Below are 227,665 nucleotides of genomic sequence, written 5' to 3' on the forward strand. Positions count from 1 at the left end.
TTCAACCGTTCTTAGTGTCAACCTAATTCAGGACGGGTCACCTGGCGGCACGGTCCGCTGTGAGTTTCTGCGCGACAGGGGCCGCTCAGGCGACCCGCTTGCAGCGGCAGCACCACAGGCCGGCGCGGGCAGCCCTCCTCACGCTGATAATCAGCGGCAAATCGGCCCCGCTGCTCGCATGTCCAACGCACCCACCCTGCAATCCCTGCTCACCGAAGCCATGACCCAGGCGCCGGGTCTGAGCCGCCATGTCCTGAATGCCATCCAGGACGAACTGGACAGCCGGCCCAAGCACTTCCACCTGCTTGACGGCTGGCGCCGCATGCGAGCGCGCTTCGCCAACGATTTCGAGACCGCCCTGCTGCCCTTGCTGCAAGCCTCGGCGCGCGGCGAAGACCCGCTGCAGCGCAAGCTCGACGACATCAATTCCCTGAGCTTGGTCGATGACCGCCAGGCCCTGCAAGACGTGGCCGTGGCCCATGTGATCCACGCAGTGGAAGAACATGCGCGCGCCGAGTTGCACCAGCTCGGCAATGTCTTCGCCGCCTTGCGCGGCACTGCCCGCGCGCTCAAGAACGAGAACCCGGTGCGGCCGGCCCTGTTCGCCCAAGCCTTGCTGGTGGCCCTGTCCAGCGTTGAGATGGAACCGCAGGCGCGCTACGAGCTGATGCAGGCCGCCTCCCAGCCCATGGCCAGCGGCATGTTGCGGCTCTACAGCGCCCTGTGCGCCCAGCTGCGCGCGGCCGACTTGAGCCAGATGGTGGCCAGCCACGCAGCGCGCGTCGACCCGGACGCCGAGCTGCGCCTGGCCCTGGCGCGCCGCAGCACGCAGCCGGCCACGCTCGACGGCCTGGCCCGACGGGTCCACGAACACAACACCCGGCCGGCACCACTGGGCCACGCGACGGCCGCTACCGGCGTTGCGGCAGGAGCGGCCACGCCGGTGTTCCGGGCCGGCCATGGGCCTGATCTGCTGAGCCGCCTCTACGACCAGATCCTGGCCGACCCACGCCTCTTGCCGCCGCTCAAGGCCTTGCTGGCGCGGCTGCAGGTGGCCGTGGTGCGCCTGGCGCGCAGCGATGCCAACCTCTTGCACAAGCAAGACCACCCGACCTGGGGCCTGCTCAATCGCGTCGCCGCTCATGGCATGGCCTTCGAGCGCGCCGACGACGAGCGCCTGCAAAGTTTTCTGCGCTTCATCGAAGGCGAAGTGCAGGGCCTGATCGATGTGGCCGTGCCCAGCGCGGCGCTGTTCCAACAGGCCCTCTCCCGGGTCGAGGCGCATCTGAGCAGCCAGGCCCAGCAGCGCAGCGAGCGCAGCGCCCAAGCGCTCGGCGCCTTGGAACGTGAGACCCTGCGCGAACCCTGGCGCAAGCTGCTGCATGAACAGCTGGCCGCCCAGACGACCGAGGCGCCCTTGGGACCCAAGCTGCGCCGCTTCATGAACACCGCCTGGGTGGAGGTGATCGTGCAAGCCATGGTGCTTCACGGTCGCGAATCAGACCAAGCCATGATGCGCATCGAATGGGTGGACCAGCTGCTGGAGAGCCTGCACGACACACCCGACGAGCGCTCGCGCCAGCGTCTGCGCCAGCGTCTGCCGGGCCTGATCGAAGGCCTACGCAGTGGCTGCGACGCCATCGCCTTGCCGGAAGCCCAGCGCGAATCGGTGCTGCAGGAGCTGATGCTGCAGCATGGGCGCCTGCTGCGCGGCATGAGCGCCCTGCCCGAGGCCGCCAAGCCAATCGAAGCCAGCCCGCGCGGGCCGAATTCCCGCGAGCTCAGCCCCGAGGAGTTGCTGCAGCGCCTGCTGATCGAACGCGAATCCGAGATGTCCACGCAATGGGCGCACACCCGGGTCAACCGCGGCCACCTGCCGACCGTGCCGGTGCAGCTTTACGACCAAGGCGACTCTCCCGAGGCCCGCTCGGCCGTCGGCGCATGGCTGGACGGTTTGCACATCGGCGGCTGGTACCACCTGTTCGTACAGAGCAGCTGGCTGACCGCGCAAGTGGCCTGGATCAGCGAGAGCGGCCAGTTCTTCCTCTTTGTCGGTCAGGACCCGGACCAGCGCCATTCGCTGACACGCGCGGCCCTGGAGCGCCTGTTGACCCACGGCCTGATCACGGCCCTCGATGAAAACAGCCTGGTGCAGCGCGCAGTCGACACCTTGATGCAAGACCTCGACGATGCGGTCTGAGGGCGGCGCGCGTTGGGGCTTGGGGTTCGCCGGCTTGCTGTTGGCCGGCCTGGCCCTGGCCCAAGCGCCGAGTACCAGCACGGTGGCCGCTCCAGCCAGCGAGCCCGTGGCGCCCGCAATTCAGCCCGCCGCTCAGCCAGGCCCACAGCTGCGACCGCAGATCGGCCTGGTGCTGTCGGGTGGCGGCGCGCGCGGCTTGGCCCATGTCGGCGTGCTCAAGGTGCTGGAGCGAGAGCACATCCCCGCCGACATGATTGCCGGCACCTCCATGGGCGCCATCATTGGCGGCCTGTTTGCCAGCGGTATGAGCGCACGGGATCTCGAGCGCGAGCTCTTGGCCGTCAACTGGGGCACGGTCTTCAACAGCCGGGTCGACCGGCAGCAGCTCTCGCAGCGTCGCAAGGAAGAGGACTTCGAGTTCTCACCGGCCGTTGAAGTGGGCATGCGCGACGGCGAATTCCGCCTGCCGCAGGGCACGCTGTCCAGCCGTGGACTGGAAATTCTCCTGCGCCGCTTCACCCTGCCGGTGCGCAATGTGCAGAACTTTGACGATCTGCCCACGCCCTTCCGCGCTGTGGCCACCGATCTGGAAACCGGCGCGCAGCGCATCATGCGAGAGGGGGATCTGGCCCTGGCCTTGCGCTCCAGCATGAGCGTGCCAGGCGTGTTCGCGCCGACCGAATGGCAGGACCGGATCCTGGGCGACGGTGGCCTGGTCAACAACCTGCCGGTCGATGTGGCGCGCAGCCTGGGCGCTGAGCGCTTGATCGCGGTCAATGTCGGCACGCCGCTGTCGGGCCGCTCGGCACTGAGTTCCCTGGTCGGCGTGACCGGGCAGATGATCAACATCCTGACCGAGCAGAATGTGCAGCGCAGCCTGGCCAGCTTGCGCGCCGACGATCTGCTGATCACGCCCAAGCTGGGGCCGCTTGGCGCCGGCGACTTCGACAAGACCCGCGAACTGATCGCCGCCGGCGAGGCTGCGGCCGAGGCTTTGCTGCCGCGCCTGCGCGGCCTGGCCCTGGGCCCTGCGGCTTATGCCGAGTGGCAGCTCGAGCGCGTGCGCCGCAATCAGCCCAAAGCCATGCTGGCCACGGTGAAGTTCGAAGGTAGCAGCATCACCAACCCCGAGCGCTTCAAGGCGCAGCTGGAATCGGCGCCGGGCCAGATCTTCGACACCGAGCGGGCCGAACGCGATGCACGCCTGCTGGCTTCCTCGGGTGATTACGAGCGGGTGGACTACCACGTCGAACAGCGCTCTGGTGGTGACGCCCTGGTCTTCACCATGGACGACAAACACTGGGGGCCCAACTACTTCCGCATCGGCCTGGACCTCAGCACCGATTTCGACGGCGAGAGCGCTTTCAATCTGCGCATCTCCCACAACCGACACTGGCTGACCCCGCTGGGCACGGAATGGCGCAACCAGCTGACCATAGGCCAAACGCCACGCCTCTACAGCGAGATCTACCAGCCGCTGAGTTTCCAGCTCGGTCGCTCGAACGATTGGTTTGTGTCCGCCTGGGGTGAGCTCGACCGCCGCAACTTCACCCTCTACCAAGACACCAGCGATGTGGCCGTGGCCCGCCTGCAGCGCCAGGCCGCCACCTTCGGCGCCGACCTGGGTCAGCCCTGGGGCCGCTTGGGCGAATTGCGCCTGGGCCTGCAGCACCAGAACTGGCGAGTCACGCCCAAGCTGGCGCCGACCGTGATCAGCGACAACCGCCTGGACAAGGTCTGGAGCGAAACCGGCCTGCGCCTCAAGGCCGTGGTCGACCAACTGGACTTCGCCAATTTCCCGCAGCGCGGCTACCGGGTGCTTTTCGAAGCGATTGCCGGCCAGCAAAGCGGCGGCAGCGTGCGCCACGCGGCCTTCCACCGCGCCGAGTTGCAAGGCACTTGGGTGCGCAGCTGGGGCACCCACACCCTCAATCTGCACGCTCGCACCTTCCTGGCGCGCCAGCCCGAAGACTCGGCGCAAGGCCCCTACTCGCTGGGCGGCTTCCAGCAACTCTCGGGCTACCAGCCGGGGCAGCTGATCGGCGACACCCTGGTGTTCGGCCGCGCCACCTACTACCGGCGCCTGCGCGAGACGCCGCTGCTGACGCGCGGCTTCTTCTATGGCGGCTCGCTGGAAATTGGCAATGCCTGGGGGCAAAACGACAAGGTTTCGTCCAAGGATTTGCGCACGGCGGCCAGCGTCTTCATCGGCGCCGACACTGGCATCGGCCCGCTCTACCTGGCCCTGGGCCGGGCGCCGCAGGGCAGCTCGGCCATCTACCTCTTCATCGGCCGGCCCTGAGCACGATCAGTCCTTCGCTGTGTCGGCGTCATCCAACTGCGCCGCCGGATCGGGCAGATCGGCCGGATTGAAGCTGGCCTGCACCAGGGTCACGCTGTGGGCCCATTCGTACAGGATGTGGGCCACATCGGCCACGCCCTGCTTCTTCAGCGCCGAGAACAGGGTCACGCGCACATCCGACTCTTCGGTGACGATGTCGCCGAGGAAATCCTGGGTGGCGAAGAAGGCCGCATCGGCCTCCTTGCGATTGAGCTTGTCGGCCTTGGTCAGCAGCACCAGCAACTTGATCTCGCCATTGCGCACGCGCGGCGTGACGAACTCCAGCAGCTGCTTGTCCAGATCGGTCAGGCCCAGGCGCGAGTCGACCATGAGCACCACACCCGAGAGGCTGCGGCGCACTTCCAGATAGTCGGCCATGACCTTCTGCCAACGCAGCTTGGCGGCCTTGGCCACGGCGGCATAGCCATAGCCAGGCAGGTCGGCGAACAAGGCGTTCGGTGCGTCCTTGGGGCCCAGGTGGAACAGATTGATGTGCTGGGTGCGGCCCGGGGTCTTGGACGCAAAAGCCAGGCGCTTTTGCTGGGCCAGGGTGTTGATGGCGGTGGACTTGCCGGCGTTCGAGCGGCCCACAAAGGCGATCTCGGGCAGCTCATTCGGCGGCAGGTGGACCAGCTGGCTGGCAGTGGTCAGAAAACGCGCGGTGTGGGTCCAGCCCAACACCACCTTGTCGGTGGGGGTGGCCGCGGCAACCGGATTTGGCGCGTTTTCTTGCGGCTCAGAAGTGGTGTTGGTCATGAAGTGTTCAGGCTTGGTGGATTGCCATTGTAAAATCTATGGGTTGCGCTTACCGAATCAATATATTCATGATGAAGACTGCTGCTGTCCTGACCTCGAGCCTCGTGCTTGCATTCGCCACGTTCTCGGCGGCACAAGCCAACGAAACCAAAGCCGCCGCCAAGCCTGACCTGGCCAAGGGCGCTGCCATTTCGGCCCAGGTCTGCGCCGCCTGCCACACGGCAGATGGCTCGCGCGGCAGCCCGGCCAACCCCATCCTGCAAGGCCAACACCCTGAGTACCTGGCCAAGCAGCTGACCGAATTCAAGGCCGGCATTCGCAAGAACGCCGTCATGCAAGGCATGGCCGCCACGGTGTCGGACGAAGACATCAAGCATGTCGCAGCCTTCTACGCCTCCAAGCAAGCCAAGCCTGGCTTCGCCAAGGACAAGACCCTGGTTGAACTCGGCGAGAAGATCTATCGCGGCGGCATCGCCGAGCGTTCGATCCCCGCCTGCGCCGCCTGCCACAGCCCGAACGGCGCCGGCCTGCCGGCCCAGTACCCGCGTCTGGCCGGCCAGCATTCCGACTACACGGAAGCGCAGCTGATCGCCTTCCGCTCGGGCGCCCGCGCCAACAATGCCCAGATGACCGGTGTCGCAGCCAAGCTCAATGACCGCGAAATCAAGGCCGTGTCCGACTACATCGCCGGCCTGCGCTGAGCCCGGGCGCGCCTTCGGCCGCTGCACCTGATCACGAACAAGGCCGGTGAAGTTCACCGGCCTTTTTTCATGGGCCCGCCCTTGATGCCTCGGGCCCACCGACAATCCTGCTTCCATGAGCGACACCCTTCCCTCCAGCGAGTACGCGCTTGACACCGTGCCGTCCGGCCTGGCGCCGATGCCTGCGCCCGAGGCTGCGGCATTGTCCGAACCCAGGGAGGCCGCGCCGTCGCCGGCGCCCGCAGCCATCGTCGCGCACTCGCCGGGCCGGGAGTTGCTCGATCTGCTGGCCTCGATGCGCTTTGCCATCGCCTTGCTGACCATCATCTGCATTGCTTCGGTGATCGGCACCGTGGTCAAGCAACGAGAGCCGCTCAACAACTACGTCAACCAGTTCGGCCCCTTCTGGGCCGAGGTGTTCGGCAAGCTCGACCTGTACACCGTCTATGGCGCCTGGTGGTTTCTGCTGATCCTGGCCTTTCTGGTGACCTCGACCAGCCTGTGCATCACGCGGAACGCGCCCAAAATCCTGCAAGACCTGCGCAATTTCAAGGAATCGGTGCGCGAACAATCGCTGCAGGCCCACCACCACAAGGCCATCCTGCAGCTGAGCCGGGCGCCCGAAGCCGCCCTGGCCGACCTGAAAAACCGCCTGAGCGCTGGCGGCTGGAAGACCAAGGTGCAGGTGCGTGACCGCGGCGTGATGCTGGCGGCGCGACGCGGAGCCAGCAACAAGCTCGGCTATCTGGCGGCCCACTCGGCCATCGTGCTGGTCTGCCTGGGTGGCCTGCTCGATGGCGACCTGCTGGTGCGCGGCCTGATGTGGGCCCAGGGCAAGACGATTTACGAAGGCGGCGGCCTGATCAGCGAGGTCAAGCCCGAACACCGACTGCCGCCCAACAACCCGAGCTTCCGCGGCAATTTGATGGTGCCGGAAGGCGCCACAGCCGGCACGGCCATCCTGTCCATGCCCAGCGGCGTGGTGCTGCAGGACCTGCCCTTCGACGTCGAGCTGAAGAAGTTCATCGTCGAATACTACGAAACCGGCATGCCCAAGCTGTTCGCCAGCGACATCGTCATCCGTGACCGTGAGACCGGGCTAACGACCGAAAAGCGCGTCAAGGTCAATGAACCGGCCCAGCACCGCGGCATTGCCATCTACCAAAGCAGCTTCGAAGATGGCGGCTCCAGTCTAAAACTGCTGGCCCTGCCCATGGCCCGCAAGGCCGGCGCAGCCAAGCCTTTTGCCATCGATGGTGTGGTCGGCGGCAGCACCCAGCTGGCCAGCGGCGAATCCAAGGAAGGCGACAGCCTGCGCCTGGAGTTCAACGGCCTGCGCGTGATCAATGTCGAGAACATGAGCGCCGGCAGCAAGGGCGGCAGCGGCAAGGAAGGCAGCACCGATGTGCGGGCCGTCGACCTGGTCAACCGCCTGCAGAACCATATGGGCAGCGGCGCCCGCGGTGGCGCTGATAAGGAGCTGCGCAATGTCGGCCCCTCCTTCAGCTACCGCCTGCGCGACGCTGCCGGCCAGGCCCGCGAATACAACAACTACATGCTGCCTGTCGATTTGGACGGGCAGAAGGTCTTCCTGGCCGGGGTGCGCGAGACCCCGGCCGAAGCCTTCCGCTACCTGCGCATCCCGGCCGATGCGGAGCTCAGCCTGGACAGCTGGATGCGCTTGCGCCAAAGCCTGCTCGACCCGGAGCAGCGCGAGCGCGCCGCACGCCGCTACGCTCAGGCGGCCACGCCCAACGACAAACCGCAGATGGCGCCCCAGTTGCAGGCCACGGCGCGCCGTGCGCTCAATCTGTTCGCCGGTGCCGAGCCTGCCAAGACTGACGCCAGCGGTGGTTGGGGCGGCCTGCCGGCGCTGAGCCAGTTCATCGAAAGCGAAGTGCCTGAAGGCGAGCGCCAGCGCGTCTCCGAGGTGCTGCTGCGCATCCTCAATGGCAGCCTGTTCGAGCTCTACAAGCTGGGCCGCGAGCAAGCCGGCCTGGGCGCCGCAGTGGCCGATGCCAGCACCCAGACCTTCATGACGCAGGCCGTGCTGTCGCTGTCGGACAGCATGTTCTACCCGGCGCCGGTGCTGTTGCAACTGACCGATTTCAAGCAGGTGCAGGCCAGCGTATTCCAGGTGACCCGCGCACCCGGCCAGAAACTGGTCTACTTGGGTGCGGTGCTGCTGATCATTGGCGTGTTCGCCATGCTCTACATCCGCGAACGCCGCCTGTGGCTGTGGTTGGAACCCAGCCCTGGCCAACCGGAAACCACCCGCGTGCGCATGGCCATGGCCAGCACGCGCGAGTCGCCGGACCTGGCCACCGAGTTCGAACAATTGCAAGGCTATCTCTCGAAGGAAGGCGTATGAACAGCGCAAGCAGCAGCACCGTCAGCGCAGGCCGCCCCGCGGTCCGCGGCCAGGACCTGGGCTACTTCTCCGGACGCAACGCCATCGACTGGGGCTTTGCCGCCCTGATCCTGGCCGGCGGCCTGTTCGCCTTCTCGCGCTACGGCGCCTCCATGGACGGCTATGAAAAAGGCATCCTGATCTGCGCCTTGCCGGCCCTGATCGCCTTGGGCTGGTTCTGGGCGCCACTGCGCTGGCTGTGTGCCGGCGTGGGCGCAGCCAGCCTGCTGGCCATCGGCCTCTACGTCCAGACGCCCGACGCCTTTGGCGCCGACCTGGCCGCGGCCGACAAAGTCTTCTGGCTCAAGTACGCCCTGTCCAGCCAGAGCGCGATTCTGTGGATGAGCGTGCTCTTCTACATGGCCACGCTGTTCTACTGGGGTGGCTTCTTCACCCAGCGCGGCCAAGCCAGCGCGGCCGAAGCCATCGGCTCGCGCCTGACCTGGGCCGCTGTCTTCATGGCCCTGGTGGGCACCATGGTGCGCTGGTTCGAAAGCCACCAGATCGCCCCTGACATCGGCCACATCCCGGTCAGCAACCTCTATGAAGTCTTCGTGCTGTTCGCCTGGATGACGGCGCTGTTCTACTTGTACTACGAAGCGAAGTTCAAGACCCGCGCCCTCGGCGCCTATGTGCTGCTGGTGATCAGTGCGGCGGTGACTTTCCTGCTCTGGTACACGGTGGCGCGCGAGGCGCATGAGATCCAGCCCCTGGTGCCGGCCCTGCAGAGCTGGTGGATGAAGATCCACGTGCCGGCCAATTTCGTGGGCTACGGCACCTTCGCCCTGGCCGCCATGGTGGCCCTGGCCTATCTGCTCAAGACCGCCAGCCTGCGCGCGCTGAGTCTGGGACTGATCGTCATGCCTGCGGCCCTGATCGCCATGATTCTGGCCGCCCGCTTCGGTGCCGACCTGCCGGCTGAGACCATCGCCGGCCTGGACGGTTGGGCGCGCAAGATGGCCGGGCTGCTGGTCTTCTTCGTGCTGGCCGTGGCCCTGCGCAGCCGCCTGACGGCCCGCCTGCCCGAGCTGAGCACCCTGGATGACTTGATGTACAAGTCCATCGCCCTGGGCTTTGCCTTCTTCACCATTGCCACCATCCTGGGCGCCTTCTGGGCCGCCGAAGCTTGGGGCGGCTACTGGAGCTGGGACCCGAAGGAAACCTGGGCCCTGATCGTCTGGCTCAACTACGCGGCCTGGCTGCATATGCGCCTGATGAAGGGCTTGCGCGGCATGGTCTCGGCCTGGTGGGCGCTGGCCGGTTTGGTGGTCACCACCTTCGCTTTCCTGGGCGTGAACATGTTCCTGTCCGGCCTGCACTCCTACGGCACGCTCTGAACACCGGTCGCAGCATGCCGTCCACCGCCCCGCTGCTGCCGAAACCGCTGTTGCGGGTCGCAACAAGCCTGCTGGCGGGGCTGCTGCTCAGCTCAGCCCCGGCCTGGGCACTGGAGTTGCGCATCGCCACGGGCGAGCTGCCACCCTATGCCACACAAAGCCGGGCCGATCAGGGCATCGCCCTGAACATCGTGCGCCGCGCCTTCGCCCTGGCCGGGCATCAGGTGGAGTTCCATTTTCTGCCCTGGACCCGAGCGCAGCAGGAAACCCGGCTCGGTCATTTCGATGCCTCCGCCTACTGGGGCGCATCGGCCGAGCGCCGGCGCGACTTCCTGCTCAGCGACAACGTGCTGACCGAACAGTGGCTGTTGGTGCACCCACGCAGCCTCAAACTCGAGTGGCAGAGCCTGAGCGATCTGAGCGCCTACAAGATCGGCTTTGTTCGTGACTACACCTACACGCCCGAGTTCTGGGCCGGGATCAAGAACGGCGAACTCAAGGGTGATGCCACGCCGACCGACCTGGCCGGTCTGCGCAAGCTCCTGTTGGGTCGCATCGATGTCTTGCCCATGGAGCGCAATGTGGCCTGTGACCTGCTGGCCCGCCATTTCAAGCCGGCCGAAGCGGCCCGGCTCACCGCCCATCCGCGCCTGCTGACGGACAGCTTCACCACCCACCTGATCCTGCCGCCACAAGTGGCCCGCAGCGCCGAACTGCTGCGTGACTTCAACCTCGGCCTGAAGAAACTCAAGGAAAGCGGGGAACACGCACGCTTGCTGAAGTCTCTGAGCTGCCCGGCAGGCTGGGCCGAAGCAGAAGGCGCGGCGCACTGAGCCAGCGACGGCGGGGTTTTTCCAGCCGGATGGGCAATAAAACAGCAAGACCCGTAAGCTTGCGGCCAGCCGCCACGACTGAGGGCGTCTCCTCTCGTTTTTGCAAAGGCCTGCCATGCCACGCTCTGCTCACATCCGCTCGACCGAGTCCAAGATCCTGCCTTCGGACATCACACCGCAAGCGATCTATCAAGAGCGCCGTCAATGGCTGCAGCTGATGGCCACCGGCGCTGCCGGGGCTGGCCTTGCCGCCTGGGCCGGCCGCGAGGCCCTAGCCCAGACCGCCGGGCCGGGCAAGCTGGCCAAGCTGCCCGGCGCCCGGAGTGCCGTGGCCGGAGCCATGAGCATGGACAAGTTGAGCCGCTACGCCGACGCCACGGGCTACAACAATTTCTACGAATTCGGCACCGAGAAATCCGACCCGGCGCAGTACGCCGGCAGCCTGCGGCCGCGGCCCTGGACCGTGACGGTGGAAGGCGAAGTCGGCAAGCCCGGCAGCTTCGACCTGGATCAGCTGCTCAAGCTCAGCCCCATGGAAGAGCGCGTCTATCGCCTGCGCTGCGTGGAAGGCTGGAGCATGGTGATCCCCTGGGTCGGCTACTCGCTGGCCGAGCTGATCAAAAAGGTCGAACCCAACTCGCGCGCCAAGTACGTCGAGTTCATCAGCCTGGCGGACCGGGCCCAGATGCCGGGCCTGCGCAACGGGGTGCTGGACTGGCCCTATACCGAGGGCCTGCGCATCGACGAAGCCATGCATCCGTTGAGCCTGCTTGCCTTCGGCATGTATGGCGAAGTGCTGCCCAATCAGAACGGCGCACCGCTGCGCCTGGTCCTGCCCTGGAAGTACGGCTTCAAGTCGGCCAAGTCCATCGTCAAGATCCGCTTCGTGGAGAAGCAGCCGGTGTCCAGCTGGACCGAATCCGCGCCGCGTGAGTACGGCTTCTATTCCAACGTCAACCCGCAAGTCGACCACCCGCGCTGGAGTCAGGGCAGCGAGCGCCGCATCGGCGAAGACGGCCTGTTCACCAAGAAGCGACCGACGCTGATGTTCAACGGTTACGCCGATCAGGTCGCCTCGCTGTACGCGGGCATGGATCTGAAAAAGTTCTATTGACCGGCGCCCCTATGACTCGCCGCTCGCTTTGGCTGCATGCCGCCGCCAAGCCCCTGCTATTTCTGATCTGCTTGCTGCCCCTGGGCTATCTGGTCTGGGGCGCCGTCAGCGAGAACCTGGGCGCCAACCCGGCCGAGGCCCTGATCCGCAGCCTCGGCGACTGGAGCTTGCGCGGTCTGTGCCTGACCCTGGCCGTGACGCCTTTGCGCGTCATCAGCGGCCAGGCGGCGCTGGCGCGCTTTCGCCGCATGCTGGGCCTGTTCAGCTTCTTCTATGCCAGCCTGCATCTGCTCGCCTATGCCTGGCTGGACATGGGCCTGGAGCCCGGCGATATCGCCGCTGACATCCTCAAACGCCCCTTCATCTTGATGGGCTTCACGGCCTGGCTGATGCTGCTGCCGCTGGCCGCGACGTCCTTCAACCGCGGCATAAAGGCACTGGGAGCGGCCCGCTGGCAGCGCCTGCATCGCCTGGTCTATCTGCTGAGCCTGGTCGCCCTGGCCCACTTCATCTGGATGCGGGCCGGCAAAAACAACTTTGCTGAGCCCGCCATCTATGGCGCCGTACTGGCCCTGCTGCTGGGCTGGCGCCTGTGGCAGCGGGCACGCCGTCCGCAACGCTGAGGATCAAGGCTGTCGTTGCTGGAGGGAAGCAGGGCCGATATGGCGGTCCAGGAACTTGAGCATCTGCTCGTACAGGTCGACCCGGTTCTCGCTCTTGCCATAACCATGGCCTTCACCGGCCTTGATCATCAGCACTTCGGGCGGGCGACCGGCCTTCTTCATGGCATCGACCATCAGATGCGTTTGTTCCATGGGCGTGCGCCAGTCATCGCTGCCGGCATAGATGAAGAGCGGAGCCTTGATGCGCTCGGCATGGCGGGCTGGTGAAACCTCGTGGGCCCGCGCCCATCCGGGCTCCTTCTGGCCGATCAGCTGACGCCAGAAAGCCACGCCCCCCTTGTTCTGCGGAATATCGCCCTGACCTGAAGTGAGGATGACTTCCAGATCGCTGACCACGAGGCCGGCGACGCCGCACTTGAACAGATCGGGAGTCTTGATCAAGGCCCAGAGGCTGGCATAGCCGCCATAGCTCGCACCCGAGATGCAGATGCGCTGGGGATCGGCAAAACCGGCCTGCACGGCCCAAGCTGCCGCGTCCTCATGGTCTTCGGACATCTTGCGGCCGATTTCGCCAAAACCAGCGTCGTAAACCTTCTTACCCAGCCCCGGGGTGATGCGGAAATTCGGCAGCACGACCGCATAGCCGCGCGAGGCCAGCAGCTGCGCTTCCTTGACACCATAGCTGCTGAGATGCCCCCAGGGATCTGCGCGGACATGGGGGCCGCCATGGATGTGCAGCACGGTCGGCAAGCGCTGACCGGGCTGATGGTCGGCGGGCAGGAAGTAGTAGGACGGGATCTCCAGGCCGTCACGGGTCTTGAGCAGGAAAGGACGCATCTCCACCAGATCCTGCTCCACCAGGTCCACCCGGCTGGGCATCAGCTCTTCCAGTGACTTGCGCTCCTCTTCGAGGATGAAATAGGTCGGCACCGCGCGGTCGCTGTAAACCGACACCAGGGTGCGGCTGCTGTTCGTGCGCTGGATGGCCACGGTCTTGCCTGGAAAGCTGGCTTCTAGATTGGCCTGCTGGCGCGCATGCTGTTCATCGAAGTAGGCCACCTGCTGGCGTTCATCGGCAAAGCGCAGGCCGATCAGACCACGACTACGGGCATCGAACAGCAGGCCGCCGCCCAGGTCGTAACGCGGGTGGACGGCCAGCACGGCAGCCAACTTACGCGTCTCCACCTCGAAACGGTGCAGGCCTCGGGTGTTCTGTCCTCGGTAGGCCGAGACGACCAGGTCTTTGCTGTTCTCTGCAAAGGCCAGCGGCATCCATGCCGCGGGGTCGTTGCCAGGTGCAAAACGTGCCAGCTCCTGCCACGGCGCCTCCAAGTTCTCGCGCAGCAAAACCCTGCGGCTTTGTTCCGCCAGCGGCAAGTCAGGGTTGTCGACCAGCGTCACTGCGCGCGGCACACCGTCGCGATCCAGCACCCAGTTCAGCACATCACCGGGTCGGTCGAAAGTCAGCAATTGGCGCTGGCCGCTGTCGAGGTTGACGCGGTAAATGTCATAGGTCTTGTGGCTGCGAAGATTGGCCTGGACCAGGATTTCGTTTTCGCTGCCCGGGGCCACCGCCATGAAGTCCATATGGGTGAAGCGTCGCAAGCCCTGATTGACCTGCTCGCGCACGGTCGGCACGAGCTTGCGGGCCGCGCTGCCGTCCACCTTGACCGCGAACAGCCCACCGCCGTCTCCTGACTCAGGTCCGGTCGGCGTATCCAGGCGGCCCAAGGTGTAGACCAGACGCTCGGAGCCGACCCAGTGGAAGGCGGTCACGTCGAAGGAGTTCATGCCAGTCAAGGCCCGAGCCTGGCGGGTCTGCAGGTCGAACAAGACGATGTTGCGCTTGCCGTTCAGTGGCGCGAGCAGCGCCAACAGGCGGCCGTCGGGCGACAGCGTGCCACTGCTGTAACGCGCGGTCGCTGCAAAGGCAGTCACCGGCGCCGGGCCAGCCGGCCGCCCCGCCTCTTGCTGCGCCGTCTCTGGCGCCTTCGCAGGGCTGGGCTCGCCAGCCCAAGCCGGTGCGGACGCCAACAGCAGGCTGACGGCAAGGCCACATGCCGTCATGATCAAGGGCTGGCGGCCACGTTTTTTCTTTCCAGTTGCTTTCATTGTTCAACTCCCTCGCTCACGGCTATTTTTTGAGCCCGCGATTGTCAGCGCCGTTCCCGACCTGTCAGGCCCATCGCAACCAGGGTTTACCCATGGAAGCAGCGCTTCGGGCGCTGTGCGCACTCGCACGCCAGGTCGGCGCTTCGCGCTTCGCCCCGGCCCTGCAGGGAGGCCTGCCAAAGGCACAGGCGCGGGTGAGCTGGGATAATCCGGCGCTTTGGTCTTCGCCCTGTCCGCCACCATGCCCCATTCCACACCCGACTCTCTGCCGCCGCAGCTCGATGTCACCATCCTCGGTGGCGGGCCGGCTGGCTGCAGCGCCGCCTCCTGGCTGCAGCAGCTGGGTCTGAGCGTGGCCCTGGTGGAACGGGCCACGCAGCTCTGCGCTGGCCTGCAAAGCCTGCAATTTGGACAGGACTGGGTGCTGGGCGCGCCCGGCCAGAAGCTGGCCAGCCTGGGCCAGCAGTACGCGCGCCAGATCGAGAGCCTGAACGAGGTGCACACCGTGCTGGGCCAGAGCTGCGCCCATCTGGACTGGCGGGCCGGCGAAGGCTGGCGCCTGCGCCTGGACGACGGCCAGGTGCTGCAAGCACGGGCCCTGTTGTTGGCCACCGGCCTGAAGCCGCTGCGCCCGGAAGCCTTCTTCCCGACGCCCTTGCCCCACCCGCGCGTGCTGGACGCGCTGAGCCTGACCGCCTGCCGCGAGCAGCTGGCTCCAGCGCGCATACTGCTGCTGGGCGGCGGCGACAACGCGGCCGAGAACGCGCTCTACCTGCAGGCACGCGGCCACCAGGTCACACTTTGGTCGCGCAGCGACTGGCGCGCCCAACAGCGCCTGGTGGAACGTATCCAGGGCCTGGCTGGCGCCATTCGCACCCGCCTGCCCAGCCCGATGCCGAGTCGCCTGCAGCCCGACGAGGCTGGCGTCAGCGTGCATTCACAAGCCTTTGGCGAGGAGCGCTTTGAGCATGTGGCCGTGCTGCTGGGCTTCGAGGCCGAACCCAGCGCCTGGCTGCAGGTGGGTGACGCGCTGCAGCGCGCCGGCATCACGGCGCCGTCTCACCCCTTCCGAGACGAGCCGCGCTTCGCGCCCCTGGGCCTGTTCGTGGCCGGCGATGCCAGCGGCCGCCAGCACCCTTGCGTGCAAACCGCGCTGGGCGACGGTGTCGTGGCGGCCAAGGCCGTCGAGGCCTTTTTGCGCCCACTGCACGAGGGCCAGCCCAGCCTGGCGATGCGCCGCAACAACCGCCAGATCATCCACATCACCGGCCTGCGCTTCGGCGCCAACCTCGGCGTGTTGGACTTCGAACGCGAAGGCCCGCAGCCCATCCAGGTCGATGCCGAAGTCAACCTCGGCGCTCAGCAGATCGTCTCGCGCGACGCCGACATCGGCCATGTGCTCGACTACCGTCGCGTGCGCACCATCATCATCGACGAATGCACGGCCGAACACACCGACCTGCTGGAAGCCTTGCTGGGCAAACTCTGCACCCGCTTGATGAAGCTGCCCGGCGTGGCCGGCGTGCGCATCAAGGTCACCAAACTCGAAATCTTCCCCGACTGCCAGGTCGCCATCAGTGCCGAATGCGGCCAGTGGTGATGGACCACCCCGACGCGTTTCGCGCACCCCTCAAGGGGCAGCGCCCGATGGCCCGGCAAAGCCAGCTCCATGGGCGCCACTCGATCAATCGCAGCCCCTGGCGGGGCGCTCAAAAGCACAGCCTGCCGCAGTGACAAGGACAGACACCATCATGCTGAACACCCAAGACGCACCCACCCTGAATCTCGACCTGCCCAGCCAACTGGAAGCCGCCGCTCCGGCCAGCGATGACAGCGCCGCCAAGGACAAAAAAACCTCGGTCGAGCTGAACAAGTTGTCCAAGCGCCTGCACCGCCAGGTGGGCCAAGCCATCGTCGACTACAACATGATCGAAGAGGGCGACAAGGTCATGGTCTGCCTCTCGGGCGGCAAGGACAGCTATTCGCTGCTGGACATCCTGCTGAACATGCAGAAACGCGCGCCGATCAAGTTCGACATCGTCGCCGTCAACCTCGACCAGAAGCAGCCCGGCTTCCCCGAGCATGTGTTGCCCGAATACCTGAAGTCGCGCGGCATTCCCTTCCACATCGAGGAGCAGGACACCTACTCCATCGTCAAGCGCCTGGTGCCGGAGGGTAAAACCACCTGCAGCCTGTGCTCGCGCCTGCGCCGCGGCAACCTCTACCGCGTTGCGGAGGAGCTGGGCGCCACCAAGATCGCCCTGGGCCACCACCGCGACGACATCATCGTCACCCTGCTGCTGAATATGTTCTTCGGCGCGCGCATGAAAGGCATGCCGCCAAAACTGGTCAGCGACACCGGCAAGCATGTGGTGATTCGCCCCCTGGCCTATGTGGCCGAACCCGATCTGGTGCGCTGGGCCGCCCATCGCGAATTTCCCATCATTCCCTGCAACCTCTGCGGCAGCCAGGAGAACCTGCAGCGCGTACAGGTCAAGGCCATGATCAACGACTGGGAGAAGAAGTTCCCTGGTCGCATCGAGAACATGTTCAGCGCCATGGGCAATATCGTGCCCTCGCACATGATGGACCGGGACCTCTTCCCCTTCCAGACCCTCAAGGCCAACGGCCGGCCCGACGCCAACGGCGACATCGCCTTCGACGAGGACGAGGCTTGCAGCACGCCGCAAACCAACGCCGGCCCGTCCGTGATCAGCATCCACCGTCAAGAACAGTAAAGCTTCGTCCACACAAGAGACACAAAGCGCGCGCGGAATCGGTTCACAATCAAAGCCATCAGAACAATACGTTAGGAGCACGCCATGCACATTCCTCGTCGTTCCCTTTTGGCCGCCTTGGGCGCCGTCGCCGCACTGGGCCTGAGTGCCTGCAGCGGCCCTTACAGCATCAGCAGCGAAGTTTCCAGCTTCGGCAGTTGGCCCGAGAGCCGCAAGCCCGGCAGCTTTGCGTTTGAGCGCCTGCCCTCGCAGGCCCAGGCGGGCGCCATCGCCGACAACCAGGCCCGCATCGAAGCCAGCGCTCGCGCGGCCTTGCTGAAGGCCGGCTTCACCGAAGCCGCCGACGCGAAAAACGCCGACGTGTTGGTGTCCCTGGGCATGCGCGTGGACGCCCAGGACCGCGCGCCCTGGGACGACCCGCTGTGGTGGCGCTGGCAAGGCAGCTACTCGCACTGGCGCTACGGCGGCCTGGGCCGCATCGGCATGTACCACCCCTCGGACATGCTGGACCGCCGCTACGACCGCTCGGTGGCCGTGCTGCTGCGCGACCGCCAGAGCGCCGAGCCGCTTTACGAAGCCCGCGCCAGCAATGAAGGCATGACCCAAGGCCCCAGCGAGCTGGCCGGTGCCCTGTTCGAAGCCGCGCTGAGCGACTTCCCCAAAGTGCGGCCCGAGCCGCACCGAGTGGTGGTGCAAGCCGTCCGCTGAACCAACCCGCTGAGCCTGGCCACTCATGGCAAGCCCCCAGCGGGCTGTCATGCGGGCCGGCTGATAATCAGCGCTTCACTGAAACCTCACGGGGCGGTCACCGCCCCGCTTGCATTCACATGGCGCTGAACATTGTCATCATGGCCGCGGGCAAGGGCACCCGCATGAAATCGGCCTTGCCCAAGGTCTTGCACAAGCTGGCCGGCCGCTCGCTCTTGCGCCATGTGCTCGACATGACGCAGGGCCTGCAAGCCCAGCGCAATGTGGTCATCACCGGCCATGGCGCGGACGCGGTGGAAGCCGCCGTCGCCGGCCCGGGCGTGCAGTTCGTGCGCCAGATGCCCCAACTGGGCACCGGCCATGCCATCCAGCAAGCCGTGCCAGCCCTGCCCGAGGACGAGGGCACGACCCTGATCCTGAACGGTGATGTGCCCCTGATCAAGCAAGCCACCGCACAAGCTTTGGTCCAAGCCTGTGATGGCAAGGCCCTGGTGCTGCTGACCATCCACCTGAGCGACCCGACCGGCTACGGCCGCATCGTGCGCCAGGGCGGCCAAGCGGACGGCAACGTGCTGGCCATCGTCGAACACAAAGACGCCAGCGCTGAGCAGCGCACCATCCGCGAGGGCTACACCGGCATGATGGCCGCCCCCACCGGCGCGCTGAAACGCTGGGTCAGCCAGCTGAAGAACGAAAACGCCCAGGGCGAGTACTACCTGACCGACATCGTCGCCATGGCCGTGGCCGAAGGCGTGCCGGTGCTGGGCATTGCCGCACCGAACGAGACCGAGGTGCTGGGCGTCAACAGCCCGGTGCAGTTGGCCGACTTGGAGCGTCGTTTCCAGTTGGAACAAGCCGAAACCCTGCTGGAAGCCGGTGTGCGCCTGGCCGACCCGCGCCGCTTTGATGTGCGCGGCTCCTTGAGCTGCGGCCAGGACGTGGAAATCGACGTCAACTGCGTGTTCGAAGGCACCGTGATCCTCGGCGACAACGTCCGCATCGGCGCCAACTGCGTGATCCGCAATGCCAGCATCGGCGCCGGCACCCGCATCCATGAGTTCACCCACATCGACGGCGAGAAGGCCGGCGGCGCCCAGGTCGGCGCTGGCGCCCTGATCGGCCCCTTCGCCCGCCTGCGCCCCGGCGCAGACCTGGGTGACGAGGTCCACATCGGCAATTTCGTCGAAGTCAAAAACTCCACCCTGGCCAAGGGCGCCAAGGCCAACCACCTGGCCTATCTCGGCGACGCCACCGTGGGCGAGCGCGTCAACTACGGCGCCGGCTCCATCACCGCCAACTACGACGGCGCCAACAAGCACCGCACCGTGATCGGCGCCGATGTCCATGTGGGCAGCAACTGCGTGCTGATCGCGCCGGTCGAAATTGGTGCGGGTGCCACCATCGGCGGCGGCTCCACCATCACCAAGCCGGTGGCGGCGGGCGAGCTGAGTGTGGCGCGCGGCAAACAGGTGGCCATCGCCGGCTGGAGCCGGCCGCTCAAGAAACGCTGAGATCGGCCGAGCGGGCGTGATAATCGCACGCAGGCTTGGCTCCGCCTGCTGTTGCACCCCCGTCTGCGGGGGCGCGCCAGTCGGGCTCAGCGCCTAGGATTTCGCAAGGGGTTCCTTCAGCAGTCTCAAAGGGCACATCATGGCGCGCAATCTCACAGCATCCAGGCGAGGTCTGGCCGACTCCACACCGGCCAACTCCGCGAGCACCCGAGGTGAAGAGGCTTTCGTGATCGACAGTTCCTGGCAGACGCTGGACGAGATCCAGGCCCGCGAAGAGCAGCAAGCGCGCGCTCAGGCCCTGGAAACCCAAGCCCTTTACCAAGCCCAATGCGATGACGCGGCCAGCGCCTGCTGGTACTTGTGCCGCAGTCTGGGCCTGGCCCGCCAGATGGAGGCAGACGGCGAACCCACGCTGGAGCTCTTGTTCCAACTGCTAGGCGCTTTGTCCGATCTGCCAGCCGAGGTGAGCACGGCCCCCGTTCCCGAAGCTGTGGGCGCCGACACCCTAGGTGTGTTTGAACTCTGCCAACAACTGGCCGCCGCCCGCGAGTTGAGCCAGGAAGCCTGGGTCGACGCCGAGCTGGCCGCGCCGCGCCAAGCTCTGACACACTGAAGCGCAATCAGCCTCCCCGCAAGGGCGCTGCACCTCCGTGCCGCGCCCTTTTGTGTTTTTGTGTTTAACCGCCACTTTGGAGTCCTGACCATGAGAGTGCTCAAATTCCTTGCCATGGCTGTGATCGGCCTGCTCGCGCTGCTGCTGATCGGCGGCCTGCTGCTGTCCCCAAAGTTCCATGTCAGCCGCAGCGTGCAGATCGCTGCCAGCCCCGACAAGGTCTATGCCCTGGTGGCCAGCCCGCGCCAATGGAAGCTGTGGAGCGTCTGGAACCAGCGCGACCCAGCCATGCAGATCGACTACAGCGGCCCGGAGTCGGGCGCGGGCGCCGTCTGGGCCTGGCGGAGCAAGACCGAGGGCGACGGCAAGATGAGCTTCACCGCAGCCGAGCCGAGCCAGCGCGTCGCCTATGAGCTCTACTTCCCGGACTTCGGCACCACCTCGACCGGCGAGCTGCGCTTGTCCCCCAAGGATGGGGGCACCGAGCTGAGCTGGCTCATGGATGGCGATATGGGCAGCAACCCCTTGTTCCGCTGGCTGGCCTTGTTTGCCGACGGCATGGTCGGTAAAGACTTCGAGGCCGGCCTGGCTCGCCTCAAGCAGGTGAGCGAACAGCAACAGCCCTGAATCAGGCCGGCCGCCAACCGGTCGCAAAGCGCGACTGCCTCAATTTGCAGCAAAACAAGACAAAGCCTTTGCAATCAAGCACTTGGCGCGTCTATGGGCGCCTTGCCCACGTGCTTATCCACAGCAGACGGGGATAGAGCCGACACCTCAGCCAGGCATCCGGCCGCGCTCCACCGCAGCGATCAGGCGGCTGACACGCGACACCGAGAGACCGACTTCGGCCGCCAGGGCCGTCATGGACCAGCCGCCCTCGGTGTGGGCGCTGTACAGCGCTTGCTCGCGGCTGGGGTGGACCGCCAGGCATTCTTCCCAAGCCGTACGAGCAGCGCCCTCGGTGGCCATGCCAGGCCCGGGGTGAGCCCGGGCGGCCTGACGCGGCACCCCGACGGCCGTGCTTGCGGCAGCAAGGGCCGCAGCCGCCGCTCTGGCGGCCGCCTTCATGCGTTTGACGAAAGCGGCATCGCCGAGAAAGATCTGCTGCCGCAAGCGGCCGGCCCAGAGGTCCAGATCCGGCTCACTGGTCACCAGCTCGGCATAACGGTCCGCTGCACGCCGCCGGTCCAGAGCGCCGCGCAGGCTGCGGCCCAGCACAAAGGCGTGCAGACCGTCGGCATCGAGCCAGGGCGGAGCCGGCTCCAGGCCGACATGCGCGCGGTAGCTCGACCAAGGCCAGGCCGCCAAGTCCCGCACCAAACCCAGGCGCAAAGGGCTCAGCTCGAGGTAACGGCAGGCGTCGAGCAGATGGGCTTCTCGGTCCACCAGCACAGCTTTGAAGCGGCCATGAAACAGCGGCCCTTCGCTGCCATGGCGGCGGTTGTGGTACTGGGTGTAGACGCCGTTCAAATGGCGCATCAGGCGCGAGAGATTGGCCTGACGGGTGAACAGCAGCAGTTGGAAATGATCGGGCTGCAGGCAATAGGCCAGCACCTGGGCATCGAAACGCTGCATGGTTTGAGCGACCAGCGCCAGCAGCGCGCGCCGATCGGCGTCATCAACACAGGCCGCAACCCCTGGGTCGCAGCGCGAGCTGAGCAGGTAGGCAGCGCCGGGAATTTCGATGCGAGGAGGACGGGCCATGCATCAACTTAGATGCGCGGCGCGCAAAAGGCAAGGCTTGACCCCTGTAGCGGGGACAGGTCATGCCCAGCCGGGGTCAGGTCTTGCCGTGCAGGCCTTCCAGAACCTTGAGCACGGCCTCGTCGCCCATATTGCGGGCGTCGGCCAGCTCGCCACCGTTGGTGGCCTTGAGCACGCTTCCGTCATTGGCCAGCACGGCCACAGCCGGGATGCCCTTCTTGAGGGAGACGCCGATCTGCGCTGCCAAATCGACATTGCGGTCGAAGCGGCCGACGTTGACCTTGAGCACCACCAGGCGCTTGCCAACATGCTCGGACAGGCTGCCGGCGCTCATCTTGCGGTCCAGGGCCAGGCAGTCCCCGCACCAGTTGGCGCCAAACACCAGCAACACGTTCTTGCGCTGGGCTTGGGCGGTGGCCAGGGCCTGGTTCAACTCGGCGCGGGCGTCGGCCAGCTCGTTGTAGACCAGCTTGGCCACCGTGGCAGCCGGCGCCGGGGCGCTGGTCTGCGCCAGCGCCGGCGCTGCGAAGCACAAGCTGCTGAGGGCCAGGCTGCTGAGGAGTGCGGTCTTCTTGATCATGGTGAGCGACGGTCTGGGTGGACGAGTCGTGAGTTTGCCATGCCGAATGCGGTACAAAGCGGCACTTCACCACTCTGCTCCTGCCGAAACTCCATGGCCGCTTCCAGCCTTCTGGCTCTGATCGACGACATCGCCACCATCCTCGACGATGTGGCCCTGCTGGCCAAAGTTGCGGCCAAGAAAACCACCGGGGTGCTCGGCGATGACCTGGCACTGAATGCGCAGCAGGTGGCAGGTGTCTCGGCCGAACGCGAGCTGCCCGTGGTCTGGGCTGTGGCCAAGGGATCCTTCCTGAACAAGGCCATCCTGGTGCCGACGGCGCTGGCCATCAGCGCCTGGGCCCCCTGGGCGGTGACGCCGCTGCTGATGCTGGGCGGCGCCTACCTCTGCTTCGAGGGCTTCGAAAAGCTGGCGCACAAATTTCTGCACAGCCCGGCCGAGGTCGAGGCCGAGCACCAGGCCCTCAGCCAAGCCGCGCTGAACCCGGAGCAGGACTTGGTGGCCTTCGAGCGCGACAAGATCAAAGGCGCGATCCGGACCGACTTCATCCTCTCTGCCGAGATCATCGCCATCACCCTGGGCACAGTGGCCGGCGCCAGCTTCAGCACCCAGCTGATGGTGCTCAGCGGCATCGCCCTGGTGATGACGATCGGGGTCTATGGTCTGGTGGCTGGCATCGTCAAGATCGACGACGCGGGCCTTTACCTGAGCCGCCGCCCGGGCGCTTTCAAACAAGGCCTGGGTCGCCTGCTGCTCTCGGCAGCCCCCTGGTTGATGAAGGCACTGGCCTTGGCCGGTACGGTGGCCATGTTCCTGGTCGGCGGCGGCATCCTCAGCCACGGCCTGCCCGCCCTGCACCACCTCAGCGAAAGCCTGGCCACGACCATGGGCTCGCTGTCCTGGCTGGGACCGGTCTTGTTCGACGGCGCGGTCGGCCTGGTGGCGGGCGCCCTTTGCCTGGCTGCGCACAGCGCCTTCGTCAAACTCAAGGCTCGCCTGGGCAGCCAGACGCTGGCATAGTCGTTCATTCACTCCCGCTGTGCCGCAGGCCTGCGGCACAGCGGGGCCAGGTCTTGCCTGCCCGCACCCAGAGTAGGATTCGCCCCATGAAGACGTACACCATCGAAATCCAGAAGTTCAAGGCTGCCTCCAACAACATCCATGGCCAGATGCTGCTCAAGGTCGACGCCCTGGTCAGCCCCAAGGCTGCCGTCGAGGGAATCGAGCCCAGCACCATCCTGGCGCTGACCGAGGCCAATGCCCGCGTGCTGATGGCCTTGCTCAAGACCCAGCTGCAAGAGTTCGACGGCAAAAAGGCACGCAGCCGCTTCTGATTTCGCGGCCCGCGCCCGGGCCCGCAGGCCCAAGGCGCGCGCAACAGCGACAATGGCGCCATGGAATATCCCCAATACAAGCCCCAGTCCGACCATCTGCCCCTCAACGACGAGGAGCTGTCCACCCTGGACGACATGCTGATCAAGCTGCCGGTCGAGGCTGCGATGAACATCGAGGCGCTCGATGGTTATCTGGTCGGGCTGCTGCTGAGCCCGCAAAGTCTGGCCGATCTGCCCGGTGCCGATTGGCTGCCCACGGTCTGGGGCGGCGATGGCGAGGACCTGGAAACGGACAGCAAGTCCGAAAACTACCCCTTCGTCAGCGGCAAGCAGCGCAAGCGCGTGACCTTGCTGGTGCTGCGCCATCTGCAGTCCATCGAATGGCAACTCAATGCCAAGCCTGAGCTCTGGGAACCGATCTTCAGCGTCGCTGAAGACGACAAGGGTGATCTGGTCGATGCCGAGGAATGGGCGATCGGCTTCCTGACCGCTGTGGACCTGGCTCCCGAAGCCTGGGCGCCGCTGTTTGATGACGCGGTGAGCGGCCCGCTGCTGGCGCCCATCGCCCTGCTCGGCGGTGACGAGTCCACGCTCAGCGAAGCCCAGCGCGCTCAACTGGCCGATCTGAAGCAAAAAGACACGCTCAGCCGCGCCGTGCTCGACAACGTGCTCAAGCTCTGGGAACTGCGCAAGGCCCGCCAAGGCTGAAGCAGCGCTCCGGCGGCATGGCCCTCGATTCCAGCGCCGCCCACCGGCTGCGCCACGCGCAGCGCATGAATGCGCTGCTCGATCACATCGACCAGCACCTCGACCAAACGCTCGACCTGAGCAGCCTGGCCGAGCGCGTGCACTTCTCGCCCTTTCATTTCCACCGCGTGTTCGCGGCCTGGATGGGCGAAACCTTGGGCGACTATCTGCGCCACCGCCGCCTCGATGTGTCCGCCCTGATGCTGGCACAGCCCGAGCCGCGCTCGGTGCTCGAGGTCGCCCTGACCGTGGGTTTTGGCTCCAGCGAAGCCTTTGCGCGCGCCTTCAAACTGCGCTTTGGCCAGACACCCAGCGCCTGGCGCCTGGACAGCCCGCAGCGCTGGGCGCGCGAACTGGCCTGCTCGCGCGAACAACAGGCCCTGCGCCACCGCCCGCCACCCGCCTTGCTGAGCAATCTGGATCAGACAGAGCGCAATCTCGATCAGGCCGACGCGGCCTTTGCTGAAGAAGATACAGGCTCTTGTTTCACTTCAGAGAGCCATATGCACCTCAGCCTCCAACAACTGCCCCCGACCCGGGTGGCCTACCTCCGCCACATCGGGCCCTACGGCCAGAGCGTCCACGAGTTCTGGATGAACACCGTGCTGCCCTGGCGGCAAGCCCAGGGCCTGGAACAACGTGCCTGCTACGGCATCGGCCGCGACGACCCCAGCCTCACGGCGCCCGAGCAATGCCGCTACGACGCGTGCGTCGAGGTCGATGCCGACTTCATCGCCCGCAGCCCGGCCAACATCCAGGACCTGCCCGGCGGTCGCTACGCCGTGGCCGCATTCCGCGGCACTCTGCCGGACTTTGCCCATGCCTGGACCGAGCTGCTGCGCGGCTGGCTGCCCTCCAGCGGCCTGCAGATCGATGGCCGCCCGGTCTTCGAGCATTACCCGCCCGACTCCGGCTATGACCCGCATACAGGCATCTTCAGCTGCGAGCTTTGCCTGCCGGTGAAGGCGGCCTGAGCTGGCTCATCGCTAAGGCGAGCTTTCGGCACAGAGCCCTCATTCGCTGAGATTTGAATACGAACGCAGAGTGCGCGGAGGTTCGCAGAGGTCGCAGAGAGAGAAGAAGAGCGAGAGATTGTGTTCTCAGCGTCCTCTGCGAACTCTGCGAACTCTGCGTGCTGAAACTTCTCCGCGAACGACGGCTCCGTGCCGGTACCTGCCGCTCATTCTGAATGTTCGGGACTCCGCTCAAAAACGAAGGGCTTGCCAACTGGCAAGCCCTTTGAGTCTTCTACAGCGGCCATCACGACGGCCGCCAGGCAATCACGCGATCAGGGCGCGGTGCGGCCCAGATGCTGCAGCCAGAAGGCTTCGTACTTGCGGTGCCAGCCGACGGTCTTGACGGCGCCGCCCATGCCGTGCTCGCCCTCGGGATCGAGGAAGAGGTCGACCAGGCCTTCCTTGCCGGTCTCGAGCAGGGCGCGGTAGACGTTGACCGTGTCCTGGTAGAGCACGTTCGGGTCCATCATGCCGTGCACCAGCAGCAAGGGCTTGCGCAGGCCCTTGGCCATGGGGATCAGCGAGTACTTGCGCAGCACGGGCTTGCTGCGATCCACCTTGCCGATGGTGCGGCCGCTGTACCAGCTGTTGTAGTTCTCCCATTCGGTCGGGCCGGCACCGGCGATGCCGGCGGCGAACAGATCGGGCTTGCTGTACATCGTGTACTGGGTCTGGAAGCCACCGAAGCTCCAGCCGTTCAGGCCCACCCGCGCAGGGTCAATGCCGAAGTCCTTGCTCATCAGCGTGTGCAGGTCTTCCAGGTCCTCGGTCTGCGGCAGGCCGGCCTGCTCCCAGTTGGCATCCGAGAAGCGGCGGCCGTAGTTGCTGTGGCCGCGCGAGTCGATGGTCACCATCACATAGCCATGCTTGGCCGCCATGTACATGGCGAAGACGTAGGCGCTGGGCTGGAAGCTGTCGCTCTCGACCGAGTGGCGGTCGTTCAGCGGGCCGCCGTAGATATAGACCACGGCCGGACGCTTGTCGGAAGCCTTCCAACCCTGCGGCTTGAAGACATAAGCCGGGATGCTGTCGCCATGGCGGTTCTTGAAACTGAAGCGCTCGGGGCGCAGCACATCGACCTGGCTCCAGGCCTTGTCATGGCTGTCGGTCAGGGTCTTGAGCGTGGGCTTGGAGCCGGCCTCGATCAGCTTGAGCTCGGGGCGCGCAACCCAGTTGCCGGCATTGGCCGCCAGCCACTGGCCGTCGTACGAAACCACGGCATTGCGGTGGTACTCGCCCGGCGAGCCCAGGGCCTGCATGCTGCCATCGGCCATGCTGACGCGGAACAGGTTCATGCTGGCCAGATCGTCCTTGTTGGCCGCCACGAACATGCTCTTGCTGTCGGGCGTGAAGCCCAGCACTTGATGGGCCTCGAACTCACCCTTGAGCAGGGGGCGCAGGCTGCGTGCGGCCAGGTCCCAGGCATAGGGCTGGCGGAAGCCGGCTTCGTCCAGCACCAGCACCAGCTGCTTGCCGTCGGGCGTGAAGCGCGGGCGCACCACGTTCACCACCTCGTGGCCGACGTCGCCGCGGCGCTCCAGCACCATCTCGGGCTTGGCGCTCTCGTCCGCGCTGCCCACGTAGACACGCAGCAGTTCTTTCTCGCGCTCCCAAGTGCTGAAGGCATAGCGGCTGCCGTCACGCGCCCAGGCAATGGGGCTGATCTCGAACCAGACATCGCCACCGGCATGGGTGAACACGGGCGCCGATTGCTTGGCCGGCGCTTCGCCAGCGGCGGGCACCTTGCGGATGTAGAGCGCCAGCGGTTTGATGACCAGCTTGTCGTCGGAGACTTCGCGGTCCACCTTCTTGGCTTTGGCGAAGCGCTCGTTGTAGCCCATGATCTCGACCTGACGGCCGGTGGGCTCGGGCACGGGCTTGCCGTCATCGCCGGCCGGCTTGCTGGGCGCGCGGCCGATCAAGGCCATCCAGCGGCTGTCTTCACTCAGCGTGGTCGATTCGATGGTGTACTTCTTGTCCGCGTCATCGGGGTGGATCAGCTCGCGGTTGAGCACCTGCACGCCACCCTGGCTGAAGCGGGCTCGCAGCACGCGCTTGTCGTCCATGAACACATAACCTGTGTCATCAGCGGTGTAGGCCACCACGCGCAGATTGCGTTGCAGGTCCAGCAGGGGCTGCAGCTTGCTGTCACCGGCGACCCAGCGGAACAGAGCGCCGCGGTACTGCAGGATCAGCTCATCGGCCTTGTTGGCCCAGACGATCTGCGTCACGCCGGGATAGAGGTCACTGGGCTTGAGCTTGTCGCGCAGCTGCTTTTTCTTCAGCTCGTCGCGCCATTCCCAGAGTTCCTTGTCCTTTTCAACCTTGGCTTCAGGCTTGGTCTCGGCCTTGGCTGTGGCACTGGGCGCCGAGGCCGCTGAAGCCGCGGCCTCTGCCGCGGCAGGCACGGGCTTGCCGCTGCGCTTGGCCTCCAGTGCGGCCGCGGCCTTCTTCTCGGCTTCTGCCTCGGCCTTGTCGGCGGCCTTCTGGGCCTCGTCCTTGGCCTTCTTGGCGGCGGATTCCTTCTTCACCAGCTCCAGCTGGGCGGCTTCCCACTGGCCCAGGTCCACGTTTTCGCCGCGCAGATAGGCGGCTTGGGCCACTTCGCGGGCCTGGCGCTCAGCGGTCTCGCTGCGCTTTTGCTGCAGCTTTTGGTCAAAGCGCTGCAAATCCTCGGGCGCGTCGAAGGCGGCCATGAGGGCAGGCGAAGTCAGGCGCAGGCTCTTGCCGGTCTTGCTGTCGTGCACATAGAGATCGGTGCCCGGCTCGCCAAACGGGTTCCACAGATAGGCCAGATAGCGGCCGCTGCGGCTGAACTTGGGCTCGCGCGCGTTCTCGCCCCGGTAGGGCTCGGCGCGGAACACCTGCTCCAGGCTCAGGGGCGAAGCGGTGGCAGTTGCCGCGCTGGGCGCGGCCGTCGCCGTGAAGGAAAAGCTCGCTGCGCTGAGCAGGGCCGCCAGCAGGCAGCTCGTGCCTGCCAGTCTTGAAGGTTGATTTTTGAACAATCCAGTCTCCGCACACGCCCCGGTTCAGGGCAGCGGGCATTCTAGAAAGACTTGCAATTCGCATGTTCGCGTGGCGGCACTTGCGCGAAACTCCAGGAATCATGATTGCCAACGTCTTTGCCGCCCTCGGTCTGCTGACCTGCCTCTTGCTGGCCCTGCGCATGGCCCTGCCGGCCGCGCGCCAGCGCCAGGTGGATGCCGCGCTGCGCCGCGCATGGCTGCACCTGCGCGAGCTGGGCTCACAGCTGCGCCATTGGCGCCGCCACCGCCAGCACAGCAAACAGGCCGCAGCGGAAGCGGCCGAGCTGATCCGCCGCGCCAAGGCCCGCGATGAGGTGGAGCGCGACGGCAATGTCTACCGCCCAAAACAGTTCGATCCGAAGAAACGGCGTGATCTGCACTGAGCGGAGTGGCGCTTAAAAATTGCGGCTCATGACCGCAGCGCTTCGGTCTGTCGCGCGCCGCTCGCCGCCCTGAGCGTGGCTTGGCACAGTCCTCTCCAGACCTACAACAGAGGAGAGAGACGATGAGCCACCGCAGCACGACGCTCAAGAAACTGCGCCAAGGCACCACCGAAACCGCCTGCGCCCTGCTCTGCCTGGCCGGCCCATCCGTGATCGCCAATGGCTTGAGCCAGACCTTGCTGAGCGGCGAGGCCTGGATGGATGCCCGCAACGGCCTGCGCATCCTGGCCCTGCTGCTGGGCTATGTGCTCTGGGTGCGCTGGCGCGAGCGGCGGCCCGTGCATGAGCTGGGTCTGACGGATGCCGCACGCGAGACCGGCCTGGGACTGCTGATCGGCGGCCTGATGGTGGCCCTGGGCGTGGGCGCCATGGCCTGGGGCGGCGCTTACCAGGTCCTGGCGGTCAACGGCCCCGGCCACGCTGTGGCCCTGCTGCCCTTGGTGATCAGCCTGGCAGCGCTGGAAGAGATCTTGTTCCGCCTGATCGTGTTGCGCCTGATGGAGCGCTGGCTGGGCACGGGCTGGGGCTTGTTCATCTCGTCCCTGCTGTTCGGCCTGGCCCATCTGGGCATGGGGCCGGCCACGGTGGCCAGCACCTTGCTGCTGGGCCTGGAAGGCGGCCTGCTGTTTGGTGCGGCCTATCTGCTGACGCGCCGCTTGTGGCTTTGCCTGGGCCTGCACATCGGCTGGAACTTTGTGCAGATGGGCGTCTTCTCGGCCGACGCCACCCTGGCCTTGAAGCGCGTGGGCTGGCTGCAAGCCAGCATCGACGGCCCGGCCTGGCTGACCGGTGGGGTCCACGGCATGGAGGCCTCGGTGCCCGCCGCCCTGCTCTGCCTCTCGGTCGGCGCAGCCCTGCTGACCCTGGCCATCCGGCGCGGGCAATGGCAGCCGCGCGCGGCCCGCGGCTCAGCGCACCCAGCGGCGCTTGCCGCTGACCCCGCCTCGCTGGCACGCGGCCCGAACTGAGCCCCCAGAGCCGGGCGCGGCCACAGCCAAGAGAAACGGGCTCTGGACCATCGTCCAGAGCCCGTTCACTTTGTCCCTCGTTCTTCGCTCTCGCTCTCTCGCTCAGTCCTTGGCCAGACCCCGGCGGCGCGCCAGGCCGCCCAAGGCCAGCAGGCCGCCGGCCATCAGGGCCCAGCTGCTCGGCTCGGGCACCGGGGCGGTGTAGTTGCCCAGCTCGCTCTCGCTGATGGTGTAGGCATGCAGCACACCAGGCAGCAGGCGATAGCTGCCATCCTGCGGCACGGTGCTGGCCGCGCCCGTGCAGCCGATCACCGTGCCCAGCGGGCATTGGATCGAGCTCGCATAAGGGTTGGCATCCGTGAAACGGAAATAGACGTCGAACTGCTCGCCGCCGGCGTTCTGAGTCACGCTGTAGTCGTTGTCGGTGCCGGCCAGGATCAGGTACTTGCCGTTGGCCAGCTTGGGTCCGATGGCCAGGCCTTCCCATTTCTCGGGCGACTTGCCACCCAGCTCGACCAAGGTGTTGGCGTCCAGGTCGAGGATCTGGCCGGACTTGCTGACCATGGTGTAGCTGCCGGTGCTGAGGTTCAGCCCAGAGACATCGGTGGCGCCCGTCAGGTCGATGCGGTAGACCTCTTTGTCGGCCGTGGCGAACTCGGCGCCGACACCGACGCCGCGGTTGTTGCGCTCCAGCACATAGAACTCATGGTCGTTGATCGCCACCAGGGCTGAGATGCCCTGGCCCTGGCCGCTGCGCTTCATCTGGTAGGCGTACTGGGCCACGGCATCGCCGGTGCTGATGTCGAACTTGACGATGCGGTTGACCGAGCCATTGCCGCCGCCTTCATCCAGCATGGCGCTTTGCAGCATGGCATAGGCGTACTTGCCGTCCGGGCTGATGGCCAGGCCTTCGAAACCGCGGTTGGTGCGCTTGCCGGCGGTGTTGCCGGTGTCGTCGGCATAGTTGGCCACGCCGGTGGCGGCATTGCGCGGCACGAGGTTGGCCGGCGTGCTGAAGCTGCGGATCAGCTCGCCGCTGCGGCTGAACTCGCGCACCGAGGGGCCGTATTCATCCGAGATCAGGAAGGTGCCGGTGCGCGGGTTGATGACCACGCCTTCTGGGTCAAAAGCCAGACCCAGCTGATTCTTAGGGTTGGGCGCCAGGCCGTTCAGGCCCTGGCCGGCGCTCTGGAATACCACGGTCTCGGCGATCTTGAAGTTGCTGATCGCGCCGGTGTTGAAGTCCACATCGAGCGTGAAGCGCTGAACGCGGGTGTTGTAGTTCAGCGTGCCGCCGCCCGGGCCGCGGTCCGACAGGCCCCACCATTCATTGCGGTTGCTGTCGTAGTAGATGTCGGAGAAATAGCCGAGGCGGCCATTGTTGACGCTGCTGCCGCCGGACAGATCCAGGGCCGCGCCATCGAGCGCCAGGCCGTTGACGAAGCTCGGTGCGGCCTGGGCCGACAGCGAAGCAGCAGCCAGCAAGGCGGCCGCGGACAGGGTGCGCAAGGTGAAAAGCGGAGTCGGCATGGTGGGTGGGCGGCTCGGCGCGCAGGCAGACAGAAGTCGACCGCGCACAACAAGCATGCAATAAGTCACGATAAGCCGCGGAGACTAGGCTCACTGCATGACGAAGGCGTGACAAACCACCGAGCTGAGGGGGGCGAGGCGGTGAGGCTCACGCGCCCCTCACGGCACTCTGGGGCGCTCAGCTCAAGCCGCCACGCGCCCCAAAACCGGCCGCAGCGCCTGCCCCGTGTGCGAGCCCTTGGCCACCACCTGCTCCGGCGTGCCGGCCACCACCACCTCGCCGCCGGCCGTGCCGCCGTCGGGGCCCAGGTCGATGACCCAGTCGGCTTCGGCGATCACATCGAGATCGTGTTCGATGACCACCACCGAGTGGCCGCCGGCCACCAGGCGGTGCAGCACGCGGATCAGGCGCTCGACATCGGCCATGTGCAGGCCCACGGTCGGCTCGTCCAGCACATAAAGCGTGTGCGGCGCCTTCTGGCCGCGGCGGCCCACTTCGTCGCGCACCTTGACCAGCTCGGACACCAGCTTGATGCGCTGCGCCTCACCGCCCGACAGGGTCGGTGAAGGCTGGCCCAAGGTCAGATAGCCCAGGCCCACATCCTGCAAGAGCTTGAGCGGGTGGCCGATGGCGGGCATGGCAGCGAAGAACTCCACCGCCTCGTCCACCTCCATGGCCAGCACATCGCCAATGCTCTTGCCACGCCAGCTGACGCCCAAAGTCTCCGGATTGAAGCGCTGGCCATGGCATTGGTCGCAGAGCACCTTCACATCGGGCAGGAAGCTCATCTCGATGGTGCGCATGCCCTGGCCTTCGCAGCCGGGGCAGCGGCCCTCGCCGGTGTTGAAGCTGAAGCGATTCGGCGCATAGCCTCGCGCCTTGCTCTCCAGCGTCTCGGCAAAGAGCTTGCGGATGGCGTCCCAGAAGCCGATGTAAGTGGCCGGGCAGCTGCGCGGAGTTTTGCCGATGGGGGTTTGGTCGACTTCCAGCACGCGATCCACCTTCTCATGGCCTTCGATGCCGGCACAGCCGATCCAGTGGGCTGGGGCCTTTCTCAAAGGCACGGCCACCGCCATATTGGCCAGCAGCACATCGCGCGCGAGCGTGGACTTGCCCGAACCCGACACACCGGTCACCGCAACCAGGCGGTGCAGGGGCACATCGATGTTCACCTTTTGCAAGTTGTGCAGGGTGGCGTCGAGCACGCGCAGGCGCGGGGCGTCGTCCAGCATCTCGCGCCGCGCTTGCAGTGGGTGAATCAGCGGATGCGCCAGGAAGCGGCCGGTGACCGAATCGGCCTGCAGGGCCAGATCAGCCGCCGTACCCTGGGCCACCACATGGCCGCCGCGTTTGCCGGCGCCGGGGCCGATGTCGATGATGTGGTCGGCGCGGCGGATGGTGTCCTCGTCGTGCTCCACGACCACCAGGGTGTTGCCCAGATCGCTGAGCCGGCCCAGGGCCTTGAGCAGGATCTGGTTGTCGCGCGGATGCAGGCCGATGGTCGGCTCGTCCAACACATAGCACACGCCTTGCAGGTTCGAGCCTAACTGCGCCGCCAGGCGGATGCGCTGCGCCTCGCCGCCCGAGAGCGTGGGCGCCGCGCGGTCCAGGGTCAGATAGCCCAAGCCCACCTCCTCCAGGAACTCCAGGCGACCCTGGATCTCGCTGACCACATCGCGGGCAATCTCGGCATCGCGGCCCAGCAGCTCCAGGCCGTCCACCCAGGCGCGCGCCTGCTTGACGCTCCAGGACGCCACCGTGCTGATGGCCTGGGACTCAAAGGTTACGGCACGCGCCGAGGGGTTCAGCCGCGAACCGTGGCAATCGCCACAGGGCTGGTCGGCCAGGCCTTCAATGTCCACCTCCTGGCCGGCAAAGCTCTGCTCGCGGCCGCCTTTGTCATCGACGACCGAGTCGTCCAGCGCCTTGCGCTGTTCGCGCGTCAGGGCAAGACCTGTACCCACGCAGCTGTTGCACCAGCCATGCTTGCTGTTGTAGCTGAACATGCGCGGGTCCAGCTCACCGTAACTCGTGCCACAGGTCGGGCAGGCGCGCTTGGTGCTGAAGACCTTGACCGTGCCCAGACCCACGGTCGAGCGGCCGGAAGCGATGGCCTCGTGCAGGCCGTCCAGCGGGGTCAGCAGGTGCAACACGCCCTTGCCGAAGTCCAGGGCTTTGGCCAGCAGCTCGCGCAGCTCGGCCTCTTTGTCCAAGCTGATGATGAGGTCGCCGACCGGCAGCTCCAGCGTGTGCTCCTTGAAGCGGTCCAGGCGCGGCCAGGGCGCGGTCGGCGTGAACTCGCCGTCCACGCGCAGATGGGTGTAGCCGCGGCCTTTGGCCCATTTGGCCAGGTCGGTGTAAAGGCCCTTGCGGTTGACCACCAGGGGCGCCAGCAGGCCCACATGCTGGCCTTTGTGATCGCGCAGCAGCTGGGCGGCGATGGACTCGACGCTCTGCGGCCGCACCGGCGTGCCGTCGTGCACGCAGTGCTGCACACCCAGCTTCACATAGAGCAAGCGCAGGAAATGCCAGACCTCGGTGGTGGTGGCCACCGTGCTCTTGCGGCCGCCGCGGCTCAGGCGTTGCTCGATGGCCACCGTGGGCGGAATGCCCCAGACCGCATCGACCTCGGGCCGGCCGGCCGGCTGCACGATGGATCGGGCGTAGGCATTGAGCGATTCGAGATAGCGCCGCTGGCCCTCGTTGAACAGGATGTCAAACGCCAGGGTCGATTTGCCCGAACCCGAGACGCCGGTGATCACATTGAACTTGCCACGCGGGATGTTGACGTTGACCGACTTGAGGTTGTGTTCCTTGGCGTTGACGATCTGGATGTTGTTGTCCAGATGGGCCGACTGGCGGCGCGCGCGGATCAGGCTTTGCAGCGGCCGGCCCTCTTCCACCTTCATGGCGGGGCGGTCCATCTGCGCCGAGTACTCGCGCAGGGCCAGGGCGGTGTGCGAAGTCGGGTGCTCCTTGACCTCCTCCGGTGTGCCCACGCAGACCAGCTCCCCGCCGCCTTCGCCACCCTCGGGACCGAGGTCGATCAGCCAGTCGGCCGCGCGGATCACATCGAGGTTGTGCTCGATCAGGATCAGCGAATGGCCGATGGCCAGCAGCTTGCGCAGCGCGCGCATCAGCTTGGCGATGTCGTCGAAATGCAGGCCGGTGGTGGGCTCATCGAACATGAAGAGCGTGCCCTTCTTGGCCACGGCCTGGCGGGGCTTGCTCGCCGCCTCGGCCAGGAAGCCGGCCAGCTTGAGCCGCTGTGCCTCGCCGCCCGAGAGCGTGGGCACGGGCTGGCCCAGCTTCAAGTATTCCAGGCCCACATCGATGATGGGCTGCAGCTTGGCCAGCACCTCGCGGTCGTCCTTGAACAGGCGCACCGCCTCGCTCACCGTCAGCTCCAGCACGTCGGCCACGCTCATCTCGCGCATGAGCTGTTGACCCTCAGTCGCCTCCGGCGACAGCTCCCCGAGGGAGCCCCCGCCCGCCTTGGGGCGGCCCGGCGCCGGGCAGGGTCGCTGCAGCTTCACATCGAGCATCTCGGCGCGGTAGCGGCGGCCGTCGCAGTCTGGGCAGCGCAGGTACACATCCGACAGGAACTGCATCTCCACATGCTCAAAGCCCGAGCCGCCGCAGGTCGGGCAGCGGCCATCGCCGGCGTTGAAGCTGAACATGCCGGCGGTGTAGCTGCGCTCGGCTGCGAGCGGTGTGGCGGCAAACAGCTTGCGCAGCTCATCGAAAGCGCCGACGTAGGAGGCCGGGTTGGAGCGCGCGGTCTTGCCGATCGGCGATTGGTCCACAAACACCGCATCGGACAGCCAATCGGCGCCGAGCAGGCGATCATGCTGGCCCGGCGTCTCGGTGGCCTGGCCGAAGTGGCGGGCCAGGGCCGGGTACAGCACATCCTGCATCAGCGTGCTCTTGCCCGAGCCCGACACGCCGGTCACCACCACCATGCGCTGCAGCGGGAACTCGACGCTGACGTTGCGGAGGTTGTGCTCCCGCACGCCCTCCAGAATCAGCTTGGGCGTGCTCGCCTCAACCGGGCGCTTCAGGCCCATGCCGACGAATTTGCGCGAGCCGAGGTAGGCGCCGGTCAAGGTGTCGGCCGCGCGGATGGCTTCCGGCGTGCCGTCAAAGACGATCTGCCCGCCCTTCTCGCCCGGGCCTGGGCCCATATCGATCAGGCGGTCGGCCGCCAGCATCACGGCCGGGTCATGCTCCACCACCACCAAGGTGTTGCCGGCATCGCGCAGGCGGTGCATGGCCTGGACGATGCGGTTCATATCGCGCGGGTGCAGGCCAATGCTGGGCTCGTCCAGCACAAACAGCGTGTTCACCAGCGAGGTGCCCAGGGCCGTGGTCAGGTTGATGCGCTGCACCTCGCCGCCGCTGAGCGTGCGGCTCTGGCGGTCCAGCGTGAGGTAGCCGATGCCGACATCGCAGAGGTATTTGAGCCGGTTGCGGATCTCCTCCAGCAGCAGCTTGAGGGCATCGTCGAGCAGGCTGCTGGGCAGCTGCAGCTGGTCCAGGAAGCTGCGCAGGCGGTGGATGGGCAGCTGCATCAAATCATGCAAGGCCAGGCCCGGCAGGGCTTCCAGCTGGGCGCGATTCCAATCCACGCCCTTGGGCATCAGGCGCTGAGCCGGGGGCAGCAGGGAATCGGCCAATTCCTTGGAGCCGACGCGCCAGAGCAGGGCCTCGGTCTTGAGCCGGGCGCCATCGCAGGTGCCGCAGGTGGTGTAGCTGCGGTACTTGGACAGCAGCACCCGGATGTGCATCTTGTAGGCCTTGCTCTCCAGGTACTCGAAGAAGCGCATGACCCCGTACCACTGCTTGTTCCAGTTGCCGGTCCAGTTCGGAGAGCCGTGGATCACCCAGTCGCGCTGCGCCTGCGAGAGCTGGCTCCAGGGCGTGTCGCGGGGAATGCCGGCGTCGCCGGCGTACTTGAGCAGGTCGTCCTGGCTGTCTTTCCAAGCCGGGGTGGACAAGGTCTTGATCGCGCCATTGCGCAGCGTCTTCTTCGCATCCGGAATCACCAGGCCCAGGTCCACGCCGATGACGCGGCCGAAGCCGCGGCAGGTCTCGCAAGCGCCCATGGCGGAGTTGAAGGAGAACAGCGGCGGCTGTGGCTCCTGGTAGCGCAGATCGCTGTCAGGGCAATGCAGGCCGGTGGAGTAACGCCACAGGACGGCGTCACCGTCCTGGCCGTTCGCCGGGCCGCTCCCAAGAACGGCCGCGTCCCCTTGGGGGACCGCCTGCGTACCCGCAGGCGAGGGGCCAGGAGTTGCGGGCAAGACATACACATTCAATCGACCCGATCCGCGCTTGAGACACAGTTCGATCGCTTCCATCGCCCGCTGCTTGTCGGCGCCCTGCAGGCGAAACCGGTCCGCCACCACATCGAGCAGCTTGCGCGGGCCGGTGGGCGTGGCCACCTCGCGCTCGGCTTGCACGCGCGTGAAACCGCTGGCCGACAGCCACTGCGTCACTTCCTCGCTGCTGGTCGTGGCCGGCAGCTCGACCGGGAAGGTCAGCACGATGCGTGGGTCTTGCTCCTTGGTGCGCTCCAGCAGCTCCAGATAAATCGTCTGCGCCGTGTCGTGGCGCACCGCCTGCGCGGTCTTCTTGTCGAAGAGCTGGGCCGAGCGGGCGAACAAGAGCTTGAGGTGGTCGTTCAGCTCGGTCATGGTGCCGACCGTGGAGCGGCTGGTGCGCACCGGGTTGGTCTGGTCGATGGCAATCGCCGGCGGCACGCCCTCGACCTTGTCCACCGCCGGGCGGTCCATGCGGTCCAGGAACTGGCGGGCGTAGGCCGAGAAGGTCTCGACATAGCGTCGCTGGCCTTCGGCATACAGGGTGTCGAACACCAGGCTGGACTTGCCCGAGCCGCTGGGGCCGGTCACGACGGTCAGCTCGCCCGTGTGCAAATCCAGATCGATGTTCTTGAGATTGTGTTGACGGGCGCCGCGGATGCGGATGGTGCCTTCGGACATGGAGAGTGCCTGCTGCTGCGCTGGGAGCAGGCATTCTAGGGAGCGTGCCTACCCAATGGTGTCAGCAGGTCTCTCACCCGGGCACGTGCGAATTTGCCTGCGCAGGTCAAGCCCCCCCGAATGCGCACCCGGGGAAACCCCAGGGCGACGCGACACCCCCGCGCGTTGCGTTGGCCTTGCGCACAAGCAACAATGTCGCCCAGCGCACAAGAAACCGTTTGGAGTTGGAAATTTCCCGGGGATTGGCGAGCGCAGGCGCACAAGTCATAAATTGCGCGAGGGAGGGCTCTGAGTGATCGGCAAAGGTCACCGTCGGCCCAGCAGTGCTGATGTTTGCAGAGTGTTGAGGTCGGGAAATGAACACACAGGGTTTCGAGCGCGCCATCCGGGCCAACTGGTTGCGCTTGGTCGCGCAAGAACCAGGCCCGCCGCCTGCGCCGGGCCTGGCCGCGGCGCCGGCCGGCTCCGAGCCGGGCGAACAGAACCGGCGCCCCCGCGTCCTTCTGGTCGAGGACAACCACATCAACCAGGTCGTGGCCTTGGAATTCCTGGCCCTGATGGGCGTTGAAGCCCTGCTGGCCAGCAATGGCCAGGAAGCCCTGAGCGCCTGCCATCAGGCCACGCCGGACCTGGTGCTGATGGACATCCAGATGCCGGGCATGGACGGCCTGGAATGCACGCGCCGCCTGCGCCTGCTGCAGTCCAGCGGCAGCTTGCCGCACTTCCCCATTCTGGCGCTGACCGCCCATGCCCTGGAAAGCGATATCGCCGCCAGCCTGGCCGCAGGCATGGACGAGCATCTGACCAAGCCTCTGGATTTCAGCGCCTTGCGCTTGCGCCTGGGTCGCTGGCTGGTGCTGCCAAGCCTGAGCAGCTGAAAAACCGATGCGCCGCAGCGTCGATGGTAATTTTCACCTGGGCTGAATTCAGCCCGTGCAGAGGGGCGCGGACGACCGACTGGCGCTGATCGACAATCCCGGCATGAGTGCTTCTGCCAATCTCTTCTGCGCCTTGCGCGCCGCCTTCCCCTCCGACCTGGACGCCTGTGCCATCGAATGCGCCGATGGCGAAGGCCTGCACTACAGTTGGCACGATCTAGATCGTGGCACCGCCATGTTGGCGACCCTGCTGCTGAGCCTGGACCTGCCCGAGGGCAGCCGCATCGCCGCCCATTGCGAGAAGAGCGTGGAAGCGCTGATGCTCTACCTGGCCGTGCTGCGCGCCGGCTTCGTCTACCTGCCGCTGAATCCGGCCTATCAGGCCGCTGAGCTGGACTATTTCGTCAAGGACGCCGAGCCCGCCGTCTTGGTCTGCGCCGGCAAGAACTTCGGCTGGGCCAGCAAGCTGGCCTTCATGGCCGGCGTGCAGAACGTCTTCACCCTCAACGAAGATCGCAGCGGCACCCTGCTGGACCGCGCCGCCGCCATGTCCGACCAGCACTCGCCCGCCATGCGCCGCAGCGAGGACCTGGCCGCCATCCTCTACACCAGCGGCACCACCGGGCGCAGCAAGGGCGCCATGCTCAGCCACGGCAATCTGCTCAGCAATGCACTGACCTTGAAAGCCCTCTGGGACTGGCAGCCCGGCGATGTGCTGATCCACGCCCTGCCCATCTTCCATGTCCATGGCCTTTTCGTCGCCTCGCATGGCGCTTTGCTGAACGGCAGCCGCATGATCTGGTTCAGCAAGTTCGAGCCGCGCGCCGTGCTGCGCCGCCTGCCCGAGGCCACGGTTTTCATGGGCGTGCCCACGCTCTATGTGCGCCTGCTGGCTGAGCCTGGGCTGGACCGTGAGGCCTGCAGCCAGATGCGGCTTTTCATCAGCGGCTCGGCGCCACTGCTGATCGAGACCTACCGCGACTGGCAGGCCCGCAGCGGCCACACCATCCTGGAACGCTACGGCATGAGCGAGACCCTGATGCTCACGTCCAACCCCTGCCGCGCAGCAGAGGGCGCGCGCATCGGCGGCACGGTCGGGCCGGCCCTGCCCGGCGTGAGCCTGCGTGTGCGCACGGCCGAGGGCGGTGACTGCGCCACCGGCGAAATCGGCCAGATCGAGGTGCGCGGCCCCAATGTCTTCGGCGGCTACTGGCGCATGCCCGAAAAGACACGCGAGGAGTTCACGGCCGACGGCTGGTTCAAGACTGGCGATGTCGGATGCGTGGACGAAAACGGTTATGTGAAGATCGTCGGTCGCAGCAAAGATCTGGTCATCAGTGGCGGCTTCAATGTCTACCCGGCCGAGATCGAAGGCTTTCTCAACGAGCTGCCCGGCGTGGCCGAGTCGGCCGTGATCGGCGTGCCCCACCCCGACTTCGGCGAAGCCGTGGTGGCCGTGCTGATCGCCAAGGCCGGAGCGAACCTGGAGCCTGCGGCCCTCACGGCCACACTCAAGGCCCGCATCGCTGGCTTCAAGGTCCCCAAGCAGATCCTGCTGGCGCCCGAGCTGCCGCGCAATGCCATGGGCAAGGTGCAAAAGAATCTGCTGCGCCAGCAGCATGCCGGGCTGTTCGCATGAATGCCTCCACCGCGTCGGCACAAGCGCCCCAGCTCGACGACTCTTGCCCGCGCTGCGGCGGCGGCTTCCACTGCGGAGCGCAGGACGCGCACTGCGATTGCTTCGAGCTGCGCTTGAGCCCGGCCCTGCGCGAGCGCTTGGCGGCGCAGTACAGCAGCTGTCTGTGCCTGGCCTGCCTGCGGGAGCTCAGCGCAGCCGAGGCGGTGCCACCATCACCCTGAGGCCTGGCCGACACGTTTGCGGCATCAAGAGCGCGTTGGCGGTGGTGGCGCGGGCGAGGCTGGCTGAGGCGAAGCTGGCGGCGGCGAGCCTTCGGCAGTGAAGTCGGCTTGCTGCTGTGCCAGATTGCGGCCTTTGGGCGGCAAAGGCTTGAGGGCGCGCCGGACTTCCGAGGCGCGGCCCGGCGCGAATTCGGTTGGGGTCAAAGTCTTCATGGCAGTGTTCCAGAGCTGAGGTGAGCGCGGCCTGAGTTCTGCCGCAAGCCGGCCCAGTCTTGACGGCGGCGGCGCGGGCGTCGGTGCGGTGCCGAACCCCGTCCACACGCGGCTCGGCGCCAAGCAGAGCCAGCAAAGAGAGCTGCCGGGCGACAATAGCCGCTTCGGCGCAAGCCCTTCACGATCGCGAGCACAAGACAAGCATGGCCATCAACTGGTTCCCCGGGCACATGAATTCCACCCGCAATGCGATCAACGATCGCATGAAGGCGGGGCTCGATGTCGTGATCGAGTTGCTGGATGCACGCCTGCCCGGCTCCAGCGCCAACCCTCTGCTGGCCCAGCTGACCGCCGGCAAGCCCACGCTCAAGCTGCTCAACAAGCAAGACCTGGCCGACCCGGCGCGCACCGCGCTCTGGCTGGCCCACTACAACAGCCTGCCCGACACCCGCGCCATTGGCCTGGACGCCGGCAACAAGGCGCCTGCCCAAGCCTTGATCAAGGCTTGCCGCGAACTGGCCCCCCTGCGCGGCGGCATGGTCAAGCCGGTGCGGGTGCTGATCTGTGGCATTCCCAATGTCGGCAAGTCCACCCTGATCAACACCCTCGTCTCCAAGCGCAGCGCCAAGACCGGCGACGAGCCCGGCATCACCAAGATCGAGCAGAAGATCGTGCTGGCCGAGGACTTCTACCTCTTCGACACGCCCGGCATGCTCTGGCCCAAGATCGCCATCGAAGAAAGTGGCTACAACCTGGCTGCCAGCGGCGCCATCGGCCGCAACGCTTTTGACGAAGCCGAGGTGGCGCTGGAGCTGCTCGACTATCTGCGCCGCCATCCAGCCTATCTGGACATGCTGAAGGCGCGCTACAAGCTCGGTGAGCTGGCCGGGCTGAACGACGAAGAGCTGCTGACCGAAATCGGCCGCAAGCGCGGCGCCATGCTGAGCGGCGGCCGGGTCAATCTGCAGAAGGCGGCCGAGGTGCTGATGTACGAATTCCGGCAGAAGGTGCTGGGCGCCATCTCGCTGGAAACACCGGAAGAGTTTCTCGCCTGGTCGGCCGTGGCGGCCGAGCGCGAAGCCGCTCGCCTGGCCAAGGCGGCTGAACGCAAGAAACGGGTCAAGGGCCCGGCCACACGGGCCGAACGCGACGCGGCACTGGCAGCCGCGGCACAGGGCGAGGATGCGGGCAGCGACACTCTGTCGGAGCCCGAGTTGGAGCTGGATTCAGAAGCCCGCGCAGACGAGGGCGAGGACGTCACAGGCAAGACCGACCCGGCCTGAACCCGCGCGGGCTGCGGCCTCGGCTCAGTTGACGGACAGCACCACCTTGACGCTGGCGTCGACGGCCGATTTCTCGATGTAGCCGATGGCGTCGACATTGCTCGCCACGAACTTGCGGATTTCAACGGAACTGGTCATGGCGCGTGGCGGCGTGCCCTTGCCGGAGAAGGTCAGGCGCGACCAGGCGGCCTTGACCTGGGAGCTCGATTTGCCGGCCACCTTGGCATAGAACTCCTCGTACAGCGGCCCGGCCTCCTGCTGATCCACCGGTGCGGCGGTTGCGCCCGAAGGCATGACGCTGGACTTGCCCAGGAACAGCGCGCTGACCTGCTCGGCGCTCATATTGGCGACCGGGTTCTTGGGGTTGACGATGATGACCATCTCGGCCCAGGCGCTCGCCAGGCTGAAGCTCAAAAGCAGGCCGGCGATGGTGCGTGTGGCGGTGCGTGTCAGGACGGTGTTTGTCATGATTGTTCTCCGGCAAAGTGAATCGGGGCAGGCTCAGAACACGGTGTCGAGCGAGAGTGTGAGCAGCTTGGAGTTGCCGACGAAATCGAGCGCTGGGCCCGATTTGTCCTTGAAGCGGTCCCACTGCAATTTGAGCGCCGTGGCACGGCCCAATTCGTATCGCAGCGACAGGCTCAGGGTGTCATCGCGCTGCACGGTGTCAGGCGCCCAGCGGTTGGTTTCGCGGTAGCGACCCACGGTCAACATGGGCGTGAACTTACCGATGCGATAGCCCACGGCCAGGGCCACACCATTGGCTTTGTAGGAAAAATCGGAGCGGTCAAAAATGCTGTACTCCGAGCGCAGCAGCCAGTCCTGCCAGTCGATATTGGCGGCCACACCATAGATCAACTGGGCCTGGGCGCGCGTCGCCTGCTCGCGCGTGCCGCTGCTGTAGTCCCATTGGTCGACCTTGTTCTTGATCAGGTTGAAGCGCAGGGTCAGCCAGTCATTGGCCAGTTCCAAGTCGGCACCGATGATGCCCTTCCAGGTGATGTCCTGGCGACTGTCGTAATAGATCTTGGCAGCGTCGTTGTCCTTGGTCGCCTCGCGGCCGGCGAACGCGCTGCCGCGCAGCGACCAGTCACCCATTTGCGTGTTGTAAGCAGCAGTGAAGCCATTGAAATTGATCGCTTCCCAGCCGTAAACATCTTGCGGCGGGCGGATCCAGTTGTAGGCATAGCCGACATCCTGGAAGTCTGAGTAGTAGAACAGGGGCAGGCGCTTGCGACCGGCCTGCAAGGTCCAGCTGCTGTTGGGCGAATAGCTCAGATAGGCCCATTCCAGGCCGGCCTTCAGGCCATCGACATCGCGCACCACCACCTGTCCCGTGGCCGACCATTGCGGGTCGAGCTTCCAGGTGCTTTGCAAGCCAAGCTTGGACTCGGGCGAGGCACTCCAGGACTTGCTGTAAAGGCCGCCATGTCCGTAATCGGCGATCGCGCAAGGGCAGTCAAAACGCCCCATCAGCTGGGTTTGCCGCGAGCCGCTTTGCACGGCACCCACAGCCAGGGTACCGAAGCCCTTGAAATCAAACTCCTGGGCTTGAGCGGGCTGGGACAGGCCGAGTACCAGCGCCAGCAAGCCCAAGCCGAACAGGCCTGGCATGGCCATCTTCCAGTACACCGCCGGAGCGGGCTCCGGCACGGTGGCAGCTCGCGCGGGAGACGAAGTGTGGGGAGACGTAAAAGCCATGACTACCCTTTCAAGACGGTCTGAGCGCGCGGACATCACGCACTCGCCCTCCACTCCCGCCCTCAAGCCTTGCTCGCAGCCTAGGCTGCGGCTTGGGTCGATGTCTGCGCATCGCCGTGGCCCAACGGTTCGCAGCCAGTATTACAAACCATTGCAAACAGAATCTGACAGACGGCATCGACGCCACAGCCAGCCCCCATAAATCGCCAACTGATGCACACAAGTGCTAGGAAACAGCGATGTCTCGCCCGTCTCAGTAGCGTTCCACGGCGGCGATGGCGCGTTGCGGCGGCTCGTAGTCGCTGGGCCAGAAATCGCAGACTTCGGTGATCAAGCCCCCCTGTAACTCGAAAAAGGAAATGCCGGTTTCGCGGCCACGCTCGGTCAGGAAATCAATCACCGTGACGGCGCGCTGCGCATCGACGATGCAGCGCGTGATCTCGGACCGCCAGGCTTCGGGCCAGGTGCGGAAGAACTCGACGAAGTGCTCGCGGCCGCGGATTCGCTCGCGCGTCTGCGGCACCAGATAGACCATGTCCGGGCTCAGCAAGGCTTCGAAGGCGGGCCAGTCGCCGGCATTGGCGGTGGCCCAGAAACGGCGGATCAGTTCTTCATTCGCGGCGCTCATGGCGGCCTCCTGCTTACATTGTTGGCGCGCGCATGATACTGGATGAAATAACAGTTATCGTTCCAAGCAGATCAGCCGCAAGAGCAGCCCCATACCCAGCATCAACACCGCAGCCGTCAGCCACAGCGCGCCATGGAAGGAGCCGCTGGCCTGCACCCAAACACCGCTGAGCGCCGGCGCGCCGACCTGAGCCAGGCCATAGCCCAGGGTCAGGCGGGCCATGGCCTTGCCCGGGTTGGCGGGCGAGCGCCGGCCGACCAGGGCCAGGGTCAGGCTGACGATGCCGATGAAGGTGGCGCCGTAGAGCAGCGCGCCGCCCAGGGCCGCGGCCAAGCCACCATGCAAGGCCGGCAGCAGCACACCGATGACCTGCAGGCCGAAGGCCAGCAGCAAGGCCTTGAGCTCGCCGAAGCGCCGCGCCACGCGGTCCCAGGCGAACACCGCCGGCACCGCCGCCAGGCCCACCAGCAGCCAGGCCCAGGGCCCCTGCCCGCTCAGCAAGGGCTGGCGCTCGACGATGGCCACGGTGAACGTGGCGTTGATGACAAAGCCCCAGCCGGCGCAAAAGTACATCAGGCCCATCATCCAAAGCCAGGCCCGCGAAGGCAGCACGGCCGGCACGACGCTGGCCGCAGCGGCCGGTGCCACCGACGGCCGCCAAGCCCAGGCCGGCAGCAGAAAGAGCAGGCCGGCAAAGGCAAAGCCCTGCCACTGCAAGGCCCAGCTGAGGTTCAGGCGGCTCATGCCCATGACGCCCAGGGCCGAGACCACGATACCCAGGCCCAGGCCCATGAAATGCAGGCCCAGCTCCGGCCGCCGCCCCTGGCGCATCAGCCAGCCCAGCACCAGGCCCGAACCCAGCAGCATGCCGGCCGCACCGCACAAGCCGCCCAGATAGCGCGACAGGGCCCAGAGCCAGATATTGGGCGCCATGCCCATGGCCAGGGTGATCAGCAGGCTCAGGCACAGGCCGGCGCTGTAGAGCCGGTGGCGCAGACGTGCGTCCTCCAGGCGCGCCGCCAACAAGGCCCCACTCATATAGCCGAGGTAGTTGATGGCCGCCAGCCAACCGGCCGCCGCATCGCTGAGTCCGGCTTGGGCCTGCATCAGAGGCAGCAAGGGCGTGTAGGCGAAACGCGCCAGGCCGACCGTCAGCACCAGACCGCAAATGCCGCCGGCGATCACCTGGACGGGGTGGAGCTCGCGCGGCGCGGCGGGGGTGGGGCGGTTCGGCATGGGGCCAAGCGTAATCGAGGACAAGCCCCCAGCATCGGTCGCCTCTTGTTTATTGCCGCGGCAGGCCCATGTGCACTGGACACCCACCGTGCCCGCCATGACCTCTGCCCTGCTGCCCCACCTGCCCCTGCTCCTCACGCTTGCCGCGGCCCTGGGCCTGATGCTGTGGCTGATCGCCGCGCCCTGGCAGCAGCGGCGCCGCCGGGCCGCCTTGCGCGCCCAGGTGTTTCCGCAGGCCTGGCGCCGCATCCTGCGCCGGCGCTTGCCCTTGCTACAGCGCCTGCCGGCCGATCTGCAGCTGCGCCTCAAGCAGGAGATGCAGGTGTTCCTGGCCGAGAAACCCATCATCGGTTGCGCCGGCCTCGAGGTGACGGACGAAATGCGCGTGACCATCGCCGCCCAGGCCTGCCTGCCCCTGCTGGGCGCACGGCGCGGCTATTACCCGCAGCTCAAGCAGGTGCTGCTCTACCCGGGCGCCTTCATGGTCGACCGCCTGCACCAGGCGCCCGGCCTGGCCGAAGTGCAGATGGAGCAGCGCCGCGCCCTGGCCGGCGAGAGCTGGGTGCAGGGTCAGGTCTTGCTCTCCTGGCAAGATGTGCTGGCCGGCGCCATGGACCCGGACGACGGCCGCAATGTCGTCATCCATGAATTCGCCCACCAGCTCGATCAGGCCAAGGGCTATGCCAATGGCGCGCCGGCACTGCCCAGCAAGGCTGCGTATCGGCGCTGGTCCACCGTCATGCAAAACGAGTTTGATGCCCTGCGCCAGCGCCTGGCCTGGGGCGAAGCTGGCCTGATCGACGCCTACGGCGCCACCGACCCGGCGGAGTTCTTTGCCGTCACCAGCGAGCTGTTTTTCGAGCGGCCCGGTGAACTGGCCAGCACCCACCCCGAGCTTTACGGTCAGCTGAGCAGCTACTACAAGCTCAATCCCTTGAGCTGGCACTGAGCTGTATTGAAACGATCAGAAGCCCAGTGAGGCCAGCAGGTCGTCCACATCGTCCTGCTGCAGCGCCTTGTCCGGCGTCTGCACGCCTTCCAGCACCTGGCCGGCCGGGGCTTCGCCCTCGCTCTTGGGCGGGTCGAAATCGGCCAGCAAATGCTCGAGCGGCTTCTCGGTGCGCTCCAGCATGCCGATCACCTTGTTGATGACCTGGCCGGACAAGTCCTGGAAGCCCTGGGCCATCATGATTTCGGTGTGCAGGGACTTTTCCCGGTCGGCAAAGCCGGCGGCGGTGGCGGCGTAGGCGGCGCAGAGCTTAAGCATGGCGCGGGCGCGCTCGACGCTCATATCGGGAGAGGCGGCCATGCGGGCCAGGGATTCGGACAAATCATGGCCCTGGCGGCGCACCTGCTCGGCGTCCTCCTGAGCGGCATCGACCAGACCCAGCACCGTGGTGGCGGCCTGCTCGGTCATCTGGCGCACGTAAGCCAGACGCTCGCAAGCATCGGGCAGCTCCTGCACCACTTTCTGCAGCACCACGGCCGGGTGTTCCGTGCCGTGATATCCCGTCTGTTGATGCGTGGAGGTCTCGGCCCCCGATCCAACAACTGCCATGCAGCGACTCCCTAGACCCTTGAAAACCACCCTGGGGCGGCGTGCGCACATCACCTTATCGGCAGCGCGGTCGGAAATAGTAGCGTTTGAGGCACGCCTCGGCCAGATTTCCACGCTCAAGCCGCGGGCGCAGGCGCAAAGATGCCGAAAAAAGTGGAGTTGCTCGCGGCTCCATCGGCCTCAACCCCACAGATCCAAGGGCGGCTCCCGGGTCACGGCGCGCAGGATGTCGCTGCGCGAGATGAAGCCCAGCAGTTCGCCGGCGTCATTCATGACCGGCAGGCCGGGCAGGCGCAGGTCCAGCAAGGCTTGCGCCACTTCGCGCAGCGGCGTGTCGGGCCGGGCCGCAGGCACCGGCGTCCACATCACGTCGCCGACCGGCCGCTCGAACCAACCCGCCCAGGCCGCGCCATCCTGCAAGGCGCTGGGGATGGGCAGCAGGTCGGCGCGCAGCAAGAGCCCGACCAGGCGCTGTTGGCGGTTCAGCACCGGCGCCTGGCCAATGCGCGCCCGCGCCAGGATGTCGAGGCCCTGGGCCACCGTGGCCGACACCGGCACCGTGATCAGCTGCCGGCTCATCAATTGCGCGGTCAGGCTCAAGGCCTGGCGCGTCGAAGCGCCGGCGCCGCGCTGTGCCTGGGTTTGCGAATAAGCCGCCAGCGCCGCCTGCTGGCGCGGCTCGGGCGTGGCCAGCAGGCCGCCAGGCTCGCCCGGCACCGGACCACCCAGCAGCACGCCCGCTTCGGCAGCGGCGCCGGCGTCGCGCCGCACTGGCTCGACCGCGCGCAAGCGCGCCACCGCCTGCACCGGCCCCAGCTCGCGCAAGCCTTCGAGCGAGCCGCTGAAAATGCGGCCATTGAGGCCGTAGACGGTCAGCATGGCCGGGCGTCCATCAGTTCGGCGCCAGCAAGGGCGGCGCCACTTCGCAGCGGTTGCGGCCGCTCTGCTTGGCGCGGTACATGGCCGAGTCGGCCGCCGCCACGAGGCCGTCGACCGTCACTGCACCGGTGATGACCCCGCCGGCCACGCCGATGCTGATGGTCACCGAAATGCGGTGGGCGCCCCATTGCGTGGGCGTGGCCTCGACCGCCTGCCGCAGCGCCTCGGCCAGAGTGGCGGCACCCTCGAGGCTGGTGTCGGGCAGCATGAGCAAGAACTCTTCGCCACCGAAGCGGCCGATCTGGTCCTGAGCGCGCAGGCGGCTCAGCAAGGTGTGGGCGACGCCGCGCAGCACCGCGTCACCGGCTTGGTGGCCATAGCCGTCGTTGACGCGCTTGAAGTGGTCAATGTCCAGCATCAGCACGCTCAAGTACTGACCCTGGCGCTGCGCCCGCGAGACGGCCATGTGCAGCTGATCGCTGATGGCGCGGCGGTTGGACAAACCGGTCAGCATGTCCTTCATGGCCAACTCGAAATTGCGCAACTCAGCGCGCTCCATGGTCATGTAGACAAAGCCGAGCGAGATGCTGATGACCGCACACAAGGCCACCACAAAAACCATGGTCAGCCAAAGCCGGCCGGCATCATCGTCGTTGCTGGCCATCCAGCCCATGGCGGCCGCCAGTGAGCGCAGCAGCAGAGAAGCCAGAAGGGCAAAGAAAGCCGTCAGCAGGATGTAGCGGCCGCGACCGTGGCGCGGCATGCGCCGGTCGAGCAGCGATCGCAAGATAAAAACGATCTGCAAGGAAAAGGTCAGCGAGCCGGCGACCACACGGGCCGCGTACTGGTCCATCAGCAGCAGGTAGAGCAGCACGATGGCCAGCACCGGCGCGAACAACTGCAGCTGCACCAGCAGCGGCGGCCCCGCCTGGGTATCGAGCCCATCAAAACGGCGCAAGGCCAGCAGCATCAGGGACAGGGCCACGCTGTAGGCCAAATTGCCGCCGATCACCAGGCTGGCCAACGGCTGCGGGCCCAGCATGGCAAACAAGACATGGCTGCCGGCATAGGCCAACAAGGCCAAGCCCCAGGCCCAGAGCGCATCACGCGCCGGCTTGCCCCAGGCCATGAAGCAGATCCAGCCCGCCATCAGCAGGGCCACCAGCGTCACCACGGCAAACAGGGTCGGGACATCCAAACGCATGCCGGATTCTAGGCATGGGCCCGAGCGCCGCCGGGCCTGAATTTGCCGGCGCGCCGCCGCTGTGCAGAATCAGTCGGCCAGCAAGCGGCGCAGCTCGGCCAGCAGCGCCTCGGGCTGTCGCCCGGCTTGCGCGGCCAGTTCGATCTGGCGGCTCAGCAGCTCGCGGTAGAAGTGGCCGTGCGCGGCGCCCAGGCCATCCAGGGCCTGCAGATGCGCACGCAGCACGCCGGCATCGCCACGCGCCACCGGGCCCGACAAGGCGCCAGCCAGGCCGCGCGCCTCGGCCGCATCCAGCGTGCCTCGCGCCAGCGGCAGCAGCGCCGGCAAGGCGGCTTCCGCCGACAGGCCGATGGCCGCCCAGACCTGCTGCGCCTCGGCCAGCACGGCCAGCAGGCTGCTGGCGGCCAGATTGGCGGCCGCGTGGTAGGCCGCCCGCGTACCCGGGCGCAAATGCATGGGCGTCATCCCCAGGGCCGCGGCCAGCCCGTGCAGACGTTCGCTCAGGCCCGCGTCCATCGCCTCGATGCACACCGTGCTGCCGGCCAGCAGGCGCGCTGCACGGGCAGGGTCGGAAAAAATCTGCAGCGGGTGAAAGCCGCCGACGGCCGCGCCCGCTCGCTCGGCCGGCGCCAAAGCCGACAGCTCGGTGGCCCCGCTACAATGGACCACCGCTTGGCCGGCACGCCAGGGCAGCGCTGAGGCCAGTGTCGCGATGGCGTCGTCGCTGACCGTCAGAAGCACCAGATCGGCCGCGGACACGGCCGCCTCGGGCGACAGCGCCTGGCAGCCCGGCAGCTGCAGGGTCAGGTTTTGCGCGGCGCTGTGCTGGCGGCTGGCCACGGCCACCACGCGCTGCCCGGCCGCAGCCCAGGCCGGCGCCAGGGTGCGCGCCAGACGGCCGGCGCCGATGAAGGCAATGCGCTCGAACATGGGCGTGGCCTCCGCAGGGCTCACCGTGCCCAGACTCAGGGCTTGACGAACTTGAGCGTCATGCGGTCGCTCTCACCGATGGCCTCGAAGCGGGCGCGGTCCTTGTCCTTGAGGCCGAAGGTCGGCGGCAAAGACCAGACGCCGCCTTCGTGGTCGGCCGTGTCCTTGGGGTTGGCATTGACCTCGGAGCTGGCCGCCAGCTTGAAGCCGGCGTTCTCAGCCAGCTTGATCACATAGGCCTGGTGCACATAGCCGCTCGAAGCCTTGGCGTCCTGCTCCTGGGCGACCGGGCGGCGGTGCTCGACCACGCCGAACACGCCGCCGGGCTTGAGCGCGGCGAAGGCGCTGTTGAACACGGCCTGAGCCTTGCCCTCGCCGGCCGAGATCCAGTTGTGCACATTGCGGAAGGTCAGCACCAGATCGGCCGAGGCCGGCTTGGCGTAGTCGAACTTGCCGGCGCCGGGCGCGAACACGCTCACCTGCACCTTGTCATAAACAGCCGGCAGGGCTTCCAGTTTGGCCTTCATGCGGGCCGCGCTGCGCTGGTAATACGCCTGATCGGAAGCCGGGTCGTCGCCGGCCAGAATCAGCTGGCCCTTGTCGCGCAGGTAGGGCGCCAGGATTTCCGTGTACCAGCCGCCGCCGGGCGAGAGCTCGACCACGGTCTGGCCCGGCTTGATGCCGAAGAAGCTCAGGGTCTCATAAGGGTGGCGGGCGCCGTCGCGGACCACATTGGCCGGTGTGCGATGGGGGCTGGCGATGGCGGCCTTCAAAGCCTCATCGGCCTGGGCCGGCAGGGCGCTCATCAGGGCCGCACAGGCGGCCAGCGCCAGGGTCAGTTTCTTGGTCATCGTCGTCATGGCAATTTTCCCGTTGAGGCAGTGAATGTGCTTGCAATTCGGTCGTGGCCCGATTGGGCCGGCGACAGTATGGCTTGCCCGCCGCACCCGTGCTGGAAGCCATGGCCCAGGCCGCACCGCTGAAGCACTCGGTTACAGTGTCGCGCCATTCGCACGACTCCGAGACTCTCAATCATGTCCACGCCTCCCGCATGTCCCCAGTGCACCCTCGAAAACACCTACGCCGACGGTGGGCAGTTCATTTGCCCCGACTGCGGCTACGAGTGGGCGGCCGAAACCGCTGCCGCTGAGGACCAGGGCGAGGGTGCCAAGGTGGTGCGCGACGCCAACGGCCAACCCCTGGCCGATGGCGACAGCGTCATCCTGGTCAAGGACCTCAAAGTCAAGGGCTCCTCCATCACCCTGAAAAAAGGCAGCAAGGCCAAGGGCATCCGCCTCGTAGACGGCGACCACGATGTCGATTGCAAGATTGATGGGGTGAGTCTGATGCTCAAGTCAGAATTTTTGAAAAAGGCTTAAGCGCTTGCTCTTACCCCAGCATCCAGCAGCAGTTCCAAGCAGTACTTAGAAAGCCTTAGCAGTCCCCCGCCAGCCTCCGCACCCACCACGCCACGAAGCGGCCGTAGCTAAAAAACAGTCCGCTCGTGCAGACCCACCAGAAGAAGATCATGACGAAGACGATGACGACGAACTCCCAGAAGCCCCGCATCACCGCCTCGCTCTTGGCTTCATGCGGGCTCGCTTGCCTGCTGCTGATGGGGGGCTCATTGACTCCTGCCGCTGCACAAACGCCGGGCCAAACGCTCCATCCCTGGCTGGCCTCGGCGCCGCGCCTGGCGCAGCAGACCCACTTCACCAATCTGCAAGATGGCGCCAAGATCGAGACGCCGTTTCTCGTGACCTTCGGCCTCACCGGCATGGGCATTGCACCCATCACCAAGGCACAGGGCAAGACCGGCCACCACCATCTCCTGATCAACCGCGACCTGCCGCTGGACTTCAACCAGCCCCTGCCCTTCAACGAGCAGTACGTCCACTTCGGCAAAGGCCAGATGGAAACCGTGCTGAAGCTGCAGCCCGGTGAATACACCTTGCGCCTGGTCCTGGCCGACCACCGCCATGTGCCCAATTTCGTGTACAGCAAACCGCTGAAAATCACGGTCACGAAATTTAATGAGAACGTCAAGCCCGAAACGCTGAGCCAAGCCGGCATCAGCCTGCGCGTGGTGGGCAGCGGAGACAACAAGAACGAAGCCCGCGAGGGCAGCCCCGTGCAAGTGCTGTTCCACGCGTCCAAGCTGAACGTGTCGCACCAGGCCTTGCAAGAGCCCGGCACCGGCCACTTCCGCTTGAGCATTGCGCCCGAGAGCGGCGGAGCCAAGGCCGAGGTCCTGAACTTCACCGGCGGCGAAACCGAAGCCTGGCTCAAGCCACCCAAGGGCAAGTACCAACTCAAGCTCGATTTCGTGGACAACGTGCAGGCAGGGAAGGTGCTGTTCAGTGCGGGGGCGCAGGGGCTGCAGGTGGTGGGGCGCTGAGGCGGGCCTTTCGAGCTGGCGTTCCAACTTCACACATTCAACTGCCACCGCCTCCTGCGTGCGCTCTGCTGCTGACCGGCCGATTTGCAATTGCAGCTTTGGCCATGAATCCCAAGTAGCGGGACCATACCCTTAGACCCAAGTTGCGCAACCGAAAAGAGCCCATCGTCGATGGGATCCCAATGGGCCGGGGCTTCAATCCCGCAGCATTTCCGTTTCAGTATTTGCATGAGCAGTTACTCTGTACCTGTCGATTTCACATCCATGCTTTTGGTTCTGGCCTTCCTGGCCATTTGGGCCAAAGCAGGCGCCTGGGTTTATGAAGACGCCCGATCGCGCGGCCTTCGCCCGGGGTACATCACTTTTCTGGTGATGTTCGTGGCCTGGCCCTTGGGTCTGGTGTTCTGGTTGGCAATGCGGCCTCACAAATGCCGACCGCCTTTCTGAGCACGACTTCGCGTCCAGGTGAAATTTCACCGACACCCGCCAAGCGCTGAAACATCAATGGAAACTGAGGCGTCGAAGCTTCGCTTCAATGCCGCGCGCCGAATACCCATCATGCTCGACTGGAAAAATCTCAACACAAGGCAGCGGCTCACCGTCCTCTTGTTTGCGCTCTTCTTGGCGTTCACCTGGTCCCTCGTGCTGTTTGCAGCCATGGAATCCCGGAGCATTGATGTCAGGAGCGTCCTCGGGGGCGTCGCAATCACCGCTTTCATGCTGGCCACACTTCTCAATCCTGACGCAGTACGCGGACAAATCGGTGGCGTGAATCCACTTGGAGCGCCCAAGGCGTACAAATGGCTTTACGCCCTGGCATTCACCACGCTCATCGCCAGAATCCTGCTGGGTCTCGTCGGCTGATTGACGATTGGTGGCTCCGGTCAATTGGGTCGGCTCGACCCTTCTGCATCCATCCATATCGCCCAGATCGGTCTGAGACTTGTAGCGCCTGACCCTCGGTCACTTACTGCAGCGCGTAGTCATTCCTCTCGCGCAGGTTCAGCGACAAGTACTCGACAAACTCGAATTGCAGCCCCTCCCGAGCCAGCACGTAAGCGCTCTTGCGATAGGGGTGGGCGCCGCCCCAATGGTCAGGGGTGTAGCCGGCAGCGGCCAGTCTTTGCAGCGTCTCGTTCAATGACGGAACGACGATACCGATGTGCTTGGTGCCGAGGGCTGAGTTGCGCCATTCGGGATGCTGGTCAGCGTCACCTTCGCCGCCGCTCTGTAGCGCGATGTAGGAGTGCTCGGTCCCGACGTGCAGCCAGCGGATCGTCCGCTTGCCAAACCAGTCCATCGTGCCTTCGCCGCGCACGCGCCAGCCAGGCAAGGCGCAGAGCAGCATGTCTTTGACCTCCTCGAGATAGCGAACGGTTACGTGGGCATGCTCAACATAGGCTTGAGCCAGATCCTGATTGAGTTCCATTGAGAAGCGCCCTTTCATTTCATGATGGTCTTCGGAGTGAGGACTCGGATCTTGGAACTTGAAGTGCACTGGAGGTCAAGCGCAGCTGCAAAACCGATGCGAGCCCAATGAGTGCGGGCGCCAGACACGCTCGACTCGACCCGTCCTTCATCCCACCAGCAAGGCCAGCTCAAGCGTTAGCTCGCGCAACACCACTTTGTTACCTACGCTGGCCACGCCAGGCACCTTGAAGATTTCGTTCGGCAGGAAGCAGGCCTCATGCGCCGTCAATCCGGGCACGACGACCTTCAGGTATGAACTGGCCGGCGAGGCAGCCGCACTCAATGATTTCGCGGCTGCATGGGACCTGGCGCTCGAACTGCTCGACAGCGGCCGGAGTCGCTCGCCGCGGCTCAAGCGCTGCCCCATAGCGCGCCCATTTCCCCTACTTCACCGGGATTTCAGCCCTTTTCAGACTGATTCAGGCCGGAAAGGCCAGCTTTCAGCGCGTTTTCAGGCCTTGCCGCGCCGTCATCGGCAGCATGCCGGGCTTCACCAACCCTGGCCCATTTCATGAACACCTTCACATCCACCTTCGACCCGCAACGTCAGCAACGCATCATGATGCTGCTGCGCATCACCCTCGCCTGCCTGGTCGTGATCCATGGCTGGACCCGGCTGCTCGGCGGCTCAGTGCCCAGCTTCGGCCGCTATCTGGACGCACACGGCGTGCCCTTCGGCGCCTTCTTCGGCTACTTCGTCACTTACGCCGAGGCCTTCGCCACCATGCCGCTGGCCTTGGGGCGATTCGTCTTTCCGCTCAGCCTGATGTTCTCGGCCATCTATCTGGTGGGCATTCCGGTCCACCACTTGCAGTACGGTTGGTTCTCGTCTGGCCACGAGGACGGCTGCGAATATCCGACGCTGATGGTGATCTGCTTTGCGCTGATGGCCTGGCAGCATGCACCGCGTTCGCTCAGATTCGGCTGGCCCCGATTCGCACGGGCATGAGCGGGCCCATGAGCGCGCCAATCTCGCTCATAGAATTGCGCCGCGCCGGGACCTTCCCAGCGCCTGCGCGCACCGCCGCGCGACGCCCTTTGAATGCGGGCGCCACGTGGTGAGGCTCTGTGCGCCCTTAGGGCATCGATGGACTGTCTTCCCGAACACGCTTTGCAGATTGGCGACTGGCTGCTGGACCCGTCGACCGGTCAACTCAGCCGTACTGACGATGAAGGCCTGCGCCTCGACGCCCGGCCCCTGCGCCTTCTGGTCTATCTGGCCGGCCGCGCCGGCGAGACGATCGGCATGGACGAATTGCTGGAGCAGGTCTGGCCCGGCGTCGTGGTCACGCAGGATTCGGTCTACCAAGCCATCACCGCGCTGCGCCGCGCGCTGGGTGATGACAGCAAGCAGCCACGCTATATCGCCACTGTGCCGCGCCTGGGCTACCGACTGATTGCTGCGGTTCAGACGCTGCCTGCGCCAGCCGAGGCCGGTCTCGACGGCAACACATCCCTCGCCATCAATGAGGAGATGACGCCTGTCACTGCTCCACCCAAGCGCCGCACGAATGTGGGCCTGATCCTGTCGGCAACGCTGCTGAGTCTGGCGGCCGGGCTGGCGCTGTTCCAGCTACAGCCCTGGCGCGCCGACGGCCCGGCCGCGGCGGCGCAGGCCAGCGCGCCCCGCCCCGTCGCCGTCCTGCCCTTTCTGGACCTCAGCGACAAGATGGACCAGGAACCGTTTGCCGATGGCATGAGCGAGCAGCTGATCGCCCTCTTGGGCAAGAACAGCGAACTGCGCATCGCCGCGCGCTCCAGTGTGTTTGCCTTCAAGGGCAAGGACATCGCTCCCGCCGCCCTCGGCCAGCAGCTCGGCGTCAGCCATGTGATCGAGGGCAGCGTGCGCCTGTCGGGCCAAACGATGCGCATCAGCGCCCAACTGGTGCGCACCAGCGATGGCTTCGTGGTCTGGACCGAGTCCTATGACCGCGCCTTGAGCGATGCGCTGAAAACCCAGGCCGAGGTCGCCGCCGCGATTGGCGCTGCCGTCAGCGCCAAACTGGCGCCCTCCGGCATACGCTGAAGCACCCTCAGCCCACCGGCAAAGCCGTCTCATACTTCACCTCCCTCAGCACCACATTGCTGCGCACACTGGCCACGCCGGGGACCTTGAAGATCTGGCTTTGCAAAAAGGCGTCATACGCCTTCATATCGGGCACGACGACCTTGATCACATAGTCGGCCTCGCCGGTGATGCCGTGGCACTCGATGATTTCGCGGCTGGCCAGGACCAGGCGCTCGAATTGCTCGACCGCGCCCTCGCTGTGCCGCACCAGCGAGACATTGGCCAGCACGCAGATATTGAGGCCCAGTTTTTCGCGGTCCACCAGGGCTACATGGCGGCGGATCACGCCGCTGTCTTCCAGCTCCTTGATGCGGCGCCAGACCGGGGTGGCCGAGAGGCCCACCTGGTCGGCCAGGGCCTGGGTGCTCTGGCGGCAATCGGCCTGCAGGGCTTCGAGAATCTGGCGCGTGGCGCGGTCGAAACGATCCATCTCCATTTGAGACTCCTTTGAGAGGAATTCTCTCATTTACTGACTTGACAGCGGCAAACAGAGCAACAAACACTTGGCTCTCTGACGAAAAATCCCCGGCAGCCATCGTTCGTCTCGCGAGGAAAGCCCATGTCCAGTTCAGAAACCCAAACACTCAGCCCTGCGGCTCCCCAGGAGCCCGCGCTGCGGGACTACAAGCTCTCGGACAACCTCGCAGCGAACAGCGGCGCGGTCTTCCTGACCGGCACCCAAGCCCTGGTGCGCCTGCTGCTGGCGCAAAAAGCGCAGGACGAAAGCAAGGGCCTGAACACCGCCGGCTTTGTCTCCGGCTACCGTGGCAGCCCGCTGGGCATGGTGGACCAGCAGCTCTGGAAGGCCAAGAAGTTCCTCGAGGCAGCCAAGGTCAACTTCCTGCCCGCCATCAACGAAGACCTGGCAGCCACCGCCTGCCTCGGCGTGCAGCGCGTGGCCCTGGACCCGAAGCGAACGGCCGATGGCGTGTTTGCCATGTGGTACGGCAAGGGCCCGGGCGTGGACCGCTCGGGCGACGCGCTCAAGCATGGCAATGTCTATGGCACCTCGAAGTTAGGCGGCGTGCTGGTCGTCTGCGGCGACGACCATGGCTGCGTGTCCTCCAGCACCCCGCACCAGAGCGATCTGGCACTGCAGGCCTGGCACATGCCCATCGTCCACCCGGGCAATGTGGCGGAGTATCTGGAGTTCGGCCTCTACGGCTGGGCGTTGAGCCGCTTCTCGTCCACCTGGGTCGGCTTCAAGGCGATCTCCGAGGTGGTGGAGTCGGGCATGACGGTGGACCTGGACAGCGTGCCGCTGGACTTTGAGCTGCCGGTGGACCACAAGCCGCCGGTGGACCTGCACATCCGCGCGGTGGACCTGCCCTCGCTGGAGCTGGAAACGCGCCTCGAGCACAAGCTGAACGCCGTCAAGGCTTTTGCCAAGCTCAACAGCATCGACAAGCACATCGTCGTGAGCCCGCGCGCCACGCTGGGCATCGTCACCGTGGGCAAAGCGCATTACGACTTCATGGAAGTGCTGCGCCGCCTGGACCTGGACCCCAATGCCCTGGCCGCCGCCGGCGTGCGGGTCTACAAGGTCGGCCTGGTCTTCCCGCTGGAGAGCTCGCGCATGAGCGAGTTCGCCCAGGGCTTGACCGATATGCTGGTGATCGAGGAGAAAGCCCCGGTGGTCGAGCGCCAGATCAAGGAGCTGCTCTACCACCTGCCCGATGCGCAGCGCCCACGCGTGGTGGGCAAGACCGATGAGCATGGCCAGGCCGTGCTGTCGGCGCTCGGTGAGCTGCGCCCCTCGCGCATCATGAACACGGTGGCCGATTGGCTGGCCCGTCTCAACCCCGCCCTGGACCGCCGCCATCTGGTGGTGGATTTCCTGACCCCCTGCCTGTTGTCCAACGCGGCCGATGGCGTGCGCCGCCAGCCCTACTTCTGCTCGGGCTGCCCGCACAACACCTCGACCAAGTTGCCCGAAGGCTCACGGGCCTTAGCCGGCATCGGCTGCCACTTCATGGCCAGCTGGATGGAGCGCGGCACCTCGGGCCTGATTCAGATGGGCGCCGAGGGCGTGGACTGGGCGGCCCACAGCCGCTTCACCACCGAGAAGCATGTGTTCCAGAACCTCGGCGACGGCACCTACTACCACTCGGGCTATTTGGCCATCCGCCAGGCCATCGCCGCCAAGACCAACATCACCTACAAAATCCTCTACAACGACGCGGTCGCCATGACCGGCGGCCAGCCGGTGGACGGCCAAACCAGCGTGCCCCAGATCGCCCGCCAGGTGGAGGCCGAGGGTGTGAAGCGCCTGGTGGTGGTGAGCGACGAGCCGCAGAAGTACCAGGGCCACGAAAACCTCTTCCCGCCGGGCACCACCTTCCACGACCGCAGCGAGCTGGACGCGGTGCAGCGCGAGTTGCGCGAGATCGAAGGCGTGACGGTGCTGATCTACGACCAGACCTGTGCCGCCGAAAAGCGCCGCCGTCGCAAGAAGAAAGAGTTCTACGACCCGCCGAAGCGCATCTTCATCAACGAGCAGGTCTGCGAGGGCTGCGGTGACTGCGGCCAGGCCAGCAACTGCCTCTCGGTCGTGCCGGTGGAAACCGATTTCGGCCGCAAGCGCGTGATCGAGCAAAGCAGCTGCAACAAGGATTTCTCCTGCGTCAACGGCTTCTGCCCGAGCTTTGTCTCGGTGCACGGCGCGCAGCTGAAAAAGCGCGCCGGCGCTGGCTACACGCCGGCCGATCTGGCGCGCGAGCTGGCCGCGATTGGCTCGCCCAAACCCTGGAACTGGACGGGTCCCTTCGACCTGCTGGTCACCGGCGTGGGCGGCACCGGCGTGGTGACGGTCGGCGCCCTGATCAGCATGGCCGCGCATCTGGAGCGCAAGCAGGCCTCGGTGCTGGACTTCATGGGTTTTGCGCAAAAAGGCGGCTCGGTCCTGTCCTTCGTGCGCGTGGCGCCGACGCAAGACCTGCTCAACCAGGTGCGCATCGACACGCAACAGGCCGATGTGCTGCTGGCCTGCGACATGGTGGTGGGCGCCAGCCCGGATGCGCTGGGCACGGTCAAGCCGGGCCGCACCGTCATCCTGGCCAACACGCATGAGCTGCCCACAGCGGCCTTTGTGCGCAACCCCGATGCCAGCCTGCAAGCCGACTCGCTGCTGGCCAAGATGCAGCATGCCGTCGGTGGCGACGCCGGTTTGATGAGCACCATCGATGCGCAAGCGATTGCCCAGGAGCTGATGGGCGACACCATGCCCAGCAACATCATCATGCTGGGCGCCTGCTGGCAGCGTGGCCTGGTGCCGCTGTCCGAAGCCTCGCTGATGCGGGCCATGGAGCTGAACGGCGTGGCCGTGGAAGGCAACAAGACCGCCTTCGCCCTGGGCCGCCTGGCCATTGCCGCGCCCGAGGCCCTTCGCCGCCTGGCCGGCCGCAGCCAAGCGGTCGTGCAGGTGCTCAACTTCGACAAGCTCGACGGCCCAGACGGCCTGCTGGCCCGCCGCAGCGCCCACCTGACGGCCTACCAGAACAGTGCCTATGCCCAGCGCTACCTGGCCCTGGTGCAACGCGTGCGCAGCGCCGAAGGCCAGCTCGGCGAGGCCGGCAAGACCGAGCGCCTCACCAAGGCCGTGGCCCGCTACTACGCGAAGCTGCTGGCCATCAAGGACGAGTACGAAGTGGCGCGCCTCTACACCGACGGCCAGTTCGAACGCGCGATGAAGGAGCAGTTCGAGAACTGGGAGCGCCTGAGCTTCCATCTGGCCCCGCCGCTGATCTCCAAGCCCGGGGCCGATGGTCGCGCCAAGAAGATCGAGATGGGCAGCTGGACCTTCCAGGCCTTCAAGCTGCTGGCCAAGCTCAAGGGCCTGCGCGGCAGCGCGCTCGATGTCTTCGGCAAGACCGAAGAGCGCCGCATGGAGCGCCAGCTGATCCAGGACTACGAAGCCCTGGTGGACGAGCTGCTGGCCGGCCTGTCAGCCGACAAGCTGGAAGTCGCCCTGCAGCTGGCCCGTCTGCCCGAACAGATCCGCGGCTACGGCCACGTCAAACATGCAAATGTGGTGACGGCCCGGGCCAAGCAGAAGGCGCTGCTGGACCGCTTCCATGGTCGGGTGCAAGAGGCCGCGGTGGCCATGCCGGTGCCGGCCGTGCGGGTCAAGGGCGTGGCCGAGCTGTAAGACTTCACAGGCACCCGGGGCAAGCCCGCTTGAGGCGGGCTGCATTTCGGCTTAGGGTGGGCGCAGATGTTGCCGAACCAGACCCGCTCCACCGCGCTCACCCCTTGCCCACCCTACCGGCAAAGGCTGCTGCTGGCGGCTGCGCTGGTGGCTGCGGCCTGGGGTACAGCAGCGCTCGCACAAGGCAGCGTGGCGCCGGCGAACAGCCAGGTCGGCAGCCAGCCAGCCGTGCGGGTCTGTGTAGGCGACTTTCCGCCCTACAACAGCCCGCGACTGCCGCGCATGGGCCCCATCTTCGATCTGGCGCAGCAAGCGTTCCAGCGCGCGGGCTACACCATGCAGGCCGAATTCATGCCATGGGCCCGCATCCTCAAGGAAGGCGAAGAAGGCCGCTGCCTGATTCTGGGCATCTGGCGCAATGCCGCGCGGGACCAGATCTTCGACTACAGCTCGCCCCTGGTCGAGCAAGAGCTGGGTTTTTTCGTCAAGCGCGGCAGTCAAAAAATGACTCATAACGCCGAAACATTGCGGCGCCTGCGCATCGGCGTTGAACGCGGCAGCTATCTGCCTGAGCTCTTGCGCGACCCTGGCCTGCAACTCGATCTGGCCAGCGCCCTGAACAGCAATTTGCGCAAACTGGCCAAAGACCGGATCGACCTGGCCTTCGGTGCCAAGGATGCCGGGCTCTATATGCTCGCCAAGGAACCTGAGCTGCGGGCGCGTATCGACTGGCTGGCACCGGGCTTGGAAAGCAAGCCCACCTATCTGGCCTTCAGCCGCCGCGACCCGCAGGCCGAGGCCTTGCGCAGCGCCTTCGAACAAGGGCTGGCGGCCATGAAGGCGGACGGCAGCTACCGGCGCCTGCTCAAGGCCGCAGGGCTCAGCCCACTGCCCTGAACGAACTTAGATCAGACCCTTGAACGGGCCGCTGGCGAGCCAGCGCTCGATCTGCGCCTGGCGGTCATTGCCCCAGAAGGCTTCGCCGTCGACGATGAAGTAAGGTGCGCCGAACACGCCTGCGGCGATGGCGGCGCTGTTGACGGCCTTGAGCCGATCTTTCCAGACCGGGTCGCTCCAGGCGCGCTCGGCCGCGTCGGCATCGAGGCCGCTCTGCGCCGCCAATGCCTTGAGCTGCGGGGCATCATCGAGCGCCACGCCACGGGCGAAATAGGCACGCAGGCCGGCACGCGCCCAAGCCACAGCGGCCGCGGCGCCCTGCGTCTCATGCAGCCACCAGAATACGCGGGCGGCGTTCTGCGTGGCGATGGGGAAACGCTCAGGCTGCTGATACGGCAGGCCGGCAAAGGCGGCCGAACGGGCGAAGTCGCGAAACGCGTAATCGCGCTTGAGCGGGTGCTCGACCTGGGGTTTGAGCTCGGCGGCCTGGAAGGTCACGCCCAGCAAGATGGCATGCCATTGCACGCGCCGGCCATGGCGCGCGGCCACGGCGTCCACCCACTCCGAGGCGATATAGCTGTAGGGCGAGGAAAAATCGAAATAGAAATGCAGCGGGCCTTTTTGCATGGCCTGCGCGGAGCGTTCGGGCAAGGTGGTTTCAAGCATGAAGCAACGATAGACCATCTGCAGCCGCTCTTGCAGCCTGACTTACCAGCATGCTGGCAGCCCCAGGCGCGACCTCTGTGCGCGCTGCGCCCAGAGAGGCGCAGCGGCAAAAGGGGGCGAGACGATCAAGGCGTCATCAGGAGCGCGCGGTCGTTGCTGCTGTCGCTGTCACCACGGGCTCGCACGGCGGCTTCGAACACCAATGCGGCGCGGGTGCCCGGCGCGAAGCTGTAGGGCAGGCGGAACACCACGCTGCCGTCCTTGGGCAGGGTGGCCAAGGTCATGCCCACCGGCTTGAGATCGGTCGGGCAAACAGCGCCACCACTGGCGGTGCAGCTCATGGGGCCGAGGATGGCGGCGTTCTCGCTCGGCGAGCTGGCCAGCTGGTTGGCGATCAACACATCCTTGGCGGCATCGGGGCCCTTGTTGCTGACCGTCACCACATACTCAAAGCTGCCGCCGGCCGGCACGGCGCTGCTGGGGCCGGTGGCCTGCACAGCCACATCCGCGGTGTAGGCCTTGAAGCCCACGCTCATCTTGCTGCTGGACAGCTGGGTACCCGTGCCGGTGACGGCCGAGGCTTCCAGATTGACCGTGCCGCTGGTGCCGAGCTTGACGGTGCCGGTGACATCAAAAGTGAGTGTGGCGCCGGGCTGCAAATTGCTGACCGTCATGCGGGAGCCGGTGGCGGGGCAGGCGGTGCCGGCGTTGTCGGACTGGCAGTTGACGACCTTCATGCCCTCGAGCAGCGCATCGGCGACGATGTTGACATCGGTGGTGGTGGCGGCGCCCTTGCCGACATTGCGCAGCTTGATGGTGGCCATGGTCTGGGTGTAGCCCGAGGGCACTTCGGCGCCAGGCAGGCTCATGCTGACCATCAGATCCGGCGCATTGGTCGGCGGCGGCGGGGGCGGGGGCGTGACTTCACCGCCACCACCACCACCGCCTCCGCCGCAGGCTGTGAGCGCCACCAGGGACGACAAGGCCAAAGCCGCCCAGACCGGACGAAGACGAGGAGCAGAAGCGAGACGGATGGGCTGCGAAGACATGGGATTTCCTGATTTTTGCGCTGCGGGCTGGGTGGCTTTCAGCGAAGGTCATCGCCTTGTTGAACGCCACTCAGATTTGGAAACGCAAGTGTATAAACCCTAGGCTTCATCGTCTGTATACGTTTTGTACAAATCTTTGCCGACCGACAAATTGGTCTCAGCGGCTCGCCGCCGACACGAGAGAAATCCGGGCCAGCGCCGCCTCCAACACCTCGTCACGGCCGGCACGCCAGCCCGCCAACGTGGGCTGGAGCAGCAGGTCCGGCTGCAAACCCTTGCCGACGAACTCGGTGCCATCGGGCAATACATCACGCTTGCTGCAGACACGAGCACTGCCGCCACCTGGCAGCTTGAAGAACAAAGGTTGCCCGGTGCTGCCGCCGGTCGCTTCACCGACCACGTGCCCGCGTGCCATGCGCTTGAACGCGGCCACAAAGTCTTCAGCCGCCGAATAGGTGGCGCCGCTGGTGAGTACGGCGACCGGGCCAGTGAACTGGCGCTGCGCATCGGGCTGCACCAGGCCCGGGCTGCCGCCCTCGATCGTCAGCGGCAGGCCCCAGGCGCGCCAGGCCGAGACCTGGGAGCGCGTCCACCATTGCGAGGTCTCGAAGGGCTGGGGGCTCAGGGTCGAGAGGATGCGATAGCCGACACTGCTGTTGCCGCCGCCGTTCTCGCGCAGATCGAAGACGATGGCGCGCGCCTTGGCAATCTGCTCAAAGGCCGCGCGGTAGGCCTTGACTGGCTCATCGTCGCCAAATCCGCGCAACTCCACCAATGCCACATCGCCGGGCAATATGCGCCAGCGGAAGCTGGCGTCATCCTTGGCCAGCAGCGCCGCGCGCGCCTTGCCCTCCACACGAGGCACGCTCAGCTGACGTGTCACACCGGTCTGTGCGTCCTTCAGCGTCAGCCGCACCGCGCGCCGGGCATCGCCGCGCAGCAGGTTGTAGTCGTACAGCCGCAGGGCCAAATCCTGCGGCGTGGACGCCGAGGTGAAGGGCTGGACATGGCTCTGCACATAGTCAGCCAGCGCTTGGCCTTCAATGCCCATGATCTCCTGGCCCACAGCCAGACCCAAACGGGCCAGCTCGGGATCGAGCAACTGTGCGATCAGCACCCGCCCCTCAATCCAGCGCGTGCGCAGCGCCGGCCGAGCCAGCATGCGGTCGCGCAAGGGTTCCGGCAGAACAACACCGCTGTGGCCGTCGTGCAGCTGCGCCATCATGCGCATGAGCTCACGGTAGTAGTCCTCGGTGCGAGACGTCTTGCTGACCCGCTCCAGCGTCTGCAAGTAGAGCGCGTCCCAATCCAGCCCGGGCACCAGCTCGAAGTTGACAAAGTGGGTCTTGACCTCGGCCCACAGGCGCGACAGCCCGGCCAAGCGTTCGTTCAGAGGCAGGGTTTCGCGAAACGGCGTCTCGATCGCCGCGGCGCCGTAGAGGCGCTCGCGCAAGGCATCAAAGGCGCGCGCCTTGGCCAGCGCGTCCGGCCAGCGCGGGTCCTCGCGCAGAGGAGCCAACTCCTTGGCCGTTTCCAGCCACCGGGCCGGCACCATCTGGCGCTCGTCCGCCATGCGGGCCAAGGTTTGCCAGGCGGCGTCAAGCTGCCCTGCCGCGGCCTGCAACTGCAAGAGCAGCCAGGCATTGCGCAGCAACAAGCCCTCGTCGCTGACATCGGCCTGCACCAGAGCCAGAGCCTCGTCCACTCGGCCGGCCTGCTGCAGCAGCTCGGCCTGATCCAGTCGCTGCTTGGCCGGCGGCCTTGGTGCGGCATGGCTGGGAGACAGGCTGCCGCCACCCACCAAGGCCAAAAGCAGCATTGCATAACAAAGGGGGCGAACGCTCTGCCTCATCGGGGTCTCCAGGCAATCCATCGGTGAAGGAAGGGCCGGATTCTCAAGGTGCCGCCCCCAAGGCGCAAGCGCCACAGGTGAAGGGAAGCGTGCGCCACGCTGATTCGCGATGAAATGCGCAGCCGTGGCACCGCAAGACAGGGCTGCCGCACAGCCGGCTGCGCCGCACCAGCCTCAAAACACCGGCAGTGTGACGCCCGTCACCTGCGCCAGGCGCGCCGGCAGCACGGCCAGCGCGGCCGGGTCCCAGGCGCCCATCAGGCAGATCTGCAGCCAGTTGCGCTGCTGCAGGTAGGCACTCTGCCAGGCCAGCTTGAAGCCGGCACGCTCCAGCTGCGCGCCGATGCGGGCCGCCGACAGATGCGGCGCCAAGGCCAGGGTCAAGATGCCGGGCATGGCCTGATCCGGCGCCACCAGGGCGCGCCAAGGCAAGGAGGCAGGCTGCGCGGCGCTGCAGCCCAGGGCGCGGCGCAGCTGCGCATCGGCGCTGCGCACCGCCCGCCAGCGCGCGGTCCAGTCGATGGCCAGGGCCGCCTCCAGCGCAGCGAGCAGATTGGAACTCTGGGTGTAGGGCACACCATCGGCCGGCGCAAAGGCCGCCAGGTCGATGGCGCGCGGCAACTGCCCTTCGGGCTGCAGCGCGCCTTCATGCAGCACGATGGCCAGGCCAGGAAAGGCGCCCAGAGCCTTGCCGCTGACGGCGCTGGCCAGCCATACGCCGCGCAGGTCCAGCGCTTGCTGGCCCAACGCGCTGACCGCATCGACGCACAGGCGCACGCCATGCTGGCGGCAGGCGGCGCGCAAGAGGCCCAGGTCATTGCGCATGCCGGTGGAGGTCTCGCTGAGCACGGCCCAGAGCCAGGCCGGGCGCTGCGTTTGCAAGGCCTGCTCCAGCGCCTCGGCCGAGAGCGGCTGGCCCCAGTCCAGGCGCAGGGCTTGGTGCGGCAAACGCCAACGCCGCGCATGGTCGAGCAAGCGTTCGCCAAACTCGCCATTGCTGATCACCAGGCCGGATCCGTCCAGCAGCGAGAGTTGGCCGGCGATCGCATCATTGGCCAGCGTGCCCGTACCCGGAAAGATCAGCGCATCCTGGCTGCCGCTGAGCGCGCATATGCGCTCGCGCACCCGAGCCAGGCGCAGCAGATGCTGGGGCCCGCGGTGCGAGTGAGCCGGTTCGGCCAGGGCCTGCACCACGGCCTCGGACATGGCCACCGGGCCGGGCAGGAAGCTGGCATGGCGGCCATCCGACAAGAATTCCAGATGCGCGCAATGCGCGGCGTAATCGGGCAGGCGCATCAGCATGGGCTGGTAAGGCGCCTCGGCGCTGCCCACCTGTGGGCCGAAGGGCTGAAAGCCCAGGTGGCGATACAGCCGGGTCTGGCGCAGCGTGCCCGAGATCAGGGCCAGATCGCAGCCCTGGGCGCGGAAGTGCCGGGCCAGCACGCCCGAGAGCCGCGCGAACACGCCCGCTTTCTGAACATTGCGAAAGGCCGGCGCCACGGCCAGCAGGCGCACCTCCATGGCGCGCTGGTGCTGCGGCAGGTGGCGATCGAGATCGGGCAGCTTGCCGTCGAGGGAAAAAGGCCGCGCGCTGCGGCCGGCGATCATGCCGACCAGCTCGCCCTCGCTCAGCGCGATGGCATAGGTGTTCTCGTCATGGAAGCGGTCGATCAAGCGTCGCTCCGCATTGGGCGCGTGCTGCGGAATTTCTTCGACGAAGGTGCGGTAGTTGAGGCGGTGGATGGCCTCGAATTCCCAGGCCTGATCGGCGATCTTGAAGCGGAGGCCGGCTTTGGGTTGCTCGTGCTGGGATTCAGATTCGGCGTCCAGCAGGGTCGCGGTGATGCTCATCTGTGATGCTCCTTTCACATCCTCCGGCCTTGCAGGCGCCGACCGGAAGACGAGAAAAAGAACACTGCACAGGAGGACAACATAGCGGTCGGGCGGCACGGAGCAAGGCGGGGCAGGCCATGCTAGTCAGCCAATCCCGCGGAGGGCACGCCGGGCGAGAAGCATCGCTTCACGCGCCCGGCGGCATCAGCCATCAGGCCAGGGCGCGGCCGATCAGGATCTTCTGCACTTCCGAGGTGCCTTCGTAGATCTGGCACACGCGCACATCGCGGTAGATGCGTTCGACCGGGAAGTCGCTGACATAACCGTATCCGCCATGGACCTGGATGGCCGCGGAGCAGACCTTCTCGGCCATCTCGCTGGCGAAGAGCTTGGCCATGGCCGCTTCCTTCAGGCAGGGCTGGCCGGCGTCCTTGAGGCTGGCGGCATGCCAGATCAGCTGGCGCGCGGCCTCGATCTGGGTGGCCATATCGGCCAGCTTGAACTGGATGGCCTGGTGCTGAAAGATCGGCTGGCCGAAGCTCTCGCGATCCTTGCTGTACTTCAGCGCCGCCTCGAAGGCCGCGCGCGCCATGCCCACGCTCTGGCTGGCGATGCCGATGCGGCCGCCTTCCAGGCCTGAGAGTGCGATCTTCAAGCCCTGGCCTTCTTCGCCCAGGCGGTTGGCCGCCGGCACGCGGCAGTTCTCGAAATTGATCTGCGCCGTGTCGCTGGCGTGCTGGCCCATCTTGTCTTCGATGCGCGCCACCAGGTAGCCCGGGGTGTTGGTGGGCACCAGGAAGGCGCTGATTCCCTTTTTGCCCGCGGCCTTGTCGGTGACGGCCATGACGATGGCCACATCGCCGTTCTTGCCGCTGGTGATGAACTGCTTGACGCCGTTGAGCACGTAGTCGTCGCCCTTGCCATCATTGACACGCACGGCCGTGGTGCGCAGGCCGCCGGCCTCCGAACCCACATGCGGCTCGGTCAGGCAGAAGGCACCCAGCATGTCGCCGCGCGCCAGGGGCTTGAGGAAGCGCTGCTTCTGGTCCTCGTTGCCAAAGGCCATCAGGATGGAGCAGACCGGGCAGTTGTTGACACTGACCACGGTCGAAGTCGCGCCGTCACCGGCGCCGATCTCTTCCAGGATGATGGCCAGGGCCAGGTAGTCCAGGCCGGCGCCGTCGTACTCGGTGGGCACGGCCACGCCGTAGCAGCCCAGCTCGGCCAGGCCCTTCAGCTCCGCCGCGGGAAAGTGGTGGCTCTTGTCCCACTCGGCCGCCTTGGGCGCGATCTGGTCTTGGACGTAGGAGCGGATCGCGTCCTGGATGGCGCGGTGGTCTTCACTGAGCAGCATGGGTCGGTTACGGCGAGTTTCGTCGCCGCGATTGTGCCAGTCTGCCCCCGCCCGGCGCCGGGCGGGGCCCACACCGCTCAGGCCTGCTTGCGGCGGCGGGCCAGCGTCATGCCGGCCAGGGCCAGGCCCACCAGGGCCAGCGAGGCAGGCTCGGGCACCTGGTTGCGCTGGCTCAAGGTCACATCGTTCAGGGCAAAGAAGTCGGTGTTGGTGTCGCGGCCGCCGGCGCCAAAGCCGTAGCCGATCCAGCGCATGGAGTAGCTGCCTGCGGCCAGGCCGCTGCTCAGCGTGATGTGCTCGGTCGCACCGGTGGTGTCGTAGGAGGCCGTCAAGCCGGCAGCCAGATCGGTCCAGCCGCTGCCGCTGTTGATCTGCACCGCGTACTTGTAGCTGGGCCCGGTGCTGCTGTAGTTGTGGTTGTGGTAGTGGGTGAAGGACAGGGTCAGGTCATTCAGCGCGTTCGCCAGCGTGAAGCTCAGCGAGGGCGTGTTGCTGCTGCTGTTGAAAAACTGCGTCCCCAAGACATTTCCATAGGGTGCGCCCCAGTCCCACACGCCCGCGTTGGCCGTGTTGAAGTTGGCGTTGCTCACGCCCGCTGCGGCCGTCGATGCGGCGATGCCGCCGACCTGGCCTGGCGCCGCGTTATCAAAGCTCCAACCCAGGACCACACCGGCCTGAGCGCTTGCTGCCAGAGCCAGGGCCACCGCGCCGAAGCCCACTTTGGAAATCAGATTTTTTGTTTGCGTCATTTGTCTTGTCCGTCCGAGCAATGAATGAATGAATCCATCGTTCTCTCAATCCATGAATCACCTCGTCGATCCGTCCCTCAACTCCGGTCCAGATCGCCCCCTGCCAAACCGCGACCGCAGATCGTTGGGCGGAGCGGATTATTCAAGAGCAGGGGCCCGCCCTCACCCCCGCAAGCACGGGTGTGCAAAGTTGGCACTTGGCCCCTGGCCTGCCGGCCCGAGGCCGCACAGACCCGATGCCATCGGGCTTCTCCGGTCGGCACCGCATCCAGAGACTCCAAACGCCGAATCCCCCCTGACTCGGGGGGCGGCCCGGGCGGCATCGCGCGCCGCGATGCCACGCTTCGTCAGAGGGGCGGCAGCGGCCAGCTGCGGCTGAGTCCGCCGGGGCTGGGCGTCACCGGCTTGGCCCAGGGCAGCACACGCAGGCTCAGGCCGTCCTCGCTGAGCGTGATGCGCTCGCGCTGGCTGGGCGTCAGGTCCTGGCGAGCCAGCCAGGCGGCGCGCTCAGACGGGGGCAGTTTCTGCGTGGCCATGGCCCAAGCCAGCTGGGCCACTCGGTGATCCAGCATCAGATCGGCCTGCTTGGCCGGATAGTCGGCAAAGGCCGGGTGGGCCACGACGAGCAGGATGGCGCCGATCGTGTTGCGCCAAGGCAGATGCCACATCGAGAACTCGCGCGCCTGCTGCGCCTGCATATGGCTCAGCAGGGCCTCGGGCCCGGCCTTTGCGGCCTCATGCTGCTGCAACCACCAGGCGTCGTTGGCCTGCTCGGTGCGCTGGGGCATGAAGCCGAAGTGGCAGAGCCCGCGGTCGATCAGACCGGCCTGCTCCAGCAACTGGCCGCCTTCGCTGCGGCCGCAGAGCTGGGCCATCTCCTGCATGGTTTGGGCGCCGAAGAAGGACTCGGCCGGCATCCAGGCGCCAGCGTCGCGCGCGCGCTCGGGCAGGGGCTTCAGCTGCGCGCTCAAGGCCGGGGCGAAGCCGGGCTCCAGCGCCAGCAAGCCGGCCAGCAGGCGCAGGCGCTGGCGCTCCTGGTTCCAGGCCAGGACGTTGGAGATCAGGCTCTGGCTGCCTTGCAGCATGGCCAGGGACAAAGCCTGGGCCCGGCCCAGCGCCTGCAGCAGCGCCTCAGCCTGGCCCTCGGACTGCGCCCAGGCGGCTTGCAGCTGGAAGCCACGGGCACAGACGCGCGCGCCCTGCAGATGCGGTGCCGAGGGCAGGTTCAGGTACTGATCGCCCGCCTGGCGCACGTCTTCGCGCCGCTGCTGCAGCAATTCCATCAGGCCCAGGCGCCCGGCCGACAAGCCATCGGCCAGGGCCGCGCAGCGCTCCAACAGCAGGGCCTGCTCGGCCAAGCGCAGGCGCAAGCCCTCCTTGTCTTGCTGCCACAGGCTCAGGCAATCGTTCAGCTCCCAGCTGCAACTCCAGCCGGCATCGCGCGGCTGGGGCATGAGATGGGAGTCGGTCACCGTGGCCTGCTCCGGCATCGGCGTGCCCCACAGGGCCTGACCCACGCGCGAGGGCTGGGCCTGGGGCCCGGCGAACAAGCCGGTCAGGTCAAAGAACACATTGGCCTCGGGCGCCAAGGCAACAGGCCGCGGCTGCAGCGCGGCCGGGCGCGGCTGCGCCTCGGCGTCCACCCAACGGTTGTTGCCGGCCAGCCAGGCCAGGACCAGCAGGATCAGGCCCAGGCACAGGCCACCCACACCCCAGGCCAGGCGCCGCAGCACCGTCCTGGCCTTCGTCGTCATTGCCATGCGCCCCACCTCACCAACTCAATCGCTCCCCGTCGTAATTGATGAAGCTGCCGTTGTCGGCCGCGCTCAAGCCGGCCATCACCGTACGCATACCGGCCACGCTGGTCTGCACATCGATGTCGCCATCGGCGCCGCCCATATCGGTGCGCACCCAGCCGGGGTGGAAGCTGATGCAGCAGGCCTTGTCTTGCAGGACCAAAGACGCATCCTTGAGCACCGAATTGACCGCCGCCTTGGAGGCGCGGTACAGCCAACCATGGCTGCCATTGCGCAGGCTGATCGATCCCAGGCGCGAAGAGATGATGGCCAGGCGCGCGCCCGGTGCCAGCGCATCCACCAGCTGCGGCAGCACCCGCATGGGGCCCAGCACATTGGTCTGCATGACGGTGTTGAACTCCGCCTCGGTCGGCGTTTGCAAGCCTGTGGTGCGGCTGCCGAAAACCCCCGCCACCAGGGCGATCTGGTCGAAGGCATAGCCGTCGATTTGCCAGGCCAGGCCCGAGGCGCTGGCGGTGTTCATGACATCCAGCTTCAGCGCCACCGCGCCCAGCTCGCGCAGGCGCTGCAGCCCTTCTTCATCGCGTGCCGTGGCCACCACCCGGTCACCCGCCGCGCGCGCCTGGCGCACCCATTCCAAACCAATGCCGCGCGAGGCACCGACGATCAAGACTGAGGCCATGTTCAAGACTTCCAAGGGAGATGGAAGCGGCGATTCTGCCCCAGCCTCCGCTACAGGCCGGCGCTCACAACCTCCGGCTCAAGTCTTCGGCCAGGCCATCAAAGCAGCTGCGGATCAGCGGGTTGCTGACGATCTCGCGGTGCGTGACCAGCCAGAGCGGCAGCTGCGGCAACGGCAGGGCCGGCAAGATGCGCTGCAGCCCCGTGCCCGGTCCGACCAGATAGCTGGCCGCAAAGCCGATGCCCACCCCTGCTTTCAGGGCCTGCAGCAAGGCCGCCTTGTCATCGGTGCGCAGCACGAAGTGGGCGCGGTTCAGCTCGGGCGCCACTTGCTCGAACCAGCGCCGCATTTCGGGCAGCTTGTCCGGGCCGACCAGGCGGTGCTGCTGCGCCAGCAGCTCGGCCAGGTCTTGCGGTTCGCCATGGCGGGCCAGGTAGGCCGGGCTGGCGCAGGCCTGGATCTGGAACTCACCCAAGCGGCGGCAGACCAGGTCCAGCGGCCGCGGCGGCTCCGCCACCCAGAGGCCGATGTCGGCCTCGCGCGCCAGCAGGTCGGGCGGTGCGTCGCCACAGATCAGCTCGATCTGCAGGCCTGGCCGCGCCGCCAGCAAGCCTGGCAAGACCTCGGGCACCAAGAGGCCGGCCAGCAGCTGGGTGGTGTGCAGGCGCACCGTGCCGCTGAGCTGCTCGCGCCGCGCGCTCAGGCGCAGGCTCAGGCGGCTGGCCGCCTCTTCCATCTGCAGGGCATGTTCCAGGATCTGCTCGGCCGCCGCGGTGGGGTGCAAGCCGCGCCGGCTGCGCTCGAACAAGCGCGTGCCCAGCTGCGCTTCCAGCTCGATCAGCTGCCGGCTCAGCGTCGGCTGCTGCAGCTGCTGGCTGCGCGCTGCCGCCGCCACGCTGCCGGCCCGATAGATCGCCAGAAAGCCACGCAGCAAGGCCCAGTCGAACTGCTGAGCGTCCAGCCGCGCCGCCGGAGCCGGCTCGCTCGAATCCATACGTTTTTGCATCGCCAGCTATGCATCCATGTGAATTGCGCATCGTAGCCCCAAGCCCTAGCCTCCCGAATCCAGCCTCGCGCCTCACCCGTTCACCCGTTCACCCGCTCGCCTTCGCCCCATGTCCCTGCCCCGCCATCCCCTGCTCCGCCTGCTGCTCGCCCTCGTCCTGATCGGCGCCCCTTTTGCCCTCGGCGCCAAGCTGATTCAGCTCGCCCTGCCTGCCGACCCCGACTGGCGCGTCGTCGGCAATCTCCTGCGCGGCGCCTGGATGCTTTGCGTCTACCTCGGCTATGTGCGCTGGGCCGAACGGCGCCCGGCACTGGAGCTGGGCCTGCTTGGTGCCGGCCGCGAGTTCGCCACCGGCACTGGCCTGGCCACGCTGCTGATCGCCGCCTTTGTCGGCGTGCTGGCCGCAAGCGGCCATTACCGTCTGCTGGGCCTCAATGCCGCACAGGGTTGGGTGGCACTGAGCTCGGTGCTGCCGGCCATGTTGGTGGTGGCCATCGCCGAAGAGCTGCTGCTGCGCGGCCTGCTGTTCCGCCTGCTGGAGCAGGCCTGGGGTTCCTGGGCGGCGCTGGCCGTCTCTTCCTTGATCTTCGGCCTGCTGCACCAGTTCAACCCCCATGCCAGCCTCTACACCTCGCTGGCCCTGGCCCTGCAACTGGGCCTGATGTTCGCCGCCGCCTATATGCTGACGCGCCGGATCTGGCTCTGCACCGGCCTGCATTTCGGCTGGAACTTTGCCCAGGCCGGCCTGTTCGGCCTGCCCATGTCGGGCTTTGAGCCCAAGGCCTGGTTCCAGGCCGAGGTCGACGGCCCGAGCTGGCTCAGCGGCGGCGCCTTCGGGGCCGAGGGCGCTGTGCCCAGCCTGCTGCTCTGCCTGGGGCTGAGTGCCTGGTTGCTCTGGCGAGCGCGGGCGGCAGGCCGCATCCTGCGGCGCGGTGAATCGCCGAGCACCTGAGCGCCCAAGCCCCCGCCCCGGGACGGCTGTCACATCAGGCGGGCATACTGCCGCCTGATCTTTTTTGCACCATGCCGCCCCAGTTCCCCGAGCTTTCCGCCCCTGCTGCCGCTGCGTCCCGCGCGCACCCTGCCTCTGCCAACCCCTCGCTGCCCCGGCTTCGTCTGCTGGGCGGTTTCGAATTGCGCGGGGCCCAGGGTCAGGTCTTGCCCCTGCCCTACGACAAGGTGCGCGCCTTGCTGGCCATGCTGGTGCTGCAGACTGGGCCTTTGGCGCGCGAGCTGCTGGCCGACACCCTCTGGCCCGACTCCACCCTGGATCAGGCGCGCGCCAATCTGCGCCGCGCCCTGTTCGACCTGCGCCGGGTGCTGGCCCAGCTCTGGCCCGAACAGCCGGCGCTGGAGCCGCTGCAGAGCGACAACAAAAAGCAGCTGCAGCTGCGCGCCGATCTGGCCTGGCAGCTGGACTGCCGCGACTTCGCCCTGGCCCAGCTGGACGCCGCCACGCCCCAGCCCGAGGCGCGCCGCCAGGCCTTGCAGCAAGCCCTGAGCCTCTACCGCGGCCCCCTGCTGGACGGCCTGCAGCTGCCCGAGGCACCCGGCTTTGAAGCCTGGCTGGAGCCGCGCCGCGAGGCCTTGCAGCGACAGGCCCAGCAGCTGCTGGAGACGCTGGGCCAGCTGCATGAAGACGCCGGCGAGCCCGAGGCGGCCCTGGCCTGCGCCCGCCGCGCCCTGGCCCAAGACCCCTGGTGCGAGCCGGCCTTGCGCCGCTGCATGCGCATGCTGGCGCCCACAGCCGCTGGCGAGGCCCTGGCCTTGTTCGAGCAGTTCCGCGGCCAGCTGCAGGCCGAGCTGCAGCTGCAGCCGCAAGCCGCCACCCAGGCCCTGGCCGAAGGCCTGCGTCAGCCCGCAAGCCACGCGCCCGAAGCCCCGGCCACCCGAGCCGAACGCCGCCGCGTGGTGGCCCTGGCCTGCGAATGGGAAGCGCCGGCCGACGAGGCCGATCGCGAGGCCGAGGCCCTGGCCGCCGCCCTGCAGGCCCGGATGCAAGCCGCCCGGCGCTCGCTGCAGGCGCGCGGCGCCCATGTGCAGCGGGCCGAAGGCGGTGAGCTCTTGGCCTTCTTCGGCCACCCGCGTGCGCAGGAGCAAGCGCCGCGCCTGGCCCTGGACGCCGCGCTGGAGCTGGCCGGCGAGCACGACACTGGACGCGAGCCTTGGGCCCTGCGCCTGGGCCTGCATGTGGGCTGGGTCCATGCCGACCCCGAGCAGGCCTCGCCCGACAGCGTGGGCGCGCTCTCGCGTCAGGCACGCAAGTTGGCCCTGCAGGCCGAGGCCGGGCGCATCCGCGTCAGCGCCGAGCTGCAACAGCAAAGCGAGCGCCATCACCGCTTCACCACGCCCGACACCGCAGGCGGCAGCGCCGAGCTGCTGGGCGCCCGCGCTGTGCTGCAGGCCGCCAGCCGCCTGGACACGCTCAAGCCCATGGTCGGCCGCAGCGCCGAGCTGGCCCAGCTGCAGCAGGAATGGGCGCGCGCCCAGCAGGCCGCCCGCACGGTCTGGGTGCAAGGCGAGCCCGGCCTGGGCAAGACCCGGCTGCTGCTGGCTCTGCGCCAGCAGCTGAGCAGCGAGCAAGGCCAGCCCGCCCCGCCGATCTCGCAGCTGCACTGCCGCCCCGAGTACCGCCACACCCCGCTGCAGCCGGTGCGCGCCACCCTGCGCCGACGCCTGGGCGCAGCTCTGGAAGGCGACGAAGCGCAAGCCGAACAGGCGCTCGGCGCGCTGCTGCAACAGGCCGGCATCGCCTCGGCCGCGCAGGCTGCCGCTCGCAGCCTGCTGCGCCCCCTGCTGCTGCAGGCACAAGCCAGCGCTCCCACGAGCGAGCCTTTGCACAAACGCGAGCTGCAGACCCTGCTCTGCGAGCTGTTCGAAGGCCTGGCCCAGGGCCGGCCGCAGCTGCTCGTCTTGGAAGACCTGCATTGGGCCGACCCGTCAACGCTGGAGCTGCTGCAACTCCATCTTCAGCGCCCGGCCGCGCAGCGCGCCCCGGGCCTGCTGCTGCTCAGCTCACGCGAGGCGCCACCTGCGGATCTGCTCGGCAGCCTGGACCTCAGCCTGACGCTGCGGCCTTTGCCCGCCGAAGACATGGGCCAGCTGATCGACCAGCTCGACGGTGCCCCGCCGCCCGCCGCCCAACGCCTGCAAGTGCTGCAGCGCGCCGGTGGCGTGCCCCTGTTTGCCGAGGAGCTGGCGCGCTCGCTGCGCCTGCGGCCTGAGGACAAGGTGCCCGCCACGCTCTGGGACCTGCTGGCCGCCAGCCTGGACCGCTTGCCGCCCGAGGCCAAGCGCCTGGCCCAGGGCGCGGCCTTGTTGGGCAGCAGCTGCTCGCCCGCCTTGCTGCAAGCGCTGCTGCAGCTGCCGGCCGGCCCGCTGGCCCAGCAGCTGGCCCAGCTGGAGCGGCTCGACCTGCTGCAAGCCCATGGGCCCGAGCACTGGCAGTTCCGCCATGCCCTGATCCGCGACGCGGCGCTGGAGACCCTCAGCGCGGGCGAACGCCGCGCCCTGCACCGCCGCGCCGCCCAGGCCTTGATGGGCCCCTTCGCCAGCCTGGCCGCCGATGCGCCAGAGGCCCTGGCCCAGCATCTGCACGCGGCCGGCGACCCCGTGGCCGCGCACTACTGGCTGCAGGCGGCCGAGCGCGCCGCCGCCCAATCGGCCCACCAGGAAGCGCGCCACGGCTTCGAGCAAGGCCTGGCCGCCCTGCAGCTGCCCGAGGCCGCGCCGGCCTTGCGGCAACGCCTGCGCCTGCCCTTGTTGCTGGGCCTGGGCCATGGCCTGCTGGCCCTGGAGGGCTATGGCTCGCCGGCCGCGCGCCAGTGCTACCGCGACGCGCTGGAGGCCTGCGGCGAGCCCGGTGCTGCCAGCGGCCCGGGCCAGCGCTTCCAGGCACTCTGGGGCCTGTGGCTGGGCAGCCGCAGCGGCCCGGACGAGCGCCCCGTGCTGGCCCTGGCGCAGGAGCTGCTGACTGTGGCCGCCGACACCGTCGATGCTGCGGCCGCTGTGCAAGCCCGTTATGCCCTGGGCAACAATCTGTTCTTCCTGGGCCAGCTGCAGGCCTCTTGCGAGGCCCTGGCCGAGGCCGCTGCGGCGGGCGAACGCCTGCCTGCCCGCCAGCGCACCCAGCTGACCCAGCGCTTCGGCGAGCATGGTGGCATTGCTGCGCGCGCCATGCTGGGCTGGCCCCTGGCCTTGCAGGGCCGGGTGGACGAGGCCCTGGCGCACAGCCAGCTGGGCCTGCAGCAAGCGCGCGAGCTCGGCCATGCCCATACCCTGGGCTTTGCACTGGCCATGAACGCGGTGCTGCTGCGCCATCTGCGTCGGCCCGAGGCCGCCCTGCCGCTGAGCCTGGAGCTGCTGGCCCTGGCCCAGCGCCATGGCCTGGCCCTGTGGCAGGCCGTGGGCGCCCTGGTGCTGGGCTGGAGCCAGGCGGCCGGCGGCGACCCGGCCGGCCTGCTGCCCATCCGCCAGGCGGCCAGCGCCTCGGCCGTGGCCATGCCCAGCACCGAGGCCACGTTTCTGTCCTTTTTGATCGAAGCCTTGCTGAACCTGGGCCAGGCCGAGGAGGCCTTGGCGCAAGCGGACGCCTGCCTGCCCAAGGCGCGCGAGCGCCAGGAGTTTTACCTGCTGCCCGAGCTCTGGCGCATGCGCGCCCAGGCGCTGGAAGCCTTGGGCGAGCCGCGCGCCGAGGTCGAGCAGGCGCTGGAACAGGCCCAGCACGCCGGCCAGGCCATGGGGGCGGAGCTGCTCTTGCAGCGCACGGCCAGCCAGCGCCAGGCCTTGCCGACATTCGATTCAACGCAAATTCAACGCTGACCCGCCAAGCTCCCGCTCAGTTTCAGACCCGCCAGCCATGACGCGGGCCACAGCGAGGGGATGCTTTGATGCGGACAAGACGAGAACGACGAGCCGGGCGCGCAGCCGCCGCCTGGGCGCTGGCCGGCGGCATGGGCTTGGCGGGCCTGCTGGCCGGCGCCAGCGCGCACGCGGCAGGCGAGGGCAGCGAGAGCCAGGGCAGCGCCCTGCGCTTCTCCGGCTTTGCCACCCTGGGCCTGGCCCACAACGACAACGCCACGGCCGGCGTCACCACCTCTTTCTCGCAGCTGCGGCCGGTGCAAAAAGGCTGGTCGCCGAATATGGACACGGCCCTGGGTCTGCAGCTGGAATGGCAGCCCGCCCAAGGCACCACGTTGCAAGTGCAAGGCGTGGCCCGGGCCGGCGAGGACATGAAGCCGCGCCTGCGCATCGCCGCCCTGCGCCAGCAGCTGGGCCAGGGCCTGAGCCTGAACCTGGGCCGCCTGCGCAGCCCGCTGTTTTTCGACTCCAGCATCGCCGAGATCGGCTATGCCAATCTGACCGTGCGCCCGGCACCGGCCATCTACGCCCTGACCAACAGCGTGGCCAGCCTGGACGGCGCCGATCTGCACTGGCGCCTCAACCTCGGAGATGCCAGCCTGCTGGCGCAGGTCTTTGGCGGCCGCTACGACTACACCCACCGTTTCAACAACTTCGCACCCGCCATCTCGGCCGATGCCAGCCTGCGCGGCCTGCTGGGCTTCAGCCTCAGCGCCAATCTGCAAGACCTGACCCTGCGCGTCTCGCACACCCGGATTGACCGCTATGTGCTGCGCTCCGCCCAGGTCGATCAACTCAACAGCGGCCTGGATCAAGTCAACAGCGCGCTGCAGCAACTGGCTCAGAACCCCCTGCTGCCGGCGCCCATGCTGGCTGCGCTGCAGGCCAAATCGCAAGGCCTGGCGGCCCTGCGCAACCCCTTCGACAACCGGCCCGACTACACCAGCATCGGCCTGGACGGCAACTGGCAGCGTTGGCGAGTGCTGGCCGAGCTGACCTGGATGAACCCCCACAACGACCTGGTCGGTCGCGGCCGCGGCTACAGCCTGACCTTGGCGCGCAGCTTCGGTGACTTCACGCCCTACCTCGCCGTGGCCCAGATGAAGCGCTCCAGCGCCGTGCTCGACACCAGCGCCCTGGCGCCCACCGGCCTCAACCCGCAGCTCGACGGGGGCTTGCAGCAGTTGCAGCAAGGCTTCAACACGGCCCAGCAGTTCGCCAACATCAGCAGCCGCTCGCTCAGCCTGGGCCTGCGCTGGGACTGGCGCGAGAACATGGCGCTCAAGACCCAGCTCGACCTGATGCGCACGCCCAGCCCCGGCACACCCGGCCCCCTGGCCGTGCCCGCCCTGCCCTTCAACAACAGGCTCCAGCTGTTCAGCGTCACGCTGGACCTGGTGTTCTGAGGAGGGCCCCGCCATGAAATTGAATCTGCTCTCCTCCCTGCTGCCACGCGTTGCCTTGCCGATGACGGCCCTGCTGGCCCTGTTCTGGGTCACCGCGCCCCAAGCCGCCCTGGCGGCCACCGAGTTGATCGTCATTGCCCACAAGGATGTGGCCCTGGACAAGATCAGCCCCGAGCGCGTCACCCAGATCTTTCTGCGCCAGCAGCAGAACTGGCCCGACGGCCAGCCCATCCAGCCCATCGATCTGCGCGAAGGCACCAGCCTGCGCCGCAGCTTCTACGACCAGGTGACCGGCCGCAGCCCCGGCCAGCTGCGCGCCTACTGGGCGCGCCAGAGCTTCACCGGCATGGGCCTGCCGCCGCGCCAGGTGGACAGCGACGAGGACGTGGCCCGCCTGGTGCAAAGCACGCCGGGCGCCATCGGCTACGTCTCGCGCAAGCCCAGCGGCGCCGGCGTCAAAGTCTTGCTAACGACCAGCGTTGACTGATGGCGATGAAAGCCGCCGCCACCGACCCCGGCCTGGAGCAGGCTCGCTGGCTGCGCCTGCTGGCGCCGGCCAGCTGGCTGTCGGGGCGGCTGAGTTTTTCGCGCAAGTTCCTGCTGGTCGGCGCCGTCATGCTGCTGGCCCTGGCCTTGCTGAGCTGGCCGCTGCTGCGCAAGGCCGGGCAAGACGCGCAGAGCGCCGAGCTGGAGCGCCGCGGCCTGGCCGCCCTGGCCCAACAGGCGGCTGTGCTCAACACCCTGGTGCGCCAACGCGGTGAGCTCAAAGCCGAACGCGCCGACAAGCAGGCCGCCAGCGCCGAGCTGAAAGCCCTGTTGGACTGGGCGGCCGCGCCGCCCTTGCCGAACAGCGCCCTGCCCAGCGCCCTGCCCGCCCTGGCCCAGCGCTTGCAGCAGCAGTGGCAGCAGCTGCAAGACCTGGCCGCGCAGGACGACGACGCCCAGCGCCGCTTCGCCGCCCACACCGGCACCATCAACGCCTTGCTGGCCCTGATGCGCGAGAGCGCCCGCGCCCACCGCCTCAACGTCGACCCGACACTGGACGCGGCCTTCGAGATGCTCAGCCATCGCCTGCCCCTGCTGATGGAAACCCTGGCCAAGCAGCAGGACGCGCTGGCCCTGTCCAGCGACAGCATGGCCAGCTACGCGGTGGCCGCCCAAGTGGTGCTCAGCGAGGCCACACCGGCCCTGCGCGCCGGCATGCAGCAGCTGCTGGCCCCGGGTGACCGCGCCGGCCTGCAGGCTCAGCTCGATGAGCTGCTGGCCCGCATCGAGCGCCAGCAAGACGCCGTCGACAAGGTGCTGGACACGCCGCAAGCCCTGTCCGAGCTGCGCCCCATCGCCAGCGCCAACCTCGCCCAGGCCCAGGCCCTGCTGGTGGCCAGCACCGTGCAGGCCGATGCCCTGCTGCAGGAGCGCCTGACCCAGCTGCGCCGCAGCCAGTGGCAGGTGGGCGCCCTGCTGGTGGGCGCGATGGCGGCAATCGCTTACCTCTTCGCCGGCATTTATGTCTCCACCCTGCGCTCGCTGCGCCGGCTCTCACAGGGCACGCAAGACTTCTGCGCCGGCCGCCTGGACACCCGCATCCGCATCGACACGCAGGACGAGCTGGTCCTGGTGGCGGGCAATTTCAACACCGTGGCCTCCGAGGTCGGGCGCCTGCTCGATGTGATCCGCGAACAGAACGAATCGCGCCAGCGCGAGCTGGAGCGCCTGGTGCAGCAGCGCACCCTGGAGCTGGCCGACAAGAACGACCAGCTGCACCTGGCCGCCCTGCGTGTGCAAGAGGAGCTGGAGTCGGCCCGCGACATGCAGCAGGCCATCCTGCCTCAGCATTTCCCCGACACGGCTGACTTTTCCATGCAGGCCTGCATGAACCCGGCGCGCGAGCTGGGCGGTGACTTTTACGACTGCTTCGCCCTGCCCGAGGGCCGCTGGGGCTTTCTGGTCGCCGATGTGGCGGGCAAGGGCGTGGGCGCGGCCTTCTTCATGGCCGTCTCGCGCACCGTCTTGCAAGACCTGGCGCAGGCTGACCTCGGCCCCGAGGAGGTGCTGGCCCGCGCCAACGAGGTGCTCAGCGGGCGCAACCCGATGGAGCTGTTCGTCACCGCTTGCTACTGCATCTACGACCCGCGCGACGGCAGCCTGGCCTACGCCAGCGCCGGCCACCCCGCCCCCCTGCTGCGCACCGCCCTGGGCGAGGTGCTGACGCTGAGCTCGCCCTGCGAAGTCGCCCTCGGCGTGCTGCCCGGCATGAGCTACAGCCGCCAGCATGCCCGCCTGGCGTACGGCGACACCCTCTTGCTCTACACCGACGGCATCACCGAAGCCTTCGACGCCGCCGAACAGGCCTACGGCGATGACCGCCTGATTGCCTGGCTGCGCAGCAGCCGCGAGCCGCAAGCCGCCGCCAAGCTGGCCAGCCTGGTGCGCGATGTGGCCGCCTTCGTCGGCAGCGCCGAGCCCAGCGACGACCTGACCGCCCTGCTGCTCTGCCGCAAGCCGCAGGTCGAGGCTGCCGCCGCTCCGCCTGCTCCCTCCACCACCGATACGCCCGCCAGCCCACAAGCCCAAGGAGCTCTGACCGTGAGCCATGCCCCCCTGGAATTGAAGAACAAGACCCTGCTGCTGGAGTACCGCCTGGACAGCCGCGTCGAGGAGATCGCCGCCCTGGCCGAGGCCGTGGACGAAGCCCTGGCCGAACGCCCTGACCTGGCCTTTGCCGTCAACCTCTGCCTGGAAGAGCTGATCACCAACACCATCCAGCACGGTTTGCACGGCGCGCCCGACCGCCCCATCCATGTGCGGCTCTCGCGCTCGGACGAATGGCTGGAAATCATCCTCAAGGACGACGCCCCGCCCTTCGACCCCTTCGTCCAAGCCCCCGCCCCCAGCCTCGACGCCAGCGTCGAAGCGCGCGAAGTGGGCGGCCTGGGCGTGCACATGGTCAAAACCATGATGGACGAGGTGCGCGCCTTTTACGACGGCAGCGGCAACTTGATCGTGCTCTTGAAGACCCTCAAGCGCTAACGCCGCCTCTCAGCGCCACCCAAAATTCGACCTGAAGAAAGACACCCCATGAGCTTCGAACACCACAGCAGCGATGAGCAAGGCGCCCGCCTGGTCCAACTCAAGGGCCGCATCGACAGTGCCACCGCCGGCGCCTTCGAGCTGGCCGTGCAAGATCTGTTCGCCACGCCCGGCGCCCGCGCCCTGCTGGACTTCGCCACCGTGGACTACATCTCCAGCGCCGGCCTGCGCGTGGTGCTGATGGCGGCCAAGCGCGCCAAGCAGGCGCAGGGCCGCCTTTTGCTTTGCGGCCTGCCCCAGCATGTGCGCGAAGTATTCGAAATCAGCGGCTTCCTGAAGATCATCGACAGCGTCGCGGATCGCGCTGAGGGTCTTCGACACCTCAGCGCTTGACATGCCCCTCGCCCTGTCTTGCCCCGCTGAACGCGGGCCAGCCCGGTCGGTCCCCCGAGGGGACGGCGATGCTCGCGGCATTGAGCCGCGAGCACATCGCCCGACGGGCCGGCTTGGGAGCGGCCCGGCGCTCGGCCCGGAGTACCCCCGTCCATGAGCATCTTCATCAGCCTGTTCGCCGGGCTGGGCCTGTTCTTCATCGGCGTTCGCCTGATCAGCAGCAATCTGCGCCAGGTGATCGGCCGCCGCCTGCGCCAGCTGATCGCGCGCGCCGTCACCGGCCCGGGCTCGCTGGCCCTGTTCGGCCTGCTGGCCGGCGCGGTGATGCAAAGCGTCAACGCCGTCATCCATGTGCTGGTGGCCCTGGTCACCGCCGGCGCCATGGACCGCAAGCGCGCCTTCCCCATCATCCGCTGGGCCAACCTCGGCACCTCGCTGCTGGCCCTGGTGGCCGCCATCGACCTGCACGCCCTGGCCCTGTGCCTGGTCGGGCTGACCGGCATCGCCTACTACCGGCAGATTGACCAATCGACCCGCTGGCGCCATGCCGTGGGCGCCCTGCTGGGCCTGGGCCTGCTGTTTCTGGGCACCGATTTCATCAAGAGCGGCGCCGCCCTGCTGCGCACCGAACCCTGGCTGCGCCTGCACATCAGCGAGCTGGGCGTCTGGCTGCTGCCCAGCTTCGCCATCGGCGCGGCCGTGGCCTGGGCCGCGCAATCGTCCACCACCGTGGTCGTCATCACCATGAGCCTGGCGGCCGGCGGCCTGATCGGCTGGAACGGCGGCGCCATGCTGGTGATGGGCGCCGGCCTGGGCTCGGCTGCCTCGGCCTGGAGTCTGGCCGGCCGCCTGCAGGGCAGCGCCCGCCAGCTGGTGCTGTTCCAGGTGCTGCTGCGCCTGCAGGGCCTGCTGCTGACGCTGGCGTTTTACGCCTGCAACCGCTGGCTGCTGGACGACCCCTTCGGCCGCCTGCTGGACCAATTCCAGATGGGCCTGCCGGCGCGGCTGGCGGCTTTCTACATGGTGGTGCAGCTGCTCAGCGATCTGGCCAGCCGCGCGCTGGAAGCGCCCTCGCTGCGCTGGCTGGAAGCCTGGGCCGCGCCCTCGCTGCAAGAGAACCTGAGCAAGCCGCACTTTGTGCACGACGAGGCCCTGGACGAAGCCGAAACCGCCCTGCTGCTGGCCGACAAGGAGCAGCAGCGCCTGCTCGCCTGCCTGCCCGCCTACCTCGACGCCTTGCGTCAAGACGCACCCGCGGCCCTGACCTCGGCGGACCAGCGCCAGGCCGCCGAGAGCCAGGTGCTGCAGCTCTGCGAGCAGTTCCTGGTGGAGCTGGCCGACCGCCAGCGCAGCCGTGATGTGCTGGAGCGCAGCATGGTGCTGCGCGACCGCAACCGCCTGCTCGCCTCGCTGCAGGAATCGCTGGTGGAGCTGCACCAGGCCGCCCAGGTGGCCAGCAGCGGGGATGAGGATGATGACAAAGCCGGCCGCGCCACCGTGGCCCAGCTGCTGGACCAGCTGGTGCAAAGCCTGCACCTGATGCTGGAGGCCCTGGCCGAAACCGCCGCCCGCGCCCAGCCCGACGCCGAAGACCTGGAGCTGCTGCGCAGCCTCACCCACGACCGCTCGGAGCTGATGGACGGCATCCGCCGCCGCCTGCAAGGCAGCGATCTGGAAGCCGGCCTGCGCCAGGCCGTGTTCAGCGCCACCACGGTGTTCGAGCGCTGTGTCTGGCTGGCGCGGCGCTATGTGCTGCTGCTGGACAGCCCCCTCACGGCCATGGCCACCGAGCCCTCCACCAAGACCTGAGAGTCCCACACCTTGATCCACCACGCTCTGAGCCGCTGGCTGCCCCCGTCCAAGCCGGTGCGCCGGCCCTTCGAGCTGATCTACGCGGCCGATGAATGCCCGCCCCGCGGCGCCCTGGGCCTGCTGGCTTTGCAGCATGCGGCCACGGTGCTGGCCCTGATCGCCCATGTGCTGGCCGCCGCCAAGATCGCGGGTTTAAGCCTGCCGCAAACCCACTCCATCGTCGCCATGACCCTGCTGGGCATGGCCATGGGCACGGCCTTGCAAGCCTGGGGCGGGCGCTGGGGCAGCGGCACCCTGCTGGTGTTTCAGCCCGACCCGATGATGATCACCGTGGCCGGCGCGGCCATCGCCAGCTACGGCCTGGGCTCTTTGGTGCAGGTGAGCCTGATCGCCGCCGGCGTCACGCTCTGCGTGGGGCCGCTGATGCGCCATCTGCGCGCCCTGTTCCCGCCCACCGTGGTGGGCACGGTGGTGTGCATGGGGGGCTTGGGGCTGGTGGAGCCGGCCATGCGCAATGCCTTGGGCATCCATGAAGCCTCAGCCGGCGCGGCCACCGGCTTGCAAGCCCTGCAGATCGACGGCATCAGCGCCCTGATCTCGGGCGCCACCTTGGCCAGCATCGTCGTGCTCTCGGTCTGGGGCGGGCGGCGCTTCAAGCTGCTTGGGGTGTTGGCCGGCTTGCTGATGGGCCTGCTGATCGCCGCGCTCAGCGACCGCCTGCTGGGCCTGGAGTGGCTGCACAGCGCGCCCTGGCTGGCCCTGCCGCAGCCGATCGCGCCCAGCTTCAATCTCGGCCCCGAGATCATTTTTGCCATCGTGCTGATCGCCACGCTCAACCAGCTGGACAACATCGGCTGCCTGATCGTGATGGACAAGACCGACAACGCCGACTGGCGCCGCGCCGATATGCAGATGGTGGGCCGCGGCATCCGCGCCAACGGGGCCAGTGATTTCTTGAGCGGCCTGTTCGGCAGCTTCCCCACCGCGCCCAGCTCGGCCAATATCGCCCTGGTGCACGCCACCGGCTCCAGCAGCCGCTACATCGGCCTGGCCTGCGCGGCACTGCTGCTGCTGGTGGCCCTGAGCCCGCTGCTGACCATGGCGCTCACACTCATCCCGCAAGCCGTGCTGGGCGCCATCTCGCTCTACGCCGCCGCGTACTTGATCGTCTCCGGCATCGAGATGATTGCCACCCGCGCGCTCGACAGCCGCGGCATCTTCATGGTCGGTTTATCGCTATGCGCCGGCCTCGCCACCATGCTGATGCCAGGCCTGAGCCAGGGCCTGCCCGAAGGCGTGGCCATGCTGGCCGGCGATGGCTTTGTGGTCACCGGCGTCTGCGTGATGGGCCTGAACCTGCTGTTCCGCCTCGGCACCCGCTTGCGCGCCAGCTGCGAGCTGGACGCCGGTCTCGGCCCCATCAACCACCAGCTCACCGCTTTTGTCGAGCGCCAAGGCGCCGCCTGGGGCGCCCGCATGGACATCGTCCGCCGCGCCGCTCTGGCCGCGCTGGAAGCCAGCGAAGCGATTCAAGCCGCGGGCGGCGGCCGCCTGCTGGTGATACGCGGCAGCTTTGATGAATTCAACTTCGACCTGGAGTTGCTGCATGAGGGCAAGCCGCTGCGGCTGGGCGCTGCGGCCGAGCCGAGCGATGGCTCAGCGGGCGCAGCCGCCGTGCCGCTGGATCTGGATGCGCTGATGAACAGCGATGAGGACATTGAACGCCAGCTCGACGCCGCCATGGCCCGCGTCTCCGGCGTCCTGATCCGCCACCTGGCCGACAAACTCAGCAGCGGCAGCCTGGGGACAGGGCAGGCGGTGTTGAGGTTGCATTTTGATCATTGAGGGCGCATCGGCAGCTTGGAGGCAAGGCTCTGTTCCCTCAATCCCCTGACACTCACGCCACTAAATCCACTCCGCTCAGGCCGCTTGACCTTCAGGCCAGTGTGCTCACACCGGGTCCGGCATCGTCGCCGTCTTGTCGGCGTACACTCATTACGAGCACCATTTGGTGCGAAGGTGAGCATAGGAAATGGAAGCGCAGTCGATCACCATCGCCCTGGAGGATACGTCCGCAGGCTATGAGGCAACGCCCGATAGGGTGCGCCTGAGTGTGCTCGCCTCTTTCACCTCCGAAGTTCAAGAGTTTCTGCGCGGCGAGTCAAAAGAAATCGATACCGCGCAACTTGATGTCGCTGTCATCAAGGGCTCCTACGGCATTTACGCACCGGCCATTCCGACTGAATACGAGATTTTCAACGTACTTCGGGAAATGGCGGCAGGGTTCACTCTGAAAGCAATAGACCCAAAGCGTTGGAGCATCGTAGACCGGTGGCAGCGTCGTTCAAAGAATAGCAAGGAAATTGCAGTAAGAATCGAGTCCCCCGCCCTCTCTCGGCCTATCCGCATATCAGCGGACACCGACTTCGTAGCAGACGATAGCAAGGTCTGGCTGGAAGTTGAGCGGTATGTTCGGGGTGAGTTGCAAGACCTAGGCGGCTCTACTAAGCCGAACGCACATCTGCGGCTTCCAGACGGTCAAACCCTTTACGTTGCCACGGACAGAGATACTGTGCGCAAGGAAAAAGAAAACCTCGTTTTTCAATTCGTCACGCTTCGCATAAAGGCGAAGATGAATCTACTCACTGGCGAGTTGAAGCATGCGCGCCTGATTGAGTTTGTGGACTATCGGCCTGAAGCGGAAGAAGACCTAACAACGCTCAGGACTCGCGCGGCCATCGCATGGAAGGACGTTCCTAACGCCTCCGATTGGGTGGACACGCTCAGGGGTGGAGAAAGCGATTGAACGGCGTCCTTCTAGATACCAGTTTCCTGATTACCTTTAGCGACTCTACCCGCCCTAACCACGCGGTCGCAGAAATCTATTACAGGGAGTTCAAACGGCGAGGCTGGACAATGTTCCTATCCGTCATCGTTGCTTCGGAATTTCAAGTCGGGCAATCTGTCATCGATCTACCCCTGAGTTCTTTTCTAATCGCTCCATTCAACATTGATGACGCGATTGAATGCGGGGAACTGGGGAAACTTGCACTAGCCTCAAGAGACGACGGTGACAACCGAATTCGGTTGAAGGACGACTTGAAGCTTATTGCGCAGTGCAAGAATCAGGGCATTTCCCATTTCATCTGTGAAGATGAAAGGCTGGCCGCGAAGTACGCAAAGAAACTCAAGCACGCAGGAAAGGCGCCTGGCCTGCCTGAAGTTATCTTGTTGTGTGACGGGTTCAATGAAGCGATTTTCAACGACGGCCAAAGTTCTCTCGATTTAGGGGCATAAGGGTCAAGCCTTAAATCTGCAGGGGCATGAGGGTCACCCATTAGCTGCCCCCGTCAAGTAGCAAGCACACGCCCCTGCACCGCAAGGCCGCACTTTTCCCCTCCTCAAGACTGAGTTCCCCATCACCGCGGGCAGGGGCTTGATGGTCAAGCATTAAATTTGCTCATCAAGCCGCGGCTTCCAGCACCGCGCGCGTCTTGGCGTCGGCCGGGAAGACATGCTCCACCCGCAGCGAGGCCAGCGTGATGTCTTGCGGCGTGCCGAAGGTGGAGAACATGCTGAAAAAAGCCAGCTCGCCGTGGACGGTGGCGAAGCGGGTGGTCAGGACCGGGGCCAGTTGGCGCGTCCAGGGCGCCAGCGTTTGGCCGCCCAGGCGCGCTTGAAACTGCGCCGCCAACTGCTCCACACGGGCTTGCAACTCGGGCACGACCGAGGCGTCGTCGCGCAGATGGGCCAGCAGGGCGGGGGCCACTTCGTCCAGATTGCTGATGTGGCGGCTCATGCCTTCGGGGTGCAGCAGCAGGTCCAGCATATTGAGGCTCTGGCCCGGTTGCTGCTCGGCCAGCGAGGGCATCAGCGTCAGCGCCATCCAGCGGGCGCCTTGGTTCATTTGCAAGATGTTCCAGCCGGCGTCCATCACCATGGCGGGCAGCGGGTCATGGGCCGCCAGCATCAGCGTCAGGGCCTCGCACACCGGCGCCAGTACCGCCGCGCCCAACTCATGGCCGCTGCAGGCGGCGGCAAAGCCGGCTTGTTGCAAGGCGGTGTTGCGCAGGGCCAGCGGCGCTTGCAGCTCCTGCAACCAAGCCAGCAGCAGCTCACGGCTGGCCTGGGCCCGCCCGCTCTCGACAAAGCTCACATGGCGCTGGCTCACCCCCAGGCGCAAGGCCAGCTCCAGTTGACTGATGCGGCGCGCCTTGCGGGCGCTTTGCAGGGTTTCGCGAAGTGAGGGGCTGGCGGCGAGCATGAGCGGATTCCACCACAGCCCGGCCGCCTCTTTTCTTCTCTTCTCAATGACCTGCGAGGTAATTGCGACGCTAGCGCGCGGCTCGGACACTGCCCTTCTTCATTCGATTTTTGACAGCGAGTAGGGAAGGAAACAAGCCATGAACAAGACCGTGTTGATCGTCGTGCTGCTGCTCTTCAGCGCCTTGAGCGCTTATGCCGTGCTGCATGCAGGCGGGGTCTTGGAGTTGGTGCAAGTACTGCTGCGCATACCCGAGGGATGGCAGGTGATGGCCGATCTGATCATCGTCATGGTCTTGCTCTTGGTCTTCATGTGCCGCGACGCGCAAGCCCAGGGGCGGCCCTTCTGGCCCTGGGCGATCTTCTCGCTGGTGGTGGGCTCCTTCGGGCCTTTGCTCTACTTCATCACCGCGCGCCGCAGCCGCGAGCGTGGGGCATGAGGGGCATGAGGGTCAGGCTTTCATTCAATTTGAAGCCGCCAAGATCCTTGCCTGAGCGAGCTCACCGCAAGACCTGACCCTTGCGCATCGAGCTCCCCTGCGCCGGGTATCCAGTCACTGCACGCGGCGATCGGCGTCAGCCTATCTTTGAACCCGACGAGCTTGTGAGCCCGCGCCTTGCTCGCTGGGTATCATGCTTCGATGATGCCGCTCCGCTCAGTTCTGCTGCTGCTGCTGATGTGCCTGGTCGCTTGGGCGCAGCACAGCAGCGCGAAGGAACCGGTGCTGCGCGCCTGTGGGCACCCGGCTGCGCCACCCATGAGCTGGGATCAGGACGGCCAGCTGACCGGCGTTTGTGTGGCCGCAGCGCGGCGGGCCTTCGCTGCCGTGGGGCTGACGCTCCAGGTGGAGCCACCCATGCCTTGGGCGCGTTGCCTGCGGATGGTCGAAACCGGTGAGGTTGACGTCAATCTGTGCGGATTTGTGAACGACAAGCGGCTTGAGCACGCGGTGATGATGGAGCCTCCGGTCGGCCACAACGATGCGGTGCTCATCGTGCGCCGCGACAGCAGCTTGGTCTACAAATCCTGGGCTGACCTGAACGGGCTGCGCATTGGCATGGGGCGCGGGGTCAGTTTCGGGGAAGAGTTCGACGCCTATCTGGCTCGGCATACTCAGTTCGATCTTGCGCTCAGCGAAGCACACAATCTGCAGAAGCTTTTGCTGGGAAGGCTGGACGCTGTGGTCACCGCAAGGCACGCAGGCCAGCAACAGATTCGCGCCACAGGCTGCGAAGCTCAACTGCGCCTGCTGCCCGGCAAGGTGGTTGGCGGCCCGCTGTTCATGCAGATGTCCAAGCGCTCCAAGCACCTGGGTGTGTTGCCACAAGTGACGGCCTTCATGAAACAGCCAGCCCAGATCGAGTGGGTGCAAGGCCAGCAGGCTCGCTTTGAAGCGATGTATGCCTCAATGAACCCGCCGGCGCAGTCCAATCTTTGCAGCCGCTGAGACCCTGGCAGCAAGCAGCGCCCGGCTGAAACAGGCGGGAACTGCGTGGGCTTTCTCATTGCACTTTGTCAGTCCGGCTTCCACAAAGGCATGAACAAAAAGCATGAGGGTCAGGCCGGACCTCGCGCTTTGTGACCCCGCGCCTGCGCTAAACAAGCCTCAGGGCTGATCTGTCAGCGTCTCGATGGTGATCACAAGATCACGGATCTTGAACGGCTTGATGAGTATCCGGTGCAGCCCCAAGACCTTGATGCGATGGGCCAGATCAGCACTGCATTGCGCGGTGGTGATCGCGACCGGCGTGTTCTTGGCGCTTTTGTAATCGCCCTTGCGCAGATTGCCGATCAGCTCCAGCGCCTCCTCCTCGTCGTCGAGGGCAGCAATCAAGCCGACAAAGGCCTGGTGCGCCAAGAAATGACGGGCACTTCGGGCATTGTTGACCAGCCTCAGATGGGGCAAGCCCAGCTGCCGCGCGGTCGACACAATGATGTTGCCCACCATGCCGCTGTGCTCGATGAGCAAGATCTCAGCGCTATTCACGCTGCCGCTTGCTCTTTCCGTATCCATCATGGCTGAGCCGTTTTGAGCAGCAACTGCTCAACGACCAGGTCTCTGAGCGTACCCAGAATCGCCAGCGCGACCCGGTCCATCTCTCTTGGCTTGAAATCAAAAAGGCAAAGCGTGCCGACGTTTTGCCCGCCGGGGAGTTTCAGGCATGCCCCAGCGTAGAAACGTACATGAGGTTCGAGCGCGACGTGAGGGTTGTCAGCAAAGCGCGCGTCCAAGGTGGCATCGGGAATGATGAAAGGCTCATCGCTCATGATGGCGTGGCCACAAAAGGAAATGTCGCGGGGCGCTTCACAAACATCCAAGCCGCAATGGGACTTGAACCAAGTGCGCTCTGAATCGACCAAGGACACCACGGCAATAGGCACATCGAACTCGTCGGCGGCAAACGCGGCGATGCGATCAAAGCGCTCCTCGGGCGGCGTATCGAGAATCAGCAACTGGCGCAATGCGCTCAGCCTGTCGTCTTCGTTCGCGGGAGTCGGGGCAGTGATCATGGCACCTCGTGTCGAGCAAGCTGATTCGCATGGAGCTCAAGGTATTGTCTGCTCGACTGTAGATCATGCTCGAACGCATGACCGTGCGATTTGGGCAGAGGAAAGTGCAGTTGAAGGTCCTGGGGCCTGAGTGGGCCCTGAGGGTCAGGCCTTCAATTTGAAGCCCCCCCGACGGCATCCACTCACCCCCGCCCCATCTCCTGCAACAAGCTCCTCACCTTGGTGGTGATGATGTCCACCGCCGGGCCGTTGGCGCCGTGGGGCAGGATGACGTCGGCGTTGCGCTTGGTCGGCTCGATGAACTGCTTGTGCATGGGGCGCACGGTGTCCATGTACTGGTTCACCACCGACTCGGTGCTGCGGCCCCGCTCCGAAATATCGCGCTGCAGGCGGCGGATGAAGCGCACGTCCGAGGCGGTGTCCACGTAAATCTTCAGCGACATCATGTTGCGCAGTTTCGTGTCGTACAGGGCGAACAAGCCCTCGACCACGATGATCGGCGCAGGCTTCACGGTGATGGTGTCGCTGGAGCGGTTGTCGGCCGCGAAGTCATACACCGGCATGGCGATGGCCTCGCCCTTGCGCAGCGCCGCCAGGTGCTGGGTCATCAGCGGCCAGTCAAAGGCATCGGGGTGGTCGTAGTTCTGCTTGCGCCGGTCCTCCGGCGGCATGTGCGATTGGTCGCGGTAGTAATCGTCCTGCATCACCACCGCCACGTTCTCGGACCCGATGGCAGCCACCACCTGGCGCGTCACCGTCGATTTGCCGCTGCCGCTGCCGCCTGCGACACCGATGACGAAAGGTTTGTGGGTAGATTTGGGCATGAGCGGGTACGGCTGAAGGGGCAAGGACGAGGATGGGGCGGGGCCTGCGGATCGGCACGCGGGCAGATAGGCAGGCGGCTGGGCGGGCGGCCAAGCAGGGTGATTTTATGAGCGTCCGAGGGCCTGGTTTTCAGGCGGCCAGGCCTGCGCGATGGCAGGCTCTTGCCCGGCCCATCGCGGCTGTATGTCGTTGGTCCCAATGCCCCTCCATCTGGTCTTTTGTGGGCCCGAGCTCCAAGCGCTGGGCATTAGCCTGCCGGCTTGCTTGTTTGAACTCATGTCTGCCCTCAGGAGAATCGATCTATGTTGTTGTCGTTGCTGTTCCGCTCCATGGCTGCCTCCGCGCTGGTTGGCCTGCTGGGCCTGACCCAGCCGGCGCTGGCCCAAACCGATGCGGACCCCGTGCTGCTGGTCGCCCTGCAAGCATCCAAAACACCGGCACTGGCCTTGCTGGAGATGCGAGACGGCAAGGTCAGCCGTGAGGCAGTGGTGGGCCTGCGCCGCAATGACCAGACCGAGGCGGCCAAGCTGGATGATTTGTGGGCCACCGGCTCGGACGCCAAGCCCATGACCGTCGCCCTGGTGGCCCGGCTGGTGGACCGCGGCCTGCTGGCTTGGGACGCCCCCTTGTCCAAGCTCTGGCCGGCGCTGGCCCAAACGGTGCGGCCCGAATATGGGCAGATCACCTTGGCACAGCTGCTGTCTCACCGCGCGGGTCTGCCGCGCGACAGCAGCGACGCCGACTACTTCGCGGCCTTTCACGCCGACACCCGCCCCCTGCCCCAACAGCGCATGGACTATCTGCGCAAGGCGCTGAACGAGGCGCCGGTCGCAGCCGCCGGAGCCGGGCAACACTACAGCAACACCGGTTTCGTGCTGGCCGGCGCGATCGCCGAGACCGTCACCGGCGTGGCCTACGAGACCTTGATGCACCAAGAGGTCTTCGAGCCCTTGGGTATGAGCAGCGCCAGATTCGCAGCGACACGCCAAGGCCAGAACATGGGGCATCGCAATGGCCACCCGGTGGCCGAAAAATTCAGCACCGCCGAAGACGGCAACCCCCTGATGTACAGCCCCGCCGGCGCCGAACTGCACATGACGCTGCGTGACTGGGCCAAGTTCTGCCTGGATCAATTGGCCGGCGCCAAGGACCAAGGCAAGCTGCTCAGCAAGGCGGCCTATCGCAAGATGCAGACCAACACAGACGGCCCCAGAAGCGCACTCGGCTGGCTCGCTCCGCCCAGCATCATGGGCAGAAAAGGCCCCGTCTTGCAGCACAGCGGCTCCGACGGCAACTGGATGGCCTATGTGGTCTTGTTCCCCGAACAAGGCACCGGCGTGCTGGTGGCCGCCAACGCCGGCGAGGACATGGGCGCTGATGCAGCCGCCAAGGCCGTCTTGAAGGCGGTGCTGCCAGGCTTGAGCCCGGCGAACTGAAGGGTTTGGCGACGGGGCTGCAGGCAAGGCATGGCTGTGGGTCAAACGTCATGCCCAGCCCCTTGGAGCCGGAGAAGGTGAAGGCCAAGGGATCTGGCAGTTTGAAGGCTTGAACTCTGCGGCCTGCGCCTGGGCCGCGCCTTCTTGTCTTTTCATTGCACGCGCTTGCGCTCGCAGGCTCAGCGCTTCTTTGCCGACGAGTCAGGGCCGGGCTCCTGCTCACACTTCGCCTCAAACAGGCTGGCGCACATGGCCAGCACATCGGCCTGCGGCAGCGCCCCGAACTCTTGCTTCATCTTGAGCGAGAACTCCCGATACTCCGGTCTCTTGCGGGCCAGCGCTTCGGTGCGCGGGTCACCCTGCCACTCACAGGCATACGGCGGGCGCCGCAGCGCCTCGTAGCGGCCGGGCTTGGCCGAATCGGCCTGGCTACAGACCTCGATGCTCACATCCATGAAAGCCAGGGCTTCCGCTGTGGACAGGCCTTCCGCCCGAAGCGGCGTGCTCAAGAGCAGGGCCGACAGGGTGATGGCGATGGGTCTTGCGGACATGTGGGCTGCTTCCTTCATCTATGCAGAGATCCGCCTGGGAGTGGGGTGTGGCACTCTGCGGCGCAGAAGCCTAAGGCATATTTCACATGGCAATTCGTGCCATCGCAAAACATGGTGCCAGCCACACAGCTGACCGAACCCTGCTGCACCTGAGAGACCTTCCCCGGTCTCCAGGGATCATTGCAGGTCTCCGAAAAGATCGGGGCCAAACACCTCGTAGTGAATGCGGCTGCGATCGACTCCCTGGGCCAGCAGCGTGCGGCGCTGCGTCTGCATGAAGGCCATGGGTCCGCAGAGGTAGAAGTCAGCATCGTCAGGCCAGGCGCCCAAGCTCGGATGGTCGAGCGCCATGCGGCCCGGCAGGGCCCCAGCGCTGGCTTGCTCGCTGCCCTTCTCTTCCAGCCAGAGCTGGTAGCGGGCTTGCGGCAGGCGCGCCAGCGTGGACTCGACCTCCTCGCGCAGTGGGTAATGCTCGGGGCTTGATGCGGCATAAGCGAACACCAGCGGGCGCTCGGGCTGGGTGTGGGCGATGTGTTGGAGCATGGACGCCATGGGCGTGATGCCGACGCCGGCGCTGATCATCACCACGGCCTGCTGGCCGCTCCGGAGCTGGAAATCGCCCGCGGTGGGGCCCACACGCAACAGGTCGCCGACGCGGATGTGTTCGTGCAAGCGGGTGGAGACGCACCCCGCCGGACGCACGCCCTCCCCGCCCCTGCCGGCCTCGCCGCGCACGCGCTTGACGGTGATGCGCCAGACGCCTTCGCCGGGGCGGTTGGACAAGCTGTACTGGCGGATCTGGTTCAGACCCATCTCAGGCAGCGGCAGCGCGACGCTGAGGTATTGGCCGGGGGCAAAGGCCGGCAGCGGCTTGCCGTCTGGCGCTCGCAGGGTCAGCGTGAGGGTGTCTTCGCTGCTGGCCTGCAGGGCGCTCACCTCCAAGTCGGGCCAGGCACCGCCGACGCTCCAGTGACGTTCCTGGTAGAGGCGCGCCTCGCGGGCGATCAGATCGGAGGCCATCAGCCAGTAGGCCTCGTCCCAGGCGCCAGCGATGTCGGCGGTGATGGCCTCGCCCAGCACCTCGCCGATGCTGGCCAGCAGGTGCCGGCCGACGATGGTGTACTGCGCCGGCGTGATGCCCAGGCTGACATGCTTGTGGGCGATGCGGTCCAGCACGGGGCTGATCTGTAGCGGCTTGTCCATGTGCGCGGCATAGGCGTAGACAGCGCGGGCCAGGGCCTGGGCCTGCTCGCCCTGGGACTGATTGCTCAAATTGAACAGATTCTTCAGCTCGGGGTGTTGGCCCAGCATGCGTTGATAAAAGTGCCGGGTGATGGCTTCGCCATGTTCAAGGACAACTGGCAGGGTGGCTTCGATCCAGGGGCGCGCGGTGGTGGACAGCATGGGGCGGTTTCCTTAGAGAGTTGAGGGTGGGGCGAGGTGTCGAGGCGAAGCTCAGGTCGCGCGTGCCAGGGCGTCTTGGGCAGCCAGTCGGGCGACATAGCCCAGCTTGAACACGCCAGCCGCCACCGGAATGGCCAGATGGGCGACGATCTGCGCCGGCAGAGACAAGTAGTGCGCCAAGGGATAGGCCAGCACCACGGCCGCCGCCACCACCAGAGCGGAATAGCCCATGGCCTGGCGCGACCCGACGAGCAGACGGCCGGCATCCCAGGCCGGCGCAAGGGGCGCAGCAGCGGCGGATGGAAGCGCGGGTGCCACGAAGGCGCGGGGCGCACGCCGTGCCGGGGCGGCAGAAATCGGGGCGGGGCTGTAGGCATTCGAGAGTGCGAGCGATGACACGGCGTGAGTCCTTTGCTTGGGCTTGAATTTATAAGATTCATTTTGCATGAATCTTTAAGACTGCGGCCGACCAGGGTTATTGACTGGCAAGCAAAAGCCAGCGCTTCAGTGCTGAACTACCATGCGCGCATGCAGATCACCCAGCACACGGACTACGCCCTGAGGGTGCTGATCTACCTCGCCAGCAACGAGGAGCGATTGGCCACCGTGCAGGAAATCGCCGAGCGATTCGACATCTCCCGCAGCCACCTGACCAAGGTGGTGAACGGCTTGATCCGCAGCGGCTTTGTCGAAGGCCTGCGCGGCAAAGGCGGCGGCTTGCGCCTGGCCCGCCCCCCGGCCGAGATCGGCGTGGGCAATGTGGTCCGCCAGATGGAAGGCGAGCCCGTCCTGGTGGAGTGCTTCGGCGAGGAAAGCCTCTGCGTGCTCAGCAGCAACTGCCGGCTGAAAGGCGCCTTGAAGAGCGCTCTGAAGGCCTTCTTCGCAGAACTCGACGCCGTCACATTGGCCGATCTGGTGGGCAAACCGCAATGGCGCTTGATGCACGCGCCCACCCGGCCGGCGCCGCGCACGGTTTGAGCCGAAAAATTGGATCCAAGAAGGAAAAAAGCCAGCGGCCTCGAGGACCGCTGGCTGCATCACAGACTTCTCAAGCGGTCACACAGGAGTGCCGCGCTTGGCCTGAAGCTCAGTACTTGGTGCTCAAGCTGAGCCCGCTGAAGGCGGTCTTGCCGCTCACGGTCAGGTAGACATAACCCGGGGTGTAGACCGGCACCACCACCGACTCGGCGTTGCCGCTGTTGGTGGAGCGGTAGTTGTGCGAGCTCGGGCTTGCCCAGCCTTGGGTGTTGACGTACAGATCCGCATTGCCGCTGCCGCCACTGGTTTGGATGCGCAACTGCACATTGGGCTTGTCCACATAGATGTAGTAGTAACGCAAATCACCGGCGGCGCCAATCAGGCCGCTGCGCACGCAGCCATTGTTCATCTCATCACTGCGGCTCGGGCAGGTGCTCGGGGGCACAACAGACACGGTGAAGGACTGGCTCTTGGGTGGGTTGCTGCTGGCTCCGGCATTGTCCTTGACCGTCAAGGTGACGGTGTAGGTGCCGGCTGCAGCGAAGGTCTTGCTCGGGTTCTTGGCCGTGGAACTGCTGCCGTCACCAAAGCTCCAGGCCCAGCTGCTCACTGTGCCGTCGGCATCGGTGGAGCTGTCGGTGCAGCTCAAGGTCAGGCCCGATGCGGAGCAGCCGAAATTGGCCACGGGCGGTTTGTTGGCTGTGGCCGTCACGGTGACCTGTTGAGTTTTCGGCGGATTGCTGGCCGCGCCCTTGTTGTCCTTGACGGTGAGCGTGACCGTGTAGGTACCGGCCTGGCTGAAGGTCTTGCTCGGGTTCTTGACGGTGGAGGAGCTGCCGTCACCAAAGTTCCAGGCCCAGCTGGCGACCGTGCCGTCAGAGTCGGTGGAGGTGTCGGTGAAGTTGGCTGTCAGGCCTGAGGTGCTGAAGCTGAAGCCGGCAATGGGTGCGACGTTGGCAGGTGGCGTGCCATTGGCGCAGTTCACTCCGTTGGTGTTGACCGTGCCGAGCCAGCTGCGGAACTCGCTGTCGTAGCGGCTGCCGATGGTGCTCTTGAGGAAGCTGCGCGCGCCGGTCCAATCGCCTTTGCGGTAGAAGCCCAGCAAGGTGCTCACGTCGGCGCGATGGCGCTCCATCATGAAGCTCACGGCCAGATAGCCCCAACGGTAGACGCGGTCCTGGTTGCCGTAGTCGGTGTCGAAGAGCTGGTTGAGCGTGTAGGTGTAGCTGCCGGCCATGCTCAAGGCGTCGTCGTAGCGCTGGTTCAGGTAACAGTAGGCCACATGCTCGGCGAGGCCCTCGCTCCACCAAACCGTGGGCGTGCTCATATTGGCGGTGAAATCACCGTACATATCGAAGCGGCCATCGAGATAGTGGGTGTACTCGTGGTTCAGGTTCCAGACCTGGAAGCTGGGGCGCAGCCAGTCGGCCTCGTAGGCCACGAAGCGGGCCTGGTTGCCGGCCGCGGCCGGGTCGCCCTCGAGGTACATGCCGCCATTGTTGGTGTCCATGCCGAACAAGGCGCCGCCGTAGTCCTCGTAGTCGGTGGGGCTGTCGAACACGACCAACTCCAGGCTGCTGTTGAGGTCATTGGCCACGGGCTGGCGATTGGTTTGCAGCTTGTCGTGGAAATAGCTCTCCTGGTTCACGACGGAAGTGCAGGTGTTGGTCTGCTCGGCCGCCGTCATGGACTGAGCGCGCAGGGTCAGGCTGGGGCTGCAGGTCTTGCGCAAGGGCAGGATGGCCGCCTCGGTGCGTGCTTTCCAGTTGCAATTGCCGTAGTAGTTGCAGTTGCCGGCGTCGTAATAGTCCGTCATGTCGGCCAGGCCGACCCAGACGCCGCCCGAAGGCGTGTTCAGGCTGCTGCGCGTGGCCAGCCCTTGCACCAGAGGCCGCACCGTGGGCTTGAGGCTGGCGTACTGCAAGAAACGGGACAGTTCGCGCGAGGCGTTCTTGGTCAGGAAGGCGTTGTCGGTGCCCAGCAGGTTCCAGTTGCGGCTGGCGAAATCGCTGAGCGCGTAGACGGTGGAGCTGTCGCTTTGAACAGCCTGCTGGAAATCGGCCTCCTGGTGGCCGCGGAACAGCACTGTGAAGGCGTTGTTGGCGGCGTTGCGCATATTCCAGGAGCTGTTCCAGCTCGCGCTGTAGTCATTCAGCAAACGGCGCACCACCCAGAGGTAGCGGGCGTTCTGCACCGAGGAGTCGATCAGGATGACCGCCTCGGAGAGCGTCTCGCCATTGGCATCGCTGTTCTGGAAGATGTAGGCATTGTTGAACAGGGTGTCCAGCGCGCCCTGCAACGATGTTTTCAGGCCGGTGCCGTAGCTGCCCACATCGGCCGAGTTGTAGTACTGGACGTAGTAGCCGGCGCGCAGGTACAGCACCAGATTGGCCGCGCCTTGGCTGTTGTTGCCCTGGTAGCTAGATGCATAGCTGCGCAGGCCGTCGGCCACGCTGCGCATTTGCGCTTCGCTGAAGGCGCTGCGGGCATTGCTGCCGGTGAAGCCAAAGGCCTCGTTGACGCAGTCCAGCGTGCTGGCGCGGATCGCATTGACCAAGGCCCCGCCTGTGTTGCGGGTGAAGATGCCGGTGTCGCAGGCGGCTGCCGTGGCCGAGGCGGCCTTGGCGGCCGCCTTGCGCTGCGCATCGGCCTTGCTGGTATCGCGCAGGTGGTCCAGCGAGCTGGGCGTTGGCGCGCGGTCTTTGGCGCTGAGCGGCTTGCGGGCGGGCAATCGCTCGGCCTCACGGCTGGGTTGAGGGGCGAGTTGTGAGCTCGTTTTCGCGGACGTTTGTGCAGACGCTTCTGGGGCCGTTTGAGGGGCGGCATGGGCCAGGCTCGCCAGGCTCAGGCCGTAGGCCAGGGCCAGGCTGACGCCGGCCAGGTTGGGGGTTCTCATTGCTTGTCTCCGTTGTATCTGGGATTCGCCCAAGTACCGAAAAACCATGCCGCGGTCATGCCGCAACAGGCTTCGCACTTGAGCCCGCTGCCCTGCGGCGCCGGCACCGCAAGGCCTACCAACGGGTCAAAGCACCGCGCATGTGCATCCGCTGGAATAGATATATTGAAGATATGTGTGCGATATTCATATCTGGTTAACCCCAGATTCCAACGGAGGAAGCGCTGTGGTATTTGCCGATGAGCTTGTGCGTCAGGCTCGGGGCAAAGGGCTCTGCGCGAGATGAGACACCTCACCTAGACCGGGTGCAAAGGCCGCACAAGCAGGCGCGCGCACCAAAGCAAAAAGCCAGCGGACTCTCGACCACTGGCTTTTGCTTTACCGCTGATTTTCCAGGTTATCCCAGATCAGCTGAAAACGGCAGGCTCATCGGCCTGCGCGGAACTTCACAGGAGTTCCACACCCATGGCGGTGGCCTCACCACCACCAATGCAGAGCGCCGCCACGCCACGCTTCAGACCGCGGTGCTTGAGCGCGCCGATCAGGGTGACCAGGATGCGGGCACCGGAGGCGCCGATCGGGTGGCCCAGGGCGACAGCGCCGCCGTTGACGTTGACGATCTCGTGCGGCAGCTTGAACTCGGCCATGGCCGCCATGGTGACAGCGGCAAAGGCTTCGTTGACTTCCCAGAGGTCGACGCTCTTGGCATCCCAGCCGTTCTTGTCCAGTAGCTTTTGGATGGCGCCGACAGGGGCGGTGGTGAACCACTCAGGGGCGTTAGCATGCACGGCGGTGCCGACGATGCGGGCGATGGGGGCCAGGCCCAGCTTGGCGGCCGTGCTTTCACGCATCAGCACCAGGGCGGCGGCGCCGTCGGAGATGGAGCTGGAGGTGGCGGCGGTGATGGTGCCGTCCTTCACAAAGGCGGGCTTGAGGCCGGCGATCTTGTCCAGCTTGGCCTTGAAGGGCTGCTCATCGCGGCTGAACACCGTATCCACGCCACGGTTGCTGACGGTGACAGGGGCCATTTCCCAAGCGAAGCTGCCGTCTTCATTGGCACGCTTGGCGCGCTCGGTCGAGGCCACGGCGAATGCGTCTTGCGCTTCGCGGGTGAAGCCGTATTTGCTGACGCAGGTTTCGGCAAACACGCCCATGGCCTTGCCACGCTGGTAGGCGTCTTCCAGGCCGTCCAGGGCCATGTGGTCGTACATCTGGGCGGCGCCGTACTTCACGCCCTTGCGCGCGAACATCAGGTGCGGTGCATTGGTCATGGACTCCATGCCACCGGCGATCAGGATGTCGGCGCTTTCGGCCTTCAGCGTGTCATGGGCAAACATGGTGGCGCGCATGCCGGCGCCACACATCTTGCTCAGTGTGACCGCGCCGACCGACTGCGGCAGGCCGGCCTTGAGCACGGCTTGGCGGGCGGGGGCTTGGCCCTGGCCGGCCATCAAGCAATTGCCAATGAAGGCTTCCTGGATGGCATCACCCGGCACGCCAGCGCGCTCGACGGCGGCCTTGATGGCCACGGCCGCCAGTTCCCAGGCTTGCAGGCCGGCGAAATCACCGAGCAGGCCGCCGATGGGGGTGCGGGCGGCGGAAACGATAACGATGGATTCAGTGGACATGAGAATCTCCGGTTAGGGGTGAAGGGGCGAAAGTCAAAAGGGATCCCTCAGCGAAGACGCGAAGAAAGCGCCGCTGCGGGTCGTAGGGAAAAACGTCGTGCACATGGCCGTCCAGCGTGCGCTGCTGGTGGCGCTGCCAGAACTCGGGGTCGAGCAGATCGGCGTGGTGGCGCATGAAGACTTCGCGCACGCCGGGGTGGCCGAGCAGGAAGGGGCCGAAGGTCTCGGGGAAGACATCGCGCGGGCCGACCGCGTACCAGATCTCGCCGGACATTTCTTCTTCCTCGTTGCGCGGCGCGGGAACACGGCGGAATTTGCAATCCGTCATGTACTCGATTTCGTCGTAGTCGTAGAACACCACCTTGCCGTGGCGGGTGACGCCGAAATTCTTCCACAGCATGTCGCCGGGGAAGATGTTGGCGGCCAGCAGGTCCTTGATGGCATTGCCGTACTCGATCACCGCATGCTCCAACTGCGCGGGCGTGGCCTCTTGCAGATAGATATTGAGCGGCACCATGCGGCGCTCGATGTAGACATGGCGCAGCACCAGGTGCTCGCCGCCTTGCTTGTCACCTTCTTCTTCCAGCAGGCTGGGGCAGAAATGGCGCAGCTCGGCCAGCAGCTCCTCGTCAAAGCGGTGGCGTGGCAATGCGACGTTAGAGAACTCCAGTGTGTCGGCCATGCGACCGACACGGTCGTGCTGCTTGACCAGCAGGTACTTGCTCTGGATCAGCTCGCGCGTGGTGTGTTCCTTCTGCGGCGGGTAGAAGTCCTTGATCAGTTTGAAGACAAAGGGATAGCTGGGCAGATCGAACACCAGCATGACCATGCCCTTGATGCCGGGGGCGATGCGGAACTTGTCGCTGGAATGACGCAGATGGGCGAGCAGGTCGCGGTAAAACAGGTTTTTGCCGTGCTTTTGCAGGCCGATGGCGCTGTAGAGCTCGGCGCGCGGCTTGCGCGGCATCAGCGAGCGCAGGAACTGCACGCAGGCGCTGGGCACGGCCATGTCCACCATGAAATAAGCGCGGGCGAAGCTGAACAGCATCAGGAGATCGTCTTCGCCGAACAGGGCGGCGTCGATGCGCAGCAGGCCCGATGGCTCGGCATGGAGGATGGGCAGGGCAAACGGCGTCTCCGTGAAGCCGTTGATGATCTTGCCCACCAGGTAGGCGCCCTTGTTGCGGTAGAACAGGCTGGACAACACCTGAATCTGGAAGTTGGCGCGCCAGCGGAAATCACCGAGCTGACGCTGCACCGCTTGCAGCACCAGATCCACATCGCGGCCCAGGTCTTCGAACTCGACATCGAGCTGGAAATTGGTCAGCACCCGGCACCAGGTGTCGCGCAGGTTCTGCGGCGTCGGGTAGTAGGCGCGGTAGGTGGCGCGGGCGGCGGGCTCCTCGTTCTCGATGTACTCGGTGGACACGGCCGGGCGCACGAAGAGAAAGGAATTGTGGAAGTAGCCGCGATGCAGGATGCGGGTGCAGACCGAGTTGAAAAAGGTCTCGGCCAGCTCGGGCTGGAGGTGGTCGATCAGCAGGCCGATGAAGTGCAGCTTGACCTGCTGCCAGACATCCATGGCCAGCTGGCCGACCTGGAAGCGCGCTTCCAGCAGGGCCACGGTTTCGTCCACCCGCTGCTCGTAGAACTCGATGCGCAGGGCCTGCGCGCGCTGCTGGCCTTGCCAGTCGGCGCGCTCGAAGCGCTGCTTGGCGGCGGCGCTGGTGGCGCTGAAGAGCTGGTAGTGGCGGTCAAAGCCGCCGAGCAGGGTCTGCGCGATCTCGAAGGCACGGGCGTCGGTCAGCTTCTGCGGAAACATGGACAGGCGCGCCGGGCTGGGACGAGAGAATCAAAAGGACTGAGTCGATGCAGCAAGCCGCCGCGGCGACTCAGGCCGCCGGCTGGAGGCGCGCGGCCTCGTAGCGATGCTTGACGGCGGCCAGCGCGCGCTGGAAGGCGGGCGCCACCTGATCGGCCGAGGCGGCCGTGATTCGCAGATCTTCCAGCAAGCCGTTGTGCAGGCCGTAGACCCAGCCGTGCACGACGATCTCCTGGCCGCGCGCCCAAGCGTCCTGCACCACCGTGGTCTGGCAGGCATTGCGGGCCTGCTCCAGCACATTGAGCTCGCACAGGGCGTTGACGCGCTGCCGGGCGTCGATGCTGTCCAGCCATTCGCTGTGGTGGTTGCGCACGTCCTGCACATGGCGCAGCCAGTTGTCGACCAGGCCGGTGCGCGCATCCAGTAGCGCCGCTTTCACACCGCCGCAGTTGGAATGGCCGACCACGATGATGTGCTTGACCTTGAGTGCATCGACGGCGAACTGCATGACCGACAGGCAGTTCAGGTCCGAGTGCACCACGACGTTGGCCACATTGCGGTGCACGAACAGCTCGCCCGGCAGCAGGTTGACCAGCTCGTTGGCCGGGACACGGCTGTCAGCGCAACCGATCCACAGGTATTGCGGCGTCTGTTGCTTCAGCAAGCGCGAAAAGAAACCCGGTTCACGCAGCTCGGTATCCGCCGCCCATTGCTTGTTGCTGTCCAGCAGTTCTTGAAGTTCGGTGCTCATAGGGTTCGCATTCTGATCTTGTTGCACTGCAGCAAGCTGACATTCTCGCTGCTGTGCCATCGGCTGTGGCTGAAGCCAAGAACAGATCGGGTCAGCGCTCGTACACAGAGAGGCTGCATAGAGACCATGGGCTCAGGCAGCTCGCCAGCGCTGCAGCAACTCCACACTCACACCCACCCCACCACAAACTTCCACCAGCGGCCGCTGGAAGCGCGCAAACACCTCGGGATGGGCGCTCAGCGCGGCCAAGGCGGCACCGCAAGCGGGCTCGACCATCACGCGCATGGCATCGGCAAAGCGGACGCAGGCGGCGGTGGCCTGGGCGTCGCTGACGGTCAGGCTGATCGTTGGGTGAACCTGGGCCAGGCGCAAGGCCTCATCGGCGACCCGGCGCGCACCCAGCGAGGTGGCCACCGAGCTGATGGCCGGCAGGGTGACGGCCTGGCCGGCCTGCAGGCTTTGGCTGAAGCTGTCGGCACCGACGGTCTCCACAGCAATCACCGGCACCTGGTGCAGGCCACGGCGTTGCAAGCCCTGGGCGATGCCGCTGTACAAACCACCGCCGCCAACGGCGGTGACCACAGCGTCGAAGTCCAGGCCTTGGTCCAACACCTCGTCGATCAGGCTGGCATGGCCCTCAAACAGCAGGGGGTGGTCAAAGGGGTGAACGTAGGCCGCGCCGCGCTCTTCAGCCAGGGCGGAGGCGAAGCGGTGCGCCTCGTCCCAGACCGCGCCGTGACGCAGCACCTGGGCGCCACGCGCGGCAATCAGCTCAGCCACGGCGGCGCTGCTGCTTTCCGGCAGCACGATGGTGACGGGCAGGCCCAGCGCACGCGCCGCGTAGGCCGCCGCAAAGCCAGCGTTGCCGCCCGAGGCGCAGACGATCTCACGCGCGCCGTTCTGCGCCGCCTGCTGCACCAGCCGCCCCACGCCGCGCAGCTTGAAACTGCCGCTGGGCTGCAGCGCATCCATCTTGAGCCAGACCTCGGCTTGAGGGAACAAGCCCGGTGCCGCACGCAGCAGCGGGGTATTCAGGTGCAGCGCGTCCAGACGCATCACATGGTCTCGGCAAACAGCTCGCGGCCGATCAACATGCGGCGGATCTCCGAGGTGCCTGCACCGATCTCATACAGCTTGGCATCGCGCCAGAGGCGACCCAGCGGGTACTCGTTGATATAGCCGTTGCCGCCGAAAATCTGCACGCCTTCGCCGGCCATCCAGGTGGCTTTTTCGGCGGTCCACAGAATCACCGAGGCGCAGTCCTTGCGGACTTGGCGCACATGCTCGGCGCCCAGCAGGTCGAGGTTCTTGGCCACGGTGTAGGCAAACGAGCGACCGGCTTGCAGCACGGTGTACATGTCCGCGACCTTGCCCTGGATCAGCTGGAATTCGCCAATGCTTTGGCCGAACTGCTTGCGGTCGTGGATGTAGGGGATCACGTTGTCCATCACGCTTTGCATGATGCCCAGCGGGCCGCCGGTCAACACGGCGCGCTCGTAGTCCAGGCCCGACATCAGCACCTTGGCGCCACCGTTGACGGCACCCAGCACGTTCTCGGCCGGCACTTCCACGTTTTGGAACACCAGCTCGCCGGTGTGGCTGCCGCGCATGCCCAGCTTGTCGAGCTTTTGCGCGATGCTGAAACCCGGCATGCCCTTCTCGATCAGGAAGGCGGTGACACCGCGCGCGCCCAGCTCGGGCTCGCTCTTGGCGTAGACGACCAGAGTGTCGGCATCGGGGCCGTTGGTGATCCACATCTTGTTGCCGTTGAGCAGGTAGTAGCCGCCCTTGTCCTCAGCCTTGAGCTTCATGCTCAGCACGTCGGAGCCGGCACCGGGCTCGCTCATGGCCAGCGCGCCGACATGCTCGCCGCTGATCAGCTTGGGCAGGTACTTGGCTTTTTGCGCGGCGTTGCCGTTGCGCTTGATCTGGTTGACGCACAGATTGCTGTGCGCGCCGTAGCTCAGGCCCACCGAGGCGCTGGCGCGGCTGATTTCTTCCATGGCGATCATGTGGGCCAGATAACCCATGTTCGCGCCGCCATACTCCTCGCCGACGGTGATGCCCAGCACGCCCAGGTCACCCATCTTGCGCCACAGGTCCATGGGGAACTGGTCGCTGTGATCAATCTCGGCCGCACGCGGCGCGATCTCGGCCTGCGCAAAGTCACGCACGGCGTCACGCAGCGCGTCGATGTCTTCACCAAGTTGGAAATTCAGGCCGGGCAAATTCATGGGTGTCTCCAGGATCTCTAAATTGGGGTCAGAGTCATTTTCGCTTTGTCCGGTCGACACCTGAGGGCACCAGACCGGGCGGCAGCCGGCCATGGTAAGCCGGGCCCCGAACCGGCACCAGCGCCGACTCGGACTTCGTTTGATTGACGTTTACGTAAACGTTAACCGCCTACGGATTCTAGTCGCCAGCAGGCAGCGTCGGAGCATGGCCGGGCAGCAGTTTTTGCACCAAGGGGTGGCTGACCTTTTTGTCGGCCGCGATGGCAAAAAACTGCTCCTCCACCCCTTCGCAGGGGCCGACGCGGCGCAGCTCGTAGCGGGCCGTCAGCTTCTCGTGCATCAGCTCGGCGGCAGGAAACACGCCCAGGCCGCCGGCGCCAAACGTGGCCAGCAAGGCGCTGTCTTCAAACTCACCGGCGATGCGCGGGCGCAAGCCCTGGCGCTCAAACCACTGATCGATGCGAGGCCGCACCGCCGAATGGTGAATCGGCAGCAGCACCGGCACCTGCGCCAGCGAGGCCGGGAAATTGGCCGCCGCCTGCTCGAACCAGACCTCGGGCGCATACCAGGCCAGGGGCGAAGCGCCGAGCGAATGGCTGTAGACCTTGAGGCTGGGGTTGGGCGGCGCGGGCCGGTCGGCCAGCACGACATCGAGCCGGTGCAGAGCCAGGTCGCTGAGCAAACCGTCGAATTGATCCTCGTGGCAGTAAAGCCGCAAATTGGGCTCATGGGTCACCGGCATCAAGAGGCGGCGCACGGCCAGCTTGGGCAGGCCGTCGGAGATGCCCACCGCCAACCGGACCACAGGCGCGCTGGCGGCATCGCGCACCACGTCTTCCAACTGCTCACCGAGCTGAAAGATGGCGTCGGCCTGACGCAGCGCCGCATGGCCCGCCTCGGTCAGCGCAACGCCACGACCGGCAGGCTTGAGCAAGGCGTGGCCGAGGCTGCGCTCCAGCTCGCGCACCTGGCTGCTGACCGTCTGAATCGCCATGCCCAAGCGCTCGGCCGCGCGTGACATGCCGCCTTCCTTGGCCACCACCCAGAAGTAGTAGAGGTGTTTGTAGCTGAAACCGAGGCTCATGAACGCGCTCCGACAGGCATGCGGTTATTTCCGTTTTTTAGGAATGACTTTGAAGTATTGTCTGCTTTTTAAGAAAACAGGATGCACCTAAGCTCCGCACACCCTGAACCCAACCCGGAGGTCTGTCATGCAAGTGCATTTTGAATCCCGCGATCCCGAAGGCGCCCAGCTGCGCGAACTGGTCGTCGAGCGCCTGCGTTTTGCCTTGCGCCGGATTGATCTGCACCCCGCCAGCGCGCACATCAGCTTGAGCGACGCCAACGGCCCGCGCGGCGGCGTCGACAAGCGCTGCACCCTGTCCTTGAACGCACAGGGCGCCGGACATCTGGTGATTCACGCCAGCGCCAGCTCCTGGCGCGCCAGCTTCGAGTTGGCCCTGGCCCGGCTGGCCCGCAGCCTGGTGCGCGCTTGGCAGCGCCAGCGCAGCCATCCACGCCAGAACAACAAGCGCTTGCTGTCCGCGAGCTCCGCGGAATGAATGAACAAATAAACGAAGGCCACGGCCGGCATGCCCTCCCCGCTGCCGGCCGATGAGCAATCACCCCCAAGTCCTATAGAAAGCCCACCGATCATGACCCAAGCCGCTTTGGCCCTGTCCATCCTCGCAGCCGCCGTCCTCTACGCCGCCGCGCACGAGTACTTCGCCGAGAACCGGCGCGACGCGCGCCTGCTGGCCGGCGTCGGCGGCAGCGGCGTGGTGGCGAGCCTCGGCTTGCTGCTTGCCTGAACCCCAGCAACACCCCCATTCGCCTCGCCCTCAAGCCCACCCAAGGAGCCCTCACCATGCGCAGCTACCCCCGCAACAGCCCCGAAGCAGCCGCCCGCATCTTGTCGCTGGCGGCCTTGTCCGATGGCCACCTGTCGCGCATCGAGATCGAGACCATCGCTGGCACCGGCGCCTGCGAGCAACTCGGCCTGAGCCGGGACCGAATGCAAGAGGTGCTGCACGGCTTTTGCGAGGACCTCCTGGAGGCAGAACGCATGAGCTGGGCCGAGGTCTGCCAGCTCGACCCGAAGACCCTGGGGCAGCTGATGGCGGAAGTCGATGACCCCGCGCTGCGCCACAAACTGCTTCGCCTGTGCGTGGCCGTGGTCGAGGCCGATCACATGATCACCGACGGAGAGGCGCTGGTGCTGCTGGCCGCGGCAGAACACTGGGGCTTGAACGAACACCGCTTGCCTGCGGAACTAGAGCAAACGCACTGATTCGATGGATATGTCCGAGGCGAACACGCACGCACGCGGCCTGCGCCTGGCATGGCGCCTGCGCAGGGCCTCTTGCCGGCTGCCTGAACAAGGCCTGACCCTGAGCGAACTGGCGGATCTGCATGGGCCGGCGGCGCCAGGTAGCTTGCTCATCTTGCTCGCCGCGCCCTGCCTGCTGCCCATCCCCGGAGTCGGCACCGTGCTCGGCCTGAGCCTGCTGACGCTGGCAGCCGGGCTGTGGCGCGGCAAAACCCATCACGGCCTGCCGGAGCGCGTGGCTCATCTGAACCTGTCCGCCGATTGGGCCAGGCGGGTGTTGCGGGTCCTGGCGCAATGCCACGGAGCCACCGAAGGCTGGGTCAAGGCGCGAATGGGGCCTGGGGCTGCGAAGCCTGGGCGGCGCTGGCTGCCTGCGATCGTGGCCTTGATGGCGCTGCTGATCGTCTTGCCCATTCCCTTCGGCAATTTCTTGCCTGCGCTGAGCTTGATTCTGGCCGGCCTCGCATTGACGGCCCGCGACGGCTTGGCGCTCACGGCCTCTTATGTTCTGGCCGCACTATCCACCGCCTTCGGCGTCGGCGTGAGCGTGCTGGGGTTGTTTTGGGGCAGCGAGCTGCTGCTCTGGCTGGGTGGCTGGCTCCAGGTCTAAGTTCTTGAACTGCGCTTACCCGCAAGGGGCTTTACGATGGTTGCCGCAACCCTTGCTTTGAAAGTGGCGCCTTGATGCAGAGCTTCCTCGACCCCGCCATCCTGTTTTTCGTCTTTGGCTTGTTCGCCGGCGCGATCAAATCCAATCTCGAAATCCCGCCGCAGATCTCGCGCTTTCTGTCGCTCTATCTGCTGATGGCCCTGGGGCTCAAAGGGGGTTTTGCACTGGCCAAGTCGGGCCTGACGGCCGAGGTCAGCGTCAGCCTGGGACTGGCCCTGCTGCTGGCCGTGCTGGTGCCGGCCATGGGCTATTTGCTGCTGCGCCGCTGGCTCTCGGGCTTTGATGCCGCAGCGATTGCAGCGACTTACGGCTCGGTCAGCGCAGTCACCTTCATCACCGCCGTCCAACACCTGGACAGCCATGGCGTCGCCTTCGGCGGGCATATGGCGGCGGCCATGGCGCTGATGGAGTCGCCGGCCATCATCATGGCGGTGCTGCTGGCCAATCTCGTGCGACGCAAGCAACAAGGCAGCAGCGCCAGCACGGCCTCGCCAGGGCCACTGTCCAAGGTGCTGCACGAGGCCCTGACCGACGGCGCCCAGCTGCTATTGATCGGCGCCATGCTCGTGGGCCTGATGACCGGGGAGGCCGGTGAGGCGGCGATGAAGCCTTTTGCCGGCGACCTGTTCAAAGGCATGCTGGCCTTCTTCCTGCTGGACATGGGCTTGCTGGCCGCGCGCCATATGGGCGGCCTGCGCCAGCAGCCGCCGCTGCTGATCGTCTACGCCCTGGGCGCCCCCCTGGTGCATGCCAGCATCGCCCTGGGCCTGAGCGTCCTGTGCGGCCTGAGCGCCGGCAACGCCGGCCTGCTGATGGTGCTGGCGGCCAGCGCCTCCTACATCGCCGTCCCGGCGGTGCTGCGCCATGCCATCCCCGAAGCAAACCCGGGGCTCTACTTCGGCATGTCGTTGGGACTGACTTTTCCCTTCAACATCTTGTTCGGCATTCCGCTGTACACAGGCCTGGCCCAGCGAGTGCTTAGCTGAAGGCGATCACAAGAATCGTTCAAGCAGCTTGCGCGATTGCCGGTCCAGGGCGAAACGGTCCTGAATCAGAAACTGCAGGCCGTGGCTGCTGGCAATCAGCAGACGGCCTTCGCCGAGACGGCGGATTTCTTCTTCGGTGCGCAGGATGAAGCTGGCTTCGCCGCGGTCGGTTTCCACCGTCCACTGGCTGGGCGTGGAGAAGGTGGACACGCTCTTCAAACGCGTCACGCGCGGCATGAAGTCGCGGCTGGCCAGCTCGGCCTCAAGCAGTTCACGCTCGGCCGGCGGCAGAGCCGAGAGGCGCTCGACCCAGGCCAACTCGTGGCCATCTGAGCCGACCAGGGACAGGCCCTCATCGGGCGCCGAGATCGGGTGCGCACGCACCGGCACCACGCCCTCGTGCACCGTGCCTGCGGCATCGGTCAGGATCAGGCGGCCGAAGCTGTCGCGCTCAATCTTCTGAAAATTCTGGGGGCTGCTCATGGCTCAGGCTCCTGCAGTATGGGCGGACAGATTGGGTGGGATCACCGACATCTCGTCGCCCCCCTCCACGCGGCGCGCCTGCGCCTCGTACAGCCGCCAGTAGGCGCCCTTCTTCTCCATCAACTCGTCGTGCGGGCCGACCTCGACCACCTGGCCGCGATCCATCACCACCAGGCGGTCGGCCTTGCGCAGGGTGGACAGACGGTGGGCGATGGCAATCGTGGTGCGGCCTTGCACCAGGTTGTCCAGGGCCTTCTGGATTTCCTTCTCGGTCTCGGTGTCCACGGAGGAGGTGGCTTCGTCGAGGATCAGGATCCGCGGGTCGATCAGCAGGGCGCGGGCGATCGAGATGCGCTGACGTTCGCCGCCACTCAAGCCCTGACCCCGCTCGCCGACCAGGGAGTCATAGCCCTGAGGCAAACGCAAGATGAACTCATGGGCATGGGCTGCACGGGCGGCGGCGACGATCTCTTCGCGGCTCGCGTCGGGCTTGCCATAGGCGATGTTCTCGGCAATGGTGCCGAAGAACAGGAAGGGCTCTTGCAGCACCAGGCCGATGTGGCGGCGGAAATCGGACACGGCAATGCGGCGCAGGTCGACGCCGTCGACGCGGATGCCGCCTTCCGTCACGTCGTAGAAGCGGCAGATCAGGTTGACCAAGGTACTCTTGCCCGAGCCCGAGTGACCGACCAGGCCGATCATCTCGCCCGGCTTGATTTCCAGACTCAGGCCACGGATGACGGCGCGGTTGCCGTAGCGGAAGCCGATGTCCTGGATCTGTATGGCACCGGTCACGCGCTGCAGGGGCACCGGGTTGACCGGGTCCGGCACATTCGATTGGTGGTCGAGGATGTCGAAGATGCGCTTGGCGCCAGCGGCAGCCTTCTGAGTCACCGAGACGATGCGGCTCATGGAATCCATGCGGCCGTAGAAGCGGCCGATATAGGCCAGGAAGGAGGTCAGCACACCGACGGTGATGCTGCCACCGGCCACCAGATAGATGCCGAAGGCCCAGACCACCAGCAAGCCCATTTCGGTCAGCAGGGAGACGGTGGGGCCAAACAGGCTCCAGGTCTTGTTGAGCCGGTCATTGACCTTGAGGTTGTTCTGGTTGGCGTCCTTGAAACGGGCGGCTTCGCGCTTTTCCTGGGCAAAGGCTTTGACCACGCGGATGCCGGGGATGGTGTCGGCCAGCACGCTGGTGACCTCGCCCCAGACACGGTCGATCTTCTCGAAACCGGTGCGCAGGCGGTCACGCACCAGGTGGATCATCCAGGCGATGAAGGGCAAGGGCAGCAAGGTCGCCACGGCCAGCCAAGGGCTGATGGACACCATCATCACCGTGATCATCACCAGCATCAGCACATCGGTGATGAAGTCCAGCGCGTGCAGGGACAGGAAGACGCTGATGCGGTCGGTTTCCGAGCCGATGCGGCTCATCAAGTCGCCGGTGCGCTTGTTGCCAAAATACTCGAGCGACAGGTTCAGCAGATGCTCGAAGGTGGCGGTGCGCAGATCGGCAGCGATGCGCTCAGACGCCAGGGCCAGGATGTAGGTCTTGGCCCAGCCCAGCAGCCAGGACACCAGGCCGGCGCCGAACAGGCCGCTCAGGTAGAAAGCCACCAGCCAGGGGTCAATCTTGTGGCCTTGCTGGAAGGGGATCAGCACCTCGTCCATCAAGGGGCGGTAAAGGTAGGGCCCAACCAGGGTGGCGGCCGTGGAGCCCAGCATCAGCAAAAAGCCGGCCAGCAGCTGGCCCTGGTAGGGCTTGGCGAAGCGGCTCAGGCGCAAGAGCACCCAGGTGCTGGGCGGCGTGTGCAGTTCGCGAGCGCAGGTGGGGCATTCCTCGCTTTCGGGCGGCAAGGGCGCCTGGCAGCTGGGGCAGAACTCCAGCTCTTCGACCTCGGTCTTGGGCGGCTCGTCACGCTTCTCAAACGCCTCTTGCCAGCGCTGCGCCTGCAAATTGATCTGCAGGGTGAAGCGCCACTGGGCCAGCCGGCCGCTGGCGTCCACCAGATCGAGGCTGCCGACGCCGGCATGGTCGTGGATTTGCATGGCCAGCTCCGGGCGCAGCGGCCACTCCGACCAGCGCTGTTCCGCAGGGTCATAGGCCAGTAAACGCTCCGAAGTGAGGACCAGCAGGCCGCGTGCGAAGTGCATGCGGGCATCCAGGTCAACCTCCAGCTGGGCTTTGACGTTCTCTCCTGGTCGCAGCCGCGCAAGCATGGCCGCCCACTCCGGGTGCTGCAGCGCGGGCTGAGAAGAGGATTCGGGGTGAGCGTGATCGTGCATTGTTGTTGGAGCCCGGGGCTGTGCCCGGGGAAAGATACGGAAGAAGCCCCGGGCCAAAGCTGGATTCTCGCTCACACAGGCCGCCAGGCTGTGGCCCGGCCCGGGCGTTGCAGCCAGGAAACGCGCCACCGCCCCTTGCCGCTGACAGCCCTGCGCTGAGCGCACAATTGCGGCCTGCCGCACACTGCAGCACTGCTGCCCCGAACCAAGCACTCGGCCCTGACCCGGCCCGCCATCCATGAGCAAGACCCGCAAAGACGACATCCAGCTGCTGCGCATCAACTACCTGCGCGGCCCGAATATGTGGACCTACCGCCCGGTGCTGGAAGTCTGGCTCGATCTGGGCGAGCTGGAAGCCTTCCCCAGCAATCTGCTAGACGGCTTCACCCCGCGCCTGACGGCCGCCCTGCCTGCCCTGGTCGAGCACCACTGCGGCGTGGGCGAGCGCGGCGGCTTTCTGCAGCGCCTGGAAGAAGGCACCTGGTGCGGCCACATCCTGGAGCACATCGTCATCGAGCTGCTCAATCTGGCCGGCATGCCCACCGGCTTCGGCCAGACCCGCTCGACCAGCCAGGCCGGCGTCTACCGCATGGTGTTCCGCGCCCGTGACGAAAAAGTCGCCCGCAGCGCCCTGGCCGAGGGCCACGCGCTCTTGATGGCCACCATCAACGACGAGCCCTTCGATGTCAACGCCGCCGTGGCCCGGGTGCGTGACGAGCTCGATGACTCCTACCTCGGCCCCTCGACCGCCGCCATCGTCGCCGCCGCCACCGACCGCCGCATCCCGCACATCCGCCTGAACGAAGGCAATCTGGTGCAGCTGGGCCATGGCGCTCGCCAGCGCCGCATCTGGACGGCCGAGACCGACATGACCAGCGCGATCGCCGAAGGCATCGCCAGCGACAAGGACCTGACCAAGAACCTGCTGAAGGCCGTGGGCGTGCCCGTGCCGGAAGGCCAGGCCGTCAAGACCCCGGCCGAGGCCTGGGAAGTGGCCCAGGACCTGGGCCTGCCCGTGGTCGTCAAGCCCAGCGACGGCAACCATGGCCGCGGCGTGACCCTGGATCTGCAGACCCAAGCCGATGTCGAAGCCGCCTTCAAGGTGGCCGACGAAGAAGGCTCCGAGGTGCTGGTCGAGCGCTACATCCGCGGCAACGAGCACCGCATCCTGGTGGTCGGCGGCCGGGTGGTGGCCGCTGCTCGCGGCGAGGCCGCCTGGATCAGCGGCGACGGTCTGCAGACCGTGCGCCAGCTGGTCGACAGCCAGATCAACACCGACCCGCGCCGCGGCCTGACCGAAGACTTCCCGCTCAACCGCATCACCCTGGGCGAAGACCCGGTGGTGATCCTGGACCTGCAGCGGCAAGGCCTGACCCCTGAGTCCGTGCCGGTCGCCGGCCGCCAGGTGCTGATCCAGCGCAATGGCAATGTCGCCATCGACTGCACGGCCGAAGTCCACCCTGATGTGGCCCACGCCGTGGCCCTGGCCGCCCGCGTGGTCGGCCTGGACATCGCCGGCGTCGACCTGGTCAGCGAAGACATCTCCAAGCCCATGGCCGAGACCGGTGGCGCCATCGTCGAGGTCAATGCCGGCCCGGGCCTGCTGATGCACCTGAAGCCGGCCGCAGGCAGCCCGCAGCCGGTCGGTCAGGCCATCATCGACCACCTGTTCGCCGAGGACGAGACCGGCCGCATCCCCGTGATCGGCGTGGCCGGCTCGCGCGGCAGCCACACCATCAGCCGCCTGGTCGCCTGGCTCTTGCACTTGAATGGCCGCCATGTCGGCCTGGCCTGCCGCGACGGCCTGTTCCTGGGCACGCGCCGCGTCGAGCGCAAGAACAGCGCCCGCTGGGACGCCGCCCACCGCCTGCTGATGAACCGCGGCGTCGATGCCGTGGTGATCGAGAACAGCGCCGCCAGCGTGCTGCGCGACGGCCTGGCCTATGACCGCTGCCAGGTTGGTGTGGTCACCGATATGGGTGGCATCGAAGGCCTGGCCGAGTTCGATGTGCACAGCGAAGACCAGCTCTACAAGGTCTTGCGCACGCAGATCGATGTGGTCCTGTCCGAAGGTGCGGCCGTGCTCAATGCCGATGTGGCGCGCCTGCTGGACATGGTCGAGCTGAGCGACGGCGACGTTGTGCTCTACGGCCTGGACGGCAGCGCCGAAGCCCTGAGCAGCCACCGCGAGCAGGGCGGCCGCGCCGTCTTCCTGCAAGGCGGTGCGGCGGTGCTGGCCCAAGGTCACTCGGAAACCGTGGGCGCCAATGTCGACGCTCTGCTGCGCCGCTTTGCCGCCAGCCCGGCCGGCGCTGGCGCCGAGGTCGATGCCGCCACCGTGCTGGCTGCCGTGGCCACGGCCTGGGCCGTGGGCATTCCGCCCGAGCTGATCTCGGCCGGACTGGACACCTTCGTACTTGAACTGCAGGCCTGAGCGAGCACCGCCCGCTCGGCTCGACGCACCCCACACTCTCCAAAGCCCTGGAACCAGCACCATGGAAGTTTCCCGTACACGCGCATTGCGCGGCCCCAATATGTGGAGCCGCCACACGGCCATCGAAGCGGTCGTGCACTGCACGCCGGCCGAGCAGTCGATCGCCGACATGCCCGACTTTGAAGCCCGGCTGCGCGCCCTCTTCCCCAGCATCGGCGCCCTGCGCCCCGCCAGCGCCCAGCGCACGCCCATCAGCCTGGCCCATGTGCTGGAACAGGCCACCCTGGCCCTGCAAGCCCAGGCCGGCTGCCCGGTGACCTTCAGCCACACCCACATCACCTCCGAGCCTGGCAGCTACCAGGTGGTCATCGAGTACAGCGAAGAAGACGTGGGCCGCATGGCCTTCGAGGCCGCTTGCAAGCTGGTGGAAGCGGCGCGTGATGGCGGCAGCTTCGATGCCGATGCCGTGCTCAAGGCCTTGCAGGATCTGGACGAAGACGTGCGCCTCGGCCCCTCGACCGGTTCCATCGTCAACGCTGCTGTGGCGCGCGGTGTGCCCTACCGCCGCCTGACCCAGGGCAGCCTGGTGCAGTTCGGCTGGGGCGCCAAGCAGCGCCGCATCTGGGCCGCCGAGGTGGACGCGACCAGCGCCGTCAGCGAATCGATCGCCCAGGACAAAGACCTCTGCAAGCGCCTGCTGCTCTCGGCCGGCGTGCCGGTGCCGACCGGCCGCCCGGTCAGCTCCATCGATGACGCCTGGGATGCCGCGCTGGAAATCGGCCTGCCCGTCGTCGTCAAGCCGCAGGACGGCAACCAGGGCAAGGGCGTGACCGTCAATGTGGTGACGCGCGAGCACATGGAAATCGCCTACAAGGCCGCAGACGAAATCGGCCAGGTCATGGTCGAGAAATTCCTGCCCGGCAGCGATTACCGCCTGCTGGTGGTCGGCGACAAGCTGGTCGCCGCCGCCCGCCGCGACCCACCGCATGTCATCGGCGACGGTCAGCTGACCGTCAAGCAACTGGTCGACAAGGTCAATGCCGACCCCAAGCGCGGCGATGGCCACGCCACCTCGCTGACCAAGATCCGCTTCGACGACATCGCCGTGGCGCGTCTGACCCAGCAAGACCTGACCCCGGATTCGGTGCCGGAAAAAGGCCAGCGCGTGATCCTGCGCAACAACGCCAATCTGTCCACCGGCGGCACCGCCACCGACGTGACCGATGACGTGCATCCGGACGTGGCAGCGCGCGCCATCGCCGCCGCGCAAGTCGTGGGCCTGCATGTCTGCGGCGTCGATGTGGTGGCCGAAAGCGTGCTGCGCCCGCTGGAAGAGATCAACGGCGGCATCGTCGAAGTCAACGCCGCGCCGGGCCTGCGCATGCACCTCTCGCCGTCCTACGGCAAGGGCCGCAATGTCGGCGAGGCCATCATTGCCCACCTCTACGGCCATGGCCACAAGAGCGAGGACGGTCGCATCCCCGTGGTCGCCGTCACCGGCACCAATGGCAAGACCACCACCTCGCGCCTGATCACCCATCTGTTCGCCACCTGCGGCCTCAAGGTCGGCATGACCAACACCGACGGCGTCTACGTCGATGGCCGCCAGATCGACAGCGGCGATTGCTCCGGCCCCAAGAGCGCCCGCAATGTGCTGATGCACCCCGATGTAGAAGCAGCCGTGTTCGAGACCGCCCGCGGCGGCATCTTGCGCGAAGGCCTGGGCTTTGACCGCTGCCAGGTGGCCGTCGTCACCAACCTCGGCGCCGGTGACCATCTGGGCATGAACTTCCTCAACACCGTGGAAGAGCTGGCCCTGGTCAAGCGCGTGATCGTGCAGAACGTGGCGCCCAACGGTTATGCCGTACTGAACGCAGCCGACCCCATCGTCGCGAACATGGCCGGCACCTGCCCGGGCCAGATCATCTTCTTCGCTGCCGACCGCCACCACCCGCTGATGGCCACCCACCGCGCCCAGGGCAAGCGCTGCGTCTATGTGGACGGCGACCAGTTGGTGGCCGCCCAAGGCAGCTGGCGCGAGCACATCCCGCTGCGCGACATCCCCATCACCCGCAGCGGCGCGATCGGCTTCCAGGTCGAGAACGCCATGGCCTCGGTGGCCGCCGCCTGGGGCGTGGGCCTGGACTGGGACACCATCCGCCGCGGCGTCGCCAGCTTCGCCAATGACGCCGACAACGCGCCCGGCCGCTTCAACGTCATGGACTACCGCGGCGCCACCGTGATTGCCGATTACGGCCACAACGCCGACGCCATGCGCGCCCTGGTGGCCGCCGTCGAGGCCTTGCCGGCCAAGCAGCGCTCGGTGGTGATCAGCGGCGCCGGCGACCGCCGCGACGAAGACATCCGCGAGCAGACCGTCATCCTGGGCGGCGCTTTCGACGACGTCTTCCTGTTCCAGGACGCCTGCCAGCGCGGCCGCGAAGACGGCGAGGTCCTGGCCCTGCTGCGCCAGGGCCTGGAAGGCGCCAGCCGCACCCGCCACATCGAAGAGATCCGCGGCGAATTCATCGCCATCGATGCAGCGCTGGCGCGCCTGCAGCCGGGTGACCTCTGCCTGGTGCTGGTGGACCAAGTGGAAGAAGCCCTGGCCCATTTGGCTCAGCGCATCCAGGCCGGTTGATCGGCATTTCGGTCCAGCCCCGAAGCCGGCGCCACACGCGCCGGCTTTTTTCTGCGCTCAGCAGCTGCACTACGCGTATGCTGCGTGCATGCGCACTTTGACTCCCTGCACATGACGGCTTACCCCAGCGGACTGGCATGAAGCCAAACTTGCGCCATCTGGTCCTGGTTCTGGGCGACCAGCTCAACAGCGACGCTTCGGCTTTCGATGGCTTTGACTCAGATCAAGACGCCGTCTGGATGGCCGAGGTGCGCGAGGAATCAACCCATGTCTGGTCCTCCAAGCCACGCACGGTGATGTTTTTGGCGGCCATGCGCCACTTCGCCCTGGCCTTGCGCCGCCTGGGCCGCCCCCTGCACTACCGGTGGTTGGACGACCCGGACAACCTGGGCAGCCTGGCCGGCGAGCTGCGCGCCGCCATCGCCCGCTTGCGACCACAGCGCCTGATCCTGACCGCGCCCGGCGACTGGCGGGTGCTGCAGGCCCTGCGCGCCGTGGCGGCCGAGGCCGGCCTGCCACTGGAGCTGCGCGACGACCGGCATTTCTTCAGCACGGTGCGCGAGTTCGCCGCCCACGCGCAAGGCCGCAGCAGTCTGCGCCTTGAGTACTTCTACCGGGAGCTGCGGCAAAAGCACGGCGTGCTGATGGAAGACGATGGCCGCCGCCCTCTGGGCGGGCAGTGGAACTTCGATGCCGAGAATCGCGAGGCCTTCGGTGCCGCCGGTCCCGGCTTTCTGCCGACCCGCAGCCAGTTCGTCCCCGATGCCCTGACCCGCGAGGTCATCGCCCTGGTCCAGCGCCAGCTGCCCGATCACCCGGGCCGCTTGGACAGCTTTGCCTGGCCGGTCACGCGCGAGCAGGCCTTGCAAGCGTTGGGCGAATTCCTCAGCGAGCGCCTACCCCTGTTCGGCCACTACCAAGATGCGATGTGGCCCGATGAGCCCTGGCTCTACCACTCCCATCTGGCCGCGGCCCTCAATCTGAAACTGCTGAACCCGCGCGAGGTGGTCGCCGCGGCCGAGGCCGAGTACCGCGCCGGGCGCGCGCCGTTGGCCTGCGTGGAAGGCTTCATCCGCCAGATCCTGGGCTGGCGCGAGTATGTGCGCGGCGTCTACTGGACGCAGATGCCTGCCTATCTGGAGCAGAACAGCCTTCAAGCGGAGCAAGATCTGCCGTCCTGGTACTGGAGCGGCGAGACCGAGATGGTCTGCCTCAGTGCCGCGCTGCGCCAGACCCTTGACCATGGCTATGCTCACCACATCCAGCGCCTGATGGTGACCGGGCTGTTTTCCCTGCTCTACGGCGTGGCGCCCAAACAGATCCATGCCTGGTATCTGGCTGTTTACGTCGACGCCGTGGAATGGGTGGAGCTGCCCAACACCCTGGGCATGAGCCAATTCGTCGATGGGGGCCTGCTGGCCAGCAAGCCCTATATCGCCAGTGGCAAATACATCCAACGCATGAGCAGCGGCAGCTACTGCAAGCGCTGCCGCTACGACCCGGGCGAACGCACGGGGGTCAGGGCTTGCCCCGTCAGCACCCTGTATTGGGATTTCCTGATCCGCCACGAAACCCTGCTGGCCGGCAATCCTCGTATGGTGATGCAAGTGCGCAATGCCAAGCAGTTGGACGAGGAAGAACGGGCCGCCATCCAGCAGCAGGCGCAGGCCTTGCGCCTGAACCAAGCGGCGCCGTTGTAGGCGAGAAGAAACAGCGGCGGCCCAAACACAGGGCGCCCAGGCAAGCGCTCATTGCCGGAGGGCCGTCAGATGGAGTACCGTCGGGCAACGCCGTAAGCGGCCCGCTGGAATCACGCAATGAAAAAGATTCTGATCGTTGATGACAACCCCGACATCCGAGCCCTGCTGCACGCCACGCTGGACCTGGCGCAGAGCTTCGAGATCCACGAGGCCATCGACGGCGTGACGGCGGTTGAGATCGCCCGCAGTCTGAAACCCGATCTGGTCCTGATGGACATCATGATGCCGGGCGAGTTCGACGGGCTGGAGGCCTGTCGGCGCATCAAGCATCAGGCCGGCGACGGCGAGATGGCCCCCAAGGTGCTGCTGATCAGTGCCAAGCCGCGTGATCAGGTGCGCCAGCAGTTGGAAGACGTGGGCGCCGATCTGTTCATGGCCAAGCCCTTCGGCCCGATTCAGCTGGTCGAGTGCATCCAAGCCTTGTTTGCACCCAAAGCCTGAGCCTCCGCGCTGGCCTCACCACTTGCAGCCGTTCTTGCGTGCCGCGTCCAAGGCCAGCGGGATCGCCGCCAGCAAGCCCATCTGCTCACCATAGGCCTTGCGGCAGTCCTTTTTGGCGGCCGCTTCCATGCTTTCTTCCAGCTTGGATTTGCGCTCGGGCGGCGGCGGCACCAGATTCAGCAAACCCGAGCTGCTGCGCGAAGGCAGCGCGCCGCCCCGCATATCACGCGGCAGATTGAGGTTGAGTCGCGGCGCATCTGGCGGCGTGGACGCCGGCGTGGCCACATCGTGGCCCAGCTGCGCACCGGCATCGGGCGCCCCCTGGCCAGGCCGGCTTGAATTCGATGCTGCGGGCGAAGGCTGGCTGCTGGGGCTGGCACTGGCGCCATTCGATGTGGCGGCCGGGGCTTTGACCGGGTTGTTCTGGCTGGCGTTCGGCTTGGCCTGGGTCTGCGCCCCGGCGTCCGGGCTTCGGGCCGGCACGCCGTCGGCGGCTTGAGGGCTGCTCTGTACAGCGGGTGCCGCCGCCGCTGGCGCCTCATTCTTGGTTTCGCTGATCGCCGTGCTGGGCACGCTGCCGATGCTGGGGCTGCTCAGCGGTGCCACCGGCAGCTGCGGCAGCGCGGCGGCCGCCTCCACTGGCGCGCGTTGCTGCGGCAAGGGCGACAAAGCCTCGGATTTGGGCAGCGGCGTCAGCGCCGGCCGGCTGGGCACGGCCAGTTGGCGCTCGCGGATCGGCGCCGTCACCGGCTCGAAAGCCGGCAAGGGTTGGATCGTCTGAGACTGGGTCGGCAGGGCTTTGGCAGCGCTCAGGTCCTGCGGCGTGGCGCGACTCAGGCTGCTGGCGGCCGGCAGGCTGCGGGTCTGCACCGGCGGGACATAGGCCACCGGCGCCTGGGCGGGCAGGCTGGCGATCGCTGCGGGCGCCGCGCTGTTCAGCGGGATGGCCTCGGCACGCGCCCGGCTCACAGGCGCTGCGGCGTCCTGCAATCGGGCCAAAGCGCGGGGCGTCATCGGCTCGGGCAAGGGAATGGGCTCGGGCACAGGCAGGGCCAAGGGCACCGGCAGCGGCTCAGACGGGGGCGAGGGTGTGGCCGTGGCGGTCGCCGTGCTCGCCTCCGCCGGGCGGGCCTGATCTTGCCCGCTTTGCTCCATCGGCTGCGCAGCCTTCGTGGGGTTCCAATCGCCCAGACGTGCCGCACCCGGGCCGGTCTCGCGCGGCTGTTCGGGCCGCACGGTGCCGCCGTGCCGTGCCTGGCGGGCTTGGCCCACCGGGCCGGTCTGCTGCGGCGCGGTGGCGCCGGGTTCGCCCGAACCGGCTTCGAAACGCGGCCCGCGCAGGGTGACGTTGATGCGCCCCCACACCCCTTCGCCCTCGCGGGCCGTGCCGCCCTGGGTGTTGCCGAAGACCAAAACCAGCAGCACATGCAGCAAGAGGGCCAGGGTCAGGCACTGCTGCATGCGCGTGGGTGGCAACTGCCGCAGCGGCCAGGCGGGGCCTGGCGTTCGGACGGGTGCGGCAGTGGCAAGTGCGGGGAGTCGGAACATGAAAGGCAGCAGCGCGGGGCAGGCTGAAATGTAGCAAGCCTCAGGGGTCACTCACCTGGGGCCTGCCCGCACTGCGCGCAGGACGCCTTCGCTCGACGCACCTGCGCGCCGTGAAGTCTGTCACGCGCCCGGGAAAACCTGCCCCGCAGCCACGGGCTGGTCAAGTGATGTTTGGCGGACTAAGCTGGCGTCACCGCATGAGCCTGCCGATGCGCGTGTCGTGCGCAAGGCCGTTTCAGCCCCGCCGCGTTTCGGCCACAGCCCTATTTCCCAAGGAACACCATGAAATCCACCCTCCTCGCCCTGAGCCTGATCGCCCTGTCCTCCCTCGCCCAAGCCGCGAGCAGCAACACGGACGAAAGCGGCGAAGTCAAGGCCTTGCGCGGCGAATGCGCCCAGAAGTACAGCGCCGGCTACGCCCAGCAGGACGCGGCCCGCACGGCCGACAGCAACGAGTACGTCTTCGTTTATCACAAGGGCCAGTACAAGGGCGAGCATGTGGCCGGCCAGAGCCTGGACTGCACCGAGCGCCAGTACGCGGCCTACCTGAACACGGTCGACCCGACCCGTGTGATGGCCGCCTACCCCACCGCCGCTGGCCGCCCCAGCATCAAGGGCCCGCGCCTGCCGCGCACGCCCTCGGTCGGCAAGTAAGCCAGCAAGCCCCCTGAATCAAAGACAGGCCGCCTCCGCGGCCGGGCTGGGCTCGCCATAGCGCAGCCGTGCCAGGCTGGCCGGCACGCCAGGCTGCACCGGGAGCCGCAGCACAAAGAGGTGCTGGTAGCTGCTTTCGCACAGGTCCGGCAAACGTGGCCCGCCCAGGGCCGCGATGATGGCCGGCACGGTGTTGCTGTGGCCGACGATCAGCAGCGCGCCGCCGTCCTGGTGCAGCACTGCCTCACGAATCTCGCGCAGATGGGCCTCGGCCTCGCCGCGCCGAGCAGCCAGAACCTGCGGTGGCAGTTGCAGCTGCTGCGCCAGCGGCGCCGCCGTTTCCTGGCTGCGCCGGAACTGGGTGGTGATGATCTGCTTCAGGCCCGCGTCGGCCAAGGCCTGGGCCAGTGCCTGGGCACGCGCCGCGCCGGCGCTCGTCAAGCCAGGGTCGCCGGCCGGTTCGGCCGCCCGCTCGGCATGGCGCACCAGGAAGACCAGATCCGCCGCGGCGCGGGCCGGCAAAGGCAGCAAGGCCAGGCCAGCAGCGGCACACAGGATGGCGAATTTCATGGGCAAAGCTCTCGCGGGGCATCGAACAGCCCGCAGTATCGCCGCCTCAGAGCCAGTAGCCGCGCCGGTCATAGGCGTCGTGAAGGCGCTGCTCGTCGCTGCGCAGCAGCTCGGACGCCGGCTCGTAAGCCGGACTCTGCTTGACCTGTGCGCGCGTCAGCGAGGTCAGCACCTCGCGGTCGGCCCAGTCGATGCTGTCGATCCAGCGCGTCGAGAGCAGCACCTTCTTGCCGCCGGGCCACCAGTTGCGCGTGTCCACCACCAGATAGCGTATGGCCCAGGACTCGGCATCGAAGATGAAATCCTGGACATGGCCGATGCTGTCATCGCTGGCCTGGATGTCGTAGCCCGTCACTTCCGCACTGCTGCGCAGATGCTGGTCTTCAGTGGGCGTGTGACGAGCCCGCAGCGCAGCGTCCTGCTCGCTTTCCACACCATGTGGCAAGGCGGGCGGCCAGAGCGGCAAGGCCTCCATGCCCCAGAGCGCCGCGCCGCCCCAGTAGGCCGGCAAGGCGTAGTAGCCGATGTAGTCGCGCTCATGCTGGCGCGACACCGGCAAGTGGGTGTCCACGGGCGGGCTCAGTTCCACCTGACGCCGGCTCAGGCGGACATCGAGCAGCTTGCCGCTGCCCAGGGGCTGCACCACGGCATGAGGCGAGATCAGTACCTCGCGGCCGGCCAACCAGCTGCCGGTGTTGACCACCAGATAGCGGATGGTCCAGGCCTCGTCATCGAAATAGGCTTGACGGACCTCGCCGATGGCGCCATCACGGGCCATCACCGTGGCGCCGCAAAGGTGTTTGAGACTGTTGAACATGGCAGAGGCCCTCCGCTGAAGCTTGATGTCACACCACCTGCCGCGCAAGCGGCTGGGGTGCGTGAGGCTTCAGTCTAGGCAGGCAGGGCTTTTGCAACCGTGCGCTGGCGAACAGCGCGGCCGCTGCTTGCTTTGCGGCCTACTTTGCAGGCAGGGCCGGTGCGGCTCCGGTCGAACGGGCGACGAACAAGGCCAGGGCGTCCATGTCGGCAGCACTGAGCTTGTCGGCAAAGCTGGGCATGGCGCCCAAGCCGGCCCGCAACACTTTGCGCACCCGATCGGCATCGGGCTTGAGCTCGTCCAGCACCGGCCCGACCTGCCCTTCCGAACCGGCCGCTGCCAAGGTGTGGCAGACGGCGCAGGCCGGCTGGGTCTGCGTGAACAGCAGCTTGCCGCGGGCCAGCTGCTGGGCCTCATCGGTGGCCAGCGCCAACGGCGCGGCAGCCAAGCCGGCCGCCATCAAAAGCCAGCGTCGCAACTCAGACCACCGTGATCGTGACCGCATGGTCGCGCCAGCTGTTGTTGTTGTAGCCGCTGAGGTTTTCCTCGCGCAGCTCAGGCTGAACCGCACCTTGCGCGTCGGTGGCGCGGCAGGCCAGGGTGTAGCTGCCCGCATCCAGCTTGACGGCCAGAGCGAACTGGCGCCAGGCGAAACGACCGAGATCCGGGCCGACCATGCGGGCCGCGTGCCAACTCTGGCCGCCATCCAGCGAGACCTCCACGCCCTTGATCGCCTGCGTGCCGCCAAAAGCCACGCCATGGATCTGCATCAGGCCTTCCTTGAGCGGGCCGGCCTCGGGCAGCGGGCCGTTGATCCAGGACTTGACGCCCATCTCCAGCACCGAGGCCTGGTCAGGTGCGGCCTTGGCGCCGACCGGCGTCATGCGGTAACCGTGCGACATGATGCGAGCCTTGGACTCGGCTGCCGTGAAGGCCAGGCGCTTGATGTATTTGATGTTGTTGACACCTTGGTAGCCGGGCACGATCAGGCGCAAAGGGCCGCCATGGGCCAGGCTCAGGGGCTCGCCGTTCATTTCCCAGGCCAAGAGCGCGTCACCCAGGGCCTTGATAGGCACCGAGCGCTCGACCATGACCGTCAATGGATCCACGCCCTCGGGCAACTTCTCGCCGCCCGTGCCGGTGATGTGCAGCATGCCGTCCTCCAGGCCGCCCAGAGCCTGCACGACATTGCGCAGCGGCACGCCGCTCCACAGCACGCAGCCGGCGGCGCCGACGGTCCAAGGCGTGCCGCTGGGCTTGCTGGGGAAAAAGCCGCGGCCATTGCCCGAACATTGCAGCACCGTTGCCACCGTCTCCAGACCCAGGGTCTTGAGCTCGGCCAGGCGCAGGCTGCGCGGCTGCTTGACGCCCTCAACGGCCAGGGTCCAGGCGTCACGGTCAGCCAGAATGGCCGCGTCGGGTGCCGGCAAGTTGTTGCGGACATACAGCTGCGAGCCCGGCGTCAACACGCTGGTGCCAAAGGCGGCGCGGCGGGTTTCCAGGGTGCTGCTGCTGTGCACGATCAGGTCGGCCGGATTCTTCCAGGCAGCGTAGGCGGGCAAGGCCTTGGGGGCTGCAGCGGGAGCAGCGGGCGCTGCATTGGCGGCCGGTGCCGCGGCGGTCTGGGCCGAGGCCGAACCGGCCCAGCTGCCCAGCCCCACGGCGCCGAGGGCGGAGGCCGTGCCGGTCAGCCACTGGCGTCGTGCGATGGGCTTAGGCTTGGCTTGTTTCATCGTTCGGTTCTCCCGAGTTGTGGGGGGGTGCAGGCACTCGCTGCAGGGCTGAGGCGCATTCTGCATGCGCCGGCCGGGCCAGCCACTCAGGACATTGCCTAGGCGGCGCGGCAGGCGCATTCTGCCGCCTTCTCTATGACGACATGATTTCCGGGCACACTTGCGCCTGCGGGCAACGTACCCGCGGCCAGGTCGTTACCGTCGGGAGGGGCGACGACCGCCCTTCTGCCCGCCCCGAGGCATAGATCCCGGGCCGGCGGCACCTGAAAGAGATCGCCCGATGCTGAGCTTGACCCAACTTCCGAAACTCCTCCGCCACAGCTTCTGGCTGATCGCCTGCGCCGGCGCCACAGCCCAGGCCGGCCTGAGCGCGGTGGTGGCCGTGGAACCCACGGCCAAAAAGGCCTCTTACAACATCTACTTCAGCGCCCTGGACTCGGCCCTGAGCCGGGCCGCGGCACAGCCGGTGGCAGCCAGCGCCAGCGAAGACTTGGCCGACGTCATGCGCGCCACCCGCAGCTCGGGTTTCGACATCTTCATTGGCCCAGCCCAGGTCGCCGCCTCGGCCCTGCACCGCGGCTACGAGCTGGTCGGCGCCAGTCAGACGTCCGAACCTTATCTGCTGGTCGTACGCAAAGACTTTGCCGACATCCCCGCGCTCAAGACCCGGCGCATCTACCTGCCGCAGCAGGATTCCATTTACACCTATATGGCGCGCGGCCTGCTCAACCAAGGCGGGCTGTCCATGCAGGACATGAAGGTCCAGCACGAGCGCTTCCCGCAAGCCGGCCTGACTGCCCTGCTGCTCGGTGCGGCCGATGCCACCGTGGTGACCGCCGGCGACTGGGCGGAATGGTCGGCGCTGAACCCCACCGTCGGTCGCGTGCTGGCCAAGACCGACCCGGTGCCGGCCGGTCTGTCGGTGGTGATCAAGAAAGACCTGCCGGCCGATGTGCGCGCACGCCTCAGCGCCTGGTTTGCAGCGCCGCCGGCCGGTGTCGGCTTGCCGCCGACCAAGTTCAAGCCCGAGGCCAGCGAGTACAAGCGTGTCTCCGAGCTCGGCCTTTTCACGCCCACGGCCCTGCCCGGCGTGACCCGCGTCAGCGCACGCGATGCGCAAAAGCTGCAGGCCCAGGGGGCCTTGCTGATCGACACGCGCACCGAGAAGGAGTTCGCGACGCGCCACATCCCTGGCGCCGTCTGGGCCCCCTATGTGGAAAAGAGCCTCAAGGACATCGCCTTCAACGCCGCGCAGGACGATTTCAGCGCCCTGGGCAAGATCGACAAGCTGGACCCCAACCGCGCCGTCATCTTTGCCTGCAATGGCGCGGAGTGCTGGAAGTCCTACAAGGCCGCGCGCGTGGCCCAGCAAAAGGGATTCAAGAAGGTGCATTGGCTGCGCGGCGGTCTGCCCGAGTGGGAAGCTGAAGGCCTGCCGGTGCAGAACGCAGCGCCCTGAATCCTGGTCGACCCAGCAGCTCAGTCCAGCCCGTAGCGGCGCCGAATCTCACGCAGCACGCCGCGCGCCTCCAGCCGGCCCAATGCCTGATCAAGCAGCTGCGCGTCCGCCTCGCTGACGCTTTTCTCGCTCAGCATGAAGGCCACCGGCGCGCGCACCATGCCAAAGGGCATGAGCTGCAGCACCATGTCCTGCTGCCGGGCCAGGTCCAACAACGAGGCCACATCACCAAGAATCAGGCGCGCGCGCTGACGCTGCAGCATGGCCACCCCCTTGCCATGGGTCTCGAAGGGCTCGAGCAAGCCCGCCTCACGCAGCGGCGCGCGCCAGGGCTCGAAATCCGGCCCCAGCCGCCCGGCATTGAGCACCAGCAAGGGCGTGCGCGTGCGCAGCACATCCTCGAAGCTGCTCAGACGCGCCGCCAGCGCGGGCAGCTCGCGGCCTTGCAAGCTGCGCAGGGCCAGCACGCCCAGCAGCTCGTCGCGGTAGGTCCGGGTGTAGCGCACGCCAGGCGCGGGCGGATGCCTGGGGGTGGCGGCCAGGATCAGGTCAATCTCGCCCTCTTGCAGTTGCAGGACACGGCGCCGCCGCGGCAAGGGGTCCACCCACTGGAGGCGACAACCGGTCTCGTTCATCAGCGCCTGCAGGATTTCAAAATCCATGCCGCTATGGGGACCGCCCTCCTGATAGACCAAGTAAGGCGGCCAGCTCGCGCGCGTGATGCGCAAGGCCTGGCGGCAGCCCACGCCCCACGCCGCGCTCATACCCAGCAAGAGCAGAAGCAAGAGCGCGACCTGAAGCCGCGCCAGGACAGGGCGAGCTAGGCAGTTCACGATCGGTGAGCGTGGCAGCAAAAAAACATGGCATGGCACGGGCGTGGCCCAAGCGATGCACCGACCATAGCGCAAAGCCGCCCTTCCGGGACCGGGCTTAGACCCCTATTTGAGATAGCGCTGATGCAGGCGGGCGACGCTACCGTCCGCCACCAGTTGCTGGTAGGCCCAGAGCCATCGCTCAACCTCGGTTTCGGCCATGCGCAGGGACACGCCCATGTATAAGTCGGCTTCGCCCAGGCTGGCCAGGGTCAGAAAATCGCTGCGTGCATAACCATTCAATTCAATGGCTGCATTGAGCATGGGAGTGCCAGCGTAAATGGCCGTCAGCATGCCGCCGTGCAACATGCGCAGCAGTTCGCGGTAGTCCTTGGCCTCGATGATGTGCCTGAAACGCTCGGCCTGCAGATTGCGAATGATGGGCGAGCCGCGCAGCACGCCGATGCGAGCGGCACGCAGCGCCGACAGTCCTCGCGCGCGCTCGCCGGTGCGGCCGACAAAGCTGTAGCTGACATGCATGAGCAGGATCAGCCAACGGAATTTATGCTCCCGGTCGGGCGTGCGCGCCAAAGGGAAGACACCGCCGGCCTCGCCGGTCTCCACCAGGCGCACGGCCCGAGCCCAGGGGAAAAAGGACACCGTATCGCGGCGACCCAGGCGCTCCGCCATCAGCTGAGCCAAGTCATAGGCATAGCCCTCGGGGCCTAGCTGGCCCTGCCAGGCGAAGGGAGGCAGGTCACCAGCCACCCAGCTCAAAGGCACAGCCTCCTTGGCCGCTGGGGCATTGGTGGCGAACGGCTCGGCGGAACTCTGCACAGCATGCGCCGGGGGCGGCGGAAACAAGGGCAGCGCTGCGAGCGCACAGACCTGGCGACGAGAGCAGACCGTGTCCATCGATGGCCGCGAACGCTCCATGAGGCGCTCGCCCTGTCTTTTTCACCCTTGCAGCCTGTGCCAGCTGCTTCGGCGGGAGGCTCCCTGTTCGGGCGACTTTAGCACCGGTCCGTACGCACAGCGCCCTGAAAACACGGAAGGCTCAGCCCAAAGCCAACCCCGCCACGCCCAGCGCGATGGCCGCAGCCCCCAGCAAGCGTAACCATCGGTCACCTTCGCCCAGCAGGCTGCCGCCGGCCAGGGCGGCAAACAGCATGGACACCTCGCGGGCCGGCGCCACATGGCTGAGCGGCGCCAGCTGCATGGCGTAGAGCACCATGATGTAGCTGCTCGGCCCGAGCACGGCGATGGCCAGGGCAGGCTTCCACTGCGAACGCCAGACGGCCTTGAAACGCGCCGGGTCGCGCAAGGCAAACGGGCCCATGACCGGGATGCGCAGCACATTGCCCACGTAATCAACCAGGATGGGCGAGATCAGCAGCACCTTGACCGCATAGCCATCGATCACCGTGTAAGTGGCGATGAAGACGCCGGTCAGCGCACCCCAGAACAGACCTCGATGCAGACGCTGGCGCACAAAGGCGCGCGACTCGCTCAAGTCCCCGGCCTCGCCCCGCCCCAGCAGCTGGCGCAGCAAGCCCGGCCCGCCGGCGATCAGGAACACACCCGCGACCACGGCCAGGGCGCCGGCCGCGCCCAGCCAGCTCAGACTCTCTCCAAGCACGAAGACCGCGGCCACCGAACTCAACAAAGGCCCACTGCCGCGCGCCAGCGGGTAGACCACGGTCAGGTCAGACACCGCATAGCCATGCAGCAGACAGCGGAAGTACAGCACATGCACGGCCGCACTGACGGCCAGCACCGTCCACTCCACCCAACCCCATGCGGCCACGCCCTGCACGCCGGTCCAGACCACCACCGGCGCCCAGACCAGGCCGACCAGGATGGAGCTCATCAATACGAACTCATTGCCACTGCCGCCGCTGCGCTTGGCAATCAGGTTCCAGCTGGCGTGGCAAAGGGCGGCGGCAAGAACCAGGGCGAGGGCAAGAGGGCTCATTCGAAAAGCAAGACAGACAGCGCACAAGTGCGACTTGAGGGCATGCGCGCCTCAAGCCGAAAGCCTCGATTGTGCGTTCGTCAGCGAACAGACCCGCCCGGCTGCCCGTTCTACAAAGCAGCGTGACGGTGCCCCTGCTGCGCCGCCGCCAACTCAAGGCCTGCCATGACCCACTCTCAATCCCCCAACACCCGCCGCCACGTCCTGCGTCTCAGCAGCTTGGTCATGACGGCCAGCCTCAGCGTGCTGGCTGGGCTGTCGCCCATGACCGCCATGGCGGCCAGCGCCGAAGACCTGAACAAGGACGCCCAGCAAGCCCTGGCCGCCCTGTACAAAAGCAACCCTGTGGCCGAGACCATTTCCAAGAAGGCGCGCGCCGTGCTGGTCTTCCCCAAGATCGTCAAGGCAGGCTTGGTCTTTGGCGGCAGCTACGGTGAGGGCGTGCTGATGAAGAACGGCGCCGTCAGCGAGTACTACAACTCGGTGTCGGCCTCCTGGGGTTGGCAAGCCGGCGCCGAGTCGTATGCCTATGTCGTGTTCCTGATGAGCGACAAGGCGGTGCGCTATTTGGCCAAGTCCAATGGCTGGGAATTTGGGGTCGGGCCCAGCTTGGTGCTGGTCAACGAAGGCGTTGCCAAGAACCTGAGTACATCCACCTTGAAGGACGATGCCTACGCCTTCATCACCGACCAGCAAGGCCTGATGGCCAGCCTCAGCATCGAAGGCACCAAGATCAGCCGCATCAAGCGCTGACCGGGTTGGGATTCGCTGAGGCAGCTCACGGCACAAAGCAGCCGAATACAAAAGGCAACCACAGAGGCGCAGAGGCACAGAGAAATACAAAGCTGAATTGGTTTTAGCTCTGTGCCTCCGTGCCTCTGTGGTTGCATTTGAATCTCAGCAATGTGCCGAGAACTGAACTCCACGCCGAATCACGGACTCACGCCCGCCTCCGGCAAGCTGTACTCAAAACGGTAGCTGTGGGCGCCGCCCGGGGCGATGTCGATGAGCATGCGACCGCTCAAGCCGGTCAAGGCTTCGGTACCGGAGTCGGGCACCACGGTGATGCTTTGGGTCGGCGCGCCGCGGCTCATGGTGGAGCTGTGTTGCAGCACAAAGCTGCCAGCGCGGCCGTCCAGCGTGCCCTGCACGCGCTCCATGGCCACATAGCCGGCCGAGCCGCTGACAGCACTGCGGAAGGCGAGCATCTCGCCGGTGCTGCTGGCTTCCAGTGCGCCGTGGAAGCGCTTGTCCAGCGACATGCGGCCCAGGCCGCTGCTGGCGGCCACTGCGCTCATGTCCTGAGGCGCGAGCTTCACTTCAAAAGGGCCGCTGACTTGGTGGCTGAAATTGCTGCGTTCGCTCATGGCAGGCTCCGTTTGAATTGCGGGTTTGGCTGACTGGGTTTGCGAGAGTACCGGGCTGCTGCCTGTAGCCAGCGCGGCGGCCCAGAGGATAGAGGTGAAAAGGTGCAGAGGCTTCATGGCAAGATGAACTTTCTTCTAAGCTGATTCGGAGCGGATCCGTCCGGCCGCCATTGAACCCGCCATGCCCCCTGACCGGATTGGAAAAACACGACAGAAGGGACTGCTCCCCCTGAGCACCTCGCCGCGCGGCGTGCTGCACCGCCTGCCGGTCGGTGAATTCGACCACCAACGCCTTGCGCCGCCCGAGGACCTGGCCGACTGGATTGAGCATATCTGGCGCGTGCGCTGGAATCTCGAAGGCCTGCCGCCGCAGCTGCAAGAGACCCTGCCCCACCCCAATATTCATCTGGTGCTGGAGCCAAGCATGGCGGCCTTTTGGGGCGTGCACAGCAGGCGCTGGTCGCGCGAGCTGAGCGCGCGTTCGCTGGCCCTGGGCATCAAGTTCAGGCCCGGCGCATTTCGCCCCTGGCTGGGCGGGCCGGTGTCGGCCTTGAGCGACCGCTCGCTAGCGCTGCAGGAGCTGTTCGGGCCAGAGGCCCAAGCCTTGAGCGCGGCGCTGGAGATCGACGCGCTGGCCGAAGCGGCCACGCCCGTCTTGGACTTTCTGCGCGCCCGCCTGCCCGCGCCCGACCCGCAAGCACTGCTCGCAGGCCGCATCGTCGACAGCGTGGCCGCCGACCTGAGCCTGCACAGCGCGGAAGTGCTGGCCGCGCGTTGGAGCTTGAGCCTGCGCTCGCTGCAGCGCCTGTTTTCAGAGTACGTCGGCGTCGGGCCGAAATGGGTGATTCAATGCTACCGCATGCACGAAGCTGTGGCCCGCGTGCAGGCCGGAGAAACCATCTCCTGGGCGGCGCTGGCGCAGGACCTGGGTTTCTTTGACCAAGCGCATTTCAGCGCCGCCTTTCGGCGCCTGATCGGCCAGACGCCCGGCAGCTACTCCAAGGCCATGCGCTAGGTTGAGTGCCGGCGCAGCCCTCACCCCGCTGCCACCCTGCCCGCATTCGCTGCGCTGCCGGCGGAGGCATGTCGAACCTTGTTCGCCCTAACCGTGCTTGCCCGGCCCACGAGCAGCCATGGCCGCGCGCACCGCGTGGCGCAAGCCGTCCAGGCCTTGCGAGACATCGATCAGCAAATCATCCAGCAGCAAGGCCGGCGTGCTCTGCAGCTGCAGGGCGTGGCCAGCGGCGCGGTGCTCCTGCACACGCTGGGTGTAAATGCGGTCGGCCATCTCGCCCCGAAAGCGCAGCATGTCCAGGCCCAGGGCCTTGGCATGTTGCTCCAGGTCCGGCGCGCCCAGGCGCGGCGGCGGGCTGTAGAGCGAGCGGTGCATCAACCAGAAGTGACCTTGCGCGGCGGCCGCTTCGGCCGCCTCGGCCGCCAGTTCTGCCTGCGGATGCAGTTCCACCCAGGGGTAGTGGCGGTAGACAAAACGCAGGCCGGGGCCGATGTCGTCGAGCAGCAATTGCAGGCCCGGCTGCAGGCGCTGGCAAGCCGGGCATTGGTAGTCACCGTACTGCAGCAGGGTGACGGGTGAATGGGCGTCGCCCTGGCTGTGCTCCAGCGCCGGCATGCCGCTGCGCGGCGCGGCCAGCACTCGAGCGGCGCTCATGCCAGGCCTCGCAAGGTTTGTTGAGGCTCAGACGAAGACGAAGAAGCGCCGCCGTCCGGCGACCAGCGGATGGCCGCGCTGAGCAGATAGCGTTGGAAATCACCCAGCGGCATGGCCGCCGCGCCGTGGCTGGCGCCGTCCACCCAGCTCAGGGTGGCGTCCTGCGCGCCCTGCTCCACCTCGCAGGGGCCCGGGCGTATCAGCATGCTGGCGCCGTCGCCGTCGCGGTACTCGACCCGGCCTTCAATCACAGCAGTCCTGCTCATGGTGACACCTCGCGAATCTTCAGATCAGCTCTTCAACCATCCAGGCGCGGTAATGCACGGCCAGATCGGCGCCGCCCTCGCGGGCGATGGCTGCCACCACCGCCGCCTGTTCGACACCATCGACCTTGATCAAGAGCCAGCGGTAGCCCTGCTCGGCCAAGCTGAGGTAGCGGCGCAGCAAGGTGATCTCGTAACCGAAACCGGCCAGCGGGCCGGCCTGCTCGATCAGCGCGGCCAACTCGGCCACGGTCTCTTGCGGCGTGAAATGCAAAAGCCCATCGGCCGGCCAGCCGGCATGGTGGAAGGTGAGCACCAAGGCCTCGGCGTCCTCCTGCGTCGGCAGGCCCAGCATCACATGGCCGACCGGGTTGAACACCCCGAAAGAGCTGGGCCGCGAGGCCTGGGACATGGTGTCGCTCCACTCGGCGCGCGGCGCACTGCGCGGCCCGGCGGGGCGGGCCTGGAAGGGTTGGCCCATCGATTCAACAACGCTCATGTCTGCCCCTTGAGCGGGGCGGAACGCCGCCCCTTTGCAGGGCATCATGCGAGCCGACGCGGCGCCCGGCTGTTCGCCAGCGCACGCAGCGAGGCTGCTTTAGCCTCAGTGTAGGTCGAGGCTCATTTCGACGTCGCGCAAGCGCCAGCCCTGCTGCCACAAGGCCTGCACAGCCTGACGCTGCGCGGCTTGCAGCAAGGCGGCCGGGCGCTGCCCGGGTCGCGCCCAGACCGGCTCGCTCAGCCATTGCAGGCCAGCCGCCGCGGCGCCCTCGCGGCGCCACAGGGCCAGGCGCCAGGCCTGCTGCAGGCCATGGCCTTGGCTTTCATCGGCCAGCACACCACACCAGTCCGAACTCTGGAGGCCCAGAGCAGCGCGCAGGATCTGCGCCGGCGCGGCCGAGCGCGGCAAGGTGGCCAGCAGCTGACCTTGCGGGCTCAGCAAATGCTGGCGCGCGGCCACCGGCCGGGTCGGGAAGGAAAGCGGGGAAGCCTGGACAGGCTGAGCGCCAGACGCCAAATCTGCGGGCCGGCCGACGCGCGCGGCGCTGCTGGGGCGGGGGCTGCGGCGGGTCAGCCAGCGGTCAAAAGAAGCGAGACCTTGCATGATGAATTGAAAACTCCGAGAGCCCTGAAACCGGCGTTTGCCGGCCCAGGGCATCTCGGAGCCGCAACGCTTTAGCCGTATTTGATAGCCCGCCCGCAAGTAGTTGGTAAATCGGCGGTGACCCAGTTTGCACCCGGTCGACCGCTATTCTAGCCGCAGCTTGCAACAGCCACGGCGGCAGAAATGCGCGCTTTTCCGGTTTGCGCTTTCAGCCGCCTCCTGGCCTCGCTCAGGCAGAACCAGAGCGCCACCCCAGCACCGCCCCCCATAATCCGGCATGCCCACGTCAGCCCCTCACAGCCCACCCACTCACGAGAGCCCGGGCGCCGGGCTGGCCATGGTGGCGCTCGGCGCCTCGGCCGGCGGCCTGATTGCCCTGCAAGATTTTCTGGCCCGGGTGCCGGCGAACAGCGGCCTGGTCTATTTGGTGGTCCAGCATCTCGACCCCGACCACGAACCCATGCTGGCGCAGCTGCTGCAGCGTGTCACCGCCCTGCCGGTCCAGGACGCCAGCGATGGTCTCCGCCCGCATGCCAATGCCGTCTATGTGATTCCGCCCAATACCGAACTGACGGTGGCCGGCGGCCTGCTGCGCCTGGCGCCGCCGGCTCAGCCCCGCGGCCAGCGCCTGCCCATCGATCTGCTGCTGCTGTCCATGGCCGAAGAACTCGGTGCGCGCGCTTGCGGCGTGCTGCTGTCGGGCATGGGCAGCGACGGCAGCCTGGGCCTGCAGGCCCTGCGCGCCAGCGGCGGGCTGACCCTGGCGCAGACGCCTGAAAACGCGCAGTTCGACTCCATGCCGCGCAGCGCCATCGCCAGCGGCTGCGTCGACATCGTCGCACCCGCCCATGAACTGCCGGAACGCCTGCTGCAAGCGCTGGCCCAGCGCGGGCCAGCGAAGGGTCAGGCCACGGCGACCGACAGCCGGGTGAACGCGCCGGAAGGCGAGGCGCTGCTCGATAAGGACGCCGCCTTGCCGGTCATCGTTGGCCTGCTGCGCGCGCATTGCAAACACGACCTCTCGGACTACAAGCCCAGCACACTGGGCCGGCGCATCCAACGCCGCATGGGCGTGCACGGCCTGGCCACGGCATCGGCCTATGCCGAATTTTTGCGCCAGAACCCGCAGGAATTGGACCTGCTGTTCAAGGAAATGCTGATCGGCGTGACCCAGTTCTTCCGCGACCCCGACACCTGGTTGGAGCTGGCGCAGAAGGTCTTGCCGACCTTGCTCGAGCGCAGCGAACCGGGCAGCCGCCTGCGCGCCTGGGTGGTCGGCTGTTCGACCGGCGAGGAGGCCTACAGCCTGGCCATCCTGTTCCAGGAAGCCCTGGCACAGCAGCCCGAACACCAAGGCCTCAGCCTGCAGATCTTCGCCAGCGACCTCAGCGGCGACGCCATCGCCCTGGCCCGGCGCGGCTTCTACCCGGCCAAGATTGCTGGCGATATGGACCCCGCGCTGTTGGCACGTTACTTCAGCCCTCAGGCGGACGGCTACCTGATCAACAAGCAGATTCGCGAGATGGTGCTGTTTGCCCAGCACGATGTGATCCAGGACCCGCCCTTCACCAAGCTGGACCTGCTCTCCTGTCGCAACCTGATGATCTATTTCAACGCCGGCCTGCAACGCCGGCTGCTGCCGCTGTTCAGCTACAGCCTGCGCCCCGGCGGCGCGCTGCTGCTGGGCGCGGCCGAGACCGTCGGCAGCGCTCAGGCCTTGTTCACGCCGCTGAGCCTGAAGTCCAGGATCTTCTGGCGCAGCGGCCTGGCCGTCGGCGCCAGCACGGTGGACTTCCCCATCAACCCGCGCCCCCAGCCCAAGCGCCCTCCCGAGGAGTCCCCCGTGTCCCAAACGGCCGTCCCGTCCACCCAGTTGCAGGCCCATGCCGAACAAGCCTTGCTGCAGGAGTTTTCGCCCGCCGCGGTGCTGGTCAATGCGCAGGGCGATGTGGTCTTCATCAACGGCCGAGTCGGCCGCTTCCTGGAGCCCGCGGCCGGCAAGGCCAACTGGAACATCCATGTCATGGCCCACCCGGCCATCCGCAGCCAACTGGCCGCGGCCCTGCGTCAGCTGCTGCAAGACAGGCATGGCAGCATCGAACTGCCGGGCCTGGAGTTGGACCCGCCCTCGCCGACCCGCCTGGACCTGACCCTCAAGTACATGCGCGAGCCAAGTTCGCTGGCCGGCATGGTGATGGTCGTGTTCCGCGAACGGGCCGCGCCAACGCGCAGCCGCCGCAAGCCCGGTAGTGCCGCCGATGCCGGCGCCATCGCCGACCTGGAACGCTGCCGCGAGGAAATCCAAGCCCTGCGCCAGGAAATGGGCGCGGCCGCCGAGGAGCTGCAGGCGGCCAACGAGGAGCTGCAGTCCACCAACGAGGAGTTGCAATCGGCCAACGAAGAGCTGACCACCTCCAAGGAAGAGTCGCAGTCCATGAACGAGGAGCTGCAGACCCTGAACGGCGAACTGCAGACCAAGCTCGACGACTTGGCGCTGGCGCAGAGCGATATGCAGAACCTGCTCAACAGCACGGACATCGCCACACTCTTCCTGGACAGCCAGCTCCATGTGCGGCGCTACACCGAGCAGATCACCCGCATCGTGCATCTGCGCCCCAGCGATGTCGGCAGGCCTTTGACCGATCTGGCCAGCACCCTGATCTACCCCGAACTGCTTGCAGACGCGCAGGAAACCCTGCGCAGCCTGAGCTTCAGTGAAAAAGAGATCCACACCACCGATGGCCTGTGCTTCCAGGTGCGCATCAAGCCCTACCGAACGCTGGCCAATGTGATCCAAGGCGTGGTCATCACCCTGATCGACATCACCGCCGCCAAGGCCTTGGAAGCACGCCTGCGCAAGGCCTGAGCGGCCAGGCGACGCCAAACGCTGCCGTCGCCCCCACGTTTTTCTCCTTCTCACTCCCGGAGCCGCCATGACACCAGCCGCCACCACCCTCGACCCCAACGGCTCGCTGCGTCTGCGCGCCCAGGCCCAGCTGCAGGCCGACCGGGGTTCGCCGCCGGCGCGCAGCGCCACCGAGGCCCTGGCCGTGCTCTACCGCTTGGCAGGTTCGCCGGCCACAGCAGGCGAGGCCCTGGCCCTGCTCCATGAGCTGCAGGTGCACCAGGTGGAGCTGGAGCTGCAGCAGGAAGAATTGCAGCGCACGCGGGTCGAGCTCGAGCAGGCCCTGCAGCGCCAGACTGAGCGAATGGAACGCGCACCGCTGGGCTGCCTCAGCCTCGATGCCGCCGGCCGGATCACCGAACTCAACAGCGCGGCCGCGCATCTGCTCGGCGCGGCAGTTGCCACCTTGTGGGGCCGCACGCTGGGCAGTCTGCTGACAGCATCTGGAGTGCAAGCCCTGCAGGCCTTGCTGCTGCAGGTCGGCGCCGCGGGCCCCGCGCCCGCTGAGGTCTGCGTCCTGGAGCTCTTGCCGAGCCCAGGCCAAGCGAGTCAGTTCTTGCACGCCAGTGCCTCGATGGATCAGCCACCCGGCCACTGGCTGCTGGCCCTGCTGGCCCCGCCAGAGACAGCGTTTCAGTCGGCGCGGCGGTAGAGCAAGACCTTGAGCGCACGGTCCTCGTCCACATCGGCAAAGGCCGGTGGATTGGCCAGGCGCTGCACCAGGCGCAGCTCGGGCGCCAGCTCGGCCATCTGATCCTGCAAGAAGGCGACGCCAAGCTTGGGCGTGTTCAGGCACAGCAAGGCATGGCCGCCGGGCAGCAGCAGCTCGGGCAGGCGACGCATCAGGCGCGCATAGTCCTTGCTGGCGACAAAGCTGCCCTTCTGGTAGCTCGGCGGGTCGAGGATGATCAGGCCGTAGGGCCCGCTGCGGCCGATCTTGCCCCAGGAATTGAAGATGTCGTGGGCCAGAAAGCTGGCGCCAGATGTGAGGCCGTTGAGCGCATGGTTCTGCCGCCCGGTCGCCAGGGCGCCGGCGCTCATGTCGACATTGACCACCTGGCCGGCGCCGGCCTGCAAGGCCACCACCGAAAAGGCGCAGCTGTAGGCAAACAGATTGAGCACGCGGAGCCGCTCGGGCTGGGCCAGGCCGGCGACATGCTCACGCACCCAGCGCCGGCCCTCGGCCATGTCCAGGAACAGGCCATGGTTCTGACCCTTGAGCACATGGACCCGGTAGCGCGCGCCTTGCTCGCTGACTTCATGCGGTTCGGGCACGGCGCCGGCCATCAGCCGCGTCTCCAGCTGCCCTTCATGGCGGCATTGGTAGACCCAGCTGAGGGCCTGGCCGGGCGCGAGAGCCGCCACGCGCTCGGCCAGGGCCTCGTGCACGGCGGCCAACTCGGCCTCGCTGGCCGGCGCAAAGCTGGTCAGCACAAAGACCGGCGGGAACAGGTCGAGCGACCATTGCTCACAGCCGGGATAGCGACCGCCACGGCCGTGGAAGAGACGTTGGGCGTCAGAGGGGAAAGCGTCGAGGGCAGCGATCGCTTGAAGTAATGCTTGCATGGCCGGCATTCTCGCCGCCACCGCCCCTTGCGAGGCCGCACCGGCCCTGGGGTTCAGGCAGGCTGAGCCGGCTTCTGGCGCCGGCAGCGCTCGGAGCAGAACTTGACCTCGTCCCAGTTCTTGGCCCAGTTACGCCGCCAGCTCATGGGGCGGCCACAAGCCAGACAAGGCTTGCTGGGCAGCGCCGCCTTGTTGCCGCGAAAACCGCTTGGGTGCGCGCTCATGGTGGGGGACAGGTCTTGCCATTCATGGCCGGCACGATACGCCAATGCCGGCCGCGGCGAACGCGCACCGGCTGCCGCCAACGTGATGGGCGCGGTCTTTGGGACAACGCCGCCCGCCCCTGCACCGGGAATCGTGCCTCGGCAGACTGTTCCATATCGCACAGACCTGGTCGGCCCGCAGCGCTATCGTCCACCGCAGTGTCACCCCGGCCCGCTCGTCGTGAGTGGGCCGCCACCGGAGTCACGCCATGACGAACTCGTCCAAAAGCAATGCATTGACTGAGCATGCCGCCTGGCATTGCCCCCGCTGCCACGGTGTGGTGCACCGCATCCGCCGACACAGCCTGGACCGCTTGCTGAGCCTGTTCAGCCCCGTCTGGCGCTACCGCTGTCAGGACCGCCGCTGCGAGTGGGAAGGGCGCGTGCGGGTCAGCCGCATGGGCGAACGGCAACGCCATTGCGATGTCTTGGCGCCGTTCCCGCAACGCAATGTCGAACTGCCTGAGCTGCGCAAGACCTGGCGTTGACAGCGCCCTTGTGCCTTCACCGGCCCTGCTCGATCTGAGGGACCTGCTTGTCGGCCCTATGAGGCGGGCCGGAAAACTGGAGGTCCACCGCATAACGCTGCGGCACCCCACCGTGGCAATCGAGCGAGGCCAGGGCCAAGCGCACCGGGCTGTGATAGCGCCGGGCACCCGTGACCGAAATCGGGCGCACTCGACCTCCCGCATCGACCTCGAACTCGGCCCGCAGCTCGGCCTCGCGGTCGATGCGCTGCATGCTGCTGGCCAGCAGCTCAGGCAGCTGCTCGCGCGCCGCTGGGCAGGCAGCGGCGCCGGAGGCCACGGCAGCGTGGGCTGTGAACGGGGCCGCCAGCAGGGCCAAAGCCAAGACGGCCGGCGCAGCGTGGGCGAAGTGGAACGAGCGCAAATTGAGGTGCTTCATGGGAACTCCTTGATCGAGGCCGACTGCACATGAAATATCGAGTCGGGGCGGCCAAGTTACGCAGGCACTCCAGGCTCGTCTGCACGCCTGGGACGAAGCCTGCGTTTGCGGCGACGAAACGGCAAACGGCGGGGACAGTCGCGCGCTGCCGCCTTGCCCCGGCCTTCGCAGGGCGGGGGTCGGAAGTCATGTGCCGCGGGCCAGCGGCCGGCGCACGCTTGCCCCCCATCCAGCGGCAGCGCAATGCGTCAGCGCCGTCACAATCAAGGCCAAAATGTCGCAAAGCAGGGACGGTCTGGCCGGCGCTGAATGGCTTACGATCCGCGCCCCAAGCCCGCATTCCCTGCGCCCTGCCCCGAGCCGCCTCAAGATGTCCAAGACCGAAGTACTCATCGTGGATGACGACGCCGAACTGGCCGGCATGTTGGTGCAACTGCTGCAGACCGAAGGCTGGGCCGTGAAGAGCGTCCTGAGTGCCGAACAGGCCGAACGCAGCCTGGCGGCGGAGCTGCCGCAGGTGGTGTTGCTCGACGTCATGCTGCCCGACGCCAGCGGCATGGACCTCTGCCGCCGCTGGCGCAGCGCCCACCCCACGCTCGGCATCCTGATGCTGACCGCGCGCGGCGACCCCTTTGACCGGGTGCTGGGGCTGGAACTGGGCGCCGACGATTACCTGCCCAAGCCCTTCGAGAAGCGCGAGCTGGTGGCCCGGGTTCGCGCCTTGATGCGCCGCCAGAAGCCGGCCCCAGCCCCAGCGCCGACCCAGACCGAGCTGCAATTCGGCAGTCTGAACGTGAATCTGCTGAGCCGGGAATTGCGGGTGAATGGCATGGAAGTGCCCCTGACCGGCATCGAGTTCAAGCTGCTGCTGGTGCTGGCACGGACACCGGGCCAGGCCGTGTCGCGCCAGCAGCTCAGCGATGCCGTGCAGGCGAGCGCCTACCGGCCGCAGGACCGGACGGTCGATGTCCAGGTCGGCCGGCTGCGGCGGCGCCTGGCCCAGGCCTTGCCGGGCCGTGACTGGATCGAGACCGTGCGCGGCGAGGGCTATGCATTTGTGCCGCGGGAGGCGGCAGAAGGCGACGCACCGGCCGATGATTCCGAAGCGCTTTGACTCCCTGTTCCTGCGCCTGCTGCTGGCGCAGGTGCTGCTGGTGAGCTCGGCCTTGCTGGTGTTCGGCGGGCTGCTGGTGGTGGAGCGCAATCAGCTGATGGCACCGCAATACGCTCACATGCTGGCGCCGAAGCTGGCTCAGGCCGCGCGCATGCCGGCCGACGCCCGCATACCGGCCTTCGGCGTGTCCGAAGGCTTACGCCGCCATGCCTCGCTGCCGGATGGGCTCAAGCTGAACGTGAGCCAGATGCCAGCCGTGCTCGACTTTTCACGCGAACTGCGCCTGCAGGGCATCGCGGCCGATGAGGTCTGGCTCAGTCTCGAGGGAACTCAAACGACCTTGTGGATGCATGTGAAGGTCGAGGGCACCGCGCCCGTCTGGCTGAGCGGCTATGCACCGAGCCTGTTTCCGCACTGGGCGCCGCGCATGACGGTGGCCTTCTTGCTGCTGGGCGCGGTGCTGACCCTGGTCAGCCGCAGCATTGCCCGCCGCATCACCCGCCCGCTGTCCCTGTTGCAGGAACGCATGCATGCGCATGCGCACGCCGGCATCCAAGGGCCGGATGGGCCGAACACCCGGATGACGAGCCAGGCGCCGCCCGAGCTGATCGAGATCGACCGGGCCTACCGTCTGCTGGCCGAACGCTTGCAGCGCAATGAGCGCGAGCGCGCGCTGCTGTTGGCCGGGGTTTCTCATGACCTGCGCAGCCCGCTGAGCCGCATCCGGCTGGCCGCCGAGATGCTGCCGGAAACGGCCGAAAACGCCCTGGGGGTCTCGGCCATCACGCGCAATGTCGACAATGCCGACCGCCTCACGGCCAGCTTCATCGAGTTCATACGCGCCGGCGTCGTCGAGCTCAACGAGGAGGTCGATCTGGCCGCGGCGGCACGGCGCGCCGTGGCCGCCTTCGATCGGCCGGAGGCGGAATTGGCCCTGCGCACGCCGCCCAGCCTGTGCCTGCAGAATGCCCACGGGCTGCTGGTCGAGCGCCTGATCATCAACCTGGTCGACAACGCGCTCAAACATGGTCGGCCACCGGTCCTGGTGGAGATCCGGCAAGACGCCGAGTCGGCCCTGCTGATCGTCAGCGACCATGGCCCGGGTCTGCCGCAAGACGGCGGCAAGCACCTGCTGGAGGCCTTTGCCCGCGGCGACGCCAGCCGCAATCTGCCGGGCTTCGGCCTGGGCCTGGCCATTGCGCAGCAAACCGTGCTGCGCTTGCAGGGCGAGCTGAGCTTCGATCGCCCGGACGGCCGCCACCAGATTCAGGTGCGTGTGCCCATCCGCCGCTAGGGTTTGCCGCGCGGAGCCCGGCGCATCCCGGACCCATGCCGTCCGTCACGGCGCTCATGCAGCCTGTCGCATGTCGCGCCCGTGTTCGGGCACCGGCGGCAACAATCGCGGCTTGATCGACTTCAGGCCTGACCCATGTTGCCACTGCCCTTGCGCCATGCGCTGAATGCCAGCGCTCTTGCCGGCGCTCTTGCCGCCCCCTTGTTGACCCCCCTGGCCGCGTTCGCGCAGGCCCTGCCCGACGCAGCCGCAGTCAGTCGATTCACGCAGGAGCTGCTGGACCGCGAGAACATCGCGCCCCAAGGGCCCGGCCTGGCCGTGCTGGTGGCCCGAGGTGATCAGCTGCTGGTGCAAACCGCGCGCGGCGCGGCCAGCCTGGAGCTGGGTGTGCCGCTGGGCCCGGAGCAGCGCTTCCGCCTGGGTTCGGTGACCAAGCAGTTCGCCTCGGCGCTCTTGCTCAAGCTGGTGGACGAGGGCCGGGCCAGTCTGGACGATCCGCTGTCCAAGTATCTGCCCCAGTACCCCAATGGCCAGGCCATCACCCTGACCATGCTGCTGAACCACACCGGCGGCATGAAGAGTTACACCGGCATCTCCGGCTATATGGGCAACCCGGTTCGGCGTGACCTGAGCACCGCCGAGCTGGTCAAGGAGTTCCAGGACCAGCCGGTCGACTTCGCACCGGGCAGTGCCTGGGCTTACAACAACTCGGGCTATGTGCTGGTCGGGGCGATCATCGAGGCCATCACCGGCAAGCCCTGGTGGGAAGGCTTGAGCGCCCTGAAGACGCCGGTGTTCTACCCCGCGCCTGAACGCCTGATCCCCGGCCACGTCGCCGGCTACACCCGCGGCGAAGGCGGCAAGTTTGCGCCGGCTGGTTTGATCAGCATGAGCCAGCCGCACGCGGCAGGCGCCCTGGTCGGCGATCTGCAGTCGTTGTGGCGCTGGAACCAACTGCTGCACGAGGGCGCCTTCCTGAAGCCCGCCAGCTACCAGCGCATGACCACGCCCGAGGGCGCGGCCGTGGCCTCCAAGTACGGCTACGGCCTGTTCATCGACAGCCTGCGTGGCGAACGCCTGATCCAGCACGGCGGCGCCATCCATGGCTTCAACTCGATGCTGCAATACCTGCCGGCCCAGCGCATCACCGTGGCCTTGCTGCGCAATGCCGACGGTGGCATGAACCTCGATGCCATCGCTCGCCAACTGGCCGCCTTTGCCGCCGGCAAACCCTTCCCCAAGCCCCAGACCCTGACGCTGGCCCCGACACAGCTCAAGGCCTTCGAGGGCGTTTACAGCCAAGGCAAGGACAGCCGCAGGCTGCGTGTCGTCGACGGCGCGCTGACCAGCCAACGCAATGGCGGCGCCGTGCAGGCGCTCGCCGCCGTCGGCCCGGCCCGGTTCATCGCCACGACCGGCCCTGCGCAGATCGCCTTCGAGCGCGACGCCGAGCACAAAGTCAGCGGCCTGCGCTTCTTCGCGGAAGGCGACGGTGAAGGCGAGCTGTGGACGCGCAACGGCGATCTGCCGCAGCGGGCCGATCTGGTGCTCAGCGAAGCCCAGAAGCAAGCGCTGCTGGGCGAGTACCTGAGCCCGCAGTTTCGGGTCAAGGTCTATCTGGGCGAGCAAGGCCAGCTGATGGGTCAGGCGCCGGGTCAGCCGGCCTTTGCCCTCAAGGCCGCCGGCCCGCGCGAGCTCTACACCACCGTGGTCGATGCCACCCTGCTGTTCGAGCCCGCCGACGGTCTGGCCGCCAGCGCCACCCTGGTGCAAGGCCCGGCGCGCATCACGATGCAGCGCCAATGAAGCCAGCGCGGTAGTCAGTGGGCGACATGCCTTGCCAGCGCCGGAAGGCGCGGCGGAAATTGGCGAGGTCGGTGTAGCCCAGGGCGAACGCCACCTCCTGCACGCTCAGCTGGCCGCGCTGCAGATGCTCGATCGCCAGCCGGTGGCGCAGCTCGTCGCTGATCTCCCGGAAGCTGCGGCCCTCGTCCAGCAGGCGGCGATGCAAGGTGCGCGGCCCCAGGTGCAGCTGGCGCGCCACCCGGCTCAGCGAGGGCGGCGTGCCGCTCGCCTCCAGCAGCAGGCGCTGCACGCGCGCCGTGGTGCTTTGCTGTGGCGCGAGGCGGCGCAGCTCGGCCTCGCACAAGTGCTCGGCCTGCGCAAACGCGGCCGCATCGGCGGCGCTCAGAGGCGCGTCGACCTGCGCCAGCGGCAGGGCCAGGCCGCTCCAGGCGCTGTTCCAGCTCAGCTCGCAGCGCAGCAGCTGCTGCGCAAAATCGGCGTAGGCCGGCGCCGGCAGCGCGAAGGCGACGCGGCTGATCGCGGCGCGGCCCGGAGCCCCCGCCTCCAGCGCATGTTTGAGCGCCAGGATCACCGCCTCCAGCACCGGCCGGCGGATGCGGCCCAGAGCCACAGGCTCCAGGATCAGCAAGCGCAACTCCTGACCATGCAGCTCCACAGCCAAGGACACCAGCGAAGTGCGCAAGCCGATGTAGCGCACCAGCAGCTCGATCACCTGGCGCAGCGTCGACCCGCTCATGGCCGCAAAGCCCAGCACGCCCAGGGTGTTGACGCGCAGCCGCTCGCCGACCAGCAAGCCCAGGGCAGGCTCACGCGTGAGCGCCAGGGCTCCTTCGATCAAGCGGGCCAGGGCGTCCATGGGCAGCTCGGGCAAGGCTCCCTCCAGCTGCTCGGGTCGCAAGCCGCCTTGCGCCAACCAGGCCGCCACATCACCGCCGACCGCCGCCACATGGTCGGCGACCTGGCGGATGTAGAGCGACTGCAGCTGGATGTTCGGCGAGGGCGGCGTCATGCGGCGAACTCTAGCCCGGATCGCCCAATGTCAAAAAATGACCTCCGAATGTCATAGCGCGACCTGTGCAGATGGCGCCGGAGTTTCTAGCATCGAGGCACAAGCCGCAGACCCTGCGCGCAGACTGCACCCGCCATGTCCTCAAGAGAAGCCCACAGCGCCCTGATCAATGCGCAGCGCATCCGCGTCGCTGGCGACGAGACCTTGCTGCAAGCCGCCCTGCGCGAGGGGCTGGACTTCCCCAACAGCTGCCGGGTCGGCGGCTGCGCCAGCTGCAAATGCCGGCTGCTTGAAGGCCAGGTCGAGCAGCGCCGCGACACCAGCTATTTGCTCAGCGACGCAGAGCTGGACGCCGGCATGATCCTGGCGTGCCAGAGCCGGCCGCTCAGCGATGTGCGCATCGCCGTGGACCTGCCTCAAGCCGCAGCACGGCCGCGCCAGGTCAGCGGCACCATCATCGGCCAGCAGCGCCTGACGGCCGACATCACCCGGCTGCGCGTGCAGCTGGACAGCCCGCTGCCCTACCAAGCCGGGCAATACGCCGCGCTCACCCTGAACAGCCTGCCCGGCCTGCGCCGCAACTACTCCTTCGCCGCGCCCTGCAGCCCGGACAACAGCGTCGAGTTCTTTGTGCGCCAGCTGCCGGGCGGCGCGTTCTCAAGCCGGGTCCACGGGCAGGACCTGCGCGGCGAAACGCTGCAGCTCGAAGGCCCGCTGGGCAATTTCACCCTGCGCGCCTCGGACGCCGCGCCCTTGCTGATGGTGGCCGCCGGCAGCGGCCTGGCGCCCGTGCTGGCCATCCTGAAAGACGCCCTCGCCCAAGGCCTGCGCCGGCCCGCCACCCTGCTCTTCGGGGCCCGCAACGCCAGCGACTTGTATGCGCTGGACGAGATCGAGGCCCTGGCCCGGCAATGGCCGGCCGAGTTCCGCTTCGTGCCCGTGCTGTCTGGAGCGGCCCCTGACAGCGCCTGGCAGGGCGCGCGCGGCCATGTCACCGACTTGCTGGCCGAGCACCTCAGCGCAGGCGCCCAGGCCTACCTCTGCGGCCCCCCCGCCATGGTCGATGCGGCGCAGAGCCGCTTGCTCGAGCTGGGCCTGCCGGCTGATCGCATCCACGCCGACCGTTTCCTCAGTGGGCACGAATCGCCGGCGCCCAGCGGCAAACCCGCGCCGCTGGCGCGCCAGCCCGCGCATCTGCTGGACTACCTGAAGTTCGCCCTCTTCCATGGCGTCGGCCTGGGCTCAGCGGCCGCGCTGGCGGCGGGCGGCGCCTGGATCAGCGCCGGCCTGCTGGCCGTGCTGCTGCTCTACACGGTGGGCGACGCCCTGTGCGGCGACGACATCCGCACGCCCGAGTACCGCCACCCCGGCCTGCTGACCCTGCAACTCTGGCTGGCCTTGCCACTCTTGATGTTGATCGTGTTCATCGCCGTCTGGGGCGTGTCCAACGGTGACCCCCTGGGCTTTGGCGCCTGGGCCAGCGCCTGGAGCGGGCAGGACCTGCTGGCCGCGCGTGCGGCCACCGCCTGGGGCCACCATGTCTCGGCCTTTGTCCTCACCGGCTTGCTGATCGGCCTGGTGGGCACCATCACGGCCCATGAGCTGACCCACCGCAGCTGGGACCCGGTCTCGATGCTGATAGGCCGATGGTTGCTGGCCTTCAGCTTCGACACCGTGTTTTCCATCGAGCATGTCTACGGCCACCACCGTTATGTCGCCACGCTCGAAGATCCGGCGACGGCGCCGCGCGGGCGCAACGTTTACCGCCACATCCTGAGCTCCACGATCAAGGGCAATGTCAGCGCCTGGAAGATCGAGCGGCGCAGCTTGCGGCGCCGTGGCCGGCCGGTGTTCAGCCTGCATAACGCCGTGATTCGCGGGCATCTGATGAGCCTGGGTCTGGTGCTGCTGGCCGGGGGCTTGGGCGGCGCGGCCGCCGCGGGCTTCTTCGTGCTGTGCGCGCTCTGGGGCAAGGCGCTGCTGGAGATCGTCAACTATATGGAGCACTACGGCATCGTGCGCGACCCCGCCACGCCGGTGCAGCCGCACCACTCCTGGAACACCAACAAGCGCATCAGCTCCTGGTCGATGTTCAATCTGAGCCGCCACTCGCACCACCACGCCCAGGGCGAAGTGCCTTTCCACGCTCTGCAGCCCTACCCCGAGGCGCCCACCATGATCAGCGGCTACCTCAGCACCATCGTCGTGGCCCTGATCCCGCCGCTCTGGCATCACTTGATGGCGCCGAAGCTGCAGCATTGGGACCGCCACTACGCCACGGCGGCAGAACGTGAGCTGGCGCGCCAGGCGGAGGCCAAGGCCAGGCTGGGCCCGCTGGCCTCAGCCTGAACGCGCGCCGTTCGCCTGCTCGTACAACTCCAGCGGCAAGCCGTCGGGGTCGGCGAAGAAGACGAAGCGGCGCTCGGTGTAAGGGTCCAGCCGGATCGCCTCGACGGCGATGCCCTGCGCCTGCAGCGCAGCCCGGCAAGCCTCGATGTCTTCCACCTCGAAGGCCAGATGGCGCAGGCCCTGCGCTTCCGGGTAGGACGGGCGCGGCGGCGCGCCTGGCATGGAAAACAGCTCGATCTGGCCACCGTCGGGCAAGGCCAGATCGAGTTTGTAGGACTGACGCTCCGGCCGGAAGTTCTCGGCCAGCACGCGCAGGCCGAGGCACTCGGTGTAGAAGCGCTTGGAGACCGGGTAGTCCGAGCAAATGATGGCCACATGGTGGATACGCTTCAACACGGCAAACACCCCATCCTCACCCATTCACCCATTCACCATTCACCATTCACCATTCACCATTCACCTGTTCACCCATTCACCTGTTCACCCATTCACTCACTTCGCCCCATACATCGACGCGTACTTCACGCCGAAATACAGGATGAAGCCGTAGCAGGCCGCGGGCAGCAGGAAGGAGGTCTGCACGCCCATGGCATCGGCCATGGCGCCCTGCGCAAACGGCACCAAGGCACCGCCGACGATGGCCATGCACAGAATGCCCGAGCCCTGGCCAGTGTGCTTGCCCAGGCCGTTCAGCGCCATGCTGAAGATGGTCGGGAACATGATGGAGTTGCACAGGCCCACAGCCAGGATGGCCCACATGGCCACACTGCCCTTGCCGAACACGGCCGCCAGCACCAGGGCGATGGCCGCCAGCGAGTTGAAGGCCAGGGTCTTGCCCGGGCTGACCGTGCGCATCACCGCAAAGCCGATGAAGCGGCCGACCATGGCGCCGCCCCAGTAGACGCTGACGTAATGCGCGGCGTCGCCATGCGAGAGACCGGCGATGTGCGATTCACCGAGGAAGTTGACCAGGAAGCTGCCGATGCTGACCTCGGCGCCCACATACAGAAAGATGCCGATGGCGCCCAGCACCAGATGGCGGTGCGACCAGGCAGAAGCACCCTGGCCTTCAGCACTCGCGCTGACCGATTCGCTGTCCGTGATTTGCGGCAGCTTGGCGGCCCAGAACAGCACGGCCAGCAAGGCCAGTGCCGCAGCCAGACCCAGGTAGGGGCCGCGCACCGTGGCGGCATCGGCGGCCACACCCACGGCCGACAGGATCAGCAGGCCGCCCACGGCCGGGCCGATGGTGGTGCCCAGGGAGTTGAAAGCCTGGGTCAGGGTCAGGCGGCTGGAGGCCGTGCGGGCCGGGCCGAGCACGGTGACGTAAGGGTTGGCCGCCACCTGCAGCACGGTGATGCCCGAGGCCAACACAAAGAAGGCGAAAAGGAACACGCCGTAACCGCTGGACGCCGCCGGGTAGAACAGCGCGCAGCCGCAGGCCGCAATCAAGAGGCCGGCCACGGCCCCTTTTTGATAGCCGATGCGGCGGATCAGCGCACCCGCCGGCAGTGAAACGATGAAGTAGGCGCCGAAGAAGCAGAACTGCACCAGCATGGCCTGCACATAGCTCAAGGTGTAGATGGCCTTGAGGTGGGGAATGAGCACGTCGTTGAGCGAGGTGATCAGGCCCCACATGAAGAACAGCAGGGTGACGATGACCAGGGCGCTGGTGTTGCTGTTGCCCTGCTCCACGCCGCTGCCTCCCTGGATGTCCGCCGCCCGGGGCGCGGTGTTGTGTGACATGTTTGCCATTGAATTTGTCTCCTGTTGTGGGTCTTGTCTTGCTTGGCTTTGCTTGTCTTGCTTGTCTTATCCGGTGCCGGCTCCGGGCAGCAGGCTCAAGGCCTGAGGCCCAGCGGCGCCTTGGGCAGATCGCGGGCACGCGTGCCCCAGCCTTGTGGGTCGGGTTGCGGGCTCAGCTTGAAGCCGAGGGTAGCACCCGACTGCAAGGCTTCCCATGAGAGCCATACCGGATGGTGTTCGCGGCCCGCCCAGTTGACGGCCTCCACAAAGCGCCGCTCGCCCGGCTTCGCTTCGGGCGCCTCGATGCGCAGGGTGCGCCCAGTGCCAAGGTCGATCTCGGCGCGGGCAAAGCGCGGCGCATGCAGCAAAAAGCGGCCGCTGCCCGGCATGTCGGGGTAGAGCCCCAGGGCGCTGAACAAATACCAGGCCGACATGGTGCCTAGATCGTCATTGCCGGTCACGCCGTTGGGCGCGTTGCCAAACAGGGTCTCGGCGGCGCGCAACACGGTGGCCGTCTTCCAGGGCTGGCCGATCAGGGTGTAGACCCAGGGCGCATGCAGATCGGGCTCGTTGTTGGGGTTGTAGCGGAACTGGCTGTAATAGCTGTAGGGCCCCACCACCCAGGACTTGCGCACCGCGGCCGCCGGGTCGGCGAGCAGAGCCTGGTAGTCGAAGAAGTGGTCCAGGCGCTGCGCTGCCTGCGTCTGGCCGCCCATGGCCGCGACCAGGCCGGGGATGTCCTGCGGCACCAACCATTGGTATTGCCAGGCCGTGCCCTCGTGGAAGCCGCGCTCGGAGCGTGGGTCGTAGCCGCCATTGAGCTCGGTGAACCAGCTGCCGTCCGGCCGGCGTGGGCGAGGAAAGCCGCGCTGACTGGTGGCCGCGTCAAGCACGCTTTCGTCCCAGATGCGGCGCCAGTTCAGGGCGCGCTGGGCCAGCACTTTGGCGTCTTGCTTGTGGCCCAGGGCTTGGGCCATCTGGGCCAGGGCACCATCGGCCAGGGCGTATTCCAGCGTCGACGAGGCGCCGTGGTGCGGGTCAACATCCATGCCTTTGGAGACAAAGCCGCGGTCGTACTGCACAAAGCCCTGGCTCAGATAGCTGGGGTTGCCCGCCCGGCCCTGCGCGCGGATGCCGTGCGGCGGTACGCCAAAGGCGTTCTCGCGCAACGCCGCGTAAGCCTCGCGTTCGCGACCCTTGAGCGCGCCGAGGCGCCACAAATCCACCAGGAAAGGCGTCACCGGGTCGCCCGTCATGATGTTGGTCTCGAAGTTGGCGTATCCCCAGCGCGGCAGCCAGCCGCCCTGCTCGCGGATCTTCAGCACCGAGTAGGCGATGTCGCGCGCGCGCTCCGGGCGCAACAGGGCCAGGAGTTGGTTCTGCGTGCGGTAGGTGTCCCAGAGCGAGAAGAACTCGTAGTAAGTCCAGTCCTTGCCTTGATGCCGGGCCGTGTGGATCGCATCGTCATAGCCGCGGTAGCGCCCGTCGGCATCGCTGCCGGTCAGGGGCTGCAAGAGCGAGTGGTAGAGCGCGGTGTAGAAGACGGTGCGGTCGTCCACGCTGCCGCCTTCGACGCGCACACTGCTCAGCTCACGCTGCCAATTGGCCTCGGCCTTGGCGCGCATGGCGTCGAAGCTCAGCGGCTCGCCGCCCGGGGCCAGGCCTTCGGCGCGCAGATTGATGCGGGCGCCTTCGGCATCGACATGCGAGATGGCGCTGACCGCGGTCACCGCCGCCTTGCCGTCTTGCAGATCAAAGCTCAGCCAGGCGCCGTGCGGGCGCGCTTCGCCTTGGTGGCTGGGGCCTTTGGCGCCCGGCCAGGCGCCGGCACCGTCCCAGATGCCATGGGCCACGAACGGCCGGTCGAAGACCATGCGGAACCAGGTGGTGTATTGGGCGCCGCCGCAAAAGCTCTTGGTCGTGATCTTGCCTTCGATGCTGCGCTGGTCGTCCCCCACGCGCAGCTCGCTGCCGACCACCGAGTGCTTCTCGTTGGCCTGGCCCAGATTGACCAGCACATGGCCGGTGGGCGCGCCGGCGGCAAAGCTGTAGCGCTCGGCCGCCGCGCGGGTCAAGGCCGTAGCTTCGGCGGTGATGCCGCCGTAGCTGGTCAGCTGCACCTTGTAGTAACCGGCCTGGCCCACTTCGCCGGCATGCGTGTACTCGGCCGCATAGCGCTTGTGGTCAAAGCTGCCGACCTTGGCCGTGTCGAAATCACCGCCCGGGGCGATGCGCCCCGTGACCGGTAACACCGAAAGCTGGCCGCCCTGCTCCCAGCAGCCCGCGCCGGACAAGTAGGAATGGCCGAAGCCGCGGATGCGGGTGTCGTTGTAGCGCCAGCCGGCGTAATGCTCGCCGGTCGGGCTGACCTGGATCATGCCGAAGGGCGCCGAAGCACCGGGGAAGGTGTTGCCGTCGTCTTGGGTGCCGATGAAGGTGTTGACGGGCATGCTGCCCACGCTGAGCGGGGCTGCTTCGGCCTGCAGCGGCACGGCGGCCGGCAGCAGGCAGAAGCCGGCCAGCAGCATGCGCAAAGGCCAGGCGTTGCGGCGGACGGCGGCTGGGTACGTCCACTTCATGTCCCCCGGCCGCTCCGCGGCCTCCTCCTTAACTTCCGTGGCCGCACCCACCCACCGTCCGCCGCCGTCCAACGACTCCCTTTGCGAAGAGGGAACCCTCGACGATCTGCTCAAGCAGGCTGGCGGGGTGCCCCTGCGACGTAAGTCAAGGAGGAGCCCGCGCAGCGGGCGGGGGATCGAGCTGGGGCACAGGGAGTCCAGTGGACTCCCTGTGCCAAGCGAGAGCCAAAGCCCTTGGGCTTTGGCATGGAGTCGCAGGGGTGCGCTGCCAGCCTGCGTCTCACGCAGCGGCACCCGAACACCCAATCTATCCAATTGCTTCATTGCAAGCCCCTTACTCAGCGCGCCTGCACCGGCGCCGACAGGCGCATCGGGTGGGCTTCGGTGTTGAAGGTCACGGCGTCAAAGTCCAGCACCGATTTCGGCGAGAACAGCAGGTAGAAGTACTTGAAGGTCTCGGCGAAGAGGAAGCTTTCCATCGAGTCTTCATGCACCTTGCTGCGCACATCCTTGAGCGCCGCATAGCCCGCTTCCGTGCGGCAGTGGCGCACGAAGTCCTCGAAGAACTCCCGGCCCATGGCGCGGTAACGGGTGTCGCCGGTGAGCTGGTGCAGGTAGTAGGCCGACTCGACGATCTCGGGGCGCAGCGCGTACTCGGGCGACAGCACCTTCATGGTCTTGTAGTCCATGGATTCGGGTTCGATGCCGTGCAGACGCCACATGCGCAGGTTCGATTCCTGCAGCTTGCGCGCACGCTTGAGGTCGCCGCCCACGGCCAGCAGGGCCGGCATGAAGGCGTCCAGCGCGCCGTACTGCGTCTTGGTGCGGCGGCCGGTCTTCATGTCGGCATGGCCGTACCAGAAGCCGGTCTTGGTTTCGTCGCCCAGCACCTTGTTGACGCCGGCAATGCTGTGGTCCCACATGGCCTTGCACTCGCTGTCGCCGAACAAGCGCCAGCATTTGTACAGGTACTCGTAGTAGGAATCGATGCCGCCGCCGATGTGGGCGTCCGTACGCTCCCAGCGGCCGGTCTCGACGTTGATGGCCGAGCCGACCACGCCGTCCGGTGAAGCACGGCGGAAGGTCTCCACCAAGGCGCGCTTGGCTTTCTCGAAGTAAATCGGCTGGCCAGTCAGCTTGCTCAGCATGCCGAACTCGATGATCAGCGTGCCGGTCTCGGCCGGGTTGCTGATCGTGCCGCTGACCAGACCCGTGCGCAGATTGACATGGGTGTAGGGCAGGCCGGTGGGCGAATCGAACACCGGCAGCAGGCGCTTGCCCAGGTCTTCCGCCTTGGCCAGCAGGCGGGCATCGCCGCTGAGCTGGTAGGCCGAGACCAGGCCGCCGAGCAGGCGGATGGTGATCTCGAAGTTCTGCACCGAGAGGTCCTGGTCGAAGTTCAGCTGGCTGGCGATCAGCTCGCGCGCCTCGTCGGACTCTTCCTTCAGCCCCATCACCAGCAAGGTGCTCAACGCGTCGACCGGTGTCATCAGCAGCGAGCTCTTGTACCAGTTGTGGCCGCTCTTGCTCAGGGGCTTGAGGGCGTCCTGGCCCCAGGCGTACTGCTTGTAGCCGCGCCAGGCATGGCGGGTTTCTTCCTTGACACGCTGGGCCAGCTGGGCCGATTCGGCCTCGCTGACCGGTTTGAGCGCGGGCAGCGGCGCGGCTTGCGCCAGGGTGGCCACGGCGGCCAGGCACAGGCCGCTGAGCGCGCGGCGCGCTGGAGACCAGGCGGAGGAAGCGGAAACGGATGACAAGAAACGCTGACTCATGAGGAAACCTTTTCTTGAAGCTGATCGAACAGCCGGCCCATGGCCAGCGGTGTCGGTGGGGTGGCGCCTGCCTGCAGACAGGCGGCGGAGCCGGCGGCCAAGGCCGCGTGCAGATGGGCTTGCAAAGGGCGATCGGGGTGGCGGCTGAGGCTGTGGAGCAGACCGGCGGCGCTGGCATCGCCCGCGCCCACCGTGTCCACCACGGGCACGGCCGGGGCCATGGCGTCCACGCGCTCTTCGCCACGGTAGAGGCTGGCACCATGGCCGCCGCGGGTCAGCAGGCACAGCGCGTTCGGGTTCAGCGCGCGCAGGCGCTGCAGCGCCGCGTCCAGTTCCAGGCCGGGGCATAGATCGGGGAAAAGACCGCGCAGATCGTCGTCCGAGACCTTGATCAGGTCGGCGACGGCCGCCATGCGATGGAGCGTCGGTGTGTAGCGTTCGTCCATCACCTTGCGGAAGTTCGGGTCGTAGCTGATGGCCACGCCCTGCTCTTTCAAATGCTCGGCCAAGGCGACCAGGCGGCCGGCCAGGGGCTCGCGCGCTAGGCTGATGCCGCCGAAATGCGCCCAGCGCAGCTGGCGTGACCAGCCCTCGGGCAGGGCCGCGGGGTCGAAGTAGAGGTCGGCGCTGTCGTCGCCAATGAAGAAGTAGCGCGGCGGCTCGCCCTGTTCCACCATGGCCAGCAGCGGCGAGCGCGGCGCGCGCTGCAGCAGGCGCATGTCCAGGCCCACGGCCTCGCTGGCGGCCCAGAGATCATCGCCAAAGCGGTCGGCGCTGATGGCGCCGGCAAAGGCCGTGCGTTCACCCAGCGCCGCCAGCGCGCGCGCCACATTCCAGGTGGAGCCTCCCACCCGGGCCTGCCAATGGCCCTCGCCCTGGTGGATCATGTCGGTCAGCGCCTCGCCGGCGCAGAGCATCAGCGGTGCGTCATGCATGGCCAGAGCCCTCCGCAGATGCTGCGTCCAGTACCGCCACGATGTCGTAGCAGGCGCCCATGGTGTGATAGTCCACCTTGCCGGCTGGGCTCTTCTCGTCGCTGTACTTGCGGTTCTGCGCGTCGAGGATGCGCCACCAGGCGCCATGCTCGTGGTCGACAAAATGCGTCCAGCTGTAGGCCCACAGGCGCTCGTACCAGTCCCAGTAGAAGGGGTGCTTGGTGCGCTGGGCCAGCATGGCGGCGGCGGCCGCGCTTTCGGCCTGGACCCAGAAGTACTTGTCTGCGTCGCAGATTTCCAGCTCGGGCGAGATGGAATAGCACAGGCCGCCATGCTCGGCATGCCAGCCCTTCTCCACCGCCACCTTGAACAGGCGCTCGGCCGTGGGCAGAGCCCAGCTGAGGTCGCGCTCCAAGGCACCGCCCAGCGACTCCAGCTGCAGCAACAGCTTGGCCCATTCAGTGAAATGGCCGGGCTGGTAGCCCCAGGGCCGGAACAGATTGGCCGGGTCGTTGATATTGAACTGCCAGTCGGGCTGCCAGTTCGCGTCGTAGTGCTCCCAGATCAAGCCGCCGCAGCGCTCGGCCTGGCGCTGGGTGATGTTGAAAGCCACGGTGTAGGCGCGCTCCAAGTAACGCGTTTCGCCCGTGGCACGGTAGGCGGCCAGCAGCGCCTCGCAGGCGTGCATGTTCGCGTTCTGGCCGCGGTAGCTGGAGCGCTCGCTCCAGTCGCGGCTGGCTTCGTCGGCGTAGAGGCCGGCCTCGGGCTCCCAGAAACTGCGCTCCATCAGCTCGAAGGTCTCGGCCACCCAGGGCCGCGCTTCTTCCAGCCCGGCCATCAGCGCATGCGAATAGGCCAGCAGCACAAAGGCCTGGCCGTAGGCATGCTGGGTGCCATCCGCAACTTCACGGCCGCCAGGGTGGCAACGCAGCAGCCAGCTGTAGCCACCAAACTCGCTGTCTCGGTGCGCTTCGCGCAAGAAGCTCAGCGCATGGCGCAGGCCGTCCAGATACTCTGGCTGGCCGAAGTGGCGGTAGGCCATGGCGTAGGTGAAGACGAAGCGCGTGCTGCTGACCAGATGGCGCTGCTCGGCGTCGTAGACGCTGCCGTCGTCCTTGAAGAAGTGGTACATGCCACCGCTCCAGTCGATGCAGCGCGGGTGGTAGAAGCTCATGCTGTGCTGCGCATGGGCGAGCAGCACCGCCCGAGAGCGAAAGTCGGGGAGATTGGACATGGTGAGGAAAATTAGAGTTAGGCGCTTGGAGCGAATGGGGCCCGTGTCGATTGCCTTGAATGACTCATCCGTCGGTCAATCGTCACTGCTGCTCTCCCGCACGATCATCTGGACCGGCAGAACCAGTTCGGCAGGGGGTTCATCGGGTTTGAGGCGCAGCAAAAGCTCCACGCCCGAGGCACCCAGCGCCTCTTTGTCCACGTGCACCGTGCTCAGCGGCGGCACGGCCACGGCCGCGCTGCTGATGTCGTCGAAGCCGACGACCATGATGTCGTAGGGAACCTTCAAGCCCTCGTTCAGACAGGCCTTCATCGCCACCAGGGCGGTGCTGTCGTTGTAGCAAAACACGGCATCGGGCGGCTTGGGCAGCTTGAGCAGGCTGCGCATGGCCTCAACCACGCCCTCATCGCCCTCTCCCATGGTGGGCACGATGACTTCGAGGTCGGGGTCGGCGTGCACCTTGGCATCGAACAGCGCGCGGCGGAAACCGCGGTTGCGCTGCTGAATGCTGTAGTGGGCCAGGGAGCCCGAGAGCATGGCGATGCGCCGCTTGCCGCTGCGCAGCAGATGGCGGGTGGCCAGGTAGCCGCCCAGGGCGTTGTCCGGGTTGATGGAGCTGAAGCCGCGGCGGTGCATGTCCACCAGCACCATGGGCTTGCCCGTCAGCATCAGCGCGCTCAGCACCTCGGGCTCAAAAAAGCCCGCACACAAAATCGCATCGGGCGCATGCACCCGCACCTGCTCCAGCACCGGCTCCGCCGGTCCCACGACGATGAAGGACAGCGCAATCCCCTCGCGCCGGCAAGCCGCCTCGGCGCCATGCAGCACCGGCGAGAAGAAAGGGCTGGACGCCAAGGTGTTGTGCTGGCTGTGCAGCAAAAAGGCGATGCGCCGGATGCGCCCTTTTTTCAGCTGCGAGTGGTCATAGCCGAGCCGAGCCGCGGCCTCGCGCACCTTGTTGCGCGTCACCTCGGTCATGCCGGCCTGGTTCTTCAACGCCCGCGACACGGTGCCGATCGACAAGCCCGTGGCTTCCGCGATGTCGCGGATGGTGACCGACTGGCCGCCTCCGCCGTTTGCGCTCATGCCGGCACTCCGGGCTGGCAGGGCGGCGTGCAGCCTAGCGCTGCGCGAAGGCGCAACAAGCCCAGCAGCGGCGATTTCGAATGCAGCATCAGCAACACGGTGTCTCCGGTGTTCTCGATCTTGGGTTTAATAAACGCATCATCGTGCGCTTCCAAGGCTCGGGCGAAGGCACTTCACCCGGCTTTGTTCATGGGTGATGTTTATATCCAGCGCTTTTTTGAGCGTCAACCAAAGAGACGGAAGACGGGTGTTTTTAGCGTGGTTTACTAAACAAGTGTTGGATGGGTGGCAGCTGGGCGAGTGCTGGCATGTGATGACTCATTGCGGGCGGGGTGCGCGGCCGCCTGATCCGAAAGACGCTGCGTTGACGGCAGAGCTGATGCCGAGGGTCAGGTCTTGACTTGAGGTTTAAGGCCTGCCCGTCCCGGCGCAGGCCAGGGGTCAGGCATGCTGATACCCGCGATCGCTCTTATGGAAACGGCCGCGCTGGTAGCCGTGGGCGGCATGGCGCTACACCAAATGAGCCCGTTCGCTGTGGTCTGACCGAAGAAGAAGTCAAGGATTTCGCAGCGCCAGCTCGAAATGCATGCCGTCCAGCCCGGTGCTGAAGTGGCCACCCCAAGCGAAGCCACAGTCGCTGAAGATGGGCACGATGCTCAGTAAAGACCCGGGCACGCCCAGCGCCGCCGGCTGCGAGTTCATGGCATTGGCCTGAGTATTCAGATCGATGGCGATGCCCCAGGTGTGGCGGCTCAGTGGGCGCGTGGGGTCTGAACCGATATGGCGCGGCACGTAGGTGCCGCCGCAGTTCACGATGACATCCTCAGGTACGGTGCCTGCCGCGATGGCCGATTGGATGCGGTTGAAGGCGTCGACGAAATGGGGCAGGGCCCGGGCGTGCACATATTGGGGTTGCTGGTCGCCCAGCAGGGCATGGCGAAATTCGACGATCTCGTGCTGTGCCTGGCCATCAACTCCCTTGGACACCACCTGGACGGCGCCGTTGGCAAGCGGCCTGGTGACGATGTCGCCGTACAGCGCACGCACTTCCGTTTCGGTCAGCACATTGATCGTGCCGTTCGTGCGCTTCGGCGTGATGCTAACTGGCAACGCCCCCCCGAGGGCTGCGGCTGGCGGCGCGCCGGGGCTGAGCAGGTCCCCGATCTGGGCCGCGCTCAGCTCACCGTTGCTTGCGGCGTCGCCGCGGGCCTGCTGCCACTGCATGACGCGCAGCCGCGTGTTGGCGTCCAGGGTTCCAGTCGCCTCGACCCCTGTCAGGCCGAGCGCGCGCTGCAGCCGCACGACCTGGGCGGGCGTGAGATCGCCTTCGGCGGCGTTCAGGGCGCTGATGCCGGGGAACGGCGCAGCGGCGGCGAGCTTGGCAGCGGGACCTGCGGGCAGCGCGCCACCCGCAGGCGCCGCCGCGCGCGCCATCGTGTCAGGCGCGGGTGGTGCGGCGCCGCCGCCGCCGCCGTCCGGCATGGTGGGGGTGCCACTACCGCGCAGCTTGACGAAGCGACCCAGCAGGTCAAACCAGAACGGCGCGCCCAGGCTGGCGCCGATGCCGATGATCAGCCAACCCAGCAAGGCCTGCCAGAGGCCTTGCTGGAAGTCGTCGCGCTCCCAGTGGCGCCACAGGAAGGGTGTAAGTTCGGCCGACTTGTCGGCACCCCGGGCTGCCTGACTCGCCAGGGCTGCGTGCTGCTCTTGGTAGAGCTTGCGCAAATGGCGCGACGCCAGGGGCGGGGCGCTCGATGCGGGCTCGGCCACGCGGCTTGCCGCCAGGCTGTCGGCATAGCGGTCGGCGGGCGCCGAGGCCGAAGGCGCCGGCGCGGCGACGCCGGGCCGTTGCCGCGCCTGACAGGCCGCATCGCACGCCGGCCAGTTCGCCCAGCCCCAACCGATGGGCAGCCCGCTGCCGGCCAGCTGCTGCACGGCGCCGAGCGGCTCGCAGAGCGTGTCGACGACGCTGCCCTCGGTCACGCAGGCCAGGGCCACACGTTGAGCCGCCGCGCCGGCCGCCGGGCTGAGCGTGACGCGCGAGGGCAGCAGGACATCGCGCTCGTTGCGCAAGGCCGTGGTCAACCTCGCCAACTGCGCCATTGGCAGGGCATGCGACCCGGACTCTGGATTGACAGCGGGCCACTGTGCCTTCAGGGCTGCGAGGTGGTCATCGATGGCGACCGACGCATCCAGCATGAGCAGGGGGTCCGCGCGCTCGCTGGCGAGGCGTTGGCGCAACCGCACCTGATCCTGCAAGTCCAGCAGCCGGTCCAGGCTCGACCTCACAGTCTCGGCAACCTGGGGCGTCGTGTGCAGCCGGGGGTTCTCGCTGGCCGCGAACAGGTTGTCCTTCAACGCACGCAGGGCCTGCTCACTCTCCAGCGATTGCGGCGTCGGCGTGGTGGCAGGCGCCGACGCCCCCTTAGCCGGCGCTGCCCCCTTGCTGCGGGGGGTGGGCTGCGCAAGTAGCTTGTTGAGCGCGGTGATGAGGGCCTGTGACGAATCGCTCGCGGCCGACGCCGGCGCACTTGCGGCTGCGGCGTACGCCTTGGCCGCGTCCTGCGCCACGCCCACGGCGGCCGCACGGACCACGGGGTCGTTCCACAGCCTAGGGGCGATCACGAACGGATTGAGGTTGGCAAGGTAGGCCACCAGAAAGCCGATCACGACCAGGCGCAGCTGGGTGTCGCGCCGGTACCAGCCGCCGGCACGCTGCTGCACGCTGTCGTACCAGGCGCGCAGACGAGCCTCGAAGCTGGGCCAGTCGTTTTCGACGCCTTGCAGCAGCGTGGCGAGCGTTGTCAGCAGTGCCGGCGTGGGCTGGTAGGCATCGCCCCTAGCGCGCTTCGCGTCGGCGCTGGCCTTGACGGCGTTGAGCCAGGTCTGCGGGTCAGCGGAGCGCACGCCGCCGGTGGCCAGCGTGGACAGCTGGCTGATCAGCGCGTTGATGAACACGTCGGACGGCAGGTACGACGGCATGTTCTGACTGCCAGCGCCTCCAAGCGATTGCGACACCAGAAGCGGGTGTGCCAGCAGGCTCCGCGTGAAGGGGGACGGCTGTGACTTGGGCGAGAAGCGGCGGCGCAGCTGACCCATCGTCACATCGTCATCGCCCAGCAGCGAGCACAGGCCGAGCAGCAGGGAGTCGCCCCGGCTCTTGCGCAGCGCGGTCCAGATCTCGTGGAGGGTGCTGACCAGCAAGCTGCTGATCGCGAACACGAGGACCAGCCCGATGGCGACCTCGATGATGCGCATGTCCATGGCAGTGTCCTGTCAGGCGATGTTGCGGTAGAAGATGTGGTGACCGATGCGCGCGCATTCGGTCGCGCCCGATGCTCGCGCCCACGCTGGCCGTGGCAAGGAGGCCGCGTGGTAGTGCGTGGCCCCGTGCGTGGGGTCGTTCAAAAGGCGGGCCGGCTCGGGCTGTGCCAGCAACTCGGCTGACAGCTGCTGGGCCAATGCGAAGAGGGCATCCGCTTCGGTGACGACCACGAGTTGGGGCCGGTTCGGGTCGTTGTCGTTCCAGCAGCTGAACTGCCAGGCCTTGAGGCAGACCGCGTCCACCGTGCCCCCCCACCAGCGCCTGGCCGCGCAGCGGTTGAGCACGACATGGCCGACGGCAGCCATGCCGGTGCGGGCGTCGGGTTCGCCGCGTGCTTCACCCCACATCGTTCGGGCCATCACGTCGCAGTCGTGTTGCGTCTGGGGCGAGGAAGCTGCGGCCACCTGCGGTGCCTCGGGGGGCGCGGCGCGCCCCTCGTCGGGCGCCAGCAAGGCTTGACCCCGCAGCACCAGGTCGCAACCGCTCCAAGCGAGCACGCGGTCGATGGGCGTGACGATGGCATTGCCGTCGCTGCCTTCAGGGGCCCGTCCGACGAGCAGGCCCACGAGGCGCTGCCGCAGGTCCCAGACCGGGGCGCCGCTGTCGCCGGGGAGGCTGCCTCTGTCGATCTCGCAGCACAGCACGTCCGACAGGCTGTAGCGGATAGGTGGGTCGCCCACCTCCACGTCGGTGTCGATGCGGGCGCGGACCCGTCCAGCGAGCCGGTGGTGGCGGGTGAGCAGCCGCACCTCGTCGCCCGGCCGGGCGTCCGCCCAACCGAGGGGCCAAGGCAGGTCGTCGGCGATCAAGCCGAGCGCCGCCTCATCCAGCGTGAGCAGGCCCGCGTCCAGGCGCACCCGTCGATCCCGCCGCGTCAGGTCGGGCGACCAGCTGTGAGCGCGGCCATACAGCACGGTCGCGTCCCGGTCCAGGGAGGTCAGGCTCACCCGGTCGCCAAACTCGGCCTGGGGGTCGCCACCGAGCACATGACCTGCCGTGAGCCCGAACAGCACGGGGCGGCTGCTGCCGACCCCGATGGTGCGCAGCACAGCCGTGAGCGTGCCTTGCCCCACGGAGTGATCGAGGTTCTCTGGACGCAGCCACGCATGGGCACGGCCGGCGGCGGCCTCAGGCGCCTTCACTGCAGGCTCCGTTCATGACCTTCACGAAGGCGGCAGACGGCACCTGCTCCAGGTCGACGTTGTCAATCTTGAACTTGCTGCCGCTCAGGCAGGCCTTGAGGGCCTTGGACACCGCCTGGGCGCTGGGCGGCAGGGTCTTCAGCCCCAGCGCCGCTGCCATGACCACGAGCGGTACCTTGCCCGCATCCACGGTCGCATCGGCGGCCGTGCTGGCTGTGGCCGTGACGGCCTTGACCGACACCTCGCGCGTCAGCTTGCCGCCGCCATCGGTGAAGGTCAGCGTGATCGTGCTGCCAGGCTCGGTGTTGGCCGGCATCTTGAAAGTGAAAGAACCGTCCAGGTTGCGAGTCAGGCCCTCCACGGCCTTGGCCTGTGACGACCCAGTTCCGCCCGACACATTGAAGTTCTGACTCGCCCCGGGCGCCAGTTCCAGCTCACTCACATCTGGAGAGAGGGTGAGCACGGCGCCGGCCGAGGACTGTCCGCAACGTTCGAGTGGCGTACGCGTCAGGCGCAGCCGCTGATTGAGACTTTCGAGCTGGCCCGTGATTTGATCGCCCGTCTCCAGCGCTGCCTCGATGGCCTCACGTGCCTTTTTGAGTAGATCCACGGGCGGGTCGTCGTACACGTGCGCCCGAACCTTCGGACTCCTCGAACCCGGGCCGGCCGCGTAGGCTTCGGCAGCGGCGCTCGCGGCCGATGCCGGAGCCGCGGGCTTGAAGGCCGGTGCCGCGCTGAGTGTGAAGGCGGTGCCCCGCATAGCCTGGGCAGCCTTGAGCACGGCTGCTGCGTCGGGCTCGGTCTTTAGCACCTCGCGGGCCACGGAGAGTTGGGTGTCCACCGTCACCTGCCGCAGGGCATTGCCGGCATTGCCGAACACCACCACCTGCTTTTGCGCTTGCGCGATGAGGGCGTGCAGGTGCCGGCGCTGCGCCTGGAGCTGCCCGATCATGTGCCCGATGTCCGGGCTCGGCCGCCTTTCCAGGGTGGTGGCGTCTCGCCCTGCGCAGGCGGCCAACTCGCGCGTGCGCTGGGCGAGGCGGTCGTTGTAGGCGCGCAGGCGGTCTGGGTCGGTCCCGGCGGGCTTGGCAGGCAGGGGCGGCGTCGGGCTTGGGCAGGTCGACTTCCGCTCGGGCTCGGTGATCACACGGGTCACGTTCCTTGCGGTCAACTGTTCGATCAGGCCGCTCAAATTCCGGGACTGCATCTCGGCCGCCACGATCCGCCCTGCCAAGCTGTTGTCCGGTTCGCTCAAGGGCGTGAGGGAGGTCAGGAAACCCGGCGGCAGCACATAGGGCCGGCTGGCGGCCACCGCACAATTGAGCGTCTCGACACCGGCCAAGTAGGCCAGCTGGCGCGGCTTGGATGTCATCGTCGTGGAGTAGGCGTACAGCCCTGACCCCAGAACACCCATGGCTGCCAGATCCCTGCTGTTGGGATGCGTCACACCCTTGAGAAGCGCTAGGGCCGAAAGCGAGATCAGCGCTGCACTTGAGCCAGCATTCAGGCCGGAGTGATCGAGGACGGCCTTCACGTACAGGCGCTGCAGGGCTTCGGCCTGCTGGATGGAGGTCTCGACCGGCAACTGAGGCGGGTTGGCAGGTGGCTCGGAGGCCGCGGGCGCTGAAGGGGTCACCGTCACGGCGTTGTCGCCGTAGGTGTGCGTGGTCGGGGGTGGCGGTGGGGCCAGCTCCTGCGAAAACACCTGGGGCTGTAGCGTGCTGCACGAGGCCACACTCACAGCGCAGAGCAGTGCAATGGCACGCTGGGCAGCAAGCCGATAGTCTGCCTCGAAAGCCTGTTTTGAATGGTGCATGGCCCCTCCCGCGCTGGCTCGCCACTGGCGGCGAGAGCAAAGCGTGAGGGTGTATCACGACGATTCCTAAAGGACCTCATCAGTCCTGTGGACATGCTCGCCCCCACGGGCTTGCAACCTCTCCGACCCCAGCCACCGAATAGACGAACTGCTGCCGCATGGCTGGCAGCCAGCCTGGCGCTGGGACCGACCACGCAGTGGGTGGTGCTCGAGAACGTCTGCTCAGGTGCCGGCCAAAGTGCCGGGCATCAAACCGTGAAGGTCGCACTCCCCCACCAACACCCCCTACACACTTCGGGAGCTGAAGCTCGTCCCCTCGCGCGGCCCCTGAGGAATTCGCACCCTCAAGCGTGGGGTCCGTCAAGCGTGCAGCAAGACTCGGGGTCAGGCATTGGATCTCAAGGTCTGACCCTGCACCTGGATGACGCCGCACGAGTACCGAGTTCGGGCCAACTGAGGTTTGACGAGGGTCAGGTCTTGCCTTCGGATTCAAGGCCTGACCCTCAGTCCTCGGTCCTCTCGACTCACGCCATAGGTTCCGATCTTCTTCGGTCTTTGGAGTCTGAGGATCTGTGACCAGGTCGCCGTCGCCCAGTGTCTGTACTCCGCGGGCGCCGCAGGTGTTGCATCGAAATGGTGATTTAGGCGCCGCCGACCCATGACTCGCCACTTCCATTGCGCTGCAAGTCGCTCCCTTGACCACATGAGAGGCGAAGTGCCTACCGACTCGGTGGGAGAATCGTTGCATGGAGCTGCCTCCGGCCCTCTGTTTGAAGTCCAGAAAACACATTTTCTCCTATGAAAACGAGCGCCCGCGCACTAAATTTTTTACTGCTGAGCTGCGTAAGCTGCGTGTCGGTTGCACAAGGATCTGAGCGGCTTTCCTTGGCACCTCTTGCTGGGCGAAATATCGAAGGGACGATTACATCCATTAGCAAAGCGGAAGAGTATGTCGTCACAGATTCAGCAAACTCGGCGACTACGTCTGAGCCTGGTTTTGAGGATGCCCTGAAGTCCAGTTCAATGAAGACGGTCCTCAACTACCGTTGCAACACCGCACCAGGGCCGGATGCAATGCACGTTCGTGTAGCTTGCAACATCACCACGACAAACTGGATCAAGCCCGCCGGACCACACCCTTGGGACCAATCCGGCCAAAGCAAGGTGATGGTTGCTGACGCGCTTTACGACATCGCTTCATCGACCTATCAGGTGCAGACTTATGACGGCGTAAAGACCGCAGGAATGGCAACGGCCAACATGCTGGCAGCCATGCACGGGATTGCGAGTGTCCCGAAGGCGCTGGAGCAGGTTTCCCTTGTGCCAGGCGAAACGAGTCACTTTGATCTAAAGATTCCTTTAGGCAATGACACTCACAAAGCGCAGGTTCTCAGTCGGGTTGTCACTTTGTCAGAAGCCACTGCGACCGTGCAATCCAGTACCACGCTAACCCCGGAGGCATTGGACCTGGCAGCTGACAAAGGCTTGGTCATTGAATACAAGGGAGATTCGACCAGCACATTTCGTCGCGACGACGGCATCTTGCTCTCAGCGAAGGCACGGATGAAATTTCGGATGCAGTTGGGCCTGCAGTCGGTCACCGGCAAGCGAGTGGAGATGCGGTTCACTTCCGACATCACTCAAGCCCACATTGAATGAACGGGTTAAGAACGGAGCCGCATCCATGGCACTGACGAAGAAGGGCGAGTTCTGGTACGGGACGACCTCGGGCGACACCCAAGCCGAGCTGCGCAGCTACAGCGTCGCGAATCGCCACGAGGCCACTCGCTTTGCCGCATCCAAATGCAGCAGTTGCGGCTGCCGGACCTTCGCGCTGCAGAGCGATGAAGAAGCCGGCGTGGCCATCCGCACCTGCACCGACTGCGGGTTAGAGCACCTGATGGGCGACAGCGCCGACCACCTGGAAGGATCAGAACCCGAGACGCACGAGTGCGTGTGCGAGAACGAAGTGTTCGAGCTGATGTCCGGCGTCTCCGTGGTCGAGGGCACCCACAAAGTGCGCTGGTACTACATCGGCTGCCACTGCGTGGAATGCAATCTGGTCGGGGTCTTCGCCGACTGGCCGTGTGAAGCGGACGACGCGGTGGCCTTTCTCGCCAAGGTGTGAAGAACGGCCCACCCAACCCGGGGTCAGGCTCGCGGGCTCGGGATCACCTGAGGCTTAGAGTCAGGGCTCAAGCTTCAAGCCCTTGCTTGAGCACGACCTGACCCTCTCGCGCTGGAACGCCAGCATGGCCGCCCGCCGCCCTGGCTGCTGCAATGCAGGGAGGCCTTGCGGGATGACAGCCAGTACACCGTGGGCAACCATGGCCTGTGCACGCTGGCGCGGGAGCTGGGCCGGCACCCCGTCTACCTGGCGCAGGCCTTCCGCAGCCATTTCCGCTGCTCACCCGGCGACTTCGCGCGCCAGCACCGCCTGCAGCGGGCCGCCAAGCTGCTGGCACACAGCCGCCTCAGCCTCAGCGAGGTGGCCCAGGACTGCGGCTTCTTCGACCAGCCCCATCTGAGCCGCAGCTTCCGGGCGCGTTTTGGGGCGACGCCGGGTGAGTACCGGGTTCGGGCGGGGTGAAGAACGGCGAGGGTCAGGTTTTGCCTTGAAGTTTAAGGCCTGACCCTCGGCCTGTGCTCGCGGCCGATGCGCCAGCAGCCGAGGCAGGCTCAATCCGCGAGGCGTCAAGCGCAAGATCAGCCCGTATCCAATTCGCCATCGCGGGGCGGCCCTGCATCGTTCTCATACGCCGGTGCCGAAGATGCGTATCTGAACAGTATTGGATTTATGGTCTGACCCCGGCTCTCCTAGCGCGGGCCTTCCGCAGCCACTTCCGCTGCTCACACGGAGAGTTTTCGCGCCAGCACCGCCCGCAGCGCGCCGCGAAGCTGCTGGCACACAGCCGCCTCAACCTCAGCGCTGTGACCCAGGACTGCGGCTTCTTCGACCAGCCTCATCTGAGCCGCAGCTTCCAGGGGCGTTTCGGGATGACGCCGCGTAAGTACCGGGTTCGGGCGGGTTGAAGATCGCTGAGGGTCAGGTCTTGCCTTCAAGTTTAAGGCCTGGCCCTCAGCCCTACTGACCCTCAGCGCCCTGCTCCTCAGCACCGCTGCAAGGTCTGACCCACAGCCACCTGGGAATGCAGTCTTGAGTGAAGAGGAGAAATGCTCGCTCTTGCGGTGCAGGGGCGTGTGTTTGCCACTTGACGGGGCGGCTAATGGGTGCCCCTGCACCGAATGGGTGGTCCGGACCCGATCGTCAAAGGAATGCTCAATACGCGAGGCCAGGAATTAGGCCGGCATGCGTCCAGCCCCGCTTATCAACAGTGAAAACGCCGACCCCCCACTTTTCGCTCCGAGCTTCAATTGTCATGCCGTTGCCCAAGCTCATTGCAACATGTGCTTGATCGGGGCGAACCGTACCAAAAGGGGATCCCTGAAAAATGAACAGCAATGCACCTGCTTGAATAAGGCCACGCTCAACTGAAATAGTTGGAGCCTTTGAGTAGCAGTGCTGGTATTGATTCCACGAACCGTCTGGCATCGTCGGAGTGATGCTTAGTCTAGCGCACCCCCATTTAATGAGTTCCGAACAATCGAAAGCATCCGGATCCGAATCCAAGGAGCTCACGTCGACACCGAATTTGTAGCGATCGCCTTTTTGGCTAAGAAGTATCTTCACAAGATCAATAACCCTGACCATGGCTTCTCCGATACGTTGTGAGGCGATGATTCATTGAGCTCGTCGATTCCACAATGTGCACACTGGCCACAGCTGCTGAAATCGAACCAATGTCTAGATGACCACGCCAACTTGTGATGACAGGGCACTCCGTAGAGATTTAGTCCCCGCGCCAGACCTGAGGACTCAACATCAAACTAGCAAATAATATAGGATTGCTATTTAATATTTTTGACGGCCTCGACCGTGCGGTCGACGATCTTATTACATGCCACAAATAGATCCGAAAGCCCCACTTGTTTTGCTGAACATTCATCTAGCTTTCGCTTTGTATCTGCAAGAGATGCCACCAGAGCGGACTCTCTCACATTTGGATCTTGTGAATTCAGCACAATTTCCGCATAACTGCGATCTGGCTCCTTACACGTTGCGACGATGTCCGAAGGCGGCTCGCATCGAACCGCAATAGGAACATAGGTTTGGCAGCCGACCAGAAGAAGTGTCAGAGAAATTGCGAAATATACTCTCATTGCATCTCCAGTTGATAGTTAATTCTCGGCTTACTTCAGGCCAAAAATAGTTACGAGCACAGCATTGTTAGCCTGCTGACAAAAAGTGGTTGTTGAGCCTTCCCTGCACTTAGCCTTTGCTTTATCTAGCAGCGGTGCAATTTCGGCAGTCCATTTAATTTGAGCTGATTCAATTTTCTTGTTGTACTCCATCTCAACTCGGGCAACTTCACCCTTCACGTCGTGAAGCGCGCGTGTTGTCTCCTCGCGCATGGCTGCTCTGATCGCTTCCAACTCTTTGCCCTTTTCGTGACCACCCCAAAAATAGCTGCCAACACAAAGAAAGGCTGTGGCGATAATTGCTGCAATGACATTCATATGCTTTATCCTGGGTTGACTTGGAGTGATTGCTATTGGGGCTAGAGAATGCCTTTTGGTGAGCATTGACACGGAATCGGAGTTGCTTCAACATTTAAAATGCCTTGGCGCATCACTTGGCGCACGCCTGCAATTGTGTAAGGCCGCCGAATTCCTGCAGTGCCGCTGCTCCTTCTTCTTGAATTTCTATATTCCAGGCATCTAGGTCTGTCTGTGGTGCGGCAGTCCTTTCTGGGAAGATTGCCATTAAGACTGAATCCTCTATACGTCCCTTTGCTCGTTTAACACCTTTAATGCGCACAATCGGCATACCCCCAATATCTTGGTGCAGTTTTATTGAGGCCTCGCCTAGTTTTCCGCTGTCAGCAAATACTGCGAATGCATACGTGTTTGTTTTTTTTCGATAAACAACTGCAAGTGTCCCAGGCCTTACTTTGTACTTGTAAACAAACTTGGAAGGCAAAACAATATAAGGAATCTTCAGTGCATCCACGTATTGTCGTTGTGTTCCTGAAGGGGCTCCAGAAATGCTAACTGACGTTGTACTGATGTAGGCCTTCCCTTGGAAAGGGTCGCCTGCTCCCTGAATCATGGGCTTATTATTTGAATCTGTCTGGAAGCCAAAAATTTTAACTCCACTATAGTTCCCGGATGATCTTGCCAGCGACCAAGCGGCATTGCATTTCTTTTGCCAGTCGTGCGGGTTTGATTCTGGTGTAATTCTCTTGCCGCTTTCCATAGCAAGGATACCGTCACAGGTGTACGACAGTCCTTTTCCATCTAATAGATAGGAGTTGGGCGCACCATCTGCATCCACATTCAGCTTGCTTGATTTGAGTAAGACTGTTTTACCTTCGGTCCATACCGTGCCATACCCCGGTGGATTTGCGCAAGTCCGACCTGCAGATGGCAGCGGCACAAATGCCATGGCTGTCATCGACATAGCTAGAAGGTCTCGAAGATCCAATTTAGCCTCCAGCGCAATGAGGTGGGTACTTTGTGGGGCCTAACAGTGTTTTCGGTCGACTTACCTCCCGCGAGGCGCAGCGGCTGCCTCCCCAGACATTCAGCCAGGGCAAGCAGCCAAGTCACGGCCGTGCTCGTGCCGATCCGTAAGTTCTCGGAGTTTGTACCACGCGCTTGTAACCACCAATACCCTCAGACCCTGGACGTGACTTTGCACCTTTTCCAGGCCAAGGGCCAAGGGGCCAAGGGGCCAAGGGGTCACAAAGGTCCAAGGAAAGGGCCAAGGGGGCACGCCTACAATTTCAAGGCAAGACCTGCCCCTTTCTCGCCGAGGCGAGCACAAACGGCAGGGCATCGGTCACCTCACTCCCCCACCAACACCCCCGCCCCATTCCAGAAGCTGAAGCTCATTCCCTCGCGTGGTCCTTGCGGAATCTGCACTGTCATCTGGTGCCGTCCGGCTTTGAGGTTACCCAGGTCGATGTAGATCGGGTTAGTCGCCGTGCCGGGGCACCAGTTGGGGCGGCTGATGCCGCACGAGGACAGGCCGTCGTTGAAATTGCCGGAGGCCGGTTTGAAGAGGCGGAAGGCGCCGCAGTCCTCGAGCCGCGAGGGTCAGGCCTTGAACTTCAGGGCAACACCTGACCCCATACCGACCAGAGGCGTACAGCAGGCCAGAGCCATAAGTCCCCTCACTCCCCCACCAACACCCCCGACACATTCCAAGAGCTGAAGCTCGTCCCCTCGCGCGGCCCCTGGGGAATCCGCACCGTCATCCAGTGCCGTCCGGCTTTGAGGTGACCGAGGTCGATGTAGATCGGATTGGTCGCCGTGCCGGGGCACCAGTTGGAGCGGCTGATGTCAGACGAGGACAGGCCGTCGTTGAAATTGCCGGAAGCGGGGTTGAAGAGGCGATACGCGCCGCAGTCCTGGCGCCAGGGCACGAAGGAGAACACCTCTTTGCCATTCAACAGGATGGTGTTCTTCTTGGGCACGAACTCGTCGCCATTGGTCCAGCCGCCGTGGCCGGTGCTGATGTAGCGCAGGCGGGCGTTCTTGAGCGGGCGGTCGAGGGTGAAATCCACCTCCAAACCCTTGGGCTTGTCGAACATGGTGGCGTAGTCCTGCTCGGCCATCTCCATCACATTGGTGGTGTTGAACAGCGGGATCAGGCGCGATGCCGATGCGGACGCAGAAGCAGCAGGCGCTGGTCCGGTGCTGGGGCTCACCGGCTTCGAGTACATGGCGGTGGCGGCGTCGCTCGGGTGAATGGTGAGGTTGAGGTCCAGCTTGTGGCCGCCCTTGTCGTAGTTGCCGATGAACACGCCCAGGGCCAGGGTCTGGCCCGAGAGGCGCTGGGCCAGATCGGTGATGTCCATGCGGTAGGGCGCGGCCTCGTGCCAGGTCTTGCCCTTGAGCTGCAGGTGGTTGTAGTGCTTGACGCCAAAGGGCGTGAAGAAACGCATCAGCTCGATCAGGGGCGCATAGTCCTCGGTGGCGACCACGCCGCGGTAGGTCCGGTCATTGCCGTTCTGATAGGCCGGCAAGGCGGCCACGCCGCGCTGCAGGCCGTCCAGGAAGGTGCGCGTGGCCTTCTTTCCCTTCTCTGGCTCCTTCGTGCCCAGCGGGATCACAAAGACCGAGCCGGTGCGGTCATACGCATCGCCGTTCGAGCGGGCGAGAAGATCCACAAACACCTGGCTGCCCGGCGCGATCTCGGGCAGCTGCACGGTCTTGAGCACCACTGTACCGTTTGCGTAACGGGTCACGCCCTCGCGTGGCTCGCGGTCCTCGCCCGAGAAGTTGACGATCTGGTCCTGGAACACCGGAATGGTGGTGAAGCGGCTGCGCCAGACGCGATCTTTGTAGCTGAGGCCGTCGAGCAGCGGCGCGGCCTCAACCTTCCCACCCTGCGCCATCTCGGCCAGATCCAGGCCCTGGAAGGGCTCGATCTGCGTGGCGCTGATGACGAAGTTGCCGTTGCGCACCAGCTCCAGCACCAGGCCCAGCTGGTGGCCCAGCACGGTGGGCGCGCCGGCCGCGGGCAGCTCGGTCGTGTACCAGAGCTCGATGGTGTTGGAGTTCACCACCGTCTTGGCCTTTTTGCAGCGGTAGCCGAGGATGGTGCGCGTCTCCTCGCTGAACTCGTAGCTTTGCTTGGGCAGCGATTCGCGGTCCAGGGTGGCGATGCCCTCCCCTGGGCTCAGGCGCGCCAGCTGCAGCAGCTCTTGCGCGGCGGGCTTGATGAACTGCTGCTCGAAGGGAAAGCCGGCCTTGCCGGCCAGGATGGCCTCGGAGCTGATCAAGGCCTCGCCCTTGGCGGCGAACACCCAGATCGGGTCCTGGCCTTCGACCGGCTTGCCGTTGTAGCTGCGCTGGTAGCGCAGCTTCCAACCCTCGGTGGGCGCGGCCAGCACCAGGCTGGGCGCCAGGGCTGCCAGTGCGGCCAGCAGAACGCCGGCCAGGCGGGCTTTGTTGAAGATCAGGCGTGTCGTGCGCATCGTTGTCCTCATTCTTCTCGTCTTGTTGCTCTTGGCAATCTGCCCGCTCGCCTCAGTGCGCCAGCCGGATCTGGTGCAAGCCCTCGTCCGCCCCAGCGGGCAACTCCAGCCGCAGCCGGCCCGCCTCCGCGTCAAGCATCTGTGCCGGCAAGGGCAGTCCGTCGAACGCCCAGGCCCACGAGGGCGCTGCGGCCCCCAAGCCCAGAATCTCCAGCCGGCTCAGCCGCTGAAATCCAGCGTTCGGAGGCAGCTCCAGCGTCAGCCCCTGGCCATCCTGGCGGACGCCAATGCGGCGCGCCGCACCCTGGCGATAACCATAGCCCTCGCCGGCATCTTGAAACACCTCGCTGCGGTCGCTGCCGCCCCAGGCCACGGTCAGGCCCAGCGGCGCGGCGCGCATCTCGCCCGTGTGCTGCAGCGGCGCCTGCGTGGGCACGGCGGCGCCCACGCGGATGAACAGGGGCAGGCGGTCCAGCGGCGCGGCCACGGTGGCCTCGCTGCCGCCTTCGAAGCGGCGGCCGGTCCACCAGTCCAACCAGGCTTCGCCGGCGGGGAAGTAGACGCTGCGCTGGCGCTCGCCCTCGCGCAGCACCGGCGCCACCAGCAGGTCGCGGCCGAGCAGGAACTGGTCGTCCACCAGGCTGGCGCGCACATCGCGCGGGAAGTTGAACCACAGCGGCCGCAGCGGCGGCAAGCCGCTGCGCTCGTTCTCCTCGAACAGGCTGTAGAGGTAGGGCAGCAGGCGGTAGCGCAGCTCGATGGTGGCGCGGTTGATGCGCTCGAACTCGGGGCCGAAAGCCCAGGGCTCGCGCGGCGCCGAGACATCGTTGGAATGCGTGCGGAAGAAGGGCGTGAGCACGGCCGCCTGCAGCCAGCGGCTGTGCAGCTCGGCGCTGGGGCTGCCCATGAAGCCGCCGACATCGGCGCCTACAAAAGGCACACCCGAGATGGACAGATTGCTCAGCATGGGAATGGTGAGCGCCAGATGCGTCCAGGTGGGCGAGTTGTCGCCCGTCCACACCGCCGCATAGCGCTGCACACCGGCCGCGCCCGCGCGCGTCAGCACCATGGGCCGCTGCTCGGGGCGCAGGCGGCGCAGGCCCTCGAAGCTGGCGCGGGCCATCTGCAGGCCGAACACATTGTGATAACGCGCATGATCACCGGGCCGGCCGTCGCCGGCATGGCGGGCGTCCAGCGGCAGGGTCTTCTGCGGGCCGAGCGAGATCTCAGGCTTGTTGAAGCCATCGGGCGCAAACACGCCCGGCTCGTTCATGTCATTCCAGAAGCCATCGACGCCCAGCTCCAGCGGCGCGGCGTAGAGCTGGCCGAACCAATCGCGCGCGGCCGGCGAGGTGAAATCCGGGAAGGCGCAGATGCCGGGCCAGACCTTGGCATGCAGCTCTTGGCCATCGGCGCCGCGCATGAACACGCCGGCCTCGCGGCCGCTGCGGTAGATGGCGAAGCCCTCGTCGCGCTTGATGCCGGGGTCGACGATGGTGACGGCGCGGAAGCCCTGCGCATGCAGCTGGCCCAGCATCTCGCGCGGCTGAGGGAAGGTGCGGGGGTTCCAGGTGAAAACGCGGAAGCCGTCCATGTGGTCGATGTCGAGGTAGAGCACATCGGCCGGGATCTGGCGCTGGCGGAACTCGCGCGCCACGCTCAGAACTTCATCCTGCGTTTTGTAGGACCAGCGCGATTGCTGGTAGCCCAGGGCCCAGAGGGGAGGCAGCGGGCCGCGGCCGGTCAGCGCGGTGTAGTCCTGCAACACCCGGGCTGGGCTGCGCTCCGGGCCGCCGGTGAAGACGAAGTAATCCAGCTCGCCACGCGCCGCGCCGAAGCGCCAGCGCTGCGGCTCGGTCTTGCCCATGTCAAACCAGCTGCGGCTGCTGTTGTTGAGGAAGACGCCGTGGCTCAGGCCCTGGTGCAGGGCGATGAAGAAAGGGATGGCCTGGTAGGACGGGTCGTGGCCGGGCGCGTAGTCGGGCACGTCGGCGTTCCACATCACCAGATGCTGCTGGTGGCGCGAGAGCGGCAGGGCTTTTTCGCCGAAGCCGTAGTAGAGCTCGTAGTCATCGCGGCGCTTGGTGGCCTCCACACTGCCCTCTTGCGGATCGAACACGATGGGCCGAGCCGGGTCATCGGCGCTGATCAGGCGGCCGGCGCTGTCGAACACGCTCAGCTGCAGCTCAGGGGCACGGCGGATTTGCACCCGCGTGCCGCTGGCCGAGCGCAGCTCCAGCAATTGCGGGCCGATGCGGCGCAGCTCCGCCTTGGCTTGCGACGGCGACGCGCTCAGCGCATAGCTGGCCGTGTCGGGCTCGAAAGGCGCGCCGCTGGGGCTGATGCGCACGCGCAGCACCTCGGGCGTGACGAAGCTGATGCGGGCCCGGGCGCCACGCGCCAAGCGCAGGTCCACGCCGTCCTCGCGCGGGCTGATCTGCGTGACCGGGCCGAGGCTTCGTTGCGTCGCCTCGGCAGGCAGCGGTGCGAGCACGGCGAACAGCAATGCCGTTGTGCACAGGGGATTCCACAAGCTCATCACAGCGCCGCACTCCCGAGCACACGCAGGCGCAGGGCGCGCTGCAAGTCTTCCACATTAGCTTTGCTGTTGAGTTTGAGGCGCAGCGACTCGCCCGGCAGCAGAGTCAAAGCGTTGTCAGCCACATCCACGTCCAAGCCCTCGAACTCAATCCAGACACCACGCGCCAGACTGCTCGCTTGCACATGCAGCTGCAGCTCGCCGCCCACGCGCTCGACCTGGGCCTGCAGGGCTGAGGCTTGTGGCCAAGACAGGTCTTTGGCGGGCTTGAAATAGACCACGCTGCGCGAAGGCGGTTCGCCCTCGACCTGCAGCTCGAACACGGCCACGGCGGCGGCCGGGTCGGCATCGCCGAGCAAATCGGCATCGGCATAACGAGTGAGCAGCAGGGAAGAGAGCGGCGCCAGGGTCAGCGCCTGGCGCTCCTCGAGCAGGGTGCGGCCCTGCAGCGTCATCACGCGCAGGCTCAGCTTTCCGTGCCTGGGTTCCGTGCGGTCGTTGATGACATGCAGCCGGGTCTGGCCCGAGGCCTCACGCAGCGCTGCCACCGCCACCGGCGCGAAGAAGCGCCGGGCCTGGAAATGCAAGGCCTTCCAGCGGCCGAGATGGTCGATGCTGGACCAGGACGCGCCGGGCCAGACATCGTTGAGCTGCCAGTACAGCGAGCCCATGGTGAAGGGCCGGCTGGCGCGGTGGTGCAGGGCGGCGAGCTGTATGCCCTCGGCCTGCATCAGCTGGCTGCGGTAGATGAAGTCGCCAAAATCGCGCGGCTCGCCGAACTCCTCGCGGATGTATTTCAGCAAGCGCTCATTGCCCTGGCCGGCCATGAATTTCTGGTGCGCGGTGATCAGCGGCGCGTTGATGCCCTGCTCGCTGCGCGGCGCAAACGCATCCACCGTGGCCTGCACCGGCCAGGCCTGCAGGCCGTACTCGGACATGAAGCGCGGCGTGATCTCCAGGTACTTGCTGACCGGGTGGGCCGGGTTGCCCCAGACCTCCCAGTAGTGCATATCGCCGCTGGCGGGCGTGTTGGCCACCTCGGCCAGGTCGTCACCGGGCGAGCTGGACCAGTAGGCGATGCCACCGCCCTCCTCGGCCACCACCTGGCGCAGATCGCGGCCGAAGAGCTGCACATAGCCCTGCCAGACGCGCTCGGCCAGGGCCGGGTCGGCGGCCTTCATATCGCGGCCATGGCCCCAATACTTCCAGGCGATCTCCTGCTCGTTGTTGCCGCACCAAAGCACCAGGCTGGGGTGGTGGCGCAGGCGCTGCACCTGCTCGCGGGCCTCGACCACCACATTGGCGCGGAAGGCCGGGTCGTAGGCCGGCTGCATGCCGCCGCCGAACATGAAGTCCTGCCAGATCATCAGGCCCAGCTCATCGGCCAGGTCGAAGAAGGCCTCGCTCTCGTAGTAGCCGCCGCCCCAGCTGCGGATCATGTTCATGTTCGCCTCGCGCGCCGAGACCATCACCCGGCGCAGCTGTGCGGGTGTGACGCGCGGCTGGAACATATCGAAAGGAATGGAATTGGCGCCCTTGGCGAAGACAGGGATGCCGTTGACCTCGAAGTGGAAGCCGCGGCCTTGCGCGTCGGGCTCGCGCTTCAAGGCCACGTTGCGCAGGCCGGTGCGCTGGCTCAGCGCATCGACGCGCCGGCCGGCTTGCAAGAGCTCCAGCTCGTAGCGGTACAGGGCCTGCTCGCCATAGCCGTTAGGGAACCAGCGCCGCGGTTGCTCGACCTGCAGGGGCAGTTCGATTTTCTGTGGGCCGGCCTCCGTGGCCTGGCCCCGCCGCTCGGCGGCCAGCTGGCGGCGGCCATCGGGGGCGGTCTGCCAAAGACGCAGCTGATAGCCCCCCGCACGCGCCAGCTCCAGCGTGGCGATGGCGCGCAAGCGGGCCCGCTCGGCCGTGACTTCATCCTGCAGCAGCTGCAGCGATTCGATGCGCAGGCCGCTCCAGCTCTGCAGGGTCACCGGCTGGCTGATGCCGGCGGTGACGTAGCGCGGGCCCCAGTCCCAGCCGTAGTGGTAGCCGGGCTTGCGGACGAAATTGCCCGTCATGGCATCGGGCGGCTCGTCGCCATAGGGCGAAGGGTAGTTGCCGGCCAGCTTGACCGGCATGGCCTGCACCTGAGGGAGGAGTTTGGCGATGGGCGAATGGAAGACGATGCGCAGCTCATTGCCAGACGCGCGCAGCAAGCCCTGCTGCACCGGCACGCGCCAGCGGCGGAAGGCGTTGTCGGCACGGAGCAAGGTGCGGCCGTTGAGCTGCACCTCGGCGTACGTGTCCAGGCCCTCAAAGACGAGCTCCTGGCGTGCCTGCGCCAGCTGAGCGCGCGGCACATCAAAGCGCGTGCGGTACTCCCAGTCGGCCAGGCCTATCCATTGCAGCGCCGCCTCGGGCGCGCCTACAAAAGGGTCGGGAATCAGCTGGGCGGCCAGCAGGTCGGTGTGCACCGTGCCGGGCACCTGGGCCGGGCGCCAAGTCGTGGCTGCGGCATGGGCGGCAGCCTGGCCGCTGCCGGGGCTGAGGCGGAACTGCCAGGCTTGGTTGAGGGGCAGCAGGTCGGCGGCTGTGGCGGGCATGGCGAGCAAGAGAGGCATGAGCAAGGCAGCCATGAGCAAGGCCGGGCGACGAAGCAAGATCCGAAACTTCATGCGGCCCTCCAGTAACGTTCAATCCACTGTTGGTGCGTGGGCATGGCGGCCACGGCGTCGCTCAGGATGTGGCGCGTGCCTTCCACGAAAGCGTGCAGGCGGTCTTCGGGCATGTCGTCGACGATGGGGTGGTAGCTGCGCGGCAGGATGCGCTGGCCCAGCATCACTTGCACCCAGCTGGGCAGGGCGAAGAAATCCTCGCCGTGGCGGAAATAGCGGCCGTCGGCGCGAAACAGGTCCATGGCCTCGCGCAGGCTGTCAGGCACGGACATGGTGCGGCAGTCGTTCCAGAAATCGGAATCGTCGCGCTCGGTCGCGTGGTAGTGCAGGATCAAGAAGTCGCGCACACGCTCGTACTCAAACGCGGTCTCGCGGTTGAAGCGCTCGGCCAGCTGCGGGTTGAACTCTTGCCCCGGGAACAGGCTCAGCAAACGGCTGAGGCCCGATTGCACGAGGTAGATGCTGGTGGATTCCAGCGGCTCCAGGAATCCGCTGGCCAGGCCCAGGGCGATCACGTTCTTGTTCCAGACCTGCTTGCGCATGCCGGTGGTGAAGCGCAGCAGGCGCGGGTCGGCCAGGGGCTTGCCGTCGAGATTCGCCATCAGGGTGGCGGCGGCCTGGTCCTCGCTGAGGTGCTGGCTGGAGAAGACATAGCCGTTGCCGATGCGGTGCTGCAGCGGGATGCGCCATTGCCAGCCGGCGGCCTGGGCGGTTGCGCGGGTGTATGGGGTGATCGGATTGGCGCCTTCGCAAGGCACCGCCAGGGCGCGATCGCAAGGCAGCCAGTGTGACCAGTCGGTGTAGCCGGTCTTCAGGGTCTCTTCGATCAGCAGGCCGCGAAAGCCCGAGCAGTCGATGAAGAGATCACCCTCGACGCGCTCGCCGCTTTCCAGCTGCACGGCTTCGATGAAGCCGTCGTCAGTGCGCTGCTGGGCGCGCACGATCTTGCCTTCGATGCGCTGCACGCCGCGGCGTTCGGAGATCTCGCGCAGAAAGCGCGCGTAGAGGCTGGCGTCGAAATGGTAGGCATACGCGATATCGGCCAACGGCGAATCCGGCGCCGCCGAAGGGTCGCCGGGGATGAACTTGCCCTGCGGCGCCATCAAGGTCTGCAGCGAGTAGTCACCAATCGGCCCGGCCCGGCCGGCCAGGAACTGCTTGAGCCAGAACTGGTGAAAGGGCAGCGGCCCGCGCGAGCGACCGATGACGCCGAAGCCGTGGGTGTAGCGGTCGCCGATGCGGGCCCAGTCGCGGAACTCGATGCCGAGCTTGACTGTGCCCTGGGTGCGGCGCACGAACTCCGTCTCGTCGATGCCCAGCATCTGGCCGTTGAACATGCGGATGTGCGGCACGCTGGCCTCACCCACGCCGACGATGCCGATCTCCTCGGACTCGATCAAACGCACCGAGGCCTGCCGGCCCAGGTAGGTGGCCAGGGTGGCTGCGGCCATCCAGCCGGCACTGCCACCGCCGACCACCACCACGCGGCGGATGCGCGCGTCCTGGGCTGGATTGCTGATGCTGCCGTTGTCGAAGCTGCTGCTTTCACTCATGCTTGAGAACCCTCCTGCCGGGTCAGGGGCGCGGCACACGCACATACACACAAAGAAAAAGGTCGGCCCTGGGTTGCAGCCCATGCCGACCGGAGGCCCCCCTCACGAGGTCAGCGCGAGGGGTCGAGGAACATCGTGCAATCGGCCGGTGCGTCAGTACTTGTAGGTTAGGCCCACATAGGCAATGCGCCCGGCATAGCTGTTGCCATAGAAGCGATCCTGCGTGTCATTGCCCAGATGCGAGCGTGCTTCCTGCTTGGTCAGGTTGAGCACCGAGGCCGTGAGGCTCAGCGCCTTGCTGACGTTGTAGGCGGCGTTCAGATCGATCTGGCTGTAGGGGTCTTCGTAGACGTTCAGGCCGTTGATCAAGCCACCGACCACCACACCGCGGCGGTTGTAGGAGGCGCGCAGCAGGTACTGATCGTTGCCGTAGAACACCGTCAGATTGCCCTGATTCTTGGCACTGCCGACCAGAGGCGACTTGCCGATCACCTTGCCGTCGGCCAAGGTGATCTCGGCCTGGTTGGTCTTGTTGTAGGTGTAGTTGAACTGGAAGCCCAGGCCGAAGTCCAGGGTGTGCTGGCCGTACAGCTCGATGCCTTGTGAGACGGCGTCGCGGCCGCCGGCGCTGGTGGCGTAGTTCTGCACGGTGACGCTGGTGCCGCCCACGTCCATCACCATATCGCGCACCACGGGCACCGAGAAGTTGCTGACGTTCTTGCGGAACAAGCCCGCACCCAGCACCGAGCCGCGGTGGAAGTACCACTCCAGACCCAGGTCGTACTGCGTGGCCTTGTAGGGCTCCAGGCTCTTGTTGCTGCCCTGGCCGAACCAGCCCACCTTGTCGGCGCCACCGATCAGGCGACGGTCGTTGACGTATTCCTGGCTGTAAGACTTGAGGCCACCGGGCGAGGCGATGTCGCCGTAGCTCGGGCGGGCAATCACCTTGGATGCAGCGGCGCGCAGCAGCAGGTTCTTGCTCAGGTCATAGGCCAGGTTGAGGCTGGGCAGCACATCGGTGTAGCTGCGGTCCAGCGAGCTGACCACGAAGGACGAGACATGGCCGGTGGCCGGGTTGCTGTTGCTGTCCGGCAGCTTGGTGAAGCCGCTGACGCAGCCCGAGCCGGCCGGAGCGCCGGTGGCCGGCAGGCCGCCTGGCAGGCAGGGTGCGGGGTTGCCGTCCGGGCCGTCGAAGAAGTAGTCGTTGTAGTAATCGACCTGGTCCGTCGAGTCGGCATGCTGCTTGGTGCGCACCAGGCGCAGGCCCACATTGCCGCGCAGGCGGTCGGCGCGGATGTTTGCCTGCAGGTAGGCGGCCGTGATTTTCTCGCCCACGTTGTAGACGAAGTTGTTCTCCTGGCGGGTCTGCATTGCACCGTAGGTCTTGTTCAGGTGCGCGATATAGGCCGGGTAGTCGATGGCCGGGAAGGCGCTGGCGCTGAGGCCGCCGGCCAGATTGCCGAGCGAGTCACCGTAGAGGAAGGACGGCAGGAACTTGGACGCTGTGGCGTCGCAGCCGTTCTGGAAGCGCTTGTCGTAGTTGGCGGGATCAGCGCCCTGGCAGACCCAGTAGTTGTTGCCGGTGCTGCGGCGGGTGCCGCCATCGCGGGTCTTGAGGCCGAACTGCAGGGAGTCGAGCCACTCGCTGTCTTGCTGCCAGGTGAAATCGGCCTGGGCGTATTTCTGCTCGGTGCCGTTCTTGGTCCAGGACGAGGAGGTGGAGCCGAGGTCGATCTCGCCAATGCCCTTCTGCAGATTGGCCATCAGCTCGGGCGCAAAAGTCATGGTCGGCGTGCCGACCAAGCTCCAGGCACTGGCGGTGTTGCCCATGGTCCAGCTGCCGTTGGCGTTCTGCATGCGCGGCTTGATGGGCATGGAGAACTGCATGTCCGGGCCGCCCTTGGCCCAGGTACGGCCGAGCTTGAAGCTGGCTTCGATGCTGTCGCCCTTCCACTCGGCGGTGAGGTCGGCGGTCTGCGACAAGGCCTTCTCGCGGTTGTAGCTGCCGGTGATCTGCGGCGTGGGCACGGTGCAATCGTCCGGGCCCCAGCCACCAGGCTTCTGGCCGCCGGCAGCTGCGGCGCCTTCGCTGCAGTAATAGGTCTTTCCGGGGTGGGCGCTGTACTGGGCGCCGGTGACGATGGTGCCGCTGGGATCAAAGCTCAGGCGGTCCAGCAGGCGGCCGGTGGGCCAGTTGCCGTCACCGTCGTAGCGGGCCAGGTTCCACTCGGGCACCTTGAGGATATTGGTCTGCGAGTTCTGCGACAGATTGAAGCGGAAGTAGTTGCCGGTCAGGGTCAGCCGGTCGATGGGCTTGGCCTGCAGGGTCAGCTGCCCGCCTTGGCGCTCACGCTCTTCGCTCTTCACGTTGAGGTTGACCGAGGTCGGCATCATGAAATTCTTGTAGTACTTGCCGCTCTGGTCGTAGAAGCCGGACTGGCCCCACCAGTAGCTGCTCATGCCCGAGGGCTTGCCATTGACATCGGTGGCGGGGTTGGTCTTGTAGTTGTCGCCGTACCACTGCCAGTTTTCGGTGCTGGCGCCCATGGTGCGGGTGGTGCGCTTTTGCTGCGTCAGGCCCACCAGCACGCCGAAGCGCTTGGCCTCGTCATGCCAGGCGTACTGGCCAGAGAACTGGCCATCGATCTTGTTCGTGGTGTCGGCCGAGGTGCCCTCGGCAGTGAAGAAGCCGCTGTTGGACTTCATGTCCAGCGGGCGGCGTGTGTGCAGGATCACCGTGCCGCCGACGCCGCCTTCATCGAGGCGCGCTTCCGGCGACTTGAACAGCTCGGCGCTTGACAGCATGTTCGCCGGCATCAGCATGTAGTTGAAGGAACGGGTCGGGTCGCCGTTGGACTCGGCCGTGGCGATGTAGTTGCCGTTCAGCTGAGTCAGGGTCAGCTCGGACGAGAGCCCGCGCACGCTGACGTTCTTGCCTTCGCCGCCGCTGCGGTCCACCACCACGCCGGGCACGCGCTGCAGCGCGTCGGCCACGTTCTTGTCGGGGAACTTGCCCACGTCTTCGGCATTGACCACTTCGACGATGGCATTGGCATTGCGCTTCTGGTCGAGGCTCTTCTCGATCGAGCTGCGATAGCCGGTGACGACCACCGTGTCCATCTGCGCCGGTTCGGCCTTCTTGTCGGCGGGCTTGTCGGCCGCGGCGGCCTGCGCGTGGGCGCTGCCGCCCAAGGCCAACAAAGCGATGCCGACCGCCGTGGCAATCGGCGTCTTGGCGGTGAAGGCCCAGCGACGCTGTCGTGATTCGTGCGTGTTCTTCGATGTCATGGTCTGTCTCCTGATCTTGCCCAAGGGCGGGCTTTGTTTTGCGGAAGCCGGGCTTCGATCGCCTGTGTTCCAGACGGCATGCCCCGCTACCCATTTCGAATTGGCTCGGACGCCCTGGCGCTCCTTGACTTGAACGCGTCGGACCCGCCACCGTGAAGCTCGATGCAAGGCTCAGCGCCAAAACCCGATCCGGGTTCGCAGGTCGATGTCGGGTCCTTGTCTCAGGTCGCGCCGTGCGCAGTTTCGGGAGAACCCTGAGGATTTACTAAACGACTAAAAGACCACCTGCTTTTCGCTGGGTACTGCATTCCACCCAGGTAAATTTATACAAAGGAAGCCCGCACGGCTCAACAAACTTTCAATGTTTGGATTCAGTTTAGTTTTGTTTAGTAAACGAAACGAGGCGGGCTTGCGACAGAGGCCGAAAACGCCCTGCCGGGCCTGGACTGCGCGGCACCCCCGGTCCTAGACTCCGCGCCGAAGCGACACCGCCCACACGAGGAGTTCCCGCCGCATGAGCCCGACCGAAGCCCCTTGCCACACTGCCCATGCCAACAGTCATGCCGCCGCGGGCGAGCTCCTGGTAGCCGACATCGGCGGCTCGCAGCTGCGCCTGGCGCGCTACCTGGGGGGCAGCACCTGCGAGCTGATCAGCACCCTGCCGACGCCGACACAAGACTGGGCGGATTTCTGCGCCACGCTGCGCACGGCCGTGAAAGGCGTGGCCGGGCAGACCCGGGGCCTGTCGATCTCGATCGCCGGCGTGGTGGTGCCCGACACCGGGCAGGTGGTGGCCGCCAATATTCCTTGCATCCGAGGCCGCCCGCTGGCCCAGGAACTGGCCAGCCTGCTGGGCATGCCGGTGCAAGCCAGCAACGATGCCGATTGCGCCGCCCTGGCCGAGGCGCGGGTAGGTTTGGGCCAGGGCCATGAGGTCGTGTTTGGCGCCGTGCTCGGCACCGGCGTGGGCGGCGGCCTGGTCGTGCGCGGGCAGCTGGTGCAAGGGGCCGGCGGCCTGTGCGGCGAATGGGGCCATGGCCCCAGCATCAACGAAGCCACCTTGCTGAACGGCGCGGGCCAGCGCGTGCACCTGCCACGCTTTCGCTGCGGCTGCGGCCTGAGCGGCTGCGCCGACACGGTGGGCGGCGCCCGCGGCCTGGAACGCCTGCACCTGGCCCTGAACGGCGGCGCGGCGCACAGCAGCCATCAGATCCTGAACGACTGGCAGGCCGGCGATCGCGCGGCCAGCGCCACCGTGGCGGCTTATGTCGAGCTGCTGTCCGGCCCCTTGGCCCTGGTCGTCAACGTCACCGGTGCCAGCGTGGTGCCAGTCTGCGGCGGCCTGAGCCGCTCGGCGGAGCTCATCAGCGCGCTCGATGCCGCCGTGCGCCGGCAGATCTTGCGCCGCAGCCGCAATGACAGCAAGGACTGCGATCAAGCCTTGCTGCGGCCCAGCGTCTTGAACGACCAAGCCGGTCTGATCGGTGCCGCCTTCGCCTTTGGGCACGGTGCTGCCGAGGTGCGGGCATGAGCGTCTTGCTGGAAGTCTGTGTCGACGACATCGCCGGCCTTGACGCCGCGCAGCAAGGCGGCGCCGACCGCGTCGAGCTGTGCAGCAGCCTCGGCTGCGGCGGACTCACGCCCTCGGCCGGCCTGATGGCCGAAGCGGCCACGCGCAACCTGCCCGTGATCGCCCTGATACGCCCGCGCAGCGGCGGCTTTGTCTACAGCGAGGCCGAGGCGCGCATCATGTTGCAAGACATCGCCCTGGCGGCGGAGCTGGGTCTGGCCGGCGTGGCCATCGGTGCGCTCACGCCCGAACGCCAACTCGACCGGCCGCTGCTGGAACGCCTGATCCGCGTGGCCGATGGACGCCTGCAGCTGACCCTGCACCGCGCCTTTGACCTGGTACGTGACCCGGGTGCCGCGCTGGAGGTGGCCATCGCCCTGGGCTTCCAACGCGTGCTCACATCCGGCGGCGCGTCGAGCGCCTGGGCCGGCAGCGCCCAGCTGGCCGCCCTCGTCCGCCAAAGCCAAGGCCGCATCCGCATCCTCGCCGGCAGCGGCATCCGCCCCGATAAGGTGGCGGCCTTGCTGGCCGCGACGGGGGTGCATGAGGTGCATGCCTCTTGCCGCCTGCCTGCGAGCGAAGCGCCGGCTGCTGAGTTGCTGGAGTTTGGGTTCAGCGAAGCCTTGTCGCGGCAGACCTCAGCCGAAGAAGTCAGAGCGATGCAGCAGCAGATATCAATTCAAGAAGATCGCATCTGACGCAGGGCCGTCAAACCCAGCGGAGACAGGGCTCACGCTGCAATTCACTGAGGTCAATCGGCGCGCGCAGGCAATGCCCCTTGAATGGCCGCAATCAGAAGGCTGATGTCTGCACTCGGATTGGCTGCGACATTGCGGAACCACCGCACACCCGCGATGGAGGTGGTGGACGTGGAACCCACCGGCAGTTGCTGCAGCACCTGCTCAAACAGGCTTTCGTCTTTCAGACGCCAAAGCACGACGCCGGTTGGGGGTTCGGCATAGAGCTCAAGAAACCAAGGCGCCATGCGGACAGCTTTCGGAACAGTGATGGGCTGGCCACGTGGGCGGGTCACCAGGCGGAGGCTGCGTCGACCAGTCGAACACGGGTCGACAAGGCATGCAGGGCGATGGCGTGGAGCATCTCGCTGACCGTGGTGCAGGCATTGGTGAGCACCGTCACGCGCTCGTAGGCATCGGCTTGGCGAGACAGGGCCGTGTGGGTCACGCAGTTCTGCGTCATCATGCCGCAGAGCACCAGCTCGGTGACGCCCAGCGCCTGCAGTGTCGAGTGCAGCGTGGTGCGTTCAAAGCTGTCGGCGAAGTGTTTGACCACCACGGGTGCATCCGGCGCGGCCGCCAAGATGCGCGGGTGGATCTTCACGCCTTCGGTGCCGGCGTTGAAGAACGGGGCGATGCCCTGGCTGGCGTCGGCCACGTGCTGCACATGGATCACCGGCAGGCCTCGTGCTTGCGCATCGCTGATGGCCTGCTCGACAGCGGCCAAAGTGGCCTCGGTGTTGGCCAGCGCGAAAGCGCCGCGAGGAAAGTAGTCGTTCTGCAGATCGATCAGCAGCAAGGCTGGTTTGGACATGGGAGTTCTCCGGGGCAATGAGTGAAGTCTTCATTTTTGCGAGAACAGGCGCAGCAGGCCATCGGCCCGAAAGTCAATGATCGGTAAGATCGGGCCAACTTGTTTCTACTTCCAATTCCTCGATGCCAATGAACTCACCCGCCGCTGGTCCAGCGCTGCGTCGCCGCGTGGCGGTGGTGGCGTTCGAAGGGATCAGCCCGTTTCATCTCTCGGTGCCTTGCGTGGTGTTCGGCGAGGGCCTGGCGCCGGACAGTCCCTTTGACCTCGTCGTGTGCAGCGTGGACCCGGCACCCGTGCGAACCAGCGCGGGCTTTGCCTTGACCGCTTTGCCATCGCTGCGCGCCCTGCAGAAAGCCGATGTGGTGATCGTGCCGAGTTGGCGTGACGTCAACGAGCGCCCGCCGGAGTCGCTGCTGCGCGCCCTGCGTGCCGCTCATGCGCGTGGCGCCCTCATCGTGGGGCTTTGCTTGGGCAGCCATGTGCTGGCCGAGGCGGGTCTGCTGGCCGGCGGAAGGGCCACCACCCACTGGGAGTACGCCCCGCTGTTTGCCCAGCGTTTCACCGACGTCAAGGTGGAGCCAGACGTGCTTTACGTCCAGGAGGGGCGCGTGCTCACCTCGGCAGGCACCGCCGCCGGCCTCGATGCCTGCCTGCATCTGGTGCGGCAGCAATTGGGCGGCGAGCGGGCCAATCAGTTGGCGCGGCGACTCGTGATCCCACCGCACCGCGAAGGGGGGCAGTCGCAATACATCCAGCAGCCCTTGCCCAAAGCCCGCACCGGGACTCGGCTGGGACGGTTGATGGACGAGGTGCGCGCCCGGCTCCATGAATCGCACAGCCTGGACTCCTTGGCTCATGAGGCCGGCCTCAGCCGCCGCACCCTCACCCGGCAGTTCAAGGCCTTGACCGGCACCTCGGTGCAGGGCTGGTTGCTGGCAGAGCGCGTGCAACTGGCTCAGCGCCTGCTGGAGCGCGGACCGCTGAGCATCGAACGCGTGGCCGAACAGGCCGGCTTTGGCTCCGCGGAGTCCTTCCGCCTTCAGTTCAGGCAATCGGTGGGCGTGTCGCCCAGTCAGTGGCGAAAGACCTTCGCAGCGGGCTGAAAGCCATCGAGGGCAAGGCGCACCTTAGGCTCGCATCCATTTGCGAGTCTCAGCGCCCCACCGCCCTCCTCGTGCTCTACCCGCGCTTACAGGCGGGCGGCGTCGCTAAGGCGGCCTAAATCGGGCCCCTAATCGGCGCTAGCGAACCCGCCACGCCGATAGCGACTCAGACCTCTGAGACCACCTCGAACCCGCCAAAGATCATCCGCTTGCCATCGAAGGGCGGTTCCCCGGCGGACTGCATGCGCGGATCGGCCATCACCTTGTTCCAGGCTTCGTTGCGCACATCGCGCGATGGCCAGGTGATCCAGGAGAAGACCACCGTTTCGTCGGGCCGGCACTGAACGGCCATGGGCAGCGAGGTCAACTTGCCTTCCGGCACATCGTCTCCCCAGCAGTCGACGACACGAGTCGCCCCGTATTCCTTGAAGATCTGGCCCATGGTCTGCGAGTGCGCCACAAAGTCCGCGCGCCGGGAGTTGGGAACGGAAGCGACAAATCCATCAACGTATGCCATATGAGTTCTCCGGTAAGCCCGTGGGGTCGGTGGCCCCGCTGTCATGTGGCTTGGCGCTTCACATCGCCATGAGCCAGGGTCAAGCCTAACCGCATTTGCGCCGTCCCTGCAGCGCGCAGCACTTGCATCTACCTCTGTGAGATCTCCAATCTCTTGGGCTTCAGCGGGTCAATCGGTTTGAAGGACGCTAGTGCATGCGAGGGAATGAACAGGCCGGGGCCCACCAGCAGCTTTTGCATGCTGCGACCCGGCTTCATCCCACCCTGGATTTGATCACCTCAGCCAAGGTTTGATAGTCAGCTGCAGCCCGGCTCTTCGGTGCGTGCACGCGGACCGGCACGCCGGCGCCAAAAGCCTCGGCCACGCGGATGTCGCTGCGGATGCCGGGCAAGAGCCGCGAGCCACCAAACTGTTGGGCCAAACTGCTGTTGACCAGTCGGTGTTGGCCAATTCGAGCATCCAACATGACCGGCAGGTAGCCCAGCACACGCAGACGCTCATTGAGCCCCCGACTCGCGACTCGAAGAATCACTCGCGCGAGTTGCTTGACGCCATCAGCCGACAGAAAGTGAGGCAAAAACGGCACCAGCACCTGATCGGCTGCGCACAGTGCATTCAGCAGCAGCCCGTCCAGCGACGGTGGGCTGTCCAGCAAGACCAAGTCGTAATCGGCAAGCACGCCCTCCGCCTCAAGGGCTCGTCTCAAATGCTGCTCATCACCCCACGCGGCACCGTGGTCCGCCAATGTGTCAGCCGGAAGAAGGTCCAGCCCCGCCCAACGCGACGCCAGAATCCCTTCCCGCAAGCCATTGCGTCCTGCCAGAGCGCCGTGAACTGTGGCCGCCTTGCGCGGCAGTTGGATGCCGAGCCCGATGGCGCCATGCCCTTGCGTGTCGAGGTCGATGAGCAGGACCTTCTGCCCGGCCGCGGCCATCTCGGCCGCCAAATTCACGGCCGTCGAAGACTTGCCCGAGCCGCCTTTGCGGTTACAGATCGAAATGCTATGGGCGTGCGCTAGCTTCATTCAGAACAGCTCGATCTTGGGTCTCTCTTGACTCGTCTCTTCACGGGTCTGGCCGACCACCGCCCGGTGCGTCTGAACCTGACTCTGCATCACATAGCTTGCCACTTGCTGGTCAAGTCGCTGTTGCATCGTCGCGTTCTGCGCCTGATCCCAAGGTCCATCGATCAATTGGTCCGCCAGCAACTGCAGATGCCCATTGAGTTCGATCAGACCGGACTGCACGGGCTCCACACGTTGGCGCATGACGTCGTGAAACTGAATGGCCCCAAGTGCATCCGAGAGCTTGGACACGATGTCCACATGGCCGATCTTCACGTCGTCAATGATCTTCCGCAACCGCAAGGTCGCCGATGCAAAGCGCTCTTGCATCTCATGAATCTCCGCCAGCACCTTGCGAATGGTTTCTATGGACGAAGCACCATGGGCCCCTTGCGAGGCATTCGTCAATTCGGCGTCGATGCCCTCAGTCGCCGCATTGATGCGTTCGCCAATTTCAACGGCCACCTCGGCCGTTCGCCTTGAGAGGGCACGGACTTCGGCCGCGACCACGGCAAAGCCCCGCCCTGACTCACCTGCGCGCGCGGCCTCGATGGCCGCATTGATGCTGAGCAGATTGGTCTGCCGGGCAACCACCGCGATCACATCAACCAGCGGCGCCAGCGCCTTGACTTCATGCAAACGCTTGATCCGGCTCATATTCGCCAGCACCTCTTGTTCCTGCCTGTCGGAGAAGAGGTCCAAGATGGCGCCGAGTTGCTGATCAATCAAGGCCTTCTCGGCCATCACGCGGCTGAGCTCCTCGCCGTTGTCCCGTGAGGCTTCGATGCGCCCGACCTGAGCCTCCGACACCTGGTGCACAGAGTTGATGAGATTGATCAAGGCAATGACGCCCTGCTCCACATCCGTGAGCGCACCGGACAGCTGCTCCACCATCACCTTCAAGTAGGGCTCGACGTGACGCACTTCCTCGACGGCAGCGGCTCGCGGCATGGGGCCCGAGGCCTGAACGACCCAACGAGACCCTAAGGCTTTGAAGACCCTTCCCACGGCCAACCAGAGCAGCAGGCTCGACAGACTCACCAGGGCAGACAGTGCAGCTGGGCCCACCCCAGAGCGTGGCCCCGCGTACAGGAGATGGACCAAGCCAGCCAGCGCGCCAGGGATGAGCAGCGCGGTGCTCACAAAGAGAAGGCGGCGGTCTGCCTTCCATGGCGGACCTCCCGGCCCTTCGGTCTTGTTCATGTCGGGCTCCCGCTTGCGTCAGTGAGCATCATCCGCTTAGGCGCCAGGCAGAACCTGCTTGACGATCTTGACCAGGTCAGCGCTGGACACCGGCTTGACCAGCCAGCCGGTCGCCCCCAGGCGCTTGCCTTCATCGCGCTTGCTGGCATCGCTTTCGGTGGTCAGCGTCAAGATCGGCGTGAAACGCAATCCGGGCAAGGCTTTGATGTGCTTGATCAATTCAAGCCCGCCCATATTGGGCATATTGATGTCGGTGATGACCAGGTCGGGCTTGAAACCGCTTTTGATCTTGTCCAGTGCTTGGACGCCGTCAGATGCGGCTTGCACCGAGAAGCCATGCATCTCCAGGCTGGACTTCAGGCTCATCGTCATGGTGGACGAGTCATCCACGATCAGGATCGTCTTGGCCATCTTCATTCTCCGTGTGAGTGGATATCAAATGCGCTGCGCAGCCAGCCCTTGAGACCGGCATCTTTGGGCCAGGCTTGCACTGCAATATTCGCGGCCAGCAAGACCTGCAAATTGGCGGGATGCAGGTGTTCGCATTGAGACAAATCCGCAGTGGCCGAGGGTCGCTGTTGCAGCCACTCCAACAGCGTCTCGGCGTCTTCCACACCCACCAGGCCCCGGAAGACCGGTCCCGTCTCTTGGTATTCGATCGGCATCAGAACAACTCCTTCACGTTCAGCACCATCAACACAGCGCCATCGCCCATCAAGGCGGAACCGCTGTAGGCGCGCAGATGGCTCAACACGCCAATCATGGGTTTGAGAATGATGTCGCTGGTGCCGCAGAACTCATCGACCAACAGGCCCACCACCGAGTCGCCATGACGCACGACCAGCACCGCCAACTCATCATCGGCGTTTGCCAGCGGCGGCGCGGCCAAACCCAGCAGCTGGTTCAGCGACAGCAAGGGCACGATGCGTCCGCGCAGCACCGTGGTCAAACTCTGCTTGATGGCATGCACCGCAGTACGTGGCACACGCACCGTCTCCAGAACGGCGTCCAATGGCGCGGCAAACAACTGACCATCGGACCGGACCGTCATCACATGGCTGACCGCCATGGACAAAGGCAGCGAGATCGTGATGGCCGTCCCCTGCCCTTTGACGCTGCTCAGCTCAATGCTGCCGTTCACCCTTTGCACCGCGCTGCGCACCACGTCCATGCCCACACCGCGCCCGGACAGATCGGAGACGACTTCGGCGGTCGAAAAACCCGGAGCGAAGACCAGATTGATGGCCTCTTGCTCAGTCAGGCGCTCCATCTGCCCCTCATCAATCAGGCCTCGCTCCAAGGCCTTGCGCTTGATGCGCTCGGGGTCAATGCCTTGGCCGTCGTCCGCAATCTCCAGCAGCACCCGATCCGATTCCTGACGGGCGGTGATTCGCAAGGTGCCGATGGCAGGCTTGCCGCAGGCCAGGCGCTGCGCCGTCGTTTCCAAGCCATGGTCCAGACTGTTGCGCACGATGTGCACCAAAGGGTCACCCAGGGCTTCGATGATGTTCTTGTCAGCGGCGGTGTCTTGCCCCTCCAGCACCAAGCTCACTTCCTTGCCTAGACGCCGGGAGATATCGCGCACCAGGCGGGGAAAACGCTGCATGACGAAAGAGACCGGCATCATGCGAATCTGCATGATGGCGTCCTGCATTTCCTCGGAGATGCGATTGACGACCGCGTACTGCGCCTTGATTTCGCGCGACAGCTCGCGTACCTGATAGACCGTCTCGGCACGACTGGCCAGGTAGGGCATGGCGTTCTTGGCCACCACCATTTCGCCGATCAAATTCATCAGCCGTTCGATCTTGACTTGATCCACCTTGAGGCTCTTGGCACCCGGCGAATCGTCGGCACGCCGGTTCATGCGCAGGTCCAGCTCTGCCGTGTCGCCATCCGGCCCAGCCATCGATGTCGCGACCGCACGGTCATTGGCCTCGGGGCTGCGCAGGATGGCGCCATCCAACCAGTTCAAGAGCGGCTCGCTCGACTGCGCCTGCAGCGCTTGGCTCAAAGCCTGATCAAGAGGCTGAGTCTCCGCCTCCCGGCCACTGGCTTGCATGCAGCGCAGAAGCGCCGCAGCCGTGGCACGCAGGCGGCCCGGCTCAAACGCCATGCTTTCGGCGGCCAGGCTCTCGCGTTGAAAGGCCAGCACTTCACGCAAGGCCATCGCACGCGGCGTGGTCACAGCTTCGCTCGTTGCCGGCGCTGCGGGCAAGGCGTCTGCTGCGGCCTCCGGCCATTGCGGGGTGGACAAAGTCTGCAGCGACAGCAGCCAGGCGCGAACCTCGGCGGACTGGGCCGGCAGGGTTTCGAGCAAGACCAGCAGCCATCTCAGCGCCGATGACAACCACAAGCCTTCATTGGAAAGCTCCAGCATGGCACGGGCGATGCGAACCAAACCCTCGGCATCATCGGCTGAGATCAAGGCCAATGCTTCTTCGACAAAGTCCTCATAAACGGGGCCGCCGTTCGGGTCCCCGCAGGCTTGCACCAGGCTGAGCGCCGGCACCTGCTGGAAATGCACCTGGTCGATGACGTAGCGGTAATGCTCTTCCAGCTCCGCCTGGCTGGCGCTGCTCAGAAGCTCAAAGCCCAGCACGCAGTGGTAAGCATCCAGCGAGGCCAGGCTGGGCCAGCGGGCGGGCGGGCACATGCCGCCCCAGAGCAGGCCAGGCGTCAAACGCGCCTGATGGAGCGGATCGGCACCTTGGAAAAAGCATTCCGCATCAGGACGGTAGTGGAGCCACAACAAGCGCTTACCTAGTTGGGCCTCCCGCCAAGCTTGTTGGCGCGCCAACTCAGGCACACGCAAGAGCTGAGCAGGGTCCACCTGGGCCACCGCAGCTTCAGGCAAGGAAGAGACTTCTGACTCGCCAGCGGCAAAAGCCGCACTGATGGGGATCAAGGCCCGCAGAGCTCGCGCCAACTCGCTGGCCTCGGCCGCGGCACTCGGATTGCTGGCGCGCTCGGCCTCCAGGTCGCTGCAGATCATGCCGACAAAGTCCATCGCCTCCAGCAAGCGATCTGCCAAGCTCTGCGAGTAGCTGACGCGCCCATTGCGCACGGCATCCATCAGGTCCTCGCCGGCATGCAGGACGCGGGTCATTTCGGGCAACTCGAAAAGGCCGCTATTGCCCTTCAAGGTATGGACCAAGCGGAACAGTTGCACCATCAGCGACTCATCGCTGGGCGCGGATTCGAGCAGCATCAGCAGATCAGCGATTCCTTCCAAGGCATCTCTGGCCTCGGCAAGAAACTGCTCCAGCAACTCGTTCATTCAGCCTCCCCCAAGAGCACAGCCGCGGAAGCCAGCAACTGATCCGGCTTGAGTGGCTTGACGAGATAGAGGTTGGCGCCGGATTCGAGGGCCAGTCGGCGATCATCTTCCGAGGCCTCTGTCGAGATCATGATGGCCGGCATCTGCGGCACATCGAGGCGGCGCAGCTGACGCAGAAATCCATGCCCATCCAATTTGGCCATGTTCACATCGACCAGCAAGAGATCGAAGCTGGACTTCAGGACTTTCTCCAGAGCTTCGATGCCATTGATGGCCTCATCGGTCTGATAGCCCGCGCCCTCCAGAATGCGGCGGTGGTAAAGGCGCACCGTGGCGGCGTCATCAATGATCAGAACTCTCTTCATGGCCTGACTCCCAAAGGCTTTTGATAGACGATGGCTTCGGGAAACTTGCGCACGTCGTAGAGCGAGGAGATCCGACTCATGGACTCCGAATGCCCCAGACAGAGAAAGCCTCCTGGCCTGAGTGCGTCGTAGAAGGTCTCAGCGGCCGTCTTGCGCGAAAGATCGTCGAAATAGATCAGCAGATTGCGGCAGAAGATCAGGTCGAAGTTGCGATAGGGCCGGGTGTCGGCGGGCTCCGAGAGATTCACCCGCGTGAACTGCACCGCCTCGCGCAAGTCATCGCTGATCTGGAACGCATCGCGCTCCCGGCAAAAGTACTTTTGCAAATAGTTCTTTGGCAACTGCGCCACCGAACGGGCCGAGTACAGACCTTGCTGAGCTTGGGCCAGGATGCGAGTGTCGATGTCAGACGCAATGATCTCGACGTCATGGCTCTGAATGCCGGGCCAGCGCTCCAAGAGATAGATGGCGATTGAATAGGGTTCTTCGCCGGAGGAGGACGGGATGACCCAAATACGCAAAGGATCGCCGTTCGTCTTGCGCGCGCACAGGTCCGGCAAGAGCGAGTTCACCATGCAATCGAATTGATAGGCCTCGCGGAAGAAGTAGGTTTCGTTGACCGTCATCACATTGGTCAGCGACTGCAATTCTTCGCCCGAGGCCTGGAAACGCAGCATGATGAAGTAGCTGCGAAAGCTCTCATGCCCCGTCAGCTCCATGCGTTCCAGCAAGCGCTTGTCCACAAAGTAGCGCTTCGAGCCGTCGAACTGAATGCCGGTCTTGCGATAGAAGAACTCGCGAAACTTCATGAAGTCTTCTTCGCTGATGTGCGGCTCGGCCATCGTGGTCTCAGTCATCGTTCAGACGGTTGATGGCCAGGTCGGCGGCGAACTGGATGTAAGGGTCATCCGGAAAGCGCCGCTTGAGCTGCACCAAAGGCTGCAATGCCGCCGGCGAGCCCAGCTCCGACAGCAGATCGACCGCAGCGCCGCACACATTGACATGAGCGTCCTGCGTGATCACCTCACACAACCAAGCTTCGACCTGAGGATGGCGCAGTGATTCCAGGATGTTCACCGCGAAGATGCGCATATCGCTGCTCGTGTCATGCAGCAGGTCCTGCATGATGGGCGCGACTTCATCGGGCAGTTGCTTCATCGCCTCAATGGCTTCATTGCGCAGCGCCACGTCCTCACTGCGCAGGCAAGTGACCAAGCCCGCCACGGCTTGGGCGTCACCGACGCGGGTCAAGGTGGTCAAGATGACCTCGCGGACCGAGCCATCGCCCTCCTCATTCAGCCGGGCCAGCAGATCGGTGCTGCAGTTCGGGCAGTTCAGCAAGTCGCGGGCGGCCCAACGCCGCGCCTCGGCGCTGCCGTCGTCCAGCTGCCGAGTCAAGCTCGGGCAGTCGCGCGCGTCACTGCGTTCGCAAATGCCATCGCGTTCATTGGGGGTGCGTTTGACCAAGGGCATGACGACTCCTGTTCAGTGCGCAATCCAGGCGCGCAGCTGGCTGCCCACACGGTCCAGCGGCAGCACCAGGCTGGCGCCACCCCGTTCAATCAACTCAGCCGGCATGCCGAACACCACCGCCGTGTCCTCGGACTCGGCAATCGTTCGCCCGCCGGCCTGCTTGATGGCGGTGAAGCCATCGGCGCCGTCGTAGCCCATGCCGGTGAGCATCACGCCCACGATGTGGCGGGCCGGCACACACTCCAAGGCACTGCGCGCCAACAACTCAACGGAGGGGTGCCACAGATGCTCACGCGCTTCTGGCTTGGGGATCGCCGTGAGTTGGCCGTCGCGGCGAGACACCACCATATCGGCGCCGCCCTTCCCCACATAGATGGTGCCGGCCTGCAAGCGCATCGGACGATTCACCTCCACCACGGCGAGCGGGCAAACGCCATCCAAGCGGGCCGCAAAGGGCGCGGTGAAGCTGGCCGGCATGTGCTGAGCCACCAAGACCGGCCATGGGAAGTTGGCGGGCAAGCTCGGCAACACTTCTTCAAGGGCTCGGGGTCCGCCTGTGGACACACCAATCAGCAGCAAGCCTTGGACATCGGCCTTGGCCCGGCCGGCCTCAGCAGCTTCGACGGCCGCAGCTTCACTGGCGGCCAAGCGTTCCTCGCGCAGGCGCTGCGCCAAGCCGACCGTGGTGCTGCTGCGTTGCGGGCTGGGGCGCTTGGGCAAGGCTGCACGCGAGCGACCCACCCGGGCTTTGGCCGCTGCGCGAACCTTGGCCAGCAGATCCACCCGCACCTGGTCCAAGGTCAATGAGATCGTGCCGCCGGGCTTGGCCACATAGTCCACCGCGCCGAGATTGAGCGCCTCGAAAGTGGCGAGCGCGCCCTTCTCCGTCAAGGACGAGACCATCACCACGGGCACGGGCCGCTCCGCCATGATCAGCGAGAGCGCCGTGATGCCGTCCATCTCGGGCATATTGATGTCCAGCGTCACCACATCAGGCTCGAAGCGGCGGCATTCTTCGACCGCCTCGGCACCGTTGCGGGCCTGGCGGATCAAATAGTCACCCTCCGCTTCGAACAGCTGGGTCAGCTGCCGGCGCATCAAGGCCGAGTCGTCGACGATGAGCAGCTTGATCATGGCTCTGGGTCTGCTGGCTAGGCCGCCAACTCAGCGACATGCTGCAAATCGCCGGCGGCCAGAAGATAAGCCGGGTCGATCAGTTGCAGCATGCGTTTTTGCTTCTCAAGATTGGCCATGCGCGCCAGCAAGGTGGACTGCTCATCGGAGAGCTGTGGCGCGGCTTCAATGGCCCGCCGTGGCACTTTCAGCACCTCGGCCACTGCATCCACGATGAAACCCGTGCGCACGCCGCGGATCAGGAAGACCACGATGCGCTGGCCGTCATTGCGCGCTATCGCCGCCAAGCCCAAGCGACGCCGCAGGTCCAAGACCGGCAGCACGGTGCCGCGCAGATTGATCACGCCCTCCACCGAGGCCGGCGCCTTGGGCACATGGGTCAACAAGTCGGGCACGCGGACGATCTCTTGGACGCTGTCAATCGGCACGCCAAACTCCTCGGAGCCCAGTCGGAACACCACCACCTGCTCGTCATCATCGGCGCGACGGCCATCTTCGCCGGAGTGCTCATGGGCATGGTCTTCGGCAGTCGATTGAGAGTCGTCGTTCACGGCGTTCAATGCCTCCTTGATGACGGAATGACGGAACAGCTTGGTGGTGCAGATGATGGAGACCAAGCGCTTGCCGGCCTCGAGGCGACAGATCTCGCTGACATCGCTCATCGATTCATCTTGAGCGAGCAAGGAAGGCATGGCTTGGACATCGCGCCGGGCCACTCGCAAGACCTCATTGACCTTGTCCACCACCACCCCGACCGAAGCGCCACCGATACCCAGCACCACAATGCGGCTCTGCTCATTCGCGTCTTGCTCAGCCAGTACAAACATGCGGCGCAAGGCCACCAAAGGCAGAAGACGATTGCGCAAGGTCATCACGCCCAGCACATGCGCTTGCGCATGGGGCACTTGGATGATCTGCTCGGGGACCTGCACGATTTCCTGCACGTCTTCGATGGTGATGGCGTACTCCTGCCCGGCCACATCAAAGCTCACCAACTGGAGTTCATCGTCATCTGGCGACGTATCTAGGGCCTGCACAGTGGAGGCCGTGCCGGGGCTGTGCCCCTCCGATGAGCGCCGCCCGATCGCCGCGATCTGGGCGAACTCCTGAGCAATCAGCTTCTCGAAGTTCAAGACCATGACCATGGCGTGGCCGCCGATGTCTTTGATCAGGCCGGACAGCAGTTCGGCATTCACTGTGCCGCTGATGCTGCCCACGTCCTCGATCTTGCTGGCGTCCACGCCGACCACGCTGGCCACCCGGTCGACCACAAAGCCGATGGGCTGACCCAGATCGATCACCACGGCACGCGATGCGTCGTCCGCGGCTCGGTCCGCAAAGCCGAGCGCGCGGCGCAGGGACACAATCGGCAGCACCTTGCCGCGCAAATTGGCCAGGCCGTCGAGCGTCGGCGGCGACAGCGGTACCCGCACGACATCGGGCACGCGAATGATTTCTTGGACGGGAGCCATCGCCACGGCGAAGACCTCGTCTCCGGCCTCAAAGGTCACATACTGGCTGGCACTGATGGCCTGGCCTCCGGCGCCGGCAGCGCCTTCGACCGAGCCGGCCAGGCCTGATTCAGGATGGGGGCTGTTCATGACGAGGGCCTCGCTCAAGCGCTTTGCAGCTCGTCTGCCAAAGAGGAGATTTCCTCGATGGCGCTGGCCAGCTCCTCAGAACCCTGGGCCTGCTGCTTGGCAGCAGCCGCCGCTTCCTCGGAGGCCTTGAGCGCCTCTTGGGCGGCTGCTGAGATTTGCTCGACGCCGCGTTTGACCTGCGCCACTGCGGCGCCGATCTCCTCGGCCGCCGCGAGAATCTCATTGGCCCCTTTCTCGACTTCCATCACATTGCTTTCGATCGCCACGAGGTTCTGCGTCGTGGCGCGCGCCTTCTCCACTTCGGCCAGCGCGGTGGCCACGATCTCCGACAGATCCCGAGCCACGATGACCACCTGGTCTTGCACCGCTTTCACCAGATCCTTGATGCGATCGGCGTTCTCGGCCGAGTCTTGCGCGAGATTGCGAATGTCCGTGGCCACCACGACAAAGCCCTTGCCGTACTCCCCGGCGCGGGCTGCCTCGATGGAGCCGTTGACGGCCAACATATTCGTTTGAATCGAAACGGTGGTGATGGCGTCCACGATCTTGTCGATGCGCCGCGAGACCAACTCCAACTCCTTCACCTGCCGTATGCTGACTTTGCTGGCTTCGGCCGACGCCCCCACATTGCTGATCAGTGCGTCCACGGACTCCTTGTTGGTGGCCAGCAGCGTACGCACATTCGCCAGCTTTTCTTGGCTGGCCTGGCCGCGCTGCTGCGCAATCTGGGCGCCACGCTCAATCTGGCTGATGGCTGCAGCGGCTTCTTCGGTGCCGGCCGACTGCACATCGGCACCCCTGCGGATTTGCTCAATCGCCGTCATGATCTGGCTGCCCGAGCGGCTGATTTCCTGCACGGCAGACGACAGCTCTTCCGCAGCAGAGGCCACCTCCTCCGCGCTCTTGGCCACATCGGTGGAATTCTTCAGGTCCTCAGACATCTCCGACAAATGCTGCGCCGTCTGCTCGCTCGCGGCCAGGGCCTGCGCTTGTTCGTCCACGGTCTTGGCGGCTTCCTCGGCGGCGGCCGACTGTTCGGCGGCGGCCGCCGCGATGTCCTCTGAGCCCTTCAGCGCCTGCCTGGCCGCTGTAGAGGATTGCTGAGCGCCGACCGCGATTTCGCTGACGCCTTTGACAATGTCGATCACATCCACGCGCACCTGCTCGAGTTGCTGCGTGATGACCTTGCCGTTCTCCACATCGGCGGCCACCGCCTTGGACGACTCGCTGATGCCGTCGGCGATGACCTTGACTTCCTGCTGGATCTGGCCGACCAGTTCCTGAATCTGCTTGGCGCTCTTCTCACTGGTTTCGGCCAAGGTGCGCACCTCGTCGGCCACCACGGCAAAGCCCTTGCCATGCTGGCCCGCGCGGGCCGCCTCGATGGCCGCATTCAGGGCCAGCAGATTGGTTTGATCCGCGATGCGGGCGACAGCCTTGACGATGTCACCAATGTTCGCGGCCTGCATTTCCAGCTCGGCGACCATCTTGACCGAGTCCGCCTGGCGGTCCGCGGCGATGCCGACATTGGTGATCAGCTTGGTCACCTCTTCACTGGTCTTCGCAACCAGAACTTGGGATTCATCGGCACGCTTGCTGCTGGCGTCGGCATTGAGCAACTGGCGGCTGATGGAGATCTCCACCTGCTTGAAAGCGGCCAAGGACTCCTGTGCCGCGCCCGAAGCTTCCTCGGCTCCGGTGGCAATCTGATCGGCCGCACGCTTGAGCTCTTCCGCCGCCGAAGCCGCTTGCGCAATGCCGGAAGACATCTGCCCGGTCGCCGTGGCAATTCGCTCCGCTGCCTGCTGCTGTTTGGCCAGCGTACGGGCACGCTTGCGCTGTTGTTCCGCCTCACGGGCCGCGCTTGACGAGTTGCGCGAAGCCTGTGCGACGACCGTCGATGCGACAGCGCCAGGAGCGACCTTCTTGATCAGTGCCATGGTGGGGATCCTTTCGTGCGGCTGCCCTTGGTTTTTTGAGGCAGCGGTTTTGGATGCGAACTAGAGGGAATCAACAAAAGAGCGATGACAGCGAGAAATGAAATCAGACGCGATCCGGCTCAGGGCGAGTGCCCGAGCGGATCCATCGAAACGCCAGGCCCAAGCAATCGCTGGAACAGAACCAGCAGTTCCTTGACATGAATTGGTTTGACCAGATAGGCCCTGGCTCCGGCCTTCAAGCCCGCGTCCAGCTGGGCCTCGTCCGCCGAGTTCGCCAGCATCACGACAGGAATCTGTTTGAGCTTCGAGTTAGCGGCCATCAACTGACACAGCGCATGGCTGGTTTCTGATGCCGGCTTGACTTCCAGCAAGAGCAGATCCGGCGCGCAAGACAATGCCAAGCTCAGGCATTGCGCTTCATCCACGGCACTGAACAGGACATAGCCCGCATCCTCCAGCGAAGCCTGCAGCAATCGCCAAAAGCTGGTGCTATCGCCCAAGACCAAAATCTTCGCGCGCATGAGATGCCCATCGATTCGGGTTGACGCAAGTCCAAGAAGGGGTCGACTCAGAAGGATTTCGAAGGCTGGGGCCGCAGCAGGCCCCAACAGAAATCGATCGGGTCGTGGGCCATCGTAGAGATCGGAGCGCAGGCTGTCAGTCGGCCAAATCCGAGAACCGGAGATCAAATATCTGAGGCGGCCTAGGACTAATCCGATCTATTGACCTGGATCAAGAGACCGTCTGGAACTGAGGTTTGACGCATCAGGGCCTGTGTTAGCGTTGATCCACGGTCGCGAGGATTCACTCCATGCCTCAGTCTTATCAGTCGTTTGAAGTCGAGCACCATCTGATCGTCACCGACGAGTCGGGACTCACACGCTTTGTCAATGGCGCGTTCACGGCCCATACGGGCTACAGCATCGAAGACATGCGCGGCCGGCCGCCCGGCCAGCTCTTGCAAGGGGCGGACGCGGACCCCTCTGCCTGCGCGGCCATGGCGGCGGCGGTGCGCGACGGCAAGCCCTGCCATGGCCTCGAACTCGTCAATCACCGCAAGGACGGCACGCCCTACAAGGTGGTGCTGGACATCGAGCCGATGTTTGATGCGGGCCATCTGCGCGGCTTCATCTCCATGCAGACGCCGATGAGCTCGAGCCTTCCAGGAGCCTTCCATGCCCAGGGCCGCGCCGGTATCTGGTGGCATTCGCGCAGCGGTCGGAAGCGCCATTGGTCTGCCGACATGTATCAAATTTACCGTCGAGACCCAGCATTAGGCCCACTGTCTCCAAATGAATGGATGGGCACCTTCGGCGCCAAAGGCTGCGCACGCTTGGCCGAGATGCGTGTGCAAGCGGCAAGCCAGCGACGCCCCTATGCCGTGGAGCTTGAAGTCCGCCGCGGCGATGGGACCATGGGCTGGGTGCTGATCCGCGGCGAAGCAGAGTTTGACTCCGAGGAACCCCACCGCATCATCGGCCACCACGGCAGCACCGAGGACGTGACCGAGTTGGTGGCTGTGCGCCAGCAGGCGCTGGCAGCCGATGGGCGACTGCAGGCTTTGTTTGACGGCGCCTTGAATGCCATCTTGCTGGCGGATGACCAGGGTCATTGCATCGATGCCAACGCTGCCGCCTGCAGCATGTTGGGTTACACCAAGAGCGAACTGCTGAGCAAGTCGATACAAGAGTTGATGATTCAGGGCCCCAACCAAGACAAGCACCAGAGTTTGTGGCGCCGCCTGTTTGCCAGCGCCCGCCAAAGCGGTCGCACCCAGATGTGGCGCAAGGATGGCCATGCGCTCATCGCTGAGTACTCGGCCGTCGCCCATATCCAGCCCGGCGTTCATTTGAGTGTGCTGTCTGACGTGACCGCCCAGGTTCGCAGTGAACTGGCCCTGCATGCCGCCCAGCAGCAGTTGCGAGACTTCTCCCTTCGCCAGCAAGAGGAGTTCGACGAGTTTCGAGCCGAACTGGCACGCGATGTCCATGACCAGCTGGGGCAGATGCTGGGGGCACTCAAGCTGGAGGTGGATTTGTTGATGAAGACCGAGGGCCCCTCCGATCTGCAACACATGCGAAACATGATCCAGGAATGCGTCAATTCAGTCCGCGACGTCAGCCGGGCCTTGCGCCCCGAGGCGCTGGAGCTGGGGCTCTTGCCTGCCTTGCGCGGCATGGCCAAGGAAATGTCCATGGGAGCCGACGTTGACATCCAGACCCTCTTGCCTGAGCAGTTGCCCGCCCTGCCCGTGCAAACGGCCCGGACGCTCTACCGCATCGTGCAAGAGGCACTGACCAACGCCTCCATCCATGCCGACGCCCATACCATTTGCGTACGCCTCGATTGCCATGACGATGTGCTGGATCTCGAAGTGCGTGACGACGGCTGTGGCTTCTCCTTGGATCGACGTGGCGGCAATCGCGGCCTGGGCATGCTGGGCATGCAGGAGCGCGCCAAACAGCTCGGCGCGGAACTCGCCGTGATGAGCACACCCGGCGAAGGCACCAGCATACGGGGCCGATTTCGCCTGAGCACGGCCGGGAGAGCCGCATGATTCGTCTCGTTGTTTGCGATGACCATGACATGGTCCGAACCGGTCTGGTCCGCGCCCTGCAGCACGACGGCTTGCATGAAGTGGTCGCCGATGTGTCGAGCGGCAGCCAGTTGTTGGCCTTGCTGCACCGCGGCGTGGCTTTCGATGTGCTGCTGCTGGACTTGAATCTGGGCGCCGCCGGGCTGATGGCTGGCATCGACTTGATCTCCAGCCTCAAGACCGTCCATGGGCTTGCGAACATTCTGGTGGTCTCCATGCACGACAACCCGGCCATTGTTCAAAGTGCACTCGAGGCCGGTGCCCTGGGCTATGTGACCAAGGACAGCTCGATCGAATTGCTGCAGGAGGCGGTCAACCATGTCCGGCATGGGCGGCGCTTCCTCGACCCCAATTTGGTCGAACGCATGATGGTGCATCGCAAACAAGAAACCGGCCCTGCCTGGGACGCCGAGTTGACCCACCGGGAACGCGAAGTGATGAAGCTTCTGTGTGGCGGGCAACGCGTGAGCGAGGTCGCCCTGAGTCTGGGCCTGAGCATCAAAACCGTCAGCACGCACAAGGTGCGCCTGATGGAGAAGCTCAATGTCAGCAACAACGCTGCGCTCTTCAAGCTGGGCCAGGAGTCGGTGGACAAAAACCCGCGTTGACATGATCAGCAGCCCGTTGGATGTGCGCGCAGGGCGGGCTGCTCAAGCAGGAGTTTTCATGGAGGCAGAAAACTGATCCAGGCGCGCGGTATCGATCGCGAAGAATACGCATGGATGAAGCGTTATGAGTCGATGCTGCAGTCCTGCATCGCCGCAGTCGGCACCTCAGTTGCCCCGGCACCGACAGAACGCTGACGCAGGAAGAAGCGGCCCAGCGGCCCCGTCTTCCCTCAAGCTGGCCAGACGTCACTGTTTGTAGCTGCGACCAGAAAGGCTGTCCGTTCTGGGCAGGATGCTGCGTTTCTTTCAAAGGAGGTTGAACTGCCCCCATTGAGCGATCAGGCACCTTCACTGGACGGCTCCAGCCTCTCTCTCGCCATGCCGCTCAGGCTCTGTGGCGTGGAGGATCTCACTCAAAACGGAGGTGGCGTAGGTCCCGGCAGGCAAAGAGAAGGTGAGCACCAGTTGATCGGCTTGCGGCCACTCCCATGTCATGTCCCCCGGGCACGCCACCAGGGCGTGGCGGTCCTGATCCAAGCCGGCGTGTTCCATGCCGTCGCACTGGACGGCATGACGGGCAGCCACACCGTCCTCCAGGGCCTGCGCCTGTTCGCTGCTGCTCGCTTGGGCCCGGCCCCAGAGCGGCCCGGTGGGCCGGCCCGCGGCGTCCATCACATCACCGGGAAGGGTCTGGCCCCAAAGTCCATGCTGGACGCGCAGCGCCAGCACCTCATTGAGAACAAAGGAGTGCACTGCGACAGGTAGATGCCTTTCTTCTTGGGCTTGCGCACACGGACCATGCGCGCCAGCATGGCTCGGCCCTGCACATCAATTTCAACTCCTGCATGAAGAAAGGGGGAGGGCCGCGGAGCCACGTCTTGGAAAACCGGGCAGCAGAATGCAGCGCCGAGTTTGGCTGGTTCAGCGCTCCAGCAATAGATCCAACGGCTGCGGGCGGGCAAAGTAGAAGCCTTGCAGGCACACACCGTGGAGACCGCTGATGCGTTCAAGCTGCCCGGCTGTTTCCACCCCTTCGATCACGACCCGGCAGTCAAAGTCGCGCCCGAGCTCGCACAAGGTGGCCAAGACCATTTGGCTGCGCCGATCAGTCTCAATGCGCTGAACAAAAGAACGGTCGATCTTGATCTCGTCAAAGTGCACTTCGCGCAGGTAGCTCAATGATGAGAATCCGCTGCCAAAGTCGTCCAGAGAAACCTGCACCCCCAAGTCACGCAAGGCCGCACAGGCCTGACGCAAACGTTGCAGATCACCGACGAAAACTTCCTCGGTAATCTCGATGATGAGATTGCTGGCGGCCACACCGCTTTCAATCAGCAGGCCTTTCAGCAGATCAGGAAAACCCGGCGAAAGAAACAAAGCGGGCGAGACATTGGCTGCCACCTGGATGTCGGCGCCATAGCGTGCACACAGTGCCGGCATGTCGTGCAAGATGCGCTGCAACATGCGCTCGCCGAACTGGGTCATCCAGCCTTCGGCATGGAGCACGCTGATGAAAGTTGCGGGACCAGGCACCTGTTCATCCTCCAAAGGACGCATTCGCGCAAGTCCCTCGAAACCGACGATCTGCTGATGCTCACGATCAACCTTGGCCTGATAGACGGCATAGAAACCGTCCTGGTCTAGGGCTTGACGCACACGCTCCCGGAGCACTTGCTCCTCGTGCAACTGCTGCAGCATCTCGGCCGCAAAGGGTACACACGCACCAGGCCCTTGAACAAGCGCACTCTGCAAGGCCACCTGGGCGCTGCGTCGCAAAGCATCCAAATCGACGCCATGCTCCGGAAAACTCACTGAGGCCGCATGGAGCTGTATGCCCAGCCGGTCCAGTGACAACTTGCTACAGGCATGCGCCATGAAAGCCTTGGTGGCCTCAATCAAACGATGCGGGTCAAGCTCGGGCGACCACACTGCCAACTGATCACCAGACATGCGGCACAGCATCAAGGAGTCGGCCGAGAGGTTTGTGCGCAAGAGCTCAACGCCGTCACGCCAAAGTTGATCCACACGCCCCGGTCCACACAGAGCGCTCAGCTCGCGCAGCCCCAAGAGCTCGATCACCATGAATTGGTGCACCTGACCCGAGGCACGGCCCCGCTCCAGTTCGCGGTCCAGGAAATCAACGTTCCACAAACCCGTGACGGCGTCTTGATAGGCGAAGCGAAAAAGCTGCCGGTTGCTGGACTCAAGGAGCTCGATCTGACTCAGAAGTCGGTGCTTCAACTCAAAGATTGCACCGCCCATGGCCGTTCCCAGCAGCACCACCGTCAAACAAACGATCACCCAAGCCTGCGGCCGACCTGAGAAATCGGGAGCAACCGTGCTCACCCGGATCCAATCCAGACTGACCCCAACCGCCATCGCCGCAAGCAAGAGCACACAGGCCACCGGCAGCGCCAAGGCGCGCCGGCCGCTCCAATTGGTGAAGGACAAGGCCATCACCCCAGCCACCAAGAGATAGCCGTCTGGCGAATACGGGTTAAAGACGATCGCTGGTACGGCCACCAGGATGCCCGTCAGCGCCAGACAGGCCAGACGTCGACCCGAGGAGATGCGATGCCGACACAGCCAAAGAAAGAACAGCAGTAGCGCGGCCAGCGCATCTACGGTCATGGACACCGGATAGGCCCGCGCGTGAAGCAAAGCCAGTGCGCAGACCGCGGCGGCAACGCTGGAAATCAACACCATGCGATCAATCAATCGATCGCTGAGCCCCAGGCCCATCGCGGGTTCAAGCCGACGCGATGACGGATCACTGGCGGCCGCGTCAGACATCAAGGGAACCGAAGATGGGTTCATATCAGGTCTCCAGGTGATTGTGCTCGTCAGCGCCGCCTGAAGCGGGGTGATCGTCCGGCGAATTGTAGGAAGGCGCACGCCCTGCCACTCATGCGCAATCCCTGCCGTTCTTGGCCTGCAAGAACCTCGATGCGAGTCGCAAGCAGCACGGTCGGCCAGTCAAGTACAACTGCCTTTGCTTTGGACCTACGGCACTAGTGCCGTCGCATGCTTCCAAGCAGCGCGCCCCCAAGGCCTTCAAGGAGCGCAGAGCTTTCGCCCAGGGTCAGGTCTTGAATCAGCAGGGTGCCCCTTCCCTCGCTCCTCTTGTTGGCTGGCTCACGGCAGCTCCGGGCACTGAACTGCCTCGCGATCAGTGCCTCCGAAGCGAATGGGTATGTGCCAGGCCTAGCGTGCGAACGAACCCGCGTAGCTCACCAGCCCTTGTGCCGAGCCTCCCGAAGGAATCGAGGCGAGTAACTTCTGATCAATTCGGCGTGAACTTGCTGGCAGCTCAATGAACCCGCCGCACCTCGAACTGCTGGCGAACTGCGGCGACTTGCAATGACACCTCATCACCTTCGCATTTGCCCAGCACGGCCCTGCCCAAGGGGGCATCGCTGCTGATGACCTGAACGAACTGATCACCGCAGAGCAACTTCATGCTGCCGCCGTCCGGGCCGAGAAAGAGCTGTTGCTGCTGGTCGTCGGCATCGACCAGGCAGACCCAGGCGCCGAGCTGAATGCCTTTGCTGGCGTCGTAGGGGAGCGGGCGGAACTGGCGCCAATGAACCATCGCCTGGCGGATGGCTTCGGCACGACGGGCTTGTCCTGTGGCCAGGTAGGCGGCTTCGAGGCCCAGGGTGTCGTACTTGTTTTCGGCGATGTTTTCTTCGTGAGTCGCCGTTTCATGGGCCGCTCGCGCGGCCTGTTCGGCTTGCAGCAGGTCTTCGGCGAGCCGGTCCAGCACCTGCTGCTGCAGCAAGAATTTATCCATGATGAAAGGGCGACGTCTCGAACAAGCGGGGGCAGGTCGCGATTATGAAGGGCCGCCCGCTTTGGGCGCTTCCGGTGGCTGACGAACAGCCGCCGTGAGCCGATGCACAAGTGCTGCAATGACACGGCCCATAGAACTGAAGGGGCCAACAGGCCCCTTCTTTCTTCACTGTGTCTCGACAGACCCGATTCCTACTGACTCGAAGAAGAGGCCGCGGCTGTCAGCTCTTGACCGGTCAGCACGCGAATTCGCGAGAGCTTCAAGCCGCCTTGGCTCCTTGGACTTTCATCAGTCTATTTCGACAAAGGTGCTCAAGAGGATGGGGGCCGAACGACAGCCAGGTTTCGGTCAGTCAGTCTTGCGCCGGCGCCAGGCCAGCAGGCCAAGCCCGGCCAACAGCATGAGGTAGCTCTCGGGCTCGGGCACGGCCGTGACCGAGATCGTGCCGCTGCTGTAGAGCTGGCTGTAGTCCAGCTGAGTGCCCGCTGCCAGCATGAAGCCGCTGGCATCGATGCTCTTGAAGACGCCACTCGTCGTGCCCCAGTCCAGCAGGTCAAAGCTCTGGCCGGCCTGAGCGACAAAGCCGTTCCACGACGTCAGGACCAGCTTGCCGCCCAGCCTCAGATTGCCGCCGACCGACAGCTTGTCAAAGCTGTCGTTCACCAGCGGCGAGCCGGTCGCGCAGCTCAAGGCCGTGCAGGCCAGGATGCCGCCGATCTCGGCCGTGTAGGTGTTGCTGGCGGCGAAGGTGACCGAGCCCTGGATATAGCCATAGCCCGGCGAATTGCCAATGCTCAGGCCACCCTCGAAGAACATCTTGCCGTCACCGTTGACGTCCGAACCGTTGCGTTGCTTGACCTCGGCCGCGAAGGTCGCGACCGACCCTTCCGAGACGCGCAGCTCGGCACCGTCTTGCACTTCCAGCTTGCCATAGAAGGTCGTGTTGCTGAGGCCCGAGAGAATGATCTTGCTGCCGGCGCTGGCGACGATGTCGGCCCGCAAGGCCGAGGTGCCGCCGCTCAGAAATATCTCGCCCTTGTTGCTCAAGGGGCCCGAGCGCAGCGTGCCATAGCCACTGAGGCTAGCGCCAAGCTCGTTGACCATGGCGTAGCCGTTGGTGTCTAGCGTGCCGCCGGCGAGTTGGATGGAGGCGAAATTCGACGCCATGCCGTTCTTCAGCAGCAATGTGGCGTCGGCGTCGGCCGCCAAGATGCCGATCCGAGCGCCGGAGCGGATGTTGTTGACCCGGGCCAGACTCAAGGTGGCGCCGGAGCCCTGGGCACGAATGCTGCCGTAGTTGTCGATCTGCGCGTTGACCTGGCCCTGGCCCTGCACCGCGCCAAGGTTCAGAAGCCCGGCGCCGCTGAGCGAAGTCGTCGCGGCGTTGAGGACGATTTGGCCGTTGTTGGTGAAGTACGGGGCCACGCGCAGATTGCCGCCTTCGACCAGCAGGCGGCCATCATTTTGAAATGCGGTCGCGATCACACCGCGCCCGCTCAGCGTGCCCTCTGCGCCGTTGACCAGCGTGGCACGGCCGGAAATGGTGCCGCCGTTCAAGGTCATATTGCCGGCGTTGAGCAAGTTGGCGCCGCTCAGAACCAGGCCCCGGGCGTCCAGCATGTCCCAGTTGCCGGTGTTGCTGTTGGCGCCCAGGCTTGCCAACTCAAAGCTACCCCCGGATAGCTGAAGCAAGCCGGTGTTGCTGAAGCCCGCCGTGCCCGCAATCACGCCATGACCGGCCAAGTAATTGGCATTCACAAAGGAGCCGACGCTGCTGATCTTGCCGCCGGTCATCTGCAGGGCGCCGTTGTTGCGGGTGCCCTCGGCACCGACGCTCAGCTGACTGAAACTGCCCACAGCCAGCTCGCCTTCGACGCGCACGCCACCCGCTTGAACCATGCCGCCGTTCAGGCTCAGATCGTCGCCGGACTCAATGATCAAGGCGGCGTCGACCAGGACATTCATGTCCTTGCCCAGGCCCACGCTGTGACCCAGGATGCCACTGCCACTGGCCACCGCGCCGAGAAAATGGACGGTGCCGGTGTTCCAGTTGACCTGGCCGGCATTGCTCGCCCAGCCCGTGGTCAGCGTGCCGCCGTTCAGATTCAGCACGCCGCTCCTGCCGATGAACAGCCGGCCGGCGCTGTTGAGGCTGGCGCCGCTGCCCAGGTTGACGATGGCGGAGCCGTCATTGCCCGCGATGACCAGATCACCCCTGACGCTCAGGCCGGCGCCCTCGCCGCTCAGGTTCACCAGCGCCGAGGCGGCGTCGGACTCTGCTAAACGGACATCCTGGGCCGACACCTTGCCGCCATCCCGGATGTCCAGGCTGCCGCTCCGAACGCTCAAATTGCCGCTGCTTTGCAGGCTCGAATTGGCGCCGCTGACCAAAATTCGGGACGTGCCAGGATCGCCGATCGCGCCCAGAAAGCTGTGCCGGTTGCTGAGCTGGCCGCCTTGCTCGATGAAGAGCGAGGCCTCACCCAGATTGCCGATTTGCAGATCGCCGCTGAGCTGCCAGCTCGAGCCGGTGCCGCTCACCTTTGCAGTACCGACGCTGCCGGCCAGATTGCCCACCGTCGCGCTCACATTGCTGAGCTTGGCGCCGGCCTCGACCCGAAGGCTGCCCACACCGGCGTCGCCGATGCTCATCGTGCCGGTGCTGACCCATGAGGAACCTGTGCCTGTGAGTTTTACCAGGCCGTCGCCCCCCAGGGCTCTGCCGATGAAGCTGTTGCCGCTGCTCAGCACGCCGCCGTTTTGCACCGTCACGGTGCCGGTGCTGCTGCGGCCCACGTCCAGGTCGGCGTTGAGCGCCAGCTTGGACGACGTACCGTCGATCAAGACCGTGCCCTGGCTGCCGTAATTGAAGCCGACAAAGGCTTGATAGGCGGTGGTCTGGCCTGCCGTGATGTTCAGGACGCCGCTGCCGGCGCGGCCCACGTAGAGACTGCCGCCCAAGTTGAGCTGGGCGTCAGAGGCGCTCAGGTTCACCGTGCCGTCGCCTCCGTACAGCTCGCCGAGGAGCAGCTCCGGAGCGGCCAGCTTGCTGTTGGCGCCGATGTTCAGCGTGCCCTGGCCGGTCGTGCCGACTTTGGTACTGGTATTTTCGTAGGAGATCAAATTGACGCTGTTCTTGAGGGTCAGCGCGTTGTTCAGCTCGCCAAAGTTCCTGAGTTGCAGACCGCCGGTGCCACCATCCCAGGTCTGGTCCGACCTGGATTCGAAACGGAAGTTGAAGGTCTGCTGCTTGTTGCTGTTGTTCTTGATATTGCCTTTGAGGGCGAGCGCGCCGAAGGTGCCCGGATTGAAGGTGAAGGCGCCGGCATTGCTGCCAAAGGTGAAGTTGACCTCGATCAAGTTGCCGCTGGGCAGGCCGTTGATCGTCCTGTTGGCGTTGTTGTCATTGAAGAGCAGCTCGGACCCGGCGGGAAAGGGGCCGATGGTGGGTGAACCGTTCTCGCCGAACGGAAAGCAGGTCCTCGACTGGCCGTTGACGACGCAGGGAACGCTCCAGTTTCTGCCGGTGGCCCACTGCCCGTCGACCAGGCCGGTCCAGGTGTAGGTGGTCGCCGCGGCAGGCGCCACGTGAACGAGGCTCAAAGCAACAGCCAGCGCGATGCTGAGCGGCAAGCGCCGAAGTGCACCGGCGCCGCGGCGCTTGACAGAGAGGGGGCCGCTGCGGGTGTGGCGGACATGGGAGGCAAGCTTGTTGTTCATGAGGAGTCCTGTAGATTGGCGAGGCAATGAAGCGCGCTTCAGTTCACCGGAACCGAGAATTTCGCCAGCTGGGTGGTGTAGCCCGCGGTAAGGGAAACCAGGTCAGCGCCCGTTCCTACGGACACGGCAATGCTGGTGCTGGGAATGGCGTTTTGTGCGCCGCGCATGCCCTTGTAGAGACTCCAGTCGAAGGCGCCTTCGATGCCGGCATTGGGGGTCTCGACGCCTGAGGACAGGCCGATTTGCGGGCCCGGTGTCTGATCCACGCCGCGTGGTGACTCGGTCAGGCCCACCATGCCGCCGACGTGCACGGCCGCGCCGACGCTGCCCCCTATGGTGCTGACGATCAGGATCTGCAGCTTGCCTTCGCTGTCCTTGTCGGCGTTGACGACGATGCCGAAGTTGGAATTGACGCCGGCGTAGTAGGCGCCGGCTGCACCGGCATAGATGCCGTAAGAGCCGTTGTCGCCCCCTGTGCCGCCTTGCATCGGCACCTGCACCTGTTCCTGTGTTTGACTGCGACTCAGCTCGGCGCTCGGTACGGCGGCCGTGGACGTGCCCTTGAACAGGCCGGTCTTGCGGCCGACGTTGATCATGGTGGTGGCAATATCCTGCTGCTCTTCAGCGCTCAAGTTCGCCTTGCTCGCCGCCAGGACCAGAATGCGTCGCATGGCGTTCAAGGTGTCGGCGTCCAGCGCTGCAAAGGCGTCGGCGGACTGCCTGATCTTGTCGCCGGTGGGCGAGTCGTTGACGCGTTTGGCGGCCGCCTTGAAGAGCGCCAGCGTGACCGCATCGAAGCCCTTTTGCACCTCGGCCACGGCGGCCTCGTAGCCTTGTTTCATGACCCCCAGTGAGCTGCCATAGGTGGCCTGCGACACGGAAGCCACCTGGTTGAAGGCTTGCGTGAAGTCCGGACTGATACCGGGCTCGCGGAAATAGGTCTTGCGGGTGATGTCCCAAGCGCCCTTGTAGCTGCAGATGCCGCAGGCATCCATGCGGTAGTCGGCGCGGCAGTCTTCATAGAAGAGCAGGCCGCACTTGTGAGGGTGATTGCTCTTGCGTGTCAAATAGGGCGGCACGGTGTAGCTGGTCGAACCACGGTAATGGCAGAAGCCCGGCACGCTGGGCGCATAGCCGTTGCGGCAGTTCTCCATGCAGGCCGCAGCGGTACAGCTGTAGCCGGCGCGCGGCGGGTTGTAGCAAAGCCCGCCCTGCTCCACCTTGCCACCGGGGCAGGACAAGGCCTGCGCCTCGCCCGCCATCCCGGCCAACACCACCATCGCGGCCACCACGAGGCAGGCCGAACTTCCAAGTCGCCGCAGCGCGGCAAGCCAGTTTGTGTTCATGAGATTCCCTGGGTTGATGCCTGAGTTGATCGATGCGGCAGCGCGCCATGTGCCCTTGCAGCAGCACTTGCGTGCAGGCCTGGGGCTGATGTGCGGGATCGCTGAATCAGGTGAACCAGTGTCTGGACGCAGACGTCCACACACAATCGGACCTTGGACCCGAGACCCGGTCTCGGGCCTTACCCAGGCCCAGTTGCGGCTGCTAGAGTGCAGGCCATGAAACTACTGCTCGTCGATGACCACCCTCTGGTGCGTGCCGGCGTCGTCGCTGCGCTGCAAAGCTTGGGGGCGCCCGAGCTGATCCTGGAGGCCGACGACGGAATCGCCGCCATGGACTGCCTGGCCCGCCACCCCGATGTGGACGCCGTGCTGCTGGATCTGCGCATGGCCGGCATGGCCGGCATGGCCTTGCTGGAGCAGCTCAAGCGCCACCATCCGCTGCTGCCCAGCCTGGTGCTGTCTTCCTCGGAAGACCCCGCCGATGTGCGCCGTGTGCTCAAGGCCGGCGCCCGTGGCTACTGCCCCAAGTCGGCCAGCCCGGCCACTTTGCTGGCAGCGCTGACGCTGGTGCTGGGCGGTGAGATCTATGTGCCGCCGCTGATGGCCATGGCGCCTGACACCGGCCCGGCCGAGCCCAGCCTGGACGGTTTGACGCCACGCCAACGCGAAGTCCTGCAGGAGCTGTGCAATGGCAAATCCAACAAGGAGATTGCGCGCGAGCTGGGCATGGAGGAGAAGACCGTCAAAGGCCATGTCTCAGCCCTCTTCAAAGCCCTGGGCGTGGTGCACCGGCTGCAGGCCGTGGAGGCAGCCCGCGCGGCCGGCATGGTCAGCCAGGCACTGTCGTACTGAGGGTGTTGGCAGGCACCAAGGCGCGAGCCACCGCCGCACGCAACTGATCTTGTGTGAGTGGCTTTTGCAGGAGCGTGAGGCCCTGCCCATTCGCATCGCGCTCGCGCTCATGACCGGTGTCGCCGCTCAGCAGCAGGGCCGGGATGTCGCTGTTGAACAGCTCTCGAAGCTTCGCGATCGCGTCGCCGCCCGTTTCGCCGGCCGCCAGTCGGTAATCACACAGCAGCACCCGCGGTGCGGCGCTCACGCCCATCAGCTGCGGCATCAGCTCACTCACGCTGGAAGCTCCGACCACATCCAGGCCCCAGGCCCTCAGCAGCGCGCACATAGCGAGCCGAACCTCCGTGTTGTCATCGAGAACGATGACCAGCTCACCGCGCAGCTGCGGCTGAATCGCCGGGCCGGGCTTGGCGACCGTCACCTCTTCTTGAGGCTTCAGCAAGAGCGTGAACAAGCTGCCCCGGCCCGGCCGAGAGCGCAGTCGCTGCCCCATGTGCAGCAATTTAGACAGACGCTGAACGATGGCCAGGCCCAGGCCAAGGCCCTGTCCGGAGCCATGCAGCTGCACGAACTCATCAAACACCTCGGCGCGGCGCTCCCGGGCGATGCCCACGCCGCTGTCCGCCACCAGCAACTCAATGCGCCCCTGGCGCCGACGGGCCCGCAAGAGCACACCACCCTGCGGGGTGTAGCGCAGCGCGTTGGAGAGCAGATTGCGCAGCACCCGCTCCAGCAAGGCCGGGTCACTGCGCACCATCAGCAGGGTGGGAGCCGGCGGCACATCGCAGAGAAAGCGCAAGCCCTTGGCCTGAGCCTGCAGGCTGTGGTCCGCCTCCAGGCGGACCAGCAGCTCGCGCAAGTTCACGGCCTGCCACTGGGGCTGCAGCTGTTCGGCGTCCAGCTTGGAGATGTCCAGCAAGGCGTTGAACATCCCCCCCATGGCATCCACAGCGCTGCTGACATGCTGCAATATCTGCGCAGATTGCGCCTCGCTGGGCTTGAGCTTGAGGGCACCCACCAACAGTGAAAGCGCGTGCACGGGTTGGCGCAAATCATGGCTGGCGGCGGCCAGAAATCGGCTGCGCGACTGGCTCAGTTTGACGGCCAGGTCCTTTTCCAGCTGCAAGCTTTCGCTCAAATGAGCGAGCTGATGGGCTTGGCGCAGCGAGTCCCACAGCAGGCGCTGCAGGGAGACGGCAAAGTGAATGTAGAGCGTGGCGCCAAGCAGCAGTACGGCCAAGACGGCCCAAGTGTCAACCGCGCCATGCACCATCACGGCCCACAAGAGCCCAAGCAGGACCGGCCCCACCATGGCGAAATAGGCCGGCAAATAGGCATGCAGCGAATGCAGCGCAGCCGAACTGATGCCTATCATCCAAGCCCATAGCAGCATGCGCTGTGCATCGCTGCCGCCGGGCCAAAAGAGATGAATTGCCAGCAGCCACAGCAAGCCGTTGATGGCTGAAGTGCGCGTCACGCTGCGCAGCCAAATCGGAGCATTGGCCTGCGTCAGCGGGCGCCGCAACCAGCGCAAGCCCAGCCACAAATGAAAGCCTGCGTTGACGAACTGCAAGCCCAGCCAGCCGTTCACCCAAGCCGGTGGCGCTGCCTTGTACAAGCTGCCAGCAATCAGCAGCGCCAGCACAAAATTGCCCACGGTCAAGCTCAGATCATTGCTGCGCAGGCGCTGCGCCACGTCCATTCGGACCAGGGCCTGCAGGCGCAACTCGTCAATCATGAATCAGCATGGGTGAATTGGCGGGCAGGGCATGGCGGCGATTGTGCATGCTGAACCCGGTCTGCACCTGCTTCGCACCATCGAACCGATTCAGCTCGCGACATGGCTCTGAGCTACAACCGGCTTCAAGGACGCCTTGTTCAGGAGTGAAGTGAAATCGGTGATTGTCTATGGGAACAAGACGGCAATTCAGCCGGGAGTTCAAAGCTGAGCCGGTGAAGCTGGTCTAGCCCCTCACAAGTTGCGAAGTTTGCTTTCGACTTTGTTTGCGCGGAACAGCCACAGAGCAGCCACCGACGCTCTGTAGAGCTCCAGTCCAAAAGCAGAAGAGGCCTTCCGGCCCCTTCTTCTCTCAATTCCGACTGACTTTACCCCTTCCAGTCAATCGATGCATAACACTTATTCCACAGTGACTGATTTCGCCAGGTTACGTGGCTTGTCCACATCCGTCCCTCGCGCGCAAGCCGTGTGATACGCCAGCAGCTGCAGCGGGATCACGTGCAGGATGGGGCTCAGGGCGCCGTAGTGCTCGGGCATGCGGATCACATGCAGGCCGGCTTCGCTTTCAATCTGCGTATCGCCGTCGGCAAACACATAGAGCTGGCCGCCACGCGCGCGCACTTCTTGCATATTGCTCTTGAGCTTTTCCAGCAGCGTGTCGTTGGGCGCCACAGTGACCACGGGCATCTCGGCGGTGACCAGGGCCAGGGGGCCATGCTTGAGTTCACCGGCCGGGTAGGCCTCGGCGTGGATGTAGCTGATTTCCTTGAGCTTCAGAGCGCCCTCAAGGGCGATCGGGTAGTGCAGGCCGCGGCCGAGGAAGAGTGCGTTTTCCTTGCGGGCAAACTCTTCGCTCCAGGCGATCACCTGGGGCTCCAGCGCCAGCACGGCTTGCACGGCAACGGGCAGATGGCGCAGGGCCTTCACATGCTCGGCTTCTTGCTCTTCGCTGAGGTGGCCGCGGGTCTGGGCAAGGGCCAGGGTCAGCAGAAAGAGGCCAACCAGCTGGGTGGTGAAGGCCTTGGTCGAGGCCACGCCGATCTCGGCGCCGGCGCGGGTGATGTAGGCCAGCTCGCATTCGCGCACCATGGCGCTGGTGGAGACATTGCAGATGGTCAGCGTGTGCTTCATGCCCTGGGCACGAGCATGCTTGAGCGCGGCCAGGGTGTCAGCGGTTTCACCGCTCTGGCTGATGGTGACGACCAGAGTGCGCGGGTTGGGCACGCTGTCGCGGTAGCGGTACTCGCTGGCGATCTCGACGCTGGTCGGGATCTTGGCGATGGACTCCAGCCAGTACTTGGCGGTGGAGCCCGAGTAGTAGCTGGTGCCGCAGGCCAGAATCAGCACCGAATCGACATCCTTGAAGATGCCGTAGGCGCCGTCACCGAAGAGCTCAGGGCTGATGCTGGTGATGGACTCGAGCGTGTTGGCGATCGCCGTGGGCTGTTCGAAGATTTCCTTCTGCATGTAGTGGCGATACGGGCCCAGTTCGGCCGCGCCGCTGTGGGCGTGGACGGTGCGGACTTCGCGGTGCTGCGCTTCATAACGGCCGGTTTCAGCGTTGCGCTGGCTGATCCAGAAGCGCCCCGGTTGCAGGTCGACCACATCACCTTCTTCCAGGTAGACGATCTGGTCGGTCACGCCGGCCAGGGCCATGGCGTCGGAAGCGACGAAGTGCTCGCCATCGGCGGCCTCCATGCCCACACCCAGCACCAGGGGCGAGCCCTCGCGGGCGGCCACCACGCGCTGGGGCTCGTCGCGGCAGAACACGGCCACAGCATAAGCACCCTTGAGGCGCGGCAGGGCCTGTTGCACGGCTTCCAGCAGGTCACCCTGGTAGAGGTGATCGATCAGGTGGGCGATGACTTCGGTGTCGGTCTGGCTGGTGAAGACATAGCCGCGGCCCTTGAGTTCGGCGCGCAGTTCGTCGTGGTTCTCGATGATGCCGTTGTGCACCAGCGCAATGCGGCCGACGCTGTCGACGCCGGCGCTCGGGCCATGCGAGAAATGCGGGTGGGCGTTGTGCACAGCCGGGGCGCCGTGGGTGGCCCAGCGGGTGTGGGCGATGCCGGTTCCGGAGGCGATGCCGTCTTCGGCGGCAAGGCCAGTCAACTCGGCCACGCGCGAGGTGCTGCGGGCGCGCTTGAGGCCGCCGTCCTGATGCACAGCGACGCCGCAGGAGTCATAGCCGCGGTACTCGAGTCGCTTGAGGCCCTCGATCAGGATGGGGACGATGTTGCGCTGGCTGACGGCTCCGACGATTCCACACATGGCTTGGCTCCAGAAGATATGAGGCGCCTTGCTTGCTCGATCAAGGCTGGAGCGCATCGTAGGCACAGCCATGAAATCATTGCTTTCGATTTGTGTTGGTTTTTGAAATAATCAACCAAGCCATGATTTGCGTGATGGCATATTTCACGAGAAGGCTAGAAATGAACGATTCAAATCAAAGCCTGGGCTTGGATGCCACGGACCTGCGCATCCTGGAACTGCTGCAGCAGGACGCCTCCGGGTCCAACCAAGATCTGGCGCAACAAGCCCATGTGTCGCCGGCGACCTGCCTGCGTCGGGTCAAGCGCCTGGTGAACAGCGGCATCATCGAGCGCCGTGTCGCCCTGCTTTCGCCCGAGAAGCTGGGCGCCGGCCTGAGCGCCATCGTCGAAATCACCTTGGACCGCCAAGGTGCCGAACACCTGCAGGCCTTCGAGGCCCGGGTGCTGGGCGAGGCGGCAGTGCAGCAGTGCTATCAGGTCACGCCAGGGCCGGATTTCGTGCTGATCCTGCAAGTGCCCGATATGCCGGCCTACCAGGCCCTGGTCCTGCGCCTGTTCACCCAGGACGCCAATGTGCGCAATGTCAAAGCCTTCTTCAGCGTGCGGCGCGGCAAATTCGAACCGCGCATCGCCTTGCCCAAGGCCTGAGCGCGAACACCAGACCCCAACAAAAAAGGCGACCCGAGGGTCGCCTTTTCCAACTGCAGCGCCTGCGCGCCTCAGTCTGTCAGCGGGTTCAGGCCTTGCGGCGACGCACGCTGGCACCGATGGCCAGCAGACCCAAGGCCATCAGGGCATAAGTTTGCGGCTCAGGCACGGCGGCGGTGATGGTGCTGATCCAGTTGGCATGGGCGAACACGGCGGTCGAGGCGGCCAGGTCACCGAAGCTGGAGTTGGTGCCGGTCACGGCGTCGCAATCCGTCACGCCGAGGGCGGCATTGCAGCCACCCCAGCCCCAGGAGTGCACACCGGCCAGCAGCCAGCGGTTGTTGTCGGCGTCCCAGATGAAGTCGCCACCGCCGGAGTCACCGCCGGCGATCTGGGCTTCCAGACCAGCCCCCAAGCCAGTACCGCTGGTCCAGCCCGTGCCCCAGGCCGTGCCCAGGCGTGCGATGGCATTCTTGGCCGAGCTGCCGTTGTCGAAGTCGCTGATGTACTCAACACCATAAGCACCCTGGTCGGCCACGTCGATGGTGTTGTAGCCGTAGTGCGCCTTGCCCCAATCAAAGCCGCCGCTGTTGCCGGTGGCGCCGGTGCCGGTCAGGCCGTAGCCGGCCAGCAAGAAGTCCTTCTTCAGATCGTTGCCGGTGCTCAGGGCGAAACCGTTGATGTTGGTGACGGCCTGGTCGAGCTTGATGATGGCGATGTCCGAACCCGTGCCCAGCGAGGCCTGCTCACCCTGCCAGCCACTGTGCACCCAAGCCTGAGCGGCATTGCGCTGCACCGCACCTTGCTTGAAGTCGATGGTCATGGCGGTGAAATTGTCGGCGCAGTGGGCGGCCGTCAGCACGTACTGGCCGCCGGCCAGCAGCGAGCCCGAGCAGATCCAGCTGCCTTGGGAATTGGAATACAGCAGGCGGGCCACGCCGTCGAGCGCGCCATTGTCGGCGCCGGGCTGCAAGACCCAGGAAGCCGGGTTGCCGGTAGAGACCACCAAGGCCTGCTTGTCAGTGAAGTAATCGCTGGCACTGGTCTGCGCCATCGCTGCTGTGCTGGCAGCCAAGGCCGCCGCGGCGGCGATCAGGCTGCGTTGCAGGCGAATGGAAGTGTGGATCATGGGAAAAGCTCCTCGATAACTGTGTCTTTGTGGTCGTACGCGGACTGGCATCGCTCGGGCCAGAGCCGAGCGCCGCCCGGGCCCGCAGCCCGCCTCCGATTCGGGTGCGCGAGCCCTTGTGACCGCGTCGTGAATATGCCATGAGCCCATGGCGCCATGCCCCCCGGGATCACGGGTCGGGACAAACCCCGATTGCTCGCGCCACGCCAACGCAGCGCCCATAAAAAAAGCGACCCGAAGGTCGCTTCTCTCTCTGGCGAGGAGCTCGCTTCGGCTCAGGCCTTGCGGCGGCGAGCAGCGGCGCTAACGGCCAACAGACCCAAGGCCATCAGTGCATAGGTTTGCGGCTCGGGTACGGCAGTGACTGTGGAGATCCACTGGCCATGAGAGAACACAGCCGTGGAGCCTGACAGATCGCCGTAGCTGGAGCTGTTGTTCATGGCGTTGTCGCAACCGCTCAGGCCCAGGAAGTCGCATGCGCCTTGGCCATTGGCCGCGTTGCCTTGCCAGCCCCAGGAATGCACGCCGGACAGCACCCATTCCGAGCCGTTCCAAACGAAGTCGCCGCCGCCCGAATCACCGCCGGCGATCAGTCCTTCCACACCGCCCTGGCCCAAATCACTACTGAACTGGTTGCCGGTCGCGTTGGCAATGCGCTGCAGCGTGTTGTTGGCATCGGTACCGCGGTCGAAGTCGACCATATAGGTCACACCGTAGCGGTAATTGTCGGGGTCATAGCCCCAGCCTGCACCCAGGGTGTCGCCCACGGCCTTGTTGAAAGTCTTGCTGTCGACGTCGAAAGTGTTGAACGCGTAGTGACCATAGGCGCCGTCGTTCCAGTTGGTGCCGGAGTTGACATTGGCGTTCTGGGTCGTACCGTAGCCGGCCATGATGTGGGTCTTGCCGACATCGTTGGTGGTGCTCAGCTTGTAGCCCTGGATGGTGGTCACGGCCGTGTCCAGCTTCAGGATGGCGATGTCCGAGCCGTTGTCGGCCGAATTGCTGAAACCTTGCCAGGCCGGATGCAGGGTGGCATCGCCCACGGCGACGTTGCGGGTCACGGTGGCCGTGCCGTTGAACCAGCCGAACTGCACCTTCATCGAGGTGAAGTCATCGGCGCAATGCGCAGCGGTCAGCACATACTGGCCGCCAGCCAGCAGCGAGCCGGAGCAGGCATAGCTGCCACCGCCGCTGGTGGTGAAGCTCAGGCGTGCCACACCATCCAGCAGGCCGGCCACGCCGGCAATGCTTTGGCCCGGCGCAAACCGCCAGTTCGAGGGCGAGCTGGTGTTGCCGGTCAGCGGATCCAGGTGGCCAAGGCCGGCGCTGCTGCTGGGCAGGCTCAGGTCCGGGGTTTGCTGGTTGCCCAGTGCCTGTGCGCCGCCGGCCATGGCCAACAAGGCGGCCGCTGCGATCCAGTGAAGTGTTGCTTTGCTCTTTGCCACGCTGAGTCCCTCTCGATGCTGTGCTTTTGCGATCTATCCACCCCACTGTGTGTTCGTCGGCCTCTGGCCGCGGGGGGCGGATTGTTACGGGTTTGTTTCAAACACACCCAGGGCGTGAATATGGCACGAGAGTGAGGGGCTTGACCCCCTTCACCCGGGGAAGGAATTTCCACTAAGGGAATCCACCAGGGCGAGAAACATCAGAATGCGGGCCGCACAAATCGAGGCCAAAGACACGCCAGCACCGCGCTCAACTTTTCAGGATCAACAAGCCCTTGAGGTACTCCCCCTCAGGGAAGCAGATGGTCTGAGGATGGTCGGGCGTCGCACCGACACGGTCTAGGATGAAGCCATCGGCTTGGGCATCCAGACCCGCACCGGCCACGATCTTGTGAAACAGATCGGGGCTGATGCCTCCCGAGCAGGAAAAAGTGAACAGCACGCCGCCCGGCTTGAGCAGGCGCAGGCCCAGGCGGTTGATGTCCTTGTAAGCGCGGGCTGCGCGCTCGGCGTGCGCGGCCGTGGGCGCAAACTTGGGCGGGTCCAGCACGATCGCATCAAACTGCCGGCCTTCTTTCAGGAAGTTGCGCAAGGTGGCGTTGACATCAGCGTCCAGCGCACGGTGCAAAGCAGGCGCAAAGCCGTTCAGCGCCACATGGGCCGTGGCGCGGGCCAGAGCTGGCGCCGAGGAATCGACGCTGACCACCTCCTCGGCGCCCCCCGCCAGAGCGGCCACCGAGAAGCCGCCCGTGTAACTGAAGCAGTTCAACACCGACTGGCAGCCGTACTGGCGCACCGTGTCGGCGAATTTCTTGCGGTTGTCGCGCTGATCGAGGTAGTAACCGGTCTTGTGACCCTCGGCCACATCCAGAGTCAGGTGCCACTGGTGTTCGCTGATCGTCACTTCTGTGGCGCCTTCGCCACGGAGCCAACCCGTCGTCTGGGGCAAGCCCTCGAGTTCCCGCACCTGCGCATCCGAGCGCTCGTAGAGCCGGCTCAGGCCCGTGGCCGCCAAGAGGTGGTCGGCAATGACCGGCTTCCAGCGTTCGGCACCGCTGGACAGGAACTGGGCCACCAGGGTGTCGGCATAGCGGTCAACAATCAGGCCAGGCAGACCATCTGCCTCGCCGTGGATCAGGCGCAGCGCGTCCGAGGCAATCGGCAAGCGGGCGCGCACCGCCAGCGCGCGGTCAATGCGCTGGCGGAAGAAGGCCGCGTCGATGCGCTGGCCTTCCTCGAAACTCCAGGCGCGCAGGCGGATCTGCGACTGCGGGCTGAAGGCGGCCCAACACAGAAAGGCGCCTTCGGCCGACTCGACCCGCACGGTCTCACCGGCATCTGCATTGCCGCGCGCGACCGAGCTTTCAAACACCCAGGGGTGGCGGCGCTCCAGCGAGCGCTCCTTGCCGGCGCGGATGACGATTTTCTTCATCGAATGATCTGCTTTCTTGTGGATTCAGGTGTCAGCGCACCAAGCTACCGAAGGCATAGCCGACCGAGACATTGAGCACCGGGCTGGACTGCTGAGCGCCGCGCAGCGTGCGCCACTCGCCCAGGCCCAGACGCAGGCGCAGGCGTTCTTCTTCACCGAGGTTGAGCTGGGTCCAGGCCTCGCCTTGCAGCACCGCGCCGCTGCGCACGGCCACACCACCGCCGCCGGCCGCGCCGGCCAGCAGTTCGGCGCCAACCCGCCAGCGCGGCTGACTGGCAAGAGGCTGCGTTTGCAGACCGAGACCAACCAGGCCATAGGAATAAGCCCCGGCCGAGCCCCATGCGGCGCTGCCGGCCTGGGCCGTGCCGTAGACCGAGCGCGAGAGCTCGCGCGTCATCATCAGTCCGAGATGGGTGACGGCTTCCTTCCGGCCATCCTTGAAGCGGACCTTGGGCAGGTGCTGGATGCTGGTGAACAACTGTTGAGTGCGGACCGTGCCGGGCACGTCATCGAGGCCGAAGGCGCCGAAGCGCGGTCCCCGGTCCAGCGGCATGCTCAGTCCCAGACGCACAAAACTGGCCTTGAAATTTCCGGCCGTGGCGCGCGCCAGCCCGGCGTCCAAGCGCAGACTGGGGCCCCAGGGCGTTTGCCAGCGCAGGGTCGGCCCGGCACGCAAGAGCCAGCCGCTGCCGGTGTCGACATTGCCGCCACCACCCAAGCCCAGGGCCAGCTGGCCGCCGACGCGCAAGGAGGGGTGGCCGAGCGCCCAGTCCTGGCCGGCATTGGCCAGCACTTCCATAAAGCCATCGGCGCCACCCTGGGCCGCGCCCGAAGCTTCCACACCCCACCAGCTGCCCTCGGCGATGTAATGGCGCAGGTCGGCCCCAGCCTTGCCCATGCGCGCGGTGCTGGCGACGCCGCTGCGGTTGCGGGTGCTGCTGCGCGGCTTGTAGAAGCCGGCCTGCACAGCGATCTCGTCAAAGCCGAGGCCGGTACGCTGCGAAGCCAGGCCCGGGCGACCTGCGTCCAGAGGCGAGAAGCCGGCAAAGCTGCCGGAGCGGCCGAGCACAAAGCCGACGCTATTGCCGTGCACATTGCCACTGGGGAAGCGCACATGGTTGAGTGACACGCCGGCATACCAGGGACCCATCTCGGTGCGGATGGACAGTTCGGGCCGGAGCATCAGGCCGCCACCGAAACGCACTTGGCTGGAGCTGAGGCCTCCGCCGGCGCCGGCATAGAGGCCGGCCGCCAGATGGGTGTTCTGGCCCAGGCGCCAGCGTCGCTGCGCCGTCAGACCCACCGTGAACAGACCGCCGTAGTTGCCCTTGGCTGCGCCGTAGACGCTGGGGCCGAAACCCCACTCTTCGTTGATGGCCATCAGGTAGCTGCCACCGAGCAAGGCGATGCGCTCGCCGGTGGGCAGGCGCAAGGGCGTCCAGTTGCTTTCGATCGCGGCCGGGCGGGATTCGGCGATGCGCGCCATGGGCGTGGCAGCGCCACCGGCGGGCGTCTGGGCGGCAGCGTTCAGGGCCAAGAAAAAGCCGGCAGCGGCCAGGGAAGTCGACGTGGGTTTGAACATGGCGAGGAGGCTATTGATCTTCGGACGCTTGTTTCTTGGCGCGCGGGTGGGCGCGGTCGTAGACCTGGGCCAGGTGCTGAAAGTCCAGCTGCGTGTAGACCTGGGTGGTCGTGATATGGGCGTGACCCAGCAGCTCCTGCACCGCACGCAGGTCACCGCTGGACTGCAGCAAATGGCTGGCAAAGGAGTGGCGCAGCATATGCGGGTGCACATGCGTGGGCATGCCAGCGGCCAGCGCGCGGATCTTGAGCCGAGCGCGGATCTGCGTCGCCGCCAGGCGGGCGCCACGCGGGCCGACGAACAGGGCCGCCTCGTCACCCCGCGCCAGCTGCGGCCGCAGCAGCAGCCAGGCCTGCAGGGCCAGCAAGGCCGCGCGACCGACCGGCACAGAGCGGCGCTTGGCGCCCTTGCCCAGCACATGGGCTTCGCCCGCGGCCAGATCGACCCAACCGCGCGCGCTCGGGCCCGCCTGGGCGTCCAGTCCCTCCAGCTCGCTGACGCGCAGGCCACAGCCATAGAGCAGCTCGACGATGCAGCGGTCACGCGCTTCCAGGCGCGGGTCCTGGCCGGCGCCGGCATCTTCAAAGGAGGCCAGGCGCACTGCGTCGTCCACCGCCAAAGCCTTGGGCAGGGGCTTGGCCGCCTTGGGCGCCCGCAAGCCCTCGAAGGGGTTGAGGGCGATGCGCCCTTCCCGCCCGAGCCAGCGGTACAGGCCGCGCCAGACCGAGAGCTGCAAGGCAATGCTGCGCGGCCCCAGGCCGCTCTGGCCCTCGCTGCCCCCGTGCAGGCGCGCCGCCCAGCGCCGCGCCTGCGGGCTGCTCAGCTGCAGGAGTTCGACACCGGACTCAGCGGCCAGAAGCTGCAGACGCAGCAAGGCGGCACCGTAGATCTCCAGGGTGCGCGCTGCCAGGCGGCGCTGTACGCGCACATGGTCGAGATAGGTCTGCAGCAGCGGCGCCAGGGCGGGCGCCGCCTCCACCTCATCCACCGCCTCAGTCAGCGGCTGCCGCGGCTTGCTCATCGCTGGCGGCTGGGGCGGGCAGGCAGCGCGCCAGAGCGGCGCTGGCAATGTCGCCGACACGGGCCAGGAACTCGGTGCCCATCTCGGCCGTGTAACGCGTCGGGTCGGGCGAGCCCAGGACCAGCAGGCCGAAGCTGCGCGCCGGCGTGCCGTGGGTCAGGGGAATCAGGGCCAAGGAGGTGGCGCCGCCCTCGCTGCCGTCGGCGGCGCGCAGCCAGCCGGCCGCCTCGAAGCCCGAGTTCACACCGCAATAGGGCTGACTCAGGCTGGCGGCGAAACTCTTCACATCGCCACTGACCGCACGCGCGCACTCATGCTCGGCCAAGGCCCCGGCCACGCCCCACAGGCGCAGACCGGCCTGAGGAATCATGAACTGGTGGCGCAGCTCCTTGAGCAGCACCGCCGGCAGCTCGGCGACCGCGGTGGTCAGCATCAAGGCTTGGGTCCAGCGATGCAGGCGGTCGGCAATGGCCACATTGTCCTGGCCGTTGCGGATCATCTCCATGATCTTGAACTCCAGGCCCTTGATCTTCTCGCGCAGCATCTCGGCCTGGCGCTCTTGGAGAGAAACCGCGCGGGCACCATGCGGGTGGCTCAGCTGCACCGTGGCCAGCAACTCGGCGTGGCGCTCGAAAAAGCCGGGCGTGCGCGCCAGGAACTCAGCAATGTCCTGCTCGGTGATGGTGGGGGCTTGGCTCACAGCGAGATCTCTCCTTCAAACACGGTTTGCGCCGGCCCGGTCAGGAACACCGGCGCGTCCAAACCGGCGGCCGCACCTGCGGCGCTGCCTCCGGCCCATTCAATCTTCAGCAGACCGCCGTGGGTCTGCACCTCGACGGCCTCATCGAGCAAGCCCAGGCGTATGCCCGCCACCACGGCCGCGCAGGCGCCGGTGCCGCAGGCCAGCGTTTCGCCGGCATCACGCTCGAACACACGCAGGCGCACGCTGGAGCGGGAAAGCACTTGCAGAAAGCCGACATTGACCTTGCGCGCAAAGCGCGCGTGGGTCTCGATGCGCGGCCCCAGCTGCTCGACCGGCGCGGCCTCGCTGTCCGGCACCAGCAGCACCGCATGCGGATTGCCCATGGACAGCACGGCCAGCTCAACCCCGAGCTCGGCCAGCGGCCAGAGTTCGAAGCCCGCCTGCAAGCGCGGGCTCAGGCCCTCGGCATCGAAGGGCAGCTGGGCCAGATCGAAGACGGGGGCACCCATGTCGACGCTGACCCGACCGTCCTCGCGCAGGTGCAGCTCCAGCTGCTTGTTGAGCGTCTCGACGCGGATGCTGCGTTTGGCCGACAGGCCTTTCTCATTCACATAACGCACAAAACAGCGCGCACCATTGCCGCAATGCTCGACCTCGGCGCCGCTGCTGCCATTGAAGATGCGGTAACGGAAGTCCACGCCGGGCGTGCTGCTGGACTCGATCACCAGGATCTGGTCGCAGCCGACACCGAAGCGCCGGTCGCCCAGGCGCTGCAATTGCGCGGGGCTGAGGGTCAGGGCTTGCCGGGTCGCGTCAATGACACAGAAATCATTGCCGGCGCCCTGCATCTTGGTGAAGCGCAGATTCATCGCGGCATTATCAGGGCTGCTCTGTTGCGTTTGCGCGCGGCAGGCCTTGATCAATCGCCACCTGCGCCCGACACTGCAGGCCATGACGCCCGCAGCAGTCGGCACTTCCGCATCGTCCTGGTCGGCCTTCGCCGAAGCCCAGCCCGCTTTGCTTGCCGTCACACTGGCGGCCGACTCGCCCGATGAGCCCCGCGACCAGGCCTGGGCCGCCCTGCTGGAGAGCCTGCAGAACGCCCTGCCGGCCGACAGCGAGGGGATCGAATTCACCCGCCAGACCCGCCGCCTGCTGCTCAGCTTTGCGCGCAGCGATCAGGCCGTCAGCGCGGCCCTGCACATCCAGCGCTTCGAGGCCCAGCGGCCCAGCCGTTACCGCATCGGCGCCGATCTGCGCCAGGCCGAACAAGGCGCGGCGGCCGCCACCGCCTTGGCCGAGCTGGCAGTGCCCGGTGAGGTCTTGCTCTCGGAGGCCTTGCGCGACCAGATCGTCGCCGGCCTCGACGCCGAGCTGGAATACGCCGGCGAGCCCGAGTTCCCCGAATTGCAGCGCTCGTTGCGCCTGTTCCGGCTCTTGCCCAGGCCTGAGGCCGAACAGGGCTGGGGCGACTTTCTGGCCAACAAGCCCACCCTGGTGCTGCTGCCTCTGCGCGTGGCCGAGGGCCAGCGCTGCGACCCGGTCTATGCCGAGCTGGTCGGCTATGGCTTGAGCCGCGGGCTGGCACAGAACAAGGCCTGGCATTTGATCTCCAGCCTCAGCGCCGCCGCCTTCCGCCATCGCCAACCGGCCGCGGCCGAGCTGCAGCAACGCCTGAAGGCCAGCCATGTGCTCTCGGGCGAAGTGCACCAGGAAGGCCGGCTGCTGCACGCGCAGATCCGCATGGTGGACACGGCCAGCGGCCAGGAACTCTGGGCCCGGACCGTCAGCTTGCCAGTGCATTTGGCGCGCTCGCCCGAGAACCCTTTTGGCCGCGAAGTGGTCAGCGGTGTCTCGCAAGCGATCTTTGGCGAGGTCGCACGCGCCGGTCTGCTGCCCGCCCTCGACGACCTGGACAGCTACACCTTGCTGTTCAAGGCCATGACCCTGGTGCACCGCAGCTGTTCGGCCGAGTTCCTGCAAGCCCGCGAGCTGCTGGACCATCTCGTGCAGCGCCACCCCAAGGCCGGCGAGGCCCAGGCCTGGCTGGCCAAATGGCATGTCATGAATGTCGCGCGCGGACAGAGCCGAGACATCGAGGCCGACACCCGTCTGGCCCAGCAAGCGGCGCAGCAGGCCCTGCATTGCGAAGGCGACCGCGCCCTGGGTCTGGCGATCGATGGCCTGGTGCATGCTTATCTGCTGGGCGAGCTGGATCAGGCCGAGGCCCAGCTCAAGGCCGCCATCGCCGAGAACGCCAACGAGGCCTTGGCCTGGCTCTACCTCTCGGCCGTCCATGTCTACCGTGACCAGGGCCAGGCGGCGGCCGACGCGGCCGGCATGGCCATGCTTTTGTCACCGCTGGACCCGATGCGCTACTACTTCGATTCCTTCGCCGCCCACGCCCTGCTGGCGGCCGGGCGGCTCAACGAATCCATCGTGCTGGCCAGTCGCTCGCTGAGCGCCAATCGGCGCCACCTGCCGACTCTGCGCACCCTGGCCATCGCCCGCGCGCTCAACGGCCAGCTGGCCCAGGCCAGCGAAGCGGTGCAGGCTCTGCGCGGCCTGGATCCGAGCTACTCCCTGCACAGCTTCAACACCCGCTACCCCGGCCGCGGCACCGCATTCGCGGCGCGCTGTGCAATGGCGCTGCAGACCGCGGGCCTGCCGGAGCTGTGAGCGCAAGGCAGCGATCTTCCTGAACCCGGGCGGCGCGGGCCTGCCCCTTAACGCGAAGGCGGAGCTTTCATGGCGAACTCTGGTTTTTCCTATGCCGGTGTGCAGTCCTATGCCGGGGCGGCCTCGTATGCGGGTGCGGCGTCCTATGCCGGGGCTGCCTCCTACACAGGCGGCTTCAGCAAGGAGGGTTATGACGGGCAGCCCTACAACCCTTTGCTGGTGCAGGGTCTGGGCGCCAGCCGCGAGGAGCTGCTGGCCGGCCTGAGCCCGGCCGAGCGCAGCGCATTGCAAGACCTGCAGCAACGCCTGGGCCCGATGCCGGCCTTCGACCCGGCCGATCATCTGATGCGCGCCAACGGCATTGAGGTGCGTGCCGCATTGCTTCACTTCGAACTGCTGACCCAGCTGCGCTTCGGCTCCAAGCCCATAACTGGCCACAGCGGTGAGCACTGGGCCGAGCTGCAAGCGGCCAGCGGGCCCAAGGGTGCGTTGAAGCCCCTGCTGCGCGTCAGCCGGCCCAGCCAGGAGTTCCTGCTGGCCCATCTACAAAGGGTGCAGGCCCTGGCGCCGCTGCGCGACAGCCGCACGGCCGAAGTCCTGACCCAAGTGGCGCCGCCGATCGCCTACTTCGCCAGCGTGCTGAACCTGCAGTCCGGGCGCCATGCCAAGACCACCGAGCTGCTCAAGGTGGCGCTGCAGTTCAGCTATGCCGTCTGCATGCGCTTCAAGCAGGCGCTGGCCGTGCCGCGACCAAGCGCCTTCACGGCCCAGATCCAGCCCATGATCGAGGTGCCCATGCACCCCAGCTTTCCGGCCGGCCATGCGCTCGAAGCACATGTCAGCGCCACCCTGCTTGGCGCCCTGGCCGAGGCGCCCGGCCGGCCCGATGACAACGCCGTACAGAAGCAGCTGCTGCGACGCCTGGCCACGCGCATCTCGGAGAACCGCATCGTCGCTGGCGTGCATTTCCCGGTCGACTGCGAAGTTGGCCGCCTGATGGGCGACGCTTTGGCCGCCTACCTGCTGGCCGCCTGCGAGCCGGTGCGCCGCTGGCGCGGCGCCAGCTACGACGGCCTCAAGCTGGACCTGGCCGGCGCCGGCACGCGCGACTTCAGCGCCAAGGGCCAGGCCTTTGAGGACGAGCACGGGCGCGGCGCGCCGGGCTGGCTGCCCGGCCCTGACCTGCCGATGCTGCAGAAGCTCTGGAGTCTGGCCCGCGCGGAATGGGTGTGAGGCCATGCCCGCCACCGCCCCGCCCACCCCAACCACGCCGCAGCCACGCGACCCCTACCTGAGCTGGGCACAGGACACCGGCTTCAGCGGCCATGCCGCGTTTGCAAAGGCAGCGGCCCGCAGCCGGCACGGCGCACCGCAACTGCCACTGCTCATCAAGCTGCCGCTCGAGAGCTCGCCGCAGGCGCTGAGCTGCCGCGCCGGCATTCAGCTGCCGCCGGCGTATCTCGACCCTGCCCTGAACAGCCGCTTCTGCTGCGCTTGGGTGGAGCGCGCCGCCTTGAATGGATTGAACGCGGCCGTGGCGGAGGCTGCCCTGTCCCTGCCCTTGCCCGGGCAGTGCCTTGAGGCGGCTGAGCACCGCCTGCCCGAGCGCGAGGACATGGCCGATGCGCCGCTGGTGATCGGCGTGATCGACAAGCACTGCGCCCTGCTGCACCGAGCCTACCGACGCGCCTGGCAGGGCGAGGGCGCGGCGCAGTCGCGCCTGGTCGGCCTCTGGGAGCAAGGCCGGCGCAGCGAAGGCCAGGCGGGCAGCCCCTGGCACTGCCCGGCCGACTTCGGCTATGGCCGAGCCCTGGGGCGAACCGCGATCGCCGCCCTGCTGCCGGGCCTGGACAGCGCCGAGGACGAAGCTGCGACCTACCGGCGCCTGGGCTATCCGCTCGACGCGCAAGGCCAGCTGCAGCCGATGCTGCATGGCCACCAGGTGCTGGACATCGCCGGGGGGCTGGCGCGCGAACAGGCGCTGCCGGCCAGCGCGGTGCCCATGCGGTCCGGCGACCGGGCCGACCCGGTCGAGCAAGCCGAGTTGCTGTTCGTGGACGTGCCAGAACCTGGCCCGGAGGACAGCAGCGGCGCCGCTGCCGACGCCTACATCCTGGACGGCATCCACTACATCCTGCGCCGCGCCGGCCCGCGTGCCCGGGTGCTGATCAACATCAGCATCGGTGCCCTGGCTGGCCCGCATGACGGCCACTCGCTGCTGGAAGAGGCCATGGATGAGCTGTTACTCAGCCACCCGCAGCTGGCCATCACCGTGGCGGCGGGCAATGCCGCACAAGAGCCATGGCATGCACGTGGCCAGTTAGACCCTCAGATGCAAAAGGCCGGCTTGCACTGGCACACCATTCCCGGCGATGCCACCGACAGCTTCATGGAGCTGTGGTTCTTCGCCGAGGACCCACAAGCCTTCAGCAGCCTGCGCTTGCGCCTGCAAAGCCCGAGCGGGCAGGTGTTGGAGGCGGGGCTGGGCGAAGATCGCCTGCTGCCCGGCACGCCGGAACGACCGTTGGCCGGTCTGTACTTTCAGCTCGCCGGCGCAGGCCGCGCCCAGGCCTTGCTGGCGCTCGCGCCCTGCAGCGGCGAGCGAGCCGGCGAATGCGCTGGGGTCTGGCAGTTGGAGATCAGTCGCAGCAGCGATGACAGCAAACGGCCCTTGCGCCTGGCGGCCTGGCTGCAGCGCGACACGCCAGGGCGCTCGAGCCGGCCTCTGCTGCAATCCTTCATCACCGGCTGCAGCGGCGGCCTGAGCCTGGATGGCGGCAGCGCGCTGAGCAGTCTGGCCAGCGGCCGCTACACCGTGGTGGTCGGCGCAGCACGCGCGCTAGATGGCTCACGCAGTGCTTATTCCCCGACGGTCGGCATCAGCGCCTACGGTGCCGCCGACGAGAGCGCGGCCGTCTATGGCCTGCTCTGCGCCGGCGCCTTGAGCGGCAGCTGGGCCCGGCTCAGCGGCACCAGTGCGGCAGCGCCGGTGGTGGCGCGCGCGCTAGCGCCGCTGCTGCTGGCCAGCCCCATCCCAGCCATGAGCAGTCAGGCGCGCAGCATGGAAGGAGGCGGGGGCAGCAACCACAGCCAGGTCGGCCGCCCTGCCGAGCCGGGCCTGTGGCGACTTGCCGCCGGCCTGCTCGGCGCCAGCTTTGCGGGCGACACAGAGGAAAACAAGGCGCACCGGGTGGTGCTGCCTGCAAGCAGTGATTCGGCAGAACCGGCACGCCTGGCCAATGAACTGGCCCGAGCGCGCCAACAGGCCTCGCTCAGTACAAGGACGGCGCGCCCTCGGGGCGGGTCTTGAAGCGCTTGTGCACCCAGAGGTACTGGGCGGGGTTCTCGCGGATGCGCGCTTCCAGCCAGGCGTTGAGCACGCGCGCGTCGGCCTCCAGATCGCCGCTCGGGTAGCCTGCGGGCGGTGCAAAGGCCTCGATCAGATAGCCCTGACCGCCCGGCTTCATGGTCACGACCAGGGGCTGGACCGTCATGCCCATGCTGCGTGCGATCTTGGCAGGCGCCAGCAGGGTGCAAGCGGGCACACCGAAGAAGGGAATGAAGGCCGAGTCCTTGGCGCCGAAGTCCATGTCCGGCGCGTTCAGAAAGGCATAGCCCTCGCGGATCAGGCGCAGCACCGGGCGGATGCCGTCATGGCGATCGACAAAAGCGGTCTTGCCGAAACGCGCGCGACCGGCGAGCAGCTGCGCATCGAAGACCGGGTTGCTCTGGCGCGAATACACATCCACGCCGGGGCAGCTCTGATTCAGCATCAGGGCCGGCGCCGACCATTCCAGGCCGGCGAAATGAGGCAGCAACCACATCACCGGCGTTTCGCCGCGCTGGGCCAGCTGGATATCACCCTTGATTTCCATCAGACGCTGCAGGCGCTCGGCCGGCGCAAACCAGAGCAGGC

Annotated in this window: 190 protein-coding genes and 2 pseudogenes (1 of these 192 cut by a window edge); 81 read left to right on the forward strand and 111 right to left on the reverse strand. The window is 66.0% G+C overall.

The annotated features are described in order from the left end of the window. Nucleotides 1-178 precede the first annotated feature (178 nt). Nucleotides 179-2,200, forward strand: a complete 2,022-nt coding sequence (locus LNV23_RS00005; RefSeq protein WP_263561054.1) for a DUF1631 family protein — start codon at nt 179-181, stop codon at nt 2,198-2,200. Next, nucleotides 2,190-4,502, forward strand: a complete 2,313-nt coding sequence (locus tag LNV23_RS00010; RefSeq protein WP_263561055.1) for a patatin-like phospholipase family protein — start codon at nt 2,190-2,192, stop codon at nt 4,500-4,502. Before LNV23_RS00005 ends, LNV23_RS00010 begins: the two co-directional genes overlap by 11 nt. A 6-nt stretch (nt 4,503-4,508) precedes the next feature. Here LNV23_RS00010 and yihA read toward each other — a convergent pair whose 3' ends face one another. Then, a complete protein-coding gene (yihA, locus tag LNV23_RS00015) occupies nt 4,509-5,297 on the reverse strand; it encodes a ribosome biogenesis GTP-binding protein YihA/YsxC (RefSeq protein ID WP_263516816.1) in 789 nt (262 codons plus the stop codon). 71 nt (nt 5,298-5,368) lie between these two features. Here yihA and LNV23_RS00020 point away from each other — a divergent pair, with 71 nt between their 5' ends. From LNV23_RS00020 to msrQ, 6 genes are all read left to right on the forward strand, one after another. Next, a complete protein-coding gene (locus LNV23_RS00020; RefSeq protein WP_263561762.1) occupies nt 5,369-5,998 on the forward strand; it encodes a c-type cytochrome in 630 nt (209 codons plus the stop codon). A 295-nt stretch (nt 5,999-6,293) separates the two neighbouring features. Beyond that, nucleotides 6,294-8,369: a cytochrome c biogenesis protein ResB gene (locus LNV23_RS00025; protein WP_263561763.1), complete on the forward strand. Its 2,076-nt coding sequence runs from the start codon at nt 6,294-6,296 to the stop codon at nt 8,367-8,369. After that, nucleotides 8,366-9,745 carry a c-type cytochrome biogenesis protein CcsB gene (gene ccsB / locus LNV23_RS00030; protein ID WP_263561056.1) on the forward strand — a complete coding sequence of 460 codons (1,380 nt, stop codon included), beginning with the start codon at nt 8,366-8,368 and terminating at the stop codon, nt 9,743-9,745. The genes LNV23_RS00025 and ccsB overlap by 4 nt, the downstream gene beginning before the upstream one ends. 14 nt (nt 9,746-9,759) lie before the next feature. Beyond that, a complete protein-coding gene (locus LNV23_RS00035) occupies nt 9,760-10,578 on the forward strand; it encodes a substrate-binding periplasmic protein (protein ID WP_263561057.1) in 819 nt (272 codons plus the stop codon). Nucleotides 10,579-10,693: 115 nt separating this feature from the next. Beyond that, the gene (gene msrP / locus LNV23_RS00040) at nt 10,694-11,692 is read left to right on the forward strand and encodes a protein-methionine-sulfoxide reductase catalytic subunit MsrP (protein ID WP_263561058.1); all 999 of its coding nucleotides are present in this window, start codon (nt 10,694-10,696) and stop codon (nt 11,690-11,692) included. An 11-nt stretch (nt 11,693-11,703) separates the two neighbouring features. Beyond that, entirely contained in the window at nt 11,704-12,315 is a 612-nt protein-coding gene (msrQ, locus tag LNV23_RS00045) for a protein-methionine-sulfoxide reductase heme-binding subunit MsrQ (RefSeq protein ID WP_263561059.1), read from the forward strand. A gap of 3 nt (nt 12,316-12,318) precedes the next feature. Here msrQ and LNV23_RS00050 read toward each other — a convergent pair whose 3' ends face one another. After that, nucleotides 12,319-14,427 carry a S9 family peptidase gene (locus LNV23_RS00050; RefSeq protein ID WP_263561060.1) on the reverse strand — a complete coding sequence of 703 codons (2,109 nt, stop codon included), beginning with the start codon at nt 14,425-14,427 and terminating at the stop codon, nt 12,319-12,321. Nucleotides 14,428-14,668: 241 nt separating this feature from the next. Between LNV23_RS00050 and LNV23_RS00055 the strand changes: the two are divergent. The 7 genes and pseudogenes from LNV23_RS00055 to LNV23_RS00085 form a co-directional block, all read left to right on the forward strand. Then, nucleotides 14,669-15,265 (forward strand): annotated as a pseudogene (locus LNV23_RS00055) (NAD(P)/FAD-dependent oxidoreductase); the annotation flags it as partial. 393 nt (nt 15,266-15,658) lie between these two features. Then, entirely contained in the window at nt 15,659-16,027 is a 369-nt protein-coding gene (locus tag LNV23_RS00060) for a dihydroneopterin aldolase (RefSeq protein ID WP_263517155.1), read from the forward strand. 154 nt (nt 16,028-16,181) lie between these two features. Beyond that, nucleotides 16,182-17,165 (forward strand): tRNA 2-thiocytidine(32) synthetase TtcA, encoded by a 984-nt coding sequence (ttcA, locus tag LNV23_RS00065; RefSeq protein WP_411910528.1) that lies wholly within the window; start codon nt 16,182-16,184, stop codon nt 17,163-17,165. Between the two features lie 84 nt (nt 17,166-17,249). Continuing rightward, on the forward strand, nt 17,250-17,873 hold the full coding sequence (locus LNV23_RS00070) for a DUF4136 domain-containing protein (protein ID WP_263561062.1): 624 nt from the start codon (nt 17,250-17,252) through the stop codon (nt 17,871-17,873). Nucleotides 17,874-17,992: 119 nt separating this feature from the next. Next, entirely contained in the window at nt 17,993-19,384 is a 1,392-nt protein-coding gene (gene glmU, locus LNV23_RS00075) for a bifunctional UDP-N-acetylglucosamine diphosphorylase/glucosamine-1-phosphate N-acetyltransferase GlmU (protein WP_263561063.1), read from the forward strand. Nucleotides 19,385-19,523: 139 nt separating this feature from the next. Then, nucleotides 19,524-19,997: a hypothetical protein gene (locus LNV23_RS00080; protein ID WP_263561064.1), complete on the forward strand. Its 474-nt coding sequence runs from the start codon at nt 19,524-19,526 to the stop codon at nt 19,995-19,997. Nucleotides 19,998-20,087: 90 nt separating this feature from the next. Beyond that, nucleotides 20,088-20,624, forward strand: coding sequence for an SRPBCC family protein (locus LNV23_RS00085; RefSeq protein WP_263561065.1), 537 nt, complete (start codon nt 20,088-20,090; stop codon nt 20,622-20,624). Nucleotides 20,625-20,771: 147 nt separating this feature from the next. Here the strand turns inward: LNV23_RS00085 and LNV23_RS00090 are convergent, their stop codons facing one another. Both LNV23_RS00090 and LNV23_RS00095 read right to left on the reverse strand, forming a co-directional pair. Then, nucleotides 20,772-21,701 carry a transposase gene (locus LNV23_RS00090; protein WP_263561066.1) on the reverse strand — a complete coding sequence of 310 codons (930 nt, stop codon included), beginning with the start codon at nt 21,699-21,701 and terminating at the stop codon, nt 20,772-20,774. Between the two features lie 76 nt (nt 21,702-21,777). Continuing rightward, on the reverse strand, nt 21,778-22,281 hold the full coding sequence (locus tag LNV23_RS00095) for a thioredoxin family protein (RefSeq protein ID WP_263561067.1): 504 nt from the start codon (nt 22,279-22,281) through the stop codon (nt 21,778-21,780). 93 nt (nt 22,282-22,374) lie between these two features. On the opposite strand from LNV23_RS00095, the gene LNV23_RS00100 reads away from it, so the two are divergent. The 4 genes from LNV23_RS00100 to LNV23_RS00115 all read left to right on the forward strand — a co-directional run bounded on the left by LNV23_RS00100 (nt 22,375) and on the right by LNV23_RS00115 (nt 25,336). After that, nucleotides 22,375-23,301, forward strand: a complete 927-nt coding sequence (locus LNV23_RS00100; protein WP_263561068.1) for a DUF808 domain-containing protein — start codon at nt 22,375-22,377, stop codon at nt 23,299-23,301. Between the two features lie 86 nt (nt 23,302-23,387). Next, nucleotides 23,388-23,615, forward strand: a complete 228-nt coding sequence (locus LNV23_RS00105) for a hypothetical protein (protein ID WP_263516802.1) — start codon at nt 23,388-23,390, stop codon at nt 23,613-23,615. A 60-nt stretch (nt 23,616-23,675) separates the two neighbouring features. Next, on the forward strand, nt 23,676-24,323 hold the full coding sequence (locus tag LNV23_RS00110) for a UPF0149 family protein (RefSeq protein WP_263561069.1): 648 nt from the start codon (nt 23,676-23,678) through the stop codon (nt 24,321-24,323). A gap of 17 nt (nt 24,324-24,340) precedes the next feature. Further along, complete coding sequence (locus LNV23_RS00115; protein WP_263561070.1) at nt 24,341-25,336, forward strand: AraC family transcriptional regulator; 996 nt, start codon at nt 24,341-24,343, stop codon at nt 25,334-25,336. 314 nt (nt 25,337-25,650) lie between these two features. Here the strand turns inward: LNV23_RS00115 and LNV23_RS00120 are convergent, their stop codons facing one another. After that, nucleotides 25,651-28,383, reverse strand: coding sequence for a S9 family peptidase (locus LNV23_RS00120; protein ID WP_263561071.1), 2,733 nt, complete (start codon nt 28,381-28,383; stop codon nt 25,651-25,653). Between the two features lie 101 nt (nt 28,384-28,484). Between LNV23_RS00120 and LNV23_RS00125 the strand changes: the two genes are divergently transcribed. Next, a complete protein-coding gene (locus LNV23_RS00125) occupies nt 28,485-28,787 on the forward strand; it encodes a hypothetical protein (RefSeq protein WP_263561072.1) in 303 nt (100 codons plus the stop codon). Between the two features lie 122 nt (nt 28,788-28,909). Then, nucleotides 28,910-29,815 carry a CPBP family intramembrane glutamic endopeptidase gene (locus LNV23_RS00130; RefSeq protein ID WP_263561073.1) on the forward strand — a complete coding sequence of 302 codons (906 nt, stop codon included), beginning with the start codon at nt 28,910-28,912 and terminating at the stop codon, nt 29,813-29,815. Between the two features lie 102 nt (nt 29,816-29,917). Here the strand turns inward: LNV23_RS00130 and LNV23_RS00135 are convergent, their stop codons facing one another. After that, nucleotides 29,918-31,345: an esterase-like activity of phytase family protein gene (locus tag LNV23_RS00135; protein ID WP_263561074.1), complete on the reverse strand. Its 1,428-nt coding sequence runs from the start codon at nt 31,343-31,345 to the stop codon at nt 29,918-29,920. A 183-nt stretch (nt 31,346-31,528) separates the two neighbouring features. Next, nucleotides 31,529-37,348: an excinuclease ABC subunit UvrA gene (locus tag LNV23_RS00140; RefSeq protein ID WP_263561075.1), complete on the reverse strand. Its 5,820-nt coding sequence runs from the start codon at nt 37,346-37,348 to the stop codon at nt 31,529-31,531. A gap of 356 nt (nt 37,349-37,704) precedes the next feature. Here LNV23_RS00140 and LNV23_RS00145 point away from each other — a divergent pair, with 356 nt between their 5' ends. The 3 genes from LNV23_RS00145 (at nt 37,705) to LNV23_RS00155 (ending at nt 40,086) form a co-directional block, all read left to right on the forward strand. After that, nucleotides 37,705-38,226 carry a response regulator gene (locus LNV23_RS00145; protein WP_263561076.1) on the forward strand — a complete coding sequence of 174 codons (522 nt, stop codon included), beginning with the start codon at nt 37,705-37,707 and terminating at the stop codon, nt 38,224-38,226. A 103-nt stretch (nt 38,227-38,329) separates the two neighbouring features. After that, nucleotides 38,330-39,865: a malonate--CoA ligase gene (locus LNV23_RS00150; RefSeq protein WP_263561077.1), complete on the forward strand. Its 1,536-nt coding sequence runs from the start codon at nt 38,330-38,332 to the stop codon at nt 39,863-39,865. After that, the gene (locus LNV23_RS00155) at nt 39,862-40,086 is read left to right on the forward strand and encodes a cysteine-rich CWC family protein (protein ID WP_263561078.1); all 225 of its coding nucleotides are present in this window, start codon (nt 39,862-39,864) and stop codon (nt 40,084-40,086) included. The genes LNV23_RS00150 and LNV23_RS00155 overlap by 4 nt, the downstream gene beginning before the upstream one ends. Before the next feature lie 24 nt (nt 40,087-40,110). Here LNV23_RS00155 and LNV23_RS00160 read toward each other — a convergent pair whose 3' ends face one another. Beyond that, on the reverse strand, nt 40,111-40,299 hold the full coding sequence (locus LNV23_RS00160) for a hypothetical protein (protein ID WP_263561079.1): 189 nt from the start codon (nt 40,297-40,299) through the stop codon (nt 40,111-40,113). Nucleotides 40,300-40,502: 203 nt separating this feature from the next. Here LNV23_RS00160 and ylqF point away from each other — a divergent pair, with 203 nt between their 5' ends. Then, nucleotides 40,503-41,582, forward strand: a complete 1,080-nt coding sequence (ylqF, locus tag LNV23_RS00165; protein ID WP_263561080.1) for a ribosome biogenesis GTPase YlqF — start codon at nt 40,503-40,505, stop codon at nt 41,580-41,582. A 24-nt stretch (nt 41,583-41,606) separates the two neighbouring features. On the opposite strand, the gene LNV23_RS00170 is transcribed toward ylqF, so the two are convergent. The 4 genes from LNV23_RS00170 to LNV23_RS00185 form a co-directional block, all read right to left on the reverse strand. Then, nucleotides 41,607-42,050, reverse strand: coding sequence for a type 2 periplasmic-binding domain-containing protein (locus LNV23_RS00170; protein WP_263516786.1), 444 nt, complete (start codon nt 42,048-42,050; stop codon nt 41,607-41,609). Nucleotides 42,051-42,083: 33 nt separating this feature from the next. After that, entirely contained in the window at nt 42,084-43,235 is a 1,152-nt protein-coding gene (locus LNV23_RS00175; protein ID WP_263561081.1) for a porin, read from the reverse strand. Nucleotides 43,236-43,536: 301 nt separating this feature from the next. Then, a complete protein-coding gene (locus LNV23_RS00180) occupies nt 43,537-43,911 on the reverse strand; it encodes a nuclear transport factor 2 family protein (RefSeq protein WP_263561082.1) in 375 nt (124 codons plus the stop codon). A gap of 54 nt (nt 43,912-43,965) precedes the next feature. Then, complete coding sequence (locus tag LNV23_RS00185; RefSeq protein ID WP_263561083.1) at nt 43,966-45,147, reverse strand: YbfB/YjiJ family MFS transporter; 1,182 nt, start codon at nt 45,145-45,147, stop codon at nt 43,966-43,968. A gap of 97 nt (nt 45,148-45,244) precedes the next feature. Between LNV23_RS00185 and LNV23_RS00190 the strand changes: the two genes are divergently transcribed. Next, nucleotides 45,245-46,096, forward strand: a complete 852-nt coding sequence (locus LNV23_RS00190; RefSeq protein WP_263561084.1) for a M90 family metallopeptidase — start codon at nt 45,245-45,247, stop codon at nt 46,094-46,096. A 15-nt stretch (nt 46,097-46,111) separates the two neighbouring features. Here the strand turns inward: LNV23_RS00190 and LNV23_RS00195 are convergent, their stop codons facing one another. The 5 genes from LNV23_RS00195 to LNV23_RS00215 all read right to left on the reverse strand — a co-directional run bounded on the left by LNV23_RS00195 (nt 46,112) and on the right by LNV23_RS00215 (nt 50,569). Then, complete coding sequence (locus LNV23_RS00195; protein ID WP_263516781.1) at nt 46,112-46,705, reverse strand: protein phosphatase CheZ; 594 nt, start codon at nt 46,703-46,705, stop codon at nt 46,112-46,114. A gap of 180 nt (nt 46,706-46,885) precedes the next feature. After that, nucleotides 46,886-47,584 (reverse strand): CBS domain-containing protein, encoded by a 699-nt coding sequence (locus tag LNV23_RS00200; protein WP_263561085.1) that lies wholly within the window; start codon nt 47,582-47,584, stop codon nt 46,886-46,888. A 13-nt stretch (nt 47,585-47,597) separates the two neighbouring features. Then, on the reverse strand, nt 47,598-48,788 hold the full coding sequence (locus tag LNV23_RS00205) for a GGDEF domain-containing protein (RefSeq protein ID WP_263561086.1): 1,191 nt from the start codon (nt 48,786-48,788) through the stop codon (nt 47,598-47,600). A gap of 69 nt (nt 48,789-48,857) precedes the next feature. Beyond that, nucleotides 48,858-49,718, reverse strand: coding sequence for a Rossmann-like and DUF2520 domain-containing protein (locus tag LNV23_RS00210; RefSeq protein ID WP_263561087.1), 861 nt, complete (start codon nt 49,716-49,718; stop codon nt 48,858-48,860). A gap of 35 nt (nt 49,719-49,753) precedes the next feature. Then, a complete protein-coding gene (locus tag LNV23_RS00215) occupies nt 49,754-50,569 on the reverse strand; it encodes a class I SAM-dependent methyltransferase (RefSeq protein WP_263561764.1) in 816 nt (271 codons plus the stop codon). Nucleotides 50,570-50,752: 183 nt separating this feature from the next. Here LNV23_RS00215 and LNV23_RS00220 point away from each other — a divergent pair, with 183 nt between their 5' ends. The 3 genes from LNV23_RS00220 (at nt 50,753) to LNV23_RS00230 (ending at nt 52,980) form a co-directional block, all read left to right on the forward strand. Continuing rightward, nucleotides 50,753-51,097 carry a zinc ribbon domain-containing protein YjdM gene (locus tag LNV23_RS00220; RefSeq protein ID WP_263561088.1) on the forward strand — a complete coding sequence of 115 codons (345 nt, stop codon included), beginning with the start codon at nt 50,753-50,755 and terminating at the stop codon, nt 51,095-51,097. 161 nt (nt 51,098-51,258) lie between these two features. Then, nucleotides 51,259-52,116, forward strand: a complete 858-nt coding sequence (locus LNV23_RS00225; protein ID WP_263561089.1) for a DUF4399 domain-containing protein — start codon at nt 51,259-51,261, stop codon at nt 52,114-52,116. A 558-nt stretch (nt 52,117-52,674) separates the two neighbouring features. After that, complete coding sequence (locus LNV23_RS00230; protein WP_263561090.1) at nt 52,675-52,980, forward strand: hypothetical protein; 306 nt, start codon at nt 52,675-52,677, stop codon at nt 52,978-52,980. A gap of 103 nt (nt 52,981-53,083) precedes the next feature. Here the strand turns inward: LNV23_RS00230 and LNV23_RS00235 are convergent, their stop codons facing one another. Together LNV23_RS00235 and LNV23_RS00240 are read right to left on the reverse strand one after the other, a co-directional pair. Beyond that, a complete protein-coding gene (locus LNV23_RS00235; RefSeq protein ID WP_263561091.1) occupies nt 53,084-53,545 on the reverse strand; it encodes a VOC family protein in 462 nt (153 codons plus the stop codon). 147 nt (nt 53,546-53,692) lie between these two features. Beyond that, nucleotides 53,693-53,941 (reverse strand): hypothetical protein, encoded by a 249-nt coding sequence (locus tag LNV23_RS00240; RefSeq protein WP_263561092.1) that lies wholly within the window; start codon nt 53,939-53,941, stop codon nt 53,693-53,695. 156 nt (nt 53,942-54,097) lie between these two features. Here LNV23_RS00240 and LNV23_RS00245 point away from each other — a divergent pair, with 156 nt between their 5' ends. Then, entirely contained in the window at nt 54,098-54,535 is a 438-nt protein-coding gene (locus LNV23_RS00245) for a DoxX family protein (RefSeq protein WP_263561093.1), read from the forward strand. A 138-nt stretch (nt 54,536-54,673) separates the two neighbouring features. Continuing rightward, on the forward strand, nt 54,674-55,612 hold the full coding sequence (locus LNV23_RS00250; RefSeq protein WP_263561094.1) for a winged helix-turn-helix domain-containing protein: 939 nt from the start codon (nt 54,674-54,676) through the stop codon (nt 55,610-55,612). A gap of 7 nt (nt 55,613-55,619) precedes the next feature. Here the strand turns inward: LNV23_RS00250 and LNV23_RS00255 are convergent, their stop codons facing one another. Then, nucleotides 55,620-56,090: an Lrp/AsnC family transcriptional regulator gene (locus LNV23_RS00255; RefSeq protein WP_102768093.1), complete on the reverse strand. Its 471-nt coding sequence runs from the start codon at nt 56,088-56,090 to the stop codon at nt 55,620-55,622. Between the two features lie 123 nt (nt 56,091-56,213). On the opposite strand from LNV23_RS00255, the gene LNV23_RS00260 reads away from it, so the two are divergent. Then, nucleotides 56,214-59,801, forward strand: a complete 3,588-nt coding sequence (locus LNV23_RS00260; protein ID WP_263561095.1) for an indolepyruvate ferredoxin oxidoreductase family protein — start codon at nt 56,214-56,216, stop codon at nt 59,799-59,801. Nucleotides 59,802-59,867: 66 nt separating this feature from the next. Then, entirely contained in the window at nt 59,868-60,698 is an 831-nt protein-coding gene (locus LNV23_RS00265) for a substrate-binding periplasmic protein (RefSeq protein ID WP_263561096.1), read from the forward strand. A 6-nt stretch (nt 60,699-60,704) separates the two neighbouring features. Here the strand turns inward: LNV23_RS00265 and LNV23_RS00270 are convergent, their stop codons facing one another. The 9 genes from LNV23_RS00270 to LNV23_RS00310 all read right to left on the reverse strand — a co-directional run bounded on the left by LNV23_RS00270 (nt 60,705) and on the right by LNV23_RS00310 (nt 71,634). Beyond that, nucleotides 60,705-61,364, reverse strand: a complete 660-nt coding sequence (locus LNV23_RS00270) for a 2-hydroxychromene-2-carboxylate isomerase (protein ID WP_263561097.1) — start codon at nt 61,362-61,364, stop codon at nt 60,705-60,707. A 125-nt stretch (nt 61,365-61,489) separates the two neighbouring features. Beyond that, nucleotides 61,490-62,413 carry a CARDB domain-containing protein gene (locus LNV23_RS00275; RefSeq protein ID WP_263561098.1) on the reverse strand — a complete coding sequence of 308 codons (924 nt, stop codon included), beginning with the start codon at nt 62,411-62,413 and terminating at the stop codon, nt 61,490-61,492. 157 nt (nt 62,414-62,570) lie between these two features. After that, nucleotides 62,571-64,232, reverse strand: a complete 1,662-nt coding sequence (locus tag LNV23_RS00280) for a S41 family peptidase (protein WP_263561099.1) — start codon at nt 64,230-64,232, stop codon at nt 62,571-62,573. A 207-nt stretch (nt 64,233-64,439) separates the two neighbouring features. Further along, the gene (locus tag LNV23_RS00285; RefSeq protein WP_263561100.1) at nt 64,440-66,116 is read right to left on the reverse strand and encodes an aminotransferase class V-fold PLP-dependent enzyme; all 1,677 of its coding nucleotides are present in this window, start codon (nt 66,114-66,116) and stop codon (nt 64,440-64,442) included. 193 nt (nt 66,117-66,309) lie between these two features. Continuing rightward, nucleotides 66,310-67,452, reverse strand: coding sequence for an acyl-CoA dehydrogenase family protein (locus LNV23_RS00290; RefSeq protein ID WP_263561101.1), 1,143 nt, complete (start codon nt 67,450-67,452; stop codon nt 66,310-66,312). A gap of 77 nt (nt 67,453-67,529) precedes the next feature. Then, nucleotides 67,530-68,201, reverse strand: coding sequence for a PEP-CTERM sorting domain-containing protein (locus LNV23_RS00295; RefSeq protein ID WP_263561102.1), 672 nt, complete (start codon nt 68,199-68,201; stop codon nt 67,530-67,532). 347 nt (nt 68,202-68,548) lie between these two features. After that, complete coding sequence (locus LNV23_RS00300) at nt 68,549-69,961, reverse strand: hypothetical protein (protein ID WP_263561103.1); 1,413 nt, start codon at nt 69,959-69,961, stop codon at nt 68,549-68,551. 10 nt (nt 69,962-69,971) lie between these two features. Beyond that, entirely contained in the window at nt 69,972-70,640 is a 669-nt protein-coding gene (locus LNV23_RS00305) for an SDR family oxidoreductase (RefSeq protein WP_263561104.1), read from the reverse strand. A gap of 64 nt (nt 70,641-70,704) precedes the next feature. Further along, complete coding sequence (locus tag LNV23_RS00310; protein ID WP_263561105.1) at nt 70,705-71,634, reverse strand: LysR family transcriptional regulator; 930 nt, start codon at nt 71,632-71,634, stop codon at nt 70,705-70,707. Between the two features lie 121 nt (nt 71,635-71,755). On the opposite strand from LNV23_RS00310, the gene LNV23_RS00315 reads away from it, so the two are divergent. The 10 genes from LNV23_RS00315 to LNV23_RS00360 all read left to right on the forward strand — a co-directional run bounded on the left by LNV23_RS00315 (nt 71,756) and on the right by LNV23_RS00360 (nt 86,444). Next, complete coding sequence (locus tag LNV23_RS00315; protein ID WP_263561106.1) at nt 71,756-72,598, forward strand: CPBP family intramembrane glutamic endopeptidase; 843 nt, start codon at nt 71,756-71,758, stop codon at nt 72,596-72,598. Nucleotides 72,599-72,669: 71 nt separating this feature from the next. Further along, the gene (locus tag LNV23_RS00320; RefSeq protein WP_263561107.1) at nt 72,670-76,467 is read left to right on the forward strand and encodes an ATP-binding protein; all 3,798 of its coding nucleotides are present in this window, start codon (nt 72,670-72,672) and stop codon (nt 76,465-76,467) included. A gap of 68 nt (nt 76,468-76,535) precedes the next feature. After that, complete coding sequence (locus LNV23_RS00325) at nt 76,536-77,912, forward strand: hypothetical protein (protein ID WP_263561108.1); 1,377 nt, start codon at nt 76,536-76,538, stop codon at nt 77,910-77,912. Nucleotides 77,913-77,925: 13 nt separating this feature from the next. Then, complete coding sequence (locus LNV23_RS00330) at nt 77,926-78,399, forward strand: type 2 periplasmic-binding domain-containing protein (RefSeq protein ID WP_263561109.1); 474 nt, start codon at nt 77,926-77,928, stop codon at nt 78,397-78,399. Between the two features lie 5 nt (nt 78,400-78,404). Further along, nucleotides 78,405-80,942 carry an ATP-binding SpoIIE family protein phosphatase gene (locus LNV23_RS00335; RefSeq protein ID WP_263561110.1) on the forward strand — a complete coding sequence of 846 codons (2,538 nt, stop codon included), beginning with the start codon at nt 78,405-78,407 and terminating at the stop codon, nt 80,940-80,942. Between the two features lie 48 nt (nt 80,943-80,990). Continuing rightward, on the forward strand, nt 80,991-81,335 hold the full coding sequence (locus LNV23_RS00340; protein WP_263561111.1) for an STAS domain-containing protein: 345 nt from the start codon (nt 80,991-80,993) through the stop codon (nt 81,333-81,335). Nucleotides 81,336-81,488: 153 nt separating this feature from the next. After that, nucleotides 81,489-83,144, forward strand: coding sequence for a Na/Pi symporter (locus tag LNV23_RS00345; protein WP_263561112.1), 1,656 nt, complete (start codon nt 81,489-81,491; stop codon nt 83,142-83,144). A gap of 12 nt (nt 83,145-83,156) precedes the next feature. Then, on the forward strand, nt 83,157-84,992 hold the full coding sequence (locus tag LNV23_RS00350; RefSeq protein ID WP_263561113.1) for a uracil-xanthine permease family protein: 1,836 nt from the start codon (nt 83,157-83,159) through the stop codon (nt 84,990-84,992). A 187-nt stretch (nt 84,993-85,179) separates the two neighbouring features. Further along, nucleotides 85,180-85,953, forward strand: coding sequence for a hypothetical protein (locus LNV23_RS00355; RefSeq protein ID WP_263561114.1), 774 nt, complete (start codon nt 85,180-85,182; stop codon nt 85,951-85,953). Further along, nucleotides 85,950-86,444 (forward strand): type II toxin-antitoxin system VapC family toxin, encoded by a 495-nt coding sequence (locus LNV23_RS00360; RefSeq protein WP_263561115.1) that lies wholly within the window; start codon nt 85,950-85,952, stop codon nt 86,442-86,444. Before LNV23_RS00355 ends, LNV23_RS00360 begins: the two co-directional genes overlap by 4 nt. 166 nt (nt 86,445-86,610) lie before the next feature. Here LNV23_RS00360 and LNV23_RS00365 read toward each other — a convergent pair whose 3' ends face one another. After that, nucleotides 86,611-87,411, reverse strand: coding sequence for a helix-turn-helix domain-containing protein (locus LNV23_RS00365; protein WP_263561116.1), 801 nt, complete (start codon nt 87,409-87,411; stop codon nt 86,611-86,613). 139 nt (nt 87,412-87,550) lie between these two features. Between LNV23_RS00365 and LNV23_RS00370 the strand changes: the two genes are divergently transcribed. Next, nucleotides 87,551-87,850, forward strand: a complete 300-nt coding sequence (locus tag LNV23_RS00370) for a DUF2834 domain-containing protein (RefSeq protein ID WP_263561117.1) — start codon at nt 87,551-87,553, stop codon at nt 87,848-87,850. Nucleotides 87,851-88,051: 201 nt separating this feature from the next. Further along, nucleotides 88,052-88,858, forward strand: a complete 807-nt coding sequence (locus LNV23_RS00375) for a substrate-binding periplasmic protein (protein ID WP_263561118.1) — start codon at nt 88,052-88,054, stop codon at nt 88,856-88,858. 159 nt (nt 88,859-89,017) lie between these two features. On the opposite strand, the gene LNV23_RS00380 is transcribed toward LNV23_RS00375, so the two are convergent. The 3 genes from LNV23_RS00380 to udk form a co-directional block, all read right to left on the reverse strand. Beyond that, nucleotides 89,018-89,428 carry a histidine kinase gene (locus LNV23_RS00380; RefSeq protein ID WP_263561119.1) on the reverse strand — a complete coding sequence of 137 codons (411 nt, stop codon included), beginning with the start codon at nt 89,426-89,428 and terminating at the stop codon, nt 89,018-89,020. Beyond that, nucleotides 89,425-89,922, reverse strand: a complete 498-nt coding sequence (locus tag LNV23_RS00385) for a GAF domain-containing protein (RefSeq protein ID WP_263516743.1) — start codon at nt 89,920-89,922, stop codon at nt 89,425-89,427. Before LNV23_RS00385 ends, LNV23_RS00380 begins: the two co-directional genes overlap by 4 nt. Nucleotides 89,923-90,104: 182 nt before the next feature. Next, nucleotides 90,105-90,746 carry a uridine kinase gene (udk, locus tag LNV23_RS00390; RefSeq protein ID WP_263561120.1) on the reverse strand — a complete coding sequence of 214 codons (642 nt, stop codon included), beginning with the start codon at nt 90,744-90,746 and terminating at the stop codon, nt 90,105-90,107. A gap of 303 nt (nt 90,747-91,049) precedes the next feature. Here udk and LNV23_RS00395 point away from each other — a divergent pair, with 303 nt between their 5' ends. Next, on the forward strand, nt 91,050-92,183 hold the full coding sequence (locus LNV23_RS00395) for a serine hydrolase domain-containing protein (RefSeq protein WP_263561121.1): 1,134 nt from the start codon (nt 91,050-91,052) through the stop codon (nt 92,181-92,183). Nucleotides 92,184-92,362: 179 nt separating this feature from the next. Here the strand turns inward: LNV23_RS00395 and LNV23_RS00400 are convergent, their stop codons facing one another. The 3 genes from LNV23_RS00400 to LNV23_RS00410 all read right to left on the reverse strand — a co-directional run bounded on the left by LNV23_RS00400 (nt 92,363) and on the right by LNV23_RS00410 (nt 94,537). Then, a complete protein-coding gene (locus LNV23_RS00400) occupies nt 92,363-92,734 on the reverse strand; it encodes a hypothetical protein (protein WP_263561122.1) in 372 nt (123 codons plus the stop codon). A 177-nt stretch (nt 92,735-92,911) separates the two neighbouring features. Then, nucleotides 92,912-94,138 (reverse strand): globin domain-containing protein, encoded by a 1,227-nt coding sequence (locus LNV23_RS00405; protein ID WP_263561123.1) that lies wholly within the window; start codon nt 94,136-94,138, stop codon nt 92,912-92,914. A gap of 51 nt (nt 94,139-94,189) precedes the next feature. After that, a complete protein-coding gene (locus LNV23_RS00410) occupies nt 94,190-94,537 on the reverse strand; it encodes a hypothetical protein (protein ID WP_263561124.1) in 348 nt (115 codons plus the stop codon). A 129-nt stretch (nt 94,538-94,666) separates the two neighbouring features. Between LNV23_RS00410 and LNV23_RS00415 the strand changes: the two genes are divergently transcribed. After that, the gene (locus LNV23_RS00415; protein WP_263561125.1) at nt 94,667-95,116 is read left to right on the forward strand and encodes an RrF2 family transcriptional regulator; all 450 of its coding nucleotides are present in this window, start codon (nt 94,667-94,669) and stop codon (nt 95,114-95,116) included. A gap of 109 nt (nt 95,117-95,225) precedes the next feature. Here the strand turns inward: LNV23_RS00415 and LNV23_RS00420 are convergent, their stop codons facing one another. From LNV23_RS00420 to LNV23_RS00450, 7 genes are all read right to left on the reverse strand, one after another. Further along, nucleotides 95,226-98,012 carry a collagenase gene (locus tag LNV23_RS00420; protein WP_263561126.1) on the reverse strand — a complete coding sequence of 929 codons (2,787 nt, stop codon included), beginning with the start codon at nt 98,010-98,012 and terminating at the stop codon, nt 95,226-95,228. Between the two features lie 446 nt (nt 98,013-98,458). Further along, nucleotides 98,459-99,640 carry an acetyl-CoA C-acyltransferase gene (locus LNV23_RS00425; protein ID WP_263561127.1) on the reverse strand — a complete coding sequence of 394 codons (1,182 nt, stop codon included), beginning with the start codon at nt 99,638-99,640 and terminating at the stop codon, nt 98,459-98,461. Next, a complete protein-coding gene (aceK, locus tag LNV23_RS00430) occupies nt 99,630-101,462 on the reverse strand; it encodes a bifunctional isocitrate dehydrogenase kinase/phosphatase (RefSeq protein ID WP_263561128.1) in 1,833 nt (610 codons plus the stop codon). The genes LNV23_RS00425 and aceK overlap by 11 nt, the downstream gene beginning before the upstream one ends. Before the next feature lie 70 nt (nt 101,463-101,532). Next, nucleotides 101,533-102,213 (reverse strand): carbonate dehydratase, encoded by a 681-nt coding sequence (can, locus tag LNV23_RS00435; protein ID WP_263516735.1) that lies wholly within the window; start codon nt 102,211-102,213, stop codon nt 101,533-101,535. A gap of 132 nt (nt 102,214-102,345) precedes the next feature. Further along, nucleotides 102,346-103,269: a pyridoxal-phosphate dependent enzyme gene (locus tag LNV23_RS00440; protein ID WP_263561129.1), complete on the reverse strand. Its 924-nt coding sequence runs from the start codon at nt 103,267-103,269 to the stop codon at nt 102,346-102,348. After that, nucleotides 103,269-104,447 (reverse strand): isovaleryl-CoA dehydrogenase, encoded by a 1,179-nt coding sequence (locus LNV23_RS00445; protein WP_263516732.1) that lies wholly within the window; start codon nt 104,445-104,447, stop codon nt 103,269-103,271. Before LNV23_RS00445 ends, LNV23_RS00440 begins: the two co-directional genes overlap by 1 nt. 178 nt (nt 104,448-104,625) lie before the next feature. Continuing rightward, complete coding sequence (locus LNV23_RS00450; protein WP_263561130.1) at nt 104,626-105,531, reverse strand: LysR family transcriptional regulator; 906 nt, start codon at nt 105,529-105,531, stop codon at nt 104,626-104,628. A gap of 127 nt (nt 105,532-105,658) precedes the next feature. On the opposite strand from LNV23_RS00450, the gene LNV23_RS00455 reads away from it, so the two are divergent. The 5 genes from LNV23_RS00455 (at nt 105,659) to LNV23_RS00475 (ending at nt 108,432) form a co-directional block, all read left to right on the forward strand. Beyond that, nucleotides 105,659-106,009 carry an HPF/RaiA family ribosome-associated protein gene (locus LNV23_RS00455; protein ID WP_263561131.1) on the forward strand — a complete coding sequence of 117 codons (351 nt, stop codon included), beginning with the start codon at nt 105,659-105,661 and terminating at the stop codon, nt 106,007-106,009. A 93-nt stretch (nt 106,010-106,102) separates the two neighbouring features. Further along, complete coding sequence (locus LNV23_RS00460) at nt 106,103-106,258, forward strand: hypothetical protein (protein ID WP_263561132.1); 156 nt, start codon at nt 106,103-106,105, stop codon at nt 106,256-106,258. Nucleotides 106,259-106,314: 56 nt separating this feature from the next. After that, the gene (locus LNV23_RS00465; RefSeq protein WP_263561133.1) at nt 106,315-106,737 is read left to right on the forward strand and encodes a TerB family tellurite resistance protein; all 423 of its coding nucleotides are present in this window, start codon (nt 106,315-106,317) and stop codon (nt 106,735-106,737) included. Between the two features lie 10 nt (nt 106,738-106,747). Next, nucleotides 106,748-107,386, forward strand: a complete 639-nt coding sequence (locus LNV23_RS00470; RefSeq protein WP_263561134.1) for an exopolysaccharide biosynthesis protein — start codon at nt 106,748-106,750, stop codon at nt 107,384-107,386. A gap of 74 nt (nt 107,387-107,460) precedes the next feature. Continuing rightward, nucleotides 107,461-108,432 (forward strand): sodium-dependent bicarbonate transport family permease, encoded by a 972-nt coding sequence (locus LNV23_RS00475; protein ID WP_263561135.1) that lies wholly within the window; start codon nt 107,461-107,463, stop codon nt 108,430-108,432. A 6-nt stretch (nt 108,433-108,438) separates the two neighbouring features. On the opposite strand, the gene LNV23_RS00480 is transcribed toward LNV23_RS00475, so the two are convergent. Both LNV23_RS00480 and LNV23_RS00485 read right to left on the reverse strand, forming a co-directional pair. Next, the gene (locus tag LNV23_RS00480) at nt 108,439-108,915 is read right to left on the reverse strand and encodes a cyanophycin metabolism-associated DUF1854 family protein (RefSeq protein ID WP_263561136.1); all 477 of its coding nucleotides are present in this window, start codon (nt 108,913-108,915) and stop codon (nt 108,439-108,441) included. A gap of 3 nt (nt 108,916-108,918) precedes the next feature. Beyond that, a complete protein-coding gene (locus LNV23_RS00485; RefSeq protein WP_505191011.1) occupies nt 108,919-111,207 on the reverse strand; it encodes a cyanophycin metabolism-associated ABC transporter in 2,289 nt (762 codons plus the stop codon). 238 nt (nt 111,208-111,445) lie between these two features. Between LNV23_RS00485 and LNV23_RS00490 the strand changes: the two genes are divergently transcribed. The 4 genes from LNV23_RS00490 (at nt 111,446) to LNV23_RS00505 (ending at nt 118,483) form a co-directional block, all read left to right on the forward strand. Beyond that, entirely contained in the window at nt 111,446-113,641 is a 2,196-nt protein-coding gene (locus LNV23_RS00490) for a cyanophycin synthetase (RefSeq protein ID WP_263561138.1), read from the forward strand. A 61-nt stretch (nt 113,642-113,702) separates the two neighbouring features. Continuing rightward, complete coding sequence (gene cphA, locus LNV23_RS00495) at nt 113,703-116,282, forward strand: cyanophycin synthetase (protein ID WP_263561139.1); 2,580 nt, start codon at nt 113,703-113,705, stop codon at nt 116,280-116,282. A 137-nt stretch (nt 116,283-116,419) separates the two neighbouring features. After that, nucleotides 116,420-117,982: a cryptochrome/photolyase family protein gene (locus tag LNV23_RS00500; protein ID WP_318023196.1), complete on the forward strand. Its 1,563-nt coding sequence runs from the start codon at nt 116,420-116,422 to the stop codon at nt 117,980-117,982. A 117-nt stretch (nt 117,983-118,099) separates the two neighbouring features. Then, nucleotides 118,100-118,483, forward strand: a complete 384-nt coding sequence (locus tag LNV23_RS00505; RefSeq protein WP_263561140.1) for a response regulator transcription factor — start codon at nt 118,100-118,102, stop codon at nt 118,481-118,483. Nucleotides 118,484-118,498: 15 nt separating this feature from the next. Here LNV23_RS00505 and LNV23_RS00510 read toward each other — a convergent pair whose 3' ends face one another. After that, nucleotides 118,499-119,944 (reverse strand): hypothetical protein, encoded by a 1,446-nt coding sequence (locus LNV23_RS00510; protein ID WP_263561141.1) that lies wholly within the window; start codon nt 119,942-119,944, stop codon nt 118,499-118,501. A 369-nt stretch (nt 119,945-120,313) separates the two neighbouring features. Between LNV23_RS00510 and LNV23_RS00515 the strand changes: the two genes are divergently transcribed. Beyond that, the gene (locus LNV23_RS00515) at nt 120,314-120,685 is read left to right on the forward strand and encodes a hypothetical protein (RefSeq protein ID WP_263561142.1); all 372 of its coding nucleotides are present in this window, start codon (nt 120,314-120,316) and stop codon (nt 120,683-120,685) included. Nucleotides 120,686-120,703: 18 nt separating this feature from the next. On the opposite strand, the gene LNV23_RS00520 is transcribed toward LNV23_RS00515, so the two are convergent. From LNV23_RS00520 to sorT, 4 genes are all read right to left on the reverse strand, one after another. Beyond that, nucleotides 120,704-121,255, reverse strand: coding sequence for a histidine phosphatase family protein (locus tag LNV23_RS00520; RefSeq protein WP_263561143.1), 552 nt, complete (start codon nt 121,253-121,255; stop codon nt 120,704-120,706). Nucleotides 121,256-121,301: 46 nt separating this feature from the next. Next, a complete protein-coding gene (locus LNV23_RS00525; RefSeq protein ID WP_263561144.1) occupies nt 121,302-122,072 on the reverse strand; it encodes a PRC-barrel domain-containing protein in 771 nt (256 codons plus the stop codon). Nucleotides 122,073-122,211: 139 nt separating this feature from the next. Then, on the reverse strand, nt 122,212-122,532 hold the full coding sequence (gene sorU, locus LNV23_RS00530; RefSeq protein WP_263561766.1) for a SorU family sulfite dehydrogenase c-type cytochrome subunit: 321 nt from the start codon (nt 122,530-122,532) through the stop codon (nt 122,212-122,214). A 19-nt stretch (nt 122,533-122,551) separates the two neighbouring features. Next, a complete protein-coding gene (sorT, locus tag LNV23_RS00535; protein WP_263561145.1) occupies nt 122,552-123,805 on the reverse strand; it encodes a SorT family sulfite dehydrogenase catalytic subunit in 1,254 nt (417 codons plus the stop codon). 280 nt (nt 123,806-124,085) lie between these two features. On the opposite strand from sorT, the gene LNV23_RS00540 reads away from it, so the two are divergent. After that, nucleotides 124,086-125,264: a rhodanese-like domain-containing protein gene (locus LNV23_RS00540; protein WP_263561146.1), complete on the forward strand. Its 1,179-nt coding sequence runs from the start codon at nt 124,086-124,088 to the stop codon at nt 125,262-125,264. 20 nt (nt 125,265-125,284) lie between these two features. Here the strand turns inward: LNV23_RS00540 and LNV23_RS00545 are convergent, their stop codons facing one another. The 3 genes from LNV23_RS00545 to LNV23_RS00555 form a co-directional block, all read right to left on the reverse strand. Then, nucleotides 125,285-126,049: a substrate-binding periplasmic protein gene (locus LNV23_RS00545; protein ID WP_263561147.1), complete on the reverse strand. Its 765-nt coding sequence runs from the start codon at nt 126,047-126,049 to the stop codon at nt 125,285-125,287. Nucleotides 126,050-126,202: 153 nt separating this feature from the next. Next, nucleotides 126,203-126,991, reverse strand: a complete 789-nt coding sequence (locus LNV23_RS00550; RefSeq protein ID WP_263561148.1) for a substrate-binding periplasmic protein — start codon at nt 126,989-126,991, stop codon at nt 126,203-126,205. 142 nt (nt 126,992-127,133) lie between these two features. Next, nucleotides 127,134-128,051 carry an EamA family transporter gene (locus LNV23_RS00555; protein WP_263561149.1) on the reverse strand — a complete coding sequence of 306 codons (918 nt, stop codon included), beginning with the start codon at nt 128,049-128,051 and terminating at the stop codon, nt 127,134-127,136. Between the two features lie 165 nt (nt 128,052-128,216). Here LNV23_RS00555 and LNV23_RS00560 point away from each other — a divergent pair, with 165 nt between their 5' ends. Next, nucleotides 128,217-128,804, forward strand: a complete 588-nt coding sequence (locus LNV23_RS00560; protein WP_263561150.1) for a lipid-binding SYLF domain-containing protein — start codon at nt 128,217-128,219, stop codon at nt 128,802-128,804. 179 nt (nt 128,805-128,983) lie between these two features. Here LNV23_RS00560 and LNV23_RS00565 read toward each other — a convergent pair whose 3' ends face one another. After that, nucleotides 128,984-129,418 (reverse strand): DUF3224 domain-containing protein, encoded by a 435-nt coding sequence (locus tag LNV23_RS00565; RefSeq protein WP_263561151.1) that lies wholly within the window; start codon nt 129,416-129,418, stop codon nt 128,984-128,986. Between the two features lie 181 nt (nt 129,419-129,599). Here LNV23_RS00565 and LNV23_RS00570 point away from each other — a divergent pair, with 181 nt between their 5' ends. Then, nucleotides 129,600-130,433 (forward strand): DUF6597 domain-containing transcriptional factor, encoded by an 834-nt coding sequence (locus tag LNV23_RS00570; protein WP_263561152.1) that lies wholly within the window; start codon nt 129,600-129,602, stop codon nt 130,431-130,433. 87 nt (nt 130,434-130,520) lie between these two features. Here the strand turns inward: LNV23_RS00570 and LNV23_RS00575 are convergent, their stop codons facing one another. From LNV23_RS00575 to LNV23_RS00590, 4 genes are all read right to left on the reverse strand, one after another. Beyond that, a complete protein-coding gene (locus LNV23_RS00575; protein ID WP_263561153.1) occupies nt 130,521-131,087 on the reverse strand; it encodes a DsbA family protein in 567 nt (188 codons plus the stop codon). Beyond that, nucleotides 131,084-131,353 carry a hypothetical protein gene (locus LNV23_RS00580; protein ID WP_263561154.1) on the reverse strand — a complete coding sequence of 90 codons (270 nt, stop codon included), beginning with the start codon at nt 131,351-131,353 and terminating at the stop codon, nt 131,084-131,086. Before LNV23_RS00580 ends, LNV23_RS00575 begins: the two co-directional genes overlap by 4 nt. A gap of 19 nt (nt 131,354-131,372) precedes the next feature. Beyond that, nucleotides 131,373-131,849 (reverse strand): hypothetical protein, encoded by a 477-nt coding sequence (locus tag LNV23_RS00585; RefSeq protein ID WP_263561155.1) that lies wholly within the window; start codon nt 131,847-131,849, stop codon nt 131,373-131,375. Between the two features lie 105 nt (nt 131,850-131,954). After that, nucleotides 131,955-132,455 carry a hypothetical protein gene (locus LNV23_RS00590; RefSeq protein WP_263561156.1) on the reverse strand — a complete coding sequence of 167 codons (501 nt, stop codon included), beginning with the start codon at nt 132,453-132,455 and terminating at the stop codon, nt 131,955-131,957. Nucleotides 132,456-132,732: 277 nt separating this feature from the next. Here LNV23_RS00590 and LNV23_RS00595 point away from each other — a divergent pair, with 277 nt between their 5' ends. Together LNV23_RS00595 and LNV23_RS00600 are read left to right on the forward strand one after the other, a co-directional pair. Then, entirely contained in the window at nt 132,733-135,321 is a 2,589-nt protein-coding gene (locus LNV23_RS00595; protein ID WP_263561157.1) for a chemotaxis protein CheB, read from the forward strand. Nucleotides 135,322-135,388: 67 nt separating this feature from the next. Further along, a complete protein-coding gene (locus LNV23_RS00600) occupies nt 135,389-136,012 on the forward strand; it encodes a PAS domain-containing protein (RefSeq protein ID WP_263561158.1) in 624 nt (207 codons plus the stop codon). Here the strand turns inward: LNV23_RS00600 and LNV23_RS00605 are convergent. Further along, nucleotides 135,994-136,926 (reverse strand): class I SAM-dependent methyltransferase, encoded by a 933-nt coding sequence (locus tag LNV23_RS00605; RefSeq protein ID WP_263561159.1) that lies wholly within the window; start codon nt 136,924-136,926, stop codon nt 135,994-135,996. The genes LNV23_RS00600 and LNV23_RS00605 overlap by 19 nt on opposite strands. 53 nt (nt 136,927-136,979) lie before the next feature. Beyond that, complete coding sequence (locus LNV23_RS00610; protein ID WP_263561160.1) at nt 136,980-137,150, reverse strand: DUF2256 domain-containing protein; 171 nt, start codon at nt 137,148-137,150, stop codon at nt 136,980-136,982. Nucleotides 137,151-137,398: 248 nt separating this feature from the next. Between LNV23_RS00610 and LNV23_RS00615 the strand changes: the two genes are divergently transcribed. Next, nucleotides 137,399-137,677 carry a hypothetical protein gene (locus tag LNV23_RS00615; protein ID WP_263561161.1) on the forward strand — a complete coding sequence of 93 codons (279 nt, stop codon included), beginning with the start codon at nt 137,399-137,401 and terminating at the stop codon, nt 137,675-137,677. Between the two features lie 16 nt (nt 137,678-137,693). On the opposite strand, the gene LNV23_RS00620 is transcribed toward LNV23_RS00615, so the two are convergent. Further along, nucleotides 137,694-138,095, reverse strand: a complete 402-nt coding sequence (locus tag LNV23_RS00620; RefSeq protein WP_263561162.1) for a hypothetical protein — start codon at nt 138,093-138,095, stop codon at nt 137,694-137,696. A gap of 370 nt (nt 138,096-138,465) precedes the next feature. Between LNV23_RS00620 and LNV23_RS00625 the strand changes: the two genes are divergently transcribed. The 3 genes from LNV23_RS00625 (at nt 138,466) to LNV23_RS00635 (ending at nt 142,309) form a co-directional block, all read left to right on the forward strand. Then, nucleotides 138,466-139,209 carry a response regulator transcription factor gene (locus tag LNV23_RS00625; RefSeq protein WP_263561163.1) on the forward strand — a complete coding sequence of 248 codons (744 nt, stop codon included), beginning with the start codon at nt 138,466-138,468 and terminating at the stop codon, nt 139,207-139,209. After that, a complete protein-coding gene (locus tag LNV23_RS00630; RefSeq protein WP_263561164.1) occupies nt 139,190-140,503 on the forward strand; it encodes an ATP-binding protein in 1,314 nt (437 codons plus the stop codon). The genes LNV23_RS00625 and LNV23_RS00630 overlap by 20 nt, the downstream gene beginning before the upstream one ends. Nucleotides 140,504-140,638: 135 nt before the next feature. Then, nucleotides 140,639-142,309, forward strand: coding sequence for a serine hydrolase domain-containing protein (locus tag LNV23_RS00635; protein ID WP_263561165.1), 1,671 nt, complete (start codon nt 140,639-140,641; stop codon nt 142,307-142,309). Here LNV23_RS00635 and LNV23_RS00640 read toward each other — a convergent pair. Further along, complete coding sequence (locus LNV23_RS00640) at nt 142,290-143,318, reverse strand: AraC family transcriptional regulator (RefSeq protein ID WP_263561166.1); 1,029 nt, start codon at nt 143,316-143,318, stop codon at nt 142,290-142,292. The two genes, LNV23_RS00635 and LNV23_RS00640, sit on opposite strands and share 20 nt — an antisense overlap. A 135-nt stretch (nt 143,319-143,453) precedes the next feature. Here LNV23_RS00640 and LNV23_RS00645 point away from each other — a divergent pair, with 135 nt between their 5' ends. Beyond that, nucleotides 143,454-145,667: a fatty acid desaturase gene (locus tag LNV23_RS00645; protein WP_263561167.1), complete on the forward strand. Its 2,214-nt coding sequence runs from the start codon at nt 143,454-143,456 to the stop codon at nt 145,665-145,667. Here LNV23_RS00645 and gloA2 read toward each other — a convergent pair. The 10 genes from gloA2 to LNV23_RS00695 all read right to left on the reverse strand — a co-directional run bounded on the left by gloA2 (nt 145,659) and on the right by LNV23_RS00695 (nt 161,071). After that, nucleotides 145,659-146,063, reverse strand: coding sequence for an SMU1112c/YaeR family gloxylase I-like metalloprotein (gene gloA2 / locus LNV23_RS00650; RefSeq protein WP_263561168.1), 405 nt, complete (start codon nt 146,061-146,063; stop codon nt 145,659-145,661). The two genes, LNV23_RS00645 and gloA2, sit on opposite strands and share 9 nt — an antisense overlap. Nucleotides 146,064-146,159: 96 nt before the next feature. Beyond that, nucleotides 146,160-147,422, reverse strand: coding sequence for a sugar MFS transporter (locus LNV23_RS00655; protein ID WP_263561169.1), 1,263 nt, complete (start codon nt 147,420-147,422; stop codon nt 146,160-146,162). An 86-nt stretch (nt 147,423-147,508) separates the two neighbouring features. Beyond that, the gene (locus LNV23_RS00660; protein WP_263561170.1) at nt 147,509-149,992 is read right to left on the reverse strand and encodes a GH92 family glycosyl hydrolase; all 2,484 of its coding nucleotides are present in this window, start codon (nt 149,990-149,992) and stop codon (nt 147,509-147,511) included. A 338-nt stretch (nt 149,993-150,330) separates the two neighbouring features. Further along, a complete protein-coding gene (locus LNV23_RS00665; RefSeq protein WP_263561171.1) occupies nt 150,331-151,764 on the reverse strand; it encodes a glycoside hydrolase family 47 protein in 1,434 nt (477 codons plus the stop codon). Then, nucleotides 151,761-152,699: a carbohydrate kinase family protein gene (locus LNV23_RS00670; protein WP_263561172.1), complete on the reverse strand. Its 939-nt coding sequence runs from the start codon at nt 152,697-152,699 to the stop codon at nt 151,761-151,763. Before LNV23_RS00670 ends, LNV23_RS00665 begins: the two co-directional genes overlap by 4 nt. Continuing rightward, nucleotides 152,692-153,933, reverse strand: coding sequence for an AGE family epimerase/isomerase (locus tag LNV23_RS00675; protein WP_263561173.1), 1,242 nt, complete (start codon nt 153,931-153,933; stop codon nt 152,692-152,694). The genes LNV23_RS00670 and LNV23_RS00675 overlap by 8 nt, the downstream gene beginning before the upstream one ends. A 75-nt stretch (nt 153,934-154,008) precedes the next feature. Then, entirely contained in the window at nt 154,009-155,019 is a 1,011-nt protein-coding gene (locus tag LNV23_RS00680; protein ID WP_263561174.1) for a LacI family DNA-binding transcriptional regulator, read from the reverse strand. Between the two features lie 555 nt (nt 155,020-155,574). After that, nucleotides 155,575-158,283 carry a M15 family metallopeptidase gene (locus tag LNV23_RS00685; RefSeq protein ID WP_263561175.1) on the reverse strand — a complete coding sequence of 903 codons (2,709 nt, stop codon included), beginning with the start codon at nt 158,281-158,283 and terminating at the stop codon, nt 155,575-155,577. Nucleotides 158,284-158,295: 12 nt separating this feature from the next. Next, on the reverse strand, nt 158,296-159,486 hold the full coding sequence (locus LNV23_RS00690) for a cell wall hydrolase (RefSeq protein WP_263561176.1): 1,191 nt from the start codon (nt 159,484-159,486) through the stop codon (nt 158,296-158,298). Continuing rightward, nucleotides 159,473-161,071 (reverse strand): hypothetical protein, encoded by a 1,599-nt coding sequence (locus LNV23_RS00695; RefSeq protein WP_263561177.1) that lies wholly within the window; start codon nt 161,069-161,071, stop codon nt 159,473-159,475. Before LNV23_RS00695 ends, LNV23_RS00690 begins: the two co-directional genes overlap by 14 nt. A 1,029-nt stretch (nt 161,072-162,100) precedes the next feature. On the opposite strand from LNV23_RS00695, the gene LNV23_RS00700 reads away from it, so the two are divergent. The 4 genes from LNV23_RS00700 to LNV23_RS24015 all read left to right on the forward strand — a co-directional run bounded on the left by LNV23_RS00700 (nt 162,101) and on the right by LNV23_RS24015 (nt 164,335). Further along, nucleotides 162,101-162,961: a hypothetical protein gene (locus LNV23_RS00700; protein WP_263561178.1), complete on the forward strand. Its 861-nt coding sequence runs from the start codon at nt 162,101-162,103 to the stop codon at nt 162,959-162,961. 25 nt (nt 162,962-162,986) lie between these two features. Then, nucleotides 162,987-163,430, forward strand: a complete 444-nt coding sequence (locus LNV23_RS00705) for a hypothetical protein (protein WP_263561179.1) — start codon at nt 162,987-162,989, stop codon at nt 163,428-163,430. Between the two features lie 165 nt (nt 163,431-163,595). Next, nucleotides 163,596-163,892, forward strand: coding sequence for a helix-turn-helix transcriptional regulator (locus LNV23_RS00710; RefSeq protein ID WP_263561180.1), 297 nt, complete (start codon nt 163,596-163,598; stop codon nt 163,890-163,892). 53 nt (nt 163,893-163,945) lie between these two features. Beyond that, on the forward strand, nt 163,946-164,335 hold the full coding sequence (locus LNV23_RS24015; protein WP_411910522.1) for a helix-turn-helix transcriptional regulator: 390 nt from the start codon (nt 163,946-163,948) through the stop codon (nt 164,333-164,335). Nucleotides 164,336-164,582: 247 nt separating this feature from the next. Here the strand turns inward: LNV23_RS24015 and LNV23_RS00715 are convergent, their stop codons facing one another. The 9 genes and pseudogenes from LNV23_RS00715 to LNV23_RS00750 form a co-directional block, all read right to left on the reverse strand. After that, entirely contained in the window at nt 164,583-165,014 is a 432-nt protein-coding gene (locus tag LNV23_RS00715; RefSeq protein WP_263561181.1) for an NlpC/P60 family protein, read from the reverse strand. A 539-nt stretch (nt 165,015-165,553) separates the two neighbouring features. After that, nucleotides 165,554-165,880, reverse strand: a complete 327-nt coding sequence (locus tag LNV23_RS00720) for a hypothetical protein (protein WP_263561182.1) — start codon at nt 165,878-165,880, stop codon at nt 165,554-165,556. Between the two features lie 112 nt (nt 165,881-165,992). Further along, nucleotides 165,993-166,817 (reverse strand): glycoside hydrolase family 75 protein, encoded by an 825-nt coding sequence (locus LNV23_RS00725; RefSeq protein ID WP_263561183.1) that lies wholly within the window; start codon nt 166,815-166,817, stop codon nt 165,993-165,995. A gap of 392 nt (nt 166,818-167,209) precedes the next feature. Next, a pseudogene (locus LNV23_RS24020) lies at nt 167,210-167,437 on the reverse strand (peptide-N-glycosidase F-related protein); the annotation flags it as partial. A gap of 101 nt (nt 167,438-167,538) precedes the next feature. Continuing rightward, complete coding sequence (locus tag LNV23_RS00730; RefSeq protein WP_263561184.1) at nt 167,539-169,347, reverse strand: PNGase F N-terminal domain-containing protein; 1,809 nt, start codon at nt 169,345-169,347, stop codon at nt 167,539-167,541. A gap of 52 nt (nt 169,348-169,399) precedes the next feature. Then, the gene (locus LNV23_RS00735) at nt 169,400-171,886 is read right to left on the reverse strand and encodes a glycoside hydrolase family 31 protein (protein WP_263561185.1); all 2,487 of its coding nucleotides are present in this window, start codon (nt 171,884-171,886) and stop codon (nt 169,400-169,402) included. After that, nucleotides 171,886-174,543, reverse strand: coding sequence for a beta-mannosidase (locus LNV23_RS00740; RefSeq protein ID WP_263561186.1), 2,658 nt, complete (start codon nt 174,541-174,543; stop codon nt 171,886-171,888). The genes LNV23_RS00735 and LNV23_RS00740 overlap by 1 nt, the downstream gene beginning before the upstream one ends. Further along, a complete protein-coding gene (locus LNV23_RS00745) occupies nt 174,540-176,096 on the reverse strand; it encodes a tryptophan halogenase family protein (RefSeq protein WP_263561187.1) in 1,557 nt (518 codons plus the stop codon). Before LNV23_RS00745 ends, LNV23_RS00740 begins: the two co-directional genes overlap by 4 nt. Nucleotides 176,097-176,249: 153 nt before the next feature. After that, nucleotides 176,250-179,384 carry a TonB-dependent receptor gene (locus LNV23_RS00750; protein ID WP_263561188.1) on the reverse strand — a complete coding sequence of 1,045 codons (3,135 nt, stop codon included), beginning with the start codon at nt 179,382-179,384 and terminating at the stop codon, nt 176,250-176,252. A gap of 514 nt (nt 179,385-179,898) precedes the next feature. On the opposite strand from LNV23_RS00750, the gene LNV23_RS00755 reads away from it, so the two are divergent. Continuing rightward, entirely contained in the window at nt 179,899-180,915 is a 1,017-nt protein-coding gene (locus LNV23_RS00755; protein WP_263561189.1) for an ROK family protein, read from the forward strand. Then, nucleotides 180,912-181,652, forward strand: coding sequence for a copper homeostasis protein CutC (locus tag LNV23_RS00760; RefSeq protein ID WP_263561190.1), 741 nt, complete (start codon nt 180,912-180,914; stop codon nt 181,650-181,652). The genes LNV23_RS00755 and LNV23_RS00760 overlap by 4 nt, the downstream gene beginning before the upstream one ends. Nucleotides 181,653-181,705: 53 nt before the next feature. Here LNV23_RS00760 and LNV23_RS00765 read toward each other — a convergent pair whose 3' ends face one another. After that, nucleotides 181,706-181,939 carry a hypothetical protein gene (locus LNV23_RS00765; RefSeq protein ID WP_263561191.1) on the reverse strand — a complete coding sequence of 78 codons (234 nt, stop codon included), beginning with the start codon at nt 181,937-181,939 and terminating at the stop codon, nt 181,706-181,708. A 44-nt stretch (nt 181,940-181,983) separates the two neighbouring features. Next, the gene (locus LNV23_RS00770) at nt 181,984-182,505 is read right to left on the reverse strand and encodes a cysteine hydrolase family protein (RefSeq protein ID WP_263561192.1); all 522 of its coding nucleotides are present in this window, start codon (nt 182,503-182,505) and stop codon (nt 181,984-181,986) included. A gap of 128 nt (nt 182,506-182,633) precedes the next feature. Between LNV23_RS00770 and LNV23_RS00775 the strand changes: the two genes are divergently transcribed. Beyond that, complete coding sequence (locus tag LNV23_RS00775) at nt 182,634-183,608, forward strand: helix-turn-helix domain-containing protein (RefSeq protein ID WP_263561193.1); 975 nt, start codon at nt 182,634-182,636, stop codon at nt 183,606-183,608. A gap of 166 nt (nt 183,609-183,774) precedes the next feature. On the opposite strand, the gene LNV23_RS00780 is transcribed toward LNV23_RS00775, so the two are convergent. From LNV23_RS00780 to LNV23_RS00840, 13 genes are all read right to left on the reverse strand, one after another. Further along, on the reverse strand, nt 183,775-184,125 hold the full coding sequence (locus tag LNV23_RS00780) for a DUF1428 domain-containing protein (RefSeq protein ID WP_263561194.1): 351 nt from the start codon (nt 184,123-184,125) through the stop codon (nt 183,775-183,777). A gap of 253 nt (nt 184,126-184,378) precedes the next feature. Continuing rightward, nucleotides 184,379-185,149 (reverse strand): ParA family protein, encoded by a 771-nt coding sequence (locus LNV23_RS00785; protein ID WP_263561195.1) that lies wholly within the window; start codon nt 185,147-185,149, stop codon nt 184,379-184,381. Beyond that, complete coding sequence (locus LNV23_RS23930) at nt 185,150-186,391, reverse strand: methyl-accepting chemotaxis protein (protein ID WP_318023197.1); 1,242 nt, start codon at nt 186,389-186,391, stop codon at nt 185,150-185,152. It abuts the gene before it with no gap. A 36-nt stretch (nt 186,392-186,427) separates the two neighbouring features. Continuing rightward, the gene (locus LNV23_RS00795) at nt 186,428-186,802 is read right to left on the reverse strand and encodes a response regulator (protein WP_263561196.1); all 375 of its coding nucleotides are present in this window, start codon (nt 186,800-186,802) and stop codon (nt 186,428-186,430) included. A 2-nt stretch (nt 186,803-186,804) separates the two neighbouring features. After that, the gene (locus LNV23_RS00800; protein ID WP_263561197.1) at nt 186,805-187,056 is read right to left on the reverse strand and encodes a hypothetical protein; all 252 of its coding nucleotides are present in this window, start codon (nt 187,054-187,056) and stop codon (nt 186,805-186,807) included. Next, the gene (locus tag LNV23_RS00805) at nt 187,056-189,671 is read right to left on the reverse strand and encodes a chemotaxis protein CheA (protein ID WP_263561198.1); all 2,616 of its coding nucleotides are present in this window, start codon (nt 189,669-189,671) and stop codon (nt 187,056-187,058) included. The genes LNV23_RS00800 and LNV23_RS00805 overlap by 1 nt, the downstream gene beginning before the upstream one ends. After that, complete coding sequence (locus LNV23_RS00810) at nt 189,668-190,036, reverse strand: response regulator (protein ID WP_263561199.1); 369 nt, start codon at nt 190,034-190,036, stop codon at nt 189,668-189,670. The genes LNV23_RS00805 and LNV23_RS00810 overlap by 4 nt, the downstream gene beginning before the upstream one ends. Further along, complete coding sequence (locus LNV23_RS00815; RefSeq protein ID WP_263561200.1) at nt 190,033-190,893, reverse strand: CheR family methyltransferase; 861 nt, start codon at nt 190,891-190,893, stop codon at nt 190,033-190,035. The genes LNV23_RS00810 and LNV23_RS00815 overlap by 4 nt, the downstream gene beginning before the upstream one ends. Next, nucleotides 190,886-191,509 (reverse strand): HEAT repeat domain-containing protein, encoded by a 624-nt coding sequence (locus tag LNV23_RS00820; protein ID WP_263561201.1) that lies wholly within the window; start codon nt 191,507-191,509, stop codon nt 190,886-190,888. Before LNV23_RS00820 ends, LNV23_RS00815 begins: the two co-directional genes overlap by 8 nt. Before the next feature lie 12 nt (nt 191,510-191,521). Next, nucleotides 191,522-192,643 carry a chemotaxis-specific protein-glutamate methyltransferase CheB gene (gene cheB, locus LNV23_RS00825; protein WP_263561202.1) on the reverse strand — a complete coding sequence of 374 codons (1,122 nt, stop codon included), beginning with the start codon at nt 192,641-192,643 and terminating at the stop codon, nt 191,522-191,524. Nucleotides 192,644-192,660: 17 nt separating this feature from the next. Beyond that, the gene (locus LNV23_RS00830) at nt 192,661-194,244 is read right to left on the reverse strand and encodes a chemotaxis protein CheW (protein ID WP_263561203.1); all 1,584 of its coding nucleotides are present in this window, start codon (nt 194,242-194,244) and stop codon (nt 192,661-192,663) included. A 14-nt stretch (nt 194,245-194,258) separates the two neighbouring features. After that, nucleotides 194,259-196,184 carry a methyl-accepting chemotaxis protein gene (locus tag LNV23_RS00835; RefSeq protein WP_263561204.1) on the reverse strand — a complete coding sequence of 642 codons (1,926 nt, stop codon included), beginning with the start codon at nt 196,182-196,184 and terminating at the stop codon, nt 194,259-194,261. A gap of 119 nt (nt 196,185-196,303) precedes the next feature. Further along, the gene (locus LNV23_RS00840) at nt 196,304-196,705 is read right to left on the reverse strand and encodes a response regulator (protein ID WP_263561768.1); all 402 of its coding nucleotides are present in this window, start codon (nt 196,703-196,705) and stop codon (nt 196,304-196,306) included. Between the two features lie 290 nt (nt 196,706-196,995). Here LNV23_RS00840 and LNV23_RS00845 point away from each other — a divergent pair, with 290 nt between their 5' ends. After that, complete coding sequence (locus LNV23_RS00845) at nt 196,996-198,741, forward strand: PAS domain S-box protein (RefSeq protein ID WP_263561205.1); 1,746 nt, start codon at nt 196,996-196,998, stop codon at nt 198,739-198,741. Continuing rightward, complete coding sequence (locus LNV23_RS00850; protein WP_263561206.1) at nt 198,738-199,388, forward strand: response regulator transcription factor; 651 nt, start codon at nt 198,738-198,740, stop codon at nt 199,386-199,388. The genes LNV23_RS00845 and LNV23_RS00850 overlap by 4 nt, the downstream gene beginning before the upstream one ends. A gap of 348 nt (nt 199,389-199,736) precedes the next feature. Here the strand turns inward: LNV23_RS00850 and LNV23_RS00855 are convergent, their stop codons facing one another. From LNV23_RS00855 to LNV23_RS00875, 5 genes are all read right to left on the reverse strand, one after another. Then, on the reverse strand, nt 199,737-200,141 hold the full coding sequence (locus LNV23_RS00855; protein ID WP_263561207.1) for a tRNA pseudouridine(13) synthase TruD: 405 nt from the start codon (nt 200,139-200,141) through the stop codon (nt 199,737-199,739). A 168-nt stretch (nt 200,142-200,309) separates the two neighbouring features. Next, entirely contained in the window at nt 200,310-202,205 is a 1,896-nt protein-coding gene (locus LNV23_RS00860; protein ID WP_263561208.1) for a GGDEF domain-containing phosphodiesterase, read from the reverse strand. 493 nt (nt 202,206-202,698) lie between these two features. Then, entirely contained in the window at nt 202,699-203,181 is a 483-nt protein-coding gene (locus LNV23_RS00865) for a GreA/GreB family elongation factor (protein WP_263561209.1), read from the reverse strand. Nucleotides 203,182-203,529: 348 nt separating this feature from the next. Continuing rightward, nucleotides 203,530-206,901 carry a PEP-CTERM sorting domain-containing protein gene (locus LNV23_RS00870; protein ID WP_263561210.1) on the reverse strand — a complete coding sequence of 1,124 codons (3,372 nt, stop codon included), beginning with the start codon at nt 206,899-206,901 and terminating at the stop codon, nt 203,530-203,532. Between the two features lie 38 nt (nt 206,902-206,939). Continuing rightward, nucleotides 206,940-208,247 (reverse strand): hypothetical protein, encoded by a 1,308-nt coding sequence (locus LNV23_RS00875; protein ID WP_263561211.1) that lies wholly within the window; start codon nt 208,245-208,247, stop codon nt 206,940-206,942. A 216-nt stretch (nt 208,248-208,463) separates the two neighbouring features. On the opposite strand from LNV23_RS00875, the gene LNV23_RS00880 reads away from it, so the two are divergent. Next, on the forward strand, nt 208,464-209,099 hold the full coding sequence (locus tag LNV23_RS00880) for a response regulator (RefSeq protein ID WP_263561212.1): 636 nt from the start codon (nt 208,464-208,466) through the stop codon (nt 209,097-209,099). Here the strand turns inward: LNV23_RS00880 and LNV23_RS00885 are convergent. After that, on the reverse strand, nt 209,077-210,837 hold the full coding sequence (locus LNV23_RS00885; RefSeq protein ID WP_263561213.1) for an ATP-binding response regulator: 1,761 nt from the start codon (nt 210,835-210,837) through the stop codon (nt 209,077-209,079). The two genes, LNV23_RS00880 and LNV23_RS00885, sit on opposite strands and share 23 nt — an antisense overlap. 399 nt (nt 210,838-211,236) lie before the next feature. Next, nucleotides 211,237-213,108, reverse strand: a complete 1,872-nt coding sequence (gene glmS / locus LNV23_RS00890) for a glutamine--fructose-6-phosphate transaminase (isomerizing) (protein WP_263561214.1) — start codon at nt 213,106-213,108, stop codon at nt 211,237-211,239. Between the two features lie 161 nt (nt 213,109-213,269). Here glmS and LNV23_RS00895 point away from each other — a divergent pair, with 161 nt between their 5' ends. Further along, nucleotides 213,270-213,758 (forward strand): Lrp/AsnC family transcriptional regulator, encoded by a 489-nt coding sequence (locus tag LNV23_RS00895; protein WP_263561215.1) that lies wholly within the window; start codon nt 213,270-213,272, stop codon nt 213,756-213,758. An 88-nt stretch (nt 213,759-213,846) separates the two neighbouring features. Here the strand turns inward: LNV23_RS00895 and LNV23_RS00900 are convergent, their stop codons facing one another. The 7 genes from LNV23_RS00900 to dapF form a co-directional block, all read right to left on the reverse strand. Beyond that, the gene (locus tag LNV23_RS00900) at nt 213,847-214,887 is read right to left on the reverse strand and encodes a trypsin-like serine protease (RefSeq protein ID WP_318023198.1); all 1,041 of its coding nucleotides are present in this window, start codon (nt 214,885-214,887) and stop codon (nt 213,847-213,849) included. Nucleotides 214,888-215,162: 275 nt separating this feature from the next. Then, entirely contained in the window at nt 215,163-216,332 is a 1,170-nt protein-coding gene (locus tag LNV23_RS00905; RefSeq protein WP_263561216.1) for a trypsin-like serine protease, read from the reverse strand. A gap of 250 nt (nt 216,333-216,582) precedes the next feature. Beyond that, nucleotides 216,583-217,764, reverse strand: a complete 1,182-nt coding sequence (locus LNV23_RS00910; protein WP_263561217.1) for a class I SAM-dependent rRNA methyltransferase — start codon at nt 217,762-217,764, stop codon at nt 216,583-216,585. Between the two features lie 31 nt (nt 217,765-217,795). Beyond that, the gene (locus LNV23_RS00915) at nt 217,796-219,346 is read right to left on the reverse strand and encodes a hypothetical protein (RefSeq protein WP_263561218.1); all 1,551 of its coding nucleotides are present in this window, start codon (nt 219,344-219,346) and stop codon (nt 217,796-217,798) included. A gap of 10 nt (nt 219,347-219,356) precedes the next feature. Then, nucleotides 219,357-220,367 carry a tyrosine recombinase XerC gene (locus LNV23_RS00920; RefSeq protein WP_263561219.1) on the reverse strand — a complete coding sequence of 337 codons (1,011 nt, stop codon included), beginning with the start codon at nt 220,365-220,367 and terminating at the stop codon, nt 219,357-219,359. After that, nucleotides 220,339-221,067 (reverse strand): DUF484 family protein, encoded by a 729-nt coding sequence (locus tag LNV23_RS00925; RefSeq protein WP_263516621.1) that lies wholly within the window; start codon nt 221,065-221,067, stop codon nt 220,339-220,341. Before LNV23_RS00925 ends, LNV23_RS00920 begins: the two co-directional genes overlap by 29 nt. After that, on the reverse strand, nt 221,064-221,939 hold the full coding sequence (gene dapF / locus LNV23_RS00930) for a diaminopimelate epimerase (RefSeq protein ID WP_263561220.1): 876 nt from the start codon (nt 221,937-221,939) through the stop codon (nt 221,064-221,066). Before dapF ends, LNV23_RS00925 begins: the two co-directional genes overlap by 4 nt. 82 nt (nt 221,940-222,021) lie before the next feature. Here dapF and LNV23_RS00935 point away from each other — a divergent pair, with 82 nt between their 5' ends. The 3 genes from LNV23_RS00935 to LNV23_RS00945 all read left to right on the forward strand — a co-directional run bounded on the left by LNV23_RS00935 (nt 222,022) and on the right by LNV23_RS00945 (nt 227,059). Next, complete coding sequence (locus LNV23_RS00935) at nt 222,022-223,749, forward strand: hypothetical protein (protein ID WP_263561221.1); 1,728 nt, start codon at nt 222,022-222,024, stop codon at nt 223,747-223,749. 69 nt (nt 223,750-223,818) lie between these two features. Then, on the forward strand, nt 223,819-224,982 hold the full coding sequence (locus tag LNV23_RS00940) for a phosphatase PAP2 family protein (RefSeq protein WP_263561222.1): 1,164 nt from the start codon (nt 223,819-223,821) through the stop codon (nt 224,980-224,982). Between the two features lie 4 nt (nt 224,983-224,986). Further along, entirely contained in the window at nt 224,987-227,059 is a 2,073-nt protein-coding gene (locus tag LNV23_RS00945; protein WP_263561223.1) for a S8/S53 family peptidase, read from the forward strand. On the opposite strand, the gene LNV23_RS00950 is transcribed toward LNV23_RS00945, so the two are convergent. Further along, nucleotides 227,022-227,665 carry the 3' portion of an LpxL/LpxP family acyltransferase gene (locus tag LNV23_RS00950; RefSeq protein WP_263561224.1) on the reverse strand. The gene runs 244 nt beyond the window's last position, so only the last 644 of its 888 coding nucleotides appear in the window; its start codon lies off the right edge, out of view; the stop codon is at nt 227,022-227,024. The two genes, LNV23_RS00945 and LNV23_RS00950, sit on opposite strands and share 38 nt — an antisense overlap.

This window comes from Kinneretia sp. DJ1R-11 (assembly GCF_025717595.1).
Taxonomy (GTDB): domain Bacteria; phylum Pseudomonadota; class Gammaproteobacteria; order Burkholderiales; family Burkholderiaceae_C; genus Paucibacter_A.

What these genes read in the sequence shown, in the direction of transcription:
- LNV23_RS00005 (WP_263561054.1), top strand. Translation starts at nt 179, where the DNA reads ATGTCCAACGCACCCACCCTGCAATCCCTGCTCACCGAAGCCATGACC.
- LNV23_RS00010 (WP_263561055.1), top strand. Translation starts at nt 2,190, where the DNA reads ATGCGGTCTGAGGGCGGCGCGCGTTGGGGCTTGGGGTTCGCCGGCTTG.
- yihA (WP_263516816.1), bottom strand. Translation starts at nt 5,297, where the DNA reads ATGACCAACACCACTTCTGAGCCGCAAGAAAACGCGCCAAATCCGGTT.
- LNV23_RS00020 (WP_263561762.1), top strand. Translation starts at nt 5,369, where the DNA reads ATGAAGACTGCTGCTGTCCTGACCTCGAGCCTCGTGCTTGCATTCGCC.
- LNV23_RS00025 (WP_263561763.1), top strand. Translation starts at nt 6,294, where the DNA reads ATGCGCTTTGCCATCGCCTTGCTGACCATCATCTGCATTGCTTCGGTG.
- ccsB (WP_263561056.1), top strand. Translation starts at nt 8,366, where the DNA reads ATGAACAGCGCAAGCAGCAGCACCGTCAGCGCAGGCCGCCCCGCGGTC.
- LNV23_RS00035 (WP_263561057.1), top strand. Translation starts at nt 9,760, where the DNA reads ATGCCGTCCACCGCCCCGCTGCTGCCGAAACCGCTGTTGCGGGTCGCA.
- msrP (WP_263561058.1), top strand. Translation starts at nt 10,694, where the DNA reads ATGCCACGCTCTGCTCACATCCGCTCGACCGAGTCCAAGATCCTGCCT.
- msrQ (WP_263561059.1), top strand. Translation starts at nt 11,704, where the DNA reads ATGACTCGCCGCTCGCTTTGGCTGCATGCCGCCGCCAAGCCCCTGCTA.
- LNV23_RS00050 (WP_263561060.1), bottom strand. Translation starts at nt 14,427, where the DNA reads ATGAAAGCAACTGGAAAGAAAAAACGTGGCCGCCAGCCCTTGATCATG.
- LNV23_RS00060 (WP_263517155.1), top strand. Translation starts at nt 15,659, where the DNA reads ATGCGCCGCAACAACCGCCAGATCATCCACATCACCGGCCTGCGCTTC.
- LNV23_RS00070 (WP_263561062.1), top strand. Translation starts at nt 17,250, where the DNA reads ATGCACATTCCTCGTCGTTCCCTTTTGGCCGCCTTGGGCGCCGTCGCC.
- glmU (WP_263561063.1), top strand. Translation starts at nt 17,993, where the DNA reads ATGGCGCTGAACATTGTCATCATGGCCGCGGGCAAGGGCACCCGCATG.
- LNV23_RS00080 (WP_263561064.1), top strand. Translation starts at nt 19,524, where the DNA reads ATGGCGCGCAATCTCACAGCATCCAGGCGAGGTCTGGCCGACTCCACA.
- LNV23_RS00085 (WP_263561065.1), top strand. Translation starts at nt 20,088, where the DNA reads ATGAGAGTGCTCAAATTCCTTGCCATGGCTGTGATCGGCCTGCTCGCG.
- LNV23_RS00090 (WP_263561066.1), bottom strand. Translation starts at nt 21,701, where the DNA reads ATGGCCCGTCCTCCTCGCATCGAAATTCCCGGCGCTGCCTACCTGCTC.
- LNV23_RS00095 (WP_263561067.1), bottom strand. Translation starts at nt 22,281, where the DNA reads ATGATCAAGAAGACCGCACTCCTCAGCAGCCTGGCCCTCAGCAGCTTG.
- LNV23_RS00100 (WP_263561068.1), top strand. Translation starts at nt 22,375, where the DNA reads ATGGCCGCTTCCAGCCTTCTGGCTCTGATCGACGACATCGCCACCATC.
- LNV23_RS00105 (WP_263516802.1), top strand. Translation starts at nt 23,388, where the DNA reads ATGAAGACGTACACCATCGAAATCCAGAAGTTCAAGGCTGCCTCCAAC.
- LNV23_RS00110 (WP_263561069.1), top strand. Translation starts at nt 23,676, where the DNA reads ATGGAATATCCCCAATACAAGCCCCAGTCCGACCATCTGCCCCTCAAC.
- LNV23_RS00115 (WP_263561070.1), top strand. Translation starts at nt 24,341, where the DNA reads ATGGCCCTCGATTCCAGCGCCGCCCACCGGCTGCGCCACGCGCAGCGC.
- LNV23_RS00125 (WP_263561072.1), top strand. Translation starts at nt 28,485, where the DNA reads ATGATTGCCAACGTCTTTGCCGCCCTCGGTCTGCTGACCTGCCTCTTG.
- LNV23_RS00130 (WP_263561073.1), top strand. Translation starts at nt 28,910, where the DNA reads ATGAGCCACCGCAGCACGACGCTCAAGAAACTGCGCCAAGGCACCACC.
- LNV23_RS00135 (WP_263561074.1), bottom strand. Translation starts at nt 31,345, where the DNA reads ATGCCGACTCCGCTTTTCACCTTGCGCACCCTGTCCGCGGCCGCCTTG.
- LNV23_RS00140 (WP_263561075.1), bottom strand. Translation starts at nt 37,348, where the DNA reads ATGTCCGAAGGCACCATCCGCATCCGCGGCGCCCGTCAACACAATCTC.
- LNV23_RS00145 (WP_263561076.1), top strand. Translation starts at nt 37,705, where the DNA reads ATGAACACACAGGGTTTCGAGCGCGCCATCCGGGCCAACTGGTTGCGC.
- LNV23_RS00150 (WP_263561077.1), top strand. Translation starts at nt 38,330, where the DNA reads ATGAGTGCTTCTGCCAATCTCTTCTGCGCCTTGCGCGCCGCCTTCCCC.
- LNV23_RS00155 (WP_263561078.1), top strand. Translation starts at nt 39,862, where the DNA reads ATGAATGCCTCCACCGCGTCGGCACAAGCGCCCCAGCTCGACGACTCT.
- LNV23_RS00160 (WP_263561079.1), bottom strand. Translation starts at nt 40,299, where the DNA reads ATGAAGACTTTGACCCCAACCGAATTCGCGCCGGGCCGCGCCTCGGAA.
- ylqF (WP_263561080.1), top strand. Translation starts at nt 40,503, where the DNA reads ATGGCCATCAACTGGTTCCCCGGGCACATGAATTCCACCCGCAATGCG.
- LNV23_RS00170 (WP_263516786.1), bottom strand. Translation starts at nt 42,050, where the DNA reads ATGACAAACACCGTCCTGACACGCACCGCCACACGCACCATCGCCGGC.
- LNV23_RS00180 (WP_263561082.1), bottom strand. Translation starts at nt 43,911, where the DNA reads ATGAGCGCCGCGAATGAAGAACTGATCCGCCGTTTCTGGGCCACCGCC.
- LNV23_RS00185 (WP_263561083.1), bottom strand. Translation starts at nt 45,147, where the DNA reads ATGCCGAACCGCCCCACCCCCGCCGCGCCGCGCGAGCTCCACCCCGTC.
- LNV23_RS00190 (WP_263561084.1), top strand. Translation starts at nt 45,245, where the DNA reads ATGACCTCTGCCCTGCTGCCCCACCTGCCCCTGCTCCTCACGCTTGCC.
- LNV23_RS00195 (WP_263516781.1), bottom strand. Translation starts at nt 46,705, where the DNA reads ATGGCAGTTGTTGGATCGGGGGCCGAGACCTCCACGCATCAACAGACG.
- LNV23_RS00200 (WP_263561085.1), bottom strand. Translation starts at nt 47,584, where the DNA reads ATGCTGACCGTCTACGGCCTCAATGGCCGCATTTTCAGCGGCTCGCTC.
- LNV23_RS00205 (WP_263561086.1), bottom strand. Translation starts at nt 48,788, where the DNA reads ATGCGTTTGGATGTCCCGACCCTGTTTGCCGTGGTGACGCTGGTGGCC.
- LNV23_RS00210 (WP_263561087.1), bottom strand. Translation starts at nt 49,718, where the DNA reads ATGTTCGAGCGCATTGCCTTCATCGGCGCCGGCCGTCTGGCGCGCACC.
- LNV23_RS00215 (WP_263561764.1), bottom strand. Translation starts at nt 50,569, where the DNA reads ATGACCAAGAAACTGACCCTGGCGCTGGCCGCCTGTGCGGCCCTGATG.
- LNV23_RS00220 (WP_263561088.1), top strand. Translation starts at nt 50,753, where the DNA reads ATGTCCACGCCTCCCGCATGTCCCCAGTGCACCCTCGAAAACACCTAC.
- LNV23_RS00225 (WP_263561089.1), top strand. Translation starts at nt 51,259, where the DNA reads ATGACGACGAACTCCCAGAAGCCCCGCATCACCGCCTCGCTCTTGGCT.
- LNV23_RS00230 (WP_263561090.1), top strand. Translation starts at nt 52,675, where the DNA reads ATGCTCGACTGGAAAAATCTCAACACAAGGCAGCGGCTCACCGTCCTC.
- LNV23_RS00235 (WP_263561091.1), bottom strand. Translation starts at nt 53,545, where the DNA reads ATGGAACTCAATCAGGATCTGGCTCAAGCCTATGTTGAGCATGCCCAC.
- LNV23_RS00245 (WP_263561093.1), top strand. Translation starts at nt 54,098, where the DNA reads ATGAACACCTTCACATCCACCTTCGACCCGCAACGTCAGCAACGCATC.
- LNV23_RS00250 (WP_263561094.1), top strand. Translation starts at nt 54,674, where the DNA reads ATGGACTGTCTTCCCGAACACGCTTTGCAGATTGGCGACTGGCTGCTG.
- LNV23_RS00255 (WP_102768093.1), bottom strand. Translation starts at nt 56,090, where the DNA reads ATGGAGATGGATCGTTTCGACCGCGCCACGCGCCAGATTCTCGAAGCC.
- LNV23_RS00260 (WP_263561095.1), top strand. Translation starts at nt 56,214, where the DNA reads ATGTCCAGTTCAGAAACCCAAACACTCAGCCCTGCGGCTCCCCAGGAG.
- LNV23_RS00265 (WP_263561096.1), top strand. Translation starts at nt 59,868, where the DNA reads ATGTTGCCGAACCAGACCCGCTCCACCGCGCTCACCCCTTGCCCACCC.
- LNV23_RS00270 (WP_263561097.1), bottom strand. Translation starts at nt 61,364, where the DNA reads ATGCTTGAAACCACCTTGCCCGAACGCTCCGCGCAGGCCATGCAAAAA.
- LNV23_RS00275 (WP_263561098.1), bottom strand. Translation starts at nt 62,413, where the DNA reads ATGTCTTCGCAGCCCATCCGTCTCGCTTCTGCTCCTCGTCTTCGTCCG.
- LNV23_RS00280 (WP_263561099.1), bottom strand. Translation starts at nt 64,232, where the DNA reads ATGCTGCTTTTGGCCTTGGTGGGTGGCGGCAGCCTGTCTCCCAGCCAT.
- LNV23_RS00285 (WP_263561100.1), bottom strand. Translation starts at nt 66,116, where the DNA reads ATGAGCATCACCGCGACCCTGCTGGACGCCGAATCTGAATCCCAGCAC.
- LNV23_RS00290 (WP_263561101.1), bottom strand. Translation starts at nt 67,452, where the DNA reads ATGCTGCTCAGTGAAGACCACCGCGCCATCCAGGACGCGATCCGCTCC.
- LNV23_RS00295 (WP_263561102.1), bottom strand. Translation starts at nt 68,201, where the DNA reads ATGACGCAAACAAAAAATCTGATTTCCAAAGTGGGCTTCGGCGCGGTG.
- LNV23_RS00300 (WP_263561103.1), bottom strand. Translation starts at nt 69,961, where the DNA reads ATGGCAATGACGACGAAGGCCAGGACGGTGCTGCGGCGCCTGGCCTGG.
- LNV23_RS00305 (WP_263561104.1), bottom strand. Translation starts at nt 70,640, where the DNA reads ATGGCCTCAGTCTTGATCGTCGGTGCCTCGCGCGGCATTGGTTTGGAA.
- LNV23_RS00310 (WP_263561105.1), bottom strand. Translation starts at nt 71,634, where the DNA reads ATGGATTCGAGCGAGCCGGCTCCGGCGGCGCGGCTGGACGCTCAGCAG.
- LNV23_RS00315 (WP_263561106.1), top strand. Translation starts at nt 71,756, where the DNA reads ATGTCCCTGCCCCGCCATCCCCTGCTCCGCCTGCTGCTCGCCCTCGTC.
- LNV23_RS00320 (WP_263561107.1), top strand. Translation starts at nt 72,670, where the DNA reads ATGCCGCCCCAGTTCCCCGAGCTTTCCGCCCCTGCTGCCGCTGCGTCC.
- LNV23_RS00325 (WP_263561108.1), top strand. Translation starts at nt 76,536, where the DNA reads ATGCGGACAAGACGAGAACGACGAGCCGGGCGCGCAGCCGCCGCCTGG.
- LNV23_RS00330 (WP_263561109.1), top strand. Translation starts at nt 77,926, where the DNA reads ATGAAATTGAATCTGCTCTCCTCCCTGCTGCCACGCGTTGCCTTGCCG.
- LNV23_RS00335 (WP_263561110.1), top strand. Translation starts at nt 78,405, where the DNA reads ATGAAAGCCGCCGCCACCGACCCCGGCCTGGAGCAGGCTCGCTGGCTG.
- LNV23_RS00340 (WP_263561111.1), top strand. Translation starts at nt 80,991, where the DNA reads ATGAGCTTCGAACACCACAGCAGCGATGAGCAAGGCGCCCGCCTGGTC.
- LNV23_RS00345 (WP_263561112.1), top strand. Translation starts at nt 81,489, where the DNA reads ATGAGCATCTTCATCAGCCTGTTCGCCGGGCTGGGCCTGTTCTTCATC.
- LNV23_RS00355 (WP_263561114.1), top strand. Translation starts at nt 85,180, where the DNA reads ATGGAAGCGCAGTCGATCACCATCGCCCTGGAGGATACGTCCGCAGGC.
- LNV23_RS00365 (WP_263561116.1), bottom strand. Translation starts at nt 87,411, where the DNA reads ATGCTCGCCGCCAGCCCCTCACTTCGCGAAACCCTGCAAAGCGCCCGC.
- LNV23_RS00370 (WP_263561117.1), top strand. Translation starts at nt 87,551, where the DNA reads ATGAACAAGACCGTGTTGATCGTCGTGCTGCTGCTCTTCAGCGCCTTG.
- LNV23_RS00375 (WP_263561118.1), top strand. Translation starts at nt 88,052, where the DNA reads ATGATGCCGCTCCGCTCAGTTCTGCTGCTGCTGCTGATGTGCCTGGTC.
- LNV23_RS00380 (WP_263561119.1), bottom strand. Translation starts at nt 89,428, where the DNA reads ATGATGGATACGGAAAGAGCAAGCGGCAGCGTGAATAGCGCTGAGATC.
- LNV23_RS00385 (WP_263516743.1), bottom strand. Translation starts at nt 89,922, where the DNA reads ATGATCACTGCCCCGACTCCCGCGAACGAAGACGACAGGCTGAGCGCA.
- udk (WP_263561120.1), bottom strand. Translation starts at nt 90,746, where the DNA reads ATGCCCAAATCTACCCACAAACCTTTCGTCATCGGTGTCGCAGGCGGC.
- LNV23_RS00395 (WP_263561121.1), top strand. Translation starts at nt 91,050, where the DNA reads ATGTTGTTGTCGTTGCTGTTCCGCTCCATGGCTGCCTCCGCGCTGGTT.
- LNV23_RS00400 (WP_263561122.1), bottom strand. Translation starts at nt 92,734, where the DNA reads ATGTCCGCAAGACCCATCGCCATCACCCTGTCGGCCCTGCTCTTGAGC.
- LNV23_RS00405 (WP_263561123.1), bottom strand. Translation starts at nt 94,138, where the DNA reads ATGCTGTCCACCACCGCGCGCCCCTGGATCGAAGCCACCCTGCCAGTT.
- LNV23_RS00415 (WP_263561125.1), top strand. Translation starts at nt 94,667, where the DNA reads ATGCAGATCACCCAGCACACGGACTACGCCCTGAGGGTGCTGATCTAC.
- LNV23_RS00420 (WP_263561126.1), bottom strand. Translation starts at nt 98,012, where the DNA reads ATGAGAACCCCCAACCTGGCCGGCGTCAGCCTGGCCCTGGCCTACGGC.
- LNV23_RS00425 (WP_263561127.1), bottom strand. Translation starts at nt 99,640, where the DNA reads ATGTCCACTGAATCCATCGTTATCGTTTCCGCCGCCCGCACCCCCATC.
- aceK (WP_263561128.1), bottom strand. Translation starts at nt 101,462, where the DNA reads ATGTTTCCGCAGAAGCTGACCGACGCCCGTGCCTTCGAGATCGCGCAG.
- can (WP_263516735.1), bottom strand. Translation starts at nt 102,213, where the DNA reads ATGAGCACCGAACTTCAAGAACTGCTGGACAGCAACAAGCAATGGGCG.
- LNV23_RS00440 (WP_263561129.1), bottom strand. Translation starts at nt 103,269, where the DNA reads ATGCGTCTGGACGCGCTGCACCTGAATACCCCGCTGCTGCGTGCGGCA.
- LNV23_RS00445 (WP_263516732.1), bottom strand. Translation starts at nt 104,447, where the DNA reads ATGAATTTGCCCGGCCTGAATTTCCAACTTGGTGAAGACATCGACGCG.
- LNV23_RS00450 (WP_263561130.1), bottom strand. Translation starts at nt 105,531, where the DNA reads ATGAGCCTCGGTTTCAGCTACAAACACCTCTACTACTTCTGGGTGGTG.
- LNV23_RS00455 (WP_263561131.1), top strand. Translation starts at nt 105,659, where the DNA reads ATGCAAGTGCATTTTGAATCCCGCGATCCCGAAGGCGCCCAGCTGCGC.
- LNV23_RS00460 (WP_263561132.1), top strand. Translation starts at nt 106,103, where the DNA reads ATGACCCAAGCCGCTTTGGCCCTGTCCATCCTCGCAGCCGCCGTCCTC.
- LNV23_RS00465 (WP_263561133.1), top strand. Translation starts at nt 106,315, where the DNA reads ATGCGCAGCTACCCCCGCAACAGCCCCGAAGCAGCCGCCCGCATCTTG.
- LNV23_RS00470 (WP_263561134.1), top strand. Translation starts at nt 106,748, where the DNA reads ATGTCCGAGGCGAACACGCACGCACGCGGCCTGCGCCTGGCATGGCGC.
- LNV23_RS00475 (WP_263561135.1), top strand. Translation starts at nt 107,461, where the DNA reads ATGCAGAGCTTCCTCGACCCCGCCATCCTGTTTTTCGTCTTTGGCTTG.
- LNV23_RS00480 (WP_263561136.1), bottom strand. Translation starts at nt 108,915, where the DNA reads ATGAGCAGCCCCCAGAATTTTCAGAAGATTGAGCGCGACAGCTTCGGC.
- LNV23_RS00485 (WP_505191011.1), bottom strand. Translation starts at nt 111,207, where the DNA reads ATGCACGATCACGCTCACCCCGAATCCTCTTCTCAGCCCGCGCTGCAG.
- LNV23_RS00490 (WP_263561138.1), top strand. Translation starts at nt 111,446, where the DNA reads ATGAGCAAGACCCGCAAAGACGACATCCAGCTGCTGCGCATCAACTAC.
- cphA (WP_263561139.1), top strand. Translation starts at nt 113,703, where the DNA reads ATGGAAGTTTCCCGTACACGCGCATTGCGCGGCCCCAATATGTGGAGC.
- LNV23_RS00500 (WP_318023196.1), top strand. Translation starts at nt 116,420, where the DNA reads ATGAAGCCAAACTTGCGCCATCTGGTCCTGGTTCTGGGCGACCAGCTC.
- LNV23_RS00505 (WP_263561140.1), top strand. Translation starts at nt 118,100, where the DNA reads ATGAAAAAGATTCTGATCGTTGATGACAACCCCGACATCCGAGCCCTG.
- LNV23_RS00510 (WP_263561141.1), bottom strand. Translation starts at nt 119,944, where the DNA reads ATGCAGCAGTGCCTGACCCTGGCCCTCTTGCTGCATGTGCTGCTGGTT.
- LNV23_RS00515 (WP_263561142.1), top strand. Translation starts at nt 120,314, where the DNA reads ATGAAATCCACCCTCCTCGCCCTGAGCCTGATCGCCCTGTCCTCCCTC.
- LNV23_RS00520 (WP_263561143.1), bottom strand. Translation starts at nt 121,255, where the DNA reads ATGAAATTCGCCATCCTGTGTGCCGCTGCTGGCCTGGCCTTGCTGCCT.
- LNV23_RS00525 (WP_263561144.1), bottom strand. Translation starts at nt 122,072, where the DNA reads ATGTTCAACAGTCTCAAACACCTTTGCGGCGCCACGGTGATGGCCCGT.
- sorU (WP_263561766.1), bottom strand. Translation starts at nt 122,532, where the DNA reads ATGGCGGCCGGCTTGGCTGCCGCGCCGTTGGCGCTGGCCACCGATGAG.
- sorT (WP_263561145.1), bottom strand. Translation starts at nt 123,805, where the DNA reads ATGAAACAAGCCAAGCCTAAGCCCATCGCACGACGCCAGTGGCTGACC.
- LNV23_RS00540 (WP_263561146.1), top strand. Translation starts at nt 124,086, where the DNA reads ATGCTGAGCTTGACCCAACTTCCGAAACTCCTCCGCCACAGCTTCTGG.
- LNV23_RS00550 (WP_263561148.1), bottom strand. Translation starts at nt 126,991, where the DNA reads ATGGACACGGTCTGCTCTCGTCGCCAGGTCTGTGCGCTCGCAGCGCTG.
- LNV23_RS00555 (WP_263561149.1), bottom strand. Translation starts at nt 128,051, where the DNA reads ATGAGCCCTCTTGCCCTCGCCCTGGTTCTTGCCGCCGCCCTTTGCCAC.
- LNV23_RS00560 (WP_263561150.1), top strand. Translation starts at nt 128,217, where the DNA reads ATGACCCACTCTCAATCCCCCAACACCCGCCGCCACGTCCTGCGTCTC.
- LNV23_RS00565 (WP_263561151.1), bottom strand. Translation starts at nt 129,418, where the DNA reads ATGAGCGAACGCAGCAATTTCAGCCACCAAGTCAGCGGCCCTTTTGAA.
- LNV23_RS00570 (WP_263561152.1), top strand. Translation starts at nt 129,600, where the DNA reads ATGCCCCCTGACCGGATTGGAAAAACACGACAGAAGGGACTGCTCCCC.
- LNV23_RS00575 (WP_263561153.1), bottom strand. Translation starts at nt 131,087, where the DNA reads ATGAGCGCCGCTCGAGTGCTGGCCGCGCCGCGCAGCGGCATGCCGGCG.
- LNV23_RS00580 (WP_263561154.1), bottom strand. Translation starts at nt 131,353, where the DNA reads ATGAGCAGGACTGCTGTGATTGAAGGCCGGGTCGAGTACCGCGACGGC.
- LNV23_RS00585 (WP_263561155.1), bottom strand. Translation starts at nt 131,849, where the DNA reads ATGAGCGTTGTTGAATCGATGGGCCAACCCTTCCAGGCCCGCCCCGCC.
- LNV23_RS00590 (WP_263561156.1), bottom strand. Translation starts at nt 132,455, where the DNA reads ATGCAAGGTCTCGCTTCTTTTGACCGCTGGCTGACCCGCCGCAGCCCC.
- LNV23_RS00595 (WP_263561157.1), top strand. Translation starts at nt 132,733, where the DNA reads ATGCCCACGTCAGCCCCTCACAGCCCACCCACTCACGAGAGCCCGGGC.
- LNV23_RS00600 (WP_263561158.1), top strand. Translation starts at nt 135,389, where the DNA reads ATGACACCAGCCGCCACCACCCTCGACCCCAACGGCTCGCTGCGTCTG.
- LNV23_RS00605 (WP_263561159.1), bottom strand. Translation starts at nt 136,926, where the DNA reads ATGCAAGCATTACTTCAAGCGATCGCTGCCCTCGACGCTTTCCCCTCT.
- LNV23_RS00610 (WP_263561160.1), bottom strand. Translation starts at nt 137,150, where the DNA reads ATGAGCGCGCACCCAAGCGGTTTTCGCGGCAACAAGGCGGCGCTGCCC.
- LNV23_RS00615 (WP_263561161.1), top strand. Translation starts at nt 137,399, where the DNA reads ATGACGAACTCGTCCAAAAGCAATGCATTGACTGAGCATGCCGCCTGG.
- LNV23_RS00620 (WP_263561162.1), bottom strand. Translation starts at nt 138,095, where the DNA reads ATGAAGCACCTCAATTTGCGCTCGTTCCACTTCGCCCACGCTGCGCCG.
- LNV23_RS00625 (WP_263561163.1), top strand. Translation starts at nt 138,466, where the DNA reads ATGTCCAAGACCGAAGTACTCATCGTGGATGACGACGCCGAACTGGCC.
- LNV23_RS00630 (WP_263561164.1), top strand. Translation starts at nt 139,190, where the DNA reads ATGATTCCGAAGCGCTTTGACTCCCTGTTCCTGCGCCTGCTGCTGGCG.
- LNV23_RS00635 (WP_263561165.1), top strand. Translation starts at nt 140,639, where the DNA reads ATGTTGCCACTGCCCTTGCGCCATGCGCTGAATGCCAGCGCTCTTGCC.
- LNV23_RS00640 (WP_263561166.1), bottom strand. Translation starts at nt 143,318, where the DNA reads ATGACGCCGCCCTCGCCGAACATCCAGCTGCAGTCGCTCTACATCCGC.
- LNV23_RS00645 (WP_263561167.1), top strand. Translation starts at nt 143,454, where the DNA reads ATGTCCTCAAGAGAAGCCCACAGCGCCCTGATCAATGCGCAGCGCATC.
- LNV23_RS00655 (WP_263561169.1), bottom strand. Translation starts at nt 147,422, where the DNA reads ATGGCAAACATGTCACACAACACCGCGCCCCGGGCGGCGGACATCCAG.
- LNV23_RS00660 (WP_263561170.1), bottom strand. Translation starts at nt 149,992, where the DNA reads ATGAAGTGGACGTACCCAGCCGCCGTCCGCCGCAACGCCTGGCCTTTG.
- LNV23_RS00665 (WP_263561171.1), bottom strand. Translation starts at nt 151,764, where the DNA reads ATGAGTCAGCGTTTCTTGTCATCCGTTTCCGCTTCCTCCGCCTGGTCT.
- LNV23_RS00670 (WP_263561172.1), bottom strand. Translation starts at nt 152,699, where the DNA reads ATGCATGACGCACCGCTGATGCTCTGCGCCGGCGAGGCGCTGACCGAC.
- LNV23_RS00675 (WP_263561173.1), bottom strand. Translation starts at nt 153,933, where the DNA reads ATGTCCAATCTCCCCGACTTTCGCTCTCGGGCGGTGCTGCTCGCCCAT.
- LNV23_RS00680 (WP_263561174.1), bottom strand. Translation starts at nt 155,019, where the DNA reads ATGAGCGCAAACGGCGGAGGCGGCCAGTCGGTCACCATCCGCGACATC.
- LNV23_RS00685 (WP_263561175.1), bottom strand. Translation starts at nt 158,283, where the DNA reads ATGGACATGCGCATCATCGAGGTCGCCATCGGGCTGGTCCTCGTGTTC.
- LNV23_RS00700 (WP_263561178.1), top strand. Translation starts at nt 162,101, where the DNA reads ATGAAAACGAGCGCCCGCGCACTAAATTTTTTACTGCTGAGCTGCGTA.
- LNV23_RS00705 (WP_263561179.1), top strand. Translation starts at nt 162,987, where the DNA reads ATGGCACTGACGAAGAAGGGCGAGTTCTGGTACGGGACGACCTCGGGC.
- LNV23_RS00715 (WP_263561181.1), bottom strand. Translation starts at nt 165,014, where the DNA reads ATGGTCAGGGTTATTGATCTTGTGAAGATACTTCTTAGCCAAAAAGGC.
- LNV23_RS00720 (WP_263561182.1), bottom strand. Translation starts at nt 165,880, where the DNA reads ATGAATGTCATTGCAGCAATTATCGCCACAGCCTTTCTTTGTGTTGGC.
- LNV23_RS00725 (WP_263561183.1), bottom strand. Translation starts at nt 166,817, where the DNA reads ATGACAGCCATGGCATTTGTGCCGCTGCCATCTGCAGGTCGGACTTGC.
- LNV23_RS00730 (WP_263561184.1), bottom strand. Translation starts at nt 169,347, where the DNA reads ATGCGCACGACACGCCTGATCTTCAACAAAGCCCGCCTGGCCGGCGTT.
- LNV23_RS00735 (WP_263561185.1), bottom strand. Translation starts at nt 171,886, where the DNA reads ATGAGCTTGTGGAATCCCCTGTGCACAACGGCATTGCTGTTCGCCGTG.
- LNV23_RS00740 (WP_263561186.1), bottom strand. Translation starts at nt 174,543, where the DNA reads ATGAAGTTTCGGATCTTGCTTCGTCGCCCGGCCTTGCTCATGGCTGCC.
- LNV23_RS00745 (WP_263561187.1), bottom strand. Translation starts at nt 176,096, where the DNA reads ATGAGTGAAAGCAGCAGCTTCGACAACGGCAGCATCAGCAATCCAGCC.
- LNV23_RS00750 (WP_263561188.1), bottom strand. Translation starts at nt 179,384, where the DNA reads ATGACATCGAAGAACACGCACGAATCACGACAGCGTCGCTGGGCCTTC.
- LNV23_RS00755 (WP_263561189.1), top strand. Translation starts at nt 179,899, where the DNA reads ATGAGCCCGACCGAAGCCCCTTGCCACACTGCCCATGCCAACAGTCAT.
- LNV23_RS00760 (WP_263561190.1), top strand. Translation starts at nt 180,912, where the DNA reads ATGAGCGTCTTGCTGGAAGTCTGTGTCGACGACATCGCCGGCCTTGAC.
- LNV23_RS00765 (WP_263561191.1), bottom strand. Translation starts at nt 181,939, where the DNA reads ATGGCGCCTTGGTTTCTTGAGCTCTATGCCGAACCCCCAACCGGCGTC.
- LNV23_RS00770 (WP_263561192.1), bottom strand. Translation starts at nt 182,505, where the DNA reads ATGTCCAAACCAGCCTTGCTGCTGATCGATCTGCAGAACGACTACTTT.
- LNV23_RS00775 (WP_263561193.1), top strand. Translation starts at nt 182,634, where the DNA reads ATGAACTCACCCGCCGCTGGTCCAGCGCTGCGTCGCCGCGTGGCGGTG.
- LNV23_RS00780 (WP_263561194.1), bottom strand. Translation starts at nt 184,125, where the DNA reads ATGGCATACGTTGATGGATTTGTCGCTTCCGTTCCCAACTCCCGGCGC.
- LNV23_RS00785 (WP_263561195.1), bottom strand. Translation starts at nt 185,149, where the DNA reads ATGAAGCTAGCGCACGCCCATAGCATTTCGATCTGTAACCGCAAAGGC.
- LNV23_RS23930 (WP_318023197.1), bottom strand. Translation starts at nt 186,391, where the DNA reads ATGAACAAGACCGAAGGGCCGGGAGGTCCGCCATGGAAGGCAGACCGC.
- LNV23_RS00795 (WP_263561196.1), bottom strand. Translation starts at nt 186,802, where the DNA reads ATGGCCAAGACGATCCTGATCGTGGATGACTCGTCCACCATGACGATG.
- LNV23_RS00800 (WP_263561197.1), bottom strand. Translation starts at nt 187,056, where the DNA reads ATGCCGATCGAATACCAAGAGACGGGACCGGTCTTCCGGGGCCTGGTG.
- LNV23_RS00805 (WP_263561198.1), bottom strand. Translation starts at nt 189,671, where the DNA reads ATGAACGAGTTGCTGGAGCAGTTTCTTGCCGAGGCCAGAGATGCCTTG.
- LNV23_RS00810 (WP_263561199.1), bottom strand. Translation starts at nt 190,036, where the DNA reads ATGAAGAGAGTTCTGATCATTGATGACGCCGCCACGGTGCGCCTTTAC.
- LNV23_RS00815 (WP_263561200.1), bottom strand. Translation starts at nt 190,893, where the DNA reads ATGACTGAGACCACGATGGCCGAGCCGCACATCAGCGAAGAAGACTTC.
- LNV23_RS00820 (WP_263561201.1), bottom strand. Translation starts at nt 191,509, where the DNA reads ATGCCCTTGGTCAAACGCACCCCCAATGAACGCGATGGCATTTGCGAA.
- cheB (WP_263561202.1), bottom strand. Translation starts at nt 192,643, where the DNA reads ATGATCAAGCTGCTCATCGTCGACGACTCGGCCTTGATGCGCCGGCAG.
- LNV23_RS00830 (WP_263561203.1), bottom strand. Translation starts at nt 194,244, where the DNA reads ATGAACAGCCCCCATCCTGAATCAGGCCTGGCCGGCTCGGTCGAAGGC.
- LNV23_RS00835 (WP_263561204.1), bottom strand. Translation starts at nt 196,184, where the DNA reads ATGGCACTGATCAAGAAGGTCGCTCCTGGCGCTGTCGCATCGACGGTC.
- LNV23_RS00840 (WP_263561768.1), bottom strand. Translation starts at nt 196,705, where the DNA reads ATGCGCGCGAAGATTTTGGTCTTGGGCGATAGCACCAGCTTTTGGCGA.
- LNV23_RS00845 (WP_263561205.1), top strand. Translation starts at nt 196,996, where the DNA reads ATGCCTCAGTCTTATCAGTCGTTTGAAGTCGAGCACCATCTGATCGTC.
- LNV23_RS00850 (WP_263561206.1), top strand. Translation starts at nt 198,738, where the DNA reads ATGATTCGTCTCGTTGTTTGCGATGACCATGACATGGTCCGAACCGGT.
- LNV23_RS00860 (WP_263561208.1), bottom strand. Translation starts at nt 202,205, where the DNA reads ATGAACCCATCTTCGGTTCCCTTGATGTCTGACGCGGCCGCCAGTGAT.
- LNV23_RS00865 (WP_263561209.1), bottom strand. Translation starts at nt 203,181, where the DNA reads ATGGATAAATTCTTGCTGCAGCAGCAGGTGCTGGACCGGCTCGCCGAA.
- LNV23_RS00870 (WP_263561210.1), bottom strand. Translation starts at nt 206,901, where the DNA reads ATGAACAACAAGCTTGCCTCCCATGTCCGCCACACCCGCAGCGGCCCC.
- LNV23_RS00875 (WP_263561211.1), bottom strand. Translation starts at nt 208,247, where the DNA reads ATGAACACAAACTGGCTTGCCGCGCTGCGGCGACTTGGAAGTTCGGCC.
- LNV23_RS00880 (WP_263561212.1), top strand. Translation starts at nt 208,464, where the DNA reads ATGAAACTACTGCTCGTCGATGACCACCCTCTGGTGCGTGCCGGCGTC.
- LNV23_RS00885 (WP_263561213.1), bottom strand. Translation starts at nt 210,837, where the DNA reads ATGATTGACGAGTTGCGCCTGCAGGCCCTGGTCCGAATGGACGTGGCG.
- glmS (WP_263561214.1), bottom strand. Translation starts at nt 213,108, where the DNA reads ATGTGTGGAATCGTCGGAGCCGTCAGCCAGCGCAACATCGTCCCCATC.
- LNV23_RS00895 (WP_263561215.1), top strand. Translation starts at nt 213,270, where the DNA reads ATGAACGATTCAAATCAAAGCCTGGGCTTGGATGCCACGGACCTGCGC.
- LNV23_RS00900 (WP_318023198.1), bottom strand. Translation starts at nt 214,887, where the DNA reads ATGATCCACACTTCCATTCGCCTGCAACGCAGCCTGATCGCCGCCGCG.
- LNV23_RS00910 (WP_263561217.1), bottom strand. Translation starts at nt 217,764, where the DNA reads ATGAAGAAAATCGTCATCCGCGCCGGCAAGGAGCGCTCGCTGGAGCGC.
- LNV23_RS00915 (WP_263561218.1), bottom strand. Translation starts at nt 219,346, where the DNA reads ATGTTCAAACCCACGTCGACTTCCCTGGCCGCTGCCGGCTTTTTCTTG.
- LNV23_RS00920 (WP_263561219.1), bottom strand. Translation starts at nt 220,367, where the DNA reads ATGAGCAAGCCGCGGCAGCCGCTGACTGAGGCGGTGGATGAGGTGGAG.
- dapF (WP_263561220.1), bottom strand. Translation starts at nt 221,939, where the DNA reads ATGAATCTGCGCTTCACCAAGATGCAGGGCGCCGGCAATGATTTCTGT.
- LNV23_RS00935 (WP_263561221.1), top strand. Translation starts at nt 222,022, where the DNA reads ATGACGCCCGCAGCAGTCGGCACTTCCGCATCGTCCTGGTCGGCCTTC.
- LNV23_RS00940 (WP_263561222.1), top strand. Translation starts at nt 223,819, where the DNA reads ATGGCGAACTCTGGTTTTTCCTATGCCGGTGTGCAGTCCTATGCCGGG.
- LNV23_RS00945 (WP_263561223.1), top strand. Translation starts at nt 224,987, where the DNA reads ATGCCCGCCACCGCCCCGCCCACCCCAACCACGCCGCAGCCACGCGAC.